At 59.3% G+C, this 201,626-nt stretch carries 191 protein-coding genes and 1 tRNA gene (1 of these 192 only partly in view); 98 read left to right on the top strand and 94 right to left on the bottom strand.

The genetic code is table 11. The features are described 5' to 3' along the window. The 3 genes in view from astA to astB are tightly spaced (at most 42 nt apart) and all read left to right on the top strand, a layout consistent with a single transcriptional unit that may run on beyond the window. Positions 1-91 carry the 3' end of an arginine N-succinyltransferase gene (gene astA / locus BLV11_RS01525; protein WP_091811173.1) on the top strand. Its footprint begins 977 nt before the window's first position, so the window shows 91 of its 1,068 coding nt (coding positions 978-1,068); its start codon lies beyond the left edge, outside the window; its stop codon occupies positions 89-91. 42 nt (positions 92-133) lie between these two features. Beyond that, complete coding sequence (astD, locus tag BLV11_RS01530) at positions 134-1,609, top strand: succinylglutamate-semialdehyde dehydrogenase (RefSeq protein WP_091811366.1); 1,476 nt, start codon at positions 134-136, stop codon at positions 1,607-1,609. 16 nt (positions 1,610-1,625) lie between these two features. Further along, the gene (gene astB, locus BLV11_RS01535; protein WP_091811174.1) at positions 1,626-2,966 is read left to right on the top strand and encodes an N-succinylarginine dihydrolase; all 1,341 of its coding nucleotides are present in this window, start codon (positions 1,626-1,628) and stop codon (positions 2,964-2,966) included. Here the strand turns inward: astB and BLV11_RS01540 are convergent. Then, a complete protein-coding gene (locus BLV11_RS01540) occupies positions 2,963-3,604 on the bottom strand; it encodes a TetR/AcrR family transcriptional regulator (protein WP_091811175.1) in 642 nt (213 codons plus the stop codon). The genes astB and BLV11_RS01540 overlap by 4 nt on opposite strands. 203 nt (positions 3,605-3,807) lie before the next feature. Between BLV11_RS01540 and BLV11_RS01545 the strand changes: the two genes are divergently transcribed. After that, positions 3,808-4,896 carry an efflux RND transporter periplasmic adaptor subunit gene (locus BLV11_RS01545; protein WP_091811176.1) on the top strand — a complete coding sequence of 363 codons (1,089 nt, stop codon included), beginning with the start codon at positions 3,808-3,810 and terminating at the stop codon, positions 4,894-4,896. Next, positions 4,893-7,919, top strand: a complete 3,027-nt coding sequence (locus tag BLV11_RS01550; protein ID WP_091811177.1) for an efflux RND transporter permease subunit — start codon at positions 4,893-4,895, stop codon at positions 7,917-7,919. The genes BLV11_RS01545 and BLV11_RS01550 overlap by 4 nt, the downstream gene beginning before the upstream one ends. 22 nt (positions 7,920-7,941) lie before the next feature. Here BLV11_RS01550 and astE read toward each other — a convergent pair whose 3' ends face one another. The 5 genes from astE to BLV11_RS01575 all read right to left on the bottom strand — a co-directional run bounded on the left by astE (position 7,942) and on the right by BLV11_RS01575 (position 12,211). Next, a complete protein-coding gene (gene astE, locus BLV11_RS01555; RefSeq protein WP_091811178.1) occupies positions 7,942-8,967 on the bottom strand; it encodes a succinylglutamate desuccinylase in 1,026 nt (341 codons plus the stop codon). Positions 8,968-8,983: 16 nt separating this feature from the next. Next, on the bottom strand, positions 8,984-9,706 hold the full coding sequence (locus tag BLV11_RS01560; RefSeq protein WP_091811179.1) for an ABC transporter permease: 723 nt from the start codon (positions 9,704-9,706) through the stop codon (positions 8,984-8,986). A 3-nt stretch (positions 9,707-9,709) separates the two neighbouring features. After that, positions 9,710-10,414 carry an ABC transporter permease gene (locus BLV11_RS01565; protein WP_091811180.1) on the bottom strand — a complete coding sequence of 235 codons (705 nt, stop codon included), beginning with the start codon at positions 10,412-10,414 and terminating at the stop codon, positions 9,710-9,712. Positions 10,415-10,500: 86 nt separating this feature from the next. Continuing rightward, positions 10,501-11,256, bottom strand: a complete 756-nt coding sequence (locus BLV11_RS01570; RefSeq protein WP_091811181.1) for a transporter substrate-binding domain-containing protein — start codon at positions 11,254-11,256, stop codon at positions 10,501-10,503. A 184-nt stretch (positions 11,257-11,440) separates the two neighbouring features. Next, the gene (locus BLV11_RS01575) at positions 11,441-12,211 is read right to left on the bottom strand and encodes an ABC transporter ATP-binding protein (RefSeq protein ID WP_091811182.1); all 771 of its coding nucleotides are present in this window, start codon (positions 12,209-12,211) and stop codon (positions 11,441-11,443) included. A 433-nt stretch (positions 12,212-12,644) separates the two neighbouring features. Here BLV11_RS01575 and BLV11_RS01580 point away from each other — a divergent pair, with 433 nt between their 5' ends. After that, a complete protein-coding gene (locus BLV11_RS01580) occupies positions 12,645-12,848 on the top strand; it encodes a hypothetical protein (RefSeq protein WP_091811183.1) in 204 nt (67 codons plus the stop codon). A 44-nt stretch (positions 12,849-12,892) separates the two neighbouring features. Here the strand turns inward: BLV11_RS01580 and BLV11_RS01585 are convergent, their stop codons facing one another. From BLV11_RS01585 to BLV11_RS01595, 3 genes are all read right to left on the bottom strand, one after another. Further along, positions 12,893-13,810, bottom strand: a complete 918-nt coding sequence (locus tag BLV11_RS01585) for a metal-dependent hydrolase (RefSeq protein WP_091811184.1) — start codon at positions 13,808-13,810, stop codon at positions 12,893-12,895. Between the two features lie 20 nt (positions 13,811-13,830). Then, positions 13,831-15,582 (bottom strand): SDR family oxidoreductase, encoded by a 1,752-nt coding sequence (locus BLV11_RS01590; protein ID WP_091811185.1) that lies wholly within the window; start codon positions 15,580-15,582, stop codon positions 13,831-13,833. 179 nt (positions 15,583-15,761) lie between these two features. Next, entirely contained in the window at positions 15,762-16,514 is a 753-nt protein-coding gene (locus tag BLV11_RS01595) for an FCD domain-containing protein (RefSeq protein WP_091811367.1), read from the bottom strand. Positions 16,515-16,798: 284 nt separating this feature from the next. Between BLV11_RS01595 and dctP the strand changes: the two genes are divergently transcribed. From dctP to BLV11_RS01635, 8 genes are all read left to right on the top strand, one after another. Next, on the top strand, positions 16,799-17,914 hold the full coding sequence (dctP, locus tag BLV11_RS01600; RefSeq protein WP_091811186.1) for a TRAP transporter substrate-binding protein DctP: 1,116 nt from the start codon (positions 16,799-16,801) through the stop codon (positions 17,912-17,914). Positions 17,915-17,990: 76 nt separating this feature from the next. Beyond that, on the top strand, positions 17,991-18,695 hold the full coding sequence (locus BLV11_RS01605) for a TRAP transporter small permease subunit (protein WP_091811187.1): 705 nt from the start codon (positions 17,991-17,993) through the stop codon (positions 18,693-18,695). Then, entirely contained in the window at positions 18,692-20,230 is a 1,539-nt protein-coding gene (locus BLV11_RS01610) for a TRAP transporter large permease (protein WP_091811188.1), read from the top strand. The genes BLV11_RS01605 and BLV11_RS01610 overlap by 4 nt, the downstream gene beginning before the upstream one ends. Before the next feature lie 19 nt (positions 20,231-20,249). Continuing rightward, entirely contained in the window at positions 20,250-20,675 is a 426-nt protein-coding gene (locus BLV11_RS01615; RefSeq protein ID WP_091811189.1) for a GlcG/HbpS family heme-binding protein, read from the top strand. A 39-nt stretch (positions 20,676-20,714) separates the two neighbouring features. Continuing rightward, the gene (locus BLV11_RS01620) at positions 20,715-22,190 is read left to right on the top strand and encodes an FAD-linked oxidase C-terminal domain-containing protein (protein ID WP_091811190.1); all 1,476 of its coding nucleotides are present in this window, start codon (positions 20,715-20,717) and stop codon (positions 22,188-22,190) included. After that, on the top strand, positions 22,183-23,247 hold the full coding sequence (gene glcE, locus BLV11_RS01625) for a glycolate oxidase subunit GlcE (protein WP_091811191.1): 1,065 nt from the start codon (positions 22,183-22,185) through the stop codon (positions 23,245-23,247). Before BLV11_RS01620 ends, glcE begins: the two co-directional genes overlap by 8 nt. Before the next feature lie 27 nt (positions 23,248-23,274). Next, the gene (gene glcF / locus BLV11_RS01630; RefSeq protein WP_091811192.1) at positions 23,275-24,483 is read left to right on the top strand and encodes a glycolate oxidase subunit GlcF; all 1,209 of its coding nucleotides are present in this window, start codon (positions 23,275-23,277) and stop codon (positions 24,481-24,483) included. An 82-nt stretch (positions 24,484-24,565) separates the two neighbouring features. After that, the gene (locus BLV11_RS01635; protein ID WP_217634508.1) at positions 24,566-25,138 is read left to right on the top strand and encodes a hypothetical protein; all 573 of its coding nucleotides are present in this window, start codon (positions 24,566-24,568) and stop codon (positions 25,136-25,138) included. Positions 25,139-25,234: 96 nt separating this feature from the next. On the opposite strand, the gene BLV11_RS01640 is transcribed toward BLV11_RS01635, so the two are convergent. Beyond that, a complete protein-coding gene (locus tag BLV11_RS01640; protein WP_217634509.1) occupies positions 25,235-25,993 on the bottom strand; it encodes a substrate-binding periplasmic protein in 759 nt (252 codons plus the stop codon). Between the two features lie 296 nt (positions 25,994-26,289). Here BLV11_RS01640 and BLV11_RS01645 point away from each other — a divergent pair, with 296 nt between their 5' ends. The 5 genes from BLV11_RS01645 to BLV11_RS18590 all read left to right on the top strand — a co-directional run bounded on the left by BLV11_RS01645 (position 26,290) and on the right by BLV11_RS18590 (position 28,597). After that, positions 26,290-26,526 carry a hypothetical protein gene (locus BLV11_RS01645; RefSeq protein WP_091811193.1) on the top strand — a complete coding sequence of 79 codons (237 nt, stop codon included), beginning with the start codon at positions 26,290-26,292 and terminating at the stop codon, positions 26,524-26,526. Positions 26,527-26,699: 173 nt separating this feature from the next. Beyond that, complete coding sequence (locus tag BLV11_RS01650; protein ID WP_091811194.1) at positions 26,700-27,425, top strand: HupE/UreJ family protein; 726 nt, start codon at positions 26,700-26,702, stop codon at positions 27,423-27,425. 16 nt (positions 27,426-27,441) lie between these two features. Continuing rightward, entirely contained in the window at positions 27,442-28,116 is a 675-nt protein-coding gene (locus tag BLV11_RS01655) for a transmembrane anchor protein (protein ID WP_091811195.1), read from the top strand. 106 nt (positions 28,117-28,222) lie between these two features. Then, positions 28,223-28,423, top strand: coding sequence for a hypothetical protein (locus BLV11_RS01660; RefSeq protein WP_091811196.1), 201 nt, complete (start codon positions 28,223-28,225; stop codon positions 28,421-28,423). A 48-nt stretch (positions 28,424-28,471) separates the two neighbouring features. Next, positions 28,472-28,597 (top strand): hypothetical protein, encoded by a 126-nt coding sequence (locus tag BLV11_RS18590; RefSeq protein WP_281242729.1) that lies wholly within the window; start codon positions 28,472-28,474, stop codon positions 28,595-28,597. Between the two features lie 147 nt (positions 28,598-28,744). On the opposite strand, the gene BLV11_RS01665 is transcribed toward BLV11_RS18590, so the two are convergent. The 4 genes from BLV11_RS01665 to BLV11_RS01680 form a co-directional block, all read right to left on the bottom strand. Then, a tRNA-Phe gene (locus BLV11_RS01665) sits at positions 28,745-28,820 on the bottom strand. Between the two features lie 122 nt (positions 28,821-28,942). Further along, positions 28,943-29,215: an oxidative damage protection protein gene (locus BLV11_RS01670; RefSeq protein WP_091811197.1), complete on the bottom strand. Its 273-nt coding sequence runs from the start codon at positions 29,213-29,215 to the stop codon at positions 28,943-28,945. 69 nt (positions 29,216-29,284) lie between these two features. Further along, positions 29,285-30,349 carry an A/G-specific adenine glycosylase gene (mutY, locus tag BLV11_RS01675; protein WP_091811198.1) on the bottom strand — a complete coding sequence of 355 codons (1,065 nt, stop codon included), beginning with the start codon at positions 30,347-30,349 and terminating at the stop codon, positions 29,285-29,287. Next, a complete protein-coding gene (locus BLV11_RS01680; protein ID WP_091811199.1) occupies positions 30,346-32,565 on the bottom strand; it encodes an AsmA family protein in 2,220 nt (739 codons plus the stop codon). Before BLV11_RS01680 ends, mutY begins: the two co-directional genes overlap by 4 nt. Before the next feature lie 217 nt (positions 32,566-32,782). On the opposite strand from BLV11_RS01680, the gene BLV11_RS01685 reads away from it, so the two are divergent. The 6 genes from BLV11_RS01685 (at position 32,783) to BLV11_RS01710 (ending at position 37,688) form a co-directional block, all read left to right on the top strand. Continuing rightward, a complete protein-coding gene (locus BLV11_RS01685; protein WP_091811200.1) occupies positions 32,783-33,244 on the top strand; it encodes an SRPBCC family protein in 462 nt (153 codons plus the stop codon). Positions 33,245-33,511: 267 nt separating this feature from the next. Continuing rightward, positions 33,512-34,105 (top strand): imidazoleglycerol-phosphate dehydratase HisB, encoded by a 594-nt coding sequence (gene hisB / locus BLV11_RS01690; RefSeq protein WP_091811201.1) that lies wholly within the window; start codon positions 33,512-33,514, stop codon positions 34,103-34,105. Between the two features lie 20 nt (positions 34,106-34,125). Continuing rightward, complete coding sequence (gene hisH, locus BLV11_RS01695; RefSeq protein ID WP_091811202.1) at positions 34,126-34,800, top strand: imidazole glycerol phosphate synthase subunit HisH; 675 nt, start codon at positions 34,126-34,128, stop codon at positions 34,798-34,800. Positions 34,801-34,845: 45 nt separating this feature from the next. Beyond that, entirely contained in the window at positions 34,846-35,577 is a 732-nt protein-coding gene (hisA, locus tag BLV11_RS01700; protein ID WP_091811203.1) for a 1-(5-phosphoribosyl)-5-[(5-phosphoribosylamino)methylideneamino]imidazole-4-carboxamide isomerase, read from the top strand. A 33-nt stretch (positions 35,578-35,610) separates the two neighbouring features. Beyond that, complete coding sequence (gene hisF, locus BLV11_RS01705; RefSeq protein ID WP_091811204.1) at positions 35,611-36,384, top strand: imidazole glycerol phosphate synthase subunit HisF; 774 nt, start codon at positions 35,611-35,613, stop codon at positions 36,382-36,384. A 602-nt stretch (positions 36,385-36,986) separates the two neighbouring features. Further along, complete coding sequence (locus BLV11_RS01710) at positions 36,987-37,688, top strand: helix-turn-helix domain-containing protein (RefSeq protein WP_091811205.1); 702 nt, start codon at positions 36,987-36,989, stop codon at positions 37,686-37,688. 54 nt (positions 37,689-37,742) lie between these two features. Here the strand turns inward: BLV11_RS01710 and BLV11_RS01715 are convergent, their stop codons facing one another. The 5 genes from BLV11_RS01715 to BLV11_RS01735 form a co-directional block, all read right to left on the bottom strand. Beyond that, a complete protein-coding gene (locus tag BLV11_RS01715; RefSeq protein WP_091811206.1) occupies positions 37,743-38,888 on the bottom strand; it encodes a pyridoxal phosphate-dependent aminotransferase in 1,146 nt (381 codons plus the stop codon). Next, a complete protein-coding gene (locus BLV11_RS01720; RefSeq protein ID WP_091811207.1) occupies positions 38,875-39,798 on the bottom strand; it encodes a GHMP family kinase ATP-binding protein in 924 nt (307 codons plus the stop codon). The genes BLV11_RS01715 and BLV11_RS01720 overlap by 14 nt, the downstream gene beginning before the upstream one ends. Positions 39,799-39,864: 66 nt before the next feature. Next, complete coding sequence (locus BLV11_RS01725) at positions 39,865-41,169, bottom strand: FAD-dependent oxidoreductase (protein ID WP_091811208.1); 1,305 nt, start codon at positions 41,167-41,169, stop codon at positions 39,865-39,867. A 120-nt stretch (positions 41,170-41,289) separates the two neighbouring features. Continuing rightward, positions 41,290-42,204 (bottom strand): DUF5602 domain-containing protein, encoded by a 915-nt coding sequence (locus BLV11_RS01730; RefSeq protein ID WP_091811209.1) that lies wholly within the window; start codon positions 42,202-42,204, stop codon positions 41,290-41,292. 204 nt (positions 42,205-42,408) lie between these two features. After that, a complete protein-coding gene (locus BLV11_RS01735; protein ID WP_091811210.1) occupies positions 42,409-43,014 on the bottom strand; it encodes a TetR/AcrR family transcriptional regulator in 606 nt (201 codons plus the stop codon). 143 nt (positions 43,015-43,157) lie between these two features. Between BLV11_RS01735 and BLV11_RS01740 the strand changes: the two genes are divergently transcribed. Continuing rightward, positions 43,158-43,907 carry an SDR family oxidoreductase gene (locus BLV11_RS01740; protein WP_091811211.1) on the top strand — a complete coding sequence of 250 codons (750 nt, stop codon included), beginning with the start codon at positions 43,158-43,160 and terminating at the stop codon, positions 43,905-43,907. Positions 43,908-44,036: 129 nt separating this feature from the next. On the opposite strand, the gene BLV11_RS01745 is transcribed toward BLV11_RS01740, so the two are convergent. From BLV11_RS01745 to gpmM, 4 genes are all read right to left on the bottom strand, one after another. Next, complete coding sequence (locus tag BLV11_RS01745; RefSeq protein ID WP_245725888.1) at positions 44,037-44,819, bottom strand: divergent polysaccharide deacetylase family protein; 783 nt, start codon at positions 44,817-44,819, stop codon at positions 44,037-44,039. A 41-nt stretch (positions 44,820-44,860) separates the two neighbouring features. Further along, complete coding sequence (locus tag BLV11_RS01750; protein WP_091811213.1) at positions 44,861-46,258, bottom strand: S41 family peptidase; 1,398 nt, start codon at positions 46,256-46,258, stop codon at positions 44,861-44,863. A gap of 149 nt (positions 46,259-46,407) precedes the next feature. After that, entirely contained in the window at positions 46,408-47,538 is a 1,131-nt protein-coding gene (locus tag BLV11_RS01755; RefSeq protein WP_091811370.1) for a murein hydrolase activator EnvC family protein, read from the bottom strand. 106 nt (positions 47,539-47,644) lie between these two features. Next, the gene (gpmM, locus tag BLV11_RS01760; protein ID WP_091811214.1) at positions 47,645-49,192 is read right to left on the bottom strand and encodes a 2,3-bisphosphoglycerate-independent phosphoglycerate mutase; all 1,548 of its coding nucleotides are present in this window, start codon (positions 49,190-49,192) and stop codon (positions 47,645-47,647) included. 144 nt (positions 49,193-49,336) lie between these two features. On the opposite strand from gpmM, the gene BLV11_RS01765 reads away from it, so the two are divergent. Together BLV11_RS01765 and secB are read left to right on the top strand one after the other, a co-directional pair. Further along, positions 49,337-49,753: a rhodanese-like domain-containing protein gene (locus tag BLV11_RS01765; protein WP_091811215.1), complete on the top strand. Its 417-nt coding sequence runs from the start codon at positions 49,337-49,339 to the stop codon at positions 49,751-49,753. Between the two features lie 211 nt (positions 49,754-49,964). Beyond that, entirely contained in the window at positions 49,965-50,465 is a 501-nt protein-coding gene (gene secB / locus BLV11_RS01770; RefSeq protein WP_091811216.1) for a protein-export chaperone SecB, read from the top strand. A gap of 128 nt (positions 50,466-50,593) precedes the next feature. Here secB and BLV11_RS01775 read toward each other — a convergent pair whose 3' ends face one another. From BLV11_RS01775 to BLV11_RS01800, 6 genes are all read right to left on the bottom strand, one after another. Beyond that, the gene (locus BLV11_RS01775; protein WP_091811217.1) at positions 50,594-51,376 is read right to left on the bottom strand and encodes a type 2 periplasmic-binding domain-containing protein; all 783 of its coding nucleotides are present in this window, start codon (positions 51,374-51,376) and stop codon (positions 50,594-50,596) included. A gap of 1 nt (position 51,377) precedes the next feature. Then, the gene (gene trmL / locus BLV11_RS01780) at positions 51,378-51,842 is read right to left on the bottom strand and encodes a tRNA (uridine(34)/cytosine(34)/5-carboxymethylaminomethyluridine(34)-2'-O)-methyltransferase TrmL (RefSeq protein WP_091811371.1); all 465 of its coding nucleotides are present in this window, start codon (positions 51,840-51,842) and stop codon (positions 51,378-51,380) included. 18 nt (positions 51,843-51,860) lie between these two features. Then, a complete protein-coding gene (locus tag BLV11_RS01785) occupies positions 51,861-53,039 on the bottom strand; it encodes an acetyl-CoA C-acetyltransferase (RefSeq protein WP_091811218.1) in 1,179 nt (392 codons plus the stop codon). Positions 53,040-53,169: 130 nt separating this feature from the next. Continuing rightward, entirely contained in the window at positions 53,170-53,916 is a 747-nt protein-coding gene (locus BLV11_RS01790) for a pteridine reductase (RefSeq protein ID WP_091811219.1), read from the bottom strand. 13 nt (positions 53,917-53,929) lie between these two features. Then, on the bottom strand, positions 53,930-55,045 hold the full coding sequence (locus tag BLV11_RS01795) for a tRNA nucleotidyltransferase/poly(A) polymerase-related protein (protein ID WP_091811220.1): 1,116 nt from the start codon (positions 55,043-55,045) through the stop codon (positions 53,930-53,932). Between the two features lie 129 nt (positions 55,046-55,174). Further along, positions 55,175-56,428, bottom strand: a complete 1,254-nt coding sequence (locus BLV11_RS01800) for a conjugal transfer protein TraF (RefSeq protein WP_245725874.1) — start codon at positions 56,426-56,428, stop codon at positions 55,175-55,177. Positions 56,429-56,731: 303 nt separating this feature from the next. Between BLV11_RS01800 and BLV11_RS01805 the strand changes: the two genes are divergently transcribed. Both BLV11_RS01805 and BLV11_RS01810 read left to right on the top strand, forming a co-directional pair. Continuing rightward, positions 56,732-57,268, top strand: a complete 537-nt coding sequence (locus tag BLV11_RS01805; RefSeq protein ID WP_091811221.1) for an LPP20 family lipoprotein — start codon at positions 56,732-56,734, stop codon at positions 57,266-57,268. A gap of 8 nt (positions 57,269-57,276) precedes the next feature. Then, entirely contained in the window at positions 57,277-58,494 is a 1,218-nt protein-coding gene (locus tag BLV11_RS01810; protein WP_091811222.1) for a flagellar assembly protein T N-terminal domain-containing protein, read from the top strand. Between the two features lie 51 nt (positions 58,495-58,545). Here BLV11_RS01810 and BLV11_RS01815 read toward each other — a convergent pair whose 3' ends face one another. From BLV11_RS01815 to trhP, 9 genes are all read right to left on the bottom strand, one after another. Beyond that, positions 58,546-59,004: a SufE family protein gene (locus tag BLV11_RS01815; protein WP_091811223.1), complete on the bottom strand. Its 459-nt coding sequence runs from the start codon at positions 59,002-59,004 to the stop codon at positions 58,546-58,548. Further along, on the bottom strand, positions 59,005-59,547 hold the full coding sequence (sufT, locus tag BLV11_RS01820; RefSeq protein WP_091811373.1) for a putative Fe-S cluster assembly protein SufT: 543 nt from the start codon (positions 59,545-59,547) through the stop codon (positions 59,005-59,007). A 44-nt stretch (positions 59,548-59,591) separates the two neighbouring features. Next, positions 59,592-59,945, bottom strand: coding sequence for a HesB/IscA family protein (locus BLV11_RS01825; protein ID WP_091811224.1), 354 nt, complete (start codon positions 59,943-59,945; stop codon positions 59,592-59,594). A gap of 13 nt (positions 59,946-59,958) precedes the next feature. Continuing rightward, positions 59,959-61,212, bottom strand: coding sequence for an aminotransferase class V-fold PLP-dependent enzyme (locus BLV11_RS01830; protein ID WP_091811225.1), 1,254 nt, complete (start codon positions 61,210-61,212; stop codon positions 59,959-59,961). Between the two features lie 6 nt (positions 61,213-61,218). Next, on the bottom strand, positions 61,219-62,505 hold the full coding sequence (gene sufD, locus BLV11_RS01835; protein ID WP_091811226.1) for a Fe-S cluster assembly protein SufD: 1,287 nt from the start codon (positions 62,503-62,505) through the stop codon (positions 61,219-61,221). A 13-nt stretch (positions 62,506-62,518) separates the two neighbouring features. After that, positions 62,519-63,289: a Fe-S cluster assembly ATPase SufC gene (gene sufC, locus BLV11_RS01840; protein WP_091811227.1), complete on the bottom strand. Its 771-nt coding sequence runs from the start codon at positions 63,287-63,289 to the stop codon at positions 62,519-62,521. Positions 63,290-63,361: 72 nt separating this feature from the next. Then, the gene (sufB, locus tag BLV11_RS01845) at positions 63,362-64,810 is read right to left on the bottom strand and encodes a Fe-S cluster assembly protein SufB (RefSeq protein WP_091811228.1); all 1,449 of its coding nucleotides are present in this window, start codon (positions 64,808-64,810) and stop codon (positions 63,362-63,364) included. A gap of 400 nt (positions 64,811-65,210) precedes the next feature. Continuing rightward, positions 65,211-65,672 (bottom strand): hypothetical protein, encoded by a 462-nt coding sequence (locus BLV11_RS01850; RefSeq protein ID WP_091811229.1) that lies wholly within the window; start codon positions 65,670-65,672, stop codon positions 65,211-65,213. A gap of 4 nt (positions 65,673-65,676) precedes the next feature. Continuing rightward, a complete protein-coding gene (gene trhP / locus BLV11_RS01855) occupies positions 65,677-66,987 on the bottom strand; it encodes a prephenate-dependent tRNA uridine(34) hydroxylase TrhP (RefSeq protein WP_091811230.1) in 1,311 nt (436 codons plus the stop codon). A gap of 150 nt (positions 66,988-67,137) precedes the next feature. Between trhP and BLV11_RS01860 the strand changes: the two genes are divergently transcribed. Then, positions 67,138-67,653 carry a helix-turn-helix transcriptional regulator gene (locus BLV11_RS01860; RefSeq protein ID WP_245725875.1) on the top strand — a complete coding sequence of 172 codons (516 nt, stop codon included), beginning with the start codon at positions 67,138-67,140 and terminating at the stop codon, positions 67,651-67,653. 8 nt (positions 67,654-67,661) lie between these two features. On the opposite strand, the gene acpP is transcribed toward BLV11_RS01860, so the two are convergent. Genes acpP through fabA form a run of 3 tightly spaced genes read right to left on the bottom strand, consistent with a single transcriptional unit; the run spans position 67,662 to position 69,654 of the window. Further along, positions 67,662-67,910 (bottom strand): acyl carrier protein, encoded by a 249-nt coding sequence (acpP, locus tag BLV11_RS01865; RefSeq protein WP_091811231.1) that lies wholly within the window; start codon positions 67,908-67,910, stop codon positions 67,662-67,664. Between the two features lie 9 nt (positions 67,911-67,919). Next, entirely contained in the window at positions 67,920-69,131 is a 1,212-nt protein-coding gene (gene fabB, locus BLV11_RS01870; protein ID WP_091811232.1) for a beta-ketoacyl-ACP synthase I, read from the bottom strand. A 13-nt stretch (positions 69,132-69,144) separates the two neighbouring features. After that, positions 69,145-69,654 (bottom strand): bifunctional 3-hydroxydecanoyl-ACP dehydratase/trans-2-decenoyl-ACP isomerase, encoded by a 510-nt coding sequence (gene fabA / locus BLV11_RS01875; RefSeq protein ID WP_091811233.1) that lies wholly within the window; start codon positions 69,652-69,654, stop codon positions 69,145-69,147. A gap of 246 nt (positions 69,655-69,900) precedes the next feature. On the opposite strand from fabA, the gene BLV11_RS01880 reads away from it, so the two are divergent. Then, a complete protein-coding gene (locus BLV11_RS01880) occupies positions 69,901-70,350 on the top strand; it encodes an SRPBCC family protein (protein ID WP_245725876.1) in 450 nt (149 codons plus the stop codon). An 11-nt stretch (positions 70,351-70,361) separates the two neighbouring features. Here BLV11_RS01880 and BLV11_RS01885 read toward each other — a convergent pair whose 3' ends face one another. Continuing rightward, complete coding sequence (locus tag BLV11_RS01885; RefSeq protein ID WP_245725877.1) at positions 70,362-71,531, bottom strand: NnrS family protein; 1,170 nt, start codon at positions 71,529-71,531, stop codon at positions 70,362-70,364. A gap of 147 nt (positions 71,532-71,678) precedes the next feature. On the opposite strand from BLV11_RS01885, the gene BLV11_RS01890 reads away from it, so the two are divergent. Further along, positions 71,679-72,062 (top strand): SirB2 family protein, encoded by a 384-nt coding sequence (locus BLV11_RS01890; RefSeq protein WP_091811236.1) that lies wholly within the window; start codon positions 71,679-71,681, stop codon positions 72,060-72,062. 8 nt (positions 72,063-72,070) lie between these two features. On the opposite strand, the gene BLV11_RS01895 is transcribed toward BLV11_RS01890, so the two are convergent. The 4 genes from BLV11_RS01895 to BLV11_RS01910 form a co-directional block, all read right to left on the bottom strand. After that, positions 72,071-73,783 (bottom strand): bifunctional protein-serine/threonine kinase/phosphatase, encoded by a 1,713-nt coding sequence (locus BLV11_RS01895; RefSeq protein ID WP_091811237.1) that lies wholly within the window; start codon positions 73,781-73,783, stop codon positions 72,071-72,073. Next, positions 73,780-75,249 (bottom strand): NarK family nitrate/nitrite MFS transporter, encoded by a 1,470-nt coding sequence (locus tag BLV11_RS01900; RefSeq protein WP_091811238.1) that lies wholly within the window; start codon positions 75,247-75,249, stop codon positions 73,780-73,782. The genes BLV11_RS01895 and BLV11_RS01900 overlap by 4 nt, the downstream gene beginning before the upstream one ends. A 379-nt stretch (positions 75,250-75,628) precedes the next feature. Then, entirely contained in the window at positions 75,629-76,453 is an 825-nt protein-coding gene (locus BLV11_RS01905) for an ion transporter (protein ID WP_091811239.1), read from the bottom strand. 68 nt (positions 76,454-76,521) lie between these two features. Next, entirely contained in the window at positions 76,522-76,995 is a 474-nt protein-coding gene (locus BLV11_RS01910; protein ID WP_091811240.1) for an EVE domain-containing protein, read from the bottom strand. Between the two features lie 157 nt (positions 76,996-77,152). Between BLV11_RS01910 and BLV11_RS01915 the strand changes: the two genes are divergently transcribed. Beyond that, positions 77,153-77,791 carry a bacteriohemerythrin gene (locus BLV11_RS01915; RefSeq protein WP_091811241.1) on the top strand — a complete coding sequence of 213 codons (639 nt, stop codon included), beginning with the start codon at positions 77,153-77,155 and terminating at the stop codon, positions 77,789-77,791. On the opposite strand, the gene BLV11_RS01920 is transcribed toward BLV11_RS01915, so the two are convergent. Both BLV11_RS01920 and cypR read right to left on the bottom strand, forming a co-directional pair. Beyond that, on the bottom strand, positions 77,788-78,237 hold the full coding sequence (locus BLV11_RS01920) for a hypothetical protein (protein WP_091811242.1): 450 nt from the start codon (positions 78,235-78,237) through the stop codon (positions 77,788-77,790). The genes BLV11_RS01915 and BLV11_RS01920 overlap by 4 nt on opposite strands. Before the next feature lie 329 nt (positions 78,238-78,566). Then, positions 78,567-79,604 carry a transcriptional regulator CypR gene (gene cypR / locus BLV11_RS01925; RefSeq protein ID WP_217634511.1) on the bottom strand — a complete coding sequence of 346 codons (1,038 nt, stop codon included), beginning with the start codon at positions 79,602-79,604 and terminating at the stop codon, positions 78,567-78,569. 167 nt (positions 79,605-79,771) lie between these two features. On the opposite strand from cypR, the gene BLV11_RS01930 reads away from it, so the two are divergent. From BLV11_RS01930 to BLV11_RS01955, 6 genes are all read left to right on the top strand, one after another. Then, positions 79,772-80,092, top strand: coding sequence for a 2Fe-2S iron-sulfur cluster-binding protein (locus BLV11_RS01930; RefSeq protein ID WP_091811244.1), 321 nt, complete (start codon positions 79,772-79,774; stop codon positions 80,090-80,092). A gap of 12 nt (positions 80,093-80,104) precedes the next feature. After that, positions 80,105-81,487, top strand: a complete 1,383-nt coding sequence (locus BLV11_RS01935; protein WP_091811245.1) for a cytochrome P450 — start codon at positions 80,105-80,107, stop codon at positions 81,485-81,487. A 41-nt stretch (positions 81,488-81,528) separates the two neighbouring features. Beyond that, complete coding sequence (locus tag BLV11_RS01940) at positions 81,529-81,945, top strand: MAPEG family protein (protein WP_091811246.1); 417 nt, start codon at positions 81,529-81,531, stop codon at positions 81,943-81,945. Positions 81,946-82,265: 320 nt separating this feature from the next. Further along, complete coding sequence (locus tag BLV11_RS01945; protein ID WP_091811375.1) at positions 82,266-83,672, top strand: sodium/proline symporter; 1,407 nt, start codon at positions 82,266-82,268, stop codon at positions 83,670-83,672. Continuing rightward, on the top strand, positions 83,669-84,145 hold the full coding sequence (locus tag BLV11_RS01950; protein ID WP_091811247.1) for a universal stress protein: 477 nt from the start codon (positions 83,669-83,671) through the stop codon (positions 84,143-84,145). The genes BLV11_RS01945 and BLV11_RS01950 overlap by 4 nt, the downstream gene beginning before the upstream one ends. A 286-nt stretch (positions 84,146-84,431) precedes the next feature. Beyond that, positions 84,432-85,349 carry an AEC family transporter gene (locus BLV11_RS01955; protein ID WP_091811248.1) on the top strand — a complete coding sequence of 306 codons (918 nt, stop codon included), beginning with the start codon at positions 84,432-84,434 and terminating at the stop codon, positions 85,347-85,349. Between the two features lie 2 nt (positions 85,350-85,351). Here the strand turns inward: BLV11_RS01955 and BLV11_RS01960 are convergent, their stop codons facing one another. Continuing rightward, positions 85,352-85,975 (bottom strand): cation efflux transmembrane domain-containing protein, encoded by a 624-nt coding sequence (locus BLV11_RS01960; RefSeq protein WP_091811249.1) that lies wholly within the window; start codon positions 85,973-85,975, stop codon positions 85,352-85,354. Positions 85,976-86,067: 92 nt separating this feature from the next. Next, the gene (cadR, locus tag BLV11_RS01965; RefSeq protein WP_091811250.1) at positions 86,068-86,517 is read right to left on the bottom strand and encodes a Cd(II)/Pb(II)-responsive transcriptional regulator; all 450 of its coding nucleotides are present in this window, start codon (positions 86,515-86,517) and stop codon (positions 86,068-86,070) included. Between the two features lie 117 nt (positions 86,518-86,634). Between cadR and BLV11_RS01970 the strand changes: the two genes are divergently transcribed. From BLV11_RS01970 to BLV11_RS02005, 8 genes are all read left to right on the top strand, one after another. Next, on the top strand, positions 86,635-87,363 hold the full coding sequence (locus tag BLV11_RS01970) for a UTRA domain-containing protein (RefSeq protein ID WP_091811251.1): 729 nt from the start codon (positions 86,635-86,637) through the stop codon (positions 87,361-87,363). 244 nt (positions 87,364-87,607) lie between these two features. Further along, entirely contained in the window at positions 87,608-88,840 is a 1,233-nt protein-coding gene (locus BLV11_RS01975) for an NAD(P)/FAD-dependent oxidoreductase (RefSeq protein ID WP_175528249.1), read from the top strand. 17 nt (positions 88,841-88,857) lie between these two features. Beyond that, complete coding sequence (locus tag BLV11_RS01980; protein WP_091811376.1) at positions 88,858-90,009, top strand: 2-aminoethylphosphonate--pyruvate transaminase; 1,152 nt, start codon at positions 88,858-88,860, stop codon at positions 90,007-90,009. 20 nt (positions 90,010-90,029) lie between these two features. Beyond that, positions 90,030-90,857: a phosphonoacetaldehyde hydrolase gene (gene phnX, locus BLV11_RS01985; RefSeq protein WP_175528250.1), complete on the top strand. Its 828-nt coding sequence runs from the start codon at positions 90,030-90,032 to the stop codon at positions 90,855-90,857. A gap of 128 nt (positions 90,858-90,985) precedes the next feature. Continuing rightward, positions 90,986-92,002, top strand: coding sequence for a putative 2-aminoethylphosphonate ABC transporter substrate-binding protein (locus BLV11_RS01990; protein WP_375177489.1), 1,017 nt, complete (start codon positions 90,986-90,988; stop codon positions 92,000-92,002). Between the two features lie 266 nt (positions 92,003-92,268). Next, positions 92,269-93,339: a putative 2-aminoethylphosphonate ABC transporter ATP-binding protein gene (locus BLV11_RS01995; protein WP_091811255.1), complete on the top strand. Its 1,071-nt coding sequence runs from the start codon at positions 92,269-92,271 to the stop codon at positions 93,337-93,339. Between the two features lie 42 nt (positions 93,340-93,381). Next, positions 93,382-95,112 (top strand): putative 2-aminoethylphosphonate ABC transporter permease subunit, encoded by a 1,731-nt coding sequence (locus BLV11_RS02000; RefSeq protein WP_091811256.1) that lies wholly within the window; start codon positions 93,382-93,384, stop codon positions 95,110-95,112. Between the two features lie 22 nt (positions 95,113-95,134). After that, positions 95,135-96,040 (top strand): EamA family transporter, encoded by a 906-nt coding sequence (locus BLV11_RS02005; protein WP_091811257.1) that lies wholly within the window; start codon positions 95,135-95,137, stop codon positions 96,038-96,040. Between the two features lie 81 nt (positions 96,041-96,121). On the opposite strand, the gene BLV11_RS02010 is transcribed toward BLV11_RS02005, so the two are convergent. Beyond that, entirely contained in the window at positions 96,122-96,784 is a 663-nt protein-coding gene (locus BLV11_RS02010; RefSeq protein WP_091811258.1) for an HAD family hydrolase, read from the bottom strand. A gap of 174 nt (positions 96,785-96,958) precedes the next feature. Here BLV11_RS02010 and BLV11_RS02015 point away from each other — a divergent pair, with 174 nt between their 5' ends. Further along, a complete protein-coding gene (locus BLV11_RS02015; protein WP_091811259.1) occupies positions 96,959-97,348 on the top strand; it encodes a hypothetical protein in 390 nt (129 codons plus the stop codon). On the opposite strand, the gene BLV11_RS02020 is transcribed toward BLV11_RS02015, so the two are convergent. Beyond that, positions 97,345-97,947: a TetR/AcrR family transcriptional regulator gene (locus BLV11_RS02020; RefSeq protein ID WP_091811260.1), complete on the bottom strand. Its 603-nt coding sequence runs from the start codon at positions 97,945-97,947 to the stop codon at positions 97,345-97,347. The two genes, BLV11_RS02015 and BLV11_RS02020, sit on opposite strands and share 4 nt — an antisense overlap. Positions 97,948-98,292: 345 nt before the next feature. Here BLV11_RS02020 and BLV11_RS02025 point away from each other — a divergent pair, with 345 nt between their 5' ends. Then, complete coding sequence (locus BLV11_RS02025; protein ID WP_175528251.1) at positions 98,293-98,913, top strand: DUF1326 domain-containing protein; 621 nt, start codon at positions 98,293-98,295, stop codon at positions 98,911-98,913. A gap of 219 nt (positions 98,914-99,132) precedes the next feature. On the opposite strand, the gene BLV11_RS02030 is transcribed toward BLV11_RS02025, so the two are convergent. Then, positions 99,133-100,323, bottom strand: a complete 1,191-nt coding sequence (locus BLV11_RS02030) for an RtcB family protein (protein WP_091811377.1) — start codon at positions 100,321-100,323, stop codon at positions 99,133-99,135. 379 nt (positions 100,324-100,702) lie between these two features. Between BLV11_RS02030 and trhA the strand changes: the two genes are divergently transcribed. Then, positions 100,703-101,362 (top strand): PAQR family membrane homeostasis protein TrhA, encoded by a 660-nt coding sequence (gene trhA, locus BLV11_RS02035; RefSeq protein WP_091811262.1) that lies wholly within the window; start codon positions 100,703-100,705, stop codon positions 101,360-101,362. A 3-nt stretch (positions 101,363-101,365) separates the two neighbouring features. Here trhA and BLV11_RS02040 read toward each other — a convergent pair whose 3' ends face one another. From BLV11_RS02040 to BLV11_RS02055, 4 genes are read right to left on the bottom strand one after another with little or no spacing between them, the layout of a single operon-like run. Beyond that, positions 101,366-101,986 carry a DUF2894 domain-containing protein gene (locus tag BLV11_RS02040; protein ID WP_175528252.1) on the bottom strand — a complete coding sequence of 207 codons (621 nt, stop codon included), beginning with the start codon at positions 101,984-101,986 and terminating at the stop codon, positions 101,366-101,368. Further along, a complete protein-coding gene (locus BLV11_RS02045; RefSeq protein ID WP_091811264.1) occupies positions 101,979-102,620 on the bottom strand; it encodes an OmpA family protein in 642 nt (213 codons plus the stop codon). The genes BLV11_RS02040 and BLV11_RS02045 overlap by 8 nt, the downstream gene beginning before the upstream one ends. A gap of 11 nt (positions 102,621-102,631) precedes the next feature. Further along, a complete protein-coding gene (locus tag BLV11_RS02050; RefSeq protein ID WP_091811265.1) occupies positions 102,632-104,836 on the bottom strand; it encodes a DUF802 domain-containing protein in 2,205 nt (734 codons plus the stop codon). After that, positions 104,833-105,612, bottom strand: a complete 780-nt coding sequence (locus BLV11_RS02055; protein WP_091811266.1) for a DUF3348 domain-containing protein — start codon at positions 105,610-105,612, stop codon at positions 104,833-104,835. The genes BLV11_RS02050 and BLV11_RS02055 overlap by 4 nt, the downstream gene beginning before the upstream one ends. A 372-nt stretch (positions 105,613-105,984) precedes the next feature. On the opposite strand from BLV11_RS02055, the gene BLV11_RS02060 reads away from it, so the two are divergent. The 4 genes from BLV11_RS02060 to BLV11_RS02075 all read left to right on the top strand — a co-directional run bounded on the left by BLV11_RS02060 (position 105,985) and on the right by BLV11_RS02075 (position 109,006). Further along, a complete protein-coding gene (locus BLV11_RS02060; RefSeq protein WP_091811267.1) occupies positions 105,985-106,338 on the top strand; it encodes a hypothetical protein in 354 nt (117 codons plus the stop codon). A 63-nt stretch (positions 106,339-106,401) separates the two neighbouring features. After that, positions 106,402-107,235: a CPBP family intramembrane glutamic endopeptidase gene (locus BLV11_RS02065; RefSeq protein WP_091811268.1), complete on the top strand. Its 834-nt coding sequence runs from the start codon at positions 106,402-106,404 to the stop codon at positions 107,233-107,235. Between the two features lie 176 nt (positions 107,236-107,411). Next, the gene (locus BLV11_RS02070; protein WP_091811269.1) at positions 107,412-107,735 is read left to right on the top strand and encodes an antibiotic biosynthesis monooxygenase family protein; all 324 of its coding nucleotides are present in this window, start codon (positions 107,412-107,414) and stop codon (positions 107,733-107,735) included. 230 nt (positions 107,736-107,965) lie between these two features. Continuing rightward, positions 107,966-109,006: a hypothetical protein gene (locus BLV11_RS02075; protein ID WP_091811270.1), complete on the top strand. Its 1,041-nt coding sequence runs from the start codon at positions 107,966-107,968 to the stop codon at positions 109,004-109,006. Positions 109,007-109,091: 85 nt separating this feature from the next. On the opposite strand, the gene BLV11_RS02080 is transcribed toward BLV11_RS02075, so the two are convergent. Together BLV11_RS02080 and BLV11_RS02085 are read right to left on the bottom strand one after the other, a co-directional pair. Further along, on the bottom strand, positions 109,092-110,441 hold the full coding sequence (locus BLV11_RS02080; protein ID WP_091811271.1) for an ATP-binding protein: 1,350 nt from the start codon (positions 110,439-110,441) through the stop codon (positions 109,092-109,094). Further along, positions 110,428-111,093 (bottom strand): response regulator, encoded by a 666-nt coding sequence (locus BLV11_RS02085; protein WP_091811378.1) that lies wholly within the window; start codon positions 111,091-111,093, stop codon positions 110,428-110,430. Before BLV11_RS02085 ends, BLV11_RS02080 begins: the two co-directional genes overlap by 14 nt. A 203-nt stretch (positions 111,094-111,296) precedes the next feature. Here BLV11_RS02085 and BLV11_RS02090 point away from each other — a divergent pair, with 203 nt between their 5' ends. From BLV11_RS02090 to BLV11_RS02100, 3 genes are read left to right on the top strand one after another with little or no spacing between them, the layout of a single operon-like run. Continuing rightward, a complete protein-coding gene (locus BLV11_RS02090; RefSeq protein WP_091811379.1) occupies positions 111,297-111,860 on the top strand; it encodes a cupredoxin domain-containing protein in 564 nt (187 codons plus the stop codon). An 18-nt stretch (positions 111,861-111,878) separates the two neighbouring features. Beyond that, the gene (locus BLV11_RS02095) at positions 111,879-113,639 is read left to right on the top strand and encodes a copper resistance system multicopper oxidase (protein ID WP_091811272.1); all 1,761 of its coding nucleotides are present in this window, start codon (positions 111,879-111,881) and stop codon (positions 113,637-113,639) included. Then, positions 113,636-114,379, top strand: coding sequence for a copper resistance protein B (locus tag BLV11_RS02100; RefSeq protein ID WP_091811273.1), 744 nt, complete (start codon positions 113,636-113,638; stop codon positions 114,377-114,379). Before BLV11_RS02095 ends, BLV11_RS02100 begins: the two co-directional genes overlap by 4 nt. Positions 114,380-114,485: 106 nt before the next feature. Here BLV11_RS02100 and BLV11_RS18595 read toward each other — a convergent pair whose 3' ends face one another. Both BLV11_RS18595 and BLV11_RS02105 read right to left on the bottom strand, forming a co-directional pair. After that, complete coding sequence (locus BLV11_RS18595) at positions 114,486-114,617, bottom strand: hypothetical protein (protein ID WP_281242732.1); 132 nt, start codon at positions 114,615-114,617, stop codon at positions 114,486-114,488. A gap of 237 nt (positions 114,618-114,854) precedes the next feature. Next, positions 114,855-115,064 (bottom strand): hypothetical protein, encoded by a 210-nt coding sequence (locus BLV11_RS02105; protein WP_091811274.1) that lies wholly within the window; start codon positions 115,062-115,064, stop codon positions 114,855-114,857. 613 nt (positions 115,065-115,677) lie between these two features. Between BLV11_RS02105 and BLV11_RS02110 the strand changes: the two genes are divergently transcribed. From BLV11_RS02110 to BLV11_RS02120, 3 genes are all read left to right on the top strand, one after another. Next, complete coding sequence (locus tag BLV11_RS02110) at positions 115,678-116,136, top strand: ATPase (RefSeq protein ID WP_091811275.1); 459 nt, start codon at positions 115,678-115,680, stop codon at positions 116,134-116,136. 49 nt (positions 116,137-116,185) lie between these two features. Further along, positions 116,186-116,707, top strand: coding sequence for a hypothetical protein (locus BLV11_RS02115; RefSeq protein WP_091811276.1), 522 nt, complete (start codon positions 116,186-116,188; stop codon positions 116,705-116,707). A 91-nt stretch (positions 116,708-116,798) separates the two neighbouring features. Beyond that, a complete protein-coding gene (locus BLV11_RS02120; protein WP_091811277.1) occupies positions 116,799-118,487 on the top strand; it encodes an HAD family hydrolase in 1,689 nt (562 codons plus the stop codon). 99 nt (positions 118,488-118,586) lie between these two features. Here the strand turns inward: BLV11_RS02120 and BLV11_RS02125 are convergent, their stop codons facing one another. Next, positions 118,587-119,882 (bottom strand): DUF2235 domain-containing protein, encoded by a 1,296-nt coding sequence (locus BLV11_RS02125; protein WP_091811278.1) that lies wholly within the window; start codon positions 119,880-119,882, stop codon positions 118,587-118,589. A 199-nt stretch (positions 119,883-120,081) separates the two neighbouring features. Here BLV11_RS02125 and hemN point away from each other — a divergent pair, with 199 nt between their 5' ends. The 3 genes from hemN to BLV11_RS02140 all read left to right on the top strand — a co-directional run bounded on the left by hemN (position 120,082) and on the right by BLV11_RS02140 (position 123,594). Continuing rightward, positions 120,082-121,509, top strand: a complete 1,428-nt coding sequence (gene hemN / locus BLV11_RS02130) for an oxygen-independent coproporphyrinogen III oxidase (RefSeq protein WP_175528258.1) — start codon at positions 120,082-120,084, stop codon at positions 121,507-121,509. Positions 121,510-121,643: 134 nt separating this feature from the next. After that, a complete protein-coding gene (ubiU, locus tag BLV11_RS02135; RefSeq protein ID WP_091811280.1) occupies positions 121,644-122,639 on the top strand; it encodes a ubiquinone anaerobic biosynthesis protein UbiU in 996 nt (331 codons plus the stop codon). A 13-nt stretch (positions 122,640-122,652) separates the two neighbouring features. After that, complete coding sequence (locus tag BLV11_RS02140; protein WP_091811281.1) at positions 122,653-123,594, top strand: U32 family peptidase; 942 nt, start codon at positions 122,653-122,655, stop codon at positions 123,592-123,594. Here BLV11_RS02140 and ubiT read toward each other — a convergent pair. The 3 genes from ubiT to BLV11_RS02155 form a co-directional block, all read right to left on the bottom strand. Beyond that, positions 123,591-124,088, bottom strand: a complete 498-nt coding sequence (ubiT, locus tag BLV11_RS02145) for a ubiquinone anaerobic biosynthesis accessory factor UbiT (RefSeq protein WP_091811282.1) — start codon at positions 124,086-124,088, stop codon at positions 123,591-123,593. The genes BLV11_RS02140 and ubiT overlap by 4 nt on opposite strands. Positions 124,089-124,188: 100 nt before the next feature. Next, on the bottom strand, positions 124,189-124,851 hold the full coding sequence (gene narL / locus BLV11_RS02150) for a two-component system response regulator NarL (RefSeq protein WP_091811283.1): 663 nt from the start codon (positions 124,849-124,851) through the stop codon (positions 124,189-124,191). 14 nt (positions 124,852-124,865) lie between these two features. After that, complete coding sequence (locus tag BLV11_RS02155) at positions 124,866-126,752, bottom strand: histidine kinase (protein WP_245725878.1); 1,887 nt, start codon at positions 126,750-126,752, stop codon at positions 124,866-124,868. 173 nt (positions 126,753-126,925) lie between these two features. Here BLV11_RS02155 and BLV11_RS02160 point away from each other — a divergent pair, with 173 nt between their 5' ends. From BLV11_RS02160 to BLV11_RS02190, 7 genes are all read left to right on the top strand, one after another. Then, positions 126,926-128,185: an MFS transporter gene (locus tag BLV11_RS02160; protein ID WP_091811284.1), complete on the top strand. Its 1,260-nt coding sequence runs from the start codon at positions 126,926-126,928 to the stop codon at positions 128,183-128,185. A 178-nt stretch (positions 128,186-128,363) separates the two neighbouring features. After that, complete coding sequence (locus tag BLV11_RS02165) at positions 128,364-132,107, top strand: nitrate reductase subunit alpha (RefSeq protein WP_091811285.1); 3,744 nt, start codon at positions 128,364-128,366, stop codon at positions 132,105-132,107. Next, positions 132,104-133,663, top strand: coding sequence for a nitrate reductase subunit beta (gene narH / locus BLV11_RS02170; RefSeq protein WP_091811286.1), 1,560 nt, complete (start codon positions 132,104-132,106; stop codon positions 133,661-133,663). The genes BLV11_RS02165 and narH overlap by 4 nt, the downstream gene beginning before the upstream one ends. A gap of 11 nt (positions 133,664-133,674) precedes the next feature. Further along, the gene (narJ, locus tag BLV11_RS02175) at positions 133,675-134,415 is read left to right on the top strand and encodes a nitrate reductase molybdenum cofactor assembly chaperone (RefSeq protein ID WP_091811287.1); all 741 of its coding nucleotides are present in this window, start codon (positions 133,675-133,677) and stop codon (positions 134,413-134,415) included. A gap of 19 nt (positions 134,416-134,434) precedes the next feature. After that, on the top strand, positions 134,435-135,112 hold the full coding sequence (narI, locus tag BLV11_RS02180) for a respiratory nitrate reductase subunit gamma (RefSeq protein WP_091811288.1): 678 nt from the start codon (positions 134,435-134,437) through the stop codon (positions 135,110-135,112). A gap of 63 nt (positions 135,113-135,175) precedes the next feature. After that, complete coding sequence (locus BLV11_RS02185; protein ID WP_091811289.1) at positions 135,176-135,979, top strand: peptidylprolyl isomerase; 804 nt, start codon at positions 135,176-135,178, stop codon at positions 135,977-135,979. A 162-nt stretch (positions 135,980-136,141) separates the two neighbouring features. Beyond that, the gene (locus BLV11_RS02190) at positions 136,142-136,891 is read left to right on the top strand and encodes a Crp/Fnr family transcriptional regulator (RefSeq protein WP_091811290.1); all 750 of its coding nucleotides are present in this window, start codon (positions 136,142-136,144) and stop codon (positions 136,889-136,891) included. Between the two features lie 73 nt (positions 136,892-136,964). Here the strand turns inward: BLV11_RS02190 and BLV11_RS02195 are convergent, their stop codons facing one another. The 4 genes from BLV11_RS02195 to BLV11_RS02210 all read right to left on the bottom strand — a co-directional run bounded on the left by BLV11_RS02195 (position 136,965) and on the right by BLV11_RS02210 (position 144,465). Continuing rightward, positions 136,965-139,076, bottom strand: a complete 2,112-nt coding sequence (locus tag BLV11_RS02195) for a TonB-dependent receptor plug domain-containing protein (RefSeq protein ID WP_091811291.1) — start codon at positions 139,074-139,076, stop codon at positions 136,965-136,967. Between the two features lie 108 nt (positions 139,077-139,184). Beyond that, positions 139,185-141,266, bottom strand: coding sequence for a TonB-dependent receptor plug domain-containing protein (locus BLV11_RS02200; protein ID WP_175528253.1), 2,082 nt, complete (start codon positions 141,264-141,266; stop codon positions 139,185-139,187). A 189-nt stretch (positions 141,267-141,455) separates the two neighbouring features. Further along, entirely contained in the window at positions 141,456-143,060 is a 1,605-nt protein-coding gene (locus tag BLV11_RS02205; RefSeq protein WP_091811293.1) for an MFS transporter, read from the bottom strand. A 67-nt stretch (positions 143,061-143,127) separates the two neighbouring features. After that, positions 143,128-144,465 (bottom strand): MFS transporter, encoded by a 1,338-nt coding sequence (locus BLV11_RS02210; RefSeq protein WP_091811294.1) that lies wholly within the window; start codon positions 144,463-144,465, stop codon positions 143,128-143,130. A gap of 252 nt (positions 144,466-144,717) precedes the next feature. On the opposite strand from BLV11_RS02210, the gene BLV11_RS02215 reads away from it, so the two are divergent. Both BLV11_RS02215 and BLV11_RS02220 read left to right on the top strand, forming a co-directional pair. After that, entirely contained in the window at positions 144,718-145,104 is a 387-nt protein-coding gene (locus BLV11_RS02215) for a putative zinc-binding protein (protein ID WP_091811381.1), read from the top strand. Positions 145,105-145,186: 82 nt separating this feature from the next. Next, the gene (locus tag BLV11_RS02220; protein ID WP_091811295.1) at positions 145,187-145,594 is read left to right on the top strand and encodes a ribonucleotide reductase subunit alpha; all 408 of its coding nucleotides are present in this window, start codon (positions 145,187-145,189) and stop codon (positions 145,592-145,594) included. A gap of 26 nt (positions 145,595-145,620) precedes the next feature. On the opposite strand, the gene moaA is transcribed toward BLV11_RS02220, so the two are convergent. The 3 genes from moaA to ytfE all read right to left on the bottom strand — a co-directional run bounded on the left by moaA (position 145,621) and on the right by ytfE (position 149,849). Further along, positions 145,621-146,613, bottom strand: coding sequence for a GTP 3',8-cyclase MoaA (moaA, locus tag BLV11_RS02225; protein ID WP_091811296.1), 993 nt, complete (start codon positions 146,611-146,613; stop codon positions 145,621-145,623). Between the two features lie 274 nt (positions 146,614-146,887). Next, on the bottom strand, positions 146,888-149,173 hold the full coding sequence (locus tag BLV11_RS02230; protein ID WP_091811382.1) for a nitric-oxide reductase large subunit: 2,286 nt from the start codon (positions 149,171-149,173) through the stop codon (positions 146,888-146,890). Further along, a complete protein-coding gene (gene ytfE / locus BLV11_RS02235; protein WP_091811297.1) occupies positions 149,166-149,849 on the bottom strand; it encodes an iron-sulfur cluster repair protein YtfE in 684 nt (227 codons plus the stop codon). Before ytfE ends, BLV11_RS02230 begins: the two co-directional genes overlap by 8 nt. Before the next feature lie 112 nt (positions 149,850-149,961). Here ytfE and BLV11_RS02240 point away from each other — a divergent pair, with 112 nt between their 5' ends. The 3 genes from BLV11_RS02240 to BLV11_RS02250 all read left to right on the top strand — a co-directional run bounded on the left by BLV11_RS02240 (position 149,962) and on the right by BLV11_RS02250 (position 151,082). After that, positions 149,962-150,177, top strand: a complete 216-nt coding sequence (locus BLV11_RS02240) for a hypothetical protein (protein ID WP_091811298.1) — start codon at positions 149,962-149,964, stop codon at positions 150,175-150,177. A gap of 65 nt (positions 150,178-150,242) precedes the next feature. After that, the gene (locus BLV11_RS02245) at positions 150,243-150,605 is read left to right on the top strand and encodes a YbaN family protein (protein WP_091811299.1); all 363 of its coding nucleotides are present in this window, start codon (positions 150,243-150,245) and stop codon (positions 150,603-150,605) included. A gap of 39 nt (positions 150,606-150,644) precedes the next feature. Beyond that, positions 150,645-151,082 (top strand): RrF2 family transcriptional regulator, encoded by a 438-nt coding sequence (locus tag BLV11_RS02250; protein ID WP_091811300.1) that lies wholly within the window; start codon positions 150,645-150,647, stop codon positions 151,080-151,082. Positions 151,083-151,125: 43 nt separating this feature from the next. Here BLV11_RS02250 and BLV11_RS02255 read toward each other — a convergent pair whose 3' ends face one another. Together BLV11_RS02255 and BLV11_RS02260 are read right to left on the bottom strand one after the other, a co-directional pair. Next, the gene (locus BLV11_RS02255; protein ID WP_091811301.1) at positions 151,126-152,205 is read right to left on the bottom strand and encodes a fatty acid desaturase family protein; all 1,080 of its coding nucleotides are present in this window, start codon (positions 152,203-152,205) and stop codon (positions 151,126-151,128) included. A 90-nt stretch (positions 152,206-152,295) separates the two neighbouring features. After that, on the bottom strand, positions 152,296-153,399 hold the full coding sequence (locus tag BLV11_RS02260; protein WP_091811302.1) for a ferredoxin reductase: 1,104 nt from the start codon (positions 153,397-153,399) through the stop codon (positions 152,296-152,298). Positions 153,400-153,702: 303 nt separating this feature from the next. On the opposite strand from BLV11_RS02260, the gene BLV11_RS02265 reads away from it, so the two are divergent. From BLV11_RS02265 to BLV11_RS02275, 3 genes are all read left to right on the top strand, one after another. Further along, positions 153,703-154,347 carry a TetR family transcriptional regulator gene (locus BLV11_RS02265; protein ID WP_091811303.1) on the top strand — a complete coding sequence of 215 codons (645 nt, stop codon included), beginning with the start codon at positions 153,703-153,705 and terminating at the stop codon, positions 154,345-154,347. Positions 154,348-154,534: 187 nt separating this feature from the next. Further along, on the top strand, positions 154,535-154,918 hold the full coding sequence (locus BLV11_RS02270; RefSeq protein ID WP_091811304.1) for a CidA/LrgA family protein: 384 nt from the start codon (positions 154,535-154,537) through the stop codon (positions 154,916-154,918). Further along, positions 154,911-155,654: an LrgB family protein gene (locus BLV11_RS02275; RefSeq protein WP_091811305.1), complete on the top strand. Its 744-nt coding sequence runs from the start codon at positions 154,911-154,913 to the stop codon at positions 155,652-155,654. Before BLV11_RS02270 ends, BLV11_RS02275 begins: the two co-directional genes overlap by 8 nt. Before the next feature lie 55 nt (positions 155,655-155,709). Here the strand turns inward: BLV11_RS02275 and BLV11_RS02280 are convergent, their stop codons facing one another. The 3 genes from BLV11_RS02280 to BLV11_RS02290 form a co-directional block, all read right to left on the bottom strand. Next, positions 155,710-157,155: a WS/DGAT/MGAT family O-acyltransferase gene (locus BLV11_RS02280; protein ID WP_091811306.1), complete on the bottom strand. Its 1,446-nt coding sequence runs from the start codon at positions 157,153-157,155 to the stop codon at positions 155,710-155,712. A gap of 265 nt (positions 157,156-157,420) precedes the next feature. Further along, the gene (locus tag BLV11_RS02285; RefSeq protein WP_091811307.1) at positions 157,421-158,017 is read right to left on the bottom strand and encodes an HD domain-containing protein; all 597 of its coding nucleotides are present in this window, start codon (positions 158,015-158,017) and stop codon (positions 157,421-157,423) included. 14 nt (positions 158,018-158,031) lie between these two features. Further along, positions 158,032-158,802, bottom strand: coding sequence for a class II aldolase/adducin family protein (locus BLV11_RS02290; RefSeq protein ID WP_091811308.1), 771 nt, complete (start codon positions 158,800-158,802; stop codon positions 158,032-158,034). Positions 158,803-158,933: 131 nt separating this feature from the next. Between BLV11_RS02290 and BLV11_RS02295 the strand changes: the two genes are divergently transcribed. The 4 genes from BLV11_RS02295 (at position 158,934) to BLV11_RS02310 (ending at position 163,994) form a co-directional block, all read left to right on the top strand. Further along, entirely contained in the window at positions 158,934-159,626 is a 693-nt protein-coding gene (locus BLV11_RS02295; RefSeq protein ID WP_091811309.1) for a Crp/Fnr family transcriptional regulator, read from the top strand. Positions 159,627-159,694: 68 nt separating this feature from the next. After that, a complete protein-coding gene (locus BLV11_RS02300) occupies positions 159,695-160,585 on the top strand; it encodes a bile acid:sodium symporter family protein (RefSeq protein ID WP_091811310.1) in 891 nt (296 codons plus the stop codon). 136 nt (positions 160,586-160,721) lie between these two features. Then, positions 160,722-161,843 (top strand): putative solute-binding protein, encoded by a 1,122-nt coding sequence (locus tag BLV11_RS02305; RefSeq protein WP_091811311.1) that lies wholly within the window; start codon positions 160,722-160,724, stop codon positions 161,841-161,843. A 3-nt stretch (positions 161,844-161,846) separates the two neighbouring features. After that, on the top strand, positions 161,847-163,994 hold the full coding sequence (locus BLV11_RS02310) for a TRAP transporter large permease subunit (RefSeq protein ID WP_091811312.1): 2,148 nt from the start codon (positions 161,847-161,849) through the stop codon (positions 163,992-163,994). 9 nt (positions 163,995-164,003) lie between these two features. Here BLV11_RS02310 and BLV11_RS02315 read toward each other — a convergent pair whose 3' ends face one another. Genes BLV11_RS02315 through BLV11_RS02335 form a run of 5 tightly spaced genes read right to left on the bottom strand, consistent with a single transcriptional unit; the run spans position 164,004 to position 171,264 of the window. Next, positions 164,004-164,726, bottom strand: coding sequence for a substrate-binding periplasmic protein (locus tag BLV11_RS02315; protein ID WP_091811313.1), 723 nt, complete (start codon positions 164,724-164,726; stop codon positions 164,004-164,006). Beyond that, entirely contained in the window at positions 164,720-166,411 is a 1,692-nt protein-coding gene (locus BLV11_RS02320; RefSeq protein WP_139173191.1) for an ABC transporter substrate-binding protein, read from the bottom strand. Before BLV11_RS02320 ends, BLV11_RS02315 begins: the two co-directional genes overlap by 7 nt. A 9-nt stretch (positions 166,412-166,420) precedes the next feature. Then, entirely contained in the window at positions 166,421-167,992 is a 1,572-nt protein-coding gene (locus BLV11_RS02325; protein ID WP_091811315.1) for a SpoVR family protein, read from the bottom strand. Further along, entirely contained in the window at positions 167,989-169,281 is a 1,293-nt protein-coding gene (locus BLV11_RS02330; protein WP_091811316.1) for a YeaH/YhbH family protein, read from the bottom strand. Before BLV11_RS02330 ends, BLV11_RS02325 begins: the two co-directional genes overlap by 4 nt. Positions 169,282-169,341: 60 nt before the next feature. Beyond that, positions 169,342-171,264: a PrkA family serine protein kinase gene (locus tag BLV11_RS02335; RefSeq protein WP_091811317.1), complete on the bottom strand. Its 1,923-nt coding sequence runs from the start codon at positions 171,262-171,264 to the stop codon at positions 169,342-169,344. Between the two features lie 417 nt (positions 171,265-171,681). Between BLV11_RS02335 and BLV11_RS02340 the strand changes: the two genes are divergently transcribed. After that, positions 171,682-172,011 (top strand): CPCC family cysteine-rich protein, encoded by a 330-nt coding sequence (locus BLV11_RS02340; protein WP_217634512.1) that lies wholly within the window; start codon positions 171,682-171,684, stop codon positions 172,009-172,011. Positions 172,012-172,054: 43 nt separating this feature from the next. On the opposite strand, the gene tmpT is transcribed toward BLV11_RS02340, so the two are convergent. Then, the gene (gene tmpT, locus BLV11_RS02345) at positions 172,055-172,714 is read right to left on the bottom strand and encodes a thiopurine S-methyltransferase (RefSeq protein ID WP_091811318.1); all 660 of its coding nucleotides are present in this window, start codon (positions 172,712-172,714) and stop codon (positions 172,055-172,057) included. Positions 172,715-172,925: 211 nt separating this feature from the next. Between tmpT and BLV11_RS02350 the strand changes: the two genes are divergently transcribed. After that, complete coding sequence (locus BLV11_RS02350; RefSeq protein ID WP_091811319.1) at positions 172,926-173,888, top strand: D-2-hydroxyacid dehydrogenase; 963 nt, start codon at positions 172,926-172,928, stop codon at positions 173,886-173,888. A gap of 78 nt (positions 173,889-173,966) precedes the next feature. Then, positions 173,967-175,286, top strand: a complete 1,320-nt coding sequence (locus BLV11_RS02355; RefSeq protein ID WP_091811320.1) for a YihY/virulence factor BrkB family protein — start codon at positions 173,967-173,969, stop codon at positions 175,284-175,286. Positions 175,287-175,440: 154 nt separating this feature from the next. Here the strand turns inward: BLV11_RS02355 and BLV11_RS02360 are convergent, their stop codons facing one another. The 3 genes from BLV11_RS02360 to BLV11_RS02370 all read right to left on the bottom strand — a co-directional run bounded on the left by BLV11_RS02360 (position 175,441) and on the right by BLV11_RS02370 (position 178,968). Then, entirely contained in the window at positions 175,441-176,676 is a 1,236-nt protein-coding gene (locus BLV11_RS02360; protein WP_091811321.1) for a DUF445 domain-containing protein, read from the bottom strand. 189 nt (positions 176,677-176,865) lie between these two features. Beyond that, on the bottom strand, positions 176,866-177,615 hold the full coding sequence (locus BLV11_RS02365) for a 16S rRNA (uracil(1498)-N(3))-methyltransferase (RefSeq protein WP_091811322.1): 750 nt from the start codon (positions 177,613-177,615) through the stop codon (positions 176,866-176,868). Between the two features lie 3 nt (positions 177,616-177,618). Continuing rightward, complete coding sequence (locus BLV11_RS02370) at positions 177,619-178,968, bottom strand: adenosylmethionine--8-amino-7-oxononanoate transaminase (protein WP_091811323.1); 1,350 nt, start codon at positions 178,966-178,968, stop codon at positions 177,619-177,621. 185 nt (positions 178,969-179,153) lie between these two features. On the opposite strand from BLV11_RS02370, the gene BLV11_RS02375 reads away from it, so the two are divergent. Continuing rightward, a complete protein-coding gene (locus tag BLV11_RS02375; RefSeq protein WP_091811324.1) occupies positions 179,154-179,654 on the top strand; it encodes a DUF2505 domain-containing protein in 501 nt (166 codons plus the stop codon). 31 nt (positions 179,655-179,685) lie between these two features. Here the strand turns inward: BLV11_RS02375 and BLV11_RS02380 are convergent, their stop codons facing one another. The 5 genes from BLV11_RS02380 to BLV11_RS02400 form a co-directional block, all read right to left on the bottom strand. Beyond that, a complete protein-coding gene (locus tag BLV11_RS02380) occupies positions 179,686-180,456 on the bottom strand; it encodes a transporter substrate-binding domain-containing protein (protein WP_091811325.1) in 771 nt (256 codons plus the stop codon). A 145-nt stretch (positions 180,457-180,601) separates the two neighbouring features. Continuing rightward, positions 180,602-181,471, bottom strand: coding sequence for a methylenetetrahydrofolate reductase [NAD(P)H] (gene metF, locus BLV11_RS02385; protein ID WP_091811326.1), 870 nt, complete (start codon positions 181,469-181,471; stop codon positions 180,602-180,604). Positions 181,472-181,512: 41 nt separating this feature from the next. Continuing rightward, positions 181,513-182,907 carry an adenosylhomocysteinase gene (ahcY, locus tag BLV11_RS02390; protein WP_091811327.1) on the bottom strand — a complete coding sequence of 465 codons (1,395 nt, stop codon included), beginning with the start codon at positions 182,905-182,907 and terminating at the stop codon, positions 181,513-181,515. Between the two features lie 408 nt (positions 182,908-183,315). Next, a complete protein-coding gene (metK, locus tag BLV11_RS02395; protein WP_091811328.1) occupies positions 183,316-184,506 on the bottom strand; it encodes a methionine adenosyltransferase in 1,191 nt (396 codons plus the stop codon). A 146-nt stretch (positions 184,507-184,652) separates the two neighbouring features. Further along, on the bottom strand, positions 184,653-185,657 hold the full coding sequence (locus BLV11_RS02400; protein ID WP_091811329.1) for an ArsR/SmtB family transcription factor: 1,005 nt from the start codon (positions 185,655-185,657) through the stop codon (positions 184,653-184,655). A gap of 213 nt (positions 185,658-185,870) precedes the next feature. Between BLV11_RS02400 and tkt the strand changes: the two genes are divergently transcribed. From tkt to BLV11_RS02445, 9 genes are all read left to right on the top strand, one after another. Further along, the gene (gene tkt, locus BLV11_RS02405; protein WP_091811330.1) at positions 185,871-187,871 is read left to right on the top strand and encodes a transketolase; all 2,001 of its coding nucleotides are present in this window, start codon (positions 185,871-185,873) and stop codon (positions 187,869-187,871) included. After that, a complete protein-coding gene (gap, locus tag BLV11_RS02410; RefSeq protein ID WP_091811331.1) occupies positions 187,871-188,905 on the top strand; it encodes a type I glyceraldehyde-3-phosphate dehydrogenase in 1,035 nt (344 codons plus the stop codon). The genes tkt and gap overlap by 1 nt, the downstream gene beginning before the upstream one ends. 29 nt (positions 188,906-188,934) lie before the next feature. After that, entirely contained in the window at positions 188,935-190,095 is a 1,161-nt protein-coding gene (locus tag BLV11_RS02415; protein WP_091811332.1) for a phosphoglycerate kinase, read from the top strand. Positions 190,096-190,172: 77 nt separating this feature from the next. Further along, positions 190,173-191,237 (top strand): class II fructose-bisphosphate aldolase, encoded by a 1,065-nt coding sequence (fba, locus tag BLV11_RS02420; protein WP_091811333.1) that lies wholly within the window; start codon positions 190,173-190,175, stop codon positions 191,235-191,237. A gap of 230 nt (positions 191,238-191,467) precedes the next feature. After that, a complete protein-coding gene (locus BLV11_RS02425) occupies positions 191,468-192,436 on the top strand; it encodes a DnaJ C-terminal domain-containing protein (RefSeq protein ID WP_091811334.1) in 969 nt (322 codons plus the stop codon). Between the two features lie 13 nt (positions 192,437-192,449). Further along, on the top strand, positions 192,450-192,791 hold the full coding sequence (locus tag BLV11_RS02430; protein ID WP_091811335.1) for a chaperone modulator CbpM: 342 nt from the start codon (positions 192,450-192,452) through the stop codon (positions 192,789-192,791). A 113-nt stretch (positions 192,792-192,904) separates the two neighbouring features. After that, positions 192,905-193,636 (top strand): DsbA family protein, encoded by a 732-nt coding sequence (locus BLV11_RS02435; protein WP_091811336.1) that lies wholly within the window; start codon positions 192,905-192,907, stop codon positions 193,634-193,636. A 153-nt stretch (positions 193,637-193,789) separates the two neighbouring features. Further along, the gene (gene trhO, locus BLV11_RS02440; RefSeq protein ID WP_091811337.1) at positions 193,790-194,797 is read left to right on the top strand and encodes an oxygen-dependent tRNA uridine(34) hydroxylase TrhO; all 1,008 of its coding nucleotides are present in this window, start codon (positions 193,790-193,792) and stop codon (positions 194,795-194,797) included. Between the two features lie 50 nt (positions 194,798-194,847). Next, positions 194,848-195,576 carry a DUF481 domain-containing protein gene (locus BLV11_RS02445; protein WP_091811338.1) on the top strand — a complete coding sequence of 243 codons (729 nt, stop codon included), beginning with the start codon at positions 194,848-194,850 and terminating at the stop codon, positions 195,574-195,576. A gap of 6 nt (positions 195,577-195,582) precedes the next feature. On the opposite strand, the gene BLV11_RS02450 is transcribed toward BLV11_RS02445, so the two are convergent. From BLV11_RS02450 to BLV11_RS02460, 3 genes are all read right to left on the bottom strand, one after another. Next, complete coding sequence (locus tag BLV11_RS02450) at positions 195,583-196,527, bottom strand: YbgA family protein (protein WP_091811339.1); 945 nt, start codon at positions 196,525-196,527, stop codon at positions 195,583-195,585. Positions 196,528-196,610: 83 nt separating this feature from the next. Next, complete coding sequence (locus BLV11_RS02455) at positions 196,611-197,615, bottom strand: DUF6160 family protein (protein ID WP_245725879.1); 1,005 nt, start codon at positions 197,613-197,615, stop codon at positions 196,611-196,613. Between the two features lie 150 nt (positions 197,616-197,765). Continuing rightward, positions 197,766-198,458 carry a GntR family transcriptional regulator gene (locus BLV11_RS02460; RefSeq protein WP_091811340.1) on the bottom strand — a complete coding sequence of 231 codons (693 nt, stop codon included), beginning with the start codon at positions 198,456-198,458 and terminating at the stop codon, positions 197,766-197,768. Between the two features lie 191 nt (positions 198,459-198,649). On the opposite strand from BLV11_RS02460, the gene BLV11_RS02465 reads away from it, so the two are divergent. Both BLV11_RS02465 and BLV11_RS02470 read left to right on the top strand, forming a co-directional pair. Then, positions 198,650-199,786, top strand: coding sequence for an alkane 1-monooxygenase (locus BLV11_RS02465; RefSeq protein ID WP_091811341.1), 1,137 nt, complete (start codon positions 198,650-198,652; stop codon positions 199,784-199,786). 178 nt (positions 199,787-199,964) lie between these two features. Then, a partial coding sequence (locus BLV11_RS02470; RefSeq protein WP_091811342.1) for a type VI secretion system Vgr family protein occupies positions 199,965-201,626 on the top strand: 1,662 nt, incomplete at its 3' end.

The raw sequence follows: 201,626 nt of genomic DNA on the forward strand, positions 1-201,626 counted from the left end.
CGAAGCCCTTGAGGTGGAGTCCGGAGATCTGGTGCGGCTGGCGCCACTGAAAGATGCGGGGCCTGCGCCCATTCACGCTGCGGGTGGGTAGCGCCGACACTGAATCAAACGCTTCTGGGAGGTTATCGTGAGTATCAAGTCGCTGACAGGGCAATTATTCATCGACGGGTTCTGGACCGAAGGGCATGGCGCACGGCTGGAATCCATTCAGCCGGTAACCGGAGAGGTGGTGTGGGATGGCAATGGCGCAGGCATTGACGATGTCGATGCTGCGGTGCGTGCGGCCCGGGCAGCGTTCCCGGCCTGGCGACGGTTGCCCGTGGATGAACGGCGGGCGATCACGGAGCGTTTCGGCAGCCTGCTGGAAGAAAACAAGGAAGAGCTGGCTCATCAGATTGGTCTGGAAACCGGCAAGCCGCTGTGGGAATCCCGGACCGAAGTGGCGGCGATGATCGGCAAAATCGCGATCTCCAGTCGGGCCTATGACGAACGCACCGGACAGCGCGAGGATGACGTTGCGGGTGGTCACGCGGTGCTGCGCCATCGTCCCCATGGGGTGGTGGCGGTGTTTGGTCCCTATAACTTTCCCGGTCACCTGCCCAATGGGCATATTGTGCCTGCGATGCTGGCGGGCAATGTGGTGGTGTTCAAACCCAGCGAAATGACGCCAGGGGTGGCGGAATTCACGGTGCGGTTGTGGCAGAAAGCGGGACTTCCGGACGGCGTACTCAATCTGGTCCAGGGGAACGCAGCGACCGGTATGGCGCTGGCGGGTCACCCCGGCATTGATGGCCTTTTCTTCACCGGCAGTTCAACGGTTGGGCATCTGCTGCATGAGCAGTTCGGTGGTCAGCCAGAAAAAATTCTGGCTCTGGAGATGGGTGGTAACAATCCTCTGATTGTCCAGGATGTGGCCGATGTTGATGGTGCCGTTCACCATGCCCTGCAGTCGGCATTTCTGTCGGCAGGCCAGCGCTGTACCTGTTCCCGGCGTCTGTTGGTACCCAAGGGAAAGGAGGGGGATGTCTTCCTCGGCCGGCTGGTGGAAGTGGTGGGCCGGATTACTCCCGGACATTTCGATGCAGAGCCTCAGCCGTTTATGGGGGCGGTGATCTCGCTGGTCGCCGCGGATAAGCTGCTGGAGGCCCAGCAGAGTCTGCTCGATAAGGGCGCGAGGGCTTTGCTGACCATGCGCCGGGCCCAGGAGGGAACAGCGTTGCTGACGCCGGGAATTCTCGACGTCAGTGGTGTGGAGACCGTGGATGAGGAATTCTTTGGTCCGCTGCTGACCGTGTACCGCTACGACGATTTCGAAGAGGCACTGGCGATTGCCAATGACACTCGGTATGGCCTCTCTGCTGGCATTCTCAGCGATGACCGGGCTCTCTACGAGCGCCTGCTCGACGAAGCCAGGGCGGGCATCGTCAACTGGAACCGGCCATTGACCGGCGCCAGCAGCGCTGCGCCCTTTGGCGGTATCGGGGCAAGCGGCAATCATCGGCCCAGCGCTTACTACGCTGCGGACTATTGTGCCTGGCCGATGGCCTCCCTGGAGGCCGACCGCAGTGAGTTGCCCGAGGCCTTGGCTCCGGGGCTGAAGTTCAACTAGTTAAGGCAGGTGTGTTATGCCGAAGCATGCAATTGAGGCAAATTTCGACGGTCTGGTTGGCCCTACCCATAATTATGCGGGGCTGTCCTGGGGTAATGTCGCCTCAAAAAATAACGTCAACGAGGTGTCGAACCCGAAAGAAGCGGCGTTGCAGGGGCTGGCAAAGATGAAAAAGCTGGCCGACCGGGGCTATGTCCAGGGCGTGTTGCCACCTCACGAACGCCCCCACATCCCAACCCTGAAAGCCCTCGGCTATACCGGTTCTGATGCGAGCATCCTGGCCAGCGTCGGGAAAGAAAACCCTGTGATCCTGTCGGCGGTGGCATCGGCTTCGTGTATGTGGACCGCCAACGCGGCGACGGTATCACCCAGCGCCGATACCCATGACCACCGGGTACACTTCACCCCCGCCAACCTGAGTGCCAAGTTCCATCGCTCGATTGAGCATGTGGTAACCGGCCGGGCACTGAAGTCAATTTTCTCTGATGAAGCCTACTTTGCCCATCACCCGGCGCTGCCTTCGGTCGCGCAGTTCGGTGACGAAGGCGCGGCCAATCACACCCGTTTGTGTGCCGGCTATGGCGATCCCGGGGTGGAGCTGTTTGTCTACGGCGGCGTGGCCTTTGACGATCTCGCCCCGGGGCCACGCCGGTTTCCGGCCCGACAGACCCTGGAAGCTTCTCAGGCGATTGCGCGATTACATGGTCTGTCTGATGCCCATGTGGTGTTTGCCCAACAGAATCCAGCGGCCATCGATGCCGGCGTGTTTCATAACGATGTGATTGCGGTCGGTAATGGCAACGTGCTGTTCTACCACCAGCAGGCCTTCCTTGAGGAGTCTCGGGTGCTGGCGGACATCAATGCGCGTCTGGCTGGGGTGGAGCTGGCGCCGGTACGGGTGCCTGAAGCGGAAGTTCCACTTCAGGATGCAGTGGCGTCTTACCTGTTCAACAGTCAGTTGCTCAATGGTCCGGACGGTATGCTGCTGGCAGTGCCGGGCGAATGCCGGGAGATTGCTTCGGTCAGCGAGTACCTGGATCGGCTGGTGGCATCTGGCGGCCCGATCAGAGCGGTGGAGGTGTTTGATGTCAAGCAGTCTATGCGGAACGGTGGTGGCCCCGCCTGTCTGCGGTTGCGAGTGGTGCTCCGGGATGATGAGCTGCAGGCGATGCATCACGGCGTGTTGCTGACGGATGCCTTGTATGAGCGCCTGACCACCTGGGTGGCGGCCCATTATCGTGACCGCCTGAGTCAGGAAGACCTGGCGGACCCGATGCTGCTGGATGAATGTCGCCACGCTCTCGATGAGCTGACCGGTATTCTGGGGTTGGGGCTGATTTACGATTTCCAGCACTAGCTCTGACTGGCGATTGAGGACATCAGCATGGCCATGGTGTGCTCAATCAGCGCTTCGCTTGGAAAAGCAGAGAAGGCACCTTCGATCTCTTTGCCACAGCCCATGATCACACCATGGAGAGCCCCGCGAAGGTAAAGCGCGGTCTCCATCGGGTCGCGAATGCGCTCGCGGTTCAGGCTGCCATCGGCCAGTCCCCGGCGGATGGTCGCCACCATCAGTTCCATGATGGCCGCCTCCGAACAGTGCATCTGGGAAACCTGGGTTTCGTCAGCGTCCGATGCGGTGACGTTGGCTTGGGTGAGGGCGTGAAAGTACTCGGGTTCTTCCCGGTAGAACTCGTAGTAGGCGCGGCCAATGGCCGCCGCTTTTTCCAGCCCGGTGCCGGCGATGGCCGCGGCTTTTTCCATCCGTTCCCGTAAATTGGCCCCTGCCCGCAGGGTAATGCCGTGTTGAATAGCGGACTTGTCCCTGAAGTAGACGTACAGCAGCGCCCGGCTCAGGCTTGCGCGACGGGCGATGTCGTCCATGGAGGTACGTTCATAGCCTTTGTCTGAAAATACCGCTTCTGCCGCATCCAGTATGGCCTCGTAACGGGCCTGCTTTTCCCGTTCCCGTCGTGTCTTGAGTTGATCTGTCATGCGGCGTTCCGTCGTTACCCCTTGGGTAGAGTGCGCACAGCTTCCCGATACCGGCCAAGCCAAATTCTGCAGTGAATGCTCTGAGAGTGTCTCTAGTATCGCCTATTTATTTTTCTTTGACAAAGTGTCAAAGAGTGACAATATGTCGGCTATACAGGATGGAATGATTGAAACTTGCGGGCAGGGAGCCGGAGGAGACAAACATGAACACAGATACTCACCGTTGGGTATGGGCACTGGTTTTTCCCTTGTTATTGTTGGGGGGGTGTAAGGCCAGCGGTCTGGGCGAGGAGAGTTCGCAGGCAGAGGCGCCTGCGGTGGTGGTCAGGGTTGACGCGGTCAAAGCGGGCGGCGATGTTGCGCCCCCACTGAGATTCTCGGGAATCGTGCAGGCGAGTCAGCGGGCGACCCTGACTTTCCAGCTCAGCGGTACTCTCAAGGAACGGCATGTTGAACTGGGTCAGCAGGTAGAGCAGGGCGATTTACTGGCCCGGGTCTACAATCCTGCCCTGGAGCCCGCGCGGGATTCTGCGACCGCGCGCTTGCAGGAGTTGGATACCCAGCTGACTCAGGCCAATCGAGAGTGGGAACGGTCGCGTCGTCTGTACGAGCGAGGAGTGGTCTCGGAGCAGACCCTGGAGCAGCTGGCGTCTCGCCGTGACAGCCTGCAGGCGAGCGTGGCGACGGCCCGGGCCGCGTTGGCAGAAGCTTCGCGGTTGCTGGATGAAAGCCGTCTGCTGGCGCCATTCAGCGGCCGGGTAGAAGCAGTGCTGGTGGAAAACAATGAATTTGTCAGCGCCGGTCAGCCGGTGGTGCGGCTGTCCTCGCCATTGGGGCGCGAAGTTGAGGTCCGGGTGCCGGCCTACATGCTTGGATTTGTTTCTGTGGGTCAGTCCCTGCCGATCTGGTCGGTACACGACCGTAGCCAGGCTGCGGTCACCGGGCAAGTCATGGAGATTGCACAGGCCGGGGCCGTTCGCGGTGAGTTGCATCCGGTACTGGTGCATTTGCCAGTCAATACCCTGGATGCGGGAGAGCCGGTGGAAGTCGGTATTGTCCCCCCGCGGGACGCAGTCATTACGGTGCCGCTGCTGGCGGTAACCCGCAGTGAGGCTGGCGAAAGCGTTTACCGGGTGAGGGAACGTCGGGCCGAACGCGTTGAGGTCAATGTCCGCCGCATCATCGGTGATAACGTGGTGGTGGAATCGCCGGTTCTGGCCGAGGGCGATCTGGTGGTCTACGCGGGGCTGACGCGACTGGTTGACGGAGACCCGGTGGAGATTCTGCAATGATTGCCCGGTTACTGGGCGGTCAGCGCCTGCTGGGAATGTTGATCACCATGCTCTGCCTGCTGGGGATTGCCGCCTACAGCACCATGCCGCGGCAGGAAGACCCGAATTTCCCCGAACGGGCGGGGATGATTACCGTGTCTTACCCAGGCGCATCGGCGGATACCGTGGAGCGGCTGATTGTGCGGCCGTTGTCCGATGAGCTGTTGCAGGTGGAAGAACTCGAAGTTTCCCGGGCCACGGCTCGCACTGGCGTTGCCATCGTGAGGCTGCGCCTGAATCAGACCATCTACGATACCGATGCGGCTTGGGACCGGGTACGGCAGGCCATGGAACGGGCGCGTCAGGAATATCCTGACGATGTTGGCAGGATGATCCTCGACGACCGTCTGGTCAGTACCCCTACGGTCGTGCTGGCGGTGTCCGGCTCGCCTTCGGTGGTTGAGTTGAGCGGGGTGGCCGAGCGGCTGAAAAATGTCCTGGCGGATCTGCCGGGGCTGTCGCGTATTGAACTGGGTGGTGATGTCGATGAACAGATTACCCTGGCTCTGGACGACGCCGCACTCTACCGGCTGGGGATTTCACCGGCGCGGGTGCTGGATACCCTGGCGCAGCGGAATCAGACCATTCCCGGCGGCTTTGTGGTCAGTGAAGGCCGTCGGTTATCGGTACTGCCCAACAGTGAATTTGCGGACATAGACGCCATTCGTGCAACCCCCATCCAGTTGCCTGATGGCTCCCAGGTGCCGTTGGCTGCAGCGGCAGACGTCTGGCGTGGCCCGGTCGAGCCACGGCAGCCGGAAAGCTGGTTCGATGGTGAACGGGTGGTGTTATTGTCGTTGTACATGGAAACCGACAGCACCGATGCCATTCGCTTCGGTCAAGGTGTCCGGGCGCGGCTGGCGACTCTTCGTGACGAATTTGCGCCCTATGACCTTCGCGAGATGTTCTTTCAGCCCGACAAGGTCGAGGCACGCCTTGATGGCCTGGCCTGGAGCCTGGTGCTGTCAGTACTGATTATCGTCGCGGTGGTGTTCACCGGGATGGGCCTGCGCATGGGCCTGTTGGTAGCCTCGATCCTGCCGATGGTGGCGATGATCAGCGTGGGGCTGTATGACTTTGGCGGAGGTGTTCTGCACCAGATTGCGGTCATCGGGATGGTGATCTCTCTTGGTATTCTGATCGACAACGCCATTGTGATTGTCGAGAACATCCAGTCTAACCTGGATCAGGGTATGCAGCGGGTCGAAGCGCTGACCCGCTCCATCCGCGAGCTGGCCGGCCCTTTGGGGGCATCGACCGGCACCACCCTGGCGGCCTTTGCGCCGTTGTTGCTGTCCAAGGGGAACACCGCAGACTTTACCCGTGGTGTGCCGGTCATGATCATGCTGACCTTGTCGGTCAGCTACCTGCTCGCAATATCCGTTGTGCCTCTGCTCGCTGCCCGTTTCCTGAAGCCCAGGGCGAAAGTCCGGGCTGATGCGTTGGCAGGGCTGTCGTCGTTTCTGGGGCGGCTGGTGGCCCGTCGTCCCGGCGTCCTGATGCTGACTGGCGCGGTGCTGGTTGTGGTGAGTCTGCTGATGACGCCATTCATGAAGCAGCAGTTTTTCCCCAACGCCGACCGGCCCCGGGTCGTCGTGGAACTGTTCATGCCGGAAGGGACCGACCAGCTGCGTACCGGCGAAGTCGCCGCCCAGCTCGAACAGGCGATCCGCTCCCAGCCGCAGACCCTGGAAGTTCATCGCTTTGTCGGATACTCCGGGCCCAGTTTCTATTACAACCTGACGCGAGCCCCCCAGGCGCCGAACCGGGCGCGCCTGGTTGTGCGTACGCCGCAACTGGCAGATACCGCGCCGCTGACAGGCTGGATTCGCGAGTATGTCGCCGGGCAATTGCCGGAACTGGATGTGACCGTAGGGATACTGGGGCAGGGGCCGCCACGGGCGGCGCCGGTGGAAGTCCGGGTATTCAACGCCAGTGATGAGCTCCGTGATCAGGCGGTGCTGCAGGTCTACGATGCCCTCCGCCATACCGAAGGCACGGTGGATGTCCGTCATGACCTGGATCTCGGGGTGCCGAGCATTGGTATCGTGGTGGATGACGCCAGTGCGGCCCGTTACGGCATCAGCCGCTCGGACGTGGCTCAGAGCCTCTACGGCCAGAGTTTCGGCATTGTGGCCGAACAGTATCGCCAGGAGGATGATCCCATTCCGCTGGTGCTGCGTTCCCGTGAGGGCACCCAGTTGTCGTTGTCGCGGCTGTTGTCGATCAACATCTACAACAACGTCGGGGAGGCGGTGCCGCTGTCCGCCATCGCTTCGGTGGACACCTCGTGGCAGCCCGCAGCCCGCTACCTGCGCAATGGGGTACGGGTAGGAACGGTCACTGCAAACCTGTTGCCGGGCTACAGCTTCAGCCAGGCGTTACAGGGGCTGGATGCCGAGACGGCGCTGAAGCCGCTGCCGGCGGGTACACGGCTGGAGCTGGGTGGCGATGCCGAAGGCTCGGGCAAGGCCAATACCGCGATTCTGACCACGGCGCCCATTGGCATCATGCTGTTGCTGTTTTTCCTTATTCTCCAGTTCAACTCTTACCGGCGGGTGCTGATCATCCTGCTCACGGTGCCTTTGGCGGCAGTGGGGATTATTCCCGGGCTGGTGCTGTCTGGCTCGCCGTTTGGGTTTCAGTCGTTACTGGGAGTCATTGCCCTGGTGGGGGTGGTGGTCAACAATGCCATCGTGTTGCTGGATGTGGTGGATCGTCAGCTGGGGTTGGGTGACCGTATCCGTGATGCGGTCCGTCAGGCGGTGGAGGAGCGCACACGGCCGATACTGTTGACCACGGCGACCACCGTGGCTGGCTTGCTGCCGCTGGCTTACTCCAGCTCAACCCTGTGGCCACCCATGGCCTGGGCGATCATCTCGGGCTTGCTGGCATCGACCGTGCTGACACTGCTGGTGGTGCCGGCGGTGTGTACCCTGGTGATCCGGACGCCGGCAGCCGAGGTGCAGGAGGTCGCGGCCTGATTGGCGCGGGCCGGCTGGTGGCTCAGTCGTCAGTGAGTGGGCGGATCATCAGGCCCACTCGCTGACCAATCGGTACATGCCGGTTGGGAAAAACGATGGCCTCCGGAGCGGCTCCCACCTTGTACTGGCTGCGATCGTCCTGCCAGATCAGCGTGCCAGGGTCATAGCTGGTGAAGTTGGCGATGTCATCGGGGACGAGGAAGTGAAACTGGTCCCCGGTATTGATGATTTCATGAACGACCTCGAACCGGGTAATGTGCTGGCCGCCGTTACCCGGCGCGGGCTCCCCTTTCATCAGCCGGCGCAGCGCTCGGGTGATGCCCTCAAAGCGACTGAGGTTGTTGTGTCCAAACGGGCGTACCTCGCCCAGCTCAATGGTGAAACTCTCCGCCCCCAGATCAACCGAGGTGAACGACGAGAAGGTGGTGCCGGTCCGGTGCTGGAGCAGCAGGGTATCGACCCCGGCTTCCAGCAGAAAATCGCACTGGGCGACCGGTACCTCACGGTCGGGAACAAACGGGTAGAGGGCGAATTTTTCACGAATGGACGGCCGGATTGCAGTATGCAGGTCGTAATGCAGCAGATGTTTGCTGGCGTTACGGAATTGCAGGCAGGTCTGCTCCAGTTCCCGCGCCCGCTGGGCCTCGGGGGTGTCGTGGTAGGGGCGCTTTTCATGGGCGCCGGCAAACAGGCGGTTCATGTTGAATTCAATGAAACGCTCGCCCCTGGCCATGGCTGGCGGGTTACCCAGAATCATCAGCACCGGGATGCTCAGTGACCACTGGCCATCAAGCAGTTCGTTAACCAGGGTGTTGAGGACTTCGATGGGGGCGGTTTCATTGCCATGGATGCCCGCGGAAATGATCAGGTGGTGATCATCGCTGGCGGTCCTGGCGGGTACCAGTCTGAGAATGCCGGTGTCCAGCAGGGACACCGCGCATCCATCGGCCAGTATGAGGGTGGCTTCGGCAGTGGATGAGCTGGCCTGGTCCAGAGTGTGGGCCAGCCAGTCCTTGTCCGTGCCGAACAATCGCTGACGTGGCGTCATGACCTTTGTCCTCCGGTCAGTGGCTCAACGGTCGCTGATGCCTCAGCAGGTGACGTTCGAGCCGGCGGAACACGTATACCAGTATAAACGTCAGAAGCATGTAGAGCACGGCCACAGCAATGAATGCATCGAACGGCGTGTAAAAGCGGGAGTAGATGTTGCGGGCCGCACCGGTGAGGTCAACGATCGTCACCACGCTGGCGATGGCGCTGGCGTGGAGCATGAAGATAACTTCGTTGGAATAGGCCTGAACCGCCCGCCGAGCCGCACTGGGCAGCACAATACGGCGCATCCTCAGGGCCCAGTTCATGCCATAGGCCTTGGCGGCCTCGATTTCACCGTTGGGGGTGGCCACAATGGCGCCGCGGATAATCTCCGTGGTGTAGGCCGCCGTGTTAAGGGTGAAGGCCAGCAAGGCCGGGTAGAACGGCTCGCGGAAGATCGTCCACCATAAAGTATCCTGGATGCCTTCAATCTGGGCGATACCGTAATAGATGATGTACAGCTGGATAAGCAACGGTGTGCCGCGAAACAGGTAAGTGTAGAGCCAAATTGGTCTGGAGATGTAGGGGGATTTTGCGGTCCGCATGATCGCCAGCGGAAGCGCAAGTACCAGCCCCAGCAGCAAAGACATGAACACCAGTTGCACGGTGGTCACCAAACCATCCCAGTAGTGGATCACGGTGGTGGCGGTAAAGATGTCGTTCTGGTTCAGCCAGTCGGCGAGGAAGTCAGGCATGGCTCAGTCTCCGTGTACTACGCCGACATTGGCTCGCTTGTCGAGCCACTTGATAAACAGTTCTGAGGCCGCGGTCAGGGCCAGGTAGACCAGCGCCACCGGGATGAAAAACATAAAGGGCGAACGCTCGGCTTTGGCCGCTTCCTCGGCCACCCGCACCATGTCGGTAAGTCCGATGATGGAGGCCAGCGCGGTGGTTTTCAGCAATACCTGCCAGTTGTTGCCAATGCCGGGCAGCGCGTGACGCAGCATCTGAGGAATCATGACGCGGCGGAATGTGTGCCAGCGGCTGAAACCGTAAGCCCGGGCGGCCTCGATCTGGCCGATGTCCACCGCAAGAAATGCACCGCGAAAGGTTTCGGTCATGTAGGCGCCGAAGATCAGGCCGATGGTCAGCACCCCTGAAATGAAGGGGTCGAACTGGAAGAAAAAGTCGATTTCGTATTCGTAATACAGGTAGTCGGAAAGGCTGTTTACCAGCACCTGCCCACCGTAATAGAACAGCAGCATCATCACCAGATCGGGGACGCCACGGATCAGCGTGGTATAGGCGGTGGCGGCGCCAACCAGGAAACGGTTGCCAGACAATTTGGAGGAAGCGCCAACCAGCCCGAGGGCAACGGCGAAGAGGAGTGAGAACAAGGCCAGTTCGACGGTGACAACCGCGCCTTCCAGCAGGGACGGGCCATAGCCTTTCAAGTCAAGCATGCAAACTTCCAGATAACAGGGCTTACCGTGCCCGCGTCAGCGCCGAAGCGCTCACGCGGGCGGGTCATCAAATGTCCCTGGCGGGATTACATTTTGATGTCGTAGCTGAAGTACTTGGCCATGATGGCATCATAAGTGCCGTCGTTCTTCAGTTTGTTCAGGGCGGCGTTGATTTTGCCTGCCAGGTCGCGGTCGCGGGGACGCATGGCGACACCGACACCTTCACCCAGCTTGACCGGCTCGCCGGTTTCCTTGAAGCCTTCGCGGCTCATAATGGTCTGTTCACCAACCGGGTAATCTACGAACACCACATCGAGGCGCTGGCCTTCCAGATCGAGAACCATGTCTTCGGCCGTGGTGTAGCGCTTGATGGTCACCACGTCACTCATTTCGTTGGTGACGTAGGTGTCCATGGTTGTGCCCCGTTGGACGCCGACGGTTTTGCCCTGCATGGCCTCCATGTCGGTGACGTCGACATCGAAGTCGTCACGGGCGAACCAGCCGCCAGGGGTGTTATAGTACGGCTCGGAGAACAGTACGTGTTCTGCGCGCTCAGGGGTGATCGACATGGAAGACATGATGGCGTCGAACTTGCGGGCCAGCAGTCCCGGAATCATGCCGTCCCAGGCCTGGATGACGAACTCGCACTCTGCCCGCAGTTCGGCGCAGACGGCTTCTGCCAGTTCCACCTCGAAGCCGGTCAGTTCACCATCTGGAGTCTTGTATTCGAACGGTTCGTAAGGAACGTCGAAGGCAATGCGGATTTCATTCCACTCCCGGGCCTGGACACTGCCCGCCATCATGGCGATGGCACAGCTTGCTGCAACAATCAGTTTTTTCATGTCTCACTATCTCCAATCGGTTGCCTGTTAGGCTTTATTGTCGGCGATGATCTGCCGCCTTTATTGGTGCTCCGCCGGCCTGGAGAGACCCTTGTGAGGTCCTGAAAACCGGAGGCGCCTGAACTCAAGATAGCACCGTCAGTGGGTGCCGTCGTTCGCGACACGCAAGCGGAACCTCCTGTGCTCAGAACTTCGGGGCGAGGAACTGCTTCATACGCTCGGACTCCGGATGATCGAAGACCTTGTCCGGTGTCCCCTGTTCCTCGATCACCCCCTGATGCAAGAACAGTACCTGAGTGGATACGTCACGAGCGAAAGCCATCTCGTGGGTGACCACGATCATGGTCCGGCCTTCCTCGGCCAGGCTCTGCATGACTTTCAGTACTTCGCCGACCAGTTCCGGGTCCAGTGCCGATGTGGGCTCGTCAAACAGCATAACGTCCGGTTCCATGGCCAGTGCCCGTGCGATGGCCGCCCGTTGCTGTTGGCCTCCGGACATCTGCGCGGGGTAATAGTCCTTGCGCTCGTAGATGCCGACTTTCTGCAGATAGGCTTCGGCGCGCTCGATAGCCTCTTTTTTAGGGACACCAAGAACGTGGATGGGGGCTTCGATGATGTTCTCCAGAACGGTCATGTGTGACCACAGATTGAAGCCCTGGAATACCATCGAAAGCCGGGAGCGGATCTTTTCCACCTGGCGGTTGTCGGCGGGGATACGTTCGCCTTTGCGGTTGTTGGTGAACCGAATCGGGTCGCCATGCACGATGATGTCGCCGGAGGTCGGGGTTTCCAGCAGGTTGATGCAACGCAGGAAGGTGCTTTTACCTGAGCCGGAGCTGCCGATGAGCGAGATCACATCCCCCTTACGGGTTTCCAGTGATATGCCCTTGAGGACTTCCAGCTGGTTGAATGTCTTGTGGATGTCCTTACAGACCAACGGCGCTTGTTCCGCCATGAATGACTCCTGAAACTGTCGCTATGCAGCTGTTTACTTGTACTTATTCTGCATCGCCGATGAAGGGGTGCTGGCAAGTATCAAGAATAGATGTAAATCGCACAGTACACGAATTTGGTCATCCGATGAACTTGCTGCTCCCTGAGGGGGCAGTGCCCCCGGGAAGGAGGCTGCGGTGGCAGGAGTCCGTTGCCTGAATTCGATAAAACTGACCTTTTTACGGACAGTTTCGCGGGAAATCAATACCGGAAGCTGGATTCTGCCGGCTGGGCCTGAGTTTGGTGGCGGCCCGCGAAATGTCGACAACTGTAAAAAACTTCGCTGTCATGAAGCGCGTCACAGTCTTGCCGGGACTTCCGGTGCTTGACGTTGCCCTGGGTCTAGCACCACTGGTATACAGGGATCTATCAGAACAATTACTAAGGACCGTTTGATGCCCGCATCGCCGTCCATACTGGCAGAACGCGGCCTGCTAAGGGTCGTTGCCCGCAAACGTGAAAACGGAAACCTGTCTCCTATCGACTGTGACGTTTCCTATGATGTTGAGATTGACGGACAGGAAGTGCTGAAGAGTTTTGTCTCCTTCGGTGAGGCCATCCAGTTTATGGATATGGTGGCGCCCACCGAAAGATCCTGAGCCGTTTCTGGTAGTGGCCTTTCCGGAGTCCCGTTGCTCGCCGTCTAGTGTGCGGCGGCAGCCTGAGCTGCCGGTGAGCGTGCCAGGTAAGCCAACGCCTGGGCAGTGTCGCCTTCATCAATCGGGTGGAAGCCGGGCGCAACCCAGCGCAGGGTGGCTTCGACCAGAAACGTAAACGTTGGCACATTGTCGGTTTTTCGTCCCACCCGCTGCAGTTGCCGGAAAAGAACGGGCAGCATGCTGTGGCCAAAGCGGCGGACCTTTGGATCCGGGTCCTGGCGCATCAGGGTGCGTCCACCTTCGCCAATAAAGTACAGGATCAGCGGGAATGTCAGAGCCATCAACGCTTGCCGGCTGACGTAAAAGCCGAGCTGGGTTTGGCAGAGATGCTCGAACAGATCGTACGCCACCGTACGATGCTCAACTTCCTCGGCCAGATGCCACTTGAACAGGTCCACCATGACCGGGTCACCGTTGGCTTCCCAGCTGGTGTTGTCCATCGCCCATTGACCCAGTACCCCGGTGAAATGCTCAATGGCTGCAATCAAGCCAACCCGCAGTATCAGCCAATGCTTTTCCAGGGCCTTGCGCTCCAGTGCAGGAACCCCGAACGGCTGTTCGCCCAGCAAGGACTTGAACAGCCATTGCACCCGTGCCATGTACTCATCCAGTTCCATACCATGCTGTTGCAGGTAAAGCTGGGCCTTGCTGTGGGCCCGGGAGTGAACAGCTTCCTGGTGGATAAAGCCTTCGACATCGGCGCGCAGGTCATCGTCGGTGATCAGTGGCAGGGCCTTGTTGTAGACGCGACAGAACCACAGTTCACCTTCCGGCAGCAGCATGTGAATGCCGTTGATGATATGGGTGGAAAACGGGTCGTCTTTGAGCCAGTGCAAGGGGGTCTGTTCAAAGTCAAATTGCACACGGCGAGCTTTCAGCTGGTGACGTTGTGTGACATTCATGTTGATCTCCTCCGTTGCGATCAGGGGGTAATGTCCAGGCGTGCCACCATGCGCGACACCCCAGGCGCGAAACGACTGACGAAACGGGTAGCGAGGGCTTCCGGACCGACCAGGCTGATGGCTGGATTGGTCAGCACGGCCTGGCAGATACGCTCGGCGACATCCTCAGGGGTGAAGGTGCTGTGGCGCTGATACAGGTTGTCGGCCTTGGCTTGTTTCTCAGCCTGCTCCTCAGGGCTAAGGCCGGCGTAGACGGTGTTTTTGGCGATACCGGTGGCTACAAAGCCGGGGCAAACGGAGGTGACGCCGATTTCATGCTCTGCCAGCTCTGCCCGCAGGCATTCACTGAGCATGTGCACTGCGGCCTTGGTGGTTGAATAGGCGGCGAGTTTGCGATTGGGGGCAAAGGCTGCGGCTGAGGCCACATTGATGATATGACCGGCACAATGACTGTCGACCATGAGTTGGCCGAACAGCCGGCTGCCATGGATAACACCCCACAGGTTGACCTTGAGGATGCGCTCCCAGTCCTTGGTGGAGGTCTCCAGAACCCCGCCGGCCATGCCGATACCGGCGTTATTGACCACGATTTCGGCGCAGCCCAGTTCTTTCTCCACCCATCTGGCCAGCTTCTGCATGGCTGCGGCGGAGCCGACATCGACGGCCCTGGTCCAGGCGACAGCGCCGATGGCCTGAACCTGCCCGGCGGTCTCTGCCGCTGCGTCTTCGTTGATATCCACACAGACCACGTCGGCACCCGCCTCGGCCAGGCGCAAGGCCGTGGCACGGCCAATGCCGGAGCCTGCGCCGGTAATGACCGCGGTCTTGCCAGAGAGTGGCAGGCCAAGACGATCCGGCCGGACCCGGGCATGCTGCAGTGCCGGTGGCATCTTGCCGCTTTCCACTCCGGCAACGAACTCACCGATCCAGCGGGCAATCTGGTCCGGATGGCTCAGCGGCACCCAGTGGTTGGCGTTGAGGTCACGGCGATACAGCTCCGGTACCCAGTCATGGAGCTCATCGAACAGGTGGCTGCCGACATAGTTGTCCCGGATCGGAACCACCAGCTGTACCGGGCAGTGAGCCGGACGAGGCTCGGGACTGAACAGCTTGCTGCGGAAATTGGCGCGGTAGAGCTGAACGCCGTTACGGCCATCCTTGTCCTGGGTCGGGTTGGCCTCCGGCTCGCTTACCTGCTCCCGGTGTTTCAGGTAACGGGGCCAGAGCTTATCCAGACCACCCTGCCAGGCTGCCGGAGCCAGAACCGGCAAATGGAAGAAGCCGATATACCAGGAACTGAACAGTTGTTTGAGCAGACCGGCTTTGGCTGCAGGGGACAGATTCAGTGTTTTGCGGCGCAGCCAGTAGCCCATATGGTCAAGGCAGGGCCCGGAAATCGTGGTGTAAGACAGGATTCGCGACTGCAATGCTCCGGCGGTGACCGACTCCCAGCTCTGGATGGAGCCCCAGTCATGCCCCGCCAGGTGGAAGGGTTGCCCCGGAATCAGCGCATCGACTACGGCGCGAAGATCGTCAGACAGCAGCGCCATCCGGTAGTCGGCCTGTTTGTCGGGCACGCTGGAGGCGCCAGCGCCACGGACATCGTAGGTGATCACAAAATGCTTGCTGGCCAGACGTTCGGCAACCGGCTTCCATACGGTGTGGTTATCCGGATAGCCATGCACCAGCACAATGGGCACCTTGCGTGCATCGCCATAGGTAACCACGTTCAGCGTGACCTCACCGTTCTTGACCAGACTCGTGTTCTGCATAGGGGACTCCGTTGTTGTTGTGCCCGGCAACCGGTTGCGTGCTGTGCTCTGGGCACAGCTGAGCCCTGATCATCGGGTAACCAATGGAGTGAGATTAACAGTGCTGGCGCCAGTGGCTGTTTGCGCAACGGGTCTCCGGTGCGGCTTTTGAGGACAGCGCTGGCAAAGGGGGCGGCCGGTCAGTTGCCGGGGGTGGTTTCCTGAGGCTGGCAGTTGACCCAGATGATGCCCTGTTCAAGCTCTTCCAGGGTATGCATGGACTCATTGACGTAACGGACGTGGGCCATGGCCGCACGTTGGGCTGCTTTGGCCTGTCCGGCCAGAACGGTCTTGTAGATGCGCTTGTGCTGCCGGTTGATCATATCGCGGAAGTGTTCCCGCGGATTGAGGTTGGCGACCGAGGCCTGCACGGTCATCAGCATCAGGTTTTTCAGACTGCTGAGGACATGCACCAATACCGGGTTATGGGAGGCTTCCACGACGGCCTGATGGAATGCGTGATCCAGTCGGGCGTTGGTCAGCGGATCCGAGGTGGTCATGTTCTCGTAGGCTTTGGTAATGAAGTAGCGGTCGCGCTGGGTTGCCCTCTGTGCCGCCAGAAAGGCCGCCTGGCCTTCCAGTTGCTCGCGCACTTCAAGCAGGTCATAGAGCGTGCGAGGGTGGCCGGCAAACAGTTCCAGCAACGGGCTGTCTTCTTTCGGTGCCGCGACCATGGATGAGACAAACGAGCCCTTGCCGTGGAGGGTTTCAATGATGCCTCGGCCCTGGAGCTCATGCAGCGCTTCACGGACGATGGCACGGGACACACCAAAGCGGCTGGCGAGCAGCCGTTCCGAGGGCATTTTCTCTTCCGGGGCGAGGCTGCCATCGAGAATCTGCCGTTCCAGCCGGTAGGCAATTTCATGGGCTGTAGATTGGGGTTTTATTGCCATGCTCTGATGCTGGTCGGACCAGTCCCTCACGTTCATAGCGGAGCCATAACCGTTGAATCGGGGCCCGCGCTAGCACTATAGGCGGGCTCGGCCGACAGCGTCCAGAGTCCGCCCCCAAAAAACTGGTCTGACCAGTTGAGCTGCGTCTGGACTTGCCCCGGAACCCCTACGATCATCAATAGCGATAGTGGCTAGCTGCCTCCATCAATCCTCTGTCGCGCCAGTTTGACGCTGGTCGCTAAATCCTCGGCTCCGACAAAAACAACAGACCTGGAGATGGGAACATGAATACAGATTCAACCAAGCATGCAAAGCAAGGTTCTGCCGTACGGCGAAAAACAGGGGCCGGAACCCTGGCTGCAGTCCTCACAGGCGCCTTGACCCTGGGCGCGCTTCCGGCTGAGGCGGCCACGACCTGGAAAATCCAGTCGGTGTGGGATGCCGGTACCGTAGGTTATGACCTGTTTGAAGACTGGTGTAACAGCATCGAGGAGAAATCCAACGGTGAACTGATTTTCCGCTGTTTCCCGGCGAAGGCGGTGGCTGCCGATAACAACGCCTTGTTTGAGGCGGTCCGTAACGGGGTATTGCAGGGCATGAATCCGTTCACCCTGTACTGGTCCGGCAAGATTCCGGCCTCCGTTTTCCTGTCGTCCTACCCGGCAGGGCCTGACCAGCCCCATCAGTGGGACACCATGTTCTATGCCATGGGCATGTTGGAGAAGACCCGCGACATTTACGAGAAATACGGTCTGTTCTACGTAGGACCGATCCAGCACGACGCCAACATTATCCACTCCAAGGAGCCGGTTGAGAGTCTGGACGATCTGCGTGGCATGAAGATCCGGGTGCCAGGCGGCATGGTGGCAGAGGTGTTCCAGCAGTTTGGCGTGTCTACGGTCAGCCTGCCGGGTTCGGACATCTTCCCGGCCCTGGAGAAGGGCACCATCGATGCGGCGGATTACGTCGGGCCGGCGGTGAACTACGAGCTGGGTTTTGCTCAGGTCACCGACTACATCCTGTTCGGACCTCCAGGGGTGATGTCGATCTACCAGCCGGTGGATCTGATGGACCTGACGGTCAACCTGCGAGCCTGGAACAGTCTGGCGCCGGAGCTGCAATCGCTGGTGGAACAGGAAGTGCGGAACTATTCGCAGATGCATTACCTCGCCATTCAGCGGCGTAACGTAGAAGCGATGGAGCAATTTGAGGCGGCCGGCAGCACCGTGTCCCGGTTGTCCCAGGAAGATCTGGAGCGATTCCGTGAAGCGGCTATTCCGATCTGGTTCAAGTGGGCAAACAAGGATGAGGATGCCCGGGCCATTTTCGATATCCACCTGCAGTACATGATGAACCCGCTGACGGGTTATATCGATGAAGAAGACATCGAAGGCATGTAAGGCCGTTTGATACTCCAACAATAACGAATCGGGGAGGGCCCAGTCCTCCCCCAGACTATGGCTGAGGTCGTAACCGATGTCTGATCTCGAAGGTTTTGGTTTTGTCTTGCCGCACTGGTTTTACTGGGGCTGGCTTGCGGTAATGCCGCTGATTCTGATGGCACTGGATCGCTGGATGGGTAAATCCGGTGATGCCGGGGAAACGGCGGGGCACCCGGTCATGGGTGAGCTGCAGGCGGAGGAAGATCCGCTGATTGCGCTGCAGTTCGAGGGTAACTGGTTTACCCGGATGATTGACTGGATCAGCGATAAGTCAGGCCTGTTTGTAGCGTTCTGGACCGTGAATGCGGTCTGTTTCTACTTTTTTGAAGTGGTGATGCGGTACCTGTTCAACATGCCGACCATCTGGGTTCATGAGGCCAGTTTCCTTTTGCTGGGCATGCAATACCTGCTTGCCGGGGCCTTTGCCCTGTTGCACGGAGCCCATGTCCGGGTCGATGTACTGTACAACCTGTTACCGCTGCGGGGCCGGGTGGGGATGGACATCTTCACTTCGATGTTCTTTTTCATTTTCGCTCTGGCGTTGCTGATTACCTCCTGGACCTTTTTCATGAATTCCTACTCGATGAATGAAACCACCGTCGAAACCTGGGGCATCCAGTACTGGCCCGTGAAAGGCATGATGGTGACCGGGGCGGTGCTCCTGCTGCTTGCCGGGGTGTCAAAACTGATCAAGGACATCGTACTGTTTGTCCGCCTGGGACAGGAGCCGTCAGCATGACTACTCAAGTTGCAAAGGCGCAGGCGACTCCCAGCCTGACCGGAAAGCTGGGCACCTGGCTCATGATACTGGCCACCGTTGGGCTCGGGTTCATCGTGTTGGTCGAAACCATCAATATCCTGTTTTACGATCCTTTCTCGGATGAGTACTTCCTGTTCCGCTTGGCCGGAAGCCTGGCCAACGTGCAGATCGGGCCGCTGACCTATCTGATGTTCGGGTCGCTGCTGGTGGCGTTGATGATGGGCTTGCCGCTGGCCTTCGTGACCGGCGGGCTGGGGGTTGTGTTCATCTATCTGGTGGGTGACAGCCTGATGCTCAACATCATCCCCAGCCGTATTTTCCCGATGATGACCAACTCCGATCTGGCAGCTATTCCGCTGTTTATTTTCATGGCGTCCCTGCTCGAGCGGGCAGGCCTGATCGAGGAAATGTTCAATGTGGTCTACAAGTGGATGGGCGGCCTGAATGGCGGTCTGGCCACGGCGACCATTCTGGCGTCAACCATCCTCGCTGCGATGGTCGGCGTTATCGGTGCCGCGGTGGTGACCATGGGGATCATCGCCTTGCCGGCCATGCTCAAACGGGGGTACGACCACCAGATCGCACTCGGTTCGATTATGGCGGGAGGGACCCTGGGCATCCTGATACCGCCGTCTATCCTGGCCATTCTTTATGCGGTCGTCGCCCAGCAGTCGGTGGGTGAACTCTATCTGGGTGCGGTTGTGCCCGGCCTGATGCTGTCGGTGATGTACATCGTTTTTGTCCTGGTCCGTACCTGGATCAATCCTACTCTGGGGCCCGCTGTACCCGCCGAGGAGCGGATTGGCTGGGGCGAAAAACTGATGCTGCTGAAGGATCTGATTGCGCCGATTATTCTTGTCAGTCTGGTACTGGGACTGCTGTTCGGGGGCATTGCCACTCCGGTTGAAGCCGCCGGTATCGGCTCATTTGGCGCCATCCTGGTGGCCTGGAAGCACAAGGCATTTTCGGTCGCTACGCTGAAAGAGGCATCGGTCACCACGGCCAAGGCATCCGCCATGGTGCTGTGGATCATGTTTGGCGCTTCCGTGTTTGTCGGCTTCTACATCCTGCAGGGCGGCCAGACCTTTATCACCGACGCCATCCTCGGCACCGGGCTTTCCGCCTACGGCATCCTGTTCCTGCTGATGGTGTTGCTGGTGGTCCTGGGGATGTTCCTGGACTGGGTCGGCATCCTGCTGCTGGCAGTCCCTATCTTCATTCCTATCGTTGAAGCGCTGACCTTCGACGGTCTGTTTGGATTGCCGGCGGTACCCGGTGAGGATGTCGTGTTGTGGTTCGGGGTGCTTTACCTCGTCAACATGCAGATGTCGTTCCTCAGCCCTCCGTTTGGCTATGCGTTGTTCTATATCCGAGGCGTCTGCCCGCCGGAAATTTCCATGGCTACGATCTTCCGGTCGGCTCTGGTGTTCCTGGCACTGCAGGCCCTTGGTCTGATGCTTTGTATTCTGTTCCCGGCGTTGGTGACCTGGCTGCCGAGCATGGTATACGGCTAATTAATGAGAGGAGTGTTTGATGTTAACCGTGAATCGACTGGACTTGGCTGATGCCCAGGTGCTGATTGCTGGCGCTGCGGCCAGGGCCGGAGAAATCGGTATACCCATGTGTATTGCCATAACGGATGAATCTGGCAACCTGCTCGCCTTTGAGCGGATGGACGGTGGCAAGGTCACCAGCATTACGGTGGCCCAGGACAAGGCCTTTACCGCGGCGGCGGCCCGTAAGGCGACCCACGAATACAACCAGGCCTGCGTACCGGGTAACCTGGTGTTTGGTATCCACACCGAGGTGGGAGGCCGGCTATCGGTGGTGGGCGGTGGCCTGCCGGTGATGGTCGATGGCGAAGTGGTGGGGGGGATCGGACTCAGCTCCGGTACCCCACAGCAGGACATGGACTGTGCCCAGGCTGGCATCGACCACTTTCTGTCCCAGCGCAGCTGAGTCCGTTTTTGTGAACCGTATTCTGTCGAGTTAGATCCTATGACTGAAAAACCAACCATAACCAAAGCCGAGCTGGCAGAGCATTTTCGTGGCTTCATTGATCCCGAGTACGTCATCACTGACGACGAGACCATGAAGCCCTACGAGTGCGATGGCATGTCCATGTACTGCGAAATGCCTCTGCTGGTGGTGCTGCCGGAAACCGTGGCGCAGGTGCAGGAGGTGATGCGCCTCTGTTCCCGCCACAAGGTGCCGGTGGTTGCCCGTGGCGCCGGTACCGGGCTCTGTGCCGGTGCGATGCCCCATGCCGAGGGCATCGTGCTGTCGCTGGCCAAGTTCAACCGCATTCTGTCCATTGATCCGTTGGCCCGCTCTGCGAGGTTGCAGCCCGGTGTCCGTAACCTGGCGATCAGTGAGGCCGCCGCCGAATTCGGTCTCTATTATGGCCCCGATCCCTCGTCACAGATTGCCTGCACCATCGGCGGTAATGTTGCCGAAAATTCCGGTGGCGTGCACTGCCTGAAATACGGCCTCACCGTTCATAACCTGCTGAGCGTCGAACTGGTGACCGTTGATGGCGAGCTGGTCACCATCGGCAGCGATGGTCTGGACTGCTGTGGTATGGATCTGATGGCTCTGATGACGGGCTCGGAGGGGCTGCTGGGGGTGGTCACAGAGGTCCAGGTCAAACTGCTTCCGAAACCGGAGATCGCCCAGGTGGTGATGGCCGGATTCGACAGCATACAGAAGGCCGGTGATGCGGTAGGGGGCATTATTGCTCACGGCATCATTCCCGGCGGACTCGAAATGATGGACGGTCACGCTATTGTGGCGGCGGACGATTTTGCTCAGGCAGGTTACCCGCGAGACGCCAAGGCCCTGTTGCTGTGTGAGGTTGACGGCACCGAAGAGGAAGTGCACGAACATATCGAGCAGGCCGAGACGCTGTTCCGCAAACTCGGAGCGACGTCGGTACGGACCTCAAGGGATGAAGACGAACGGGCCCTGCTGTGGAAAGGTCGCAAGTCGGCGTTCCCGGCAGTCGGGCGGATCTCACCTGATTATTACTGCATGGATGGAACCATTCCCCGCGGGCAGCTGGCCCATGTGCTCACCGAGATGGAAAAAATGTCGGAGGAATTTGGCCTGCGGGTGGCGAATGTCTTCCATGCCGGTGATGGCAACCTGCACCCACTGATTCTGTTCGATGCCAACGTGCCGGGCGAGTTCGAGCGTACCGAGGCCTTTGGTAGTCGTATTCTGGAGCTGTGCGTGAAAGTCGGTGGCTGTATCACCGGTGAGCACGGGGTTGGGGTCGAGAAAATCCGCCAGATGGCGATCCAGTTCAACGATGACGAACTGGCCCAGTTCCGCGAGCTGAAGGCGGCCTTTGATGCCGACGGCATTCTCAATCCGGGTAAGGGCGTGCCCACCCTGCGCTTCTGTCAGGAATACCGCTCTCTCGAACATAAACAGCATTCAACCAACCGCGATACGGATGCCTCCCATGGCTGATATTTCCAAACAACTTCAGGACCAGATCCTGGCAGCCCGGGACAAGGGCAGCAAACTGAATATTGTCGGTGGTGGCAGCAAGGCCTTCATGGGCCGCACACCGGACCCGGATGCTTCCGAGCTGAACCTCAGTGGCCACACCGGTATTGTGGATTACCACCCGGTCGAGCTGGTGCTGACGGTGCGCGCCGGCACGCCGCTGAATGACATTGAAGCCACGCTGGCGGAGCAGGGCCAGACTCTGCATTTTGAACCGCCACGGTTTGGTGATACCGACACCATCGGTGGCACCCTGGCTTGTAACCTGTCTGGCCCGGCGCGTCCCTGGTCGGGCTCGGTGCGGGATCAGGTGCTGGGTGTGAGACTGATCAACGGTAAGGGTGAGCATCTGAAGTTCGGTGGTCAGGTGATGAAAAACGTCGCCGGTTACGATGTGTCCAGGCTCCAGGCTGGCGCCTTCGGTACCCTTGGGGTGATGACCGAAATCAGCCTGAAAGTGATGCCGAAACCTGCGGCCAGTATGACGCTGGTGCGGGAAATGGCGGTGGATGACGTGGTTGACTACATGAATGTCCGGTCTGCAGAGCCCAAGCCACTTTCTGCCGCCTGCTGGCTTGATGGCAAAGTTTATCTTCGCCTGTCCGGTGCGCAGTCGGCCGTTGAAGCTACTGCGGCTAGGTGGGGTGGCGAGCCGCTTGATGAGGCGGACGCCTTCTGGCAGAAGCTGCGTGATCAGCAGCATGACTTCTTTGGCGGAGATCAGCCGTTGTGGCGCTTCTCGGTCCGCTCTACCGCCGCTCAGCCGAAACTTGAGGGCCAGTGGCTGATTGATTGGGCGGGTGCCCAGCGCTGGTTCCTGGGCGATGCCGACAAAGCCCAAATGGAACAGTTGGCCCGGGACGCCGGCGGACAGGTCAGCCTGTTCCGGGGCGGCGACCGCAATGCCGAGGTGATGCACCACCAGCCAGAGGTTCTGTGTGGCGTGCAGAAACGCCTGAAGAATGCCTTTGATCCGGATGCGATTTTCAATCCGGGACGCCTGTATAGCTGGCTGTAACAGTCGAATTTTGCCAATAGGGTTAGCATGAAAACCAACCTAGTTTCCCAGTTCGCCAACACGGCCGAGGGTCAGGAAGCGGAGTCTATCCTGCGGGCGTGTGTTCATTGTGGCTTTTGTACCGCCACATGCCCCACCTATCAGGAACTCAATGATGAGCGTGATGGCCCGCGTGGTCGCATCTACCTGATGAAGCAGTTTCTTGAAGGCGGGGAGGTCACCGAGAAAACCCGCCAGCATCTGGACCGCTGCCTGACGTGCCGCAGCTGCGAGACCACCTGCCCGTCAGGCGTTCAGTACGGACGGCTGGTGGATATCAGCCGCGGCCTGATGGAGCAGGAAATGCCGCGTCCGGCCAAAGAGCGTTACCTGCGTATGGCGCTGGCCAAAGTGCTGCCCAACCGCAGTCTGTTCGGTTTCCTGTTGCGTCTTGGTCAGCTGTTCCAGCCGCTGTTACCGAAGCCCTTGAAAGCCAAGGTGCCACCGCGGCAACACCCCAACCCCTGGCCGGCGGCCAGTCATCAACGCGTGGTGCTGGCATTGGCGGGCTGTGTGCAGCCGTCGGCCACACCCAATACCAATGCCTCGGCGGCACGAGTGCTGGATCGCCTGGGAATTACCATGGTCGAGGCACCGGAAGCGGGTTGCTGTGGAGCGGTCAATTACCATCTGGCCAATCACGACGATGGCCTGGATGCCATGCGTCGTAACATCGATGCCTGGTGGCCTGCAGTGGAAGCGGGTGCGGAAGCCATCATTATGACCGCCTCAGGGTGCGGTGCCATGGTGCAGGACTACGGTCATCTGCTGAAGGACGATCCGGTTTACGCGGTGCGGGCCCAGCGGGTCAGTGAACTGACGGTGGACCTGGGCGCCTTCCTGTTGAAACAGGACCTGGAACCCCTCAAAGTGAGCCGGCAGGCGGGTAAGGTGGCATTCCACTGCCCCTGTACCCTGCAGCACGCCATGAAGCAGAGCGGCACCGTGGAGCAGGTGCTGCGCAAGGCGGGGGTTGAGCTGGCCGAAACCAAAGACAAGCACCTGTGCTGTGGTTCTGCCGGAACCTACTCCATCACCCAGCCGGAGCTGAGCCAGCGTCTGCTGGATAACAAGATAAAGGCCCTGACCATTGATAACCCAGCTATGATCGCCACCGCCAACATTGGCTGCCAGATGCACATCGGCAGCAAGTCGCCGGTACCGGTCAGTCACTGGATTGAGCTGCTGGATCGTTGATTTCAGTACTCAAGTAGTATTGGGGGTGTTCCCGTCTGGCTCCTAGACTGAAAGTAATTTCAGGATCAGCGGGGGCAACACGATGGCAAATCGGGCAATCAGGACCCTGGTCGGGGTGGGCGTAATCGCTGGCCTCGGCGGGCTCGCCCCGGCGATGGCCGCAGAACTGCCGCAGGGTGAACGGACAATCTATCTTCTGGAGACGTCCGGTGAGCCCCATGAGGTGGGGACCGTCGAGTTCAGCACGGGCGGTAATGGGGGCATGACTTACACCCTTGATATGGATCTGTCGGTGTTCAAGGACTTCTTCCTGTCCATGAAAGAAATGAAATGCCTGGAAGGACCGGATGTCTGGTGCTTTATCCCCTATCCCTACAATAACCCTCATTCCGTGACGGCTGATGACCTGCGCTGGCTTGAACACGACCTGTTGTTCATGTTCAAGGAACCGCAGACCTTTGGCGCCAACTTGTGGAACGGCATCTACTACGCCATGGAAGTGGATGGTGATGTTATCCGCGGGCAGGCGAGGGCGGTCGACCTGAATATGCTGGCATCGCCACCGGATGATCAGACCGTGCCACCCTACGGTGAGTACGACATCAGCGAGTTTGATGCCGACAAGCGCTGGCTTCCAATGCTGGAAATTCGCTGACCGAAGGCCCGGCCGGTGTCGTCATGCCGCCAGGCGGCTCAGTATCCGAATAGCTGCGAAGTTCCAGGGCCAGGTCCATCGGTGTTATGAGCTTGGTCACCGGCTCGGTTGGCCGGATGGCTTGGGCAGGCTGGAAACATAGTCCGCTACGATGCCATCGATGTCGATTCGCTCCAGCCCCTCCTTGAAAATGGCCAGCCAGGCCCGTCCCTTCGAGGTATTTGTGAAGGCCACGTGGAGGGTCTGGGTGCCCAGAGGTTTGGCGTTCCACTGCAGTTGGTCGCTGACCGCCATCACCATAGGATCGTTGGCTCTCAGGTAATCCAGCACATAAGGATCGATCACCACCAGGTCGACCCTTCCCGCCGCTAGCTTCAGCAGATTTTGGCTGTCGGTGATGGCCAGCGATACCGAGATGTCGCCCGTTCTGATTCTGGCATCGAGCTCCGGGGTATTGGTGTAATCCTGGACGACGCCGATCGTCAGATGGGACAGGTCGTCAAGAGATTCCCAGTGGACGGGGTTGTTTCTACGTTCGGCAAAACCCACCGTGCTCGAGCCGATGGCAGGTGATAGCAGAAACTGATCCGATTCCAGATCGTACTCCGGCAGGTAGCCAACAAACACGTCGCTTGTCCGGGCTGTGATGATGGTGCGGGACCAGGGGAAAAAGGTCACGTCCAAGGCATGCCCCATGGACTGGAACGCTGCCCGGGCCACGGCTATTGAGGACCCCTGGCCGGCGAGCGTGGCACCGGAATAGGGCGGCCACTCAAGAGATGTAAGCCTCACGGTGTCGGCATGGCTGGTGGCGCTGCAGAGCACGGTCAGGACAAGTAAAGCGGGCAACAACATTCGCATGATCAGAGTATAGGTATGCCTGGTGGGCAGGAAGAGGGCGCCATTGTAAACAATAGTGAACAGTTAAGGCGATGGTTGATAACGTCGTGGGACTAAGGGATTGAATGTAAATGGATATTCGGGTTCACAGGATTGTCATAATAGCCCGGTCTAATACGGCTCCGTGAAATTGAATTCACGTCTCTCCGGCAGCCTTGCGTTGGCGTTCGCTGCCATACCCTCAGGAAGAGTGTTTGCCAGAACGGGTGGCTCTCGCCACTCGGTTGTTTTTGTGTGTGCTGGAGTCCCTAATGCTTGCCGAACGTACCGACCAGATCGGGAAGAATTCCGTTTATACCGTGATGTCCCGGGATTGCCTGGACGTACTGGCCCACGGCCACTGGAGCCGGCATGGCTTTTTCAATGTCTCGGAGTACGAGCTTCAGCTCTCTGGAGGAGAAACCCTGTACCGCTCCGAGTGCTTTGACGCCATTCAGAATTTTATCACCATGCTGACAGAGCCTTGCCGGGTGATGTTCCCCTGCTGATAGTCAGCTTGAGGGGGCCTGGGCACTAAAGTAGGTCATGTGGAGCGCCATTTGAAACCTTCGCCGGATGTCCGTGGACGACGGTTTCAGGTTATGGTCTGGCCCACAAACCTTCCCAGGCCTGCGTTCTGACAGCCTGGGAAACGCAACGCTCCAAGGTTTAAGGAATGCTAATGGCTAATTCGTTGAGGATTGGAGGCCACGCTGCGGTTGTGAAATCGCTGGCTGTGTTTCTGTCCGTCGGTGCTGTTTTGCTGATGTTTTCAATGGATGCGTTTGCCCACGGTGTCGCTACAGGCGATAAGGGCTATATCCAGGAAAACACCGGCACCCTGATTGTTCCGTTTATCTACCTCGGCGCCAAACACATGGTTACCGGTTACGATCACCTGCTGTTTCTGCTGGGGGTGATTTTCTTCCTCTATCGCCTGCGCGACGTCACCCTCTATGTCACGCTGTTTGCGCTCGGTCATTCGGTGACGCTGATCACTGGCGTGTTTTTCGATATCACTGTCAGCGCCTATCTGGTTGATGCCATCATCGGGTTGTCGGTGGTCTATAAGGCGCTCGATAATCTGGGCGCCTTCCAGCGCTGGTTCGGATGTCAGCCGGACACCCGCGCGGCCACCCTGATCTTCGGCCTGTTCCATGGCTTTGGCCTGGCGACGAAGCTGCAGGAATTCGACCTCTCGCAAGAGGGGCTGTTACCAAACCTCATTGCGTTCAACATTGGTGTTGAAGTCGGTCAGATCCTGGCACTTGCCGCCATTCTCGTCGTCATGGGGTTCTGGCGTAAAACACCGTCGTTTCTGCGCTATGCCTATCTAACCAACGTGGTCGTCATGGGGGCCGGTTTTGTCCTTATGGGGATGCAGCTGACCGGTTACTTTGTTGCCTGATTCGGAGATCGTTTTTATGTACAACCAGACAAAAGCGTCACAGGATGCCATGCCGAGTTCAGCTCAGCTTTTACGGTCCACTGTTGCCGCCATCGTTGTTGCGCTGGCCATACTTGTCACCATGGTTCTGCCCGCCGAATATGCCATTGACCCGACTGGCATCGGGCGCGCCCTCGGGTTGCAGAACATGGGAGAGGTCAAAGCCCAGCTTGCGGCAGAAGCCGTGGATGAGCCGATCGAGTCTGTCTCGGGCGGGTCTGGCAATCAGGAAATTCTCGAGCGCCTGGAGCGTATTGAGGCCGCCCTTGCCGGCTTGAGTGCTGCTCAGGTTGTGCCGGCTGCCGCGGCGCCTGCAGAGCCCGCGGTCAAGACTGAAACCATGTCACTGACCCTGGCTCCCAACCAGGGGGCGGAAATCAAGGTCGAGATGGCTGAAGGTGCGATCATTGAGTACGAATGGTTGACCGATGGCGGCAAAATCAACTTTGATACCCATGGCGACCCCTACAATGCGCCGAGAGACTTCTATCATGGATACAGCAAGGGCCTATTTGTTCCCGGCGACCAGGGCCAGCTGGAAGCCGCTTTTGATGGCTATCATGGTTGGTTTTGGCGTAACCGGACCCCGGCTGATATAGAAGTGACATTGATCGTGAAAGGCGAGTTCGCGTCCATCAAGCGAATGCTCTAAGTGTTCGCGCTGGCCTGGATGGGCGCAGTCCTGAACGCCACTCTTTATTTCTAATTTGTATATACAGTGTATATACTTTCTTTGTCGTTAGAGATCTGGAGTTTTCATGGCGAACAAAGTTGCTGGGGACAAACCCGTCAAGCCGGGCAAGAAGAAGGCGGGCAAGAAAGATGCTCAGCTTCTTATCCGCATTGGCAGCGCCGAGCGTGATGAGTTCATGGCGTTATGCGAAGAGCTGGACACCAGCGCGGCCAGAGAAATCCGGAAATTTATCCGAGGCTTCATTCGGGATAATAAAAACGACTGAAGATGCGCTAGAAACAATCGCTCAATAATCGATCAAGGAGTTGAGAGAATGGCTAAGAAAGTTTCCAAAAAAGTGGACGGCCTGAAAAAGGAAATCAAGGCCCGCAAGGCGAAAATTGCCAAGCACGAAGGCAAGCTTAAGAGCCTGAAGAAAAAGCTGAAAAAAGCGGCGTAACGAAACAGCTGAAAGGTCCCTTAGGGCCCGACGCTGTTGTCAGAAAGCCCTGCCATTGAGTGGGGCTTTTTTGGGCTCGGCTTTTTGCTAGGTAACACCAGAAACGAAAAAAGCCGCTCAAAGAGCGGCTTTTTTACGGAATTCGAATGGTGCCCGGACGCGGAATCGAACCACGGACACGGGGATTTTCAATCCCCTGCTCTACCAACTGAGCTATCCGGGCATGTTGCGGTAGTGCTCTGCAACGGGGCGCTATTAAACCGGTTTAGCGGTAGTGAGTCAAGGCTGTGGATGAAAAAAATATGAAACAGCTTTTTACCTGCACAAAGCTTGACCAGAACCGGGCTATTTCTCCGGTGGTACGTAGCCTTCAGCCTTGTCGAAGGGCTGGTTGTCGAGGAAGTTTTCCATCTGGGCCTGCAGGTATTTGCGGGTGTTCGGGTCCATCAGGCTCAGGTGCTTTTCGTTGATCAGCATGGTCTGCTGCGCCTGCCATTCCTGCCAGGCCTTCTTGGAGACAGTTTCGAACAGGTCCTGACCTTTCTGGCCGGGCATGGGCGGAAAGTCGAGGCCTTCGAGTTCTTCGTTGTATTTGCGGCAATGGACGGTGCGGCTCATGTCGGCTCCTGTGTAGATGCTGCCGGTTGTTGATCTGGCGTGGATGATAGCAGATCCCGCCACTCCAGATCAGATCAGGGCCGTTTGCTCCGGGCCGGCAAGCAAGGTTCGGATCGGTGCGGGCAGACCGAGCGCCAGCGCTTCGTCCCGGTACAACCAGCGGCGATCGTCATGATCTGCGATGGCCGCCGGGTGGCAGGTGCTAAGACGGGCCGGACGGATGTTCAGGTGGTAATGGCTGAAGGTATGGCGAAAACCGTTGTGCAGGGTTACGTCGAGACAGGGTAGCCCCAGGCTTTGTTCACAGGCTTCGGCCAACTCTTCGGCTTCCAGTGCCGGGTCGAGCTCCGGCAGGCTCCACAGGCCTCCCCAGATGCCGCTTGGCGGTCTTTTTTCGAGCAGTACGCGGCCTTCCGGGTCTTCCAGAATCACCATCCAGGTGGATTTTTCCGGCTTTTCTTTCTTGGGTTTGCTGGCGGGATAGCGGGCCGCTTCGCCAGTGGCATGGGCCGTACACGTGTTGCTGAGCGGGCATGAGTTACAGTCCGGCCGGCTGCGTGTACAGACCATGGCGCCGAGATCCATGATGGCCTGGGTGTAGTCCCGTACCCGTACGTCCGGTGTGTGCTCTTCGGCATGTTCCCAGAGCCGGTTCAGTACCCGGGTCTGGCCGGGCCAGCCGTCAACAGCGTGGTGGCGGGCCAGCACCCGTTTGACGTTACCGTCCAGGATGGTGGCTCGTTGCTGGAAGGCCTGGGCCAGAATGGCGGCGGCTGTGGAGCGACCGATGCCGGGGAGGGATTCGAGCTGGGCCTGGTCGGCCGGGAAGCGGCCATCAAAGTGTTCAACGACCTGCTGTGCTGCCTTTTGCAGGTTGCGGGCGCGGGCGTAGTAGCCCAGGCCCGACCAGTGGCTCAGTACGTCATCGACGGGCGCGGCGGCCAGCGCCTCTACCGAGGGAAAGCGCGCCATGAACGCTTCGTAGTAGGGGATGACGGTGGCCACCTGAGTCTGCTGAAGCATGATTTCAGAGACCCAGACCCGATAGGCGTTGCGGTCGTGGTGCCATGGCAGCGCTTTGCGGCCATGGCGGTCGTACCAGTTCAGCAGGCGCTGGGCGAAACTATTGCTCATTGGCCGAACAGGCCTTTCAGGGCATCGCGGACCTGGCCGGCACTTTCGCTGTCCATGTGTCGTTCCAGTTCCTCGGTTACCCGGCTCTCGGCACGTTCCGTGGCCCGGTCGATTTCTTCCTGAGCCTTGGCGCGGGCAGCGTTAGCGGCAATTTCCTTGAGGGTGTCGCGGAAACGTGATCCGTCAAAGGAGCACAGTCCGGCGGGGTCGTCGGCAAAGCTGCCACGGCATTCCAGCGGGATGACCACATTCTGGACATAGTCGGTGACACGGCAGGCGGGATCGCGGTGGATTTCGCCAACGATACGAAGGCCAGCTTCGTAGTCGAGTGCGCTCTGGGCCAGGTCGACGGTGCCATCGCCTTCCAGCTTCATGCCTGCCAGGGCCGCGGTCAGGTCGGTATTGGTGAGCGTGTTGCCGTCAATCTTGAGGGAACCACGCATGTCGTCGAACGGGGTGGTCGTTTCCCAGCCTGTTGCGCCAAGGCTTTCCTGGTTGGCAAGGGCGATTCCCTGACAGGCCATGCGGGTCAGGTTCATGCGGGTAAAGGAGCCCTCGGCGAGATTAAAGTTGATTGCGCCATTGGCGTTGTCACGCAGGGCGGAGATCCGGTTGCCGGAAGTGGTGAGGTTGAGGTCCAGATTGGCACCGCCAGTCAGCATGTCGACTTCGGCCAGATCCATCAGCAGGGGCTGGGTCTGGATGTTGGCAACGTCGGAGCTGATCGTCCACTTCGGCGTGTTGCTGCGGGCATCCAGCGTGGCCTGGGCGTCAAACTGGCCCTGGTACATCTTGCCGCTGAGGTCGTCGAGCTTGAGCAGGCCATTGTTGGCGGTAATCACGGTATTTAGATCGCTGATGGTCAGGTTGCTGGCAATCAGTTCGCTCAGCCCGAGCTGGATGTTCAGGGCCAGGGTGCGCAGGGTGTCCAGTGGCAACAGGTCCGATTCCGGCTGTGGCTGCTGGGACTGGGCTGTCGCTGCTGCCGGCTCGGCATCGCCGTTGCTGGCAGTGGTGCCTTCCTCGGCAGGGGGCAGGTACCGGTCCGCATTCAACGATGTGCCCTGCAGCTTAAGCGCAACGGCGCCGTTGGCTAGGGTGTAGCTGCCGTTACCGGTGAAGGTGGTGTCATCCAGCTGGATGTTGACGTTGTCCAGGGCTACCTTGCCGGCCGGCCCGCTGATGGCAGTAGCGAAGGCTATGGTTTGCAGTACCTCAGGGTCACTGGTCTCGATCGGAGCCTGGCCCAGGGCGGCCAGCAGCTTTTTCAGCGAGAAGGCATCGACACGCAGGTTGCCGCTGAGTTGCGGGGCGTCGCCAAAACCGTTGACGTTGAGATTGGTGGTCAGGGTCAGGTCAGCCAGATTGACCGTGAGGTCTTCCAGGCTTGCGCTTTCGTTCTCCGTATCAGCGGTGGCAGACCCGGAAATCTGGGCCAGCACGCTTTTGCCGCCAAACGGCTCGCCGCTCATGTCAAAGCGCCCGTTGATGTCACTTACCGCGAACTGGTTAAGGGCCTCGTTGACCATCACGCCGGCACGCAAGGAACCGTCCACCGCAAACTGGGGCTGACTGGTCGCAACGCGGAAGGCCAGCTCAAAAGGAAATGTCTGGCCGAGGGTGATGCCACTGGCATTCAGGGTCACGCCTTCCAGCACAACCGACTGACCAGTGGCCAGGTCGTCAAAGTGAACCTGAGCGTTGCTGATCTGGATGTTTTCGACATTAAAGTTCAGCGGCGTGCTGGCGCTGTCCCCGGTTGGCTCTGTTTCCTGTGGCGCCGGTTCGGCAGGCTGGGCACCGGAATCAGCTACAGGCGTGCTTTCACCCTCGGGCATGATCCGGGTCCAGTTGCCGTTACCGTCTTTATCCATCACCAGACGGGCATCGAGTCCGTCGAGCACAAAGGTGTTGACCTGTGGTGACATGCGAATCAGCGACAGAACGCTGACCTGCGCCACCAGTTGGTCCAGCTTGACGAAGCGTTCATCGTCAAGCATGGCTTTCACATTATTCAGTTCGAGGCCCAGAGGGATGAAAGACCAGTCGATGTCCCCCTCAAGCAAAATGTCCAGGTTGGTGGCATCTTCAACGGCTTTTTCAATTTGCGGTTTGTAATTGTTGGGGTCGATCACCGCGACAGCGATAGCAATGGCGACTGCGGTGAGTACGATGACCGCAACCATGGCGATAACCAGGTATCGAACAGCTTTCATGGTATCTGCATCCTTCCGAAATTTGGCCAAGACGAATTGGGCAAGTCACTGTAAAACGTAACTGCAAGGATAGCGTAGCTGCACCAAGATCTATATGACAACGCATGACCAATAAGACAGAATACGGACTCGCGATTACCGGATTCGTTCAGAGAAAACTGCCTGTATCGCGTTGATCGAGGCCTAAAAACAACGTGACAATGAAAAGGAGTGGCTTGTGGCCATTACTGTAGCCCTTGAATTGAGTCGGGATTTCGAGATTCCCGGCGCGTACAACGATGTGTTCGATCTGCTGGCGGATGTGCCCCGTTCAGTCAGCCATTTCCCCAAGGTGGATCAATTGGTGGATCTGGGCGGCAATTCCTTCCGTTGGGAAATGGAAAAGCTCGGTATCGACAAGCACGCCATCCAGACCGTGTATGCCTGTAACTATGTCCCTGACCGCGATGCCGGAACGATTACCTGGACACCGGTGAAGGGTGAGGGCAATGGGTTGGTCAGCGGTTCCTGGGAGCTGACCGCCAATGGCGATAACGCCACCAACGCCAAATTCCGTACCAAGGCAGAGTTGACCTTGCCGCTTCCGAAGCTGCTCAAGCTCGCCATCAGCCCGGTGGTCAAGCACGAGTTCAACGCCTTGGTGGATACCTACGTTGCCAACCTGAAGAAGGCCTTCTGATCGTCTTCTGATCTTGTCTGGTCAAGGCTGCGCCGCCCTCCGGACACACTGGAATTGCCAGTGGCTACGATCATCGCCCGGGATGCGCTTCCCGGTGTCGGCGACGTATCCGCTGGCTTTCTGCGTTTTGCGTCCCGAGAAATTCGATGGATTGCCTGTTGCGATGGAAGAGATTGACGTCGTGGTGGGACGGCGGCCTGCATTACAGGTATAATCCGCATTCTATTGTTTACAGGCATTACGCCGATTGACCGCACTGGAGTCCCCATGGCCGAACGCAAGGCGCGGGTAGAACGAAATACCCTTGAAACCCAGATTACTGTTGAGATCAATCTCGATGGTACCGGCAAAGCCACCTTTGATACCGGTGTTCCGTTCCTGGAGCACATGATGGATCAGATCGCCCGTCACGGGCTGGTGGATCTCAATATCGTTTCCAAGGGTGACCTGCACATTGACGACCACCACACGGTGGAAGACATCGGCATTACTCTGGGGCAGGCCTTTATTCAGGCGGTGGGCGACAAGAAGGGTATCCGTCGTTATGGGCACGCTTATGTGCCGCTGGACGAAGCTCTGTCACGTGTGGTCATTGACCTCTCCGGCCGCCCCGGCCTGATCATGGATGTGCCTTACACGCGTGGCTCCGTTGGCGGTTTTGACGTCGATCTGTTCGAGGAATTTTTCCACGGCTTTGTGAACCATTCCATGGTGTCTCTGCATATCGATAACCTGCGTGGCAAGAATACCCACCACCAGATTGAAACCGTGTTCAAGGCCTTTGGCCGCGCGCTGCGCATGGCCATTGAGATGGACGAGCGCATGGCGGGCATTACCCCGTCGACCAAAGGTTCACTGTAAGGCCGGAGCCCCCTATTCAGATGAAAACCGTTGCCATTATTGATTACGGCATGGGCAACCTGCATTCCGTGAGCAAGGCCGTTGAGCATGTCGCTTCCGATGCCCGGGTTGTGGTGACCAGTGATGCCGCCCAGGTTCGGGAGGCCGATCATGTCATCCTGCCAGGGGTTGGCGCCATTCGCGATTGCATGGCAGAGATTCGCCGGCTGGGTGTCGATGAATTGGTCCGGGAAGTTTCCGCGGACCGGCCGTTGCTCGGTATCTGCGTGGGCATGCAGGCGTTGATGTCCCGCAGTGAGGAGAACGGCGGTGTCGATTGCATCGACCTGTTCCCGGCCGAGGTTCGCTACTTTGGCGATAACCTGACGGAGAAGAGCGATCGCGGTGAGGAACGGCTGAAAGTGCCGCACATGGGCTGGAATGAGGTCTACCAGACCGTTGACCACCCGGTATGGCATAACATCCCCGACGGTGAACGCTTCTACTTTGTGCACAGTTACTATGTAGAGGCCGAGTGCCGCGGCGCTGGCGAAGCGGGCCGCAATCCTGATCTGGCAGGCCGGACCCATTATGGTGTCGACCTGGCTGCGGCCGTGGCGCGGGGCAATATTTTTGCGGCCCAGTTTCACCCGGAAAAGAGCCACAATGCCGGCCTGCAATTGCTGAAAAACTTTGTTGCCTGGAACGGCGCCTGAGCCGCTTCCGACGCTTAACTGACAGACTGATACGGATTCCCATACATGCTGATTATCCCCGCCATCGACCTCAAAGACGGTAAATGTGTACGCCTGCGTCAGGGGCGCATGGACGACTCGACGGTGTTTTCCGACGATCCCGTTGATATGGCCGCCCGTTGGGTCGAGGCCGGTGCCCGTCGTCTGCACCTGGTGGATTTGAATGGCGCCTTTGCCGGCGAGCCGGTTAACGGTGAAATCGTGCAGGCCATCGCCAGGCGTTTCCCTGACCTGCCAATCCAGATTGGCGGGGGTATCCGCTCTGCAGAAACCATCGAAGCCTATCTGCAAGCGGGCGTACAGTGGGTCATCATCGGCACCAAGGCGGTGAAAGAGCCGGAATTTGTAACCGAGATGTGCAAACGTTTCCCGGGCCACATCATCGTGGGCCTGGATGCGAAAGACGGCCGTGTGGCCACCGATGGCTGGGCCGAAGTGTCTGAAGTCATGGCAACCGACCTGGCCAAGCGCTTTGCCAGCGATGGTGTCGATTCCATCGTTTACACCGACATCGCCCGTGACGGCATGATGCAGGGCGTAAACGTGGAAGCAACGGCTGCCCTGGCGGAGGCTGGCGGCATTCCGGTGATTGCATCTGGTGGTGTTACCAACATGGATGATCTCAAACGCCTGGCAACGGTCGCTGACAAGGGTATTCTCGGCGCCATCACAGGGCGTGCCATCTATGAAGGTACACTGGATGTGGCAGAGGCTCAGGCTTACTGCGACAGCCTGTAAACCGGCCCAACTCAATCATCGGAGCGCGCTGTCATGTCTCTCGCCAAACGCATTATTCCCTGCCTCGACGTCGACAAGGGGCGGGTCGTAAAGGGCGTTAATTTCGTCGATATCCGCGATGCCGGAGATCCGGTTGAGGTGGCCCGAAAGTACAACGAGCAGGGCGCCGACGAGATTACCTTCCTCGATATCACGGCCAGCCACGAGAGCCGTGACACCACCTACGAAACCGTTGAGCGCATGGCTGCGGAAGTGTTTATTCCGCTGACCGTCGGCGGTGGCGTACGTACGGTTGAGGATATCCGTAAGCTGCTTAATGCCGGTGCTGACAAGGTCTCTATCAATACTGCCGCGGTGTTCAACCCGGAGTTTGTCCGTGAGGCGGCGGAGCGTTTTGGCAGCCAGTGCATTGTGGTTGCCATCGACGCCAAGAAGGTCAGTGCCGAAGGTGAGCCGGAACGCTGGGAAATCTTCACCCACGGCGGTCGTAAACCGACCGGCCTCGATGCAGTGGCGTGGGCGAAGAAGATGACAGAGCTGGGGGCCGGTGAGCTCCTGCTGACCTCCATGGACCGGGATGGCACCAAGGTGGGGTTTGACCTGGGGCTGACCCGGGCCGTCAGCGATGCCGTGTCGGTGCCAGTGATCGCCTCAGGTGGCGTTGGTGAACTGCAGCACCTGGCCGATGGCGTCACCCAGGGCGGTGCCGATGCCGTATTGGCGGCCTCGATCTTCCACTTCGGCCAGCACACCATTCCTGAAGCCAAGGAAGCTATGCGGGCCCAGGGCATCGAAGTTCGCCTCTGACCCATACTGAGCTTGGGCTGAGCGGGTACGTTTTGTTGTGGTATCCGCTCAAGTATCTGATTCATGCCGGGGTATCGTTCCGGCCAGCTCTCTGGCTTTTCTATTGCCTGGTTGCGGCGCCGTTGTCGTAACTCCCCTCGATTTTCCACTTCCTGTGCCGGCAACCAGTGCTGGGGGGCTCGTTGAGGCCCTGGCGCGACGTTCCGGAGATAGGCGGTCTTTTTGGACTGAAAACAGGGCGAAACATGCGGAGACGTGACGCCCTGCGGCATAAGAATGGTTGCATCTTGGTAATATTAGGAATCAATTCACTGTACACGCTTGACGTCCGCCAAGTGGCTTCAATATTATTTACCGGTCAGTACATAATTGTCGCTGACTTCTCTCAGGTTGCATTTAGCACGGATTGCTAAGCCTGAATAGCGGCCCAGTGCCGCTATAAGACATCCTCCAGACAACCCCCAGTTCCGTACAGGCAAGCCGAGAGCGCTACGGGGATCAACCGTTGTGACCTTTCTTGCACTCCTGAATGAACGCTTGCTTCATCGGCTTGCTGTTCAGGATCCAACCGGAGCTGGCGTCTTAATGATTGAGGAAGCTACATGGAAAGTAACGACTCGCATTCGTTATCGGATTTCGTTAAGGCCTGCCATACGGTATCCAGTCTTCCGGATTTCCGGAGTACGATTTACGGCCAGTTACAGCGTTTGATCCCCCATGCGATGTTCGCGTTTGGTACCGTTTGTCTATCGAACCTTATTCTGAAGCAATCCCTGAACATCAACTTTCCAACTGGCTATCTTGGCCCGAATACCTCACAGGCCTGCCCGGAAATCCGGCAGTGGGTGCGAGAGGAGCGCCCGCTCTACATCGGGCTGAACGATGAAAGCTCTTCCCACTCGTCATCGCCCGCCCTGGCGCGTCACAAAATCAGGAACCTGGCGGTGCATGGCGTCACCGAACTCAACAGGAAGCAGGCCTGCCTGTTTCTGTTTGGCGGTGTGGATGCATTTCCGGAGGAAGTTGAGGACAGGCTGAGGTTGGTGACCCCCCACCTCTACTTTGCGCTGGCCAAGATTGGCGACTTTGACAGTGCACCAGGCCAGAGTCTGTTGACCAAGCGGGAGGCGGAAATTCTGGAATGGATCTGCATTGGCAAGTCAAATTCGGAAATCGGCATGATACTTGGCATCAGCCCCTGGACGGTCAAGATCCATGTTAGCCGAACCATCGAAAAGCTGAATGCTTCCAATCGCAGCCATGCTATTGCCATCGCCATGCATCAGGGGCTGATTGAGGTCTGACCGGATGCCGCGGCCGTTGAGGCCCGGCATCCGGATTTTCTCGGGAGTCAGCTATCAGCCCGCGACTCCCTCTGCCTCAGGTACCTGAGGCTCCCTGTCCAGGGCCGTCAATACGTCGGTGAGTGCGGACACCAGTGCGTCGGTTTGTTCCTTCCGGCGAACGACATTGCGCAGGTAGTACTCCGTGGATCCCACCTTGTTACTGCATTCACGGACCACCAGGCCGTAATGGTCAAGCAGCAGGTCGCGAACGCGTTTGCCCGATACTCCCTTGGGCAGTTCGCTGAACAGGAAGTTGCACTTGGACGGATAGGTTATCAGTCCGGGCACTTTCTGGAGCTGCTCAAACATATAGTCCCGGTCCTCGGCGACCTTCAGAAAGCTTGCCCGGTACTCGTCCTTGAATCGCCACATGTTTTTCAGCACGAAGCCGGCCAGGCCGTTGATGTTCCAGTAGGGCACTTTACGCCTCAGCGCCTCTGTCTGCAGGGTGTTGGCAACCGCATACCCCAGGCGAATGCCATGCCAGCCCAGGGATTTGCCCATGCTTTTGACGACGATGACGTTGTCGGAATTCATGGCCAGGGATTCGGCGCTTTCGAGGTCGGAAAATTCAATAAAGGATTCATCGATCAGGATGTGGTCGACATCGGTCAGGGCTTCGGCAATGGCCCGGATTTCCTCGCCGGTAAACCAGGCGCCGGTGGGATTATTGGGATTGCTGATGACCACCGTGGAGGCCGAGACTTCCCGGGCGCGCCTAATAACCTCGTCTGCGCTGAGCCGGAAGGCATTTTCTTTCTTACGCTGCAGGTAGAACACCGGAATGTCGAAGTCCGGTGGAATGTCGGTCCAGCGTCCAAAGGTCGGCACTGACGTCAGAATCGGACCACGGCTTTCGCGGCAGAGAATGGTGATGATCTCGGTGATGCCATTGGCCACAACGATATTTTCCGCCGGGGCATCACACAGGTCGGCAATACAGTCCTGATACACCGGCGCATAGTCCGGGTAGTACTTGAGAATGTCATGCATGTTCCGGTTGATCAGGGCTTCCATCTCTGTCGGCGGAAAATAGGAGTTTGCCGGCACGCAAAAGTCCACAAGCTGCCCGTCGAACCGGGTTTTGTCGCGAATCTGGAAAATCGATGGATTATGAAACGGCGTCTGGAAAATGTTCAGGTGTTTATTCGAACTCATGAGCACCACCTCCGATCACGTTGAATGTGCCGACGATCTCCAGAGCGTCGTCAAACTGGTTCGATATGCTGGTTCTCAGGTAGGCGTCGAGCTGGTCATCTTCCCGGTAGAGCACCCCCAGGACAGTGCCGCTGTGGGCGCAGTTCACGCCAAGAGCGCCGCTGGACAAGGCCAGCTCCAACAGCTTGTCGAACTGTGGCTTGAACATGATTTTCTGGTTCAGTTTGGCGCTACAGGTCGCGGCAAAAGCTACGGCTTCCAGATCCCCGGAATGCAGCCCTTTCTTCAGGGTGAACACGGTATCCCTCAAATAGGAATCGTGAGCCTTGTAGACCTTGCGCGCCTGGACCCGGTTGAAGGTGATGGTATCGACACTGCCGCCGCAGTCGACGATCAGTACTTTGAGTCCTCTGGGGGCAGGCATCGATTCAAACAGATTGCCGGTCAGATGATTCAGATGTGCGATGCCGGGAAAGTTCACGCAATCAGACGGTTCGATTTCCGTGACGATGGTTGAGAAACCCTCCAGGTCCATGGCGACACCACAATGGTCAGTCACCGCCATCAACGCGGCGGTGATGTCCGCCGAGCTGGAGGCCATGCCTTTGCCCCTGGGAATGTCGCTGAAGATGTTGAGCTGGTGAGCGAGCGTAAGACTGTGATGTTCCGACGCCAGAAGCAGGGTGTCGCGGATCTTTGAAAATTTACCGGGGCTGGCGATGTGCAGTCCAGGCTCCGGGTGTGACTTTACGGTTGCGTAGGAATATAGGTCGATCGGGCAATTGACCAGAAAATCCTGCCCATCCAGTGCGCCCTGAACCAATTCCCCGCAGGTTCCGGGTGCTTTCCGGCGAATGATACCGGACGGTGCGTCTATGTTTGATGTACTGCATCCTGCAACAACTGGCATACAACCTCCTGTCAAAGACTGGGCCCCCCGCGACAAAACGTGTTACGCGGGGGGCGTGTCTGCGGTTTAATCTGCGAAAGCGTTCCGATGGTAATCGAGCGCCAGGCTGTCAAACTGCTTGATGAAATCAGGCAGTTCGCGATTGTCCTGACTTTCTGGCTGGATCTGGTGCTTGAGGCTGATCGTGTCGCCGACCTGGCCGATGAACTGGTCAACCTTCTCCTGATCGCCTTCGATGCTGTGGAAGAATTCCAGCTCTTCACGGGTGTAGGGCTGCATCTCTGCACCGTCACAAACCAGGTTCCAGTAGTCCTCGTAGTCTGCAAGACGAATGTCGCTGTACTCCGACATGACGGACGCCCAGTCTTTCTCGCCGTTCAGGTACTTTTCCAGGTGTGCCGACAGCAGTTCGGCGTCCCGCAGGGCATGGGTAATCCCCATCGCGGTCCACTGGTCTTTGAAGCTGCAGGCATCGCCGACCAGAGCCCAGCCTTTGCCCCAGTTTTCTCGGTGGAACGCGACCATACGGCCCATGGCCTTGAACGGCTCTACCCGCGTAGCCTGCTTCAACAGTTTGGCGACATCAGGGGCGACAAACTCATAGGTCCTGAAAAAGCCGGCCTCCGGGTCTTTGCTGAAGTCGCCCCACCACTCTGTTGGCCCATACACCAGAACCAGGTGCCGGTCCTGCATCGTTGGGAAAATCGCTGTACCGAAACGACCGCGTTTGTGAATGCAAAGCTCTGGCTTGTCGATGCCAGAAAAATACCCGTAGTAAGCGAACGTGGACTTTTCCCTTACCTCGGTTTTCTGCGCTTTCACGTGATTGGCAAACTGCGACATCCGGCCGTCTGCACCAATCACCACTCGCGCACGGGCTTCGAACTCCTCGCCATTGCCCGCGATGGCCTTGATGCCAACAACGCCGTCATTTTCTTCGATGAGTGACACCACCCGGGTCGATTCCCTGACGTCTGCACCGGAGGCTCGGGCTTCTGTGAGCAATACTTCGTCAAGAAAAAAACGGCGGGGGCCCGCGTAATAGTCAACAACGCCATGGTCATCGCCGTGAAGGGCAATAAAGCGGTCACGAATGGCCTGGGACGGAACGCCGCCATGCAGACGAATCCCCTCAATGTTGATTTCCATCTGCTTGAAGTGGGGTGTCTGCTCCAGGATTTTGTCGGCCACCCCAAGTCGGTTCAGGTAGGACATGCCGCGGGGCCAGATAAAATGGGTGGAATTGGCGTCGCGGGGAAAGCTCGCTTTCTCAACAACCAGGACCTTGAAGCCTTTTCTCGCCAGCCATGCTGCGGTTGGCGCACCGGAAACGCTGCCGCCCACAACGATGACATCGTATTGATTACTCATATTACCTCCGTGTATGCATGTTGATTCGCACTCGCTCCACCACGGCTGAGTTCCCGAGAGGGTGTTGGTCAGGGTGGGGGGGAGCGAACACCGTGTGCTGGAACGATGGTGCCTGGGTACTTACCAGGCCTGCTGGTACTGAAAGCCTTCCAGAGATACTTTGTAGTGCTCTAGCCAGGGGTTGTATCGAATGCAGTAGGTTTGCGGGTAGTAACCGGGTTCCTGGTACGCCGCAGGCTGTTTGATTGGGTAGCAGCTGTTGGGTTCTGACAGCAGGAATTCCCGCGTAATCATTGGTTCGTAAAAGGTGATGAGCCCGTTGTACGCGCCCAGGATGAAGGTGTGGGTGTATTCACCGCCATTCAGCTCGGGGCTTAGACTATCAACATAGTGATTTCCCATGTGGGCGAAGGCCAACTGGGTGTTGATATAGTCAGGATGAACAAACTGTTCCGGTACCGGTACGATGGCTTCCTGTTCCTGAGCGCAGTTCATCAGGCCGAAGCATTGGCCTGGGGTTATCTGGCGTCGCTCAATCTGCGACATGGTGTAGAAGTGGAAGTCAAAATGCGGCTTGTTGTACACGCCGTCGGGGACGTGGCCATGGGGTTCCCAGTTGATCGTAATGCTGTTGAATGGGGTGGCGTTGTCGCCAAAGTGCAGTGTCTTTGAGTGCCCGCCTACGCACTCCGCATGCAGGTCAATGATGTCATTGCCGTCCAGGTCGTAGCAGGTTTTCCCATCGTGCGGCGGTTCGCCATCCCCCCCCGGTAAACCTTCCAGCGTGTCTTTCGGGAAGACGACGCCAACGGAGACTGGAGTGCCATTGGCGTCCAGACGTGAAAACGCCCTGTAGGAGCCGTCACCGAACGCCAGCTGGTCTCCGAGAATGGTTGTGCCCCACTGGTTGCCGCCAACGAAAGCCGAAAGCTCGTTGGTTTCGCCGCCGGTAACACGGTTGGCTGAAGCCGATGCGGTGGACCCCAGACCCAGACCGACGAGTGCCAGGGCGAACGCTGTCTTCTTGAAGCTCATATACTCTCCTTGCTCGTTAAGGATTGAACGTCAATGTTCTATCCATCTGTTACAACTAGGTTTTATTGGTCAGTCGTACGAACGGGACGCATTGTTGCAGGCACCCACAGACCTGCATATAGCTCGATCAGGCTATAGTCATCGTGCAGGTGATTGCGGTATCGCGGGGGAGGGGAAAGACCGTTCAGGCTGGGTTGGTGGGGATCAACGGCCTGGCCAGGCCGTCATGGCCGTTTGAATGATGCTGTTGAGTTTGTCTTCTTCGGCGCCACTTTTCGCCTGCACCGCCAGACCGGCAATCAGGGTAAAAAACAGCTTTGCCAGCCGCTCGGGATCGGCGCTCTCAGGCAGGTCTCCTTTGCGTTGGGCCTCATGCAGACGCTCGGCCAGTATCGCTTCACTGCCATTTAAAGCCTCTTTGAGTGCCTCTTCAATTTCTTTCGGCACAATGGTACCGCCGATATCCGCAGTGCCTGTGATGATGAAACAGCCGCCAGGCAGTACGGGGCTGGTGAGCATCCGGGCAATGGACCGCAGGTAGCCCTCTATCGCTTTCTTACTGTCTTTCTCAGTGTCCAGCTCTGCGCCATGGCTCTCTACCAGCATGTTCAGGTATCGCTGCAGGACTTTCAGGTATAGAGATTTCTTGTCGCCGAAAGCGCCGTAGAGACTCGGTTTGTTCAGCTTGGTCGCCTTGGTCAGTTCACTCAATGAGGCGCTCTGAAAGCCGTGTCTCCAGAACACCTGGAGGGCAGCATCCAGTACCGCTTCTTCGTTAAAACTTCGGGGCCTACCACGTTCCAGGGACATGTCCGCTCTCGGTTTCTCACAATTTTATTGACAGGGAGTATAGCACGCTCTAAATTCTGTACCGGTCGGTACAGTAATCTGGTCGACAACAGATAATCAAATTTATATCCGTCTTGAAGCATGAACGAAAAAGGATTTTTATAATGAGCAAACTTGCAGGTAAAACAGCATTGATCACCGGTGGCACAACGGGCATTGGCTACGCAACCGCCAAGCTCTTCCTGGACGAAGGGGCCAATGTGGTGATTACCGGCCAGAATGGAGAGCGGGTGAAAAGCGCGGCTGAGAGCCTCGGTGGGCGCGCCGTTGCGATTCAGGCCGACGTCTCTTCACACGCGGACATGGTGCGGGTCGCTCAAGAGATCAAGGACCGGTTTGGCAAGCTCGACGTGCTGTTTGCCAACGCCGGTATTGCTTGCCCAATGCCGTTCTCCGACGTGAACGAAGACAACATCAACAATCAGATTGATGTGAACTTTAAAGGCGTTATCTATTCCATTCAGAGCGTGCTGCCGATTCTCAACAATCCGTCCAGCGTCGTCATCACGTCGACCACCATGATTGAGAAGGGCGTTGCCGGTATGAGCGTCTATGCTGCCACTAAGGCGGCGGTTCGTTCCCTGGCCCGTACCCTGTCTGCAGAATTTGCAGGCCGCGGCATTCGCGTCAACAGCATCAGCCCGGGCCTGATCGAAACCCCTATCTACGGCAAGCTCGGCATGTCTGAGGAAGCGGTGTCCGAGTGGGCCGGTCAACTCTTGAAGCAGGTGCCCGCTGCACGTTTGGGGCAGGCTGACGAAGTTGCAAAGACCGTTTTGTACATGGCGAGTGATGACTCAGCTTACATGCTGGGCGAGAGTGTGCTGCTGGATGGTGGCATGGCCAATATCTAAGGCCAGAAGAAATCTTCATGGATGAAGATGTGAGGCCGGGCTAGTCCGGCCTTTGTTGAATCCCGGACCTTCGGGATTCAACAAACCCAAGTCTCAGCGGTCGTGAATTCGCTGGCGCTGAGCTTCTGCCTATTCTTCCGCAGTCCGGGCAAGCATGGGGTTAATGGCCCGCTTCTCGCCTTCGGCAAACATCTCCCGATTGTTGTTTCTTAGTGCCCAGATGCCGCTGACCGTGGCAACGGCGATGCCCTGTTCGTCGAGTTGCGGCAGATGTTTCTCCAGATAGTCGACAGTTACGGTGTGAGGGTGGCCAATGGCGATCGCCGTGCCATTCTCCCGGGCAAGGCGTATCAGGAGCTGGAACTGTTGGTCGACAAACGCTTCGGTCTGCTCGTGATCAAGGAAGACATCTCGGGTAAGCGCCGGAATCTGGTAGGCCCGGGCAACGTCAGCGGCAATGGAGCTGGCAATGGTGCGGCTGTCGACAAAGTACAGCGGATACTGATGCAGTTCCGACATCACCCATTCCATCGGTTCCATGCGCTGGGTCAGCAAACTGCCCATATGGTTGTTGACGCCGCTGACGTGGGGAATGGATTGCAAGGCCCGCCGCAGGGTCTGAATGGTATCGCTGCGCCCCATGTCACTGGTCAGCCCGCCAGGGCCCAAGCCAAAGTTGTGGGTGTTGGCCATGGGCGCGTGGAGGATGATCTCCTTGTTGTTCCGGTGGGCCTGTTCAGCGAGGGACTGGGTAAAACGCCGATACGGCAGGAATGCCAGGGTCAGGGGCTGGTCAAGGGCGATCAGCCGTTCCCCTTCTACGCGATTGTGACCCATGTCATCAATAATAATGGCGATCGTGGGCGGCAGTCCCTGGTGGCTGTCGACGTTGTCGTCGCACCAGCCCAGCATCGGAGCCAGCAGGGCTGCGGCCAGAAGTAAACGGTGGCGCATTATTCCTGATCGCCCCCGCGCTGTTGCTGGCCGAGGATGGTCAGTCCTTTCAACAGATTCAGTGCCGAGCGCAGCTGGAAATCCAGATCGATTGCTGAACGCTGATCGTCGGCACTGCTGCGATCGGCGGCCCGGGATTCCTCGGCGTCGCCATTTTCCAGGTGGCCACTCAGGTCAGCTTCGGTAAAGAAGGGCTGGCCGTCGAACTCGGTCAGCTGTGCCGGTCGTACTTCGATATCAGGGCGGATGCCTCGCGCCTGGATGGAGCGACCGTCCGGAGTGAAATATCGGGCAGTGGTCATCTTGATGGCGTGGGTTTCATCCAGCGGAATCACTGTCTGAACCGAGCCTTTGCCAAACGATTGGGTGCCCATGATGACCGCGCGGCCATGATCCTGCAGGGCACCGGCGAGAATCTCCGATGCAGAGGCGGAGCCTCCATTAATCAGGACCACCACCGGGGTGCCGTTGGTGATGTCACCCGGGGTGGCGCTGAAGCGTAGCCGTGAACTCGGGATGCGGCCTTCGGTATAGACCACGAGGCCTTCATCCAGCAGGGCATCGGCAGCCTCTACAGAGGCCTGCAGGATGCCGCCTGGGTTGTTGCGAACGTCAAGGATCAGACCGTCCAGGGTGCCATCATTTTCGGCCATCAGGTTTTCGATGGCGGCGCTGAACTCGCTGCCGGTCTCGGCCTGGAACTGGGTGATACGGACATAGCCGTACCCGTTTTCCAGCAGGCGGGATTTAACGCTGGTGACTTTGATGATGTCACGTTCGACGTCGATCTCGATGGGAGCGCTCTCGCTCTGGCGCATGATCGTCAGGGTCAGGATGGTGCCGGGTTCGCCGCGCATCAGGGTGACGGCCTCTTCCAGCGACAGTCCTTTTACCGGCTGGTCCCCGAGCTTGATGATCAGATCGCCGGCCTGAACGCCAGCCTTGTGGGCCGGGGTGTCATCGATAGGGGCAATGACCTTGACGAAGCCATCTTCCATGCCCACCTCAATGCCGAGGCCGCCGAATTCGCCGGTGGTGCTCTCTTCCAGCTCCTCGTACTCCTGCGGAGCCAGATAGGTGGAGTGGGGGTCAAGATCGGCCAGCATGCCCTTGATGGCGCTTTCCAGAAGTTGCCGGTCGTCGACTTCCTCAACGTAGGCCTCCTTGATCCGGCTGAACACCTCAGTGAACTTTCTCAGATCGTCCAGAGGCAGCTGGAGTTCCGGGTCGGGTAACCGCAGTTGCATCTTGGGACCGGTATTGGCACCCTCGCGCAGAATCTCTTCATCGCTGGAAGTATCCTGGCTCAGGGCCAGGCCGGGAAGGGTCATCAAACAGGCTGCGCCGAGCAATGTGCGGAAGCCTTTACCGGGGTGTTTACTGCGTGCCGTTCCCATTCACCTGTCCTGTTATTCTGAGTGCTGCGTTCCGAATGAATGTCGAGCCCTGGATCGCCAGGGAAATCCGATGCTTGCCGACAGTATGGCGGTCTGGCACCACTTTGTCAGCCCTGACGCTCGGCCCCTGCCTCAGGGGTAATGGAGGGTCAGCGGCGTGCCAGCCAGCGGTTGGGGTTCTGTGGGGCGCCGTTGTGGCGGATCTCGAAATACACCGAGGGCCGGTCGGTTCCCCCGGTCTGTCCGGCGATGGCGATGGTCTGCCCGGCGGTAACCCAGTCCCCCGGTGAGGTCAGCAGACTGCTGCTGTGACCGTACAGGCTCATAAAGCCATCGCCATGGTCGACGATCGTGAGCAAGCCAAACCCGCGCAACCAGTTTGCGAACACCACCCGGCCATAATGCACCGCCTTGACCTCGGCGTCGTTGTTGGTGGTCAGCAGGATGCCGTTTTGCTGGAGTCGGCCTTGGGCAAGGCTTTCACCGTAATTACGGGCTACGCTGCCCTGGCTGGGCCAGGGCAGTTTGGAGCGCAGTGAACGGAACGGCTGTGATTCGTTCGGCGTCGGGATGTTGGCAATGGCGGCTTCTACTTCCTGCAGCAGTTTTTCCAGCCGGACCCGGTCGGCCTCGAGGGTCTCCCGCTGGTTTTGCCGGCCACGGATATCCGAGCGCAAGGCTGTCAGCGTGCGTTCGCGCTCGGCCTTTGAGGACTCAAGCGTCTGCTGGCGCTGGGCGACGTCCTGTTCCAGTTTCGACAACCTCAATTGGGTGGCACTGACCTGTTGGCGGGTTTCCTGAAGGGCTCTCAGGCTGGTCTGGAAGGCCTCCAGGCGCTGTACGGTGTCCTGACTCAGGTATTCGTAGTAGGTCATGGTACGGGACACGTTTTCCGGGTCCACTTCGTTGAGGAGTACCTTGATGGCCGGTGTGTCTCCGGCCATCCAGGCGGCCCGGATCTGCTGACGCAGGCTGTCGCGCTGACGATTCAGGGTGGCAGTGAGTTCGGCCTGCTGGTTAGTGAGTTCGGACAGGCGAGTACGCTGTTCGGTGATCTGCTGGCGCAGTTCGCGCCGCTCCCGGGTGGCCCGACTGATCTGCTGTTCGGTCTGCACCAGGGTCTGCTCCAGATCAGAGCGTTCCTCTTCGGCATCCTTCAGCCAGTCATCGATCTCGGCGATCTGTTCCTTGAGTTCGCGGATTTGCTGGGGTGAGACGTCATTCCCTGCCAGGGCCGGGTTCGCCAGCAGCAGGAGGGCAGTGAGCACAAATGGGAGGATCGTACGGCTACCGCCGGGAAACCGCTGGCGCAGGCCAGCGGAGATCCCGGGGGTGATGGTGTGGGCGATAAAGCGCACTGGCCGCGAACCAACGACTGGCAGCGGCTTACTGGGGGATGACCAGGCTGTGGCCGGTCATTTCCTCGGGTTGTTCCAGATCCATCAACGCCAGCAGGGACGGCGCCACATCACTGAGCGCGCCATCATCCTGAAGCTTCAGTTTGCGTGGGCCGACATAGACCAGGGGAACCGGGCCAATGGTATGGGCGGTGTGGACCTGGCCGGAACTGGGGTCGGTCATCTGTTCGCAGTTGCCGTGGTCGGCGGTGATCAGGCCCTGGCCGCCCACTTCCTCGAGCGCTTCGGCGACGCGCTGCACACACTGGTCAAGGCATTCGGCCGCCTTGATGGCGGCTTCGAGCTTGCCGGTATGGCCAACCATGTCGCCGTTGGCGTAGTTGCACACGACGAGGTCGTACTTGCCGCTCTTGATCGCCTCCACCAGTTTGTCGGTGACTTCCGGAGCGCTCATTTCCGGCTGCAGATCGTAGGTGGCCACTTTGGGGGAGGGGACCAGGATGCGCTCTTCGCCCTCAAACGGAGTTTCGAGGCCGCCATTGAAGAAGAACGTCACGTGGGCGTATTTCTCGGTTTCGGAGATACGCAGTTGGGTCTTGCCCAGCTTGGCCATGACTTCGCCGAGGCCATTGGAGAGCTTCTCCGGTGGATAGGCGCAGGCGGTTTTGATGTCAGCGGCATACTCGGTCAGCATGACGAAGTCAGCCAGTTCCGGGTGCTTGCGGCGTTGGAAGCCGTCGAAGCCGGCATCGACAAAGGCCCGGGTCATTTCGCGGGCGCGGTCGGCACGGAAATTCATGAACAGAACCGCATCGCCTTCGTTGATGGTGCCGTCGCTGTCGCCGGGTTCGCAAATACGGGTCGGCTTGACGAATTCGTCGTTTTCGCCCCGCTCATAGGCCTGCTCGAGGGCGCTCATCGGATTGGTGGCGGTGAATTCGGCATCGCCCAGGGTCATCAGGTTGTAGGCGGCTTCAACACGATCCCAGCGGTTGTCCCGGTCCATGGCGTAGTAACGGCCGACGATGGACGCGACCCGACCGACGCCGAGAGACTTCAGTTTTGCGGCTGCTTTTTCCAGCGACGGCTGGGCGCTGCGCGGGGGCATGTCGCGGCCATCAAGGAATGCATGGATATAAACTTCTTTGGCGCCACGGCTGGCGGCCAGTTCCGCAGCGGCCAGGATGTGATCTTCGTGACTGTGTACGCCGCCGGGCGAGAGCAGACCTAGCAGATGCACTGCCCGTCCCGCACTGACGGCCTTGTCGATGGCCTGGCACAGGGTCGGGTTGCGAGCGAAATCGCCGTCTTCCAGTTCTTTGTCAATGCGGGTCAGGCTCTGGTACACAATGCGGCCGGCGCCGAGGTTCATGTGGCCGACTTCAGAGTTGCCCATCTGCCCCTGGGGCAGGCCGACAAACATCCCGGAGGTGTTGATCAGGGTTTTTGGCTGCTGCTGCCAGAGCTTGTCCCAATAGGGCGTACTGGCATTGCTGATGGCGTTATCTTCAGCCGGGTCCCGGTGGCCCCAGCCATCCAGAATAATCAGTGCAGTCGGCTTGCGCGTCACAGTCATCACTTGATCCGGTATGGTTATCGAGTTGGAAAACAGGATCGCTGATTCTACCCGTTTTGCGTCGGTCAGGCTACGCGGCGTGCCTTCTGTCATTGCCGGTGGGTGTGTATAATTCCCGGCCAAATTAATCTGCAGGGTGTGTTCATGGACAGGTTGTTCGAATTTGTAGTCAATCACTACGTTCTGGTGTCGGCCTTTGTGGCTCTGCTGGCCGCTCTGTTTTTGCTGGAATCTCGCCGTGGTGGGCAGAAGTTGTCGGCTCAGGGGGTGATTGCCCTGCTTAATCGTGATGAAGCGGTGGTTGTTGACATTCGTGAGCGCAAGGAGTTTAACGATGGCCGTATCACCGGCTCCGTTCATATTCCGCTGAGCTCCGTGAAGGAACGTGCGGCTGAACTCAAGAAGCATGAAGGCAAGCAGATTGTCGTGGTCGACAAGATGGGGCAGCATGCGGCGATGGCGGTTAAGGCTTTGAACGAACAGGGCTTTGAAAATGTTGTTCGGCTCAATGGTGGTATTGCTGACTGGAAGGCCAACAACCTGCCGCTGGTCAAGAAATAACACCGGCCATGGCGAGTGAAGGGGATGGTTGAACCCATTGCCCTTGAATTGGTGGCCAAACTGCCGCACTGTTTCACATCAGCGAGCAGTGCCAGTCGCTAAACTGGGCTGAGCTAAACCGGACTGCGACGGACCGGATGGAAGCACCGGGCCGTCAACACAGAGACAATAACGGGCATTATGGCCCCCATAGAGATCGAAAGGATTGAACATGGCTGATAACCCGCAGGCCGCCGCCGGCGCCCAAAATGCAAACCAACCCCAGTTCGCCCTCCAGCGCATCTACGTCAAGGATCTCTCTTTCGAGTCCCCAAATTCCCCGGCCGTTTTCCAGGAGCAGTGGAAGCCGCAGGTAAACCTGGACCTGAATACCTCTCACAGCAAGATCAGCGATAATCAGTACGAAGTTGTTCTGTCGCTGACTGTGACCACCAAGGTGGGTGACAAGGTCGCTTACCTGGTCGAGATCCAGCAGGCCGGTGTCTTCATGGTGCAGGGTTTTGAAGGTCCGCAACTGGGTCAGATGCTGGGTGCCTACTGCCCGAACATCCTGTTCCCCTACGCCCGTGAAGCCATCGATGGCGTGGTTGGCAAGGGCAGCTTCCCGGCCCTGATGCTGGCGCCGGTCAACTTCGATGCGATCTATGCGCAGGCGCTCAAGCGTAAGCAGGATGAGGCTCAGGCCGAAGCTGCCGAAGGTCAGGCGCACTGAATTGATACCCCTGAACAGCCGACGCCTTCAAGGCTGTTCAGGGAGTTCTCTACCCTTCCCGATTTTGCCCGTTCAGGGTGATCTCTCCTGAAGTACCCTCGTGAACACTCGCCTGTTTATTTTCTCGTTTATTTCAATGGTTCAGCCGGATCCGACGTGACGAGCGGTTCTGTTGAGGGCTGTTGGGGGGCGCTGATGGCCTCATTGTTGAGACGATCGACATAGCCCGAATCTTTGAGGCCCTGCAAGGCGAGAGACAGGCACGGAGCATCCTTCAGGCGGGAGTTGTGGATATAGTGGTAAACCGGGGAGTCGAGAATGGGCGCGCCAATCATCAGTTTGGGGTTTACCGCAGCCGCTCGCTGGGCGTCCCAGCCAAGAGTGACGCCAGCATCGATTCGACCCATTTCCAACAATCTCAGCAATTGTTCAGTGCTGTGGGCTGCCAGTCCCTGTTTGCCGGCAGGCAACAGTTGCGGGGCCAGCCGGTAACCATTGATGTAACCGATACGGTCGGCGGCGTCGAGGGAATGCTCGTGGGGTATGGCTGGGTCTAGATAGATCGGCACCAGCTGTAGTCGGCTGATGGGCGGTTCCAGAGGCACCAGTTCCGAGTCTGGGTTGACCGAGTGAGCGGGGCGCGCCAACTCACCATCCGCCCAGCCGGTTTCCGCAAGCGTGACCGAGCGGGCCGGAGGTGCCTCAAGGAACTCGACTGTCAGGCCGCACTGCTGATAGATAGCCCGGATGAGCTGTTGCCCGAGGGCAATGGAAAAGTCCGAGCTTTCCGGCGGGGATGCGATAAGACGGATATCCGGTGATTTCGGCGCGGCTTGGGCAATAGGCACAGAGAATGTGATTGCCAGCAGGGTAATCGGAGCGATCAGCTTGTTGATCATGGCTGCCGCCATTTCATTGCGCCCCTGCAAAGTCGAGCTGGCGCCAGGCTTCATAAACTACCAAGGCGACGGTATTGGACAGGTTGAGGCTTCGGCTGTTCGGCTGCATCGGTACCCTTAGTAGGTGGGAAGTCGGCAATTCAGCCCGAACCTGATCGGGTAGTCCACGGGTTTCCGGGCCAAACATCAGGTAATCACCCTGCTGGTACTGAACCTGGTGGTAATGAGCCTGACCTTTGGTGGTCAGTCCGAACAGTCTCTGTGGACGTTCGCACGCCAGAAACGACGGAAAGTCGGGATGGACTTTGACCGTCGCATACTCGCTGTAGTCCAGCCCGGCGCGACGCATCTGTTTGTCCTCCAGGCTGAAGCCCAGGGGTTCGATCAGATGCAGTCTGCAGCCGGTATTGGCGCAGAGCCGGATGATGTTGCCCGTGTTGGGCGGTATCTCCGGCTCGTAGAGCACCACGTTAAGGATGGGCATGGGAATGGGGTCTTACCGTTCCACGGCCAGTGCCACGCCCATACCGCCACCGATGCACAGCGTGGCCAGGCCCTTGTGGGCATCCCGCCGGATCATTTCGTGAATCAGCGACACCAGGATGCGGCAACCAGAGGCACCGATCGGGTGGCCCAGGGCAATCGCGCCACCGTTAACATTGACCTTGTCAGTATCCCAGCCGAGATCGCGGTTTACGGACATGGCCTGGGCGGCAAAGGCTTCGTTGGCTTCGATCAGGTCGAGGTCACCAACGCTCCAGCCGGCACGCTCCAGGCAGCGCTGGCTGGCCGGGATCGGACCGGTGCCCATGATGGTGGGATCGACGCCGGCATTGGCTTGTGCGCGGATGGTGACCAGCGGGGTCAGGCCCAGCTGCTGGGCTTTCTCGGCACTGCACACCAGCACGGCCGCGGCGCCGTCGTTCAGAGAGGAGGCGTTGCCGGCAGTGACCGTGCCGTCCTTCTTGAACGCGGGACGCAGCTTGCCAAGGCTGTCGGCGGTGACGCCGTCACGGGGGTTCTCATCGCGGTCGACGACTACGGGGTCGCCTTTGCGCTGGGGAATGGTGACCGGCACAATCTGGTCGTCAAAGTGCCCCGCCTGCTGTGCGGCAACGGCTTTTTGCTGGGATGCGGCGGCAAAGGCGTCCTGTTCTTCGCGGCTGAAGCCGTATTTTTCGACGATATTCTCGGCGGTGATGCCCATGTGGTAGTCATTGAACGCATCCCAAAGGCCATCGTTGACCATGGTGTCGATCATGGTCCAGTTGCCCATGCGCTGGCCGTTCCGGCTATTAGGGACAACGTGAGCCGACAGGCTCATGCTTTCCTGTCCACCGGCAATGATCATGCTGGCATCGCCATTGCGGATGGCTTGTACCGCCATCTGCACGGCTTTCAGTCCGGAGCCGCACACCTTGTTGATGGTCATCGCCGGTACTGACGTGGGCAGCCCGGCGTGAATGGCGCTCTGGCGAGCCGGATTCTGGCCGCAGCCGGCGGTCAGCACCTGGCCGAGAATGACTTCATCAATCTGATCAGCGGCAACGCCGGACTCTGCCAGCAGTGCCTTGATTACCTCACTACCCAACTGGTCCGCGCGCAGGCTGGACAGGGAACCACCGAATGCGCCAATGGCTGTTCGTTTGGCGGCAACAATCACTACATCTTGCATGGTTAGTCTCCAAAAGGGGTGAGAGAGGGCTTGGTGTGGGCAGCCGGATGTTGCCCCGCCGAAAGTTTTGCTGGTGGCATTGTAGCCGAAAGCAGGCGGCTGGCCAAAATGACACTCGTTCGCCCGGCTGTCACATATTCAGGCTGCGGCCGCCATCGACTGCCAGAATCTGCCCGGTCATGAACGGAGCGTCGCAGATCAGGAACGTCACGGTTCTGGCAATGTCGTCCGGGCTGCCGGTCCGTGCGAGGGGGGTCTTGTCCAGAATGGATTGCTGATAGTCCTCGTTGACGGCGGCATCGCCCTCAGGCCACAGAATGGCGCCGGGAGATACTCCATTGACCCGGACCTGAGGCGCAAGTTCCTTCGCCCAGGCCTTGGTCAGGGCCGCGAGGCCCGCTTTGCTGGCACAGTACAGCGGGTGGTCTGCCAGTGGTCGTTCGCTGTAGATATCGATCAGATTGACGATGCAGCCACCGCGGGTGGCCAGGGCGGGCAGACACGCCTGTACCAGAAAAAAGGGCGCCCGCAGGTTGGTGTCCATCAGTGTTGCCCAGTCAGTTTGGGTCGCGCTGCAGGTGGCTGTCGGGTAAAAGGCTGAGGCGTTGTTGACCAGGGCGTCAAGTCTGCCCCAGGCCTCATAAGCTTCCTCACCGAGTCGGGTCACTGCATCCGCAAGGGCGAGGTCGGCCTGCAAAACCCGCGCTGAGTCCGGGCGGTCCTGATTCATGCGTGCGGCCAGCGTCGCCGCCTGTTGCGGTCGCGAGCGATGGTGAATCAGTACCCGCCAACCGTGTTGGTGCAGGCGCAGGGCGGTGGCGGCTCCCAGCCTGTGGGCGGCACCGGTGATAAGGACGACGGGGGCTTGCTCTGGCACGGCGAATTTCCTGTCAGCGGTTAAGGAGTGTCTGGAGACGGTGCAGACGTTCGTTGCGAATGGCTGCGCCGAGGGCTTTGCCCTTGTGTCCTTGCGCCATCAGTTCGCGGCTGTCGACAACAGCGGTTGCTTCCTGGGCTTGCTGCAGTTGCGCCAGCAGCTCTGCCCGCTCCGGACTCTGGTCAGGGCAGCAGCCGAGGACCAGCAGCAAGCGGCTGAAACGTTCGGGTTTGCGCCAGGCATCGGCCTGTTCCAAAAACTGCAAGCAGGTTTCGGGGGTGCGATGGCTGATCAGATTAGTCAGCACCGGCGTCAGGCGACCCGTGAGGGTAGCCAGATCGCGACAGTCGTTCGGAGCTTTCATGGCGCGAGTGCGGGCCAGAATATTGGCCTCGGACAAGCCAGACAGCAGAGCCGCGTAGCGGGCATCGGTGCCGCCATCCCTGTGATGAATGCATTCCAGTGCGGTGAGGGCGTGCTTGAAGGCTGCAGCTTCTGCGAGTTCAGGAATCAGTACGGAGAGCGCCCCGGTCTGTTGCAGAACGCTGAAAAAGGTAGTGGGTGACTGTTCATGGAGCGCCCGTTGCAGTTCCTGCCAGACCCGTTCCGGGACCAGGTGATCGACTTCGCCGGCCTTGACCATGTCCTGCATCAGGGCCAGGGTGTCGTCGGCAACCCGAAACCCAAGCGGGGCAAAGCGGGCGGCAAAGCGGGCTGTCCTCAGAATGCGAAGGGGATCCTCGGCAAAGGCGGGTGACACATGGCGAAGACGTCTGGCACTGAGGTCGGACTGGCCATCGAACGGGTCCACCAGCGCGCCGGTCTCATCCCGGGCCATGGCATTGACGGTGAGGTCACGGCGGCGCAGGTCGTCCTCCAGAGTGACATCGGGGGCACTGTAGACGGTAAAGCCATGATAGCCATGCCCCTGCTTGCGTTCGGTGCGGGCGAGGGCGTATTCCTCGTTACTGTCGGGGTGGAGGAATACCGGGAAATCCGCGCCAACCTGCCGAAAGCCCTGAGCCAGCATCTCTTCGGGCGTGGCTCCTACCACCACCCAGTCCCGGTCTTTGACCGACAAGCCGAGCAGCTCATCACGGACTGCACCACCGACGAGATAGCATTTCATGCTCAGTTCGGGCTCCCTTTGGTAAATGTGACGATGATTATCGGGGGGAGGGGGTGAAAGGGCAAACGGCGGCGCGAAAAAAAGCCCGCGGCGTTGAATACGGCGCGGGCTTGCGGGTCGGGGGGCGCGTCAGAACGCGGCACCAAACTCGATGGCGGCGCCAAGTTCAGCGTCGCTGAACAGTGCCGAAATATCGAGGCGGGCACCGAATGGGCTCAGACCAATACCTGCGGTCAGCTGGGTATCCTCTTCGATGCCCGCGTTGTCGTTGTTGCTGGCCAGGTTGTGGCGAATACCGCCGCGGATCTGGGCATAACGCCAGGCATCAAACTCAGCGCCCACGGCCAGCCACTGGGTGTCGTCGGCGTAACCAAAGCCTTTTTGTTCGGTCAGGTCGAGTTCAGCGGTGAGAACATGGAATTCGGCGTTATGAGCAACGCCGACCGTCACCCGTGGGTCAACTTCCAGTGTGTGCTGGCTTTCCATCTTGCTGGGGTCGCTGCTGACGGCGGAATCCAGGTCCATTGGAATCAGGTTCTTGATCGCGACACCGGCGTTCCACTCGTTATTCTCGCCAAAGGTCACGGCGGCGCCGAGATCCAGGTTGAAACCACTTTCGTCCGTTTCGTACTGGTCGTCGTCGTAGTTGCCGTCGTCAAACCCAGACACGCTTTCGGTGTACTGATAGGTCATCAGTTGCATGTATTTCGGCGTAATGCCCAGCTGGACGCTGCGGCCATCCTGCAGCTCGAAGTTACGGGCAAAGCTGACACCGAGCTCGGCAACGGACGAGGCCAGTACCCGGGCCCGGGATTGCAGGTTATTGACATCTGCGGTCAGATCGCCGGCTTCGAGCTTAGCCAGTTCGACATCATCAGCGTTGTCGTATTCACCGCGCACAGATGCCTGCAGATTGCCGACGGTGTGAACACCAATAGATACGGCATCGATTGGTACCGCCAGTGCCAGTCCCAGGCCGACGTCAATTCGAACGGTATCCTTGTCGATGTCCTGCAGCTGCTGGCGCAGGGTGCCAGCCTCAGCCTGGGCTGCGGGCGTGTCCAGCCGGTTGATGGCAGCGTTGGCGCGGTCAACGGTGTCCTGGATATCATCGATCTGGTTGATGGTTTCTTCTTCATCGGCGAAGCGGGCGTTGACCGAGGGTAGGATCAGGCCAAAGTCATCCGCCCATTCGTGCTGACCGGATGCCAGCATCGCCGGGTTGGCGAAACCGGATGACGCCGGATGCGCAATCGCAACACCGGTGCCGCCCATGGCAAACGAGCGGGCCGACTGAAAATTCTGGGGGCTTGCGAAGGTCGAGGTACTGGCAACAGCCAGTCCGACCGCCAGGGCAAGGCGAGAAAAGTGCGGGTGAGTCATCGTGATACTGGCTCCTTCATTAACCGGGAGTTCTTCATTATGGGGTAAGCATGACGTTTTTATCGGGCCAGGGGTTCAATAACCCTGCCACTTTTTTCATGACAGGTTATTGCAGATAGGCCGAACCATCACGGTCTTTGCGGTAACCGAATGTTGGTTGAATGTAAAAAGCGGTGAATTATTGCCGCCCGTGTCGTCGGTGCGATTGTTTTATTGCGCGTGTCTAGGGTAATCAATTAGTTATCGAGGTTGGCGCGAAATTTTCATGGGATTCCGGGAATGACGATTTACTGGAGAATGAGCATGATGGTGCGATGGGTTTCGCTGTTGCTGGTAGCCGTACTGGCGGGGTGTTCGTCCTGGCAGCAGAGCCAGTCGGAGCAGAGCGGGTTGGATGACCGGCGGTTTGATCCGATTGTGGTGCGGGTCAGTGGTTTTGGTACCTACGCGGATGCCAATGATCGCCTGGATACCCGCAAACGCCTGCTGGCCCGACGCGCCTCACAGCTGGATGCCTACCGCAATCTGGCTGAGCGGGTGTACGGCACGGTGATTTTCGGCAGTTCCACGGTGAATGATTTTGTCCTCAATAACGACAATTTCCGCTCCTATGTCGACAGTTACATTCGTGGCGCCAAAATGGTGGCGGTCAACGAGCACAGTGACGGCGTTGTGGAAACGGTGATGGAACTGAAGCTGGAACCTCGGTTCCGTGCCTGTGTCTCTGTGGTGGAGGAGCGCGAGGTGCAGACCCGGTGTCCGATACCAATGCCAACCGGTAATGACAGTGCCGGCGACGTTCACAGTCGCAGCGTCGATTCCCTGTACTATCTGGATTGAGTGCCGCTATGAAACGGATCGGAACCAAGGCCCTGGCCAAAGCTGTGGTGTTTGCGCTGATGGCATTCGTGCTGCCTGCTGGTGGGCATGCCGTGGTGCTGGAAGGTGTCGGTCATGGTGTTATCCAGAACGGCGATCTTGACCGCGCGCGGGCGGCGGCGAGGGAGTCTGCATTACGGGATGTTGCGTTACAGTATGAGGCCCGGATCAACAGTTCCGATACTCTGAACAATGGCGTAGTGACGGACTCCCGGCTGACGGTCTCAGCGACGGCAAAAGCGCGGGATGTGCGGGTGATCAGCGAGCAGCAGGTGGGTAATATGCTGCGGATCATTCTGCAGGCCGATATGTCGGAAAGTGCCAGTTGTGAGGCGGGCGCTGCCGCAGGTCTGAAGAAGCGAGTGGCGATTACCGGTTTCCCGCTCCAGCACCCGGAGCAGGCTGTGCTTGGGCATATTGACGATGCCGGCCAGGCCTTGCCGCAACAGCTGCGTAGCCGATTGCAGCAGGGGGGGCGTCTGCAGGTGCTGGGCGCTTCGTCGATACACCCGTTCCACGATGTTGCCAATGCTCCGACCTCTCAGGCGTTCGACAACCGGCTCAGTAATGTAGTGGGGCTCGCCCGTGACCTCGATGCTCAGTTTGTGGTGACCGGTGTGATACGTAGCCTTGCGGTTGAGGATCCGTCGGCCTGGGGCTCGTCCGTTCTCGACCGGATGCAGCGTGGACTGGGCTTTGCCAATCGTGAGCGCCGGTTGGTGGTGGACATGATGGTCTTCGATGGGTTCAGTGGCTCGCCGGTATACCAGCAACGCTTCAGCACTGCCGGTACCTGGGATATTCGTGCCGGTGAATCGGACAGTTTTGGGTCCGCAGGTTTCTGGCAGAGCGATTACGGCCAGGCTGTGAGTGCGAGCCTGGATGAGATGACCCTGGCGATCACCGACGCCATTCGTTGTCAGCCATTCATTACCCGGGTGGCAAGGGTTGAGGGAAAGCGGGTGACGCTGGCTGCGGGGGCGACGGCCGGATTACGCCCGGGTGACGAGCTTGATCTCTATCGCAGCTCCCGTTACTTCGATGCCCCGGGCGCGGCTCCGGAACTGCGGGACAGCCACGCCAGTGTTACGCTTAACAGTGTTCATCCGGACTTCAGTAACGGGGACATGCCGGTAACCGGCGCGCTGGTCAATATTCAGCGCGGCGATATGGCGATCATCTGGTAACAGGAAGTCGTTGCGCCGGCAGCAGAGAACACGTTGTCCGGCGCGCTCCCGTCAGGCGACTTGCTGGGCGGCAATGTCGCGAATCTTGCCCACCATGGCGCGCAGGCCGTTGCCGCGGGTCGGGGAGATGTGGCGGAACAGGTCCAGCCGCTCGAACAGTTCATCGATGTCGGTGGTCAGCAGGTCGCGGGGTGTCTTGCCATTCAGGGCAACCAGGATAATTGCCGCCAGACCACGGACGATCATGGCGTCGGAGTCGATCATCAGGTACAGCTTGCTGTCGCACTCGTCCTGGAAGTGGGTCAGCCACACCTGGCTCTGACAGCCATGGACGTAGTTTTCCTCGGTACGTTCGTTATCAGGAAACGCCGGCAACTGCTTGCCGAGGTCAATGATGTAGGCGTACCGCTCTTCCCAGTCGTCGAGGAACTCAAAGGCATCGAACACGTCGTCCAGGGTAACGTCCTTGCCCAGCGGGTTGTTGCGAAACTGATCTTCGGTGGCGGTCATTTACAGCATTCCCAGTTCTAACTTGGCTTCGTCACTCAGCATATCGTTGTTCCAGGGCGGATCAAAGGTCAGTTCGACGGTGACTTTGTCCACATTGGGTACGTATTCCAGCTTGCGTCTGACGTCGTCGGTGATCACCGGACCCATGCCGCAGCCAGCGGCCGTCAACGTCATCAGAACGTGGACCTGGTTGCCTTCCGGCGTGCCGTTCATCACTTTGCACTCATAGATCAGCCCCAGCTCTACGACATTGACCGGAATTTCCGGGTCGTAGCAGCTGCGCAAGGCTTCCCACACCTGATTCTCGTTGACACTGCCATCTTCCGGCGTTTCGAAGCTGCTTTCCAGCGGCTGCTTGCCAAGGGCGTCGGCGTCATGGCCCTCAATCCGGGCCAGGTTGCCATTGACCGCCACGGTAAAGCTGCCGCCCAACGACTGGGTGATGGTCACAAAGGTGTCTGCCGGAATCATGATTTCCGTGCCCGCGGGGACCAGGCGGGCTTCCACCTCGCGTTTGGTCAGAACCACTTCCCGTTCTTGCATGCCCTGAATGACCTCGTCTTGACTGGCTGGCGCTGATTCGTTGATCAGGCGACGGTGAAACTTTCGCCGCAACCACACTCTGCCGTGGCATTGGGGTTGCGGAACTGGAACAGGGAGTTGACGCCCTGGGTCACGAAATCGATTTCGGTGCCGTTGACCATGGGCAGGTGCTGGCGTTCGACGTAGATGTCGACGCCATCAACGGTGAAAATCTCGTCATCGTCCAGCGGCGTTTCGACCCACTCGGTCTCGTACTTGAAACCGGAGCAACCGCTTTTGCGGATTGCCAGGCGAATGCCCCGGGCCTTGGCGTTTTTCGCCAACTGCTTGCGTACATGAGCCACTGCACTGGGCGTCATGGTCACGCCAACGGTGGGTGTAAAAGTCTCGGCAGTCATGGAACCAACCTCATCAGACAAACAGTCGCTGGATTTTACGTAAGGCGGTGAACAGTTGCTCCACCTCATCCAGAGTATTGTAAAACGCGAAGGAGGCTCTGGCTGTACCGGGAACCCCATAGAAGTCCATCAGTGGCATAGCGCAATGGTGGCCGGTGCGGATCGCTATGCCTTGCTGATCCAGCAGGGTGCCAATGTCGCTGGGGTGCAGGCCGTCAATCTTGAACGACATCACCGCCGCTTTGTTGCGGGCTGTGCCGATAATGGCCATGCCGGGTACGCTGTCGGCCAGCTCGTGGGCACGGCTGATCAGGGCGTGCTCGGCGGCTTCAACGGCCGCGCGGTCGAGGCCATTGAGGTAGTTGATGGCAGCGCCCAGGCCGACGGCCTCGGCGATGGCCGGGGTGCCGGCTTCAAACTTGTAGGGCAGGGCGTTCCAGGTGCTTTTTTCGAAGGTGACCCGTTCGATCATTTCACCGCCAAACTGGTACGGCGGCAGTGCCTCCAGCCGTTGCTCGCGGCCGTACAGCACGCCGATGCCGGTGGGGCCGAACAGCTTGTGGGCAGAGAAGGCGTAGAAGTCGCAATCCAGGGCCTGAACGTCCGGGCGGAAATGCGGAACCGCCTGGGCGCCGTCAAGCAGGGTAATGGCACCGGCTGCTTTAGCGCGGGCAACCAGCTCGGCCACCGGGTTGATGGTGCCGAGGGCATTGGATACGTGGGTCAGGGCCAGAACCTTGGTGCGTTCACTCAGCTGCTGTTCGAAACTGTCCAGATCCAGCTCACCCTCTGGGGTGATGGCAATGACCTTCAGGGTGGCGCCACTGCGCTGGGCCAGCATCTGCCAGGGCACGATGTTGGCGTGGTGCTCCATGTGGCTGATGAGGATTTCATCGCCAGCACCCAGCTGTGCGGTCAAGCCGTTAGCCACCAGGTTGATGGCCTCGGTGGTGCCGCGGGTCCAGATGATTTCGCGAGTGCTGGCAGCATTGAGGTAATTGCGAACAGTTTCACGAGCGCCCTCAAAGGCGCTGGTCGCACGGTCGCCGAGGGTGTGGGCGCCACGGTGGACGTTGGAGTGCATCTCGCGGTAATACCGCTCCATAGCATCAAGCACGGCGGCCGGCTTTTGCGCCGAGGCACCGTTATCAAGGTACACCAGCGGCTTACCATTGACCTGCTGAGCCAGAATCGGAAAGTCCTGGCGAATGGTCGTCACATCCAGTGGGGACCGGGCTGATGCGTTTGCCATGGAGAGGTCGGTCATTGCCGCTCAGGCCTCCTCAAAGGTCGTTTCGAAAAACTGGTTCAGTCGTATCTGAGTGGTTTCCCGTACAGATTCGACCGGAATCTGCTGGACCAGTTCGTTAATGAAGGCCATGGTCAGCAGCGTATTGGCTTCGTGACGGCTGACACCGCGGGATACCAGATAGAAAATCGACTGCTTGTCGAGCTGGCCGATGGTGGCACCGTGGGCGCATTTGACATCGTCAGCGTAAATTTCCAGCTCCGGCTTGGTGTCGATTTCCGCCCCGGTGGACAGCAACAGGTTCTTGTTGCTCATGTTGGCGTTCGACTTCTGGGCATCCTGATGAATGTGGATGCGGCCATTGAACACAGCATGGGACTGGCCGGCAGCGATGTTGCGATAGGTTTCTTCACTGTCGCAATGCGGGGCCACATGCTCGATGACGGTGTGGTTGTCATAGTGCTGCTGGCCCTGGGTCACCACCACGCCGTTGAGGCGGCAGTTGGCGCCGGACTGTTCCAGGCGAACCTGCAAGTCGTGGCGACGCATGGGGCCACCAAAACCGACGCAATGGCTGTCAAAGCGGGAGTGAGCCTGCTGGCGGACACCGGTCGCGCCAACGTGCTGAACATTCTCGCCTTCGGCGGACAGTCGCACGCTGGTTACCTGGGCGCCTTCGGCCAGGGTGAATTCGGAAACGGCATTGACCAGTGCCGGCTGGTCACCGCTGGAGATGTACTCTTCCACCAGGGTGAGCTGGCTGTGGCGGCCGGCATCCACGTAAAGGCGCGGATAGGCTGAACCGCTGCAGCTGGCATCGGTCTGGCTGATGATGAACAGCGGTTGGTCCAGCACAGCGTCGGGAGCCAGCCGGATGTACAGGCCGTCTTCAAAGCGGGCAGAGTTCAGTCGTGCCAGCTGGGCTGCTTCGGCGTCGAGGGTGTTGTCCAGGCGCTCGGCGAGTTCAGCCGCGAGGCTGTCGTCCAGTTCGGCGAATGGCTGGATGGTAATGCCGCTCTGATCCGGCAGTTCGCAGGCTTCTGGAACGATCACGCCGTTGTGAAACACCACGTGATAACCGGGAACCGCGAGGGCCGGGCCACACTTGCCACTGGTCGGCAATGCGCTCGCCAGTTCTTCGGAAAGCTTGAGGTGGCGACTGGAGTATTTCCAGTTTTCTGTCTTGCGGGTTGGCAGCGGCATGTCAGCCAGTGCGGTGCCGCGCTGAGCACGCAGGTCGAGCAGCGGCTGGGGCAGAGACTGCCCGCCCGGAGTCAGGAAAGCGCTGGAAAGCGTGGATGCTGGTTTCATTCCTGCCTCTCCCTTAGCCGGCTACCGGGGCGTCGTCTTCGTCTTTGATGCCGAGCCAGCCGTAACCCTTTTCTTCCAGTTCCAGCGCCAGCTCACGACCACCGGACTTGATGATGCGGCCGCCAGCCAGCACATGGACGTGGTCCGGAACAATGTGATTCAGCAGACGCTGGTAGTGGGTCACCATCAGGATGGCGCGGTCTGCGGAACGCAGGGCGTTGACGCCATCGGAGGCAACCTTGAGGGCGTCGATGTCGAGGCCGGAGTCGGTCTCATCGAGAATCGCCAGCTTCGGCTGCAGCAGCAGGGCTTGCATGATCTCGTTGCGTTTCTTTTCACCACCGGAGAAGCCTTCGTTGACACCACGCTTGAGGAAATCCGGGTTCAGGTCCACCTGTTTGGAGACTTCGCGGGCCAGTTTCATGAACTCGGCCGCGTTCATTTCCGGTTCGCCAAGATGCTTACGCTTGGCGTTCACCGCGGTACGCAGGAATTGCAGGTTGCTGACGCCAGGAATCTCCACCGGATACTGGAACGCCAGGAAAATGCCTTCACGGGCACGCTCCTCGGTTTCTTTGTCGAGCAGGTTTTCACCGTTGAACAGCACTTCACCGCTGGTCACCTCATAGGCTTCGTTACCCGCCAGTACCTGTGACAGTGTGCTTTTCCCGGAACCATTGGGCCCCATGATGGCGTGAACTTCGCCCGGGTTGATCTCCAGGTTGATGCCCTTGAGGATTTCTTTGCCCTCAACGGAAGCGTGCAGGTTCTTGATGCTCAGCATGCGTGGGATTCTCTCTCGTTAATTCTGTCTGAATTCTGTTTCCGCAGGCGGGTCTGCCGCCAACTGTGACGCTTAACCGACCGAGCCTTCGAGGCTGACTTCCAGCAGTTTGCCGGCTTCCACCGCAAACTCCATCGGCAGCTCCTTGAAGACTTCCTTACAGAAGCCGTTCACGATCATCGAAACGGCCTGTTCGGCATCAATGCCACGCTGGCGGCAAAGGAACATCTGTTCGTCACTCACCTTGGAGGTGGTGGCCTCATGCTCGACGATGGCGGTCTTGTTCTGGCTTTCGATGTACGGGAACGTATGGGCCGCACAGCGGTCACCAATCAGCAGGGAGTCACACTGGGTGAAGTTGCGGGCAGCCTCGGCGCCAGGGCCAAATTTGACCAGGCCACGGTAGGCGTTGCTGCTGCGGCCGGCAGAGATACCCTTGGAAATGATGGTGCTGGAGGTGTTCTTGCCCAGGTGAATCATCTTGGTGCCGGTATCGGCCTGTTGGTAGTTGTGGGTCAGCGCCACCGAGTAGAATTCGCCGACACTGTTGTCGCCACGCAGTACACAGCTGGGGTACTTCCAGGTGATCGCGGAACCGGTTTCCACCTGGGTCCAGGACACTTTCGAGTTGTTCCCGATGCAGGCCGCGCGCTTGGTGACGAAGTTGTAGATGCCGCCCTTACCGTTCTCGTCGCCGGGGTACCAGTTCTGTACCGTCGAGTACTTGATCTGGGCGTTTTCCAGTACCACCAGTTCCACCACCGCGGCGTGCAGCTGGTTTTCGTCGCGCATGGGCGCGGTGCAGCCTTCCAGGTAGCTCACGTAGCTGTCGTCGTCAGCGACGATCAGCGTACGCTCAAACTGGCCGGTGTTGGCAGCGTTGATGCGGAAATAGGTGGACAGTTCCAGCGGGCAGCGCACGCCTTTCGGAATGTAGACGAAGGAACCGTCGGAGAACACCGCAGAGTTGAGCGCGGCAAAGTAGTTGTCGCCTACCGGCACCACGCTGCCAAGGTACTTCTGCACCAGTTCGGGGTACTTCTGGACAGCCTCGGAGATCGGGCAGAAGATAACGCCGGCTTTCTCCAGGGGTTCCTTGAAGGTGGTGGCGACGGAGACGGAGTCAAACACCGCGTCTACGGCAACACCGGCGAGCTTGGCTCGCTCGTGCAGCGGAATGCCCAGTTTCTCATAGGTTTTCAGCAGCTCCGGATCGACTTCATCCAGGCTCTGGGGCATGTCTTCCTTTTTCTTCGGCGCGGAATAATAGGAAATGGCGTTGTAGTCCACTTTTGGGAAGTCAACGTGGGCCCAGTCAGGTTCGTCCATTTCCAGCCAGCGACGATAGGCTTTCAGGCGCCATTCCAGCATGAACTCCGGTTCATTCTTGATGGCTGACAGCCGGCGAATCACGTCTTCGTTGAGGCCAGGTTCAAAGGTATCCGCCTCGATATCGGTGACGAAACCGTGCTCGTATTCCCGTTTGATCAGCTCGTTCACCTGTCTGTCGGTGTTCGCCATGATCGTCGCTCCGTATGCTTTCTCATCAGGGGCCTGTTGCCCGTGTCGCGGGCACCGCCTCGTGGGCCATGCCGGCATGTCATCAGTTTGGGTGTCACAGTGGTCGTTTGGGCCAGTTACTGGCAGTCATCGCCCTGCAATCGATTGTTGGCTGAGGGAATCCCGGTGTTGGCTATGAATACCGTCCCCCTGTCCGGGGACTGAAGCTCCGAGGGATCCCGCACTTCTGGCGAGTGATTGTACAATATCATACCAAAATAGTCAGGTATTAAGTCGCGCGTGGCTTAGATTATACCGTAATCCGGCTATCAGGCACCAAGACCACAGTATCAGTGGTTGTCGCAGGCCAGCGGGGGCTGCTGAAAACCGGGAGTTTTCGCTTGTATTTTAGGCAGTTGGTTTACTGCGGCTGGTAGAGGGCGTCCAGGTCTGTGGAGTAGCTGACGCCGACCAGCTTCCAGTCGTCGTGCGGGCGGTAGAAGGTTAAGGTCCAGGCGATGGCGGCGGTGTTGAATTTCTGTAGCCAGGTTTCGCGGTAGAAATGCTCGCCAATGCCGTCGCTGTGCAGGTGTACGCTGGCCAGTGGCTGGCCAACCTGGCCGGTCACCATCTGGAAGTAGGCGTCGGCTTCCCTGGCGGATTGATCGAAAGGCTCGCTGGCAACGCCGAGGAAGGGGCGAAGCTGTTGGTACGCGGCTTCGACCTGGTTGCTGGCGACGCGGGCCATGAAGTCTGACGTCTGGGTATGGACAGCCTGTCTGTCTGGCAGCACCAGGCCAACCGAAGGTTCTGCCCGGGAGCCCGCAGGCATCAGTAGCGTGGTGACGAGTAACAGGGGGATCAGGGTGCGGGCCAGGGGCACGAGGTCAGTTCTCCGGATGAATGATTCGGGTCAGAAAGCTGTGTTCGAGGCAGTCCGGGGTACCTTGGGGTCGTGGCAGGCGCACCACATAACCACTGCCTGGGGCATAGTCTAGGGCGTTGCCGTCCCGGGTTTCTATGGAATCAGTCGCAAAGCGGGTATTTCCTGAGGGGGTCATCAACTCCAGGGTGTCACCGCAGGCAAAGCGGTTCTTGACCGCGATGGTCAGGCTGCGGTCATCGGCATCGACGATTTCACCAACCACCTGCTGGCTGCCCTGCAGCGATGAGCCCTGTTCGTAGGTCTGGTACTCCTGGGGAAGGTGGCGACGCAGGAAGCCCTCGGTGTAGCCGCGGTTGGACAGGGCCTCGAGTTCATCCATCTGCCTCATGTCGAAAGGCAGTCCGCTCACGGCGCGGTCAATAGCGCGACGGTAGACCTGGGTGGTGCGTGCGACGTAATAGGGGCTCTTGGTGCGGCCTTCGATCTTCAGCGAGTGAATGCCCATGGCGCATAGGGTTTCAACGTGCTGCACGGCCCGCAGGTCGCGGGAGTTCATGATATAGGTGCCGTGTTCATCCTCGTAGGCGGGAATGAAACCGCCGGGGCGATTGGGTTCCTCCAGCAGCATCTGTGGGCTGGCGGACGGATCGACCTCAGTTACCGGGATCAGATCGCCGCTCTGGTCTTCCTGATGTTGCACCTCCCGGTAACTCCAGCGGCAGGCGTTGGTGCAGGTGCCCTGATTGGCGTCGCGGTGATTCATATAGCCTGATAGCAGGCACCGGCCGGAATAAGCCATGCACAGGGCGCCGTGAACAAACACTTCCAGCTCCATATCGGGTACACGCCGGCGGATCTCGGCAATTTCCTCAAGATCCAGCTCCCGTGACAGGATTACCCGCTGAATGCCCTGGCGGCGCCAGAATTCCACCGTGGCCCAGTTCACCGCGTTGGCTTGTACCGACAGGTGCACCGGCTGATCAGGCCAGCGCTCACGAACCAGCATGATCAGGCCCGGGTCCGACATGATCAGGGCATCCGGCTTGAGCTCAATCACTGGCGCCAGGTCTCGCAGGTAGGTGCGGACCTTGCTGTTGTGGGGAGCAATGTTGGACACCAGGTAGAACTGTTTGCCCAGCCCGTGGGCACGGTGAATCCCCTCGGCCAGAGTGTCCACCGACTTGAAACTGTTGTTCCGTGCCCGTAGCGAGTAGCGGGGCTGGCCGGCATAGACGGCGTCGGCACCATAGGCGAAAGCGGTATCGAGGTGGGTAAGGGTGCCGGCGGGGGCAAGCAGTTCTGGCGTGTACATGGAATTCCGGTCGGTCAGTAAAGCATGATGAGACAGTGTGCCCATATTCGGTTGCCAGGGAGTTGACCAGACTCAAGGATAGGTCCGTTTTTTTCGGCTAACGTCTGTACGCTGAATTGTCGATGCCTACAGTAACGGGAGGGCACAGCCATGGCGGCGGATGATCTGGCCAACCTGATGGAGGCCATGCAGAAGTACCTGCACAGTGAAGGTTACAGTCAGCAGCAACTGGATTCGGTAGTAACGCCAGAACGGGTGGCGCAGCCTCCCGGTCACGGATCGTTATCGCTGGCCCAGTTACAGGCCCTGTGGTTGCTGATCCAGCGCCAGCTGTCGTCTACCCTGGCCATCAGCCTGAGGGTGCGCCCGCTGATTCTGGCGCAGCTGGAGCGGGGGCGGGTGGGTGTTGAGCTGATCGCCTCCCAGCTCAATATGAGCCGTTACACCCTGTATAAGCGGCTCAAGGCTGAAAACCAGACATTCGCGGGTATTTTTCAGGAGGTGCGCCGGGAGCAGGCGCTGGTCTTCCTGCAGGATCCGCAGCGGCCACTGGTGGAGGTGGCCGAGCGGTTAGGTTTCTCTGAATTGAGCGCTTTCAGCCGGGCGTTCAAGCGTTGGATGGGGTGCTCCCCGGCCGAGTACCGGGCGCACCCCGGTGCGATTTAGTGAGCGGGTCAGGCTGGGGACCGCGGTTCGGTATGATCCATAAAGCGCAAGACATCCCCCACGGTCACCAGCTGGTCTGCCTGGTCATCGGTCAGTTCAAGCGCGAAACGCTCCTCAAGCGCCATGGTTAGTTCCACCAGGTCCAGGGAGTCTGCGCCCAGATCTTCCACCAGTCGTGACGTACTGCTGATGGTGGTGGCTGGCACCGCAAGCTGCTCGGCAATCAGGGTGACGATACGTTGTTGTTGGTCGTTCATGGATACTCCTTAAGGCTTCTCAAAAATCAGGCTGGCGTTGGTGCCGCCAAACCCGAAACTGTTGCTCATGACTCGTTTGAGGTCGGCGTTGTCGACGCGTGTGCGAACCACAGGGAAGTCCCCGGCAGCAGGGTCGATATTGTCGATATGGGCGGAGGCGGCAATGAAGTTGTGCTGCTGCATCAGCAGGCTGTAGATGGCCTCGTGAACGCCGGCGGCGCCGAGGGCGTGGCCGCTGAGGGGTTTGGTGGAACTGAGTGGTGGCAGCGCGGCACCGAAGGCCTCGCGAATCGCTGCCAGCTCGGTGATGTCACCGGCGGGGGTACTGGTACCGTGGGTGTTGATGTAATCAATGCCAGCGCCGGCGCCTCTCATGGCTTGCTGCATACAACGTACGGCGCCTTCGCCACTGGGGGCAACCATGTCGGCGCCGTCAGAGGTGGCACCGAAGCCAACCAGTTCTGCCAGGATCGGGGCACCGCGGGCTTCGGCGTGCTCAAGGGCCTCCATTACCAACACCCCGCCACCGCCGGAGATCACGAAGCCGTCCCGATCACGGTCATAGGTGCGCGAGGCGCGCTCGGGCTGATCATTGTATTTGCTGGACAGCGCGCCCATGGCATCGAACAGCAGGCTCAGGGTCCAGTGAATGTCTTCGCCGCCACCGGCAAACATCACATCCTGGCGGCCCGAGGCGATCAGATCACCCGCGTGACCGATGCAATGGGCGCTGGTGGCGCAGGCAGAGGTGATGCCGTAGTTGATGCCGCGAATGCCGTAGGCGGTAGCGATACTGGCGTTGATGGCGCTGCCCATGGTGCGTGGAACCCGGTAGGGGCCAACCCGGCGCAGGCCGCGATTGCGGTGGGTGTCGATGGCGTCGAGCAGTTCCACCGTTGAAGCCCCGCCCGTGCCCATGACCACGCCGGTGGAATCGGCATGCAGGCAGTGGTCGGGAAGGCGTGCCTGGGCGAGGGCTTCCTGCATCGCCAGATAGGTGTAGGCGGAGGCTGGACACATGAAGCGCAACCGTTTGCGATCAATCAGGTCAGCCAGTGGCAAGTCGATCTGGCCGCAGACATGGCTACGCAGTCCGGCATCCCGGGCCTGCTCGCTGAAGCCAATGCCGGAGCGTCCTTCAAGCAACGCCGACAGCACCTGTTGCTGATTGACGCCGAGGCTGGAAACGATCCCCATTCCGGTAACAACAACACGTCTCATAAGGGTGATCTCTTTAGAAGTGGTCGGTGGATGTGAACAGGCCCACCCGCAGGTCGCGGGCGGTGTAGATCTCCCGGCCATCGACGGACACAGAGCCATCGGCAATGGCCATGGTGAGCTTGCGACGGATCACCCGCTTGATGTCGAGCCGGTAGCGCACCTGATGGTGTTGTGGCAGTACCTGGCCAGAGAACTTCACTTCCCCGGCCCCCAGAGCGCGGCCCTTGCCTTCGCCGCCACTCCAGGCCAGAAAGAAACCGAGCAACTGCCAGAGTGCATCCAGGCCCAGGCAGCCGGGCATGACAGGGTCATCCTGAAAATGACAGCCGAAAAACCAGAGCTCGGGGTGGATGTCTAGTTCTGCGTCAAGGAAGCCCTTTTGGTACTGACCGCCGCTGGCGGAAATGTCAGTGATGCGATCGAGCATCAGCATGGCGCCGGTGGGCAGTCGCATGGCACCGTCGAACAGCGTGCCCTCGCCGCACGCTATCAGTGCCTCTTTATCGTAGTGATCCTGTGGCATGGAACGTCTCCGCTTTGAAACTGTGGTCTTCCACTCTATTCCCCGGCCGGACAATCACCGTTGACCGCTGGTGGGCGATTATTGACCGTTGGTTGATGGCCATGGTGATGGTGGGTGCCGCCAATTGATGCTGGTCAAGGAGGGCGGAGTCCGAGGGGCATAAGCTGAAAGTATCAGCAGCAGAAGGTAATCATGATGAGCACTACAACAAGCTCGTGGGGTGTGCTGGAAACCAGGGAGAGGCGTGTGCAGGCGCGGCTGAAGCGGCAACTGGGTCATTCGGTCGAGCAGGTTTGGGCCATGCTGACCGAGGAGCGGTTGCTGCCGTTATGGCTGGCGCCCGGCCAGATCGAGCCATGCCTCGGCGGGCGTGCGCAGATCGACTTCGGTAATAGCGGTTGTCCTATTGATTCGACGTTGACCCGTTACAACCCGCCATGGCAACTGGCCTATTCCTGGAGTCATGGTCAACAGCCAGTGCGGCCGGTCACCTGGGAATTGCAGGAAAATAGCGATGGAACCCGGCTGACACTTACGCTGGACCTGCCGGACGATGATCATGTGGCCATCGCCTGCGCTGGTTGGGATGCGCACCTTGAGATGCTGATGGCGGCACTTGAAGGCATCGCCATCCACTTCCCGACAGGGCGTTTTCAGCAGGCGCGACAGGCGTTCAGCAAACTCGCCGCCGGGTGAGCCTGCGGCCCTTAGCCCGAACGGCCGTCGGGGCGGGGCCGGGCAAGAATGCCCCCGTAGCGGAACAGGAACAGGGCAAAGGCCAGTGTCCACAGCACTGTGGCCAGGCCGATGCCGGGATGCCAGGGCAGCAGGCCAGCAGCGGTCAGGACCCGGATCAGCGCCGCGAGGTGGATCGCGATAAACGCCAGCACCATGCCGCGGGGTAGTCTTAGGGGGCGCCCCGTGTGACCCAGGGCGACCCGGGCAATGACGCCAAGGATCAGGCTGGCCATGGCCCCGGCCCCCGCCGCATGGCTCCAGACGGTGGCGGGCCAGTGCAGGAAGGATTGCGCCGCCAACAGTGCCAGCGATACCGGAACCCACAGAATTGACAGGTGCAGGATCCACAGCAACGGCTCGGCTCGTACCAGCCAGCCCCGCCACCCGATCATCCGGACCAGCGTCAGCACGGCAGCACTGGCTGCAAGCGCACCTAGCAGTCCGGAATGGCTTTCCAGCAACACGGTCACCAGCACCAACAGCAGGTTGATAATGACCGCCAGGTCGAGTAGCGGCCAGCTTCGGATGGCCTCGGGATCGCGGCCCTGCTGTTTCAGCCAACCCTTGCTGAAGGCCGGGGTGATGCGGCCACCAATAATGCTGATCAGGGTTAAGGTGAGTAGCAGCGCGCCCTGAATAAAGACCGGGTGATGCTGGCTGATAAAGCCGAACTGCATGAGCCAAAGTAGCCCCAATACCACCAGAATCATCAGCTGGCGTTGCTGACGCGCCCGCCAGATACGCCAGCCGGCATCCACCATGACCAGCGGCAGAAAAGCGAGGTTGATGGCCTGGACCAGTCCCAGCGGCAGCTCCGCACCGAAGGCCATCGTCAGTCGTCCCAGCAGCCATACCCCCCACAGCAGTGCGAGCCGCCAGCCGTGGGTCCGTTCGGTCTGGGTCCAGACACACACGGCTGTCAGCAGGAAGCCGGCAATGGCTGCCGAGAGAAAGCCGAACAGCATTTCGTGCTGGTGCCATAACAGACCGGGCAGGGCCAGGGGCAGGCTGGTCTTGCCGGTGACAAGCAGAAGCCACAGCGGAATCGCCAGCAGTGCCAGGATTGCCAGTGACAGGAAGAAAATGCGGAACGGATACGCGAACAACTGGCGAATCGCGGGCGGTTGCTGATCGGGCATGGAGGGCATCCTGCGAGTTCCTTTGTGGAGGGGGCGGTTTATAACATTTATCTTAGATGAATGTTAATGTCGAAGACATACCCGTATGGTGGTAGAGTCTTTGACTCCGAATTGCCACTGCTATCGACTGCCCCAGGATTGATCCGGATGACCAGCTACCTGATTCTGAAACACCTCCACATGACCGCGGCCTACCTCACCATTACCCTGTTTGCCTTGCGGCTGGCGCTGGATGGTTGCGGCCGGTCAGGCTGGCGGCAAGGTCCGCTGCGGTGGGTTCCCCATGTTAACGACACAGTGTTGTTGCTGGCGGCGGTGGGACTGGTGGTGGTCAGTGGCTGGATGCCCTTTGTCCATCACTGGCTGACGCTGAAAATTGTCTTGCTGCTGGGCTACATTGCCGCCGGTGCCGTCGCCTTGAACCCCCAGCGTACTCGCCCGGTACGCTGGCTGGCATCGCTGCTCGCGCTGGCTCAAGTGGGGCTGATTGTGGTGCTGGCGAAGACCAAACCGCTGTTGTTCGGTGCCTAGTGCGAACGTCAGTGGCTCCCCAGAAACAGCCAGACTAACAGCAGCCCATTGAACATGAGCGACAGCAAGGCGAGGAAGCGCCAGCGATCAGCTGGGATCCGCTCGACCAGGGGTTCCTGGCCGGATGGCAGCAGCTTGGGGTTCGGGTGTTCGAGATCGTGGAGAAACTCCGACAGGGCCTGGTAACGGTCTTTCGGGGTGAGTGCCACGGCTTTCTGCAAGCAGGCATCCAGCCACTTTGGCAAATCCGGGTTGACGTCGCGGGCACTGCGGTAGCGCAGGCGTTTGCGTGCCGAAGGCAGCGGTTCCCTGGCGTAGGGCAGTTGGCCCGTCAGCATTTCGTAGGCGATGACGCCCAGGGCGTAACGATCGGAGGCGGGAGTGGACAGGTCACCCTCAAGGCATTCCGGCGCCGCGTAGCTGGCCGTACCCGCATAGCGGTCCCGGTCCCAGGGCACGTCGATCTCCTCGATACCGCGAATCCGTACTGAACCCAGGTCAATAATCTTCACGGTGCCATCCTGGTCGATGACAATGTTTTCTGGTTTCAGGTCCTGGTGGATCATTTCCAGCCGGTGCAGCGCGCGCAGGCCCGAGGCAATCTGCCGTACGATATCGCGAACCTGAGCTGGCCGCGGTTGCGGGTGGTCGTTCATCCAGGCCCTCAGGGTGGGGCCGTTGACGAACTCGGTCAGGCAGTACAGGCACTGGCGGTTGCTGGGCGGATCGATGGCTTTGACCACGTGGGCGTTGTTTACCCGCCTGGCGACCCAGGCCTCGGTCATGAAACGATCAATGTAACCGGGGTCGTCGGAATAGTTCGGTGACGGGGTCTTGAGAATGACCGCTTTACTGCCGTCGATGGGGGCGGCCTTATACACCTGGGATCGGGTGCTGGCATGAATTTCGCGCACAATGCGGTAGCCGTCGAGAATCAGGCCGGGCTCCAGGGGCGGCGGGAAGGGTAGCGCCGACAGCCGTTCATAGTGAGACTCCAGATCCTCCGCCGGCAGGTGATCAATGGCAATCACCTGGGCACTGAGGTTGTCGTCGGAACCATTCTCATAGGCGGTTGTTACCAGCAGCTCGGCGGCCATTTCCGGATCATCGGTTATGGCGCACTCACTGAGGTTGGCGGGAGACAGAAAGCTGTGAGTACCGTCAGAGGTCAGCACCAGACGGTCGCCATCCTGAAGGCGGACTCGGCAGACATCGATCTCGACGTTGAGCTCTACCCCCATCGCCCGGGCCAGGGCCTGTTTGCCGGGCCCCACCGAGATGTGATGGTCGCGGGTCAGGCATTCCAGCTCGCCATCCCGCAGCAGGTACACCCGGCTGTCACCCACGTGGAAAATGTAAGCGCGGTTGTTTTTGATCACCACGCCGCTGAAGGTGCATACCAGGCCACGACCATCGCCGTGGCTGTTGTGGCTGCGGCCATGGAGCCAGCGGTTGAGGGCGCCAAGCACCTTGCTGGCGGCCGTCTCCACGCTCCAGGTGTCGGGGGTGCTGTAGTAGTCCAGGAGGAAGCCCTTGACGCAGGCCTCGGCCGCTTCGCGACCGTCATGGGAGGCGCTGACGCCATCGGCGAGTACGGCACTGACCCCTTTCAGGGCCAGCGCCTCACCTTCGGGGTAGCAGGCCCCGAGGCTGTCCTGGTTTTCCGGCTTGCGGCCAGCAATGCTGTGCTGGCCGAGCCGGAGCAGCAGCGTTCTGCTCATGACACCTCAATCATCCGGACAGATCCGTCGGGCATGACTTCACTGGTTTGTGGGCTTGGTTCATCCATGAAGATTCCGACCAGAAGCATGTTAGCCAGTGCGACGATGCCCAGAACCACAAAGAACATGGCCGGCGACACCAGCGACAGTACCAGCAGGAACACCACACCACCAACGTTGCCATAGGCCCCGGCCATGCCCGCGACCTGACCGGTCAGACGCCGCTTGACCAGCGGAACCGAGGCATACACTGCACCACAACCCGCCTGAACGAAGACGGAGCAGAACAGTACCAGGCCAACGGCCAGAACCAGTGGCCAACTGCTGTTGATCTGCCCCATCAGCAGGTAGCCGATGGCGATGCCCGCCATGGTCAGCATAATGGTCAGCTTGCGGCCATAGCGGTCGGCGACATAGCCACCACCGGGACGGCCGACCAGATTCATCAGCGCGAAGCTGCCACCGAGCATACCTGCCAGCACCGGAGAAATCTCAAACGTATCCAGGAAGTACAGGGGCAGCATGGAAACGACGGCCAGTTCAGAGCCAAAGCTGGCCATGTAGGTGAGATTGAGCAGGGCGACCTGCTTGAACGGGTAACGGTCAAACTCCGGTACCGGCTTGCTGAACACATGGCCGTTTACCTGCCAGATACGCAGGAACTGCATGGCCATCATGGCGGCGATAACCGAGTACAGTACATAGGTGGTGGTTTCACCAAGCATGTTCAGCTTGGCGGGCCCCAGTTTCCAGACAATCAGCGCCAGGGCAATGAACAGCGGCAGGTTCATGACCAGGTAGAGTACAAAGTCACCCTTGCTGGTGACTTCCATGGCACCGCCTTTCTTGGGCTTGAAGTAGGTCGAGCCCTTGGGGGTGTCTGTCACCATCATGTAGAACACACCGGCATAGAGGATGGAAATGATGCCCGTGGTGCCCACGGCGCAGCGCCAGCCGTCATCACCACCAAATACCAGGGCCAGGGCGGGCAGGGAGATGCCGGCGAAAGCCGCACCAAAGTTGCCCCAGCCGCCGTAGATGCCCTCTGCCAGGCCCAGTTCGCGGGCCGGATACCATTCACTGATCAGCCGGATGCCGACCACAAAACCGGCGCCCACAAAGCCCAGCAGGAAGCGGGTGATCGCCAGCTGCTCAAAGGTTGTCGACAGCGCAAAGGCGAGACAGAAAATACCCGACAGCACCAGGACCAGGCTGTAGACCGTGCGCGGCCCGAGGTTGTCGACCAGCATGCCGATGAGGATGCGGGCCGGAATGGTCAGGGCAACGTTCAGCAGCAGTAACGTGTTGACCTCGGCGTTGCTGAGACCGAACTGTTCACGGATGGCGGCCATCAGCGGTGCATGGTTAAACCACACCAGGAAGCTGATGAAGAATGCCATCCAGCTCAGGTGGAGGATCCGGGTTTTCCCCTCAAAGGAGAAGAAACGGAAGCTTTGCTCGTTCATAGGCTGACCCTGTTTCAAAGCGGTTGACGATATCCGGGGAGGTGCTTTGGTGCTGGAAAAAGGGGGCCGTTGGCCATCGCCGCGCTGGGCGAATTCTGGGCGGTCGTAATAACCGCTGGATGCTGGCAGGCATCACCCTTTTCTTCAGCAGTGACGCCATTGCCAGCAGCCGTATCCGGACATGGGAATCCATGTGCCCCAAGACAAAGCAATTGTCGTACCAGGGTGCGTGATCCTGTGTGAAAAAGGGGCGAGTCCAGGGCGAAACAAAATTTCCACCCTGCGATGTTGCTTCAATGGGGGGCGAGAAGAGCGCTCCGTGCTTCGCAATGGTGCGGTGAGCGCCGGTGGGGCTGTGGAGCCTCCGGCTGAGTGCTGCTCAGTCCCTGCGAGCGCGCACCAGTTCGGTGAGTTCCCTGAGCTGCTCCTGCACTTCCACCAGACGGCGCGCCATCTCGTTGCGCTCGTCGTGTGCCTGCTGTGCCTGCTTGGCATTCTGTTCTTCGCTCATAACTTCCAGAATGGCCCCGATCATCATGTTCAGGAACACAAACGCGGTGAGGAAAATAAAGGTCAGGTAGTACAGCCAGCTCAGGGGATAAGTGTCCATGGTGGCGTACATGACATCGGTCCAGTCCTCGAACGTTGCAACCCGGAACAGGGTCAGCATGGCGATGGCGACGTCGCCCCACAGGGTTTCATCGACACTGGCAAAGAACATTGACCCCATAGCGGCGTAGATGTAGAAAATGATGAACATCAGCAGGGCAATATAGCCCATGCGTGGAATGGCCTTGAGCAGTGAGTTGATCAGGAAACGCAGCTCCGGCACCACCGATACCAGTCGCAATACCCGGAACACCCGCAGCAACCGGCCCAGCAGCACCGCCTCGGAATTGTCCAGGGGGATCAGGCTGCCGATGACCACCAGGGTGTCGAACAGGTTCCAGCCATCCAGCAGGAAGCGTTTCTTGTCCTGATGGACGCTGAAACGGAACAGGATTTCAATCAGGAAAAAGACCGTGATGGCGTTATCGAGCAAGCCGAGCACTTCGGCGAACAGGGGGGGGATATCGTAGGTTTTGGCGCCGATGGTCAGTGCCGACAGGATAATGATGGCAATCACCGAGCCCTGGAACAGTTTGCTGGTCTCAAGGCGCCGCAACTGCTCCAGAGTTGAGATACGGGTCATTTCGGTCGACATGGCTTGCCGTTACTCCTGTAGCGAATCGGTTCGGAAAGTGGAAAAAGGAACAGGGCGGATTCTAATCGTCAATGGCGCTTTGCGGTAGCGTCCAGGGTGAGGATCGTGTTCCAGTCATCCTCATTGACCGGCATGACGGACAACCGGTTGCCCTTGCGTACCAGCGGCAGGTCGGTCAGACCGTCCAGGGACTTGAGGCGATCCAGTGAGATCAGTGGGTTGATGGTGCGGACATAGGCCAGGTCAACCGCCTGCCAGCGGGGCTTGTCGGCAGAGCTTTTGGCATCGAAGTAGCGGGATTCAGGATCAAACTGCAGCGGATCAGCGTAGGCCGCCTTTACCACCCGGACAATACCGGCGATGCCGATGTGTTTGCAGCTGGAGTGGTAGATAAACACCTCATCGCCCTCCTGCATCTGCGCGAGAAAGTTTCGGGCCTGGTAATTGCGGACACCGTCCCAGGGGATCACGCCTTCCGGATCACGGGCAAAATCAGCGATGCCGCATTCCGAGGGTTCCGATTTGACCAGCCATTTCGCCATGATAGTGCCCTGCTGTTGAGTGGGGCTTCATTCTAACCCAGGCGGGTAGCCACTCTGAACAAGGCCGGAATTGCTGCCGAATTGATGTTGGTCAGTATGGGAGGCGCCGGAGTGGACTAGGCTTAATTAAACTGGGTCAGAAAAGCAAGGCTTGCCCATGTCCAGCTCAGACCGTGAACATCCGGGATATGAGATTTTCCCCTGGAACAGCCATTTTGAAACCGGTATCGAGTTAATCGACCAGCAGCACCGCAAGCTGGTCGACATTCTCAACCGGCTGGGAAGTCATTTTTCCTGCGCCGATGACGTCCAGTTTCGACACCTGCTGCAGGATCTGCTCGACTATACCCACTACCACTTCGATGCCGAAGAACAGATATGGCAGAAGTACTTCCAGGGGCAGCCTCTTTTTGATAATCACCATCAGGCCCATGAACTGTTCTTCGAACAGATTCAGGAGTTCTGGGACAGCGGGGACGAGCGGGAACAGGATCTGAAAGGCCTGTTTGATTTTCTGACCCGCTGGCTGGCGTTCCACATCCTCGAAGCGGATCGCCGCATGGCGTTGATGGTGCACGGGATCGACGCCGGACTTGATCTGGCCGCGGCCCGCGAACAGGCCGATGCCCAGCTCAGCGGTCCGGTAGCGGTCATGGTACGGGCCATGCTGGAAACCTACGGCAAGCTGTCGGCCAACGCGGTTGAACTTATCCGCGAGAAAGAGGCCCGGCAGCGGGCTGAAGCGCAGTTGAGAGCCTTACAGCGTAGCACGACGAAAGACGTTCCCGATGCCTAGCCCCAGATCGTCTGCAGAGCCCCTATGCCCAGTACCGCAACGCCACCGACCTCTGCCACAATCAGTGTCCCCATGAACAGCGGGGTCATCCAGCCGGGAAGGATTCGTTTGCCCAACCGGTGAGGCTTGCGCAACTGGTTGCTGGTGTCATTCAGCCAGCCGTGAATCAGGTAGGTGAAGATGGCCAACGCGAAGTAAGTCAAAGCTGCGCTCGCCGCCAGGGTATTGGTCAGGTCAGAGAAACTGCTCAGTTTCGCAAAGTAAGCGAGCAGCAGGGCCGCAAAGGCATACATCAGTGAACTGCGATGAGCCACGTTCACATACACCGGAGCCGCGCCGTTGGCGCTGGTCGCCATGCAGCGGTATTTCCAGATGCCCGTAATAAGCCCTGTCATGAAGAACACAAATGCGGCGGTAATGGAAAGTTTCTCAGCTAGGCTGAACATGCTTGGGTCTCATTATGCGGGGTGGCAAGAGGCACGTAGCGACAGTTTGAAATGATCATATCGCAGTTGTTAAGGCGGGTCTCTCTCATTGGTGACGAGGTGTCACGGTCATGCGGGTCATAACTCGGTCAAGGTAGGTATGAGTGCCGGAGATGCCTCTGGGAGGCACCTCCGGTGAATGAGCCCTTATTCGGGCGGTGGTGACTACGCCCGATGGGGATGCGGTCTCTGAGGTTACAACTCTGCATCCCCGGCCAGCGTTGCCATTCCGCCGCCTTTTCAAACGCCATACCGGAATGACCATGCAGGAGTATCGCTGCCGTTTTGCGTTATAGCGACAGGTCGCCCTGCTGTTGGAATTTGCTGGGTGACACCCCATGCCATCGTTTGAATGCTCGGCGAAAATTCGCGCTATCGTGGTAGCCCAGTAGTGAAGCGATGGCCTCAACGGAGAGCTGTCCGTTGCGAAGATGGCTTTGGGCCTGCAAGGACAGAACTTCATCGCGAATCTGCCGGAAGCTGGTCCCTTCGGCCTTGAGGTGCCGAGCCAGGGTACGTTTACTAATAAACAGGGCTGAGGCCGCATCCTCCTCCGTCAGGCTCACGGTTGGCACCGTTAGCATCATGGTTTCAAGCCGTCGCCGGTAACTGTCTGGATGAGTCTGCAAGTTCGCCAGAATGGCCTCGCACTGGGCGCGAGCCAAAGCGTAGCTTTCATGATTGGCCGACGCATTGGGTATCTGGCACAGGCGCATGGGCAGCCTCACATAGGTTTCTGAACGACAGAAACTAACGGGACCGGGCAGGTGTTCGTGATAATTCACCCCGCCACAGGGATCCGGGTGCGCGAAATACGTTTCGACTTCGCAGGCTGGTCGCCCAATGATGAACTGCGCAGTGGCAAAGAACGTCATCACGCAGATTTCGGCCAGGCACCGGCTAACCCCTGCGGGCATGTCGACGTCGAAAAAGAAGCGCAGCAACAGATGCTCATCCTGCTCCTCTAGTGCCAAGCGCACGAAACTCATGCGTGTCGGCACGAATGCGTGAACCGACTCCAGGGCCGCCAGCAGGTTCGGGCTACTGCTGACCAGATAGCCCACCGGCCCGTGCGCTGCGGGCGTCAGTCGGCGACCGAGTTGTAAGCCAAAGTCGGCCTTCGTGGACAGTCGTAATGCGTTGGCAAGAATCTGAATCTGCTGACGGGGCGTCAGCCGGGTATCTTCATCAAGAAGATCGTCGACACTGAGCGACGTTGATATCAGCAATTTGGGGAGGTCAGGTGTGTGCAGGCCCAATTCCTGAGCCACAAGCCGCGAATAGCTGGTTGGGATGTTGGCTTCGGTCAGACTGCTTTCATGCGCCACCAAAATTCACCTTCGCGATCGCTCTTATTCGCTCGATTGTCTTGAAATGACCCCTTGTTGTCAAACGATGACCTGTTGGGACTCCCATCAAACTGACAATTTAAGAGGCATGAATACTCAGGGCGCCTTGGTCACACCGCGGCGATCAATCCGGCAAGGGGGATGGTATGGGACAGATCACTTTTATCGAACACGATGGCACACAGCACGAAGTGACGCTTGAGGCTGATAAGTCGTTGATGCAACACGCAGTGGACAATCTCGTCCCGGGTATTGATGCTGACTGCGGCGGTGGGTGTGCCTGCGGGACCTGTCACGTGATCGTGGACGATGGCTGGTATGCCAAAACCGGTGCCATCAACGGCGATGAACAGCAGATGCTGGATATGACTCCCGAAGGGGCGGCCACGTCGCGTCTGGCCTGTCAGGTTCAGGTGACCGAGGCCATGGATGGTCTTGTTGTGCGTCTGCCTGAATTTCAAATGTAATCGGAGGTCGCCATGAGTCTTGTTGGTTATGTCATGAACAAGAGCGCCGCGCTGGTGCCGATGCATCTGCAAATCAAGGCCTCACACCACCTTCACAAAATGCTGGATAAAGCAGGTGTCACGCGCAAACAGCCAAGTTTTCCGGAAACCGACTTGCCGGATGTGTCCACGCTCGAGCTTGAACATATCGACGTCAGCAACCCATTTTTATGGCGCCAGGGCTTGTGGCATTCCTATTTCAAACGTCTGCGTGACGAACGACCGGTCCACTTTCAGAAGAACAGCGCTTTCGGCCCCTTCTGGTCCATTACGCGCTTTGAAGACATCCTCTTCGTTGACAAGCACCATGAGCTTTTCTCCGCCGAGCCGCAGATCTTTCTGGGGGATCCACCTCCGGGCCTGCCGGGCGAAACCTTTATCGCCATGGACCCACCAAAGCACGACAAGCAGCGCAAAGCGGTGCAGGGCGTGGTTGCACCGCAGAACCTAAAGGAAATGGAAAGCTTGATCCGGCAACGCACGCAAGACGTGCTGGATCATCTGCCCACCGACCAGCCATTCGACTGGGTTGATAACGTCTCCATCGAACTCACGGCACGCATGCTGGCCACGCTGTTTGATTTTCCCTACGAGGAGCGCCGCAAGCTGGTCGCCTGGTCGGACGCGGCAGCCGCCAGTCCTGAAACGACGGGCGGTCTGGTGGCGCGGGATGAATGGTTTGCCGCTGCCGCCGAAGCCGCCGAGGTCTTCTCCAGCCTTTGGCACGACAAAGCCGCCAGACTGGCGGCGGGTGAAGCGCCAGGGTTTGATCTGATCAGCTTGATGCAGACCAATGACGACACGAAAGACATGATCCACCGGCCGATGGAATTCATCGGCAATCTGGCCCTGCTGATCGTGGGCGGCAACGACACAACCCGCAACTCCATGACTGGCGGGGTGCTGGCTCTGAACCGGTTCCCCGAAGAATTCGATAAGCTCAAAGCCAACCCGGCTCTGATTCCCAATATGGTGTCTGAAATCATCCGCTGGCAAACCCCATTAGCCTATATGCGACGCATGGCAAAGCAGGATGTTGAGCTCAACGGGCAGACCATTCGCAAGGGGGACAAGGTGGTGATGTGGTATGCATCCGGCAATCGCGACGAGCGGGCGATTGAAAACCCGGACGCCTTCATCATTGACCGAAAAGGTGCACGTAACCACCTCTCGTTTGGATTTGGCGTCCATCGCTGCATGGGCAATCGTCTCGCCGAACTGCAGCTCAAAATTCTGTGGGAGGAGCTTCTGGTTCGCTTCGAAACGATTGAGGTTCAGGGCGAGCCTGAGTACGTGCAATCCAACTTCGTGCGCGGTTACTCGCGGATGATGGTCAAACTGGGCCGGAAAATTTAGCTACAGTCATAACATTCAACAAACAGTGCGAGGATCCAGGAATGAGCTCACCGACCATGATTACCTTCGTCGGATTTGTCGCGTGGAGTATGTGCCTGCTCGTGCTTATGGAGTCCATCCGTTCCAAGATGGTTCTTACCAAAGAGGTGGCGCCGAACGGCTTTAATCCCGAGAACTCCAATTTGTCGCTGTTTATGCAAAGGCTGGCTCGTGCACATGCCAACTGCCTTGAAGGGCTTCCGATCTTTGGTGGTCTCATGGTTGCCGCCGTGGTGACATCCAATACCCATGTGACGGATCCGCTGGCCTATCTTTTTCTGGGGGCGAGAATCGTCCAGTCTCTGATTCACCTCGCCTCATTAAGCCCGGCTGCCGTAACCATGCGGTTCAGCGCCTTTGCCGTGCAGATGGGGATCGGTGTGTATTGGTGCTACCAATTGCTGGCGGTGTTGGTTTAAGGACTGTGCAGGTTGATCAGTGAAGGTCTGCACCCTTCAGTCGTAAGTCAGGTTGTATGCAATAAGGGGCGTGGATTGAGCTCCGCAATTTCTATGCTCGGTGGTTTGATCGCGGGAGACACTCATCTCGTATTCTTTTCGGGTTCCCGGTGTCGTGGTCGATGTCGTCAGGGGGCGTCAAAGATCGGGTCGCTCCTGAGTTCAGGTTTAAGGCGGAAATGGATGCGGTCCAGCGTCGGCAGATTTGATCTGGCGCATTGGCATGAGTAGCCAGCACCTGTAGGTTGTGCTTAAAGCCATTGTCCGATGACGTGATTGATATGACGATTACTGCCTACAGCTTTATTGTCATCCTGCTGGTGTTCCTGGGCATTGGTTTGTCCTCTATCCGCAGGAAGCACCACGACGTCAACGACTACCTGACCGCAGGCTACACCACAGCTCCCTGGCTGATCGGACTCTCGTCAGTGGCGACCAACAACTCCGGGTATATGTTCATTGGGCTGGTGGGGTACACCTGGGTCGCCGGGGTGTCGGCCTACTGGCTGGCCCTGGGTTGGCTGGTCGGCGACTGGCTGGTTTGGCAGGGGTTTCACCAACGTTTGCGGGCCTACTCTGAGGACCATCCAGTCAATACGATCCCTGCACTGACCGCGCTGAATCCGGCCATGGAATCTAGCCCGCTGCGGGTGGTCTCGGCGCTGATCACCCTGGTGTTCCTGACCGTATACGCTGCGGCCCAGCTTAAGGCTGGCGGTAAAGCCCTGGAAGCGATGTTTCATTGGCCGATCTGGCTGGGGGTAGGGATTGGTGCCTTGGCGGTATTGCTGTATTCCTTTGCCGGCGGGCTGAGAGCGTCCATTTGGACCGATGTTGCCCAGTCCTTTGTGATGCTGTTCGGGATGGTCACTCTGTGCGTCGCTGGCATGATCCACGCAGGCCCGCCCTGGGTGTTGGCAGACACCCTGGCCAGTATTGATCCGGTGCTGATGGAGTGGCAGCCACCGAACCTGGCCTTTGGGTTTGTTTCCTTTTTGCTGGGTTGGTTGGCGGCGGGTGTGGGGGCTATTGGCCAGCCCCACATTCTGGTTCGTACCATCGCATTGCGTAGTCCGGAGGATGTACCTGCGGCGCGCCGGGTGTACTTCGGCTGGTATCTGCCCTTCGCAGTGCTTACGGTGACGGTGGGGCTCTATGCTCGGGCTATACTGGGCGCCGAAGTCGCCGATCCGGAATTGGCTTTGCCCATCATGGCCGACGAACTGTTACCGGAGGTACTCACGGGTATGGTCATCGCAGCCATTTTCGCGGCGACGCTATCCACCGCAGACTCCATGTTGTTGTCCTGTTCCGCGGCCATCAGTCAGGATCTGATACCGCGCTTTGGCCAGTCCTACATCCGCACCAAGTTTGGCACCCTGGGCATTACCCTGGTGGCGTTGGTGATTGCGATCCTGGCGCCGGCCAATGTCTTTACCCTGGTGGTTTTCGCCTGGTCGGCCCTGGGCGGCACGTTGGGGCCGGTGATTGTACTGCGTGTGTTTAAAGCCCGGCTTAGCCGGGCTACCGCATTGGCGATGATGGCCGGAGCCATGGTGACCCTGCTGGCCTGGCAGGCACTGGGCTATTCTGGCGCCATGTACGAGTTGTTGCCGGCGTTTGTGGTGTCTTTCGGCATCTACGGCGTTCTCAGGTTGTTTAATCCGAAGGAGGCAATCGACGCATGAACGGGGACCGTAAACTCAAGGTGCTGTACGCCTGTGACCCGTTCCGGGATCTGACCAGCCTCAATCCGGGAGGCGGGTTGTTCGGGCCGGAGACCGCGTCTCTGCTGGTGGTGATGGTCTGTGAAGTGCCCCAGGAAAGCCTGTCGTGGTTTCGTAAGAATCTGTTGCCTCCCCACCAATTGCGAACCCAGGTGGTTGCCCGCGAAGAGGAACTCCAGGAGCGGATGTACGACGTGGTCAAACATCTGGAGTCTCTGGGGTATGAGGTGGATTCCAAGGTCTTGCGGGGGCGTCTGATCGGCGAGTGCATCGTCGATGTGGCTCAGCAAGAAGCGGTGGACCTGATTCTGGTGGAGCGCCGCCGGCAGTCGCCATGGCAACGCCTGTTGCTGGGTAGCGTGACCGACTACCTGAACCGCCACGCTGACCAGCCATTGCTGATTACGCCTTTGCTGGATGGCGCTATACGATAAAGTGGGTAGCAACTAAAGCAGGCTCTATTCCAGACGGTTATTGGCGCCCGTCCCTCTGCCCCAATAACGACGACTCTCATCGAGCGGCCCCTGGCCAGCGATGCCTTCTCCAGCGAATATACTCGGGCTCTGGTTCGCAAGGATCTGGATCGATGGGTACATTGTCCACATACTGCGCTGTTTGACTGAGGTTCCCAGAGTAGAAAGAGCGATCGATCTGGAGGGTGAGGTGATGGTCCTTCCTGGTCGACACAGTGACGAGAACTGGATGGAGCGTTAAAAACTGATGACCGCAGCACTGGCACTGCTATACAAGATGCTTCCCCTCTACGTCACGGTGGCTCTGGGTTGGGTGGCTGGTCGCTATCTGGAGGCCAGCGGGCGGCATATCGCGGGAATCATGCTGTACATCGTCACCCCGTCGGTGGTGTTTTCCGGCGTGATGAGTGCACCGCTGTCGGCGGAAGTGGTGCTGTTGCCCTTCCTGACATTTACCCTCAGCACGGTGGTTGCGCTGGCTCACAGGGCTTTGGGGCGGCGCTGGATTCACGACGACAGCATCAACATCATTCCGTTGTCCACCGGCACCGGCAACACCGGCTACTTTGGTATTCCGGTGGCGTTGCTGTTGTTCGGCCAGGAGGGGCTGGGCCTGTATATCGTGGCCATGCTGGGGACAACCCTGTTTGAGACCTCGGTGGGCTTCTATCTGGCGGCCCGTGGCCGGGAAGGGGTGAGGGCTTGCCTGCTGCGGGTAGCTCGGTTGCCGTCGGTGTATGCCTTTGCCCTGGCGGTGGTACTGAACCTGTCAGGCTTCAGTATTCCGCAAGTGTTCGAGCCGCTGTTCGATAACCTGCGTGGGGCCTACAGCATCTTTGGCATGATGATCATCGGCATGGGCATTGTCAGCTTCCGCGGACTGGCCGGAAACTGGCGGTTTACCGCCTTGTCGTTCTTCGGCAAGTTCGTTAGCTGGCCGCTGGCGGCCCTGTCGTTCTGGTGGCTTGACGGCCAGTTCTGGGGGATCTACGGTCCCAATGTCCACAGGGCGTTGTTTCTGGTGTCCATCACTCCCATAGCGGCCAATACGGTGGTGATTGCCACCCTGCTCGACACCGCACCCAGGCAGGCCGCGGGGACGGCGCTGCTGAGCACGTTGTTTGCCCTGGTGTACATCCCGATTATGGTGGCGGTTTTTCTCTGACCTCAGGAGGCGCAGGCCTTGGCTTCGGTGATGTCACTGCGAGCGTGACCAATGATGCTGACGCCGGAGCTGACGGCCAGTCCCCCCATCACCGCAGCCACCAGCAGATCCGGCCAGGCACTGCCGGTGCCGAACACGCCCAGTGCTGCCAGCATGACCGCAAGGTTGCCCAGAGCATCGTTGCGGCTGCACAGCCACACTGAACGCATGTTCGCGTCACCACCGCGGTGGGCGAACAGCACCATGGCTACCGACACATTGGCCACCAGCGCCATGGTTCCCACCACTCCCATGGTCATGGCTTCGGGCGCCACACCTGATTGCAGGTTCCAGGCGGCCTTGGCGAGCACCGCAACCCCAAACAATAGCATGGTCACCCCCTTGACGAGCGCCGCCCGTCCCCGCCATAGCAGCCCCATGGAGAGTACGCTGAGGGAGAGCACATAGTTGGCACTGTCACCAAAGAAGTCGATCGCGTCAGCCATCAGCGCAGCGGAGCCCGACTGGATACTGGCGATGCCTTCAAGCAGGAACATGGCCAGATTTACCCACAGGGCAAACCACAGGGCCCGGCGGAAGCGGGTATCGGTTTCTTTGGGCTCCGGAGCGGAGCATTGGCAGGACATAGCGACCTCCTTGAGTCTGGGTATGACGCTATTTAAAACCCTGTAGCGACTACAGGGTCAAGCCCCATCGGTCACGTGACGATGGATCGGGGTCAGTGGCCGTGGCTGCCCGGGATATGGTTTTTGTGATCGTTGTGTCCGATCGGATCTGGTGCTTCGGTCAGTCCACCGAGAATTCCGCATTGTTCAACGGTGCCTTCGTTGGAGCAGGTGTTACGCAGACGCTCAAGCTGCTGTTCCAAATGCTGAAGTTCCCGAAGCCTGGTTCTGACGTGGCTGAGATGGCGGGCGAGCAGGTCGTCCACTTCCTGACAATTGCGTCCCGGTTGTCCGGCCAGATCAAGCAGTTCGCGGATTTCATCCTGGGTCATATCGAGACTGCGGCAGCGACGAATGAACAGCAGGCGCCTGAGATGGTCCTCACTGTAATGGCGGTAACCGCTGCTTTCCCGGGCGGGTTCGGGCAGCAGGCCGATTTTTTCGTAATAGCGGATGGTTTCCACGGCAATGCCGGTTTGTTTCGATACCTGGCCAATTTTCATGGAGGGAGCCTGTGTCATTGTCCGGTGTGATACGAAAAGCTTAGCGGCTTTGTCATACTTGCGTCACCTGTCCCCGGTAGGGTCGCGGGATTTGTCATCCACAGGAAACAAAAAAGCATGCCAGAGCGGGATCACAGTGCAGCCATCGGACCGATTTATCTGCGTGTCCGGGACCATATTGCGGATCAGATCGAACAGGGTCTGCTGCAACCCAACAGTCGCTTGCCGTCGGAGCGGGTGCTCGCCGAGAGCAATAACACGACCCGGGTCACCGCGCGGCTGGCCCTGGCGCAACTGGAAGCGGAAGGGCGCATCTACCGTTCCAACCGCCGCGGCTGGTTTGTGTCGCCACCAAGGCTGGTCTACAACCCCACCGAGGATTACAGTTTTTCCGAGAACGTTATGGCCCAGGGGCGGACCCCGGCGACCGAAACCCTAGAAGTAACCCCCACTGAAGTTACCGCCTGGCTGGCCTCGAAAACCGGCCTTGCAGAAGGCGACTCGCTGGTGAGACTGCGCCGGAGGCGGCAAGTGGATGGTCGTCCGGTGCTGGTGGAAAACATCTATCTCAATGCCCGCCGTTTGCCCGGTATCGAACGTTTCGACTTCAACCGCTCGCTGTGGAAATTGCTGCGGGAGCATTACGGTCTTGAGCTGGTGCGCAAGCAGATCGAAATGTTCCCCACCGCACTGATTGACCCCCAGGCTGAGGCGCTGGGCGTTACCGCTGGAACGGCGGGGCTCTACGTGACCCGCTGCAGCCGCGATCAGGACGGCTGCTTTGTGGAGTTCGACGAAGAATTCTGGCTCCATGACACTCTGAGTATCCAGGTGGAAGTGGGCTAGCCCATCATATTGCCCGTTGATTGTTTATTGTCGGGCAACTCAATACCTTGGGGCGGCAGGTGTGGCTACCTTCAAAGCGGCGAAACAAGGTAGCCGCGCCTGACGTCTTGCACCAGACGCCTAAAGCATCAAACTCCAAATCCCCGCCATCCAGCCCGAAAACTTCAACCTGTCATAGCAAGGTCATCAAACCGTCATAGTGTCTCGCCAAACTGGTCTATACCAGATGAGCGAGAGCCACACTATGTCCACCTCCCAACACCCGGATGTCGTCATTATCGGCGGCGGCATCCTCGGATGCTCCATTGCCAGCTACCTCAGCCGCACGCCCGGTCTGTCGGTGGTGGTGCTGGAACGCCACGGCCTCGGTGAACAGACCACCAGCCATGCCGCTGCGCTGTTGACCCGGGTACGCCCCCACAGGGAACTGACCCGGCTGGTGATGGAAACCTTCCGGGCAATTGACGCGCTGGGTGAGGCGGTCAGTGAGCCCTTACCTTTGCGCAGGGTCGGAAGCCTGCAGGTTGCGACTTCAGAACCGGGTCGGCGCCAGATTGAACAGATTGCGGGGCGTGCGGCCGAAGTGGGCGTGGCCGCTTATGGGATCTCCGCGGACGAAGCCATGGAGCGTGCGCCCTGGCTGACACTGGATCAGCACACTGCCGCCCTGTGGCTGCCGGATGACGGCTACATTGACCCTTACAGCCTTTGTATGGCCTACGCCGTCCAGGCCCGCCGGCAGGGCGTCCGGTTTCGGCTGCAGCAGAGCGTCAGCGACCTTCTTCAGCGAGGTAGCCGGGTCACCGGTGTACGACTGGCCAGCGGTGAATGCATTCACGCTGGTACCGTCATCGATGCTGCGGGCCCATGGAGTACGGCCCTGGCTCGTCAGCTGGGGGTAAACCTGGGCATGGCGCCGATTCGCAGTCATTACTGGATTTCTGCGCCTCACCCCCGAATCCCATCCGATGCGCCGATGACGATCTTGCCCGACAGCGGGGCCTATGCCCGCCCGGAAGTGGGCGGCCTGCTGTTCGGACTGCGGGATGAGCAGGCCGTGTTCGCCCGGGCCGACCGGTTGCCGGACAGCCTCAATGATTACTGCTTTGACGTCGACCCCACGGGCGACGAAGCCCTGGCTTCCGGCTACCAGGGGCTGCGCCAGCAGTGCGCGATCCTCGATGAGCTGCCGCTGGCCCACTACATCAGCAATATATCCAGCTATACCCCCGACGGATTCTACCTGTTGGGTGCCATGCCGGGTGTCGATGGCTTCATGGCGGCCACCGGCTGTTCAGGCGCTGGCATCGGTATGTCTGGGGGCATCGGCCGCTTCATGGCCGAGTTGGTGACCGGTCAGCCCCCCTTTGTCTCTCCCGAGCCGTTCCGGCTGGACCGATTCGGTGCCATTGACAGTTTCGACCCCACCTTCATTCGTCGTTGCGCCGAGGCGCGAGCCCGCAAACGCACCGGCTAGATCTCATGGAGATGTTTATGAATCAGCAAGACCCTTACCTGCTAACGCCCGGCCCTCTGACCACCAGTGCCACGGTCAAGCAAGCCATGCTCCATGACTGGGGCTCCTGGGACGACGATTTCAACGCCATGACGGCGGAAGTCTGCCGGCGATTGCTGGACGTCGCGGGCGGCGCGGATAGCCATGTCTGTGTGCCGGTGCAGGGCAGTGGCACCTTTGCCGTTGAAGCGACCCTGGGAACGCTGATTGCGCCGCAAAGCCGCACCCTGGTGCTGATGAACGGGGCCTATGGCCAGCGTATTGGCAAGATCCTCGATACCCTCGGGCGCGCCTACGTGGCCATCGACAAGGGGGACTATCGTCCGCCCCGCGGGCATGAGGTGGCACAAGCCCTGGCGGCAAACCCCGATATCGGCCAGGTGGTGGTGGTTCACTGTGAAACCAGTTCCGGCATTCTCAACCCCATTGGGGAGATTGCCGAGGTCTGTCGTCAGGCGGGAGTGCGCCTGATCATCGACAGCATGAGTGCCTTTGGAGCCTTGCCGGTGAACGTGGCCGAGCTGCCCTGTGCGGCCTTGGTGTCGTCTGCCAACAAATGCTTTGAAGGGGTGCCTGGCTTTGGCTTCGCCATTGTCGAGCGGGAACTGCTTGCGGCTTCTGCGGGGCAGTGCCACAGCTTGTCGCTGGATCTGCACGATCAGTGGCAGTACATGACTAAAAGTGGCCAGTGGCGCTATACCCCGCCCACTCACGTGGTTGCCGCTTTCCTGCAGGCGATGAAAGAGCACGCGGCCGAAGGTGGCGTCGATGGTCGCCTGGCCCGTTATACCCGCAACCGTGACCGTCTGGTGGCGGGCCTGCGGGCACTCGGTTTCCGGACTCTGCTGGTGGATGAGTGGCTGTCTCCAATCATTACCACCTTCCTGTCTCCGCACAGTCCGGCTTTTGATTTCGGGCGTTTCTACAACGCCATCAAGGCGCAGGGATTCCTGATCTACCCCGGCAAGCTGACCGTGGCCGACAGTTTCCGCGTTGGCTGCATTGGCCAGCTCCATGATGAACAGATCGATGCGGTCATTTCCGCCGTTGCCGCCGCCTGTCAGGAGCTGGGGCTGTCGTTGCCGGTAGCGGCACCCGCAGAGACTCCCGATAACCTCGAAACTGCCTGAATTCCCCCAAGGAGAAAGTGATGTACACCTATACCCGTCGTTACACCGGGCCGCTGCAGGCGGTGATCATGGACCTGGCCGGTACCTGCGTGGATTTCGGATCGCTGGCGCCAATCCAGGCCTTTCTCAAGTTGTTCGAGGCTGAAGACATCGACCTGTCGGAAGCCGAAGCCCGAGAGCCGATGGGCACGGAGAAACGAGAGCATATCCGTCGCCTGTTGGCGATGCCGAGGATTCGTAAACAGTGGCAGCTGCGCTTCAACAAGGCGCCCGATGACCGCGATATCGACCGTCTCTACCAGGCGTTTCTGCCGCTGCAAACCGCCGCCATTGCCGAGCGTGCCGAGCTGATTCCCGGTGCTCTGGATTTGCAGACCCTGTTGCGGGAAGAGGCCATCGCCATGGGCGTCAACACCGGCTACAGCCGGGAAATGGTGGAGGTGATGCTGCCACGGCTGCACGCGCAGGGCTTTGAGCCGGCAAGTGTGGTGGTGGCCACCGAGGTGCCCCAGGGGCGTCCGGCACCGCACATGAGCCTGAAAAATGCCATTGAGCTGGGCGTCACCGCTGTGCAGGCCTGCGTCAAGGTGGACGACACCGCGACCGGGATTGAGGAAGGCCTGAACGCGGGCATGTGGACGGTGGCGGTGGTGGCCTCAGGCAATGCCATCGGTCTCGGCGAGGATGAGCTGGCCGCGCTTGACGACGCTGACAGGGCTCGACGGCTGGCCGACGGTCATCGCGTGATGGCCGCGTCAGGTGCTCACTATGTGATTGACAGTATTGCTGATTTGCCAGAAGTGCTGGTGGATATTGACCATCGTCTGGCGGCTGGCGAACAACCTTGAGAGGTTGCATGCAATCGTCATCAGGTTGTCACCTGACTGCAATGAAATGACCCTAAAGTGAGTTTGATAACTGGTATAGACCAATAACGATCTGATTCATTCCCACTTGCTGAAGGCTGAAGGAGATTATCGTGAAACAACTCAAGAAAGCACTGGCTCTGGCCGCCCTGACCGCGGCCATGGGCGCCCAGGCCCAGACCGAGCTGACCGTATACACCGCGGTTGAAGCCGAAGATCTGGCCAAGTACGCGGAGCGTTTTAATGAAGCCCATCCGGACATCAAGATTAACTGGGTACGTGATTCCACCGGTGTCATCACCGCTCGCCTTCTGGCCGAGAAAGAGAACCCGCAGGCGGACGTGGTCTGGGGGCTGGCCGGCACCAGTCTGTTGCTGCTGAAGAACGAGGGCATGCTGGCACCCTACGCGCCGGAAGGTCTGGATGCGCTTTCACCGAAGTTCCGCGACAGTGACGAGACCCCTTCCTGGGTCGGTATGGACGCGTGGATGGCGGCGATCTGTGTGAACACGGTTGAAGCCGAGGCCAACAACCTGCCGATGCCGACCAGCTGGCAGGACCTGGCCAACCCGGTCTACCAGGGCCACGTGGTCATGCCGAACCCTAATTCTTCCGGTACCGGCTTCCTGGACGTGTCTGCCTGGTTACAGATGATGGGTGAAGACAGTGGCTGGACCTTCATGGATGGCCTGCATCAGAACATCAGCCGCTATACCCACTCCGGTTCCAAGCCCTGCAAGATGGCTGCGTCTGGCGAGACCACCATCGGTGTGTCGTTTGCATTCCGTGGTGCCCGTCTGAAGGAGCAGGGTGCACCGCTGGAGCTGGTGTTCCCGTCTGAAGGTCTGGGTTGGGAAGTTGAGGCAACGGCGATTGTGAATGGGACCGACAACCTGGAGGCGGCCCAGACTCTGGTGAACTGGTCGATCAGTCGTGACGCCATGGAAATGTACAACGAGGGCTACGCCATCGTTGGTATGCCGGGTGTCGCCAAGCCGGTCCAGAATTTCCCGGCCAATGCCGAGGAGCTGATCATTGATAACGACTTCGCCTGGGCTGCCAGCAACCGGGAGGCCATCCTGGCTGAGTGGGCGAACCGTTACGACAACAAGTCTGAGGCTGAGTGATTCGGGCGTTAGCTCGCTAGCCTGAAAGGCCTTGCCAGTGGCCGATGGCGGCTCTTCCTTCGCCGCCCCTCAAGGTACGTCCATGTACCTGGCGGGGCTCCGCGGCTTCCTGCCGCTGCTACGGAAGAGCTGTCACCGGCCACGTCGAAGTTTTGCGATATTCCCGGTCGTGCAGATCGGCTGTCACAGAACGCAGTGACGTTTAACCAAAGCATTTCCTCTCCGGTTGATCGGAGAGCCATATTTCGCACAGCAGGGGATAAACCATGACCCAACAAACCCAGGGAAGTCGTCTCGAAATCCACGGAGTTCACAAGAACTTCGGCGATTTTTCTGCCCTCAGGGACATCAATCTCACCATCGAACCGGGTGAGCTGGTGTGCTTCCTCGGGCCGTCCGGGTGTGGCAAAACCACCTTGCTGCGGATCATTGCCGGGCTGGAGCAGCAGAGTGCCGGCCAGTTGCTTCAGGGCAACGACGATATTTCCCTCAAGCCACCCAAGGATCGGGATTTCGGTATCGTATTCCAGTCCTATGCGCTGTTCCCCAACATGACCGTGACCGCCAACATCGCCTACGGTCTGCATAGTGTTGGTACGCCCAAGGCCCGGATTCGGGAGCGGGTGGCGGAATTACTGGAGATGATTGGTCTGGCCGAGCATGCCAGGAAATACCCGGCGCAATTGTCCGGCGGCCAGCAACAGCGGGTGGCCCTGGCCCGGGCATTGGCGCCGTCGCCCGGATTACTGCTGCTGGATGAGCCGTTGTCGGCGCTGGATGCGAAGGTACGCCACCATCTGCGCAGCGAGATTCGCAGTCTGCAGAAACAGCTGGGGGTAACCACCATTATGGTGACCCATGACCAGGAAGAAGCTCTCGCGATGGCGGATCGCGTCGTGGTGATGAACAACGGGGTGATTGAGCAGGTCGGTACGCCGCTGGAGATCTACCAACAGCCGCAGTCGGCCTTTGTGGCCGAATTTATCGGCGCGATGAATTTTATCGACAGCGCGCCGCTGAATGGTCAGCGGGTGATGGTTGGAAACCGTGCAGTGGACGTGGTGCGTCCATTGCCGGAGGGCAAGGGGGGCGTGCGTCTGGCGATTCGTCCTGAGGATGTACACCTGCTGCCCAGCGGCGATGGTGACTGGGAGGGGCGGGTCGAGGCCATGGATTACCTGGGTGCTTTTATCCGAACCCAGGTTCGCCTGACGGATGTTGCTCTGGACCTGGTCGTGGATGTTGATCCTCGCTCGGCGCGACAGTTGGAGCTGGCGGTTGGCAATCGGATCTGCCTGCATCTGCCCTCCGACGCACTTCACTGCTTCGCAGCCTGAAGCACGGTTATCTCCAAGTTTTGACCCTGGTAAGACCCACCCATGATTGATTCTGCAACGCTTCCTTCCCGAAATCACGTCACCGGACCGGCCTTGGCCGGCCTGCGTCAGAAGCTGTCCGACCGCGGGCCCTTTGCCGCACTGCTGGTGGCCGGCTGTGCCGTCTTGTCGCTGCTGGTGCTGGCACCGTTGTATACCCTCTTGTCGAAGAGTGTGGAGAACCGGGCCGGGGAGTTTGTCGGTCTAGAGAACTTCGCCCGTTACCTCAGCTCGGGCGGTATCGAATCGGCCTTCCTGAACTCCCTGTGGGTGGCTGGGCTGAGCACGGTGATTGTGGTTGGCCTGGCGTTCATGGCCGCGTGGGCGCTCACGCGCACCCGGCTGCCGCTGACCGGCTGGGTTCGTGGGGTGTTGGTGTTGCCGATTCTGGCACCGTCACTGCTGCCAGCCATTAGCCTGGTGTACCTGTTCGGCAATCAGGGGGTATTGAAGGGCTGGCTGTTCGGGGCCGAGATTTACGGGCCGATCGGGATTGTCATGGGGTCCTGCTTCTGGACCTTTCCCCATGCCCTGATGATTCTACTGACCGCGATGGACAACGCCGACGGTCGCCATTACGAGGCCGCCTCTGCGCTCAAGGCCAGCGCCTGGCGCACCTTCTGGACAGTCACGGTACCCGGTGCCCGCTACGGTCTGGTGAGTGCGGCATTTGTCGTGTTTACCCTGGTGATCACTGACTTTGGTGTGCCCAAAGTGATCGGCGGGCAGTTCGATGTGCTGGCCACCGACATCTACAAGCAGGTGATTGGCCAGCAGCGTTTTGAGATGGGGGCGGTGGTCAGTGTCCTGCTGTTGCTGCCGGCGATGCTGGCCTTCTTTGCCGATCGCTATGTACAACGTAAACAGTCGGCCAGCTTTACCGCCCGGTCTGTCCCTTACAAGGCCCGGGCTGACCGTAAACGGGATGTCCTGGGTGCGCTGGTGCTGACCCCGACCGTGGTGTTCATCCTTGCCATCATCGCAATGGCCGTGTACGCCTCGTTCGTGACCTTCTGGCCCTATAACCTCGACCTCAGCCTGAACAATTACCAGTTCGGTCGTATGGACGGTGGTGGCTGGGGCGCTTACTTCAACAGTTTGCAGCTGGCGCTGGGCACCATGGTGCTGGGTACGGTCCTGGTGTTCTTCAATGCCTGGCTGATGGAGCGCACGCCCCAACCGAAAATCCTGACCGGGGTGTTTCAGTTTCTTTCCCTGCTGCCGCTGGCGGTACCGGGACTGGTCTTGGGGTTGTCCTACATCTTCTTCTTCAACCATCCGGACAATCTGCTTAATGGTATTTACGGTACGCTGCTGATCCTGATTCTCTGCACGGTGAGCCATTTCTACGCGGTGTCACACCTGACCGCGGTGACCGCCCTGAAACAGCTGGACAAGGAATTTGAGGCGGTGGGGGAATCCCTCAAGGCTTCCCGTTGGCGGGTGCTGTTCACCGTCACCCTACCGCTGTGCCTGCCCGCGATTCTCGATGTGGCGCTGTACCTCTTTGTCAACGCCATGACAACAGTGTCAGCCGTGGTGTTCCTGTACGGCCCGAATTCCCAGCTGGCGTCTGTGGCAGTACTGAGCATGGACGAGGCGGGAGATATCGCACCTGCGGCCGCCATGGCCATACTGATCACCGTGACCTGTGCCGGGGCCAAACTGATTCAGGGGGCACTGCGCTTCTGGGTGGACCGCTCCACCCGTGCCTGGCGCCAGGGGACGGAATGAGCTGGCGGCCTGACGTCTCGCTATGACCCTCGCCGCCATTCTCATTGTCCTGATTTCTGCCCTCGCGCATGCTGGCTGGAATCTCTTTGGCAAGAAAGTCAGCCCCAGCGGAGCGTTTTTCTGGTACAGCACCCTCTGGGGTGCCGTATTGACCTTGCCGGTGCTGCTTTACTACCGTTCATTCCTGTTCAGCCTGGATGCGACAGTCTGGTGGCTGGTGCTGGCCACCGGTTTCTTTCAGGCCACCTATCTCAGCGCCCTGGCCGCGGCCTATCGGCACGGCGAACTGTCGGTGGTGTATCCGCTGGCCCGCTCCTCCCCATTGTTGATCCTGCTGGTGGGCACGGTGTTCCTGGGCACAGCCGAACGTATTACCGGCGCCGCCGTGGCGGGTATTGTGTTGATCGTGGCTGGCTGCATGGTGTTGCCGATGCATCGGTTCCGGGATTTTCACTTCGCCAATTACCGTAACCTGGCCACGTTGTTTGCCCTGTTGGCCGCGGCCAGTACCGCCGGTTATTCCCTGGTCGATGATGCCGCCACCGAGCGAATGCGTGAGCTGCTGTCCGGTACCGCGCTGGATGGGGAGGTTGCCCTGGTGTTTGTCATCCTGCAGGCCTGGTCGGCGCTGGGCTGGCTGAGTGTCGGGCTGTCCGTGCAGGGTGCCGAGCGCCGCCTGCTGCGTGAACTGGCGACCAGCTGGCGTAGCACTATGGCCGCAGGCACCTTGATTCTTGGCACCTACGCGCTGGTGGTCTGGGCCATGGCTTATGCCGATGATGTCAGTTATGTGGTGGCCTTTCGCCAGATCAGCATTCCGATGGGGGTGGCCATGGCGTGGTATTTCCTGGGAGAGAAACTGCACCCGCCGAAACTGGCGGGGGTTGCCGTCATACTGGCCGGATTGTTACTGGTGGTGCTGGGGTAGGGGGGCAAAAGATTGCCTTGTTGGCTGCTCAGCGGGGGACAGAATTGAAGTCTGTCCCCCCTGTCCGGAGAACGCGAAGAGTCACCCCCGAGCCTTTTCGTCAACATAAATCGGCCAGCGTTCAGCCTGGGCGTGGGCCCGAAGAATGGGGTCCGGATTCATCGCGACCGGATGATCAACATGCTGTAGCAATGGCAAGTCGTTGTGGGAGTCGGAATAGAACCACACCCGCTCCGGCGTGGCCGTACGGTCAGCCAGCCACTGTTTCAGGGCATCAACCTTGCCATCGCGGAACGGACGGCGAGGGCCAATGGCGCCGGTGAGGGTATCTTCCTGCCACTCGATTTGTACGCCGATGCTGTCGTCAATACTGAGCGCATGGCCAATGGGCGCCACCAGGTGCTCACCGGTCGCGGAGATAATCAGCACATCGTGGCCCTGGCGTCGGTGCCAGTCCACCCGTTCACGGCCAACGGCCAGCGCCCGCGGGAGGATTTCGAGGGCGACAAAGCGCTCAACCAGCTCGGCCACTTCGCTGCGATGCCAGCCCCGCAGCGGTTCCAGGCTGAAAGCCATGTAATCTTCCAAATCCATTTTGCCCGCGTGATAGGCGGCCATGAAGGCGCTGTCTCGGGCGTTGGCATCCGGCATGGTATCAATGCCTTCAGCGCGAAGGAAATGGGTAAACAGTTGGGAACTGTCCCCGTGAATCAGGGTTTCATCCAGGTCAAAAACAGCAAGCATCGAACACTCCTTTGGTATAGACCAGATTGTGAGTCGGGCGTGTTACGGGGGTGTGACAGTTGTTCACCTGACACCGGGCTCTGGTGAGGCTGGCTGGTGACGGTCAGCTTTCCTGACTATCTTGTCTGTTTGGCGTCCGTCGCGATGTGCTGCTCATCAGGGAGTCCGTTGACCATGACCATCAACCTGTTCTGGAAAGCCTCGCTCATCTGGCTGCTGATCGCTGCGCTGGCGGTGGTCAACGGGATCTTCCGGGAGCAGGTGCTGGTGCCGCTGGTTGGGGCGCAGTTGGCGTTGCCGACCAGCGGAGTGCTGCTGGCGCTGATCGTACTGGCGGTAACTTTTGTCAGTGTCCGCTGGCTTGCCGGGCCCTATTGGTGCGTCGGGGGGCAGTGGCTGGTGATGACCCTGCTGTTTGAGTTCGGCTTTGGGCATTGGGTGGCTGACAAGCCCTGGCCGCAGCTGATGCAGACGTTCAATGTCTGCAGTGGGGATCTGTTCGTGCTGGTCTTGCTGGTGACGCTGGCAGCGCCGTCCCTGATGGCCAGGCTCCGGGGCCGTTAGCGTTGCAGGCCCCGGGTCAGTAAATCGATCATCTCATCCATTGCCTGGCGTCCGCGCTGTTCGTCGTAGTCACCGCATACTTCCATAATCACTGCGCCATGGATACCTGCCCACAGGGTTCTTACCGTAGCTTCCGGGTCGGCGCTGACCCGCAGGCGCCGCTCTGCCATGCCGGTTTTGACGAAGTTGGCGAACAGTTCAAAAGCCGCTGAACGGCCCAACACCCCGAACAGGTCGGCTTCAATGGCGACCGGTGTGGTGCTGGCCAACAGCAGGGCGCGGTCAGAGCAGGCCAGCTCGCGGTAGATATGTGCGGCGCGGCGCATCAGGGCGTCCACCGGGGTGGTGGGGATCGCGGACATAAGCCGTTGCTGCCACTCCTCCACCCAGCTCTCGTAGAGGGCGCGAATCAGGCCGGGTTTATCGTTGAACAGCGTTTGCAGGGTGGTCTGGGGAGTGCCTGTCAGGCTGGCCAGCTGCTCAAAGTTGAGCGCGGCCATCCCTTCGCGACGGACCACATCGCGGGCACTGTTGACCAGTTGTTTACGCAGGGCGGCGGTGTCAGCCTCAGACCCTACATCATGCGTGTTCTGGTTCATCAAAGCCGTCCTATGTTATGGCGTTGGTAACGGTTTGACCTTCTGGAAGATTAGCACTTTCCCCCCAGATTGACACGGGCTGACAACCGCGGCCCGGCATGTCGTTGCTGCGAGCTCTGTTAGGCCTGCTCCGCTTTAGGCGTTGTTACTACCTGATCGTCTGTCTGCCGCCGTCCTTGCGCCCCATCCGTCTTAGGTGCTGCTCCTGCGGCGGTTAAACTAAGTGTTAACCGCCCCGTTTCCCTGGGGCATTGTCCGGTTGGTGGAATGCGTCATGGGCGCGTCTGCAATGATGGGAGCACCGTTCCGGGGTCAGGGGGGCTGAGAGCGCGAAGGGGTGATGCTATGAACAGGTGGAATTTCGAGGCCGATTATTTCACGGCCTGCAATTGCGACTGGGGGTGTCCCTGTAATTTTAATGCCCGCCCGTCGGAGGGGCGCTGCATGGGCTGGGGAGTCTGGAATGTCGTCAGAGGACAATTCAATGAGGTGTCCCTGGACGGCACCCGGTTTGCCCTTTACTACAAGTTTCCCGGGCCGGTTGAAGAAGGCGGCGGTACCGCCTGTGCCTATATCGACTCGCGAGCCAACGGGGCCCAGCAAAATGCTCTGACCGAGATCGGTACCGGCAAGGCGGGCGGAGGTATTTTCGGTTTGTTTGGCGCCGAGCTGGTGACTACCTGGTTGCCGACCAAAGTGGTGCCCATCGAATTTGAATTCGTGGATGGCACTGGCAGGGTCAGTATTGAGGGGTTTGGTGAGGCGGAAAGTGAACTGCTGAGCTACCCCGATGGCACAATCATTCGCCCGGAGCTTGAGTTGCCACACGGCATTGAGTACAAGCAGGGGCTGATGACCAACGCCAAACGCTGGTGGTGGCGGGATGAGGATCTGCTGGCCAGCTATGCGGACCGGTATGGTGCAGTGGCGAGGGTGAAGTTTACTGAGGATGGCTGCATCGGCTGAGGCAAAAAAGAAGGGCCCTTCGGCCCTTCGTGGTTTTCCTGTTGTTCACCGCCTGACAGCTCATCTTGCCAGTCTTCGAACTCATCCAGCGCCTGGCGCCGGTCAAGGCGAGGGCGGTGGGTGAGTTTGGCGTCCTGATGCGCGCCGCCTTTGCGCATGAGCGGGTCGCAAGCGGCCCAGTTACGCATGGGTTTTGGTGCTTTCGCCATTTCTGTCTCCTTATCCTTTGACGCACACGACCTGTTTGAGGGTGTGCACAACCTCGACCAGATCACTCTGATTGGCCATGACTTCATCGATATCCTTGTAGGCGCCGGGAATTTCATCCAGAACACCCTTGTCTTTCCGGCATTCCACACCCCGGGTCTGAGCCTCCATATCGGCGTGATTGAACTGCCGTTTAGCCTGAGTGCGGCTCATCTTTCTGCCTGCACCGTGGGAGCAGGAGCAGAATGATTCGGCGTTGCCCTTGCCCCGGACGATGAAGGACTTGGCCCCCATGCTCCCCGGAATGATCCCGAGCTGATCCTTGCCGGCGGCAATCGCGCCCTTGCGGGTCAGGAACACCTGTTCGCCGAAGTGGGTCTCCCGCGCCACGTAATTGTGGTGGCAGTTGATGGCCTCCTTGCTCACCTGGAACCCGGGCAGGTGCGGGCGGATCGCATCCACCACCAGTCGCATCATCTCGCGACGATTGACCAGGGCATAGTCCTGGGCCCATTCCACCGCCTGCACGTAGTCATCAAAGTGATCCGCCCCTTCTGAAAAGTAGGCCAGATCCTTGTCCGGCAAATGCAGTTGGTGGCGTTGGGCGTCCTTCTTCGCCAGGCTGATGAAGTAGCGGCCGATGACGTTGCCAATGCCCCGGCTGCCGGAGTGCAGCATGATCCACACATCCTGGCTTTCATCGATGCACAGCTCGATGAAGTGGTTACCACCACCGAGAGTGCCAAGCTGCTTCGCCCAAACCTGCGGCTTTTGCATCTTGGTCAGCCCCGGGTGTTTGCCCAGAATCGCATCCAGCTCAGCGTCCAGCTGGGCCACGGACTTACGCTGGATGCTTGGGCGGCTGTGCACGTCGAAGCCCACCGGTACGGCGGCTTCGATGGCGCTGCGGATTCTGCGCAGGCTCTCCGGTAGCTGGCTGGCCTTGAGGGTTAGCCGCACCGCGTTCATGCCACAGCCAATATCCACGCCGACGGCGGCGGGGATGATGGCTCCGAGGGTCGGAATGACCGAACCCACCGTGGCGCCAATGCCCATATGTACATCCGGCATGGCCGCAATGTGGCTATGGACGATGGGTAGCTGGGCAATATTGGCCAGCTGGTTGAGGGCACCGTATTCCACCTGGTCGGTGTAGATTTTGACCGGCACCCTGCCTTTGTTGATCGTTGTCCGAATCGGCATAACGAAATCCTTCTCCAATTGCTTCGCTCCGGCGATCGTGGCGCCCATACGAAAAAACCCTGGTGAACAGGGTCCACCAGGGTTTTATGCGTCTTGCATACCACTGCGCCGGAAGACCTTATGCCTTCCAGCCGATAGCGAGGAAGGCCGTATCAGTAACTAGATACCTGCTTGAGTTGTGACATGTTTTCCTCCCTGGACGTGGTGCCCGGCGAAGATGCGCCGAGTGAGATGAATGAATGGCGGCTAGCATACGCCGGTTTTTTGGGTTTGCAAAGGTGGTTGTTATGTGATCAAAAAAAACTGGGCCATACTCAACCAAGAGATCATCGAACTGACATACGGAAGGGGTATAGGTTAGGGAATTGGAGGATATACGATGTCTGATCTGAACACCGATCAAGTAGCTGTCAGGGAACAAACCTTCGCTGAGGAAATGGTGAACGCACTGACTCACGGGGTTGGGGCGTTGATGGCTGTGGCTGCGGCGACGCTGCTGATTACCCTCGCAAGTCTGGATGGCGATCCCTGGAAGATTGTCAGTGTGTCCATCTACGGAGGCTGTCTGTTTCTGCTGTACGCGGCGTCAGCGCTTTACCACGGCATTCAGCATGTTAAGGCCAAGACACTCCTCAACATATTTGATCACTGCTCGATCTATCTGCTTATTGCGGGCACCTATACGCCGTTTCTGCTGGTAACGATACGCGGCCCCTGGGGTTGGGGACTGTTCGGGGTGGTTTGGACCTTCGCGGCAGTTGGTATCGTGCTCAAGATCGTCAAGTCTCGAAAGTACGAAACAGCACACCTGCTCAACTACCTGGTCATGGGCTGGCTGATGGTGCTGGCGTATGACGAGCTACTGGCTCAGAGCTCAGAGTTTGTCGTGAACATGATTGTCGCCGGAGGGATTTCCTATTCGGTCGGGGTAATCTTCTTCATCATGGACCGGGTGCCGTTCATGCACGCGATCTGGCACCTGTTTGTGCTTGGTGGGAGCACCTGCCACTACATCGCCGTATTTGCCGACCTACTGTGACCTTCAGGCTTTCTTGCCCATGCGCTCCAGCCAAAGCAGGGTGTCGACGTAGCCTGCAAAGTGATGGGCATACGCCGGTGACAATGCGCGCATTTGCCTGATCGCTCGGGTCACCAGACGGTGCGGGTTCATGGGGCCGGCATCCTCCGGGGTTCGGGCAATCGCCTCGTCAATCAACTGATCCATTGCTTGTCGGGCCTGCTGTGCCCGGAGCTCGCTGAGGGCTTTCAGCTCCCGGCGGGGCGGAGCGATGGCCGGGGCGGATGCGGGTGTTGCGGCGACCGGTACCTGCCAGGGGCCATGCGCGGGCAAACCCTCGGCGCCAGGATCGGCGGCTCCATCCACTTCCTGGAGTGCCTGCAGGAGCGCCCCCAGGGGCGAGGTGCGTGCAGGCGCGGCGGTTGGCTCTGGGGCGCAGCGTCGGGCCTCGGCAAACCGGGCTTCGAATTCGTCCAGGGCGCGGTTTAAACGGTCAGCGGTATTCCCACCGGTGCGGGACCTGGCCTGCAGGCGGCGTGTCAGCGACGCCAGGTAACAGAACTGAACCGGGTCGTAACGCTCCGCCCCGTCGGCTTTGAGTCGTTCCAGCCGCCTGGCGTGGTCATAGCCAATGGCGTCAGTCACTGTCGCTGCTCTCCTGGGCAAGGCGAGGTACCGTGCTGATCTCTACCCGACGGTTCTGGGCCCGGGACGCTTCGTCCTCATTGGGGACTGCCGGGTGGTTGGGGCCAAAGGCGGCGGCAAATACCCGCTCTTGCGGCATGCCCTGTTCCACCAGAGTGCGGGTGACCGTCAAGGCCCGTTGAGCCGATAGCCCCCAGTTATCATCGTAGCGCGCGTTACCGCGTCGAATGGGCAGGTCATCGGTGAACCCGCTGACCATGAGCAGCTCGTCGTGCTGGCTCAGGTAAACCTGCAGTGGCGCAACCAGCGATTGCAGGAGCTCGCTGCCCTCGGGCTGCAGCTGATCGGAATTGAGCCCGAACAGGACGTTGCCACTGATTCCGATGCGGCCATCGCGAAAGGTGATGCGGCCGCTGGCCAGCGGGTCAGCCAACGCCTGCTCAAGGGCCATCCGGCGTTGCTCTTCGGCCAGGCGGGCCTGCTTTTCCTGTTCCAGAGACTGGCTCAGTTCGAGCTGGACACCAATAACCCAGACCAGCACCAGCACCAGAATGCCGACCAGTGCCGCCATGAGGTCTGAAAAGATCGCCCAGACTGGTGTTGCCTGGCCGTCGACATCGTGAATCTCTTCCATCAGCGCCGTCCTCAGCCTGCGATGGCGGCAGACTGGCCGGCGGGCTTGCCGCGAACAGCTGCGAGCGCATCAATGACGTCTTTCTGCGACGCCATGCTCAGCTCGATGATCTCCCTGGCCTGTTCTACGTAGTAGGCCAGCTGTTCATCACTGCGGGTTGCGGATGCCGCCAGCGACTGCTCAACCTGGCTCAGGCCGCCCACCAGTTTGTCGTTGGATTCGCTGAACAGCTTCACCGCAAGATTGAAGGCCTCGCTCAGACTGGCCACTTCCTGGGCGCTGCCGGTGACGTCGTCGGCCACTTCGGCCAGCCGGTCGTGCTGTTGGCCGACCTGCGCCGAGAAGGCTTCACTGACGCCATTGAGGGTTTCACTGGCCGAGTGGATCAGCGTTTCGATGGCGTCCCGTTGGGCGGTCGCGGCGTCACGCTGGCTGCTCAGAAGGGTATCGAGCTCGCTCATGATGCGGTGGCGTTCGTCCAGCAGTTCGTTGTCCCGTTCGGCGTTGCGGGTCATCTCCTGGCGCAGCTGGGTAATGACTTCAGCGGCAGCTTTCGGGGTTTCCGAGGCGGTTTCGATCAGCCGCGTCATTGGGGCTTCGAGGGCGTTCCCAAGCTGGCTGATATGGCGGGTGACGGCGTCTTCCAGCTCGGCGAGCCTTCGAATAGCTGCCTCGCCCCGTGCCCCCTCTTCCTGGTTAAGCAGACTCAGTTGCTGGCGAACGGCGACCATCAGTTCCTCCAGACCGATCTGCTGGCCGCTCAAAAGCGCCTGGGTGGTTGTCTGGAACGACTCGCTGTGAGACGTGAGCGAGGTGCTGATTTCAGTCAGTTGGTCGCCGGTGCGCTCCGTCATCTGCTGATGACTCTGGCTGACTTGCGCCAGCAGTTTCCGGGCTTCGTCACGCAGTTCAGCCTGGTGGCTCCTGAGCGACTCGCCGACCGTTTTCGCCAGCTCAGCGCTGTATTGTTGATGCTCCGCGAGACCGCTGTGCCAGCTGCTGGCGGCACGCTCTGTGGCGGCATTGAACTGCTGGCTGACGTCGGCCAGCTGCTGGCCGGTTTGCTCGGTCAGCTGGTGATGGGTTTGAGCCACCTGCTCCAGCAGGCGCTGTGTGCTGTCGCTGAAGCGGTTGTTGTGGGCCTCGAGCGTCTGCCGGATATCGTCGGCAAAAGCCTGGTTGGCCTGATGGTGCTCGGCCAGGCCCTGTTGCCAGTGGGTTGCTGCCCCTTCAGTGGTTTGCTTGAACTGCTGGGCGAGGGTGCTCAGCTGCTGTTCAGTGATACTGGTGATCTGCTGGTGCGTCTGGCCAGCCTGTTCACCAAGCATCAACATCGCCTGTTCCATGATCGGCTTTATGCCTTCCGCGGCCAGGCGACTGCTGTCACGCAGATTGTCCTGAAGCGATCGGGCTACCGAGTCTGCCAGTTGTTGGTACTGGGCCGAAACCGCTGAATGAAACTCGCCCTGATTGCGGGTGAGGGTGCTGCTCAGTTGGTCGCTCATCTGTTCAAGGCGGTCGGTCATGCTCTGCATGGCGGTGACCAGTTCTGGCAGGGTTTGCGATTGTGTCTGCAATGCCGTGAACGCCTGTTCCCGCTGGTGGTTAAGGGAAAGGTGATGAAGTTCCTGGCGCGCCTTGCTTTCGAGCTGCCGGGAAACCAGTGTTCGGTCGCGGCGGCTGAGGGTAGCGGCAAGCCCCAGCATGGCAGAGGCGGCCACGCCAGCGATGGAGGTACCAAACGCAAGGCTGAGGCCCTGAATCGGTGCTGCCAGTGCGCTTCGAATGGCGCTGAGCTCAGTGCTGCCATTAAGCGCGGTGGCTGCGCCATCAAGGGTCACAATCATGCCGACAAAGGTGCCCAGCAGGCCCAGCATGACCAGAAGGCCTGTCAGATAGGGCGTCAGCATGGGGCCCGGCAGGGCCACCGGGGCGCCTTCGACGCGACGGCGTACCGCGTTTTGCAGTGTCGGGGGGAGCCCGGCAATCCAGTCGGTAAGCCCGTCCCTGGTGGTGGGCAATTGGGTCAGACTGGTTGCCAGTTGGCCTGTGGTGTGGCGGAAATGCACCAGCTCCAGAAAACCGAAGCCGTAAACGCCGCCAATCAGCAGGGTGACGGCCAGAGCGATCAGGTCTGATTCACGAAAACCCAGCCCGATCCAGCCAACGACGCTGGCGCCGAGCAGAAAGGTCAGGATAAATAGAATGCGTGTCATGGGGCGTTGCTTACCTCGTGAGTGTAGGCGTCCAGCAAACCAACCGCGGGCTCCAGGCGAACATCCAGTTCAGCGAGTAACAACATCTGCATTTCCTGGCAGTACTGGTGGAGCCAGCCTCCGGGCCTGGTCCAGTCCTGGACAGGGGGGCGGGCCGGGTCATGGTCTTGCTGGTCGAAATTCATTTGCTGCCGACTCTGCCAGAGGGTTTCGAAGCGCTTTTCGAGTACCGTGGGCAGGGTGGCGAAACACTGGCTGGTGTAACCTGCCAGGGTGTGGTCAAACACGGTATCCAGTTGCGCCAGGTGCGCCATTGCCGGGCCAGACGTGGCGACCGCAGCGCGAATACGGGTGCGGAGCTGGCGTGTGCCAGCGGCCAGTTCCCGTTGGCGGGCCAGGTAAAAGTTCTGGTAAGGCATAAACTCCGGCGAGACACGGGGGTCTTCGTCGAGGTCCGGTTGCGGCAGGCCCGGCATGGTGTCCGATGGCGAGGCGGAAAAGCTCTGGCGCACCCGGTCGGTCATCTTGCCGCGGGTGGCGACCAGATCGGCCCTGAGCTTGTCAGCCATTCCCGAAGAGGGCTCAAAGGGTCCCTTGGGGCGGAAGCCGATGGCGGAATCCAGGTCCATCGTGTCCCCCAGACCAAACAGGCGCCCAAGTCGTTCGGCAAAACAGGCATGGCTGTCGGTCGCGGCAGTCTGGCTGATCGCCGCCACGAGTTGCACCAGACGGGCACTGTGCGGAGCAGCCTGGGGGATTGTCCGGGCAATTGTCATCTGGCGGACCCTGAATAACGCGCCGGCCCCGAAGAGATTCCCGGGCCGGGGGCAAAAATGAAAGGCGCCTATTCTAATCGCTAATGGACAGGGATGACATTCACTTCAGGGCCGTATTCGCCACGTCATCGTTAAACGATTGAAACTATTCCTCCACCCTGGGTGTTTGGTGCCGGTTCTGCCGCGAGAAGGAAGGGCGCAGACAGCACCAGACAGCAGCGGGAGCAAGTCGCTGCGATACAGAGATGGTAGGCTCCCAAGCTGGTGAAACCTTTGGCGTATGAGATAAGGTTAGCCGAACAGAGTTGTACGCAGGACACATGGGAACACCATGTTCAGTCCAGGAGATCCAGGTTCTTAGGGAGAAGTAACATGAAGCCCGTGTTGGTGCTGTTCATGGCGGTTATGCTGGTTGGTTGTGCATCGATGGTGAGGGATGGCGCCATAATTCGGGCTCAGGACAATTTTGCCGATGGTGATTATGCCGATGCGATCGCCATCGCGGACCGGGCCCTGAACGCCTACGATTATAACGACGACCAGCGGGCGCAATTGCTGTTCCTGAAAGCCGTCAGTTACCAGCGCATGGAGGACTACCAGGGAGCTCTGGCCCTGTACCGGTACATCGCATACAAGTACCCGGAAACGGAATATGGCTTTCGGGCGGCGACCATTCTGCAATCTGTGGATAGCCAGAAGACCAAGTCATCGGGGCAGTCCACGTAATTGTAACCGGTCGGCTTTTGCCCGGCAGGATATGAGGCTAATGTCAAAAACCGAAGGACTCCCATGCTGGCGATTGGAATAGCCTATTCCCTGTGTCTAATCCTTGCGGGCTTGAGCCGTGATCGTCGCCTTCGCTATGGCGGTGCCCTGGCGATACTGGTGGCCGCTGTCGCCATGGGATACAGCTCCTGGCTGTTTGGGGTGTATGCACTGGGATATCTGTTGCTGTCGGCCTGGATGGTGGAGTGGCAAGCCCGAAACTGGTTGCGGGTCGTTCGTTACGGTCTTTGGGTGGTGGCTACCATTCCCCTGTTGATCCATCAGGCGCCTGGCTACGAAGGGGTGCTGGTGGCCGAGCACGTCGTGCTGAAGCCCGGCAGCATCGCGACAGATCTGTATTTCAATCACGACAAGGTTTGGGTGGCCTGGTCACTGCTCGGGTGGTTACCGCTCTTCCGACAAAGCCTGACACCCCGACGGGGTTTCTTACCCTGGCTGACGCCGTTTCTGCTCTTTCTTGGCATGGCACTGATCATGGCGCTGGCGCAGGTTCAGGGACTGGTGCAATGGCAGCCCGGCGTCGCGGCCTGGCTAGGTGTTTTTGCCCTCTCCAACCTGCTCAACACCTGCATTGCTGAAGAGCTGCTGTTCCGAGGGGTGGTCCAGCGCCAACTGGTCATTCGCTTTGGCTGGATTGTCGCTCTGCTGGTGACTTCGTTGCTGTTCGGTATTGCCCACCTGCCCGGAGGCTGGGGGTATGTCCTTGTTGCCGGATTTGCGGGCCTGGTCTACGGCCTTGCGTACCTCTGGACCGGTCGACTGCTCTGGGCGGTACTGGTCCACTGGTTGCTCAACCTTTCCCACATTTTGCTGTTTACGTACCCAATGTCTGCCTAGGGAGGCTCTGAGGATCGCTAGCGCGATTGTGCCCATGGTTGTTTCATGGTCGGATTTCAATCAGGGGTTCAGGTAGTTCATTAGGGGGCGCCAGACATAGCGACGTGGCTGGGCTGAACGGCACCGACCGCCCATTGGCTACACTGGAGGTAGCCGGTCGATAAAAGGGGTTGCCCATGAAGTACATCTTCGAAGTGCGGATCAGGGATGGCTATAGCGTTGAGCAGTACGCCGATGTCTGGGTTCGGGCATCTGAGCTGATCCAGCAGGCGCCCGGTGCCCGCGGCACCGAATTGCACCGCAAGATTGGCGATCCCAATGCGTTGATTGCCATTGCCCACTGGGACAGTAAAGCCGCCCGGGATGCAATGGAAGCCCGCCACGACGCCCGGGTGGTGGACATCATTCGCTCGGCAGCTCCGTCGGTGGAGATTCGCCTGGTTGGTGAGTATGAAGAGCCGGACTGGGTGGTGTTGCCTCCCGGCGTACCAGCAGGGTGAGGGTCATGGCCGATCATCTGGTTGCCCTGCACAAGGAGCGCTGGTCCGGAGGCCGGATCCGTGGCGGGAGAGGAATGACGCAATTTTCGGCAACTACGTACAAAACTTTTCAAATTTCAACGTTTAATCCGGATTTAGACGCTATGATGTAAGCCGTTGGATTTCCATCAAGGAAGCGGTGCGTAGGCACCCGGTTAATGTTCAAACTAAGGATGTATAGGGATAGTTATATGAGCAAAATTTCTTCATTGCTGATCAAGGGCGCCGTTAGCGGTACCGCAGTTGCCATGCTGGCAGGATGTCAGATGCTGGATTCAGCAAGTGGTGGTCACGCCTCCATTGTGAGTGCCAGTGAAGGCCAACTGGTTGTTGGTGAACGTACCCGTGGTGAGCTGACCACCAAAAGTCCCCTCAACGTGAAGGATGGCAGTCGCTACCAGACCTACAGCCTGTCCCTGCAGGAAGGCGATCTGATCGAGATCGAGGTGGATGGCAGTGTTGAGGGAGTGGTATCCCTCTACGACGACCAGGACGAATTGCTGGTCAGTGCCTCCCCCCTGCGTTTCCGCGCTGATGAGGCCGGCGATTATGCGGTCGTCATCAGCGGTGCCAGCTCCGACAGCTACGGTCCTTTCAATATCCGCTCCAGCAGCATTGAGCTGAATGACACTGGTGAACTGGCCGTGCCAGGGACCACCACCGGTTGGCTGCAGATGGAGCCGCGCACCTACACCCTGTCGGTGGAGACCGCGGGCGCTTATCAGATCGATATGGTTTCCGACGACTTTGACACCATGCTGATGCTGGATGGCCCCAATGGCTACCATAACGAAAATGACGATGGTGGCATGGACTATAACGCCAGCCTCGGCGACATGCTGCAGCCAGGAGAGTACACCCTGACAGCAACCTCTTACGAGGAAAGTGCCGGTCTGTACACCATTGAAATTTCCAGCCTTAACATCGAATTCACTGACACCGACACCCTGGATGTGAACGCCGAAATAACCGGTTGGATGCGCTCAGGCCCTGACAGCTACTCGCTGACCATTGAGGAAGAAGGCGTCTACCAGATCGACATGCAGTCTTCCAGCCTGGACTCTGTGCTGGCGGTGGAAGGTCCGGATGGCTTCTACGCCGAGGACGACGACGGAGGTGAGAACTACAACTCACGCCTCACCGAAACCCTGAAGCCGGGTGTTTACCAGGTAACAGCCAGCAGCTATGAAGAAAACGGCGGTATCTATTCGCTGTCGGTACATCGTAACTGAGGGCTGACCGGGCAGGTTTTGTGACCTGCCGGTGAGTACCAGAAGGCAGGGCTGCTTCGGCTGCTCTGCCTTTTTTAATGCCTGCTCAGCCGAGGGTGGCCGGCAGTTCCAGGGTGGCGGCCAAGCCACCGCTGGGGCTGAGTTCAAACATCAGTGAGCCATGGTAGCGTTCCGCGAGATCGCGGACGATGGCCAGGCCAATACCGTGGCCCGGGGTCTGCTGATCCAGACGAACACCCCGGGTGCCGAGGCTATCCAGTTGGCCCGGGGCGACACCGGGACCGTCATCCTCGACCCGAACCGTCAGCGTACCGTTGTTCGCCGCCAGTCTCAGAATCACCTGTTTCTCAGCCCATTTGCCCGCGTTGTCGAGCAGGTTGCCGAGCATTTCATTGAGGTCGTGCTCGTCCACTGGCCAGGTGGCTTCCGGAGCCAGCGCTGTCACCAGTTCAAAGTGGCTATCAGGGTAAAGCCTGCCGAGCATCCACAGCAGCTCCCGAGCCTGTTTCAGAGGGTGAGCCTGGTGGCCGATCCGTGGTCCGGCGATCTGTTCCCTGCGCAGCTCTGCCTCCAACTGCTGATCAATATCGGCCAGCTTGCGAACCAGTTGTTGCCGTGACTGCTGATCGAGTGGGCGCTGGTCGTCCTCCAGAATCTGACGAACCGCTGCAATCGGGGTCTTGATGCTGTGAGACAGGTTGGCCAGTGCGTTGCGCGAATGACTGAGGCGTTGCTCCAGGGTGTTGAGCAGAGCGTTGATCTGGTCCGTGAGTGGCGCAAATTCGGCGGGCATGCGCTGATCCAGTCGTTCCCGTTCACCGGCCTGAAGCTGCAGCAGAGCTTGTTGTATGCCCCGGACAGAACGCAGCGCCAGATGAACCGCCAGAAAGATCATGCCGACCAACATCAGCAACAGAGTGCCTGAAAGCACGGCGGTCCAGAGGTGAAGCTTGGTTTCCCCCCGGGTCAGTGCGGTGAGATCCTCGGCCACCACGATGGTAAATGGCGTTCCTTCAAAGTCGCCGCTGCGCCGGTAGGCCAGGTAGCTGATCGTCGTGGAGCTTCCTGCCAGTTCTGCGCTGGCGCTGATGATGCCATTTTCCTGTCCCGTCAGTAACGGCGTCAGCACCGGTTGCCAGGATTCCGGGGATACTTTTTGCTGATCTCCCATTCCGATCGCAAAGGCATGGTGAAAAACTTCTTCCACCGACCGGCCCGCGTCGCCAAAGGGCCTGTTCTGGCTCAGGGCTTCCTGAAGCTGGTGTTCAATAAAGTTGGCTTCTTCCAGTAATCGTGATTTCGCGAACGACCGCGACATGTGCTCCAGCAGCAGACCATGAACCAGCCAGGCCAGGATGATGACTGTGACCGCAGCGGGAAGGAGCCAGGCAAACAGGGTTACCCGGATGGAGTAAACGGTTCTAGTCCTGGGCATGGAAGCGATAACCCTGACCACGCTGGGTGCGGATAGTGTCTTTGCCGATCAGCAGGCGAAGGCGGCGGATATAGGCCTCAATGGTGTTGTCAGATGGGGTTTCATTGAGGTTATAGAGCTGCTCCATCAGGTCGTCCTTGGAGAACACTTGCGTGGGGCGGCTCATCAGACAGCGCAGCAGGCGGAACTCGGTGCCGGTGAGGGCATGTTCCTCACCATCCGGGGTGGTGATCCACTGGCGGTTTTCATCAAGCTCGTAGCCCCCCACCTTGAGACAACTCTCGACTCGCCCCTCGCTACGGCGGATCAAGGCGTTGAGGCGGGCCAGCAGCTCCTCGGTCTGGAACGGCTTGGCCAGATAATCATCGGCGCCGGCTTTCAGACCGTTGACCTTGTCCTGCCAGTCGCCCCGCGCGGTAAGGATGAGAACCGGCAGGGTAAGCTTCTGGCTGCGCCACTGGCGCAGCACGTCGAGCCCGCTGCCATCGGGTAACCCCAGGTCCAGAATGGCAATGCGATAGTCTTCCTGGCTTCCCAGCCGGCAGGCGCGGCTGACGGTATCCGCGCAGTCAACACTATAGCCTGCTCGGGCCAGCTGGTGGGTCAGCCCGTCGGTCAGCAGTGAGTCATCTTCAACAAGCAGCAAACGCATGGAATGTTCGTCCATAGTGGGCACAAAGCCTGAAAGCATAGCGTTACAGGCTGAAACCAATCTGAATCAATGATGGCGATGGGCTTTCAGAAAGAATTCAGTTTCGTCATGCACATTAACGCCAGTGTGAACGGTGGTTGCCGGAATGACAATGTAACCACGGGATATTGGACAATAATCAAATCGGAGTGTGTATGACTTCCATGTCACTGAAAGTTCTCGTGTCTGCCGCAGTTTTGAGTGTATCCGCCGGCGCCTATGCTGCCGGAAGCCATAGCGGTGGCCACCATGCCGGGGAAGGTGATCATGCCAGCGACGGCCATCACAGTGCCGGGAATATTGGCCGCGCGGGTAATCCCGAGGATGTGACCCGTACTATCGACATTACTATGTACGACAACTACTACGAGCCGGAAGTCATTGACGTGAACCAGGGCGAAACCGTGCGGTTCCGCATTACCAACCAGGGTGCGCTGGTCCATGAGTTCAACATCGGTACTGCGGCGATGCACCGCTCTCATCAGGCAGAAATGATGATGATGGTGGAGCACGGTGTCCTGAAAGGCGACCACATTGACCACGACATGATGAACATGGATATGGGCAATGGTCACACCATGAAACACGACGACCCCAACAGCGCCCTGCTGGAACCGGGTCAGAGTGCCGAGGTTATCTGGACCTTCAACGAGCAGGCCAACCTGGAATTCGCCTGCAACGTGCCTGGTCACTACCAGGCGGGTATGTCCGGTGAATTTGATATCTGAGCTTAGCAGGCAGTCACTATGAGAGTATTTGTTGTAACGGTATTGGTGAGTTTGCTGTCGTGGGCGGCCCAGGCCGGGGAGTACAACCTGACGGTAGACCGGGTCACCATCGATGCGGGCGAGTTCACCAAGCAGGGCATTGGCTACAACGGCAGCTCGCCGGGCCCGGTCCTGCGTTTCAAGGAAGGTGAGGAGGTCACGATCAATGTGACCAACAACCTCGATGTCTCCACTTCCATTCACTGGCATGGGCTGATCCTGCCGTTTCAGATGGACGGTGTCCCCGGAATCAGCTACGACGGCATAGCCCCCGGTGAAACCTTTACCTACCGATTCCCCATTGTGCAGAGCGGAACCTACTGGTTCCACAGCCACAGCGGCTTTCAGGAGCCGGAAGGAGCATTTGGCGCGATCATCATCGAGCCGGAAGGTCGTGAACCGTTCCGCTTTGACCGTGAGTATGTGGTTCAGCTGACTGACAAGCATCCGCACACCGGGGATCGTATCCTGCGTAACCTGAAAATGTCGGCGGATTACTACAACCGACAGCAGCAGACGGTGGGAGACTTCTTTGCCGACGCCCAGAGTCAGGGTTTCTGGTCGGCTCTTCAGGATCGTCTGATGTGGGGCGACATGCGCATGATGAAGGCTGACATTGAAGATGTTCAGGGCTTTGTCGGCATGATTAACGGCAAGTCGCCGGAACAGAACTGGACCGGTCTGTTCGAGCCGGGCGAGCGTATCCGTCTGCGCTTCATCAACTCCTCGGCCATGACCTACTTCGATGTGCGCATCCCGGGCCTGGAAATGACCGTGGTTGAGGCTGATGGCAATTATGTTCAGCCGGTTTCCGTCGATGAGTTCCGGATTGGTGTCGCTGAAACCTACGATGTCATCGTACGGCCCAGAGAAGACCGTGCTTACACCATCTTCGCTGAATCCATGGGTCGCTCGGGCTACGCTCGTGGCACACTGGCGACGGCGGAAGGCATGACCGCCGAGGTGCCCGAACTGCGCCCCGCGCCCCTGCTGACCATGGCCGATATGGGCGGTCACAGTGGCATGGATCACAGCGGTATGGCGATGGGTGACATGGATATGGCCGCGATGGAAAGCGATGGCATGTCAGGCACTGACGGTGCTATGGCCATGGATCATGGCAGTATGAATGGCGATATGTCCGGCCAGATGGGCGGAAGCATGGCGATGGACCATGCGGCCATGGGGCATGCTATGCCCGAAGCGGATGACAATCCGTTCTATGCCGATGGCAGTGGCCTGATCCCTGAAGCCGCGAATGGTGGCCGGTTCCTCGCCTACACCGATCTGCGGGCCCAGCGCCCCCTCTATGAGGATCGTGAACCGACGCGGGAAATCGAGTTGCGCCTGACCGGTAACATGGAGCGCTATATCTGGAGCATCAATGGCGTCAAATATGAAGATGCCGAACCGATCCGCCTGCAGTACGGAGAGCGGGTGCGCTTCAAGTTCGTCAATGAAACCATGATGACTCACCCCATGCACCTTCATGGCATGTGGTCGATCCTCGACGTAGGCCAGGATAAATGGAACCCGATCAAGCATGTGATCAGCGTCGCCCCGGCCACGACTGTGTATATGGAAACGGAAGTAGATGCTCCCGGCGAATGGGCATTCCACTGCCATCTCTCCTATCACGCAGCCTCCGGCATGTTCCGTAAGGTCATTGTGGAAGGCGGCCCGGATTCAGTCGCCGACGGAGACGCGGAGGCCGTTGACGGCCAGGAAGGTGAGGCATGATCAGACAAATGGCCGCCACCTCTTGGCTCGCTTTGTTGATGGCTGCTCCGCTGGCGACAGCTCAGGCTGCCGTCAGTGAACAGGAAGATACCCAGTCTGCCCGTTATTTCTGGGGTGTTCAGTTCGAGGAGTTCGAGTACCGCTACAGCGATGATGACGAAGAGTTGGGAGTCTGGAAGGCGGATGCCTTCTACGGAACCGACGAATTCAAGTTGCGCTGGTTGTCCAATGGCGAGTACGCAATCGAGGAACAGGCCTACGAGCAGCTTGAAAACCAGCTGGTAGGGCAGATGCCGGTGTCCGACTTCTTTGATGTCAAAGCCGGCGTCAGGATCGATACTCCCGAAGGGCCCGACCGCACCTATGCGGTGCTGGGCGTGACGGGCTTGGCTCCGCAGTGGTTTGAAGTGGATGCCAACCTTTACGTCAGCAAGGACGGCGATACGTCAGCGGAACTCGATGCCGAGTATGAACTGCTGATCACCAACTACTGGATTCTGGTCGCTTCGCTTGATGCTACGGTCGCGTTCAGTGAAGACCGGGAGATCGGTGTCGGCAAAGGGCTGGTGTCGACCGAGACGGGACTGAAACTGGGGTATGACCTGATCGATCGGTCTTTTTCACCCTATTTTGGGGTGGTCCACGAACGGAAATACGGAGACACCGCTGACTTCGCTGAGGCAGGTGGTGGCAGCACCGAGGACTGGTTTGCGGTCGTCGGGGCTAGGCTCTCTTTCTGAGGGCTCACAAGGGCTCGGGGTGAATGCCTCGGGCCCTTTTGCTTTGTAAGACACCTTTGAATAAGGAATCCGTATTCCGCTCAACTTCAGGTCGCGCTGTTTTGAGCTACTGTTGATAGAGGCGGTAACGCTCAGGCAGGGAAGGAGCAGCCCATGAAGCAGGCTCATCAACATCGTCACGAGCACGACCGTCACGAATGCCGGGAACCTCAAACTGGCGTGACTGATACCTTCCCATGCCCCCTCAGATCGTCCGGAGTGGCAGGCTACCGTTGATTCAGGTCAACGCAGGCATCGATAGGCTGCGGAGGACGCTTGTATTCAGGCGTAATTCAGTTTCAGCTGCTGTCATAGGAACAGAGAGAAGTGATGGTTTACGGCAAATGAATAGGCCAGTCAGCCGCAACACGGTTGCGGCTGACTGTATGGTTGTTTGTTTGAATTCGTAAATTAAATACTTTGTGTTGATATTGGATTACTGTTCGGGTCTGTTGTTTATGTGGGTGTTTTCCTGTTGCCCGTGTTTGTTTTGTTGTTGCATATAAAGGCTTCCCGAAGGATCAGTATCGGCTGACTTTTCTGGATAACTGCGAGCTTCGTTGATTCGGTCTGCCAGGCCTGAGTCGGCATGGGTGGTTGCTGAGAACAGTACGGCTACTATCGAGAAAATGATTGATTTTTTCATTATTTATTCCTTTTTTTTGATGTTTGATATGTAAAGTCTGTTTAAGGCTGTAAATCTTGAGTTAAGGACTTTCAGCGAGACGATTGACTATAAGGATTAAGCTTTAAAAAACTTGGTGCCAATGCCCTTTTGGCAGGTTTTTCGTCGTTCTCCTTTTGTCCGGTTTTCGGCGTTAGTTAATCATCTATTTCTGAACTGTTTCTGAAAATTCCGATATTGTTGTTGGGATTTGATATGGGCGTTTCATGGATGTTTTTTATATATAGTGAGTCAGTATTCAGGGGCTGCCTGAATATTCAGGTTAAATTCAGTCGTCGCGACATCAGGGCGACATGCGGCGGTGTGGCGATCCTGAACAGTGGTTCGCAGTGATCGGTGCTAAGCTGATGTTCTGAGAGCCTGCCTTTCAGACGTTCATTGAAACCGGTAATGGTTAGCCATTACCGGTTTTTTTATGTCTGGCCTGTTTGCTGGTTACAGAACCATCGCCTTGCTGACCTGGGTCAATTTGCCGGCCGGTATTCGCTGTCATGGTGACTTTTTCAGCTTCAATTCAGCCAACGCTGTTTAGATAACTTTTAGATTACAGAGACGCACAGGGGAGTCGAACCTTATGGAGATCAAGACGTTTCGTGAACTGATTGACTGGACCCGGGATCTGCACCAGCACCTGTCAGACTGCCTGGCCCACTGTTCCGGGGAACACAAGCAGGAGCGCGCCCAGGCGCTGTTGCAGTACCTCGCCGATCACGAGTCCGAACTGGCGAACATCGTCGCCGAGTTCGAGCACCAGGGTAATCACAAGGCCATGGAAACCCGGGTTTACGACTACCTCAACCACCACCCACTGGAAACTCATCGCACGTGTTCACTGCCCTACGCTGAGATGTCCTTCGAGCAGATCAGCCACGAAGTATTCGATTTCCATGACCAGATCATGGACCTGTACAAAACTCTGGTGAGTAAGGCCGATATCCCGGAAGCGCAGGATCTCCTGCAGGCCCTGCTGACAATGGAGGAACACGAAGCCATGCGGCTGGCGCGCCAGATTGGCCGGATGGATGACGTTTAAGCACACCAACAATCACTGTGGATTTGGAATTGTTCTCAGGAGAATTACCATGACTAATTGGAAACCCGTTGTATTGGCGTCACTCATTGGCGTTGTCGCTGCCCCGGCATTTGCTCACTATGGCCATGAAAACTGGGCCCCGGACGATAGGCCAATGGGAGACCCGAATGAGATGTACGAGCAGATGGAAGAGCACATGGAGGAGATGCATGAGCTCATGGAGTCCATCCATGAAGAAGGACCGGGGGCCAAACGCCAGGAACTGATGACGGAGCACATGGATCTGATGCAGCGCTACATGTATCAGATGCACGGTGGAATGATGGGGCAGGGTATGGGTCAAGGTATGGGACAGGGTATGGGTCAAGGTATGACCGGAGGATCCGGGCAGATGCCCGGTCAGAATGCGGGCATGATGAACCAGGACCGCGGTGCCGGCGCACAAGGACAGGGACCCGGAGCTATGAACCAGGGCCAGCGCATGCAGCAGATGGAGCGGCGGGTGGACCAGATGCAGTTGATGATGGAGCAGATGCTGCAGAACCAGCGGGAAATGATGCGGGGCAACTAGTGTCCTGACTGGGCGGTTTGGTGCTGGGCTGGAAAATGGGTTTTACTGAAGAGCGAGGGAAAGGAAACTTCACTCTTCAGGAGGCTTTGGCATGGCTCGATTTTCTGACGATCTGGCGCCCCCCCGTGTCCTGATGTTTGACTGGCATGGCACCCTGGTAAATACCAGTGATGCCATGTTCAGTGCCATGGAGGAAATGCTTCCCCGGCTGGAGGAGTTGCAGCTGGTGGAGCGGCTGCTCCCGGAAGACAAATGTTTGACCCCCGATGACGCCCGGCTGGTTCGCTACATACGCGTTTACCGGCGGTTGCACCCCCGGATTCTGGCGGAACGCCGGGTATCCCGTACTGACATTTTTAATGCCATCTTCGGCGATGACGAAGAGGCGCGACTGATCGCCCATGAGGCCTACAACCAGGCCTATCGAACCCATTTTGGCCAGGTCCGGCCGTTCCAGGAAGGTGTTTATGATTACCTGCAGGCCTGCAGAGAGATGGGCATTAAGCTGGCCGTTGCCACCAACCGCAACCGGGAGTTCCTCGATACCGAGATCCGCACTGTGGATAGTGGTCGCTGGGTCAACCTGTTTGATACCACCGTCTGTGCTGACGACGTTACCCATTACAAGCCCGACCCTGAGGTAATGCTTAAGGCACTGGAAAAACTGGGGCTGCCCGCAGATACCAGCGCCTGGTATGTCGGCGACAGCTTCATCGATATGATCACTGCGGCCCGCACGGACATCACCCGGGTATTCTATAACGGCGCCTGTTGGGATCAGGACCGGATCGAGAGCTGGTTCAGCCATCGTAATACGCCTCACGCGATTCTCGACAGTTTCGAGGATCTGATGTCGGGGCTGGATCTGCTTAGTCGCGACCATCCGGATGCCTTTACCGCGGAGCCAGAGCGGGTTCGGCCACCGTATCACCCGCCGCCCGTTCCCCCCGAGCCCCGGGTCGAGGCGGACTGGCATCCGGCGGTGGCGAGACTGATCCGGCCGTCCGTGATCCTGTTCGACTGGCATGCGACGCTGGTGGATACCCTGGATGCCATGTACCACGCGGTGGATGACATGTTACCGGAGTTCCATCAACTGCAGCTCATGGACCGGATGGTGATGCCTGAGGAGAGCAAAACGCCGGAGGATGCGCGGCTGGTGGCCTATGTGCGGGAATTTGCGGCGCTGCACCCGAAGGTCAAGGCTGACCGCAAGATCTCCCGTACCGATATCTTTGAAGTGTTGTTTGGTGACGACCAGGACGCCAAGCAGATGGCCCATAAGGCCTTCAACCGCCATTACCGTAATCACTATGGCACGGTAAAACCCTTTGAGCCCCGGGTACGGGAAATGCTTGAGGCGCTGCGCCGGCATAATATCCAGACCGGCCTGATCACCAACCGCGATCGTGAGTTCTTCGAGCATGAGCTGGCGGCCGTGGAAGACACTGGCTGGGCGCACCTTTTTGACACCAATGTCTGCGGTGATGATACCCCGTTGCGTAAGCCCCACCCCGACCAGTTGCTGCTGGCCGCTCATCATCTGGCGTATCCGGCAGACCCCAGTGTCTGGTACGTCGGAGACAGCACCACAGACATTATTGCGGCTAAACGGGCCGGCATGACGGGGGTGTTCTTCAATGGGGCCCAGTGGGATTTGCCCTGGCTCAACAAGATCTTTCCCGGCACCCACCTGCATCCCGACAAGCCCGATGTGGTGGTGAACGATTTTTCCGAGTTCTGGGCGCTGGTGCTGGCTTGCGAGATCGGGCCGGCTTGATAATTGAGGGCAGTGATGGCGGGTGGTGGAGAGCGGAATGGCCCGGTGGTCGACGTGAAGACAAACCCCGCTAAACGGCGGAGTTTGTCTTCCGCAGCGTCAGGCTGCCTTTGAAAACGCCAGCCCGTGCTCCTGGTCACTCTTCCACACACAGACCGCTTCGGTGGGATCGAAGAAGTCACTGGCGATCTGCACTTTGGCCCCCTGCTGGATCGGGTGGTTGGTGCGGATCCGTATGCCGCCCTCGAGGCTGTAGTCGAGCAACTCACAGGACAGTGGTTGGGCATCCGGTGCAAGGGCCAGCTCCGCTTCCACATTGGTTACAGTATGGCGTTGCTGGTGGCGGCGTTCTTGGTACTCATGATCGCTGACGGGTTCGTCGATGACCTCGCCCGGGAACGGGAAGTCCAGGTTCTGGGGCAGATAATGGCCACTGCGGATACTGGCCATGACGGTGTCGTGGATGGTGACGTTCAGCGGAGGGTGGTCGGGATCACCATAGACACTGCGAATACCCCGCTCAAATTTCAGCATTTCCAGCAGGCGGTAGCCGGCGGAGAAGGAATCGTGGGCCGCCATGTTCGGATTCGGGTGCCCGATGTGCTGCAGATAGCGGGTGTCCAGATCCAGGCCCAGCTCCTGTGCCTTGCCTGCCATCCAGAACAGGGCAATGTCTGATAGCCCACAGTCTTTGTAGCCGCCACCAATGTCGGAATGAACCCCGCGGAACCAGCATTGTTCGACGGTCTGGTGAGGCTCGACGGTTCCGGTCCAGAGGTCGGGGAGGAACGGCTCCCGTTGTTCGTCCAAAGCGAGAGCCTGATAGGCATGCTCGATGATCGGGCTGATGTGGGTGTTGAAGAAACCGACCCAATTGCGGGTTGCCTTACGCAGGAGAGGCGTTGGTGCGCCCAGTGCGCCAACGGTGTCCCACACACCCACCATGCGGATGGTTGGCCGGTTGTTCTCATCGTAGCGCGATGCTGGCCGCTTGCCGGGCTCGGTGCGGTAATAGCGATAGGCCTGTGGCAACGTTTCCAGCTCACTCTTCTCCATCAGCCCGACGGCGTAGACAAAGCCGGCAAAAGCCCGGGCGGTATAGGCGCCGCGGCTGAACCCTATGGCGTAGATTTCGTCGCCGTCGTGATAGTTATGCACGAGGAAGCGGTAGCAATCGAGCACGTTCTTGGCCAGGCCCTTGCCGAAAGCGCCACCGATCAGCTTGTCGGTCTTACTGCCCGTGCCAACACCCTGGTCGTAGAACACCACCTGCTGGGCGCCGTCATCGGCCATGGGTTTAATACTGCGGACCATTTTGACCACGTTGGTGGGGTCAACGTCGGGCTGATTCCAGGTACCGTCGCAGCAGATGATGATGCGTTTGGAGGAAATCATGGCGACCTCCTGTCTAACTTGCTTTCAGGTGGAAATTCCGGCCTATCGCAATGCGATGACAACGCCATTGATACCGGAAAGTATAGTCCAACAGCACAGAATCACCCCTTTTCCGGCCCGCTTTGATGTCGGTCAATGGTCCCTCTGGCGGGGCTCGCTATAGTGTTAGCCGATTTGATGGGAGGACCGTGAGATGGGGATGAACAGTTTGGCGAAGTCAAGGCTGGTGCAGGGGCATGATGAGGCGGGTAATGGCCTGGTCTGGGACGAGGCGCTGATCCGTCGTTACGACCTGAGTGGCCCCCGGTACACGTCCTATCCCACGGCGGTTGAGTTTACCCCGGATTTTACGACCGCGGACCTGTTGGCGGCCGCTGAACGAAGTCGCGTCCAGGGCGGGCCACTGTCGCTCTATACCCACCTGCCGTTCTGCGCGCGGCTCTGTTATTACTGTGCCTGCAACAAGGAGGTCACCCGCAAGCGCGACAAGGCCATGCCCTACGTCGAGCGCCTGCTGAAAGAAGCGACGGCCCAGGCCCGCTTGTTTGGGGCGGAACGCCAGGTGCGGCAGTTGCATTGGGGCGGCGGTACGCCCACATTTCTGCCCACTGCCGCCATGAGGGAACTGATGGCCGGCTACCGGGATCTGTTCAACCTGCAGTCCGACGACGCCCGGGATTTCAGCGTCGAGATCGACCCCCGCGAGGTGGATGACCAGACCCTGGCAACGCTGTGGGACCTGGGGTTCAATCGCATCAGCCTGGGCGTTCAGGACCTGAACCTGAAAGTCCAGAAAGCCGTTAACCGGATTCAGCCCCTGAACATGACCCGGGCAGTGCTGGATGAAGCCCGTTATCTCGGTTTTCGCTCCATCAACCTGGACCTGATCTACGGCCTGCCGTTCCAGACGCCAGAGAGCTTTGCTGAAACGCTGGAGCAGGTGATTGAGATGTCGCCGGACCGGCTGTCGGTGTTCAGTTACGCCCACCTCCCGGAGCGCTTTTTTCCGCAGACGCGCATACGGGCGGAGGATTTGCCGTCCCCGGCTGACAAACTCACGATTCTTCACAACACCATCAACCGGCTGCTGGCGGCGGGTTATGAATACATTGGCATGGACCACTTCGCCAAACCCGATGACAGCCTGGCGGTCGCGCAGCGACATGGCGAATTGCACCGGAATTTCCAGGGCTACACGACCCATTCGGACTGTGACCTTGTGTCCCTCGGGGTGTCAGCCATTGGCCAGACCGATGACGCCTATTTCCAGAACACGTCGGTGCTGGCGGACTGGGAACAGGCCATTGACGATGGCCGGCTGGCCGTTGTCCGTGGTGTGCAGCTGACGGATGACGACCGTATCCGGCGTTGGGTGATCGGACAACTCATCTGCCACTTCCGCCTGGACCGTCAGCAGTTCGAACAGACATGGGGGCGGGCGTTTGATGCTTATTTCGCGGATGAGCTGAGGCAGTTGGCAGGCATGGAGAACGACGGCCTGGTTGCCGATGACGGTCATGCACTGCAGGTACAGCCCCAGGGGCGGCTGCTGATTCGAGCCATCTGTCAGCTCTTCGACCATTACCGCAAGGACGGCGCTGGTCAGCGTTTCTCCCGTATTATCTGAGCCCTCAGTGCAGAGGGCTTCTTTCCTGCCTGGATGGGGGGAGAGCTCATCTCCAGCGGCCCCGTCTGACAATCATCAAGGTGACAAACAGGCTGAGGGGCTAGTCTCTGCGTTCATAGCAGAGGAGGGATGACATGGAACTGGTATGTCCAGCCGGAACCCTGCCCGCACTGAAAGCCGCCGTCGACAATGGGGCCAATGCGGTGTACTTCGGTTTCCGGGACAGCACCAACGCACGGCAGTTTGCCGGCCTCAACTTTAATGACCAGCGCGCATCGGAAGGCATCGACTATGCCCACCGCCATGGCTGCCGCGTGTTTTGCGCCATCAATACCTACCCCCAGCCCCAGGGTTGGCAACAGTGGACATCTGCCGTGGATCGGGCTGCCGATCTCGGCGTGGATGCGGTTATCCTCGCCGACATGGGGTTGCTGGATTACGCGGCCCGCCGTCACCCGGATCTGCCCCGCCATCTGTCGGTTCAGGGGTCGGCCACCAGTTATGAGGCCCTGGCCTTTTACAAGGAAAACTTCGGAATCCGCCGTGCGGTACTGCCACGGGTACTGTCCCTGGATCAGGTCCGCAATGTGGCCCGTCAGAGTCCTGTGGAGCTGGAGGTATTTGCCTTTGGCAGCCTGTGCATCATGGCCGAGGGGCGCTGCTATCTGTCGTCCTACCTGACTGACGAGTCTCCCAATACCCGGGGTGCCTGCTCACCGGCCAAAGCCGTGCGCTGGCAGGAAACGCCCCAGGGCCTGGAATCCCGGCTGAATGATGTGCTGATTGACCGCTACGGTCCGGGGGAGGCCGCCGGATATCCCACCTTGTGCAAAGGCCGGTTCGAGGTGGAAGGCAGTGTCTACCACGCGATCGAGGAGCCAGTCAGCCTGAACACCCTGGACTTGCTGCCGGAGCTGGCGGCGCTGGGTATTCGTGCGGTCAAAATAGAAGGGCGCCAACGCAGCCCCGCCTATATTGCCCAGGTGGCAGGCACCTGGCGTCAGGCATTGGATGCGTTGGCGAGCCGGGGCGAGTCCTTCACCGTGAATGCGGCTTGGCAGGACACCCTGGCCAGCGTCTCGGAAGGTGGTCTGACCACTTTGGGAGCCTACCATCGCAAGTGGAAATAAACGGGAGCGGAGCATGTTGAAACTGTCCCTGGGGCCAATCCTCTGGTTCTGGTCCAAACAGACGGTCTATGACTTTTATGGTCAGGCGGCTGAGTGGCCGGTGGAGACCATATACCTTGGCGAGGCTGTGTGTGCCCGTCGCCGTGAACTGAAGGCGGAGGACTGGTTTGCCCTGGCCCGGGATCTCAAGGCCTGTGGCAAGGACGTGGTCCTGTCAACGCAGACCCTGATTGAATCGGAGGCAGACTTGCGCCGTCTGCGGCGAATCTGCGAGCAGCATGATTTTCCGGTCGAGGTCAACGACCAGAGTGCACTGCAGGTCGCTATTCGCCGGGAGCTTCCGTTTATTACCGGGCCCTCGATGAATATCTACAACGTGGCCACCCTGGCTGTGCTCGCAAAGCAGGGGTTGCGGGGTTGGAACCTGCCGGTAGAGCTGGGGCGGGACTCCCTTGCTCAGCTGATCCGAGGCCTTCGGGACGAAGGCCTGGCGCTGGACACTGAGGTGTTTGGCTGGGGCTTCCTGCCGCTGGCCTGGTCATCCCGCTGTTTTACCGCCCGCCATTACAACTTGCCGAAAGACAACTGCGAATTCCGCTGCCTGCAGCACCCGGAGGGTCTGCAACTGCGATCCCGGGAATCCCGCGAGTTGTTCCGTCTCAACGGTATTTCCACTCTGTCCGGTGCCCGCTATGACCTGATGCGTCAGGTGCCGGATATGGCGGACATGGGGGTGACCACGGTTCGCCTGAGTCCGGAACGTCAGGGCATGGCCGAGGTGGTAGAGCGCTTCGACCAGATTCGGCGGGGCATTGCGCCGGCGGCGGATCCCCTGCAACTGGTGGAAGCGCCGCCCTGTAACGGTTACTGGTATGGCCAGCCGGGTATGGCGCTGGTGCCCGGCAATGGAGACGCTCAGACAACGGGGTTTCAGGGAGGGTGCGGGCCCGCCTAGATCCGGTGGAGGAAGATCTGGGGCAGCCTGATGCGCCATTCCAGGCTGTCCAGCAGGTTTTTCAGGGCGAGCCCGAGTTCGGTGTCGCCCTCAATCACCAGACGGCGATGGAAGAACAGCTGATCCGGGTCCAGACGGCGTTCCGCCAGAGTTTTGAACGCACTTAACGAGCCCCTGATGGTGGCTTCGCCAGGACCATCAAGGATCCTGAGCCGCCCGGCCCACAGGCCGAAAGTCACGCCAGGCTGGCCACCGTTGATTTCCAGCCGGATGCGCCGGCCTTCAAACATCTCGAACTCGCCATCCGCCAGGGCCTGGGCAAACAGCCGGTTGAGCGGCGCTTCCGCCAGCAGCTGTTTCAGAGGAATGGGAATATGCTGGTCGATGGTCCGCAGCAGGGGAGCCGGTGCTGGCAGGCTGTCCCGGAGTACCGCCAGGGACTGGCTTAACAGCGGCGGCAGGCTTGGGAAGGCTGGCAGCGTGGGATGGCTCATGGTGTGCTCCGGACGATGAATGTCTGCAGCAGGGTACGAAAAACCCGGAGGCCGAGCCTTGATATAACTCAGCCGGTCTCTGGCTCAGTCCGGGGTTACGTCACTGACGGTGCAGCCCCTCTTCAACGGCCCATACCGCAACTTCAACTCGGGAGCGCAGTTTGAGCTTCTTCAGCAGGTGTTTGACATGCACCTTCACGGTGCCGTCGCTGATGTCCAGCTTGCGGCCAATCATCTTGTTGGAGAGGCCGTCGGCAATCAGGATGAGAATGTCTTTTTCCCTGGGCGTCAGGCTGTTGTAATCGGCTTTTTCGGTTTCCGGTTTCTGGTCTCGCAACGCTTGTGCCAGCAACGCCGTCAGCCGGTCGCTGATGGTCATGCGTCCGAGCGCCGCCTGGCGGAGCTGGGGCACCAGATCATCCGGCTCCATGTCCTTGAGCAGGTATCCGTCGGCGCCGGCACGGAGCGCGGCGACCACGTCGTCTTCATGGTCGGAGACGGTGAAGATCACCACCCGTGAGCCGACATTCTCGGCGCGCAGACGTTTCAGGGTTTCGATACCGTTGATTTCCGGCATGTTGAGATCAAGCAGAATCAGGTCCGGTTCGAGGGCAAGAGCCTTCTCAATGCCTTCAAGGGCGTTGCTGGCCTCGCCAACGACCTCCATATCATTTTCCAGTTCCACCAGCTGTCTGATGCCCCGGCGAAGCAGTGGGTGGTCGTCAATCAGCAGTATGCTGGCCTGGCTGTCCATATCTGACATGAGCGTCCTCGTTGTTACGATGCTTGTTGTTCGGTGTTTGTCCGGGTCGGGATCAGGTGCCGGCTCTGGGGAACAAAGGTCAGCGAGACTTCGACACCGCCGCTGGCAAGGTTGTTGATGCGGATCTTGCCGCCCAGGGTCCGTGCCCGGTCCTGCATGATGATCAGACCATAATGTTGGGGTGGCTGGTCGCCGTCAGGCAGTCCGACGCCATTGTCCCTGATCGCGACGCTGACCCTCGGGGAATCGAACTGGACGGCTACGTCCACCCGAGTCGCCCTGGCGTGTTTGACCGTGTTGGCCAACGCTTCGCGGACAATCTGCAGCACATGAATTTCTTCGTTGGCCGACAGAGTGCGCGGCGGCAGGTGGTAGTCGAGGTTAATCGGAGCTTCAAGGCGCTGGCTGAATTCCCCGATGGTCTCTCGCAACGCGGTACCCAGGTCCGGCGTATCCAGCTTGAGGCGAAAGGTGGTGAGCAGTTCCCGTAGCTGGCGGTAGGCGCTGTTAAGCCCGGTGCTCAGCTCATTGAGGATGTCCTCATGGAGGGCCTGATTGTCGCTGGTCAGTTCAACCCGGCGCAGGCGGGTCACCTGCATTTTGAGATACGACAGTGACTGGGCCAGTGAATCGTGCAGCTCCCGGGCGATGACTGCGCGCTCCTCAGCCAGGGTCAGTTGCTGCTGCTCGGTCATCTGGTTTTGCAGGAAAATGGCGGTGGCGAGCTGATCGCACAGGGTTTCCAGCAGGCGCCGAGACGTACTCGGCAGCCCCCGGCTTTTGCGATACCACACTTCCAGAGTGCCGAGCAGGGCATTGGCGGTCTGGATGGGCAGCAGCAGGCGACCGCCGTCCTGGCTGGTTGGCAGGCTTTCATAGGCCTTGGTGTCCACCAGGCAGGCGTTACAGTCATGGTCTTTGCAGTAATAGGGCCGTTCGAGGGTAGCGGTAGTCACGGCCTCGACCATTTCCGGGGCATTGCGATCGTGCAGGTAGAGCCGGATGGGGCCAATGTTGAGCAGTTCTTCCAGGCTCTGCAGCAGCGGAATAGCGCCGCCGCACAGGTCGTTGTTGGCGTAGAGGGAGCGACTGGCCTTGTGCAGCAGCTCAAGGGCGGCGTGACTTTTCTCGAGTTCCCGGGTTTTCTCGCTGGCTTCACTTTCCAGACTGCTGTAACTCACCGCCAGCGCGCTGGTCATCTGGTCGAAGGCCTTGCCGAGCCGGCTCAGTTCGTCCCGCCCCTCCAGCCCAGCCCGCTGATCAAAATCCTTGCGGCCTACCGCATAGGCGACATCGAGCAACCGGCCCAGGGGCTTCACCACCCGGTTCTTGATATCAATCATCATCAGGAAAATCACCAGCGCGGCAAATACGAAGCTGATGGTCTGGACCAGATTCATTAACCGTACTCGGGCCTCGGTGCGATCTTCCAGCTGTGTGACCAGGGTTTCAATGCTGGCCACCAGACGGCTGATTTCCGCTCGTAAACGGTTGGCACTCTGGGTGTCGGGTGGGGCCATCAGGGCCGGGCGAATGCTCTGCTGCCAGGACTCCGTGATCAGGTGATGTTGCTGTGCCAGCGGGTGATCGTCTGAATCTGGCAGGGCATCCACCAGGGCGTTGTGGCTAAGCCGTTCGCTGAAGTCGTCGATCCGGTGCTGGCGTTGTGATTCTGCCTGGCTGCCGGGGGTGTGCTGTTCCTCCAGCCAGTCGCTGAGCAGGACATAGCTTTGCATGCGCAGGGAGCCGGCGAGGTTGATGGCGGTGGCACTTCCCTGGATGCTCGCCGAAATTGCCAAAGAGATGACAATGTTGACAAGAGCAACGATGCTGATCGACGCGACGACCGCACCCACCCGGTGTACCAGTGAATTGCCCAGCATGGTGTTCCGCTTTTCCATCTTTACCTGAGGGGGTCCTGAGTGAGCCATGATAATGCAACGAGTGGCATTTTCTGCATACCCCCTCGGAGGTAGGCCGCTACCCCTGAAGGTACATCCCCCAAAGACCTTTTGCCGTGTTCCGCTTCAAACTATCAAAATAGCAGGGCATTCTGGTTCTGGATACGTGAAGCATGATTCCGCATCGTGGCCCGACGGTCGACCAGACCTCACTGACCATCGTTCTGCCCCTCACCCTGGCAGCGTTCTTCGTTGCATTTGCCTGCTGGACACTGTTTGCCGTGATCGGCGTTGATCTGCAAAGAATCTTCCAGTTGAGCAACACCCGTTACGCCCTGTTGATCGCAATGCCGGTACTGGCAGGCGGATTGCTGTCATTTCCCTTGGGACTGATGACTCAGCGCTTTGGCGGGCGGCGGGTGATTCTCGCTTGTCTGGTTGGGCTGGTGGTGGCGCTGGCACTTCTGAGCTGGGTGACCTCCTATACGGGGTTCCTGCTGGCTGGGGCCGGGTTGGGCATGGCCGGCGGGTTGTTCAGTGCCGGTTTGCATTATCTGGTGTCTTACCTCCCACCGGGCCGGGCTGGCTTGGTGTTCGGGGTGTTTGGCGTTGGGCTCGGCGGTGCCGGGTTTTCCTATCTGATTGTGCCAGCGGTGAGGGAAGCCTATTCCTGGGAGCTGGCGCCGCTGGCGTACCTGCTGGTGATTGTTCTGATAATCCTGCTGTTACTGGTGCTGACCGACCCGGAACCCCGGCCGTCGCAATCGCCGCAGCCTTCCCGCAGTGACGCAACGGCACAGCTGTGGATTACGCCCATGGCCTGCCGTTTCTCGCTTTATTTCGGATTCCTGTTCGGTGGCGTGGTGGCGCTGATGCTCTGGCTGCCGGGCTATCTGTCGGCGGTGTTTTCGCTGTCGCTGGATGACGGCGCCCGCTGGTCCCTGCTGTTTGCCCTTCCCATGGTGCTGTCTCAGGTGCCTGGGGGGATGGGGGCTGATCGTTTTGGTTCGGTGCTGGTGTTACGGATCGCGTTGTTCTCGGCGCTGGTGCTGCTGTTTCTGCTGTCGTATCCGGATACCACCATGACGATTCATGGTGTCACGAGGGATATCCCGCTGCACCTGGCCCCGTCGCTGAGCGTGAGTGTGGTGTTGCTGGTGTTGCTGAGTGCCGCCATGGGGACCGGAATTGGCGCTGTGATGCGGCTGTTGTTTGAGCAGTTCCCAAAACACCTTGGCGGTGTTGGCGGAATGATGCTGGCCAGCGGCTGTATCTCGGCCTTTGCCCTGCCAATGATGTTTGGTATGGCCAATGACCTCGTTGGCATCCGCAGCTCAGTGTTCATGCTGTTGTTTGCCCTGTGCGGGATGACGGTGCTGACGCTGGAGTCCGCGCACTATCGGCATTATCGCCCTCTCGACCGGGCGCTCTGAGGCCGGTCTTTCCCAAAGGTCTGACACCCCGCCTACCCCTATCGGGATAGAACCCGGGTCTCTCGGGGTAACCACGCAGATTTCAGCGTCAGGCTCTCTCACAATGGAACCAAATGGAACTGGCGACAATGGTGTCGTCGGCACCAGCAGTCCGACCCGCAGTGTCTGGAGAGAGACCATGAGTCACTTGATCGATAAGCTGAATTATTTCAGGAAGAAGCGCGAGCCGTTTGCCGATGATCACGGCGAAACCCACGACGTCAGTCGGGACTGGGAAGACGGTTACCGCAAGCGTTGGCAGCATGACAAAATCGTGCGTTCCACCCACGGTGTGAACTGCACTGGCTCCTGCAGCTGGAAGATATACGTCAAGAACGGTCTGGTGACCTGGGAAACCCAGCAGACCGACTACCCCCGTACCCGTCCGGACCTGCCGAACCATGAGCCCCGGGGTTGCCCCCGCGGTGCCAGTTATTCCTGGTACATGTACAGCGCCAACCGTCTGAAGTACCCACTGGCCCGTAAACACCTGCTCAAGCTGTGGCGTGCGGCGAAGGCCGAGCACAGCGACCCGGTCACCGCCTGGATCTCCATCGTGGAGGATCCCGCCAAGAGCGCGGAATACAAGACCCGCCGGGGCATGGGCGGTTTTGTCCGCTCCAGTTGGGACGAGCTCAATGAGCTGATCGCTGCCGCCAACGTGTATACCGCCAGGAAATTCGGACCGGACCGGATCATCGGGTTCTCCCCGATCCCGGCCATGTCGATGGTGTCCTACGCCGCCGGTAGCCGTTACCTGTCGATGATCGGTGGCGTCTGCATGAGCTTCTATGACTGGTACTGCGATCTGCCGCCGGCTTCACCGCAAACCTGGGGGGAGCAGACCGATGTGCCGGAGTCCGCTGACTGGTACAACTCGGGCTACATCATTGCCTGGGGCTCGAACGTGCCGCAGACCCGTACCCCGGATGCCCACTTCTTCACCGAGGTGCGCTACAAGGGCACCAAGACCGTGGCCATCACGCCGGACTACGCGGAAGTCTCCAAGTTGTCCGATGAATGGCTCAACCCCAAGCAGGGGACCGACGCTGCCCTGGGCATGGCCATGGGTCACGTCATCCTGAAAGAGTTCCACATCGATAACCCGAGCCCGTACTTCACCGACTATGTCCGACGCTACACCGACATGCCTTACCTGGTGATGCTCGATAAAGCCGAGGATGGCCGCTACGTTCCGGGCCGTTTCCTCCGTGCCAGCGACCTGGTGGATGGCCTGGGAGAGGACAACAATCCCGAGTGGAAGACCATCGCGATCAGTGAAGACAGCGACGATCTGATTGCTCCCAACGGCTCCATAGGTTACCGCTGGGGTGAGAAGGGCAAGTGGAACCTGAAACAGACCGCTGCCAGCAAGGACGTCAAACTGCGGCTGTCTCTGGTAGAGCACCACGACGATGTGGTGGATGTGGCCTTTCCGTACTTCGGCGGTATTGAGCACGAGCATTTCAATCACGTCAAAATCAGCGACACTCTGACCCACAAGCTGGGCAGCCGTACGGTGAGCCTGGCCAATGGCGAACAGGCTCGGGTGGTCACGGTGTTCGACCTGATGGTGGCCAACTACGGCATCAGCCGTGGTCTCGGCGATGACGACGGTGCGAGTGGCTATGATGAGGTCAAGCCCTACACTCCGGCCTGGCAGGAGCAAATCACCGGGGTACCCGCCGAAAAAGTCATTCGCATTGCTCGCGAGTTCGCCGACAACGCCGACAAGACCCGCGGCAAATCCATGGTGATCGTTGGTGCCGGTATGAACCACTGGTACCACATGGACATGAACTACCGTGGTCTGATCAACATGCTGATCCTCTGTGGCTGCATCGGCCAGAGCGGTGGCGGCTGGGCCCACTATGTTGGCCAGGAGAAGCTGCGCCCGCAGACCGGCTGGCAGCCGCTGGCGTTCGGTCTCGACTGGCAGCGCCCGCCCCGGCACATGAACTCCACCTCGTTCTTCTACGCGCATTCCGGCCAGTGGCGTTACGAAAAGGTGGGGGTGGATGAGATCCTGTCACCGCTGGCGGACAAGTCGAAATTCTCCGGTAGCCTGATCGACTACAACGTTCGCGCTGAGCGCATGGGCTGGCTGCCATCGGCGCCCCAGCTAAACCGTAACCCGCTGACCATCGCCGCTGAGGCAGAGCGCGCCGGCATGGCAGTACCGGACTACGTTGCTCAATCCCTCAAGGACGGCAGCCTGGCGTTTGCCAGCGAAGACCCCGACGGCGAGCAGAACCATCCCCGCAACCTGTTCGTCTGGCGCTCCAACCTTCTGGGCTCCTCCGGCAAGGGCCACGAGTACATGCTCAAGTACTTGCTGGGCACCACCAATGGCTTGCAGGGCAAGGACCTGGGCCAGGAAGGGGGCGCCAAGCCACAGGAGGTCAAATGGCACGATGAGGCCAAGCAGGGCAAGCTCGATCTGCTGGTGACCCTGGATTTCCGCATGTCCACCACCTGCCTGTACTCCGACATAGTGCTGCCGACGGCCACCTGGTATGAGAAGAACGACCTCAATACCTCGGACATGCACCCGTTCATTCACCCGCTCACTGCGGCGACCGATCCGGCCTGGGAGGCCCGCAGCGACTGGGAAATCTACAAGGGCATCGCAAAGGCCTTCTCCAAGGCGGCCGAAGGCCACCTTGGTGTGGAAAAGGACGTGGTCACCCTGCCGCTGTTGCATGACGCGCCAGCGGAGCTGGGCCAGCCATTCGATGTGAAAGACTGGAAGAAAGGCGAGTGCGAGCTGATTCCAGGCAAGACGGCGCCGAACTTCATCACCGTGGAGCGGGACTACCCCAACACCTACGCCCGTTTCACCTCCCTCGGCCCGCTGATGGAAAAACTGGGTAATGGCGGCAAGGGCATCAGCTGGAACACCCAGAAGGAAGTGGATTTCCTCGGCGATCTCAACCATCGCCACAGCGAAGGTGCCAACGCCGGTCTGGCCAAAATTGAATCGGCCATTGATGCCGCTGAGGTGATCCTCTCACTGGCGCCAGAAACCAACGGTCAGGTGGCGGTCAAGGCCTGGAAGGCACTGTCTGATATCACCGGTCTGGATCACACCCATCTGGCCACCAATAAGGAAGAGGAAAAAATCCGCTTCCGCGACATCGTGGCGCAACCGCGCAAGATCATCTCCAGCCCGACCTGGTCTGGTCTGGAAGATGAACACGTGTCGTACAACGCCGGTTACACCAACGTCCACGAGCTGATTCCCTGGCGCACCCTCACCGGACGTCAGCAGTTCTACCAGGATCACGAATGGATGCGGGCGTTTGGTGAGAGCCTGCTGGTGTACCGTCCTCCCATCAACACCAAGGCGGCGGCCCCGATGATGGGCAAGCACTCCAATGGCAATCCGGAGAAGGCGCTGAACTGGATCACACCGCACCAGAAGTGGGGTATTCACAGTACCTACAGCGACAACCTGCTGATGTTGACCCTGTCCCGCGGTGGTCCGATTGTCTGGCTCAGTGAAGACGATGCCCGTGACATTGGTGTTGAAGACAACGACTGGATTGAGCTGTTCAACAGCAACGGTGCCATCGCGGCCCGGGCCGTGGTGAGCCAGCGGGTAATGCCCGGCATGGTGATGATGTACCACGCCCAGGAGCGGATCGTGAATGTCCCCGGCTCCGAGGTCACGGGTACTCGTGGCGGTATCCATAACTCGGTCACCCGGGTGTGCCCGAAACCGACCCACATGATCGGTGGTTATGCCCAGTATTCGTACGGCTTCAACTACTACGGCACGGTCGGATCCAACCGCGACGAGTTCGTGGTCGTGCGCAAGATGCACCGGGTGGACTGGCTCGATGGCGAAGGCAACGATGATGTACAGGAGGCAGTGAAATGAAGATCCGTTCCCAAGTTGGCATGGTGCTGAACCTCGACAAGTGCATCGGTTGTCACACCTGCTCGGTCACCTGCAAGAACGTCTGGACGAGCCGTGAAGGCATGGAGTATGCCTGGTTCAACAACGTCGAAACCAAGCCCGGCATCGGGTACCCCAAGGAATGGGAAAATCAGGATAAGTGGAAAGGCGGCTGGCTGCGAGACAGCAACGGCCGTATCCGCCCCCGTATCGGCGGCAAGTTCCGGGTGTTGGCAAACATCTTTGCCAACCCTGACCTGCCCCAGATCGACGACTATTACGAGCCGTTTGATTTCGATTACCAGCATCTGCACACCGCCGGTGACAGCAAGCATCAGCCGGTTGCCCGACCCCGTTCGCTGATTTCCGGCGAGCGCATGAAAAAAGTGGAGTGGGGCCCGAACTGGGAGGAAATCCTCGGTACTGAGTTCGCCAAGCGCCGCAAGGACAAGAACTTCGATCAGGTCCAGGCCGACATCTATGGCCAGTTCGAGAACACCTTCATGATGTACCTGCCGCGACTGTGCGAGCACTGTCTCAACCCGGCCTGTGTGGCCAGCTGCCCCAGTGGCGCCATATACAAGCGGGAGGAGGACGGCATCGTCCTGATCGACCAGGACAAGTGCCGGGGCTGGCGGATGTGTGTGTCGGGCTGTCCGTACAAGAAGATCTACTTCAACTGGAAAACCGGCAAATCCGAGAAGTGCATTTTCTGCTACCCGCGCATTGAGGCCGGCATGCCCACCGTGTGCTCCGAGACCTGCGTTGGTCGTATCCGTTATCTGGGCGTGCTGCTCTACGACGCTGACCGTATCGAGGAAGTGGCCAGCGCCCCTGGTGAGCAGGACCTGTACGAGAAGCAGCTGGAGATCTTCCTCGATCCGTTCGATCCCAAAGTGATCGAGCAGGCGAAGTTAGATGGCATTCCGGACAACGTCATCCAGGCTGCCCAGCAGAGCCCGGTCTACAAGATGGCCGTGGACTGGAAGCTGGCGCTGCCGCTGCACCCGGAATACCGCACCCTGCCCATGGTCTGGTACGTGCCGCCACTGTCGCCGATCCAGTCTGCGGCGGAAGCTGGCAAAGTCGAGTTCGAGGGCATACTGCCGAAGATCGAAAGCTTGCGGATACCGGTGAAGTATCTGGCCAATCTGCTCACCGCTGGTGATGAAAAACCGGTGGTCACCGCCCTGAAACGCATCCTCGCCATGCGCCTCTACAAACGGGCGGAAACGGTCGAAGGCAGGGAAGACCTGCGACCTCTGGAGGAGGCCGGGTTGAGTAAGGCCCAGGCCGATGAGATGTACCGCTACCTGGCCATTGCCAACTACGAGGACCGCTTTGTGATTCCGACCAGTCACCGTGAATTGGCCCGTGAGGCCTTCCCTGAACGGAATGGCTGTGGCTTCAGCTTCGGCGATGGCTGTCAGGGTGGCGACAGCGAGTTCAGCCTGTTTGGTGGCAAAAAACAGACCACCACCATGGTGCAGCAGCTGACCACCGTGAAACAGGTTGACCCACGCCAGCTTCAGGACTGAGGAGAATCAGTATGAACCTATTGCGAGTGATTGCCCGGCTGCTGGATTACCCCACGGCCGGTCTGCAGGCGGCCCGGGATGAGCTGACCTCAGCGGTCCTGGAGGACGGCTTACTGAAGACACACCAGAAGCAGGCACTGCTGAGTTGTATCGAGGGGCTGTGTGGCGGTGACCTGATGGATCTTCAGGAAGCCTACGTGGAAACCTTTGACCGTGGACGGGCCCTGTCGTTGCTGTTGTTCGAGCATGTCCATGGGGAATCCCGCGACCGTGGCCAGGCCATGGTGGATTTGCTGGCCCAGTACGAGGCCGCAGGTCTGGAACTGGATGCCCGGGAATTGCCGGACTACCTGCCGCTGTTTCTGGAATTCCTGTCCACCCGTCCGGTTACGGATATCCAGAGCTGGCTGGAAGACATCCACCACATCCTGGGATTGCTGGCGGAGCGGCTGTACCAGCGTGAAAGCCAGTACCACCTGCTGTTTGATGCCCTGCTGCAAGTAGCCGGTCGCGAGCCGGACCGGCAGGAACTGGCGGCGCTGGTGGCCGCCGAGGCCCGGGACGACACGCCCGAAGCCCTGGACCGGGTGTGGGAGGAGGAAATGGTGAAATTTGTGGATGACCAGGGCAGTTCCTGCGGGGATCAGGGCGCGGTCGGCCAGCGCCGCCGTGAACTGGAGCAGGTCCAGACCATCCATCTCAGTGACCAACTGCTGTCCGGTGCCCAGGTGGCGCGGACAGGGCAAGCCTGACGGCAGAGGAGGGAATTCGATGTCTTATCTCAATACACTGGTTTTCGGGATTTACCCCTACATCGCCCTGGCCGTGCTCTTCATCGGCAGCTGGGTGCGTTATGACCATGGCCAGTTCACCTGGAAGGCGGGCTCCAGCCAGATGCTGCGCAAGAAGAACATGGCGCTGGCCAGCGGTCTGTTCCATGCAGGCATATTGGTGGTGTTCTTCGGGCATTTTGTTGGCCTGCTGACGCCGCATTGGGTCTATGAACCGTTCATCACCCCCGGCCAGAAGCAGGTGATGGCCATCGTGGTAGGGGGCATTGCCGGCGCGGCCTGTCTGGTCGGCGCGCTGATGCTGATGATCCGGCGCTTCACGGACCCACGGGTGCGGGCGAGCAGCTCCGGTGCTGACAACATGATCATCGTGCTGTTGACCGCCCAGGTGGCTCTGGGGCTGATGACCATTTACCCGACCCTGGGGCACCTGGACGGCGGCACCATGCTCAAGTTCTCGGCCTGGGCGCAGGGCATCCTGACCTTCCAGGGTGGCGCGGCGGCTTACATCGCCGATGTGCACTGGATCTACAAACTGCACATTTTCCTGGGCCTGACCATCTTTGTGGTGTTCCCGTTCACTCGCCTGGTTCACATGTTCAGTGCGCCGCTGGAGTATCTGACCCGGCGCTACCAGATTGTGCGCAAACGGGCGTAATCCGCAGCCAGTGGGGGCAGGCCTGAACCCTGTCCCCACGACATCAGATTTGGAGAACTAGTCATGCAACTGATCCCCACCGGCGAAGCTGACAAGCCTCGTAACCAGTTCCCACCGGTTCAGGTCGGCGAGCGCCTGATTCCTGAGTCCGACATTGCTGCGGAGCTTCAGCACCATCCGGCTGCGGAGGTCAGCGCCGCCTGGCATGAAGCGGCACGGAGTCTGGTGATCCGTGAATTGTTGTTGCAGCGGGCAACGGCGCTGGGTCTGTCTGGCGACGATGAGGAACAGCGGATCGCCGGCGTTCTCGAACGGGAACTGGAAGTACCGGAGCCGTCGGAAGACGATTGCCGCCGTTTCTATGAGGCCAACCGGCACAAGTTCCACAGTCCCACCGTTCTGGCTGCCAGCCACATCCTGCTGGCGGCCGCGCCAGACGATGTCGATGGCCGCCTTCAGCAGGAGGACCTGGGCCGGATGCTGCTGCAGCAACTGCGTGAGGAACCGCTCAGTTTCGAGGCCGTGGCCCGTCAGCACTCGGCGTGTGAGTCCCGTAATACCGGTGGTTCCCTGGGGCAGTTGGTGCGGGGGCAGACGGTGCGGGAGTTCGAGAATAAGGTGTGGGGCTTTGCCGAGGGGCTGGCTCCGGATCTGGTGGAGAGCCGCTACGGCTGGCACATCGTACGGATTGACCAGCGCCTGGAAGGCGAGCCACTGCCGTTCGATGCCGCCAGGCCCATGGTGCGCCACCAGTTGCTGGAAAGCGTGAGTCGGCGAGCGTTGAGACAATACGTGCAGGTGCTGGCCATGGAAACCGGCGTGTCCGGAGTCGACCTGGAGCTGCCGGATTCGCCACTGATGCAGTAGACCATCAGTCAGGCAAAGCCGGGGTTCGCTCCGGCTTTCTGCTATTTGGTGGGTACCTCATTTCCCCCTGCCAACTACCCCCATCGGGGGAGCGCCAAGCCTGTGAACCTTCCCTACCATGATAACAACACTGACTATCAGGATTGTGCAGAGGAGTTCGTCATGGGCGTCGCGCAGGCGGTTGAACCGCGCATACACAAACCAATACTGTTCACCCCCGGTTCGCGCCGTTCCCTGAACGATGACCTGCAGGCGCTCAGGAGCCATGCCCTGTTCCGGGATTTTGACGACGACGACTTCGATGACATCGTCAGCAGCTCCCGCCGGGTCAGCCTGGCTCATCACCAGCTGTTGTACCACCAGGACATGGCGGCCCAGCACTTCTATTTCGTGATCTCCGGTCGCCTGCGGCTGTACCGGCTGGATGCTTCCGGCGTTGAACGCACCCTCGACAGCATCGCCACAGGGGACTGTTTCGCCGAAGTGATGATCTATGCGGAACCGGCCCGCTATGCCTGTTACGCCGAAGCCCTGTGCCAGGGACAGGTGCTGGTGATTCCAATCAGGGCCTACCAGCAGATGCTGGCGCAGCACCCGGAATATGCCCGCAGCGCCTTGCAGCATTATGCCTCGCGGGCGGTATCGAGATTCCACGAGTTGGAAATCATGACCGTCCAGAACGCCCGTGACCGGCTGGTGCGTTATCTGATCAACCTGTTGCCGGAGAACAGTCAGCGGGGCAGTGAAGTGGAGTTGCCTCTGCCCAAATGTCTGGTGGCCTCGCGTCTCGCCATGCAGCCGGAAACCTTCTCCCGCATTCTCGCGGAACTGAAAAGTCAGGGCCTGGTGCGGGTTAACCGCAGCCGCCTGTTTATTCCGGATCCGGCACGCTTGGTGGCCATCAGTCAGTAATCCGACCGGTTAACCACTCCCATCAGTGGTCGTTGGGGCAACGGTGTAAGGGCGTTGCCCCTTTTTTATCCACCTACCAGTTAACAATCGCCTGCAGGATGACACTGCGACCGGCTTGGGGCAGGTCATCGGGCAGGCTCGGTACGGCCTGGCCCTGCTCGGGGCCGCGACTGGCCTCGCGGACATCAGCATCAAAGGCGTTACGCAGCTGCAAGCCGAGCTGGACATCGTCGCTCACGCGCCGGCGCACGTTGACGTCGAGGGTGGTGTAGCCGTCCAGTTCGGGGCGGGAGTCGCCCGCAGCCCGCTTGCTGGAACCCAGCCAGACGACGGACGGGGTCACCTGCCAGTCTCCCGATGGCTGCCAGTTCAGTCGCAGGCTGGCATCGGCGTTGGGTGTTAGCCCCAGCGGATTGCCGTCCTGGTCGCGGGTGCGCTGGTAACTGTAATTGGCCATTAACTGCAGCGAAGGGGCCAGTTGGTATCGCAACTCCGTTTCTGCACCCAAGCCCCGAACCTTGCCGATATTCTGGGCGGTGAAGGTGCCACCCGGGTCTGCCACGAAATCAATCAGACTCTTGATGCGGTATTGGTAGAGGTTGAAATCCAGCGACCAGTCTTCCATTGGCGTCAGGGTGAGTGCCAGTTCCGCGCTTTTGATGGTTTCAGGTTCCAGCTCCGGGTTGCCGAGGGCCACCGGGTTGTTGCGGGCATACAGTTCAAAGAAGGCGGGTGCACGGAAGGCTTCACCGTATAACAGTTTGGTGGTCAGCCACGGGGTGGTTGTCCAGACCAGAGCAAGCCGCGGGTTCACCGTATCGCCGAAGTCTGAATAGTGGTCATAGCGCACGCCGGCGGTCAGTTCCCAGCGGGGCGCAAAGGCCCATTCATCCTGGATGAAGACAAAGCGACTGGTGCGCTGGCCCTCTGGGAGAAAGGCGCGGTCGGTGTCGCTGACATCCTCAAGGGAGGCGGGTACCGGAAAACCTGTTGGCGAGAACATGTAGTTGGTCGCATCGGTTGTTTCAAATATATCCCCCCAGAAGTAACCAGCGCCCAGGCGAAGGCTATGATCCTGCCATCCTCGGTACTGACTGATAAGTTCCAGCCGCATGTTCTCTTCCGACAGTTCCGGGGCTTGCAGCACTCCGTTGGGAAAGGGACCACCTCCGCCGACGGGTGAAAAGTCCGCCCCGGGGGGAAACAGCTGGGTCAGCGTGGGATTTCGGAAGTCGTTGTAGAGGTAGCTGACCTGGGCTTTGAGCCCCCAGTCTGGGTGGAAATCATCCTGTTGCCAGGTCAGATCAATCGTTCCCCGGCGTTGCTCGAAGCGACCGTCCGGGTCCAGTGTTTCGTTGATGCCCTGGGCCGTTTCGACCTGATCCTGACGATAGGCCACGCGCAAACGTAGTTGCTGCCAGAGCAGATCGGTGCGGACGTCCAACTGACGATATCCCAGATTGGCCGGGCCTGGCGCCAGGGACGCATTTGTGCCCAGAAAAGCGTCTAGGCTGGACTGTTGGTCGGCCTCTATGGTGGGGTCGTCCCCGTTGCTCTGGTCGTAGGTAATCGATACCACCCCTTGCACAGGGCCCGCATCCATCGCCTGTCGCACGAAGGAATAGCCGCTGTCGAAACTGCCATAGCCCAGGCTTGCCTCTCCGCCCTCCAGATCTTCCGGAGCCTTGGTGATGATGTTGATGACGCCGGCGAAAGCGTCGGCACCATAAACCGCTGAGCCGGGTCCGCGGACGATCTCGATCCGTTCGACCATCTTCACCGGAAAACCCGCGCGCCCGACAACCTGTTCGACCCGGTCGCCGGTGAACAGGCTGGTCTGTGGAATGCCGTTGATCATCACCAGTGTGTGCGGGTTCTGGTTGGCCGTAATCCCGCGAATGAAATAACGAGAGGCATAGAGAAATGTGCCGTGGGACACATGCAGGCCGGGCACCAACTCCAGGGCTTCGTCAATGTCCTGGACGCCCATGGCCTCCAGTTCCTCAGCGGTGATCACACTGGCCACTGACGGAGCTTGGGATAACGGTTTCGGGGTGCCGGTGGCGATACTGACCTGTAACGCCATTAACTCTTCCAGGCTCAGCGCGGATAGATCCTGATGGGTGGCCGTGCTTGGGCCAGATAGTGTTGCCAGGAATATCCCGAACAGCACCAGACGGCGCATTTCTTCCCCCTTTACGTGGGTTACCTGAATATTCCCTGCACGGATGGCCTTGCGTTTCCTTCTCTAAAAAACATAGGCCACGGGCTGATTTGACGCAATTCCCGGGGTTTACCATTGCAGGGTGGCTTGCAGGATCACGCTCCGCCCCGGTTGCGGCAGGTCATCGGGCAGGCTCGGTACGGCCTGACCCTGCTCGGGGCCGCGACTGGCTTCGCGGACACCGGCGTCAAAGATATTCCTTAGCTGCAGGTCGAGCTGTACCTCATCGTTCACCTGCCGGCGCAGGCTGAAGTCCAGGGTGGTATAGCCATCCAGATCGGGGCGAGTATCTCCTTCTGTTCGCTCAGTGGCGCCTACCCAAACCAGGGTCGGCGTCAGCTGCCACTCGCTTGAAGGTTGCCAGTTCAGCCGCAGGCTGGCATCCGAGTTGGGGGTCTGTCCCAACGGGTTGTCGTTCTGATCGCGGGTGCGCTGGTAGCTATAGTTGAGCAGCAGCTGCGCCGAAGGTGTCAGCTGGTACCGTAACTCCGATTCCGCGCCCAGCCCCCGCACCTTGTCGGTGTTCTGGGCCGTAAAGGTGCCGCCAGAATCCGCGACAAAATCGATGAAATCTTTGATCCGGTAGTGGTAGATATTCAGATCGAGCGTCCAGTCGGAATCCAGGGCGATCTGGAACGCCAGCTCTGTACTTTCGATGGTTTCCGGATCTAGCTCTGGATTGCCCAGGGCGATTGGATTGTTACGGGCGTACAGCTCGAGAAACGCAGGCGCCCTGAACGCCCGGCCATAGAGCAGCTTGCTGGTGAGCCACGGCGTTGTGGTCCAGACCAGCGCCACCCGGGGATTGGTGGTGCCGCCGAAATCTGAATAGTGGTCGTAACGCAGGCCTGCCGTCAGTTCCCAATGTTCCGCCAGCGCCCACTCGTCCTGAACAAAGGCATAGTAGCTGGTGCGCTGGTTTTCCGGCTGGAACGTCCGGTCGGTGTCACTGACATCGGTCAGTGCGGAGGGAACCGGAAAGCCGGTGTCGCTGAGGATGAAGTTGACTGCGTCTGTCGTCTTGAAGATATCGCCCCAGAAATAGCCCGTCCCCAATCGAACTCGATGCTGACTGAACCCGGTATACACTGAGGTCAGGTCAAAACGGGCATTCTCCTCAGACAATTCCGGGCGTTGGAAAATGCCATCTGCAAAGGGACCTCCACCGCCCACTAAGGTGAAGTCTGCGCCCGGGGGGAACGAGAGAGAACCTGTAGGGTTGCGGAAATCGCTGTACAGATAGCTGGTCTGGGCCTCCAGGGCCCAGTCGTGATGAACCTCCGGCAGCTGCCAGGTCAGGTCAGCAGTGCCATGCCGGTGTTCGAAGCGGCTGTCCGGATCGAGACTGTCATTAAGGCCCAGAGCGGTTTCAATCTTATCCTGACGATAGGACATCCGTAGCCGGACCCTGTCCCACAACAGGTCGGTGCGAACGTCCAGGTTGCGGTAGCCCAGGTTGGCTGGCCCGGGGGCGAGAGATGCACTGGTGCCAAGGGCGCTGTCCAGACCGGTCTGATTGTCCGCACGAATGGTCGGATCGTCGCCTTCACTCTGGTCATAGGCGACCGAAAACACACCTTCCACCGCGCCGATATCCATGGTCTGGCGGAAGAAGGCGTATTGGCTGTCAAAACTGCCGTAGCCGAGGCTGGCCTCGCCGCCCTCCAGACCTTCGGCAGGCTTGGTAATGATATTGATCACCCCGGCAAAGGCATCGGCTCCATATACCGCTGATCCGGGGCCGCGGATAACCTCGATCCGCTCAACCATGTTCACCGGGAAGCCCGTTCTGGCGAGCAGCCGCTGGCCGCGGTCACCGGTAAACAGGCTGGTTTGCGGTACGCCATTAACGAGCACAAGGGTGTGGGGGTTGTAGGTGGAAACGATGCCGCGGATGAAGTAGCGGGAACTGTAGGCAAAACTGCCGTGGGAGACATGCAGCCCCGGCACCAGTTCCAGCGCCTCGTCAATATCCTGAACCCCCATGGCTTCCAGTTCCGCAGCAGTGATCACGCTGGCGACCGATGGTGCTTGTGCCAGCGGTTTGGGAGTGCCGGTGGCAATGCTGACCCGAAGGTTCATCAGTTCTTCAAGCGACAGGGCGGTCAGTTCATTATCGTGAGCGGCAAATACGGTACAGGTGCAGGACATCAGAAGCAGTCCGCCTGGCCAGGGTAGACGCATGAGGATCCTCTGGGTTTTCGGGTGGGAAAGGTCCCCGGTTGTCTCTGACAGGGCCCTGTCTAGAAAATCTAGGTCAGGTCGAGGCCGCCCGCAATAAATTGACGGTAAAAAAAAGCCGGCCCGAAGGCCGGCAAGTGCACCGCAATGGGATCTGGGTCAGGGATTCTTGAATTCGGCTTTTGGCCCCAGGTAGAACCACCAGTTCAGTACCAGACAGCCGACATAGAATAGGGCAAAGCCGTACAGCGCCATTTCTGGAGTGGCGGCCTTGATCTGCTCGCCGAACACCTGGGGAATCACGAAGGCACCGTAGGCGGCCACCGCGGAAGTCCACCCGAGAGCCGGGCCGGCCTGTTCCTTGTCGAAGATCATGGCGATGGTGCGGAAGGTGGATCCGTTGCCGATGCCGCTGGCGGCAAACAACACCAGGAACAGCAGCAGGAAGGGCAAGAAGTAGTCCTGCGGTGTGGCGGAGTTGTAGGCGGCCTTGAGGTAGTAAGCCAGGGCCAAGGAGCTGGCAACCATCACAACGGCCACAATGCCAGTCACCAGGGCGCCACCGACCTTGTCCGCAATCCAGCCGCCCACGGGGCGAATCAGGGCACCAATGAAGGGGCCCATCCAGGCATACATCAGGGCCGATGGGCCATCCGGGTTGGCAAGGTCGTGGGTCATGACACCATCCACCATGACGTGCTGGTAGCCGAACACCACCTTGATGGCGAGGGCAAAGCCGGCGGAGAAGCCGATGAAGCTGCCAAAGGTCATGGTGTAGATAACACTCATGATCCAGGTGTGCTTGTTGGAGAAAATTTTGAACTGGCGCTGCAGATTGGGTTTGATCTCACCGGGGATCATTTTCAGCAACAGCACGGTGCACAGCAGGATGCCGGCAATGATCGGCCATTTGGTCCAGTCCGGGGCGCCCAGGCCCATCGGCTGCGGGAGGATGATGTAAAGGCCCGCGGCGGCAGTCAGGAAACCGACCAGAAGCATGCCGCTGATCTTGCTGAATGCTCCGACCGGGGAGCCAATGTTGGGGGAGACTGCATCGGTACGGATGTTGTTCATTCCGAACCAGCCGGCCAGCGCCAGCGGGATCAGCAGCAGCAACCAGACGAAACCGGCGTTGTGGATCCAGGTTTCGCTACCGGCAGGAATCTTGCCGATCAGGGTGCCGGAAGTGTTTTCGAGGATCATTGGCTCACCACCGAAGATGCCAAACGTCATCACCAGGGGAACCAGAATCTGCATGGTGGTCACGCCAGCGTTACCAAGACCGGCATTCAGCCCCAGCGCGAGTCCCTGCTGACGCTTGGGGTAGAAAAAGCTGATGTTGGACATGGAGGAAGCAAAATTACCGCCGCCGATCCCTGACAGGAAGGCCAGCAGCTGGAACACCCACAGCGGTGTGTCGATGTTCTGCAGGGCAAAGCCGGTGCCAAGGGCCGGAATCATCAGCAGGGCAGTGGTAAAGAAGATGGTATTGCGGCCGCCGGCGATGCGGATGAAGAAACTGCTGGGAATCCTCAGCGTTGCGCCGGTCAGCCCGGCAATGGCGGTCAGGGTGAACAGCTCGGCTTTGGGGATCGGAAAGCCCAGGTTCAGCATCTGCACCGAGATAATGCCCCAGTAAAGCCAGACGGCGAAGCCGCAGAGCAGGCTGGGAATGGATATCCAGAGATTGCGGGTGGCGATCCTGCGACCGGAAGACTCCCAGAACTGGTCGTCCTCCACTTCCCAGGTTTTGATGTCAGTCATGTGGAACCTCACTGGTCATTGTCAGAAGTAGCAGTCAGGCCGGCAGGAATCGCCTGCCGGCATGGGTTTAATTGTTGGCAGTGCCCTCGCGGCCATAATCGGGCTGGATTTCGGGCAGATAACGTGAGCTTTCGGCACCCCTGATTTCCGGGTAGCGGCGGGCCTCCATGCGCACGATCGCTCCGTGCATCCACAGGAAGGACACCAGCACAATCACGAAAAGCAGCATGAAACAGCTGGTCCAGACCCCGACCATGTCATTCATCGCGCCATAGGCGATGGGCAGGACAAAGCCGCCGAGGCCACCGATCATGCCCACCAGTCCACCAACGGAGCCAACGTGGTCCGGGTAGTAGACCGGGATGTGTTTGTAGACGGCGGCCTTGCCGAGAGACATGACGAAGCCGAGGGTAATTGTCAGCACCACGAACAGGGCGACCGGGACCACAATGGAAAAGCCGATCGGACCATCAATGCCACGGACCACATAGTCAGTTGCCGGGTAGCTCAGGATGAACAGGCAGATCAGGGAAACGCCGTAGGTCCAGTACATCACCCGGCGGGCACCGAATCGGTCGGACATCCAGCCGCCGAGGGCCCGAAATACCGAAGCGGGGGCGGTGTACAGGGCGGCCAGCATGCCGGCCTGCTCCAGGCTCATATCGTAGGCACCGACGTAGTAACGGGGCAGCCAGGAGGCGAGGGATACAAAGGCGCCAAATACAAAGAAGTAGTAGAGAGAAAAGCGCCAGACCTGCAGTTTGGCCAGCGGAGCGAGCTGTTCACGCAATGGCATGGTGGTGGTGCCTTCAGTCGCACGGCGCGCCAGGCGGGGGTCGTTCTCGGTCAGCAGATAGAACAGCACCGCGATGGCGACCAGTACGCCAGCGTAGATTTGTGCGGTGGTTTGCCAGCCGAACGCGACCACCAGAAAGGGCGCTGCGAAGTTGGTGACAGCGGCACCGACGTTACCGGCGCCAAACACCCCGAGGGCGGTGCCCTGATGGTCCTTGTCGTACCATTCGGAAATGTAGGCTACACCGACAATAAAGGAGCCCCCTGCCAGTCCCACCCCGAGCGCGGCCACCAGGAACATTTCGTAGGTTTTGACGCTGGATAGCAGGTAAACGGCGATTGCGGTGGCCAGCATCAGGATGGTGAACACCAGGCGGCCGCCGAACCGTTCGGTCCAGATGCCGAGGAACAGACGGCTGATGGAACCGGTCAGCACCGGCGTTGCCACCATCAGGCCGAACTGGGTCTCGGACAGGCCGAGCTCCTGTTTGATCTTCACCCCAATGATGGAAAAAATGGTCCATACAGCAAAGCAGGTGGTAAAGGCGAGTGTTGAGAACAGCAGCGCCTTGTGGGCTTTTGGTGGGTTGTAGTCCCTTGCACTGAGCATTGTTGAAACCCCCGGTTTCTGGATCGTGTAGGTCGATTACGTCACAGCGCCCCTTTCACCAACCTTGACGAATATCAAATGCTTCAGGGCCTACCCCATAAGCGCCAAGAGGGATATCTCCCAGGGCGGAAACCGGCCCCTGGGGCCTACCTCCAGCTATCCATTCTGCGCCGACGGGCTACCTCCAATGGGGAAGCGATCCTGGTTGGCGGCTTGTTTACCATGGTGGAAACCTACGACGGAGGCATCGCGATGAAAGCCCGAAAGGACCGCCCGCTGATCTACGCCTGTTCTGGCTGCTCGGATGTTGCCCAGCTGGCGAACAATGTCGCGGTGCGACTCGACCACACCGGCGAGTTTGAAATGTCCTGTATCTCGGGGGTTGGCGGCCAGGTCCCTGCGCTTGTAAACACCGCCCGCAGCGGCCGTAGTATTACGGTCATTGATGGTTGCCCGTTGCAGTGTGCCCGTGCCTGCCTGACGAATGTCGGCGTCGAGCCAGACGACCACATTCGCCTTTATGAGTTCGGCTTCCGTAAACACTACGGCCGCAGTTACGACGCCATCGCAGTGGACGAGGTTTGCCACCTGGTCCGCGAACGTCACTGGCAGTGCATACCGGTCCGCTCCGGCCGCTAGCCCTGATCGATAGCCCAGACAACGATCAGGCTCGTGCAGATGGCCTCCACCCCGTTCTGATGACCAGCAAGGATCCATGACCATGATTACCAGTTACGCCCAGTTGATCACCGTTGCCGGCCAGCAACCTGAGCCCCAGCGCCTGTTGTTTGTTTTCTGCCGTGCGGAGTTGTCGGACGACGCCAGCGATTCGGAAAAGCAGCGCTTTGAAGAGGGATGTGGGGGGGCGCTCAGCCCGGTGGTCTGTGTTGATAAATCTCCGTCTGACGTGGCGACGTTTGAGGTGCTGCAGGAGGAGTCCCGCTACACCGGACAGGCGTGGGATATTGTGTTTGTCGCCGCGATGGCAGGGCGGGGAGGTATCGCTCCGTCGGCGGATGAGGCCAGTCAGCCGTTGAACATGATGGTTGAGAAAATCCGGCTCGGGGAAGTGTCAGGCTTCCTGCCTTTCAACCGTCAGGGAGAGCTGGTGTCCCTGAGCGGATCCTGAGATCTGCCGGTATTCTGACCGGAGCGTCAGCCTCCGGTCATGTTCATGAATCGCAGGATCTGGACATCACCCTGAGTCGAGAAGTGATGGCGCTCCGGTTTCAGATCCATCGCCTGAATGATGGTCTGACGAAGTCTGCTGTCATTTTCCGGATAGCCTCGTAGCACCCGTCGCAGATCTACCGAATGTTCATTGCCAAGGCACAGTAGCAGGCGTCCTTCCACGGTCACCCTGACCCGGTTGCAGGTGGCGCAGAAGTTGTGGGAGTGGGGGGAAATGAAGCCAACCCGGACCGGGCTGTCTGGCATCCGGTAGTAACGGGCGGGCCCACCGCTGTCAGCCATGGCCGGCACCAGTTCATGATGCTGGCGGATCAGGTTGCGGACCTGGTCGCTGGTGAACAAGCTCTCGCCACGATGGTGCTCGGTAATGTGCCCCAGCGGCATTTCCTCGATGAAGCTGATATCCAGCCGTTTGCGACGGGCAAATTCGATCAGTGCGGGTACTTCATCTTCGTTACGGCCTTTCATCACAACCACGTTGAGTTTGATGCCGTCAAAGCCGGCTTCGCGCGCCGCATCAATGCCGTCCAGAACCTGTTCGAGCTGACCGGTGCGGGTAATGGCATGAAAGCGCTCACGGTCGAGGGAGTCGAGGCTGATGTTCAGCCGCTTCAGTCCCGCCTGGCGCAGTGGTTGTGCCAGTCTGGCGAGCTGGTTACCGTTGGTGGTCATGGCAAAGTCCCGCAGGCCCATAGTGCCGATTTCCCGGACCAGGTCGACGATGTCGTTGCGGACCAGGGGTTCGCCGCCGGTCAGACGGATTTTTTCGGTGCCCAAGCTGATAAAGGTTTGGGCGAGGCGGGCGATTTCTTCCAGAGTAAGCACCTGCTGGCGGGGCAGGAAGGTCATGTCTTCGGCCATGCAGTAGACGCAACGGAAGTCGCAGCGGTCGGTGACCGAAAGGCGCACATAATCGATGGTGCGGCCGAAGCGGTCGGTCAGTTTGGCTTGAGGCATGATGATGTCTCTGTCTGAGGCCGGATTCGGGTTTGAGTCAGTATCGCAAATCATTGGGATTGATTTGATACCTCTGGGGGGGTAACCCTTCGGTTTTGTTGGGCTTGTGGTCTGCTGGGTTTGGGTGGGTGGCAGGGTGAGGCCCCTGGCGCCGCCGCTTGGACGGCACGTCCTTGTGCCGGCCAAGCTACCGGGGCATCCATGCCCCTGCTCTGCCAGGGGCCTCACCCTGCCTCTGAACGTTTGTGATAACGCTGCTCGAGTCAGCTTAGGCTTAAGTTTGGTCGGCGGCCGCCGCTGCGACCGGCAACTCCTCCTCTTTCAATGTTGGGAAGAACAGCCCCTTCACCACCTGCCAGGTCACCGCCAGGGCGCCGACAATGAATACCACGTCGCCGAAGGTGCGGACCCAGCGCAGGGTTTGCAGGAGGTCGGTCTGCATGAAACCTTCGCTGCGGGCGTACCACAGGCCTTTACCGGCACTGGCCAGGAACTGGAGAATCCCGATCGGCAGCAGGCTGGTGGCGAGCATCAGCACCAGGCCTGCGTTAAGCCACCAGAAGCCGGTTTTCATCAGTCGCTCGTCAAACACCAGTCCGGGCCGGATGTAACGCAGTACCAGCAACGTGAAGCCCAGCGCGAGGAAGCCGTAGACGCCAAACAGGGCCGCATGGGCATGGGTTGGGGTGGTGTTGAGACCCTGCACGTAGTACAGCGAGATCGGCGGATTGATCATGAAGCCGAAGACCCCGGCGCCGAGCATGTTCCAGAAGGCGACGGCGACGAAGAACATCAGCGGCCAGCGCACGTTTTCCATCCATGGCGCCCGTTGTTTCAGGCGCCAGTTCTCCCACGCTTCGTAACCCAGAACCACCAGAGGCACCACTTCCAGGGCGCTGAAGGTGGCGCCGACGGCCATCACCGGGGTGGTCGTACCGGCGAAGTAGAGGTGGTGGAAGGTGCCGGGCACGCCACCAAGCATGAACAGCGAGGCTGAGGCCAGGCTGGCGGAAGTTGCTACTGTGCGGGACACCAGACCCATGCTGCAGAAGATGAACGCGAGGGCGGTGGTGGCGAAGACCTCGAAGAAGCCCTCCACCCACAGGTGGACGATCCACCAGCGCCAATATTCCATGATTGAGATGTGGGTACGCTCGCCGTAGAAAAAGCCTGCGCCATAGAACAGGCCGATGGCCACCACCGAGGCGGTGAGCAGGGCCAGCAGGTTTTTGTCGCCGGGCTGACGCAGGGCGGGGACGATGCCTCGCAGCATCAGTACCAGCCAGAAGGCGATGCCGGTGAACTTGCCGATCTGCCACAGCCGGCCAAGATCGACAAACTCATAGCCCTGGTGACCGAGCCAGAAGTTCCATTCCGCCGGCATGATCTGGGCGATGGCCAGGTAGTTGCCAATGAAGGAGCCGACCACGACCACCACCAATGCCCAGAACAGTACATCGACGCCCAGCTTCTGATAAACAGGGTCTTTGCCGCCATTGATGATGGGGGCCAGGAACAGGCCTGCAGCGAGGAAACCGGTGGCGATCCAGAACAGCGCAGACTGGATGTGCCAGGTTCGCACCAGGGAGTAGGGGAACCATTCAGAGACATTGATGCCGTAAAAGCTCTGGCCTTCGACCGTGTAGTGGGCGGTAAATCCGCCGAGCATGACCTGAAAGGTGAACAAGGCAACGACCAGGAACAGGTACTTGCCCAGGGCTTTCTGGGAGGCAGTCAGGGCGAAGCTGGTCAAAGGGTCTTTCCTTGGTGCTTCGGGGTCGCGGTCATCGTGTCTGCTCAGAAAGGCCCAGGCCCAGACCAAGCCGCCGACACCGGCGATCAGCAGGATTATGCTGACAACAGACCAGACCACGTTTTCGGCGGTGGGCTCGTTGTTGATCAGCGGTTCGTGGGGCCAGTTATTGGTGTAGGTGGCGTCGCTGCCGGGCCGTTCAGTGGAGGCCGCCCAGGCGGTCCAGAAGAAAAACTCCGTGAGCTGCTGACGGCGCCCGGCATCCGGCAGGGTATTCTCCTTCATGGCGTAGTTTGCCCGGGTGGGCTGCAGCGCCGGGTCATCGCTGAACAGTTTGCTGTAATAACCTGCTGTGCTCCGGATAGCTTCTATGCGCCGTTCGGAGAGCACCAATTCACCGGAATCCGGGTGGTAAGTGTTGGTTCGGTAAGCCTGATTCAGCTCATAATTCAGCTGATTCTGTTGAGCGCCGGTCAGCGCGTCGAAGGGCTGGTCGTAGGTGTCCCAGGCGGCCAGATCGAGCCAGGCCACGAGTTCCCGGTGCAACCAGTCGGCGGTCCAGTCCGGGGCCTGGTAAGCGCCGTGTCCCCAGATTGAGCCCAGTTGCATGCCTCCGACGGACTGCCAGGCGGTCTGGCCGTCGAGGATGCTGTCTTTGGTCATCAGGAGCTCGCCGGTTTCGCTGACCACCCGCTCGGGGATCGGCGGCGCCGCGCGGTAGACCTCGGCACCGAAGTAGCCGAGCAGGGCAAAGGTGATGGCCAGAACGGCAATCAGGGTGAACCAGAGACGGCGGTAGTTAGCCATGGTTTGCGCCCCCCAGTTGGCCATCCACTCTCTGAAACAGCACATTGTTTTCCAGGTGGATGTGCTCCATCAGATCCTGCTTCAGGGTTTCCAGGCCCCGGTACAGGGCTTGCCAGGTGTTGCAGGCGCCGTCCGGCAGGCTCAGGCCGTGAGCGAGATTCAGCAGCTGGTCCAGCGCTGCCCCGTGGTCGTCGTGCTCGTGGCGCATGACCTGTACCGGCGCCAGGGCCATGCCGCCAACGCCGCGGGCGATCATCGGGAACAGGATCTGCTCCTCCTTCTGCATGTGCAGTTCCAGTTCCTCCTGCATGCGCTCCAGGTGAGCGCTGAGTCCGGAAGGGCACATGGGGTGGTCGCCATGCACCCGCTCCACCCGTTGGGACAGCCGGATCAGTTCGGGCAATTGTTCCCGGTGGACGTCGTGGTAGCGGGTCAGAATGTGCTCGATCAGTTCCTTGTTTCCCAGAGCTGCCAGTTGCTGCTGGTTGGCGGATTGTGGCTGTAACGCCTGTAGCTCGGCTTCGATGGCGGTGGTATCCAGCCCCTTTCGGGCAGCGGCATCGCCCAGCGAGCGACTGCCGCCGCAGCAGAAGTCCAACTTGTATTTGTGGAAAACTGCGGTGGCCCCAGGGAGGTCTCGGGCCAGCTGGCCCAGGGATTGATTGGCGAGTGTCATGATCTGTTACCTTCTCGTTTCTGAAAGTGGATTTTAAAATACATCTTTTGTGTGTAAGATGTAAATCAAATATTTCTTTCAGGGGCGTTCTCCTCAAAGGAGGGTATTAGTGATGCTTCAACGGTTGAGAGTAGCCAATAGTGCTTTGGCGGTGTGTCTGCTGGCGCTGGTGGGAACGCTGGTTGTGGCCTACCCGTTAGCGGGGCAGGTGTCGATGGCGGCGCAGATTGCAGCCCACATAGGGACCCTGTTGTTTGCAACCGGCATCAAGGTCGCCTATATCCTTCGATTAGTGTCTCTGAAAGCTCTGGGAAGACCTGTACATTGAATACAGGTACACTCATCGGGAAAGGCCCCATCGGGCACCATCACACGACAGGTTTTGCGACAACGATGTCCATCAGCAAGGGTGGTTACAGGATCATTGCCTATCTCTGCGTGGGCCTGGCAATTGCGGGTGCAATCCTGCCGTTGCTGCCAACCACTGTCTTCGTGCTGATTGCCGCTTGGGCGGCGGGGCGAAGCTCGCCGGAGTTCGAGAGCTGGTTACTGAATCATCGCTGGTTCGGCCCCACCATCCTCAATTGGCGGGCACGGCAGGTGGTGCCGCCGAGAGCAAAGGCCATGGCCTGCACCATGCTGGCGGTCAGTTGGCTGATTCTGTTCTACAACGGATTTCCCGTTTGGCTGCTGGTATCGCTGGGGGTGTTTTTCTGTGGTCTGGCGGCCTACCTGTTATCCCGCCCTTCGTATTGACGGCGCTGACGAATTCTCTTTACGCATCGGAGACACAGGATGCACATCACTCGCTACACCGACTATTCCCTCAGGGTGCTGATCTACCTGGCCCTGCAACCGGATCAGCTGGTTACGATCCAGGAGATCGCAGACAGTTACTCGGTGTCGAAGAATCACCTGATGAAGGTGGTTCACCAACTGAACAGGAAAGGCTACATCGAGACCGTCCGGGGTAAGAACGGGGGCATGCGGATGGCGCGGGCACCGGAAGATATCAATATCGGGGTGTTTGTGCGGGAAACTGAACAGGACCTGGATCTGGTGGAATGCTTTTCGCCTGGCAGTCAGTGCGCCATTACCCCGGTCTGTGGCCTGAAGGGGATATTCTCAGCGGCATTACAGGCCTTCCTCAGCACGTTGGACCAGTACACGCTGGCTGATGTGTTGCCGCAAAAACAGAAGCCGCAACTGGTGCGGCTTCTGCAGATAGGCTGATCCACCTGAAGGGGGACAGGTGTGAGGTCTGTCCCCTTGGTCCTTATGCCGGCTGGGCTTCCAGTTTCAGCCGTACGGAGTCCGGCAGGGAGAACTTGCCAATGCGCTTGAGCACGGTCCAGTACTGGCGGGCAAAGCTGTCAGTGTTGTAGTTGATGCCGTACTTCTCGCAAACCGCCTGCACCTTCGGTGAAATTTCGCGGTAGCGATGGGCCGGCAGATCCGGGAACACGTGGTGTTCGATCTGGTAGCTCAGGTGCCCGCTCAGCATGTGCACGAAGTTGCTGCCGGTGAAGTTGCTGGAGCCGGTCAGCTGACGCAGGTACCAGTGGCCCTTGCTCTCGTTCTCACAGGATTCCTCGGTGAAGGTCTCGGCGTCCTGGGTGAAGTGACCGCAGAAAATGACGGTGGATGACCACAGGTTACGCATCAGGTTGGCACCGGCATTACCGGCCAGAACGATCGGAGCAACCGGCAGGGTCAGCAGCGGGAAGAACACGTAGTCCTTGAATGCCTGGCGTCCGCCCTTACGGAAGAAGGACTTGATGAACGGCCACTTGGACTTCCAGGTAATCTCGCGGCGACGCAGGCGCTCACTTTCCAGTTCATGCAGACCCACGCCCCACTGGAAGAACACGCTCAGCATCAGGTAGTTGATGAACTGCAGCAGGTGGGCCGGATGCCACTTCACATCGTCGCTCAGACGCATCACAGCGTAACCGTAGTCCCGGTCCTTACCGATCACGTTGGTGTAGGTGTGGTGCTCGTAGTTGTGAGTACGGCGCCAGGATTCGCTGGAGCACACGGTGTCCCACTCATAGGTCTGGGAATGCAGGGACGGATCGTTCATCCAGTCGTACTGACCGTGCATGACGTTGTGGCCGATCTCCATGTTCTCAATGATCTTGGCGAGCCCCAGTGACACGGTGGCGGCAACAAACACCGGTGGAATGAAGCCGAAAGGCATCATCGCCCGGCCACCGATTTCCAGGGTGCGGTGAAGACGGACGATCCGGCGGATGTACTTGGCATCGCGTTCGCCCAGATCCGCCAGGACCTCGTCACGAATCGCATCCAGATCTTTCTGCAGTTCGTTAAGTTGAGCTTCGTTCAGTTTCTTCATGATCAGACTCCTTGGCCGGACCCGCGTGGGCCCGGTTTCCTTGTTCTTTGGGGTGGCGGCTGGTTGACCGCGATGTCAGCGTTTGATGGCTCAAAGATCGAGAGTGACCGGACCCTGGGGGATCGATACGCAAAGCTGGATGCTTTCTTCGCCCGGGCCGGAGACTTTTCCGGTGACGCGGTTTACAACCGTACCGCTTGTTTTACGGCAGCTGCACTGGTGGCAGATACCCATACGACAGCCGTATTGCGGTGACAGTTTTGCGGCTTCGGCGATGTCCAACAGGGCCGCGTCACCTTCGGAAGACACCGAGAGATCGCTACGGGCAAACTGCACCACGCCGCCCAGGTCGTCAGTGGCCAGGGCTGCGGTCGCCGCTGCAAAGAATGTGCAGTGAATGCGCTCGTCGGCGATGCCTCGTTTGTGCAGCAGATCGGTCGCCAGGTCCATCAGGCCCTTGGGGCCGCATAGGTAGCAGCGACGGGCGTTGACGCCGGGTACCTGCTCGAGGTGCTGATCGTTGAGATACTGGGGCGTCTCGCCTTCCTCAGTCGCAAGCACCTGAAGGTTGAAGGCCGGCCAGCGTTTCTGGATGGCGTACAATCTTTCGGCCGCGATCACGTCCGCCTGAGTGCGAACGAAGTAGAGCAGGGTGACGGGGGCACGCCAGTCCTCGCTGGCCAGGGTTTCGAGCTGGCTGAGGATCGGGGTGATCCCGCTGCCTCCGGCAATGTAAAGCAGAGGCTCCGGATTGGCCGGCAGCTGGAACTCGCCGAAGGCCTCGCCCAGCCCCAGCACGGCGCCGGGCTGCAGGTTGTCGTGCATCCAGTTGGTCACCTTGCCACCAGGCAGGCGCTTAATGGTCAGCGACACAGTGCCGTGGAGCTTCCATTGGGCCGGTGAGCAGGACAGACTGAAGGTTCGGTTGTAGCGGGTGCCGTCGATTTCGATACAGGTGTTCACATGCTGCCCGGCACTGAAGCCGGCCCAGCGTGCGGCCGGTTTCAATATGAAGGTCCGGGTGTCGGCGGTTTCGTCGGTGATCTCAATCACCTTGGCCGGAACGTATTGACGAACCAGCATGGGATCGACCTGTGCCAGCAGAGGGTCAAAGAAAGCAGCCGGGTCTTCCCGATTGAAAAGCTGCTTGCCGAGCCAGCGCAGAGGGCGATTTTTTTCCAGAAGAGACATCATGGTCTTATCCTCGATGTGTACAGTTGTTCACTTGATGTGAACGAATGTACACATGAGGGGTGGGGGCTGTCAACGCAAAAGCTTTACCCTGGATCTATGGGTGTAGATCCTTGTTTTTTATGTAATAACGGGACGTACTACGCGCTATTGGGGCCAAACTGCCGTCATTTTCGGGGAGTAATGGCCTCTTATGACCAGAGGTGTGTCAATTCAGGGAGGAGTTTGTGTACACTTGTCTGCTTCCCTGAACGGGAACCGGGCCGACCGGTGAGCGGGCGGCAGTGATCAGAGATGTCAGTGGCTATGGCTGAGCATAAACGCCGAAAACCGGGAGAGACCCGGGACAAGTTGATGGGGGCTGCACTGGAGCTGGTGGGCAAAGGGCGCCACTTTGCCAGTTTGGGTATTCGTGAAGTGACTCGCCAGGCCGGTGTGGTACCGACGTCTTTTTACCGGCACTTCCGCAATATGGATGATCTGGGGCTGCAGCTGGTGGATGAGTTGGGCCTGGTGCTCCGGCGAATGATGCGGGAAGCCCGCGCCAATGTCCTGCAGGCAGAGCGCCTGATGGAAGAATCGGTGGCGATCTTTATCAGCCACGTTCAGCAAAACCGCAGTTTCTTTCTGTTCATGGCTCAGGGCCTGGCCGGTGAGAGTCGTGCGGTACAGGAAGGCATTCGCAGCGAGTTACGTTTTTTTGCCAGTGAACTGGGTAACGACCTGCGCCGTTTAAGGCTGGCTGAGCACCTTAGTGACAGCGACCTGGAGCTGACCTGTGATCTGGTTGTGCGGACGGTTGCGTTCAGTCTGACCGACCTGATCGGCGTGTCACCGGATGATGACTATCAGATCGAACAGGTCCGCAAACGCACCACCCGTTTCCTGCAATTGATCTTTGTGGGGGCTGCCCACTGGAAAGTGTCCGGGCAGCCCGGCAGCGCCCGTTAATCTGCTTCCTGGGAGCGGGCGCCGCCGGTGCCCGCTCTTGCTGCCCGGCTTCCCGATTCTTTTGTCTGCGGCTGGACGCAGTGGCCTGCTGCGTTGATGTCCCCTCATACTTCCGTCAAGTGTTCGTGGTTTCGATAAGTGGGTATGCTCAGAACTCAGCCAAGAAGGATAAGCCGGAGTTCCTGACATGCAGTTTCTCAACGGAATCACCCTGTTGCTGGTCTATCAGTTGGTCGGCGAGGTTGCCGTGCGTCTTGCCGGAGTCCCTATCCCCGGGCCGGTACTGGGGATGGTGATGCTGTTCCTGACACTTTGGGGTCGCGGCGGCATGGCCGAATCGGTCACTCAGGCCTCCACGGCATTGTTGTCTCACCTGTCCCTGCTGTTTGTACCTGCCGGCGTGGGCATGATGGTTCACTTTGGTCGGATTGCCGACGAATGGGTGCCGATCACCCTGGCGCTGCTGCTGAGCACCGTGATCACCATGGTGGCGACGGCTCTGATCATGCAGCTGACGACACGCTGGCTGATCGGAGCGGGCGCCGGGCAGGGAGGACGGGCGGATGACTGATCCCGGCTTGACCGATATCTGGGTTTACCTGTCGGCATCGCCGCTGCTGGGGCTGACCATGACACTGGTGGCCTATGGCTTGGGGTACCGGCTGTACCTCCGGACAGGCTCGAACCCGCTGGCGAACCCGGTGGTGACATCGGTTGCGTTGCTGATTGGCCTGCTGTTGCTGACCGGGACATCCTATGATGATTATTTTGCCGGTGGCCAGTTCGTACACTTCCTGCTCGGGCCTGCAACGGTTGCCCTGGCGGTGCCGCTTTACCAGCAGTTTTCCCGCCTTCGACAGCTCTGGCTCCCGGTCGCCATATCCCTGACCCTTGGGGTAGTGATCGCTGCCGGCAGTTCGGTCGGACTGGCATGGTTGCTGGGTGCTTCGACCGAAATCCAGATGTCTCTTGCGCCGAAGTCTGCCACCGCGCCGGTGGCTATGGGTATCTCCGAGAAAATTGGGGGGTTGCCCTCGCTGACGGCGGTACTCGTGGTGATTACCGGTATCACCGGTGCGGTGCTGGGCACCAAGCTGTTTGAATGGGTTCGTGTGCGCGACGATACCGCGAAAGGCATTGCGATGGGAGTGGCCGCTCATGGCATAGGAACCGCGCGGGCTTTTCAGGTGAGTGCCCAGATGGGCGCCTTCTCAGGTTTGGCCATGGCCCTGTCTGCCTTTGCGACAGCGCTTCTGGTTCCGTGGCTGGTGGATCTGGTCTCGGTGTGGTTGGTTCCTGGCGGATAAACGCCCGGATCAACCGCCGCGGGAAGGCGGCTGATCCGGGACATCGGGTCTGGACTCAGGCCTTGGCGGGTGCCCGGCTTTCGGGAGCTTCCGTATTGCTGGCCGCGTCCGGCATCAGCAGACTTTCCAGCTCATCCAGAGCTTCACCGGTATACACCGCCAGCTTCTGCATGCTCGGCAGGGTGTCGCGGCAGCCGGTGTAGCCGAAGTTCAGCGAACCGTCATAGCTCAGGCAGGTGATATTCAACGCACCGCCGTGGGCGATCAGCGACACCGGATACATGGCCTCAAGTTTTGCACCCTCGTAGTAGAGGGCCTGGGAGGGGCCGGGTACATTGGAAATGGTGACGTTGAACACCGGTCGCATACGGCCGCCCATCCCTGTAACCAGCTGCAGAATGTAGGGTGACATCAGCATCATGGTGTACTGGGTCAGCGCGGCTTTCGGCAGCTTCTGCAGATGTTCCTTGGCCTTTTTCGTCGAGTTCTTGATGTCCTGCAGGCGGGTCAGGGGATCCGCTTCATCGGTGGCCAGGGAGGCGATCATGAAGCTGATCTGGTTACCGGTGTTCTGGTCATCGGCCGGTCGGATGCTGACAGGAATGCCGGCAGTGAGCGAGGTCTCCGGAAGTTCGCCCTGCTCGGTCAGGAAACGGCGTAATGCGGTCCCGCACAGGTACAGCACGATGTCGTTCAGGGAACCGTGGGCAACCTTGGCCAGTTTGCGGATCCGTTCCATCTGGTAGTGCTGGGTAGCAAAGCGTCGCTGACCGGTGACCCGGTGGTTGAGCAGCGACACCGGGCCGGTGAAGGGCGCTGTCAGCTCGTCTTCCGGGTGGCGTACCGAATTGATCAGGCGCGACGCTGCGCCCCAAAGCCGGGGGGCCATATCGGCCTGGAGCTTGAGGGCGTCCAGGGCATGGGAGACCGCCGCCGCAATGGAGGCTTCATCGTCATCCTTGCTGGCACGAAGCTGGTCCGGGCGAACGGCCCAGGGAGGCAACATGTTGGTCTCATTCGGGTCGGTCGACAGCACCCGCTGCATCAGTCGCACACCGCTGATGCCATCAATCAGAGAGTGATGCATCTTGGTGTAGAGGGCGAAGCGGTTGTTTTCGAGGCCCTCGATGATGTGGCATTCCCAGAGCGGGCGGCTGAAGTCGAGCCGGTTCGAATGCAGGCGTGAGATCAGTACGCCGAGTTCCCGCTCACTGCCGGGGCGCGGCAGGGCCGAATGGCGGACGTGATAGTCGAGATCAATGTCGTCATCGATCTTCCACTTGGGGGCGATCAGGCGGCCCAGGTTGCCCGGATAGGACAGTTTGTAGCACCAGGGCTTGGCGACTTCGCGCTGTGCCTTCATGCGTTCAACCACATCCCGGAGAAAAGTCTCGGGTGCACCTTCAGGTACGGAAAATATTTGCATGGTGCCAACGTGCATTGGCGTGTCTTCAGAGTCTACTGCCAGCCATGAGGCGTCCAGTGTTGCCAGGCGTTTCATTCGTCGTCCTCTTGCTTCCCTTGCTCGATTGAGTGAACGCAGGGTGGTTTTTTCGTTAATGGTTCTTGTCGTGACATGCCATTATGTATGGCACACGTAGCCAGCTAACGAAAGGTTCCACCTTTTCTTCTTGATCTTGCTGTTGAGTATAAGGGGAGTCGGGCTGCGAAACGAGTGCGGAGGGGGATAAGACGAAAGTAACTGGAGTGGTCGTGGATCCGTCAGCACACCGGCAGTGACTGTGGCACCGCCGGTGTGGCTGGGCTCAGGCCATGACGTCCTGGGCTTCTTTGTAGAGCGAACGGACCGGTTTGGCGAAGACCTGGCGGACCATGGGTTCAAAAAATTCCAGAGGTAGAATCTCACCGTCCGGATCAAACGCCGGCGCGTCGTACTTGCTGACAAACTCAATGGTACGCATGAAGTGGGGGTGATCGCGATAGTTGTTTCGCAGGTCACGATCCATGCCCAGGTAATGGAAAAAGTAATAGCCCTGGAAAATGGCGTGGTGCTTGATCATCCAGTGGTTGGCTTCGCTGACGAACGGTTCCAGCAGCACCGCAGCAACGTCTGCGTGGTTGTAGGAGCCAAGTGTGTCGCCAATGTCGTGGAGCAGGGCACAAACCACATACTCCTCGTCCTTGCCATCCCTGTAGGCCAGGGTGGCGGTCTGCAGGCAATGGTTGAGGCGATCAATCGGGAATCCGCCGAAGTCTCCTGCCAGCAACCTTAAGTGTTGCAGGATCCGGTCCGGTAGGTTCTTGGCAAACGTGCCGAAGTTGGAGGCAATAATCGCCCAGTCTTCGGCGCTGCCATCTTTCATGTGCGTGAACTTGGCGTGAGCTGTACTCAGGTCATTCATGGCTGGGCTCCTTATCAGTTGCGGAAGCTGGGGTCGATGCGGTCGAGTTTGCGGAGCAGTCCGGGCCAGGCTAGTTTACCGCCCATGCCCTTGGTCACCTTCTCCGCCTGTTGCTTGATGGTATCCACGATGCCATCGGGCACCGGCGTCAGCGCTCGGTTACCGGCCAGGGCCTGAATCTGGATTTCACAGGCCGTCTGCAGGATATACATATTCAGAAAGGTGTCGGCCACGCTGCTGGCGGTGGTCAGCAGACCGTGGTTGCGCAGGATCATGAAGTTATTGGTGCCGAGGTCGGCTTGCAGTCGTGCCTTTTCATCTTCCCGCAGGGCCACCCCTTCATAATCGTGATAGGCCATGTTTGACAGCGGAAACAGGCTCTGCTGGGACAGCGGCAGCAGGCCTTCGGACTGGGCAGAGACCGCAACGCCGGCCGTGGTATGGGTATGCATGACGCAGGCGGCGTCTTCGCGTACCGCGTGAATGGCGCTGTGAATGGTGAACCCTGCCGGGTTGATGTCGAAGTCTTCAGGATTGATCTTGTTGCCATCCTGATCAACCCGCACCAGGCTGGAGGCCGTGATTTCGTCAAACATCATGCCATAGGGGTTGATCAGGAAATGGTGTTCGTCACCGGGGATGCGGGCAGACAGATGGGTGAAAATCAGGTCGTCCCAGCCATACAGGGCGACCAGCCGATAGGCAGCGGCCAGGTCTACGCGCAGTTGCCATTCTTCCGGGCTGACACGGTCTTTCTTTGACGGAATTGCCAGTTGGTCGGTCATTGGTTTGGCCTCACTTGAAGTTTATTGTTGATATTGCCTCGCGAGCTTCTAATCAGTGTAGGCAGGTCGGCGAGCGTAAAACTGTCAAATGGTTTACATTGTTCTCAGGCTTATTTCTATAGTGTACGACCATGATAAATATCAAGACGGTGCTAAAGGGCTGTCCGCTGCTGGCGGGGCTGCCTGACAGGGCACTGGATGATGCAGCTGCCATGGCGCGGCAGCGTCAGTTTGTGGCTGGCGAGTCGATTTACGATGCCGGCTCCATGCAATCAAGTTTATGTGTCATTGCCTCTGGCACCGTTCGGGTCAGTTCGGTGAACGCCGCAGGCAAGGAAGCAACACTGATTATCTTTGGTGCGGGTGCCTGGCTTGGGGATACGGTCTTTTCGCCCGGTATGCCTCGGGTGTATGGCGCCACAGCCCATGAACCGGCGACCATTGTTGAGGTTCCCGGGGAGGGTTTTCGTCACTTGATGGCGGAGTTCCCGGAAAGTTACCCGGTGGCACTGGATCTGGTGAGTCGGCGGCTATGGGCGGCCATGTCGATCATTGAAGATGATGCCTTGCGTGGCATCGATGCGCGTTTTGGCCGCCGAATGCTGTTTCTGGTGCAGATTCAGGGCGACGGCAGTCTTTCCCATGATCCGGTGGCGTTTGATCTGACCCGGGAGCATATTGCTAACATGATGGGAATGAGCCGCCAGGGCGTGCACAAGGTGATCAAGCATTTTGAAAGTCAGGGCCTGCTGGATTTGTCCTATGGCCGTATTACTGTTCTGGATCCGGTAGCGTTGCAGGCTTACCTGAACACGCTGAACTGATTCGGGATATTGATAAGCGGCCGGTTCGTACCGGTCAACAACAACAATAACTTCGTCGGAGATATACTATGGAATCCGGACCGCTGATATCCATTGGCCTGCCACTGTCCCTGTTCATCATTATGGTCGGTATCGGCATGACACTGACCCTGCGGGACTTTCATCAGGTCACCGTTAACCCCAGGGGCATGGTTGTCGGCACTATCGCGCAGATTATGCTGATGCCGCTGGTGGCGTTGGGTCTGGCCTGGATGCTGGGGCTGGCTCCCGCCATCGCCGTGGGCCTGGTCATTATTGCTGCGTGTCCCGGTGGTACCACCTCGAATCTGTTTGTGCTGCTGGCCCGGGGCAATGTTGCGCTGTCGATCCTCCTGACGGTAACGGCCAGCCTGATCACCATCCTCACGTTGCCGTTCTTTACCAACTATGCCTTGCAACTGCATTTCGGCAGTGGCGCTGAAATATCCCTTCCGGTGGGCAAGACCATTGTGATGCTGGTCGGTGTTGTACTGCTGCCGGTGGCGCTGGGGATGATCGTTCGGACCCGAGCGCCGGCTCTGGCGATCCGGGCCGAAAAGCTGGTCAGCCTGTTTGGCGGGCTGGTTTTGGCGGTGCTGATCCTTGGGCTGTTGTACGGGATTCGCGATCGGATCGGTGAGCTCGCCGCGCAGGCTGGTCTCGCCGCCTTGCTGCTCAATGTGGGTGGCATCGTGGTGGGTATTGTCACCAGTCGCCTGGCCGGTCTGTCTCAGCGGGAATCCCTGTCCGTTGCCATGGAACTGGGCATCAAGAACGGCACCATCGCCCTGATGGTGACGCTGACCCTGCTGGAATCCAGCGAAATGTCGATCCCTGCAGCGGTCTACGGGGTGTTGATGTTCCCCATTGGCTTCCTGCTGGTCAGCTATGGCCGCAAGGTGGTTTCGCGGGTTCCCGCTGCCCAGGCCGACGTGGCCTGAGCGAGACTCGCCCAACCGTTCGTTCTGACGCGGGAGGCTGGCCTTGTGGTCAGTCACCCGCTGCCCTGATCTTGGTACTCTGCGGTGATGAAGGCGGCTCTGTGCCGCGCCGACGACCCAATCAGGAACAATAACAATGACTGTCCGATCTGCCTTCCGCAGGGCCCCCCTGGGCGCCGTATTGCTGATACTTGCCTTCCTGTTGCCTTCGCTTTCCCAGGCCTCCGACGATGCCCTGAGAGCACAAATCTACGATCAGAGCCTGCCGTTGGAAGAACGAGTTGCCGCCATGCAGGCGCTGACCGGACTGGAGCCGGATCCAGAACGGATCTACCGGATCTGCATCTGGGACATCTTTGGCCGCTCAGGTCCGATTTTCAATGCGGCCCAGGCACAACGGCTCAAGATTATGCAGTACGGCATCAATGTTGAAATGGTGCCTTACACCAGCGAATCCATCATGGTCGAGGAGCTGAAATCCGGCACCTGCGATGCCGCGCTGATGAGCGGGCTGCGGGCCCGGTTGTTTAATCGCTATACCGGCACCCTTGACTCCATCGGCGGGTTCCCGGAGCGCAGCCAGATGCGTCTGGCGCTCCAGCTGATGGCTGACCCCCGCAGCGCCAATAACATGGTCAGCGGTGACTATGTGGTGATGGGCATCGCCCCCGGCGGTGCGGCCCATGTTTTCGTCAATGATCGCAGCATCAATACCCTCGCCAAGGCCTCCGGTAAGCGGGTGGTGGTGTTGGATTACGATCCCACCCAGGCCCGTATGATTGCCGGGGTGGGGGCCACGCCGGTGGTGGCGGATATCGTCAATGCCCCCAATATGTTCAATACCGGGGTGGTGGATGTCCTCGCCGCGCCGCTGGCCGGTTACGAAGTGCTGGAGCTGTACAAGGGGCTGTCGCCGGATGGCGGGATCATCGATTTGCCGCTGACCCACATCACCATGCAGCTGATCGGTCGCAGTGACGTGGTGCCAAATGAGCTGGCGCAGTTTGTCCGGGAAGCGTTCTATCAGGGCTTCGATGAAATCATCAGCCGGGTAGCGATGGAAGAGGAAAAGGTCCCCGGCAAGTGGTGGATCAGCATTCCCGATGCTGACCGCCTTGAGTATGAACGGATGATGCAGCAGGCGCGCCTGCAACTGCGGGACGAGGGTTATTACAGCGCCGAGATGCTGACCCTGCAGCGGAAGATCCGCTGTCGTACCGACAGCCGTCGTGAAGAATGCAGTAACCCGGTTGAATAAGCCATGACCACGAACAGTGGTGCCCTGGCGGCACCCCGGGCCCTGGTCATCAGTCGTTGGCTGTCGGCGTTGCCGATGCTGGTCATCCTGGTGCTGACCCTGCTGGCCTCGGTGGGTGAAACCCTCCATTCACGGCTGCTTGAGGTGGGTGGCGAAACCTGGCCGGATTATTTCAGTCTGCGCGTCATGGACCATGTCCAGGCACCTTCCTGTGAGCATCAGCCCGACCTTGACCGGGCAGTGGAGCAGGCGGTGCAGGCGCGTCAGCAGGAACTGGCCAGCGATCCTTTTGCGGATGTCTTCGGCGGGGCCGTTGATCGCGGTGCTATCCGCTCTTCGCTGGAGGCGCAGTTCGCGGCCTGTCAGACCCAGTGGCAGAACTGGCAGCGATTGCAGGCTCTTGATTCCCCGGCAGTACGGGCGTTTGCGACGGTGGAAGCCGGGCTGTCACAGGCGGTCGTGCTGGTGACGGGCAACCGGCGGGTGCTGCTGGGGCTGATGCTGCTGTTCTGCGCTGCGGCCGCAACCCTGCGCCGCCAGCATATTGCCTTGCGCCCGGTGGAAAGCCAGCGGGATGACCGGGTGGCTACGCTGGCGCAGTTGCTGGCCAACGGATTGCTGACCGTCTCCGCGCTGCTGTATCGCCAGCAGGAGCTGGCCCAGGCAGCCGCGGGCATGCCCCTGGCCCACTTGTTCATGCACGATGTCTGGGTGCTGGGCTTTGGCGGGCTGACGCTGATTTCAGCCTGGCAGCTACGGCTACCGCGCACCGACCTGCCCCAAGGGGAGTCCTGGGGGCGGTCATTGCTCAGTATTCCCCTGTACAGTTTCATGTGCCTGACCGCGGCGGCCCAGTTTGCCTGGCATGGTTTCTATCACGGCATCGCGGTTTACCTGAACATGATGGCGGAACTGTCGGCCTTGTTCCTGAGTCTGGGGCTGTATGTCTGGGTGGGTATGCTGCTGGCACGTACCCATTTGCCCCGCAAGGTGTTTGACCTGATCCGGCCCTGGCAACTGCCCCCCAAATGGCTGGGTGTGGTGGTACTGTTACTGACCGCATTACCGACCGCCTACAGCGGCGCATCCGGGATATTTATACTGGCGGCGGGCATGACCCTTTACCGGGAACTGCGCCGTGCAGGAACGTCGGAGCAGCTGGCGTTGGCCACCACCGCTATTTCCGGCTCCATGGGCACCATGTTGCGGCCCTGCCTGTTGGTGGTGATTGTGGCGACCCTCAACAACAGTGTGACCACCGACGAGCTGTTCACCGCCGGTGCCCGGGTGCTGTTGCTGACGGCGCTGATCTACACCCTCTACGTGCTGGTGCTCGGTGGTAAGTCGACGCTGCGCATTGCTTCCCCCCGCGCGGCATTGCCCGGCATGCTCAGGGCACTCTGGCCGTTATTACCCTATATCGCCTGTTTTGTCGGTGTCGTGATGGCCTGGGAACTGTTGCTCGGACGTGGGCTGGATGAGTTCTCCGCGCCGGCCATTCTGCCCCTGGTCATGCTGCTGGTGGTGGCGATGGAGCGACTGATCCTCAAGGAACGTGATCCGGACCGCGATGAGGGCCCAGAGGCTGCGGACGAATCACTGGCAGAACCGGAACGCGGCGGTTTTCGTCAGGCGGTGATGCGTGCCACCGATGACTCCACGGCGCTGATTGGCGCGCTGCTGATGCTGATGGCACTGTCTGTGAGCATGGGCGGGTTGATCGAACGTTCAGGGCTGCTGGAACTGTTCCCTCAGGACCTGGGGTCGGTCTGGCTGACCCTGGCGCTGCTGATGGGCATGCTGGTGATCATCGGCATGATCATGGACCCCTACGGCGCGGTGCTGCTGGTCAATGCCACTCTGGCACCCATTGCCCTGGATAACGGTATCAACCCCCTGCATTTCTGGGTGATGACGGTGCTGGCCTTTGAAATGGGCTATCTGACGCCGCCGGTCGCGCTGAATCATCTGCTGACCCGTCAGGTGGTGGGTATGCCCACGGAGTGGGAAAGCCTGCATGGCACCTTCTGGCAACGTAATTTCCGCTACATCCTGCCGGTTCTGGTGATGGGAACCGCGCTGCTCGTGGTCACCTTCACCCCGGAAGCCTCCGACTGGGCGTACCGCCTGCTGCTTGGGGTGCCGGAGTGATCCTGCTGATCAGGGTTCCAGCGCCATGATATCGGCCAGCTCTCCGTTCTGGTAAAGCGTCAGCAAGGCCTGCGCCAGTTTGCGAATTCGCGCCTGGGGCACGCTGGTGTTGCAACCCATGGAACGCAAGGTAGTGAAGAACACCAGTTCCGGCTCGTTCAGTTCAATGCCCCGGTCCCGGGCCGTGAGTGGCGCCGCCCGGGTGTCGGAAATCCATAGGTCGACCCGCCCGGCCTGCAGCATCAGCAGGCTGAGGTAGGGTTTTGACGCCAGGTGCACGTTGAATCCCTGCCCCTGCAGATACTCCCCGACACCACTTCCCAGATAACTGCCAATACGCCACTGCCGGGCATCGTTCAGGGTAACGATTGACTGGGGGCGATCCGGATGACTGTAGAGGCCGTGGCGGGAGACCGATACCGGGCCAATCCAGCTGAGACTGGTTTCACGCTCCTGAGAACGGTCGATGGGGAAGGCGCAGGTACCAGGGTGGTTGATTGCGCTGCGCAGCGCCCGCTTAGGGGGTTGGAACTCCAGTACAAACTCGTCTCCCGCCAGCTCGAACATCCGCTGAATGACCCGATAGGCGTAGCCATCCGCCTGATTACCCTCAAGCTGGTTAACCAGCGGAGGGAAGTCAAAGCTGATCAGGGTGAGTGGTGCCTCGGCACGGGCAAGGCCTGCATTGAACAGGAACAGGGCAACAGTGGCCAGGCGCAGCAGGGTTACCATTGTTCGATGGCCTCCCGGTAGGGCAGGGTCAGCGGTTGAGGGGCCCGGGTAAGTGCGGGTTTCGGTGCCCCGGGGGCCTGCAGCCAGAGTTCTTCCTCCTGCGGGATTGCAAGGCGGGGCGCGCAGCTCAGGGTGGCGTTGTTACCCAGTTCTTCCAGTGTCAGGTCCACATTCCGGGCCATGGCGGTCATGGCCTCGGCGGGTGTGGCTTCATGGCGTAGCACCCGACTGAGCTGCTGCCACCAGTAGCCAGACAGGGCGGCGTAATCGGGCACGTTAACCCCCGTGGGGGTCCAGATATGACGGGCGTTGCTGCGGTAAAACTCCACCAGCCCTCCCAGATAAGGCGCCTGCTCACCAAACTGTCGGGACTCAATGTCGGAAGCTCGCACCGGTGTCAGACTGACCAGAAGCTTTCGCAGTGACACGGTTTTGGACACTGTAAATTGCGCATACAGCCAGGCCGCCGCAAGCCGGTCTGCCGGCGTGTTGGTCAGAAAGGTCCAGCCGCCGGCATCCTGGTAGCCCGATTTCATGCCGTCTTCCCAGTACGCCCCCCGGGGCGACGGCGCCACCCGCCACAGAGGTCTGCCATCACTGCCGTTAACCTGTGAGCTGGGTGCAGTCAGGGCCGGCATGAAGGCGGTATACCAGAATACCTGTTGTGCCACCTGACCCTGGGCCACCCATTCACCCGACGAACTGAACGTCAGTTCAAAGGCTTCCGGAGGGGCGTACTGTTCAAGCCAGTCCACATATTTGCTGACCGCGTAGATGGCGGCCGGGCTATCAAGGGCTCCACCCCGGGCGACCGAGGCGCCAACCGGATGGCACCCTTCCACCCGAATGCCCCAGTCATCCACCGGATGTCCGTTGGGCAGACCCTTGTCGCCCGCACCCGCGAGGCTCAGCCAGGCATCGGAAATGCGCCAGCCCAGTGAAGGGTCGGTGCGGCCATAGTCCATGTGGCCCCATACACGCTGGCCATCGATATACCGCACTTTCTCACTGAAGAATCTGGCAATGTCCTCGTAAGCGGCCCAGTTCTGAGGAACATTCAGGGGGTAGCCATACTCGGTCTCAAACTGCTTTTGCAGATCGGGGCGGCTGAACCAGTCGTGACGATACCAGTAGAGATTGGCAAATTGCTGGTCCGGGAGCTGATAAAGCTTGCCATCGGGGGCGGTGCCGAAGGCCAGACCAATGAAATCGTCCAGATCCAGAGTGGGTAAGGTGACGGAGGCACCGTCTCCCTCCATGTAGTCTGACAGGGCGAGGGTCTTGCCATAGCGGAAGTGGGTGCCGATGAAGTCGGTGTCGTTAATGTAGCCGTCGTAGATATTAAGACCGGTATCCATTTGCGCGCGGATCTTCTTGACCAGGTCATCCTCCCCGGTCACCTCATGAATAACATGGATGCCGGTGATCTCGCGGAAAGCTCGGGCCAGGACATTGGATTCGTAGGTGTGGGTATCGATGCGTTCGGAAACCACGCGAATGGTCATGCCGCGGTAGGGCGCGGCCGCACGGGAGAACCAGGCGAGTTCATCCAGTTGCTGTTCGCGGGTCAGGGTTGATTCGGTAAATTCATTATTGAGCCAGCGTTCGGCGGCATCGGCATAAATGTCCGCACGCACCGGAAGTGCCGCTAGACACCAAGCAACCAGAGCGAGTAAAAATTTCACGGGTGAATCTCAGGTATCAGGTTCCTCATCCATGTCCCTTGGCGGGCAATGGAACTCTTGTACCAGTTTAGCATCATCCACGCTTTCGAGGTGAACATCGAATCCCCAAAGTCTGTGGGTGTGACGCAGTACTTCTTCCGTGTCCTCAGCCAGTGGAATGCGGTCAACCGGGACATGACGCAAGGTCAGTGAACGATCACCGCGAATGTCGACATTCCATACCTGGATATTGGGTTCCCGGTAACTGAGGTTGTACTGTCGCGCCAGTTTTTCCCGCAGCACCCGATAACCGGGTTCGTCGTGGATGGCGGTTACCTTGTAAGCGTCGGCCTGGTCATCATTTTCGATAGCAAACAGTTTCAGGTCCCGCATCACCTTGGGTGAGAGGAACTGCTGGATGAAGCTCTCGTCCTTGAAGTTTTGCATGGCAAAATGGAGCGTTTTCACCCAGTCGGTTCCGGCGAAATCCGGGAACCACTGGCGGTCTTCCTCAGTCGGGTTCTCACAAATCCGGCGCAGATCGGAATAGATTGAAAAGCCCAGGGTGTAGGGGTTTATGCCGGAATACCAGGGGCTGTTAAACGGCGGTTGATAGATCACGGCCGTGTGGCTCTGCAGAAATTCCATCATGAAGCCGTCGGTGACCAGACCTTTCTCATAGAGCCGGTTAAGCAGGGTGTAATGCCAGAACGATGCCCAGCCCTCGTTCATCACCTGTGTCTGTCGCTGGGGATAGAAATACTGGGCGATCTTGCGCACGATGCGGATGATTTCCCGCTGCCAGATTTCCAGCAAGGGGGCGTTCTTCTCGATAAAGTAGAGCAGGTTTTCCTGGGGTTCTTCCGGGTAACGCCGTTTGCGGCGATCCCTGTCGGCTTCGTCCTCCTGGCTTTTGGGGATTGTACGCCAGAGATCGTTGAGCTGGCGCTGCAGGTATTCTTCCCGTTCTTTCTGGCGGCGTTCTTCCTCTGCGGCGGAAATGGGGGCAGGGCGCTTGTAGCGGTCAACGCCGTAGTTCATCAGGGCGTGGCAGGAATCGAGAATTTGCTCCACGGCATCAACGCCATGGCGCTCCTCGCACTGAGCGATGTAGTTACGGGCGAACACCAGATAGTCAATGATGGCGCTGGCATCGGTCCAGGTGCGGAACAGGTAGTTGCCCTTGAAAAAGGAATTGTGACCGTAGCAGGCATGGGCAATCACCAGTGCCTGCATGGGCAGGGTGTTTTCTTCCATCAGGTAGGCAATGCAGGGATCGGAGTTGATCACGATTTCATAGGCCAGTCCCATCTGGCCACGCTGATAGCCCTTGGCTGTATTCAGGAACTGCTTACCGAAGGACCAGTGGTGGTAACCCACCGGCATGCCGACCGAGCTGTAAGCGTCCATCATCTGCTCGGCGCTGATCACCTCAATCTGGTTTGGGTAGGTGTCGATACCGAACTCTGCCGCGCACTTGGCAATTTCTTCGTCGTACCGGCCAATCAGTTCAAAGGTCCACTCCGATCCAGTGGAGATGGGGTTGCGGGCGGGTGGCTTCCGCGCCGGTTTCTTGGGGGGGCGATCGACGGTCTCACTCATGCCGCTTTCCTCTCAAACAGCTGACGGAATACCGGGTAGATCTCACCGGCGTCAGCAATCTGCTGCATGGCAAAGCTGTTGGGTGACTGGGCCATGACCTTTTCGTACTCGTACCACAGCATCTGGTGATCCTGTGGGGTGATCTCCACGTAGGCGAAGTACTGCACCAGGGGCAGAATGCCGTCCTGCAGCAACTTGCCACAGACGGGGGAATCGTCATTCCAGTTGTCGCCATCGGACGCTTGCGCGGCGTAGATGTTCCACTCCGCAGGGGAGTAGCGGGCATCGACGATCTTTTTCATCAGTTTCAGGGCGCTGGACACAATGGTGCCGCCCGTTTCCCGGGAATAGAAAAACTCCTCCTCATCCACTTCCTTGGCGCTGGTGTGATGGCGAATGAAGACCACATCGATCTTCTTGTAGTTCTTTTTCAGGAACAGATACAGCAGGATAAAGAAGCGCTTGGCGATGTCCTTGTGCATCTGGGTCATGGAACCGGAGACGTCCATGAGGCAGAACATCACCGCGCTGGTGGCCGGCTGCGGTTTTTTCTGATGCTGGCGGAAACGCAGGTCGATATCGTCAATGAACGGGATGCGTTTGAGGTTGCCCTTGAGACGGGCAATCTCGGCCTCTAGCGCGGCTATCTGGTCCTCGATCCGGAACGCCGGATCCGGTTCCGGAGGGTTGCTCTTCAGTTCCGCCAGTTGGCGTTCCAGTTCCCGCACCTTTCGTCGCCGCGCGCCGCCCAGACTGAGCCGGCGGGCATGGGCGCCGCGCAGGGACCGTACAACATCGAGCCGGGCAGGTATGCCCTGGGTCGAGTAGCCAGCGCGGACGTATTTAAAGGCTTCGGTATCCTTGAGTTTCTTGCGGGCAAGGTTGGGCAGTTCGAGATCATCGAACAGGAAATCGAGAAACTCCTCCTGGGTAATCTGGAAGGCAAACTCATCCATGCCTTCGCCGTCGGGGCTGGCTTTGCCGCCCCCACCACCGCCCCCGCCGCCCGGGGGCTTAGGAATGCTGTCGCCGGCCACGTATTCGCGGTTGCCCGGATGGACGATTTCCCGTCGCCCCCCCTGACCATGGTGAAACACCGGTTCCTGGATATCACGGGAAGGAATGCTGACGTTTTCCCCCCGCTCGATGTCGGTGATCGAGCGTCGCTGGACCGCATCCGCCACCGCTTTCTTGATGTGCTGGCGATAGCGGCGCAGGAACCGTTCCCGGTTCACTGCGCTCTTGTTCTTGCCGTTCAGTCGTCGGTCGACAATGTGGGTCATCCCCATAACTGCACCCCGTAATAGCCAGAAAGTTCACGAGCACGAGGAGTCTTCATGCGCGACTCCTTACTGGGACTTGCGAACCCGCAAGTACCACTCGGCCAGCAGACGTACCTGCTTCTCGGTATAACCGCGATCGACCATACGTTCGACGAACTGTTTGTGTTTCTTCTGGTCTTCCTGACTCGCTTTCGGATTGAACGAAATGACCGGCAAGAGGTCCTCGGTGTTGGAGAACATTTTCTTCTCAATTACGCTGCGCAGTTTTTCATAGCTCAGCCAGGACGGGTTCTGGCCCTGGTTGTTGGCCCGCGCCCGCAGGACGAAGTTGACCACCTCGTTGCGGAAGTCCTTCGGGTTGCTGATGCCTGCGGGCTTCTCGATCTTCTCGAGCTCATCATTGATGGCCGAGCGGTCGAGAATCTCGCCCGTTTCGGGGTCCCGGTATTCCTGATCCTGGATCCAGAAGTCGGCGTAGGTCACGTAACGGTCAAACAGGTTCTGGCCGTATTCGCTGTAGCTTTCCAGGTACGCTGTCTGGATTTCCTTGCCGATGAACTCGACATAGTGGGGCGCGAGGAACTCTTTGATAAACCTCAGGTAGCGTTCCTGGATTTCGCCGGGGAACTGCTCCTGTTCGATCTGCTTCTCAAGCACATACAGCAGGTGCACCGGGTTTGCAGCCACTTCGGTGGTGTCGAAGTTGAACACCTTGGAGAGAATCTTGAACGCGAAGCGGGTAGACAACCCCTCCATGCCCTCGTTCACCCCGGCCGAATCGCGGTACTCCTGGATAGACTTGGCCTTGGGGTCGGTGTCCTTGATGTTCTGGCCGTCATAGACCCGCATCTTCGAGAATACGCTGGAATTTTCCGGCTCTTTGATCCGTGACAGGACCGAGAACTGGGCCAGCATGTTGAGGGTGTCCGGTGCGCAGGGGGCGCCGGTCAGGGAGCTGTTGTGCAGCAGCTTCTGGTAGATCTCGATTTCTTCGGTGACCCGGACACAGTAGGGCACCTTGACGATATAGACCCGGTCAAGGAACGCTTCGTTGTGTTTGTTGTTACGGAAAGTCTGCCACTCGGATTCGTTGGAGTGGGCGAGGATGATGCCGTCAAACGGCACCGAGCCCATGCCCTCGGTGGTGTTGTAGTTGCCTTCCTGGGTGGCGGTCAGCAGCGGATGCAGCACCTTGATCGGTGCCTTGAACATCTCCACGAACTCCAACAGCCCCTGGTTGGCGCGGCAGAGCCCGCCGCTGAAACTGTAGGCGTCAGGATCATCCTGGGAGAAGTCCTCCAGCATGCGGATATTGACCTTGCCCACCAGCGCCGAAATGTCCTGGTTGTTTTCGTCGCCGGGCTCGGTCTTGGACACCGCAACCTGGTCGAGGATCGACGGGTAACGCTTGATGACCCGGAACTTGCTGATGTCGCCGCCGAACTCATGCAGCCGCTTGACTGCCCAGGGGGACATGATGTTGGTCAGATAGCGGCGGGGAATGCCGAACTCTTCCTGCAGAATCGGCCCGTCTTCATCCGGGTCAAAGAGTCCGAGGGGCGACTCGTTGACCGGGGAATCCTTGATTGCGTAAAAAGGCACCTTCTGCATCAATTGCTTGAGCTTCTCGGCCAGAGAGCTCTTACCCCCACCGACCGGGCCGAGCAGGTACAGGATCTGTTTCTTCTCCTCCAGGCCCTGAGCGGCGTGGCGGTAGAAGGACACGATGTTTTCCACGGCTTCTTCCATGCCGTAGAACTCGGAGAACTCCGGGTAGCGTTTGATGACCTTGTTGGAGAAAATCCGCGACAGACGGGTGTCTCTGGAGGTGTCAACCAGCTCTGGCTCGCCAATGGCCAATAGCATCCTTTCCGCTGCCGTGGCGTACGCGGCTTTGTCCCGTTTGCAGATCTCCAGGTATTCCTCCAGGGAATACTCTTCCTCCTGGGTTCCGTCATACCGTGTCTTGAAATGCTGCACTATGCTCATGGTTGCCCCTCGCTCTTGAGACCGGACAGCTGAACCCGCGTGGGTGTAAGCGGTGCTGGATGTCAGTGTTCACCTGTCCTGTCTGTTATTTATGATCCACTCATCATTCCCCGTTCGTTGGCAACGCCTTGGGCGTTTGAAGTTTTTTTTATCGGTGGGATTTGGCGCTGGCGGGGCGAAATTTCCTTTCGAAAAACCGTCGCCAACATTTTCAGCTTAGTTCAGTCTTTGGTCATTGGACAGCGAGCTTTCCGTTTTGTTTCGCGAATTTCAGTAACCAATTGTGGCGCTGAAAACCTCTCCGGATTGGCTCTGGTGAACGCGATTTTCGGGCTGCGGTGCCGTCAACATCAGCACGGGAAAACGGTACACTTGCCCGCGATCTGGATTCTCGCCAACGGATGACTGGAACGCATCATGCTTAACTGGATTAAAAGCCGTTTCGGCAACAAGGACATGCAATGGGACGGGCCGGTCGTACCTGAACCGCGGGCACAGTGCCCCTGCTGCGATTACATCGCGCTGGCGGAGCGAGGCAGTTATCAGATCTGTCCGGTGTGTTTCTGGGAGGATGACGGCCAGGATATCGATGAGCCGGATGCCCCGTCGGGGCCGAATCACGGCCTGACACTGCGGGAAGGCCGCCACAACTTCGAGTTGTTTGGTGCCTGCGAGCCCGACATGGCCCGGCACGTATTGGCCCCGGACCAGCGCAGCCGTTTTCGCCTGCAGGCCCGGGAGTTGTAGGGCGCCGCCGAGTAGGGCTCTGCTCGGAGGTGTTAATCCGCCGTTACAGCTTGCTCAGCCGGAACACACTTTCGGTGGCGCCGCTGCGGAGGCCGCGGCGTTTGGCAAAGGGATTATCCCTGGCCATATCCTGTTTCAGCAGCTGTTCCACATCGTAATCCTCACCGAACAACGCGCGCACTTCGGCGTCACTGACATTGAACGGCGGCCCCTGCATTTCCTCGCTGTTGTAATCCAGGGTGATCAACAGAATATGGGAGCCGTCCGGCAGAATCGCTGTCAGGTGCTCGACGTATGTCTTGCGCATGGCCGGCGGTAAGGCAATCAACGCTGCCCGGTCGTACACCAGCCGGACGTTCTTCAGATCGTCGGGTACCAGCTGGAAAAAATCGCCACACCATAATTCAAGGCTGTCGTGACGATACTTGTTGAACGGTTCTCCCGGATGTACCGTCGCCTTCTCTTCTGATTCCGCAAAAAAATCCTTGCAGGCAATATCGCTGAGCTCCACCCCGATGACCGGGTGGCCGAGGTCGTTCAGCCACCACATGTCGTGGGATTTCCCGCACAGCGGCACCAGCACCCCGTCATCATTATTGCTGACCATCAGTGACCAGTGGTCGCGCAGAAACTGGTTGACGGTACCTTCGTGAAAGCCGATTTCCTGGTTGGCCCAACGCTTGTGCCAGAATTCATGTTCCATGACGGTTCCTGTCGAAAATGAGTGAAGGCTGTTAACCAGTCTATAACATCATGACCGGGCTGGTAGTGATTTTGGAAACCTTGCGGTGTGTTGTCCATTATCCATAGGTGTCCCTGAAAACAAGGAATGTCATAGACTTATTCAGGGGCAGCGGGAATCTGTGTAAGCTGGTCTGAAATGCACTTGGGGATTAGAGAGAAGGGATCGCCGGATGAACGCAGTTTTTCTGGATGCCATTACCCTGGGGGACGATGTTGATCTGTCCCCGGTTACGGAGGTCGTCGATCGCCTGGTCAGCCACGATCGTACGGCACCGGAGCAGGTCATTGAGCGTCTGCAGGGGTTTGACACCGTGCTCACCAACAAGGTGGTGATCGGTCGGGAACAGTTTGCGGCCTGTCCCGGGCTCAAGCTGGTTGCGGTGGTCGCCACCGGGGTCAATAACATCGATCTTGAGGCGGCCAGGGATCATGGTGTCCGGGTGGTCAATGTGGTCAATTATGGTCGTTCAACCGTGGCCCAGCACACCATGGCGCTGATGTTGGCCCTGGCAACCCGGCTGCTGGACTATCAGCGGGATGTCCAGTCCGGGCGTTGGGGACGCAGTGACATGTTTTGCCTGATGGATCACCCGATCATGGAACTGGAAGGGCGCACCCTCGGTATCATTGGTTATGGTGACCTGGGACAGGGTGTGGCTGAACGTGCCCGGGCGTTCGGCATGAACGTTGTGCTGGGGGCAAGACCCGGCCAGGCGGCGGGTGAAGTTGACGGCTACCTGCGGGTGCCGCTCGCGGAGTTGTTGCCTCAGGCCGATGTGCTGTCACTGCATTGCCTGCTGACAGACGAGACCCGAAACATGATCGGCGCCGAGGAGTTGCGCCAGATGAAATCCGATGCCTTGCTGATCAATACCAGCCGAGGCGGGCTGGTGGATGAGCAGGCCCTGGCGGATGCGCTGAGAGCCGGGGTTATTGGTGGTGCCGGCTTTGACGTACTCACCGAAGAACCGCCGCGCCATGGCAACCCGCTGCTGGCAGACGATATTCCGAACCTGATCATTACCCCCCATTCCGCCTGGGCCAGTCGTGAGGCGCGCCAGCGAATCGTGGGGATTACTGCGAATAACCTGGCGGCGGTGCGATCCGGCTCCAGTGTGGGTTATGTGGTGTAGTTCCCGGGTGGGCTGGTGCAGGCCTGCTCTGTGCTGCGCCGGGGTGCAATTGATCGTTAACAGACAACAGGACATTGTGTGACTACAACTTCAATTAAACAGCGACTGCAAGCCGCCGAGAACTGGATACTGGCCAACCCGAATCCGCCAGAAAGTCGGCCATGGACGTGGCTGTACCGGGTCGGGAGGGTCACCTATGCGCTGGTTCGTGACCTGTTGAGTGGGAACCTGGCGCTGCACGCCATGAGCCTTGTCTACACGACCTTGCTGAGTATTGTGCCCTTGCTGGCCCTGAGCTTCTCCGTGTTAAAGGCGATGGGTGTCCACGAAAAACTGGAGCCGCTACTGTTCCAGTTTTTCGAGCCGATGGGCGTGCAGGGGGTCGAGTTGGGAGAGCGGATCCTGGGTTTCGTCGACAACATGAAAGTGGGGGTGCTGGGGTCGGTGGGGCTGGCCTTGCTGGTTTATACGGTCATTTCCCTGGTCCAGAAAATCGAGCGATCCTTCAACGTGATCTGGCGGGTTCCGCAGATGCGCTCCATGGCTCAGCGGTTCAGCAATTACCTCAGTGTGATCATGGTGGGGCCACTGTTGATGGCGGCAGCGATCGGCCTGACCGCGACCATTCTGTCGTCCTCGTTCGTGGTCAAACTGATGGAGATCGAGCCATTCGGCTCGGCCATCGTGACCGTTAGCCGGCTGATGCCGTTTTTCCTGGTGGTCGGTGCCTTTACGTTCGTCTACATCTTCATGCCGAACACCCGGGTGAAGCTGCACTATGCCCTGATAGGCGGGCTGATCGCCGGTATCACCTGGCAGGCCGCGGGGTTCCTGTTTGCATCTTTTGTCGCCGGATCCGCCCAGTACGCCGCGATCTATTCCAGTTTTGCCATCGGCATCATCCTGCTGATCTGGGTCTACGTGAACTGGATGATCCTGTTGCTGGGGGCGAGCATTACCTACTACCTGCAAAATCCCGGGGCGATCTCCAAACACGCGAAGGTTCAGGTATCGCCGGAGTTGCAGGAACACGTCAGTCTGGTGCTGATGTGGCTGGTGGCCAAGCCATTCAGCAAAGGTCAGCCGGCACCCCAGCAGGAAGCGCTTGAGGCGCAATTGCGTATTCCTGCTGAAATTACCCGTGCCGCCAGTGACAAACTGATCAAGGCGGGACTGTTGATTCTGGCGGGTGAACGTGGTGACTTGCTGGTGCCGGGGCGCTCACTGGATACCATTACCATTCAGGATATCCTGCAGACGTCCCGTCGCGACGATGAACGGATAGTTACGCGGTTACCCCGAGTATTGCCGGACTTTGTCGTTGAGAGGCCAGTGCCACACGGTGAGCTGACCCTGGCGCAGGTGCTGGAGAACGGGGAGGAGGCCGTAGTCGACTGACGGGCTCATGTCAGCGGCTGTTTCCCGGAGCCGGCTCACCACTGTGTGGTGGGCCTTGTGAGCATGGCTTCCGGGCGTCGAGAGAGGCTTAAGTCACGTGGCCCGGGCCTTGAGGCCCGGAACAGCACAGTTTGACGGCCAGCAGGGATAGCGCTCAGAGCGCCGTCAGCGATTGTCCGAACACAAAGAAGAACTGGCACACGCCCGCGGCGAAACCAAGGAATGCGCCCACCAGAATCAGCTTGATCTCATCTTCCTGGAAACAGGGCCGCAATAGGTCCTGAAACTCCTCCGAAGACAGGGCCACCATACGTTCAACCATAATGGACTTCACCGCTTCGGCACGATCTTTCTGAAACACCGGGTTGTTGAAGGAATTCTGTGAGATCTCGATGGCTTTTTCGCCGACCTGGTTCTTCAGGGTCGCGAAACCGGTGGGGCCAAACGCCATTTGGGTCAGGGCCTTGGCCATGCCAGCGGTTTCATCCACCAATGGCTTGATGTGTTTTTTGACCATGTTGCGGGCGCGTTCGCCGTTGGCGCCGTTAAGAATCGCGTTGATGATGTTGCCAACGGTCAGGATTTCGTGGGTAACGATGTGGCAGAAGGACTCGGCCACGGCATCCTGGCGCCGCAGGAACAGGCCCTGGATCTTGATAGGACCGAACTTTTTAGGGTGCAGGGGGCGGAAGATCACGTTCAGGGCAATCCAGTTAGTGGCCCAGCCAACCAGCAGGCCAAACACGGGCAGTACCCACCAGCCCTGGTAGAAATACCAGACCCCCATCTGTACCAGACCGAACAGGAAACCGAAGTACAGGCCGGAGTTGATGATGAAGCGGAACTCCACCTCACCGCATTCCTGGAAGATGCGGTTCAGCAGTTGCTTGTCGGCCACCAGCTTTTCAATGACCATCCCCTTGATGTCCAGCAACGCCTCGATGTTGTCTGAAATGTCGTCAACCAGCTTGTCGATCTGCTGTGGCATCGACTTGCGCACCCGGTCATAGACCATACGGCGCGCAGACATCGGCAGGTTCTCCCAGAAGGTCGGGTACTCCTGGAGCATCATGTCATCGACGTATTCCTCAACCCGCGGGTCAACGGTCTCAAGCACATGGGCGGCCAGCACTTTGGGGTCGATCTGCTGAAAGATTTCCTGAACGGTACCGATTTTGGAGATGGTGGCATCCACGCTGATCGAGGCCATCTTCCGAGCCTTGGACGGGATAATGCCCTGCCAGCCGAGCAAAGGGGGGCGGCCAACGAATTCCAGCGGGAGAAACGTCATTTTTATTGCCAGCCAGTTGGTACTCCAGCCAATCAGGGCGGCAACGACAGGAATACTGAGGTACTGCCAGAACTCTGCCTGAGTTAAGAGATTCGTCATCAGGAACTCACGTGTTGTTTTATCGTTTTAGTGTTCTCTATGTCCGGGCTGCCGTGCCTCGGAAGCGTCCCCAGCCAGGCATGCTGTGGTTAAGGGTTGTTGACGCAATCGCAGGATAATGTTGTCTGGCAGGTAACCTTGTCAATGACTAAGCCGACGAAACGGTCAGGACGGCATAGTCATCGACGGTCACTGGAGCCCGGCTTTCTCCCGGTAATCCCCCCACAGCCACTGGCATAGAGCGATGGCGGCCACAGGGGCTGTTTCGGTACGCAATACTCTGGGCCCTAGCGTTGTCGCCAGGAATCCCTGGGCTTCTGCCGCGACAATTTCGCTGGTGCTCAGGCCGCCCTCCGGCCCAATCATCAGGGCGACTTCTTCCGGTCGGGCCAGAGCTTCCAGGGACTGGCTGGAGCGGTGATGCAGCACCAGACGCACCGGGGCTGAACGGGTGTAGTCAAACCATTGCTCCAGGGTCATGACCTGGGTGATCTCAGGCACAACAGCCCGGCCGCATTGCTCCGCTGCGCTGATGGCAACGCCCCGCCAGTGACGAAGCCGTTTGTCTTCGCGGTCGCCTTTCAGGCGCACGTCACAGCGCTCGCTCACCAGCGGTACGATGGTGGTGACCCCCATCTCGACGCTTTTCTGGATGGCATAATCCATGCGGTCACCCTTCGACAGGGTTTGCCCCAGTACCAGTTTCAGTGACGACTCGCTGTCATTGCGGCGAGGTTCGCCCAGGGTGACGGTCACCTCCCGCTTGCCCACCGTGGTGATGGTGGCCGGGTAATCATGGCCGTCACCATTGAACAGTTCCAAGGCCTCTCCGGCCTGCATGCGCAGTACGCGGCCAACATGCTGGGCGGCGTTCTCCTCAAGGGCAAGGGTCTGCCCGGCCACTAACGGGATCGGGGAATAGATTCTGGGGATTCTCATGGGTCAGTCTCGAACAGCGATATCTATGCCTTCGCTGGCGACCTGGGCGAGGTGGCGAATCTGCTCCTCGGTGATCACATACGGCGGCATAAAGTAGACCACGTTGCCCAGGGGGCGGAGCAGGGCTTGGCGGGTCAGGGCATGCTGGTAGACGCGCAGTCCCCGGCGTTCCTGCCAAGGGAAAGCCGTCTTGCTGGCTTTATCTTTCACCATTTCGATGGCCAGAGTCATGCCGTGCTGACGGATGTCGCCTACATTGGGGTGGTCAGCCAGGTGTGCGACCGACTCGGCCATGCACGCCGACAGACGCCGGTTGTTCTCGATGACCTGATCGGTGCGGAAAATGTCGAGGGTTGCCAGTGCCACCGCGCAGCCAATGGGATTGCCGGTGTAACTGTGGGAGTGCAGGAACGCCCGCATGGTTTCGTAGTCGTCGTAGAAGGCGTCGTACACCTTGTTGCTGGTCAGCACCACGGACAGTGGCAGATAGCCGGCGGTCAGTCCTTTTGACAGGCACATGAAGTCTGGGGTGATGTCGGCCTGTTCGCAGGCGAACAGGGTGCCGGTGCGGCCAAAGCCCACCGCGATCTCATCGGCAATCAGGTGAACCCCATAACGGTCGCAGGCTTCACGCAGCTTGGTGTGGTAGATCGGATGGTGCATGCGCATGTGACCGGCGCACTGGATCAGCGGTTCGACCACCACCGCACAGATTTCGTTGTGGCGTTCTGCGAGGATCTGCTCCATGGCCTCGAACTGGCGCAGGGCGTAGGCCTCGTCGGTTTCGCCCTCTTCCTTGTTATAGGCGTCCGGTGACGGTGCGGTAATCACTTCCATCAGCAGCGGCTGGTAGGTGTCCTTGTAGAGGGCGACATCGCCCAGAGCCAGGGCGCCGAGGGTTTCGCCATGGTAGCTGTTGCTGAGATTGACGAAGTTTTTCTTCTCCGGTTTGCCGTGGTTCTTCCAGTAGTGGTAGCTCATCTTCAGTGCCGCTTCGATGGCGGATGAGCCGTTATCGGCATAGAAGCATTTGTCGAGTCCGGGTGGCGTCACCTCAACCAGCTGTTCGGAAAGGCGAACCACTGGCTCATGGCTGAAGCCGGCAAGGATGACATGCTCAAGCTGGCCAATCTGTTCCTGGATGGCGGCGTTGATGCGCGGGTTGGCATGGCCAAACAGGTTTACCCACCATGAGCTGACGGCGTCGATAAAACGGTTGCCTTCGAAGTCCTCAAGCCAGACTCCGTCACCACGTTTGATCGGAATCAGGGGGAGGGATTCATGGTCTTTCATCTGGGTGCAGGGGTGCCAGACAGCTTTGAGGTCTCTTGCGACGAGTTCTGCATTGCGCATGGTCAGGTCTCCTTTCGGCCTCTGAATAGGGCGGTGGGTGTCATTAAACCCCACATCATACTGTTGGCTAGGTGTCCGATGCCAGCTCTGTGGCTGCATTGCCAGTGCCTGGTGATCCAGCGGCCAATGTCGCGACCGGGCGGGCAACCGCACAATGGACTAAACAATAATTTCGGAGACAACTTATGCAGTTGGAACAAACACACGCCTACGACGCCGGCGTTGAGCAGGTGCTGGGGGCGTTTCTGAGTGAAGGGCATATTCTCGCTAAGAATGATCAGGTGGGAGCCCGCAATGTGGAAATCAGAGAGCTGAGCCGTACCGACCAGACCGCCAAACTGGTGATCAGTCGTGAAGTGAAGTCCTCAATGGCTGTGCCGGGTATTCTTGCCAGTTTCCATCGCGAGTGGAACAAGATTCGCCAGGAAGAACACTGGTTCCGAAAAGATGAGGCGGAATGGCATTGCGAGTACCGGGTGCACCTGGAAGGCGTGCCGGTCCGGATCAAAGGCAACATGCGCCTGCAGGGCAATGGCGATGCCTGCATCAATCATGTGAGCCTGGATGTCCATTGCGACCTGCCGCTGGTGGGTAAAAAAGTGGCGGCGTTCATCCTGGAGGATTCCCGCAGCAAAATGGAACAGGAACACAATGCCAGCCGTGGGCTGATCAACGAGAACCGATAACCCGACCGGTTCCTGAGGTTTGACTCCCGGCTCAGCGGTTTACCGTCTGCTGGCCGTCTGGCAGGGAGTCGAACCACTTCTCATAGACCGCCTGGTAGGTGCCGTCATTCCGGATCTCCTCCAGAGCGGCATTCACACGGTCTACCCATTCACTGTCTTTTCTGAACGCGATGCCGTACTGCTGGCTCTGATAGAGCGGGCCAACCGTCTTGACCTGTCCTTTGCCCTGGTTGCGGGCGAAAAAGCCCACGCTGGGCGCATCGAAGACCACGGCATCCACCGTGTCGGAAATCAGCGCGTTGTACATGTCGGCACTGCCCGGATAAGCGGCCACGCCGCTGTGATCATTCAGGCTGGACAGCAGGAAGTCATACCCGGTACTGCCGATTTTTGCGCCCACCCTCAAACCGTTCAGGTCCTCAAGGCCCGCGATCTGGTCATCGTCTTTACGGACCAGAATGCGCAATCCGGAGTCGTAATAGGGCTGTGAAAAGTCGATGATGGCCTGCCGCTCGCCCGTAATGGTGATGCCGGCAATGGCAATATCCGCCGTGCCGGCTTGCAGGGACGGAATGATGTCGTTGAAATCCCGGGTTGTGAGCTGGTAATCAAAACCTGCGCGGCTGGCGATTTCGGTAAGGATATCGATATCGAAGCCGGTCATCTGTCCGGAATCCGGATCCATCATTTCAAAGGGGACAAAGCTGGGGTCGGTCACGACATGCAGGGTGTCTGCATTGACGTTTCCGGCAGTCGCGAAAAAGGAGACCGCGACAACGGTTCGGAGCCATTGTTTGCTCATGGCTGAACTCCCTGTCAGATCATGGTGCCCGGCGGATTATTGCGAATGGCTTATCTGGGAAGTGTAGACCATGGCTGGCCGGTAGCAGAATCTTGGCGGGGAGAGAAGGGCCTTTCCCGGCTGGGGAAGGCCCTCTGGGGCAGCCTCAGAAAGCGATCTTCTCGCGCTCGCTGATCCCCAGGTATTGCCAGATATTGATGCTCGGCTCTGCCTGGTTGAGCGTGTAGAAATGGAGGCCGGGAACGCCGGCGTCCAGCAGCTTCTGGCACATGTCAGTGATCACTTCCTCACCAAACTTGCGGATGCTGTCGGTGTCGTCGCCATAAGCTTCGAGCTGCTTACGGATCCAGCGAGGAATGTCGGCACCACACATGTCGGAGAACCGCACCAGGCTGGAGAAGTTGACGATGGGCATGATGCCCGGCACCACCGGAATGGTCACGTTCATCTTCTCGAGCCGGTCGATGAAGTAGAAGTAACTGTCCGGATTGAAGAAGTACTGGGTAATGGCGCTGTTGGCACCGGCCTGTACTTTGCGGGCAAAGTTCTTCAGGTCATCTTCGGCGTTCCTGGCCTGGGGGTGGAATTCCGGATAGGCCGCCACTTCGATGTTGAACGTGTCGCCGCTGTGTTCACGGATAAATTCCACCAGTTCGTTGGCATAACGCAACTCACCGGATGCGCCCATACCGGACGGCAGGTCGCCGCGCAGGGCAACAATGCGGTTGATACCGTTGGCCTTATACAGGTCCAACAGCTCCGCTACGCTCTCGCGGGTACCGCCGACGCACGACAGGTGCGGCGCCGTGGAGATGCCCTGCTTGTGCAGGTTAAGTACGGTTTCGACGGTGCGGTCGCGGGTGGAGCCACCCGCGCCGAAGGTTACCGAGAAGAAGTCCGGGTTCACCCCGGCCAGGCGGTCGCGGACAACCTGGAGTTTGTCCTTGCCCTGGTCGGTCTTGGGCGGGAAAAACTCGAAGCTGAAGCGCCGCTTGAACTGCTTTTGGGATTCCATGTTACTGCTCCCTGATCTCTGACGGACGGCCCGAGGGCCGATCAGTACTTGTAGCTGTCCGGCTTGTAGGGGCCTTCGACCGCTACGCCGATGTATTTCGCCTGCTCTGTGGTGAGCTGGGTAATCACGCCGCCAAAACCTTCTACCATGGCGCGGGCCACTTCCTCGTCGAGCTGCTTCGGCAGAACTTCAACGTAGATGGCGTCGGCACGCTCAGCCTCTGGCAAGTCGGCGAACTTGCGCTCGAACAGGTACATCTGGGCCAGCACCTGGTTGGCGAATGAGCCGTCCATGATCCGCGACGGGTGTCCGGTGGCGTTACCGAGATTCACCAGACGGCCTTCCGACAGCAGGATCAGGTGATCGTTGCTGGCACGGTCGCGGTAAACGATGTGAACCTGTGGTTTGACCTCGTCCCATTCCCAGGTCTTGCGCATGAAGGCCGTGTCGATTTCGTTGTCGAAGTGACCGATGTTGCACACCACGGCGCCGGATTTCAGAGCCTTCAGCATGTTGGCGTCACAGACGTTGAAGTTACCGGTGGTGGTCACCAGCAGGTCGGTGTTGGCCAGCAGTGCCTTGTTGATGCTGTCTTCGCTGCCGCTGTTGACGCCGTTGAGGTACGGGGAAACCACCTCAAAACCGTCCATGCAGGCCTGCATGGCACAGATCGGGTCCGCTTCGGTGACCTTGACGATCATGCCTTCCTGGCGCAGGGAAGCGGCAGAGCCCTTGCCCACGTCACCGTAACCGATCACCAGTGCCTTCTTGCCGGCCATCAGGTGGTCGGTGCCGCGCTTGATGGCGTCGTTGAGGCTGTGACGACAGCCGTACTTGTTGTCGTTCTTGGACTTGGTGACCGCATCGTTAACGTTGATGGCCGGTACTTTCAGGGAGCCGTCGCGCAGCATTTCCTGCAGACGGTGAACGCCGGTGGTGGTTTCTTCGGTCACACCGTGACAGTTGGCCAGAATGCTCTGGTAGCTGTCGTGGAGCAGAGCGGTGAGGTCGCCGCCGTCGTCCAGGATCATGTTCGGTTCCCAGCCTTCGATGTCAGCACCGACGGTCCGCTCCAGACACCACTCGTATTCTTCTTCGGTCTCACCTTTCCAGGCGAAAACCGGAATGCCCTGAGCCGCGATGGCTGCGGCGGCGTGATCCTGAGTGGAAAAAATGTTGCAGGAAGACCAGCGAACATTGGCACCCAGTTCCACCAGGGTTTCGATCAGGACGGCGGTCTGGATGGTCATGTGGATGCAGCCCATGATGTTGGCGCCTTTCAGCGGCTGATCGGCTTTGTACTTGTTACGCAGGGCCATCAGTGCCGGCATCTCGCCTTCGGCGATCTGGATTTCCTTGCGGCCGTAATCGGCCAGGGAAATGTCGCGGACTTTGTAATCCTGGTTGGCGTTCAGTTGTTCTGCCGGAGTGCTCATGGTGTTCTCCTGTCGCTTTCTGTGTTTTTTGCAGGCCAGTCTTGCGGACTGCTGAAATTGGTTGTTTCGGGGGTGGGGGAGGCCTTCCGCGGAACCGCTACGAGCACATCCCTGTGCGCTTGGCTCCGGCCATCCATGGCCTCCGACATTCCGCGGAAGGCCTCCCCCACCCCCCTCTTTCGTGCTTTGGGTGGCTGCCGTCTGAGCTGTCCCCAGGCGGTTTTCGATTTCTGATAATCGGTCACCGCAGATCAAAGCGGTGGTGAGGTCAGGCTTTTACGGACTGTTGGAGGCCATGGATGGCCGGAAACAAGCGTACAGGGACGTACTTGCAGCGTGTCCGTAAAAGCCTGACCTCAGCGCCGCCAACTCCAAGAGCTGGCGGGCTGGGCAGTTCGTCTTTGGCGTTTAAATGCCGGCAGCGTCCTTCAGGACTGCAGCCTTGTCAGTTTTCTCCCACGGGAAGGCAGTGAAAGTATCGCCATTCACGGTCATCTCGTAAGGATCACGACCGAAGTGACCGTACGCCGCAGTGGCGCGGTACATCGGGTGCAGCAGGTCCAGCATGCGGGTAATGGCGTACGGACGCAGATCGAAGTGCTCGCGTACCAGGGCGATGATCCTGTCGTCGCTGATTTTGCCGGTGCCGAAGGTGTTGATGGAGATGGAGGTCGGCTGCGCCACACCGATGGCGTAGGAAACCTGGATCTCACAGCGCTCGGCCAGGCCGGCGGCTACGATGTTCTTCGCCACGTAACGGCCCGCGTAGGCGGCAGAGCGGTCAACCTTGGAGGGGTCCTTGCCGGAGAAGGCGCCACCACCGTGACGGGCCATGCCGCCGTAGGTATCAACGATGATCTTGCGGCCGGTCAGGCCACAGTCGCCCACTGGGCCACCAATCACGAATTTGCCCGTCGGGTTGATGTGGAACTGGGTGTCGGCGTGCAGCAGCTCGGCCGGGATCACGTGCTTGACGATCAGCTCCATGACCGCTTCTTTCAGGTCGCTCTGGCTGACCTCTTCATCGTGCTGGGTGGACAGAACCACGGCATCGATGCCGGTCACAATGCCGTTCTCGTAGCGGCAGGTCACCTGGCTCTTGGCATCCGGGCGCAGCCACGGCAGCAGGCCACTCTTGCGCGCTTCGGCCTGACGCTCCACCAGACGGTGGGCGTAGCAGATCGGTGCGGGCATCAGTACGTCCGTTTCGTTGCTGGCGTAACCAAACATCAGGCCCTGGTCGCCGGCACCCTGATCTTCCGGCTTCTGACGGTCAACGCCCTGGGCGATGTCGACAGACTGTTTGCCGATGATGTTGATCACGCCGCAGGTATCGCCGTCGAAGCCAACCTTGGAGGACGTGTAGCCAATGTCCTTGATAACGGAACGGACCAGATCTTCCAGGTCTACCCATGCCGATGTGGTGATCTCACCGCCAACGATGGCAACACCGGTTTTCACCATGGTTTCGCAAGCCACACGGGCGTGCGGGTCTTCCTGGAGGATAGCGTCCAGAACGGCATCGGAAATCTGGTCGGCCAGTTTATCCGGATGGCCTTCAGAGACCGATTCAGAAGTAAAGATGCTGTAGTCAGACATAGTTTTGGCTCCTGTATGAGCGGTTGTGCGTCGGCCGGTTGTCGTTGCCACCGGAATCCAATGAGTTATGGGTTGGCAATTGTATATCAAAAAAAATTGATATGGTTTAAAAAGTTCACCTTGTGAACCTTTGATCGGTTCATTTGTTAACTGGTACCTGAAGACTTCCAGAATTCCCGTACCTGGATCTGAAAACCGTTGCGAAGCCCTATAAACAGGGACTCGCCACAGCTGAGACCGGCGTCTTCCGCCCAGCTGGTCAGTTCTTCGGGCTCGAAACCGAGCCAGAGGTCGCCGCAGTTTTCCTTCACCCAGTCCTGATCATGGCTGCAAAGGTCGCTGATGATCAGGCAGCCGCCGCCGTTCATCAGGGCAGCCGCATCCAGGAAAATATCCGCCGGGCTGGGCACGTGGTGGAGCACCATGTTGGCAACCACCAGGTCAAAGGCGTCGCCCCTGGCCAGCAAGGTATCGGTGACCCCTTCAATCAGGTCGATGTTGTTCAGCCGTTCCTCGATGCAGGTCCGGGTGGCCTTGGCCAGCATGTCGCGGGAGTTATCCAGCGCCACCACGTGATCGCAGATACCCGCCATCACCTTCAGAAAGGCCCCTTCGCCAGGACCGATCTCAAGGCCCGTGTGCCAGTTCTGTTTGATCGCCCGTTGACGGATCACCTCGGCCGTGGGCTCGGCATAGAGCTCAAACGCGGCGATCAGTTCCTGTTGTTCGCGGAATTGCTCGGCATGACGCGAGAAAAACGCCTGGGACTGATCGGCCCGCTGGTTACGGATCGCTTCAATCTTCTCCTGCAGGTGCTGCGGCAGCGGGATCTGGTCCACCATTTCAAAAATCTGCCGCACGGTTTGATCAGCCAGCTTATCGCTGTCCAGGTGCAGGGGGCGGCGGTAGAAAATGGCGTTGCCTTCCCGTTGCGGCTCCAGCAGGCCGGCCTTGTTCATCACCTTCAGGTGGTGACTCATGCCGGACTGGCGCATGTCGAACAGCTGGCTCAGCTCCAGTACCCCAAACGTATCGCGCCTCAGTACCCGCAGAATCTCCAGGCGCAACGGGTCGCCGCTGGCCTTATAAATGGGGGCGAGTACATCCGCATTGGCGGTCTCGGTCTGTTTCGGGGTAGTCATGCTTGTCATGGGAGAGGAGTTTAGAGGGTAAAAAGTGGTCAATCAATAGTCATATCAAAATATTTTGATATAGATCCTGTGTGGCCGGATTCGCTCTCGGAAATCCACAGTACAGACATTTGGCTATCCGATTTGCTCCGACACCTACTAATCGGCGAAAATACGCGCCTATTTTTTGATCCAACCTTTTTTCTTACGTCAAACGCCAGTGGAGAACAGTCAATGCCGTCTCGCAAAGATCTCGCCAACGCCATACGCGCGCTGAGCATGGATGCGGTTCAGAAAGCCAAATCCGGCCACCCGGGAGCGCCAATGGGTATGGCAGATATCGCTGAGGTGCTGTGGAACGAGTACCTGAGCCACAACCCGGCCAATCCGGCGTGGGCCAACCGCGACCGCTTTGTGATGTCCAACGGCCACGGCTCCATGCTGGTGTATTCGCTGTTGCACCTGAGCGGCTACGACCTGTCCATCGACGACCTGCAGAACTTCCGTCAGCTGCACTCCAAGACCCCGGGCCATCCTGAGTACGGCTATACCCCAGGCGTTGAAACCACCACCGGACCGCTGGGGCAGGGCATTGCCAATGCGGTTGGCTTCGCGATCGCAGAGAAAGCGCTGGCAGCCCAGTTCAACCGTCCCGGCCACAACATCGTGGATCATTACACCTACGCTTTCCTGGGTGACGGCTGCCTGATGGAAGGGATCTCCCACGAAGTGTGCTCCCTGGCGGGCACCCTGGGGCTGGGCAAGCTGGTCTTCTTCTATGACGATAACGGTATCTCCATTGACGGTGAGGTCGAAGGCTGGTTTACCGACAACACACCTGAGCGTTTCAAAGCCTACGGCTGGCAGGTTATTCCCGCTGTGGACGGCCATGACTCCGACGCCGTCCGCGAGGCCATTGAGCAGGCCCGCGCCAACACAGATCAGCCAACACTGATCTGCTGCAAGACCATCATTGGCTTCGGTTCCCCCAACAAGCAGGGTACTGAAAGCTGTCACGGCGCGCCGCTGGGTGATGACGAAATCGCCCTGGCCCGTGAGAACCTGGGCTGGAACCACGGTCCGTTTGACGTCCCCGACGACATCTACGCCGGCTGGAACGCCCGCGACAAGGGTGCGGCTGCAGAGCAAAGCTGGTCGGAGGCCTTTGCCGCCTACGAGCAGGCCGAGCCGCAGCTGGCGGCCGAGTTCAAGCGCCGGATGAACGGCGACCTGCCGGCTGATTTCAGCGAGAAGGCGCAGGCCTACATTCAGGAAATCCAGGACAAGGGCGAGACCATCGCCAGCCGCAAGGCTTCCCAGAACTGCCTGAACGCCTACGGCCCGCTGCTGCCGGAACTGATGGGTGGCTCTGCTGACCTCGCCGGATCCAACCTGACGCTGTGGAGTGACTGCAAGGGGCTGACCCGTGACGATGCCTCCGGTAACTACATTTTCTACGGGGTTCGCGAATTTGGCATGTCGGCGATCATGAACGGCATCGCCCTGCACGGTGGTTTCGTGCCTTACGGCGCGACCTTCCTGATCTTCATGGAATATGCCCGGAATGCGGTGCGCATGGCGGCGCTGATGAAGCAGCGTGCCATTCATGTTTATACCCACGACTCGATCGGTCTGGGCGAAGACGGCCCGACCCACCAGCCCATTGAGCAGCTGGCGAGCCTGCGGACCACTCCGAACATGAGCACCTGGCGTCCGGCCGATGCGGTGGAATCCGCCGTGGCCTGGAAAGCGGCGCTGGAGCGTAAGGATGGCCCGACTGCCATGATTTTCTCTCGTCAGAACCTGCCTCACCAGGCGCGTGATGCCGAGCAGCTCGCGAATGTTGCCAAGGGCGGTTATGTGCTGTCTGACAGCGAAGGCACGCCTGACCTGATCCTGATCGCCACCGGCTCTGAAGTAGGTCTGGCCCAGGACGCGGCAGCCGCGCTGCGCGAACAGGGCAGCAAGGTGCGTGTGGTTTCCATGCCCTCCACCGACGTGTTCGATGCCCAGAGCGCCGAGTACAAGCAGCAGGTGCTGCCGCTGGAAGTCACCAACCGTGTCGCAATTGAAGCGGCGATTGAAGACTACTGGTACAAGTACGTGGGCCTCGATGGCCGTGTTGTTGGCATGACCACGTTCGGTGAGTCGGCCCCGGCGGGTGAGCTGTTCAAAGAGTTCGGCTTCACCGTTGAGAACATCATGGCGGTTGCCCAGGAGTTGCTGGAAGCCTGATGACTGCCGCAGCGCCGTATCGAGTTGCCATCAACGGCTATGGCCGTATTGGACAGTGCGTCTTGCGCGCACTGTACGAGAACGGTTTTCGCGATCACCTGCAGGTGGTCGCGATCAATGAGCTGTCGGACATTGACACCATTGCCCATCTGACCCGGTACGACTCAACCCATGGCCGTTTCCGCGGTGAGGTCGAGGTCGACGGTGATCAGTTGCTGGTCAATGGCGACCGGATCGCGGTGGTGAGCTGTAAGAGCGCCGGGGCTTTGCCCTGGGCCGGGCTGGGTATTGATCTGGTGCTGGAATGTTCCGGCGCCTTTTCCGACCGGGCCACGGCCGAGCAGCACCTCAATGCCGGCGCCCGGCGCCTGCTGTTTTCACAGCCAGCGGAAGCGGATGTCGACCGAACCGTAGTGTTCGGGGTTAATGAACGCTCACTGACGGCCTCAGACCGGGTGGTGTCCAACGCCTCCTGCACCACCAACTGCATCGTCCCGGTCATTCAGGTGCTGGATGAGGCATTCGGGGTGGAGCAGGGCACGACGACCACGATCCATGCGGCGATGAACGACCAGCCGGTGATTGATGCCTATCACCATCACGACCTGCGCCGCACCCGCAGTGCCCTGCAGAACATCGTGCCGGTGGACACCGGGCTGGCCAAAGGCATCGAGCGGTTGCTGCCGCAGATGAAAGATCGCTTCAGCGCCGTGGCGATGCGAGTACCGACAACCAATGTATCCGCCATCGATATGACGTTGAATGTGCGCCGGGAAACCTCGGTGGCTGAGGTGAACGCCCTGCTGCAACGGGTCGCTCAGGGGCCGCTCAGGGGCATCTTGGGTTACACCGACGAACTGCTTGCCAGTTCTGATTTCAACCACGACGCTCATTCCGGCGTGGTGGATGGTGGCCAGACCCGGGTGACCGGTGGCCGCATGGTGAAGGTGCTGTGCTGGTTTGATAACGAGTGGGGCTTTGCCAACCGGATGCTGGATGTCAGCCGGAGCTGGCTGGAACTGAACGAAACGTAAACACTGAACATAGTTGAAGAGACGACCTTATGGCCATTAAGAAAATGACCGATCTGGATCTCGCCGGTAAGCGCGTACTGATCCGGGAAGACCTGAACGTACCCGTCAAAGACGGTAAAGTAACCAGTGACGCCCGCATTCGCGCTTCGCTGCCAACCATCAAGGCAGCCATGGACGCCGGTGCCAGGGTCATGCTGATGTCCCACCTCGGCCGTCCGGAAGAAGGCGTCTATGACGAAGCGTCGTCCATGAAGCCTGTCGCCGAGCACCTGTCTGGCCTGCTGGGTCAGGACGTGCGTCTGGTCAAGGATTATCTGGACGGTGTTGAAGTCGCCGACGGCGAAGTGGTGCTGTTCGAGAACGTCCGTTTCAACAAGGGTGAAAAGAAAGACGACGAAGCCCTGTCGAAGCAATATGCAGCCCTGTGCGACATTTACGTGATGGACGCCTTCGGTACCGCACATCGCGCCCAGGCCTCCACCCACGGTGTTGCCCGCTTTGCGCCTGAAGCCTGTGCCGGCCCACTGCTGGCGGCAGAACTGGATGCCCTCGGCAAGGCCCTGGACAAGCCGGCCAAGCCGGTGGTTGCCATTGTCGGTGGCTCCAAGGTCTCCACCAAGCTGGACGTGCTCAACGCCCTGTCCGACATCTGCGATCAGCTGATCGTGGGTGGTGGTATCGCCAACACCTTTCTGGCCGCTGCCGGCCACCCGGTAGGCAAGTCCCTGTGTGAACACGACCTGCTCGACACCGCGCGGGACATCGCCGCCAAGGTCAATATCCCGCTGCCAAGCGACGTTGTCGTTGCCAGCGAATTTGCGGAAACCGCCGCCGCGACCACCAAGTCCATCGATGAGGTGAGCGAAGGCGACATGATTCTGGATGTGGGCCCGCAAACCGCGGCTCAATTCGCCGAACTGCTGACGTCTGCCAAAACCATTCTCTGGAACGGTCCGGTGGGCGTATTCGAATTTGACCAGTTCGGTAACGGCACCAAGGCGCTGGCCGATGCCATCGCCCAGAGCGATGCTTTCTCCCTGGCGGGCGGTGGTGATACCGTGGCAGCCGTTGACAAGTACGGTGTGAATGAGAAGATTTCCTACATTTCCACCGGTGGTGGAGCCTTCCTGGAGTTCGTCGAAGGCAAGGTGCTGCCGGCGGTAGCTGTATTGGAAGAGCGCGGGGCCTGAGGCCCATTCGGAGCCGGGCAGATACCGGCTCCGTCACTGCTTTGAACCGAATTCAATTTTATTAAGGAGAGTTCCCCATGGCCCTGATCTCGATGCGCCAGATGCTGGATCACGCAGCTGAGTACGGATACGGTGTCCCCGCGTTCAACGTCAACAACCTGGAGCAGATGCGCGCCATCATGGAAGCGGCCGACAAGACCGATTCTCCGGTGATCGTGCAGGCGTCTGCCGGCGCCCGTAAGTACGCCGGTGCCCCGTTCCTGCGTCACCTGATCCTGGCGGCGATTGAAGAATTTCCTCATATCCCGGTGGTGATGCACCAGGATCACGGTACCAGCCCGTCTGTGTGCCAGCGCTCCATCCAGCTGGGCTTCAGCTCGGTGATGATGGATGGCTCCCTCGGTGAAGACGGCAAGACCCCGACGTCTTACGAGTACAACGTTGACGTGACCCGTCGTACTGTTGAAATGGCCCACGCCTGTGGTGTGTCCGTAGAAGGTGAACTGGGTTGCCTGGGTTCCCTGGAAACCGGCATGGCCGGTGAAGAAGATGGCATCGGTGCCGAAGGCAAGCTGGACCACAGCCAGATGCTGACCGATCCGGAAGAAGCCGCCGACTTCGTCAAGAAGACTGGGGTGGATGCCCTGGCCATTGCCATCGGTACCAGCCACGGTGCTTACAAGTTCACCCGTCCGCCGACGGGCGATATCCTGGCGATTGACCAGATCAAGGCCATCCACCAGCGTATCCCGGATACTCACCTGGTCATGCACGGTTCCAGCTCCGTTCCCCAGGACTGGCTGGCGGTGATCAACGAGTTTGGTGGTGAGATTCCGGAAACCTACGGTGTACCGGTTGAAGAAATCGTTGAAGGCATCAAGCACGGCGTACGTAAGGTCAACATCGACACCGACCTGCGTCTGGCCAGCACGGGTGCTATCCGCCGTTTCCTCGCGCAGAACACCTCTGAGTTTGACCCGCGCAAATACCTGGCGGCTTCCGTTAAGGCGATGAGCGAAATCTGCATCGATCGCTACGAGGCCTTTGGCTGTGCCGGCAACGCCAGCAAGATCAAGCCGATCAGCCTGGATGCGATGTTCGAGCGCTACGCCTCCGGCGAGCTGGATCCGAAGGTTAACTGATCCTTCAGGCTTCTCTGGGGACAGACTTGAAGTCTGTCCCCATCTTCGATTAAGGGGGCAGGCTTCAACCTGTCCCCTTTTTTGTGTCCCCTTTCGACTCGGTGATCCACCTGACTCCGGTCAAATACTGACCAGACCCACCTTGTAAATTCTCTCAACTCAACAAATAGTTCTAGCTGGGGGGTGAGTTTGTTCGCCCGCCCTGACGATTGGTTGCAGCGAGAGACGCTATGGACTTCAAGGACTATTACGCCGCCCTCGGTGTCAGTGAGTCCGCTACGCCTGAGGACATCAAGAAGGCCTACCGAAAGCTGGCACGGAAATACCACCCGGACGTCAGCAAAGAAGACAACGCCGATGAGAAGTTCAAGGACGTCGGCGAGGCCTACGAAGTGCTCAAAGACCCGCAGAAGCGGGCCGAGTATGACCAGTTGCGCAAATACGGCGCCAGTGGTGGGCAGTTTGAGCCGCCGCCCGGTTGGGAGAGTGCAGCCCATTTCGGCGATGGCGGCTATACCCGGGCCGACAGCCGGGAGTTCAGTGATTTTTTTGAATCCATCTTTGGCGGTGGTGGTGCAGGCCGCGCCAGTGGACGTGGCGGTGGGTTTGGCTTCCGCCACCAGATGCGCACGCGCGGCGACGATGTTCATGCCCGTCTGGCGCTGTTCCTGGAAGAAGCGTTCCACGGCTGCGACAAGCAGGTGCAGTTTACGGTCCATGAAATGGATGATCATGGCCACGTACTGGCCCGCAAGAAAACCCTCAAGGTGAAGATTCCTGCAGGCGTGCGCGAAGGTCAGCACATCCGGCTGAAAGGTCAGGGCTCGCCGGGTGTCGGGGGCGGTGAGCCGGGGGATCTGTTCATTGAGGTGGGGCTGGCACCCCATCCCCACTTCACCGTGGAAGGTCGGGACGTGATGGTCACTGTGCCCATCACCCCCTGGGAAGCGGCGTTGGGGGCGACGGTTACAGTGCCCACGGTAGACGGCAAGGTAAACGTCAAGGTCCCGAAGGGATCGTCCAGTGGTCGTAAACTCAGGCTCAAAGGCAAGGGCTTTCCCGGCCAGCATCCTGGCGACGAGATAGTATTGCTGCAGATCGTGATGCCGGAACAGCACAGCGAGAAAGCGGCAGCGCTTTACCAGCAACTGGCGGAGGCAGAGCCTGCCTTCAATCCACGCAGCAAACTGGGTGTGTGACGGGAGCCGAGCGATGGCAAAGAACGAACCAATATTCGAGGTGGAGCTGCTGGACGCTCACACCACGTTCACCCTGCGGGAGTTCTGCGAACGGGGGGCTGTTCATGCGGAATTTGTGATCAAGCTGGTAAGTTATGGCGTGATCTCCCCGGTAGAGGAAGGTGACGTGCGGGAGTGGAGCTTTGATCTCCCGGCGCTGGCCCGGTTGCGAAAAGCCCAGCGTTTGCAGCAGGATCTGGATATCAATGTGCCGGGCCTGGCCATGTCCCTCGACCTGCTGGATGATGTTCAGCAGCTTCGGCGTGAGGTGGATCGCCTCAACCGTCAGCTGCGGCAGTTGACCGGAGAAGGATGAGTCCTGACCCGGATACTGTCTGATTCCGTCAGCCCAGGGGAACTTTTCGATTAACTACGGTATCTTAGCGTCATCTTTGATCAGTACATTTCATCATTTGTTAAGGAGTCGGTATGGGTGAGGCAAAACGCCGCAAGGGGTCGGGAACACCGGCTGCGGGCAAATCAAAGAGCAGCAGACTGCCGGTTGTAGTGGTCATGCTCGCTGTGGTGGCCGCCATTGTGGCTGGCGTATTCTGGGTGACCCAGCCGCCGGAGCCCGAGGCGGTATCTCTGCCCGTTGCCGCGGCGAACGCCCAGCCTTTCCCGGCGGAGCTGGACCAGTACGGCACCAGCATCGGCGCTGATGACGCGCCCGTGGTGGTCCGTGAGTTTGCTGACTTCCAGTGCCCCGCCTGCGGTCGCTTTGCGGAAGCCAGCAGCCGGCTGAAGCAGGAATACGTCGAGTCGGGTAAGGTTCGGTTTGTGTTCTATGATCTGCCGCTGAACCAGCATCGCAATGCTCTGCCTGCGGCCATGGCTGCCCGTTGCGCCGGGGATCAGGAGGGCTATTGGGCCATGCACGACCGGCTGTTTGCCAACCAGGGGGAGTGGAGCAACTCCGGTGTCGCTGTCGAGATCTTCACCCGTTATGCCGGTGAACTCGGCCTTGAGGAGCGCCGCTTCAGCCGTTGCATGGCCACCGACCTGCATCAGGAAGTGATCGAAGCCAGCGTGGACGTGGCCAAGCGTATGCGTGTGACCAGTACCCCGACGGTGCTGGTGGATAATATTCCTCTCTCTCGTCCTGGCTGGGGGCAATTGTCCGCCGTGGTTGAGCGGGAGTTGGCCGCCGCCGCTGAATAACCTGGGGCTTGCCCGGTAACTACCTACGCCCCGCATTGACGGGGCGTTTTTCATGGCGCTTCGCATCGGTTAGAATTTCACCGCCGCTCGACGCGGCCCAAATGTCCAGAAACCATGCTCCGGATTTGCGATCCGGCCCGCAGGAGTAAAGTAATGACTGATAACGTCGTGGTTTGCGCACTCTACAAGTTCGCAGCCGTTGAAGATTTTGAAGACCTTCGCCAGCCTCTGCTGGACCTGATGCTCGAGCAAGAGGTGCGGGGCACCCTGTTGCTGGCCCGTGAGGGGATTAACGGGACCATCGCCGGTAGCCGTGAGGGTATTGACGCGGTCAAGGCTTGGATTGGCAGCGACTCACGCTTTGATGGCGTGGATTATAAAGAGTCGTTTGTCGACATCCAGCCCTTCAAACGCACCAAAGTGAAGCTTAAGAAAGAAATCGTCACCATGGGCGTGGAAGGTATCGACCCGAAGCGGGTGGTGGGCACTTACGTGGATCCAAAGGACTGGAACGAGCTGATCTCCGACCCCGAGGTGTTGCTGGTCGATACCCGTAACCAGTACGAGGTGGAAATCGGGACCTTCAAAAATGCCCTGAACCCGGCCACCGATACCTTTCGGGAGTTCCCCGAGTACGTGAAGCAGAACCTGGATCCGGCCAGGCACAAGAAGGTGGCGATGTTCTGCACGGGCGGCATCCGTTGCGAGAAATCCACGGCGTACCTGAAGGAGCAGGGCTTTGACGAGGTATACCACCTCAAGGGCGGGATTCTCAAATACCTGGAAGAAGTCCCGCAAGAACAATCCCTCTGGCATGGAGAGTGCTTCGTCTTTGATGACCGGGTGACGGTGAATCATCAGCTTGAGCGGGGCGGTTTCGACCAGTGCCATGCCTGCCGTCGTCCGATCACTGAGGACGATAAGCTGCGCCCAGAGTACGAACAGGGTGTGAGTTGTCACCAATGTGCTGATAACCTCACCGATGAGCAGAAAGCCCGGTTTGCCGAGCGGGAACGACAGATGCGATTGGCGGCTCAGCGTGGGGAAGCTCACGTGGGGGGTGAGGCTGCCCGTATCATCGCCGAACGCAAGGCGCGCAAAAAAGCCGAGCGTGCCCGCCAGGCCGAGCAAAGCGCTGCCGGAGAACAACGCGGGGCCTGATCGCCAGTTACTGAGTGGTCAGTCCCGCCCACGCGAGTAAGGGACTGACCATGCAAAAAACCATTGTTGCGGTAACCACAGTATTGTTGGGGGCTCCCCTGGCCTGGGCGGAAACGCCGGAATGGCAGGGTGAAGTCGAACTGGGGCTGCTGATCACCACCGGTAACACGGAAGAAACCAACGTCAACAGCCGGCTGGCGTTCCAGCAGGAAATCGTCCGCTGGCGCAACAGTGGCGAGTTCTCATCACTGTATTCCGAAGCTGACGGTGCCACTTCGGCTGAAAAGTACCGCGCTTTCCTGGAATCCGATTTCAAGTTCAACGATCGCCAGTATTGGTTTCTGCGCGGGGCCTATGAGGACGATCGCTTCTCCGGTTATGACTTTGAGTCATCCATCACCACAGGTTATGGCCATCGGGTCTGGCAGGGCGGGGAGCGCTCATTCCTGGACCTTTCTGCCGGTGCCGGTTACCGCTATAACCGCTTTGATGAACCTGATGAGAATGGTCATCGCAAGGAAAATGAGTCCATTGCCCGGCTGGCGGGTCAGTTTGATTACGAACTGTCGGAGACGGCACTGTTCCGCCAGAAGCTGAGCAGCGAGATCGGCCTCGAAGACGGTCATACCATCAGCGAGTCGGAAACCTCGCTCCAGGCGACGGTGGTGGATTCCCTGTCGATGAAGGTCTCCTATCGGGTCAAGCACCTGTCGGATCCCCCTGCGGCTAGCGAACGCACGGACACCGAGACGGCGCTGACCCTGTTGTACGGCTTCTGACCGCGGTCAGACCCGGTTACGAAGACCTAGCTCATCCGGGTAGGGACTGAGATAGTGCTGTAGCTCGACATAGTCCACCGGCTCGCGACGTTGTGCCATGCGCAGCAGGGTCATGGGCACAATGAGTGGCAGCTCGCCGCGGTGGTAGGCTTCGATCTGTTCGACCAACACCTGCCGGTCGGCATCGCCAATGGCTTCCCGCAAATAGCCCATCAGATGTTGCATGGCATTGACGTGGGCGCCCCGGCTGACCTTGCAGGTCATGGCCGTCATGAACCCTTCAATGTAGCGTTGCGCGACCGTTTCCAGTGGTTGCTCCTTGAGATTGGAGAGCATGGGGCCCAGTTGCCGGTACAGGGGTTCGTTGTGGGCCAGCAGCTGGAACTTGTGGCGGGTATGGAATTCGATCAGGGCTTTGGCTGTCAGGTTGGCGGCGACATTCTGCTGCCAGTCATCATAGGCGAACACCCGCTCAATGAAGTTCTCCCGCAGGGCATCATCGTGCAGTCGGCCTTCTTCTTCCACCGGTAGCAGTGGGTACGCCTGCATGAGGGCGGCCGCAAACAGCCCCCGTCCTTCCCGGTGAACCATCTGGCCCTCGGCGTTGTGAACCTTGATGCGTTCCATGCCACAACTGGGGGATTTGGCCATCAGGATATAGCCACGCAGGTCGCCAAGGGTAGGCACGACGGCCCGAATCACGTGATCCATTGCTTCGGTGTGATCCGCGCTGCCCTTGGACTCAATCAGACGCAGTTCGCCGTCAATGTCGCGGATGTGGATGGCAGGGCGGGGAACTCCCAGACCTGCGGCCATCTCCGGGCAAACTGGCCTGAAATCGAAGTGTTTGGCCAGTATCTGGGTGCAAAATCTTGAGTGTTTATGGCCGCCATCATGGCGGACTTCCTGTCCGAGCAGACAGGTACTGATACCAATCGGAATACCACTCACAAGTCTGACCTCTCACTCGCTGAATGCGGTTGTCCAGTCTAAACCGAATGGGCGCCGGCTGTGAATGGGAGCGTGCCGATGGATCAGTGGCCGTAGACCATCATGGAGGTATCCGAGATCACGAAATCGGAGAAATACACCGACCCGATGCTTTGGGTGCCGATCCGGAAGGTTGGCATATCAATATCGGCGCGGAATTCGACGTCGTGAATCGACATGCCCTCCGCTCCGGAGGTGGCGCTGGTGCCGGCGGAAATGCTCGCCGCCAGATTGGCCATGCCGAAATGCCCCTTGGTGTCATTGCCCCGGCGGTTATGCACCTGCAAGCCCTCAATGCCCACCGCAGCCAGGTTGAAGATCAGAATCACGTCGGCAACCTCCCAATTCAGGGAGCCGTCATCAATCCTGAAGTGGCTGTCGATCTGCAGCTCGGAGGCCTGCACCAGATCACCGTTGGGTCGGACGTAGCTGGTGCCATCGTTGCGGATCACAATGTCGGTCGGTCCGAGATAGCCCGTCAGGAAAATATCTGAGAACAGGGTGGTGCTGTCCGGGTTTCCGCCCGTGATGATGCTGTCGATGCCGATCTCGAAGTCGATGGCACTGAGGTAATCGTCGACGCTGGCAGGATCGCCACTGTCCACCGGACTCAGGTGCATCACCAGGTCACCGTCGTTGAACTGCTTTCCGTACTGGCCGCTGACAGAATAGGTGCTCATCGCCTGTGCAATGTCCGGGTTGGCCGGGTTGAGCGTTCCCTCTGCCCCCCGCCGGGCCAGTTCGGAGAACCCGTAATCCAGCACTTCGCCATCCCCGGCAACATCGAGGGTGAGCTTCACGTTGTCGAGCAGGGTGCCGTTGTGGCCGGACAGATGGAAGCCGTTGATGTCCAGGGGGGCATCGTCGACATAACGGATCTGAGCGATGTCCACCGAAGCTGCGAGCTCGATGGTGATTCCGGTCTGGCCGGTGATGTTGGCCATTTCCCGGTCATCAATGGATTCGATGGCCCCAACCGGTGCCGAGATGACCGACAGTACCAGCGCAGCGTGAAAACAGGATCTTCCCTGACCAACCTTGAGTGACATGATGTCCCCGGTCCTTGTTGTTTTTAGTTGTCCAGACGACAGGGGAACAGCGCAATCTATGCAGCCCGCATCGGGTTTTGTTACAGGTTGTTACGGTAGGGTGATTTTTGATCAGGGTCTGTGAGCCAAATCACAGACCCGAACGCCTGCTCAGGCAGACGCCGGGGAGGGGCTTTGCGGACAGCTATCGGGCGATAAGGCCTCTACAATCAGGCGCTTCTGGTGGTCGGCAAAACGGGTGATTTGTTCGGCCATGGCGGCTTTATCCCGCTCCAGTACGGCCTTGGTCAGGTTCCGGAAGAAGGCCTCCGTACGCTCGAGATCCTGCTGGTAGCGTTCCGAGCTCAGGTAATAGGCGCGGCTGACCGCAGGCTTGAAGTTGGTCAGGGCCTCGGTGAGGTAAGGGTTGCCCACCACCTCGCAACAGCTGTCCATAACCTCAAAGCTGGCCTCAACCACGGCCAGTACGCTGGTGTTGCCGTTCAGGCACTGGGTCACCTTGCTGATTTTCCGTAACAGGGTGATCCGGTCGGGTCCTTCCCAATGATCGATCAACCGGTCGGCCAGCATCAGCAGCAGGTGCATGTAGACGTCATAGAGTTCGGTCGCGTGCTGGGCATCGAGCTGGCTGGCAGAGGCGCCTTTACGGGGCGTGATGTCCACCAGATGCCAGCGTTCCAGAATGTACAGCGCCTCTTTCACCGACGCCCGGCTAACCGCAAGAGTGGTGGCAACCCGGGCCTCATGAATGCGCTCGCGGGGCTGGATGTGGCCGGTCATGATCTGTTGTGCCAGGTAGTTGGCGATCTGCTCGGCCAGGGTGTTAGGGGCCTTGAATTCCATGGTTATGTTGTCCGCTCTCAGTGTCTGGCAGTGTATCACAGCCGCTTCGGTCCGCTTTAGCGGAGGTGACGGTCCGTGTACCAGGCGGTCAGGGTTGTCGGGATGAAAAGGTTGACCTCTGTTAGATTGTAGGACAATAATGCATCTATGGTGTAATTAATCACGAGCCCCGCCAGCAGGAGACAATAATTATGACAACGCACAGCAAAGCCCATTCCCCTGAGGCCGCACGACGAAAGCTGCTGCTGAAACTCAAGAAATACAGCTACCTGATTTCGATGTTACCGCTGGCGATACCGCCGCTTCTGGTGCTTGCGGGGCACTCCCTGGGTATGACCAACCTGTTTGCCTGGGGGGCTCCGGTGGTGGTGTTTGTGATTATTCCCCTTCTGGATTTCCTGCTTGGCAAGGACGACCTCAATCCGGATGAAGGGGACGATGTGCCGTCGATGAACAAGGAATCGTTTTACCGCGTTCTGACCCTGAGCTGGGTTGGCTTGTATGCGGTACTACTGGTGTGGGGAATGAGCCTCATCGCCGGAGGTACCTTCAGCGCTTTGGGAACCGTGGGCTGGATTCTGTCGATCGGTATTGTCGGTGGCCTGGGCATCAACGTCGCCCATGAGCTGATCCACAAGGATGACCGGCTTGAAACCTGGGCCGGAGGTTTCCTGCTGTCGCTGGTGTGTTACGCCGGGTTCAAGGTGGAGCACCTGCGCGGTCACCACGTTCATGTGTCCACACCGGAAGACGCATCCTCGTCCCGCTACAACCAGTCGCTGTATGAGTTTCTGCCCCAGGCCTATGCCCGTAACTTTATCAATGCATGGAAGCTGGAAGCGAAGCGCCTGGAAGGCAAGAACCAGCGCGTGGTCAGCTGGCATAATGAACTGATCTGGTGGTACAGCATCAGCGCCCTGGCGCTGATTGCCTTTACCGTGGCCTTTGGCTGGTTGGGCGCGGCCTACTTCCTCGGCCAGAGCTTCATCGCCTTCACCCTGCTGGAAATCGTCAATTACCTGGAGCATTACGGTCTGCATCGCCGCAAGCTGGAGAATGGCCGCTATGAGCGCACCATGCCGGAACACAGCTGGAACTCCAATTACTTCCTGACCAACGTTTTCCTGTTCCACCTGCAGCGCCACAGTGACCACCATGCTTACGCCAAACGCCGCTATCAGGTGCTCCGTCACCATGAGGTTGCACCCCAGTTACCGGCTGGCTACGCAACCATGGTGGTGCTGGCCTGTATTCCGCCACTTTGGAAGCGGGTCATGAACCCAAGGGTTGAAGCCTACTATCAGGGTGAAGAACACCAGCTGGTGTAAGTAAGCGTGTGGTCGGCAAGGGGCTGAGATCTGTCCGGGGTGCGTAAGCGCCCCTTTTTGTTTGGCACGGTTCGCAGGTTCCTCCCCGGAGGGTTTTAATCCTGCCTATGGGCGTTATAATCCGGCCAGGCTCAGGAAGAGCCCACACTCACAAGACGTCTCTTCAAGGATTGAAGATATGCCCGAGGCTCCCGCTTCCCCTCGTCCCCCGTCCGTGGGGCTGCAGTTTACTGTCCGTATAGGCGACCTGCCCGCCGACCTGTTGGCTGTCGTTGGTTTTGAATTCAGCGAGGCTCTGTCCTGTCTGTTCCGCGGCAAGCTGGCGTTGGCCAGTCCCGATCCTGCTTTAGGCCAGGCATCGGGCTCTGATGGGGAACAGGTTTCAAATCCGTCCCCCTCCCTGGATCAGATTCTCGAGCAACCGGTCGAACTCGCCATCTGGCAGGATGGCCAGCTGCTGCGTCGTTTTTCAGGCGTCGTCTCCGAATTCGCCCGCGGTGACAGCGGCCACCGCCGCACCTGTTACGAGGTGGTCGTAGAGCCGCCTTTGTGGCGCCTCGGGCTGATGCACAACAGCCGCATCTTCCAGACCCAGACCCCGGACGCGATTCTCAAAACCCTGCTGGAAGAGCGCGGCATCGTCGACACCGTGTTCGACCTCAAACGTTCGGCTCCGGAGCGGGAATACTGCGTTCAGCATCGGGAAAGCGATCTGGCCTTCCTCCAGCGCCTGGCCGCCGAAGAAGGCTGGCACTACCGTTTTGACCTCGACGCCGACAACCCGCCCCTGGTGATTTCGGACCATCACGGCGACGCCGTCACCCTGCCGCAGGCCACCTGCAACGCCACCGCCGGTGGTAGCACCCGGCAACCGGCGGTATTCCAGTTCAGCTACCGCGAACGGGTCCGCGCCGCGTCGGTGGTGATGAAAGACTACACCTTCAGGAACCCTGCCTACGCGCTGATGCACGAGAGCAACGCCGCCGGTATGGATCACCAGCGGGAGGATTACCAGCACTACGATTACCCTGGCCGCTTCAAGAATGACGCCCGTGGCCGCGCCTTCACCCAGGCCAAACTGGAGGCCCTGCGCAACGACGCCAGCGTGGCCAGTGGCCGCAGCAACCGCCCTGATTTTGCCGCTGGCGCCAGGCTGCCCCTGAGCAGCCACACCCAGGACGACCTCAACCGCGACTGGCTGATCACCCGGGTCGTCCACACCGGCAAACAGCCCCAGGCTTTGGAAGAGGCGGGGGGCAGCGAGCCAACCACCTACCACAATGCCTTCGAGGCCATTCCCGCGGATCGCAACTGGCGGCCACAGGGACTGGATCGACCGCTGATGGACGGCCCCCAGATCGCCCTCGTCACCGGCCCGGCCGGCGAAGAAATCCACTGCGACGAACACGGCCGGGTCAAAGTCCGCTTCCCCTGGGACCGCTACAGCCAGAATGACGAACACTCCAGTGCCTGGCTCAGAGTCAGCCAGGGCTGGGCCGGAGGGCAGTATGGCTTTATGGCGTTGCCACGGATCGGCCACGAAGTCATCGTCAGCTTTCTCGACGGTGACCCGGACCAGCCCATCATCACCGGTCGCACCTACCACGCCACCAACACGCCGCCCTATGCGTTGCCGGAGCACAAAACCCGAACGGTGCTGAAAACCCAGACCCACAAGGGCGAGGGCAGCAACGAGCTGCGGTTTGAAGACGAAGCCAATCAGGAACAGATCTACCTCCACGCCCAGAAAGACCTGGACCTGCTCACTGAAAATGATCGCACCGAGGTGGTCAAACACGACAGCCACCTGACGGTGGAGAACGAACGGATCAGCCACATC

The organism is Marinobacter mobilis (genome assembly GCF_900106945.1).
GTDB classification, from domain to species: domain Bacteria; phylum Pseudomonadota; class Gammaproteobacteria; order Pseudomonadales; family Oleiphilaceae; genus Marinobacter; species Marinobacter mobilis.

Coding starts and splice junctions, on each gene's coding strand:
- BLV11_RS02155 (WP_245725878.1), bottom strand. CDS start 126,752: ATGGAAAAGCGGAACACCATGCTGGGCAATTCACTGGTACACCGGGTG.
- BLV11_RS01635 (WP_217634508.1), top strand. CDS start 24,566: ATGGCAAATCGGGCAATCAGGACCCTGGTCGGGGTGGGCGTAATCGCT.
- narH (WP_091811286.1), top strand. CDS start 132,104: ATGAAGATCCGTTCCCAAGTTGGCATGGTGCTGAACCTCGACAAGTGC.
- BLV11_RS02125 (WP_091811278.1), bottom strand. CDS start 119,882: ATGATTTCCTCCAAACGCATCATCATCTGCTGCGACGGTACCTGGAAT.
- BLV11_RS02360 (WP_091811321.1), bottom strand. CDS start 176,676: ATGACGAATCTCTTAACTCAGGCAGAGTTCTGGCAGTACCTCAGTATT.
- BLV11_RS01660 (WP_091811196.1), top strand. CDS start 28,223: ATGGCGAACAAAGTTGCTGGGGACAAACCCGTCAAGCCGGGCAAGAAG.
- BLV11_RS02380 (WP_091811325.1), bottom strand. CDS start 180,456: ATGAGCAAACAATGGCTCCGAACCGTTGTCGCGGTCTCCTTTTTCGCG.
- BLV11_RS02105 (WP_091811274.1), bottom strand. CDS start 115,064: ATGAAAAAATCAATCATTTTCTCGATAGTAGCCGTACTGTTCTCAGCA.
- BLV11_RS18595 (WP_281242732.1), bottom strand. CDS start 114,617: ATGGGAAGGTATCAGTCACGCCAGTTTGAGGTTCCCGGCATTCGTGAC.
- BLV11_RS02030 (WP_091811377.1), bottom strand. CDS start 100,323: ATGCCGATTCGGACAACGATCAACAAAGGCAGGGTGCCGGTCAAAATC.
- BLV11_RS02025 (WP_175528251.1), top strand. CDS start 98,293: ATGAACAGGTGGAATTTCGAGGCCGATTATTTCACGGCCTGCAATTGC.
- BLV11_RS02310 (WP_091811312.1), top strand. CDS start 161,847: ATGACCACGAACAGTGGTGCCCTGGCGGCACCCCGGGCCCTGGTCATC.
- gpmM (WP_091811214.1), bottom strand. CDS start 49,192: ATGACTGTGACGCGCAAGCCGACTGCACTGATTATTCTGGATGGCTGG.
- BLV11_RS02435 (WP_091811336.1), top strand. CDS start 192,905: ATGGGTGAGGCAAAACGCCGCAAGGGGTCGGGAACACCGGCTGCGGGC.
- sufT (WP_091811373.1), bottom strand. CDS start 59,547: ATGCAAGAACGGGAAGTGGTTCTGACCAAACGCGAGGTGGAAGCCCGC.
- BLV11_RS02220 (WP_091811295.1), top strand. CDS start 145,187: ATGATTACCAGTTACGCCCAGTTGATCACCGTTGCCGGCCAGCAACCT.
- BLV11_RS01975 (WP_175528249.1), top strand. CDS start 87,608: ATGTCCACCTCCCAACACCCGGATGTCGTCATTATCGGCGGCGGCATC.
- BLV11_RS01815 (WP_091811223.1), bottom strand. CDS start 59,004: ATGACCGCCACCGAAGATCAGTTTCGCAACAACCCGCTGGGCAAGGAC.
- BLV11_RS02205 (WP_091811293.1), bottom strand. CDS start 143,060: ATGACTGACATCAAAACCTGGGAAGTGGAGGACGACCAGTTCTGGGAG.
- BLV11_RS02045 (WP_091811264.1), bottom strand. CDS start 102,620: ATGGAAGAGATTCACGATGTCGACGGCCAGGCAACACCAGTCTGGGCG.
- BLV11_RS02140 (WP_091811281.1), top strand. CDS start 122,653: ATGTTGAAACTGTCCCTGGGGCCAATCCTCTGGTTCTGGTCCAAACAG.
- BLV11_RS02010 (WP_091811258.1), bottom strand. CDS start 96,784: ATGCTTGCTGTTTTTGACCTGGATGAAACCCTGATTCACGGGGACAGT.
- ubiT (WP_091811282.1), bottom strand. CDS start 124,088: ATGAGCCATCCCACGCTGCCAGCCTTCCCAAGCCTGCCGCCGCTGTTA.
- BLV11_RS01970 (WP_091811251.1), top strand. CDS start 86,635: ATGCCAGAGCGGGATCACAGTGCAGCCATCGGACCGATTTATCTGCGT.
- hisF (WP_091811204.1), top strand. CDS start 35,611: ATGTCTCTCGCCAAACGCATTATTCCCTGCCTCGACGTCGACAAGGGG.
- BLV11_RS02230 (WP_091811382.1), bottom strand. CDS start 149,173: ATGGCTAACTACCGCCGTCTCTGGTTCACCCTGATTGCCGTTCTGGCC.
- BLV11_RS01545 (WP_091811176.1), top strand. CDS start 3,808: ATGAACACAGATACTCACCGTTGGGTATGGGCACTGGTTTTTCCCTTG.
- hisA (WP_091811203.1), top strand. CDS start 34,846: ATGCTGATTATCCCCGCCATCGACCTCAAAGACGGTAAATGTGTACGC.
- BLV11_RS01670 (WP_091811197.1), bottom strand. CDS start 29,215: ATGAGCCGCACCGTCCATTGCCGCAAATACAACGAAGAACTCGAAGGC.
- BLV11_RS02275 (WP_091811305.1), top strand. CDS start 154,911: ATGACTGATCCCGGCTTGACCGATATCTGGGTTTACCTGTCGGCATCG.
- secB (WP_091811216.1), top strand. CDS start 49,965: ATGGCTGATAACCCGCAGGCCGCCGCCGGCGCCCAAAATGCAAACCAA.
- BLV11_RS01585 (WP_091811184.1), bottom strand. CDS start 13,810: ATGAATGTCACACAACGTCACCAGCTGAAAGCTCGCCGTGTGCAATTT.
- BLV11_RS02165 (WP_091811285.1), top strand. CDS start 128,364: ATGAGTCACTTGATCGATAAGCTGAATTATTTCAGGAAGAAGCGCGAG.
- BLV11_RS02370 (WP_091811323.1), bottom strand. CDS start 178,968: ATGCGCAATGCAGAACTCGTCGCAAGAGACCTCAAAGCTGTCTGGCAC.
- BLV11_RS01715 (WP_091811206.1), bottom strand. CDS start 38,888: ATGAGTTCGAATAAACACCTGAACATTTTCCAGACGCCGTTTCATAAT.
- BLV11_RS01805 (WP_091811221.1), top strand. CDS start 56,732: ATGATGGTGCGATGGGTTTCGCTGTTGCTGGTAGCCGTACTGGCGGGG.
- BLV11_RS02000 (WP_091811256.1), top strand. CDS start 93,382: ATGATTGATTCTGCAACGCTTCCTTCCCGAAATCACGTCACCGGACCG.
- BLV11_RS02400 (WP_091811329.1), bottom strand. CDS start 185,657: ATGACAAGCATGACTACCCCGAAACAGACCGAGACCGCCAATGCGGAT.
- astB (WP_091811174.1), top strand. CDS start 1,626: ATGCCGAAGCATGCAATTGAGGCAAATTTCGACGGTCTGGTTGGCCCT.
- BLV11_RS02100 (WP_091811273.1), top strand. CDS start 113,636: ATGATCAGACAAATGGCCGCCACCTCTTGGCTCGCTTTGTTGATGGCT.
- BLV11_RS01765 (WP_091811215.1), top strand. CDS start 49,337: ATGGACAGGTTGTTCGAATTTGTAGTCAATCACTACGTTCTGGTGTCG.
- BLV11_RS02415 (WP_091811332.1), top strand. CDS start 188,935: ATGGCCATTAAGAAAATGACCGATCTGGATCTCGCCGGTAAGCGCGTA.
- BLV11_RS02160 (WP_091811284.1), top strand. CDS start 126,926: ATGATTCCGCATCGTGGCCCGACGGTCGACCAGACCTCACTGACCATC.
- BLV11_RS01940 (WP_091811246.1), top strand. CDS start 81,529: ATGAGCTCACCGACCATGATTACCTTCGTCGGATTTGTCGCGTGGAGT.
- BLV11_RS02265 (WP_091811303.1), top strand. CDS start 153,703: ATGGCTGAGCATAAACGCCGAAAACCGGGAGAGACCCGGGACAAGTTG.
- BLV11_RS02340 (WP_217634512.1), top strand. CDS start 171,682: ATGCTTAACTGGATTAAAAGCCGTTTCGGCAACAAGGACATGCAATGG.
- BLV11_RS02280 (WP_091811306.1), bottom strand. CDS start 157,155: ATGAAACGCCTGGCAACACTGGACGCCTCATGGCTGGCAGTAGACTCT.
- BLV11_RS02250 (WP_091811300.1), top strand. CDS start 150,645: ATGCACATCACTCGCTACACCGACTATTCCCTCAGGGTGCTGATCTAC.
- BLV11_RS02050 (WP_091811265.1), bottom strand. CDS start 104,836: ATGACACGCATTCTATTTATCCTGACCTTTCTGCTCGGCGCCAGCGTC.
- trhO (WP_091811337.1), top strand. CDS start 193,790: ATGACTGATAACGTCGTGGTTTGCGCACTCTACAAGTTCGCAGCCGTT.
- BLV11_RS02115 (WP_091811276.1), top strand. CDS start 116,186: ATGACTAATTGGAAACCCGTTGTATTGGCGTCACTCATTGGCGTTGTC.
- BLV11_RS02455 (WP_245725879.1), bottom strand. CDS start 197,615: ATGTCACTCAAGGTTGGTCAGGGAAGATCCTGTTTTCACGCTGCGCTG.
- BLV11_RS02430 (WP_091811335.1), top strand. CDS start 192,450: ATGGCAAAGAACGAACCAATATTCGAGGTGGAGCTGCTGGACGCTCAC.
- BLV11_RS02290 (WP_091811308.1), bottom strand. CDS start 158,802: ATGACCGACCAACTGGCAATTCCGTCAAAGAAAGACCGTGTCAGCCCG.
- BLV11_RS02305 (WP_091811311.1), top strand. CDS start 160,722: ATGACTGTCCGATCTGCCTTCCGCAGGGCCCCCCTGGGCGCCGTATTG.
- BLV11_RS02255 (WP_091811301.1), bottom strand. CDS start 152,205: ATGAAGAAACTGAACGAAGCTCAACTTAACGAACTGCAGAAAGATCTG.
- tkt (WP_091811330.1), top strand. CDS start 185,871: ATGCCGTCTCGCAAAGATCTCGCCAACGCCATACGCGCGCTGAGCATG.
- ubiU (WP_091811280.1), top strand. CDS start 121,644: ATGGAACTGGTATGTCCAGCCGGAACCCTGCCCGCACTGAAAGCCGCC.
- BLV11_RS02085 (WP_091811378.1), bottom strand. CDS start 111,093: ATGCGTTTGCTGCTTGTTGAAGATGACTCACTGCTGACCGACGGGCTG.
- BLV11_RS01565 (WP_091811180.1), bottom strand. CDS start 10,414: ATGCTTGACTTGAAAGGCTATGGCCCGTCCCTGCTGGAAGGCGCGGTT.
- BLV11_RS02330 (WP_091811316.1), bottom strand. CDS start 169,281: ATGGGGATGACCCACATTGTCGACCGACGACTGAACGGCAAGAACAAG.
- BLV11_RS02270 (WP_091811304.1), top strand. CDS start 154,535: ATGCAGTTTCTCAACGGAATCACCCTGTTGCTGGTCTATCAGTTGGTC.
- sufB (WP_091811228.1), bottom strand. CDS start 64,810: ATGGCGAACACCGACAGACAGGTGAACGAGCTGATCAAACGGGAATAC.
- BLV11_RS01895 (WP_091811237.1), bottom strand. CDS start 73,783: ATGAGCAGAACGCTGCTGCTCCGGCTCGGCCAGCACAGCATTGCTGGC.
- BLV11_RS02110 (WP_091811275.1), top strand. CDS start 115,678: ATGGAGATCAAGACGTTTCGTGAACTGATTGACTGGACCCGGGATCTG.
- BLV11_RS01915 (WP_091811241.1), top strand. CDS start 77,153: ATGTCCAGCTCAGACCGTGAACATCCGGGATATGAGATTTTCCCCTGG.
- gap (WP_091811331.1), top strand. CDS start 187,871: ATGACTGCCGCAGCGCCGTATCGAGTTGCCATCAACGGCTATGGCCGT.
- BLV11_RS01680 (WP_091811199.1), bottom strand. CDS start 32,565: ATGAAAGCTGTTCGATACCTGGTTATCGCCATGGTTGCGGTCATCGTA.
- BLV11_RS01860 (WP_245725875.1), top strand. CDS start 67,138: ATGGCGGCGGATGATCTGGCCAACCTGATGGAGGCCATGCAGAAGTAC.
- BLV11_RS01590 (WP_091811185.1), bottom strand. CDS start 15,582: ATGCAGAACACGAGTCTGGTCAAGAACGGTGAGGTCACGCTGAACGTG.
- hemN (WP_175528258.1), top strand. CDS start 120,082: ATGAACAGTTTGGCGAAGTCAAGGCTGGTGCAGGGGCATGATGAGGCG.
- BLV11_RS02120 (WP_091811277.1), top strand. CDS start 116,799: ATGGCTCGATTTTCTGACGATCTGGCGCCCCCCCGTGTCCTGATGTTT.
- narI (WP_091811288.1), top strand. CDS start 134,435: ATGTCTTATCTCAATACACTGGTTTTCGGGATTTACCCCTACATCGCC.
- BLV11_RS02315 (WP_091811313.1), bottom strand. CDS start 164,726: ATGGTAACCCTGCTGCGCCTGGCCACTGTTGCCCTGTTCCTGTTCAAT.
- BLV11_RS01920 (WP_091811242.1), bottom strand. CDS start 78,237: ATGTTCAGCCTAGCTGAGAAACTTTCCATTACCGCCGCATTTGTGTTC.
- hisH (WP_091811202.1), top strand. CDS start 34,126: ATGAAAACCGTTGCCATTATTGATTACGGCATGGGCAACCTGCATTCC.
- BLV11_RS01640 (WP_217634509.1), bottom strand. CDS start 25,993: ATGTTGTTGCCCGCTTTACTTGTCCTGACCGTGCTCTGCAGCGCCACC.
- BLV11_RS02445 (WP_091811338.1), top strand. CDS start 194,848: ATGCAAAAAACCATTGTTGCGGTAACCACAGTATTGTTGGGGGCTCCC.
- BLV11_RS01910 (WP_091811240.1), bottom strand. CDS start 76,995: ATGGCGAAATGGCTGGTCAAATCGGAACCCTCGGAATGCGGCATCGCT.
- BLV11_RS01930 (WP_091811244.1), top strand. CDS start 79,772: ATGGGACAGATCACTTTTATCGAACACGATGGCACACAGCACGAAGTG.
- BLV11_RS01800 (WP_245725874.1), bottom strand. CDS start 56,428: ATGACTCACCCGCACTTTTCTCGCCTTGCCCTGGCGGTCGGACTGGCT.
- BLV11_RS01560 (WP_091811179.1), bottom strand. CDS start 9,706: ATGCCTGACTTCCTCGCCGACTGGCTGAACCAGAACGACATCTTTACC.
- sufC (WP_091811227.1), bottom strand. CDS start 63,289: ATGCTGAGCATCAAGAACCTGCACGCTTCCGTTGAGGGCAAAGAAATC.
- BLV11_RS01745 (WP_245725888.1), bottom strand. CDS start 44,819: ATGCTGGGCTGGTGCGACGACAACGTCGACAGCCACCAGGGACTGCCG.
- trhP (WP_091811230.1), bottom strand. CDS start 66,987: ATGTACACGCCAGAACTGCTTGCCCCCGCCGGCACCCTTACCCACCTC.
- BLV11_RS01655 (WP_091811195.1), top strand. CDS start 27,442: ATGTACAACCAGACAAAAGCGTCACAGGATGCCATGCCGAGTTCAGCT.
- BLV11_RS01830 (WP_091811225.1), bottom strand. CDS start 61,212: ATGACCGACCTCTCCATGGCAAACGCATCAGCCCGGTCCCCACTGGAT.
- BLV11_RS02245 (WP_091811299.1), top strand. CDS start 150,243: ATGTCCATCAGCAAGGGTGGTTACAGGATCATTGCCTATCTCTGCGTG.
- BLV11_RS02060 (WP_091811267.1), top strand. CDS start 105,985: ATGAAGCCCGTGTTGGTGCTGTTCATGGCGGTTATGCTGGTTGGTTGT.
- BLV11_RS02005 (WP_091811257.1), top strand. CDS start 95,135: ATGACCCTCGCCGCCATTCTCATTGTCCTGATTTCTGCCCTCGCGCAT.
- sufD (WP_091811226.1), bottom strand. CDS start 62,505: ATGAAACCAGCATCCACGCTTTCCAGCGCTTTCCTGACTCCGGGCGGG.
- fabA (WP_091811233.1), bottom strand. CDS start 69,654: ATGCCACAGGATCACTACGATAAAGAGGCACTGATAGCGTGCGGCGAG.
- BLV11_RS02335 (WP_091811317.1), bottom strand. CDS start 171,264: ATGAGCATAGTGCAGCATTTCAAGACACGGTATGACGGAACCCAGGAG.
- BLV11_RS01575 (WP_091811182.1), bottom strand. CDS start 12,211: ATGGCGGAACAAGCGCCGTTGGTCTGTAAGGACATCCACAAGACATTC.
- BLV11_RS02070 (WP_091811269.1), top strand. CDS start 107,412: ATGAAGTACATCTTCGAAGTGCGGATCAGGGATGGCTATAGCGTTGAG.
- BLV11_RS01950 (WP_091811247.1), top strand. CDS start 83,669: ATGAACGGGGACCGTAAACTCAAGGTGCTGTACGCCTGTGACCCGTTC.
- BLV11_RS02375 (WP_091811324.1), top strand. CDS start 179,154: ATGCAGTTGGAACAAACACACGCCTACGACGCCGGCGTTGAGCAGGTG.
- glcF (WP_091811192.1), top strand. CDS start 23,275: ATGAAAACCAACCTAGTTTCCCAGTTCGCCAACACGGCCGAGGGTCAG.
- BLV11_RS01610 (WP_091811188.1), top strand. CDS start 18,692: ATGACTACTCAAGTTGCAAAGGCGCAGGCGACTCCCAGCCTGACCGGA.
- BLV11_RS02195 (WP_091811291.1), bottom strand. CDS start 139,076: ATGCGCCGTCTGGTGCTGTTCGGGATATTCCTGGCAACACTATCTGGC.
- metF (WP_091811326.1), bottom strand. CDS start 181,471: ATGGAATCCCAAAAGCAGTTCAAGCGGCGCTTCAGCTTCGAGTTTTTC.
- BLV11_RS01650 (WP_091811194.1), top strand. CDS start 26,700: ATGGCTAATTCGTTGAGGATTGGAGGCCACGCTGCGGTTGTGAAATCG.
- BLV11_RS02285 (WP_091811307.1), bottom strand. CDS start 158,017: ATGAATGACCTGAGTACAGCTCACGCCAAGTTCACGCACATGAAAGAT.
- BLV11_RS01570 (WP_091811181.1), bottom strand. CDS start 11,256: ATGAAAAAACTGATTGTTGCAGCAAGCTGTGCCATCGCCATGATGGCG.
- BLV11_RS02020 (WP_091811260.1), bottom strand. CDS start 97,947: ATGAACCAGAACACGCATGATGTAGGGTCTGAGGCTGACACCGCCGCC.
- BLV11_RS01740 (WP_091811211.1), top strand. CDS start 43,158: ATGAGCAAACTTGCAGGTAAAACAGCATTGATCACCGGTGGCACAACG.
- metK (WP_091811328.1), bottom strand. CDS start 184,506: ATGTCTGACTACAGCATCTTTACTTCTGAATCGGTCTCTGAAGGCCAT.
- BLV11_RS02215 (WP_091811381.1), top strand. CDS start 144,718: ATGAAAGCCCGAAAGGACCGCCCGCTGATCTACGCCTGTTCTGGCTGC.
- cadR (WP_091811250.1), bottom strand. CDS start 86,517: ATGAAAATTGGCCAGGTATCGAAACAAACCGGCATTGCCGTGGAAACC.
- BLV11_RS01775 (WP_091811217.1), bottom strand. CDS start 51,376: ATGGCGGCAGCCATGATCAACAAGCTGATCGCTCCGATTACCCTGCTG.
- BLV11_RS02200 (WP_175528253.1), bottom strand. CDS start 141,266: ATGTCCTGCACCTGTACCGTATTTGCCGCTCACGATAATGAACTGACC.
- tmpT (WP_091811318.1), bottom strand. CDS start 172,714: ATGGAACATGAATTCTGGCACAAGCGTTGGGCCAACCAGGAAATCGGC.
- dctP (WP_091811186.1), top strand. CDS start 16,799: ATGAATACAGATTCAACCAAGCATGCAAAGCAAGGTTCTGCCGTACGG.
- BLV11_RS01540 (WP_091811175.1), bottom strand. CDS start 3,604: ATGACAGATCAACTCAAGACACGACGGGAACGGGAAAAGCAGGCCCGT.
- BLV11_RS02295 (WP_091811309.1), top strand. CDS start 158,934: ATGATAAATATCAAGACGGTGCTAAAGGGCTGTCCGCTGCTGGCGGGG.
- narL (WP_091811283.1), bottom strand. CDS start 124,851: ATGTCAGATATGGACAGCCAGGCCAGCATACTGCTGATTGACGACCAC.
- BLV11_RS01725 (WP_091811208.1), bottom strand. CDS start 41,169: ATGAGTAATCAATACGATGTCATCGTTGTGGGCGGCAGCGTTTCCGGT.
- BLV11_RS01935 (WP_091811245.1), top strand. CDS start 80,105: ATGAGTCTTGTTGGTTATGTCATGAACAAGAGCGCCGCGCTGGTGCCG.
- BLV11_RS01645 (WP_091811193.1), top strand. CDS start 26,290: ATGCTTGCCGAACGTACCGACCAGATCGGGAAGAATTCCGTTTATACC.
- fabB (WP_091811232.1), bottom strand. CDS start 69,131: ATGAGACGTGTTGTTGTTACCGGAATGGGGATCGTTTCCAGCCTCGGC.
- acpP (WP_091811231.1), bottom strand. CDS start 67,910: ATGAACGACCAACAACAACGTATCGTCACCCTGATTGCCGAGCAGCTT.
- BLV11_RS02055 (WP_091811266.1), bottom strand. CDS start 105,612: ATGACAATTGCCCGGACAATCCCCCAGGCTGCTCCGCACAGTGCCCGT.
- BLV11_RS01825 (WP_091811224.1), bottom strand. CDS start 59,945: ATGACTGCCGAGACTTTTACACCCACCGTTGGCGTGACCATGACGCCC.
- BLV11_RS02090 (WP_091811379.1), top strand. CDS start 111,297: ATGTCACTGAAAGTTCTCGTGTCTGCCGCAGTTTTGAGTGTATCCGCC.
- BLV11_RS01730 (WP_091811209.1), bottom strand. CDS start 42,204: ATGAGCTTCAAGAAGACAGCGTTCGCCCTGGCACTCGTCGGTCTGGGT.
- BLV11_RS01905 (WP_091811239.1), bottom strand. CDS start 76,453: ATGTCGACCGAAATGACCCGTATCTCAACTCTGGAGCAGTTGCGGCGC.
- fba (WP_091811333.1), top strand. CDS start 190,173: ATGGCCCTGATCTCGATGCGCCAGATGCTGGATCACGCAGCTGAGTAC.
- BLV11_RS02190 (WP_091811290.1), top strand. CDS start 136,142: ATGGGCGTCGCGCAGGCGGTTGAACCGCGCATACACAAACCAATACTG.
- BLV11_RS02300 (WP_091811310.1), top strand. CDS start 159,695: ATGGAATCCGGACCGCTGATATCCATTGGCCTGCCACTGTCCCTGTTC.
- BLV11_RS01710 (WP_091811205.1), top strand. CDS start 36,987: ATGGAAAGTAACGACTCGCATTCGTTATCGGATTTCGTTAAGGCCTGC.
- BLV11_RS01900 (WP_091811238.1), bottom strand. CDS start 75,249: ATGAACGAGCAAAGCTTCCGTTTCTTCTCCTTTGAGGGGAAAACCCGG.
- BLV11_RS02425 (WP_091811334.1), top strand. CDS start 191,468: ATGGACTTCAAGGACTATTACGCCGCCCTCGGTGTCAGTGAGTCCGCT.
- trhA (WP_091811262.1), top strand. CDS start 100,703: ATGTCTGATCTGAACACCGATCAAGTAGCTGTCAGGGAACAAACCTTC.
- BLV11_RS01810 (WP_091811222.1), top strand. CDS start 57,277: ATGAAACGGATCGGAACCAAGGCCCTGGCCAAAGCTGTGGTGTTTGCG.
- BLV11_RS01945 (WP_091811375.1), top strand. CDS start 82,266: ATGACGATTACTGCCTACAGCTTTATTGTCATCCTGCTGGTGTTCCTG.
- BLV11_RS02210 (WP_091811294.1), bottom strand. CDS start 144,465: ATGCTCAGTGCAAGGGACTACAACCCACCAAAAGCCCACAAGGCGCTG.
- BLV11_RS01890 (WP_091811236.1), top strand. CDS start 71,679: ATGACCAGCTACCTGATTCTGAAACACCTCCACATGACCGCGGCCTAC.
- mutY (WP_091811198.1), bottom strand. CDS start 30,349: ATGAGCAATAGTTTCGCCCAGCGCCTGCTGAACTGGTACGACCGCCAT.
- narJ (WP_091811287.1), top strand. CDS start 133,675: ATGAACCTATTGCGAGTGATTGCCCGGCTGCTGGATTACCCCACGGCC.
- BLV11_RS01580 (WP_091811183.1), top strand. CDS start 12,645: ATGCCCGCATCGCCGTCCATACTGGCAGAACGCGGCCTGCTAAGGGTC.
- BLV11_RS01720 (WP_091811207.1), bottom strand. CDS start 39,798: ATGCCAGTTGTTGCAGGATGCAGTACATCAAACATAGACGCACCGTCC.
- BLV11_RS01750 (WP_091811213.1), bottom strand. CDS start 46,258: ATGGGAACGGCACGCAGTAAACACCCCGGTAAAGGCTTCCGCACATTG.
- BLV11_RS02065 (WP_091811268.1), top strand. CDS start 106,402: ATGCTGGCGATTGGAATAGCCTATTCCCTGTGTCTAATCCTTGCGGGC.
- BLV11_RS01605 (WP_091811187.1), top strand. CDS start 17,991: ATGTCTGATCTCGAAGGTTTTGGTTTTGTCTTGCCGCACTGGTTTTAC.
- BLV11_RS01980 (WP_091811376.1), top strand. CDS start 88,858: ATGAATCAGCAAGACCCTTACCTGCTAACGCCCGGCCCTCTGACCACC.
- BLV11_RS02350 (WP_091811319.1), top strand. CDS start 172,926: ATGAACGCAGTTTTTCTGGATGCCATTACCCTGGGGGACGATGTTGAT.
- BLV11_RS01995 (WP_091811255.1), top strand. CDS start 92,269: ATGACCCAACAAACCCAGGGAAGTCGTCTCGAAATCCACGGAGTTCAC.
- BLV11_RS01885 (WP_245725877.1), bottom strand. CDS start 71,531: ATGCCCGATCAGCAACCGCCCGCGATTCGCCAGTTGTTCGCGTATCCG.
- BLV11_RS01595 (WP_091811367.1), bottom strand. CDS start 16,514: ATGGCAATAAAACCCCAATCTACAGCCCATGAAATTGCCTACCGGCTG.
- BLV11_RS01955 (WP_091811248.1), top strand. CDS start 84,432: ATGACCGCAGCACTGGCACTGCTATACAAGATGCTTCCCCTCTACGTC.
- BLV11_RS02365 (WP_091811322.1), bottom strand. CDS start 177,615: ATGAGAATCCCCAGAATCTATTCCCCGATCCCGTTAGTGGCCGGGCAG.
- BLV11_RS02080 (WP_091811271.1), bottom strand. CDS start 110,441: ATGCCCAGGACTAGAACCGTTTACTCCATCCGGGTAACCCTGTTTGCC.
- BLV11_RS02460 (WP_091811340.1), bottom strand. CDS start 198,458: ATGGAATTCAAGGCCCCTAACACCCTGGCCGAGCAGATCGCCAACTAC.
- BLV11_RS02260 (WP_091811302.1), bottom strand. CDS start 153,399: ATGATGTCTCTTCTGGAAAAAAATCGCCCTCTGCGCTGGCTCGGCAAG.
- ahcY (WP_091811327.1), bottom strand. CDS start 182,907: ATGAGCACTCCGGCAGAACAACTGAACGCCAACCAGGATTACAAAGTC.
- BLV11_RS01735 (WP_091811210.1), bottom strand. CDS start 43,014: ATGTCCCTGGAACGTGGTAGGCCCCGAAGTTTTAACGAAGAAGCGGTA.
- BLV11_RS02015 (WP_091811259.1), top strand. CDS start 96,959: ATGACCATCAACCTGTTCTGGAAAGCCTCGCTCATCTGGCTGCTGATC.
- BLV11_RS02325 (WP_091811315.1), bottom strand. CDS start 167,992: ATGAGTGAGACCGTCGATCGCCCCCCCAAGAAACCGGCGCGGAAGCCA.
- BLV11_RS02240 (WP_091811298.1), top strand. CDS start 149,962: ATGCTTCAACGGTTGAGAGTAGCCAATAGTGCTTTGGCGGTGTGTCTG.
- phnX (WP_175528250.1), top strand. CDS start 90,030: ATGTACACCTATACCCGTCGTTACACCGGGCCGCTGCAGGCGGTGATC.
- BLV11_RS01550 (WP_091811177.1), top strand. CDS start 4,893: ATGATTGCCCGGTTACTGGGCGGTCAGCGCCTGCTGGGAATGTTGATC.
- BLV11_RS01615 (WP_091811189.1), top strand. CDS start 20,250: ATGTTAACCGTGAATCGACTGGACTTGGCTGATGCCCAGGTGCTGATT.
- ytfE (WP_091811297.1), bottom strand. CDS start 149,849: ATGACACTCGCCAATCAATCCCTGGGCCAGCTGGCCCGAGACCTCCCT.
- glcE (WP_091811191.1), top strand. CDS start 22,183: ATGGCTGATATTTCCAAACAACTTCAGGACCAGATCCTGGCAGCCCGG.
- BLV11_RS02185 (WP_091811289.1), top strand. CDS start 135,176: ATGCAACTGATCCCCACCGGCGAAGCTGACAAGCCTCGTAACCAGTTC.
- BLV11_RS02075 (WP_091811270.1), top strand. CDS start 107,966: ATGAGCAAAATTTCTTCATTGCTGATCAAGGGCGCCGTTAGCGGTACC.
- BLV11_RS02465 (WP_091811341.1), top strand. CDS start 198,650: ATGACAACGCACAGCAAAGCCCATTCCCCTGAGGCCGCACGACGAAAG.
- hisB (WP_091811201.1), top strand. CDS start 33,512: ATGGCCGAACGCAAGGCGCGGGTAGAACGAAATACCCTTGAAACCCAG.
- moaA (WP_091811296.1), bottom strand. CDS start 146,613: ATGCCTCAAGCCAAACTGACCGACCGCTTCGGCCGCACCATCGATTAT.
- BLV11_RS01795 (WP_091811220.1), bottom strand. CDS start 55,045: ATGAAATGCTATCTCGTCGGTGGTGCAGTCCGTGATGAGCTGCTCGGC.
- BLV11_RS01620 (WP_091811190.1), top strand. CDS start 20,715: ATGACTGAAAAACCAACCATAACCAAAGCCGAGCTGGCAGAGCATTTT.
- BLV11_RS01785 (WP_091811218.1), bottom strand. CDS start 53,039: ATGCAAGATGTAGTGATTGTTGCCGCCAAACGAACAGCCATTGGCGCA.
- BLV11_RS02095 (WP_091811272.1), top strand. CDS start 111,879: ATGAGAGTATTTGTTGTAACGGTATTGGTGAGTTTGCTGTCGTGGGCG.
- astE (WP_091811178.1), bottom strand. CDS start 8,967: ATGACGCCACGTCAGCGATTGTTCGGCACGGACAAGGACTGGCTGGCC.
- BLV11_RS01960 (WP_091811249.1), bottom strand. CDS start 85,975: ATGTCCTGCCAATGCTCCGCTCCGGAGCCCAAAGAAACCGATACCCGC.
- BLV11_RS18590 (WP_281242729.1), top strand. CDS start 28,472: ATGGCTAAGAAAGTTTCCAAAAAAGTGGACGGCCTGAAAAAGGAAATC.